We start from the raw sequence: 224,742 nt of genomic DNA on the forward strand, positions 1-224,742 counted from the left end.
AGCGCTCCATGGAGAAACTCCCTTATAATCCATCTGTCAGGGCTGAATCTCAGATCAGGGGCTCACAAGGAAGGTGGGGTGGGCGCACCGCTTACGCTATATGCACCACCAGCGTTGTGAAATTGACCGTCGATCCGTTCGGGTCCGACTGACCGAGCGGGGCCGGAACATCCGTGATCTGGTTTCAAACCTGTTCTTGCGCCACGCAGGCGGATTGGAAGACCGTGGCGTGTTGGGGCCGGAAGGCGTGATCGAAATCACAGCATCACTCAAGCGGGTAGAACGCTATTGGGTCGATCAAATCCGCTACATTTACTAAGCTACAGAGGTAGGGTGTGGCACGTAGGTTTGCCGCATCCTCTCTCCGAGTTTGTATGAAAGCAACACGTCGGGTCGCGTTATTTCATGGACAGCACCAGCCCGTCCAATTCACGCAGCAGCTTGATTTCCATGGCCGCTGCATAGTCCTCAAACCCGTTTGCGGTTTCTACAAACGCATTCGGTCCCAAGATTACATCGGCGCGAAAATATGCGGCAAGCCCACCACCTAAATCTTGGGTGTTGTCAGCGTCGATGACCAGTGCGTTGATCGTAACGCCTTGGGCTTCGATCTGGGCCTTTAGGTTGCGGGGGCGGGGGCCAAGGTTGCTTTTGCCATCGCCAGAAATGTCTAATGTCCGCTGCCAGCAATGGCTGCGTTCTGACAAATGCTGTGCCCCTCTCAACATCGCAACGCCCAATGCCGTTCCCGGCGTTGATCCCTCCCGACGGGTCACGCCTAGCAACTGCGCAATCACGGCGTCCAATGTCGAGGGGGATGTGATCCGTGTCCAGGGGACCAGTGTCATCAGGTCTTGTGGACCGCTCCACTCATAGATCAACAGCTCAACGGGGGCGTCGATTTGTTCCAGCAGTGCAGCACGGACAGCAGTACTGCCCAAGGCCTGCGCCAGCCCGTCCATTTGCAGGCGGTATTCACGGGCATCCACAGACCCCGAAACATCCAGCCCCAAAGCCAGCGCCTGACGACAGGTTTCTGCCCTCGCCGAATGCCCCAGACCCATCACAAGACATGCCGCAAGCAATGCTGTTTTCATCCTGTGGTTTCCTCAGATAACAGCGCGTGTTCGGCGGCAAAGAGGAGCCTTGCCGCCGAAGAGGGGATTACCAGCTGCCGGTGTTGCCCAAAGATGTCCAAGGTTCTGCTGGCGCCAGTGCATCCCCTTCTTGCAACAGCTCAACCGAGATGTTGTCAGGAGATCGTATGAAAGCCATACGCCCGTCATGAGGAGGGCGGTTGATGGTCACGCCATTGTCCATCAGGAATTGGCAGGTTTCATAGATGTTTTCAACGGAATAGGCCAAGTGGCCAAAGTGACGGCTGTCTGAGGGCAGCGCATCATCGCCGTCCCAGTTGTAGGTCAGCTCAAGGTCCGCGTGGCCGTCATCCATACCGGGAGGGCAGAGATACAGCAGAGTAAACCGCCCCTCTTTGGACTCATAACGCTTGCGTTCCTCAAGTCCCAGCAGCTTGTAAAAGGCGAGGGACACATCGAGGTCTTTGACGCGGACCATCGTGTGAAGGAATTTGATCGGCATGGCGGTGCTCCTTTATGGGCAATTGCGTGTTGCCCATACCCTAGCATTACGCGCCACAGTGTCGAGACACAGTGGCGTTAAAACGACGAGGCGATGCCGATGCTTAGGCCCATAGTGTTCACATCATAAAGGCCGATATTGCTGTCCGTCTTCGATGCGCTCAGGCTGACTTTGGGGTTAAAGCCCATATAGTCAATATTTTTGAACGTGGCGGTCAAATCTGCCGAAATTTGAAAATCTTGGCGGCCCGATTTGTCGTGTGGCGACACATCATAGTTGCGAAAGCTGGTGCTCAGTCCAAATTGCAGCGATGTCCCCATGACCTCACGGCCCAGCAAATAACCCGAGCGCAGGCTGACTTCCTCATACTCATAACTCGCGGTGTCAGATGCCAGAGCACTGGCTGAAATCCCCAAATAGAGGCCATTTTGATCGGCGAGCTTTTTGCTCAACCCGGCGCTAAGGGTCAATTTTTCCTGATCCGACCCCCGTTGGGCATTGCGGATATCCGCGTTCAGCCCGAAGCTAAGCTTGGACTGCGGGTTTAGGTAGTAGGACTGCCCGACGCTGGCACGCAAAAAGCTATTGTAGCGGGCACCGCCATAAAAACTCTGTCCGATGTCAGCCGTCGCGCTGAATTCACCACGTTGGTCCTCGCGCATTTTCTTAAAGCCATAGCCCAGTTGAACGGTGCCGAAGGCAAAATCGCTGCCCTCCAATCCAAGTGGTGACTGCCCTCTGCCGATCCGGTCGGCATCTTCCGCAGCCAGATCTTTCTTGGATGAGGAAGACAGTTGATACGTGCGGTAAGAAAGGCCCATCCGCAGATCATGCGCTGTGCGTTCGGTTTGGAAAAAGCGGTAACGGGATTGAACGTTGAACCCTGTTTCCAAGCCCGACAGCGCTTTGCTTGCGGCCCCCAAAGTTAGCTCGTTACCGCCGAAAATCGGGTCCAGCACATAATAAAGCGAAGATGAATCGCGTGAAGAACCGTTGTTGATGTTGGAACTGGGCTGCAATGTGAAAGAGAGGTTTGTCTGCCACGGGTTGCGCTGCTGGACATAGCGGAAATCTTGTGCCGCACGGGCCTCATGGGCTTTACTTGGCGCAACTTGCCCTGCACGACGCAACCAGAGCTGCGCACGTGTGCGCTTGCCGTCCGATGACAGGGCTTGCGCCATAAGCAATGCGGCGGCGTATTTTTGATCATCTGTTTTTGATGCTTGCCATGCTGCACGGGCCGCTTTTTGTGCTGCTGCGTATTCAGCCTTTGCGCGCATGGCAAAGGCGCGGATCATCAGCGCAGTCACATCCTCGGGGTCGCGTTTCAGCAATGCATCCGTCAGGGACAGAGCAACGTCAATCTGGCCGTTGCGCATGTTTAAATCAGCGGCCAGCCTCATTTGCTCAGCCGAGAGTCGTACGGGATCAGTGTCGGCGATTGCACAAGGCGCGGTCAGAACAGTGACCGCGCCAAAAACAACTGCAACAAAATGTCGCTTGAGAAACGTCATTGGTTTACTCGTCTTTGCCCCGATAGACGATAAATCCGCCAGTATCGCGTGAATTACCGGCTTCTAGGACAAACACACCGACGATTTCATCCGCATTATCGCCCGCGACGATGGCATAGTAATTGCCGGTTTCATACTCGACCTCATTTCCATCGGCAGTGCGATAACTGCTCACAACCTCGCCTACCAAGTCGCCGCTATCCTGAAGAACACCAGCCTGGACAACAAGTTGCGCGTCAGGAATTTGGGTGAGGCCAGTTCCGATTGTAGCCGCGACAGTGCCGGTGATGTCGTTACCGTCGAGGTCAAAAACGCGGCGGTTTGAAATGCGACCATTCACACCAGCACCTTTGTCGAAATCATCGCTGTCGATGTTGATCTCAACGTCAGCGGTTGTGAATTGCAAGTCGCCGCCATCATTGGAATCACGCAAACCTGCGGACTTGCCCGTGTATTTTGCTTGTAGGGTTTCGGGCAGTGTTACACCGCCGTCGCGTTGGTAAATGAACCCGCCAAACCCGTATTTAACGTAAGCGCCTGTGCGTACGATTGCAAATTGGGTCGTCGGCACATTGCGGCCATCGGTGGTCCTGTTTTTGCTCACGCCATAAATAGCACGGTATTTAAACTGGTCGATCGCATCGCCAGTGTTTGGATCAAAGGCGAGCTCTTCCGCTTCATAAACATTGAAACGGCCACCATTTAGGCTGCTCACGGATTTGCCACGCACGTAGGGGCTGTCTCCATCAAAGGCCAGGTTGTTTACAGTGAACGTGTCATCGTCGCTATTGTAAGAGACGCTGTTTGCGTATCCGTCGCCGCTTTCTTCGTTTAGCTTTTCGCTTCGATAGATCGTGTCGCCAGATGTCGGAGACTCTGTTCCCGGTGGGGTGCCATCAGTGATAGCGATGCCATCGCCGTCTGTTTCGCCGCCCGTATCTGTGCCACCGTCTGTGCCACCATCCGTGCCGCTACCGCTGCCTGTATCTGTTGCGTTTTCATCAAATGGATTGCCACCGCTGCACGCGGCAAGGCCTGCGATAAGCGCAAGACTGATAACTGTATTTTTCACTACTCTGCCCTCGGAAACTTTATGTTTGGTTAACGGGGACAATCGCTGCACGCTTGGCGCTTTGTCAACGATGGGTGTTAACAGTGACTGATAAACCCCTGTACCATGGCGAAAAAACAATACCATATATCGCGTTCCCGCCCGACGCTCCGCAAGATATAGTGAACAGCGAATCCATTCCAATCCGTCACAAGGACCCGCCCCCATGCCGATCAGCCCAGAACAACAAGCCGAAATTGACGCGCAGCGCGCACAATCTGCACCCACTTTGCGTGCCGTCTCCGAGGGGATGGAAGCGCATCTCTATACTGCCCACGAAGTCCTTGATCACGGGTTTATCCGCGTCATCGATTACATGGGCGACGATGCCGCCATTTGTCAGGCGGCACGGGTAAGCTATGGAAAAGGCACCAAATCTGTACAAAATGACGAAGGGCTGATCCGCTATTTGATGCGCCATTGGCACTCCACACCTTTTGAAATGTGCGAGATTAAATTGCACGTGAAACTGCCTGTTTTTGTGGCCCGCCAGTGGATCAGACACCGGACCGCAAACGTGAATGAATACTCTGCCCGCTATTCGATTCTGGACCGTGAATTCTATATTCCTGCGCCCGAACACGTGAACGCGCAGTCCGTAGTTAACAATCAAGGCCGTGGTGGCGTGTTGGAAGGGGCGGAAGCCGCTCGTGTGCTGGAGATTCTTAAATCCGATTCGAATCGCGCTTATGACAATTACGAGGCAATGATCGGCACCGAAGGCCCCGACGGCGAAGCCCAAGACGGTCTGGCCCGCGAATTGGCCCGCATGAACCTGCCCACCAACATCTACACGCAATGGTATTGGAAAGTTGATCTGCACAACCTCTTCCACTTCCTTCGCCTGCGCGCCGACCCCCACGCCCAATATGAAATCCGCGTTTACGCCGATGCCATCTGCAAAGTCGTCGCCGATTGGGTGCCGGCCGCTTACGGCGCATTCGAAGACTACCGCTTGGGCGGCGCCAGCCTCTCAGGCCGCGCCTTGGACTGCATCCGCCGCATGTTGGCGGGCGAAGAAATGACGCAAGAGAACAGCGGCATGAGCAAGGGAGAATGGCGTGAGTTTGAGGGTGTGATTAGGTAATTGCAGGTTCTATTTCCTTACCTGTAACGAGTTAAAGGGCTTGGCCCCACTCAGGGGGATGGCAACGCCTGTAGGGTGGGTGAAACCCACGCGCATTGGATGGGTTTCATCCACCCTACAACTCACTCCAATACCCGAACCACACATACCTAATCTCCGATTGGGCAGGGAGCTTTATCCTGTACGCTGAGGTGTAATCCTATCCAGTGTACAGGCGGTGCACGCTCGGTGTACGCATGACACACCCGTTTCCCCCTCGAAAAAACTGGACTTACCACCCCACCTCGGCAAAAATGGCCGCAACAGATAACACACGAGGGACAAAATGAACAAAATCAAAGCACTACTCGTCGCGGGCACCTTTGGTCTCATGGCAGCACTGCCACAAACCGCCGCCGCAGGGTCCGAAGCCAAAATCTTTCGCTATGAATCCACAGAAAATTACTGCCCCGCAGGCCTACAGCCTGTGTCGATCAGCGGCACAATCTGCTGTGGTGTACCGAACCAGAACATGAGCTATCAACAAGCCAAAGCGCACCCCGTTGCCAAGAAACGCGTTCAGCGCAAAGTGGTCCAGCGCACCGTATACCGTTCGCGTGTAGATTGCCCGATTGGCACCAAAGGTTGCACGTTCGACTAAGCAAACCTGGTGAACTCGGCTCCAAAGGCTGGCCTCTGATCGGGGTCAGCCTTGTTCTTTTTTACCCAATTTCAAGGGACTACCACCATGATTACCCTCTACGGCCTCAAAAATTGTGACACCTGCCGCAAGGCACTAAAAGCGTTGCCGGATGCCGTATTGGTCGATGTCCGTGCCGAGGGCGTGCCTGAGGATGTGATGGCGCAAGCCTTTGAGACGTTCGGCGCTGCCGCCTTGCTGAACACACGCTCTACCACATGGCGCGGGTTGGAGGAGAGCGAGCGCGCCGCACCGCCGCTTGATTTGATCGCCAAGCACCCCGCCTTGATGAAGCGCCCGCTGATCCAAGCGGACGATACTTTGTTTCTCGGCTGGACGGCCGATGTGCAAACCGCCCTAGCGGCGCGGGGTTAAAGCGCGGTCAAGCGACAGTGGCCCAGCCCCTTTGAACACCAAGACCAACAGCAAAAACACCCAAAGTGCGCGTTGATCCATGATGATCCCGTCAGGAAAGCGGTCAAACCACGCGCCTAGCACTTTGGCATCCGCCCAGCCGCCATGGCCGTAAAGATCGGTCAGCGATTGCACAGCGATAAATCCGATCATCCCCAGCGCTGCCAAGCGGGTGAACAACCCCAGCACAACCAGCGCAGGCAGGATGAACTCCGCCCAAGTCCCAAACAGCACAATCAGCTTTTGCAACATGTTGAATTGATCGGTGTCATAGCCAAGCGCCTCCATCATTCGTGGGAACATCTGCACGTAAGCCCCTGTAGAAGGAGAGAAAATGCCGCCAAACCCGTCGCCTAATTTGGTCAGGCCTGATACCCAGAAGTACATCAAAAAGATCGCCGCGAACAGCAGACGCGCCAGTGTCGGTAGCAGCCAGTCGGCGCGCTCCAGCGTGTCGGTGAGGCGGGTGTAGAGCGAGAAAATGGGGGTCATTTGGGGTCCTTTTGGGGGGCGCAGAAGGTCTGTGCCTGTAGGGTCAGTGTCAGTGTGGTGGCAAAATTAAACTCGGGCGCGGCGGTTGTTGCTGTCTCGATTGCGGTCCCGACATCTTGGGTCATCAACGCGTCTATCCAAGTGGCTGCGCCCGTTGGCAGCAGGTGCACGGCAGGGTCAAAGGCGGGGCGGGTGATCATCACCGCTTGACCCACCGCACGCGGTTGCGGCGCATCGGGCTGGGTCGCGCGACACCACAGATCATGCAGCGGCCAGCGCGAGCGTAAAACACGTGTCGAAGGCGCGCGCGTCAGCCGTATTTGGGCTAGCACTTCTGGCGTGGCTTGCAGCGTGTTCGGATCAAAGGGCAGGGCATCAGCCGCGTGATAAGAGGCGCGGATTTCCAGATCCAGCCGTGCCACATCAGCCAGATATCCAAGATGGGCCAAGGGCTCAAACCCTGCCAGAAATTCAGGAAATTCAACGCCGTAATGCATCATCAGCGGTGAGGCAGGCGGGTGCAACCGCACGTACATCGGTACAAGGCTGTCGAAGTTATTTGGGCCCAGCAGGGCGCGTACAGTCGGGAAGGCAAGCTTCATTGCCTCAATCAGCGAGACGACAACGTTGTTTCGGTAGACCGCATAGCGGCGACCAGCGGGCGCACCTGCGCCGTCCAACAGGCCACTGGGTACAGGCGCATCAGCATCCAGCAATGCGGCGCGGAACTCGGTCTGGGTGACGTGCATCAGCTTGCCTGCAGCAAGGCGAGGGCGCTGGCAGCACGCTCTGCTTCTACGCGTAGGACGGGCCAGTCTGGCACGTCAGTGTCCCATTCCACCAAAACGGGTTTGGGGCCGCTTCGGGCCAACGTATAGTCCAGCAGCGCCCAAACTGGGTCAACCACGGGGGCACCGTGGCTGTCGATCAACAAGGGCGCGCCATGATCATCGCTGTCTTCGTCATGTCCGCCAACATGCACTTCGTGCACGGCCTCCAGCGGGTAAGCGTCAATATAGGCATGGGGGGCTAGGCCAAGATTTGTGCATGAAACAAAGACATTGTTCACATCTAGCAACAAACCACAGCCTGTCTTGTGGACAAGTGCCGCCAAAAAGTCGGTCTCGGAGAGGGTGCTTTCGGCAAAGGCGAGGTAGCTGGAAGGATTTTCCAGCAGCATTTGGCGGCCCAACGTATCTTGCACCTGCGCGATATGATCAGCCACGCGTGTTAGGGTGGTGGCTGTATAGGGCAGGGGCAGCAGATCATTCAGGAACTCGGCACCATGGGTAGACCACGCAAGATGCTCAGAGAAGCTGGCGGGGTTGGTGCGGTCCAACAGGGTGCGCAGGCGTGTGAGGTGGGCACGGTCCAGCGGTGTCTCGCCGCCGATTGACAGGCCAACGCCGTGTACGGAAAGGGCGAAATCTTCGCTCAGCGCGCGCAGTTGCGCGTGTGGGCGGCCGCCATCGCCCATGTAATTCTCGGCATGAACCTCAATCCATTCAACAGGGCCGGGGGCTTCACGCATCTGATTGAAATGTTGGGGTTTATATCCGACGCCGACGCTGTTTGGCAGGCGGCGGGGAGGGGAGGATTGGTCAAACATTGCAATACACTCCAATCATAAGAGGGGGGGGCAACAGGCCCGTGCAGCTGGCACAGGCCTGTCGGAATAGTTTATGCTGGTAGGTCGCGGTCAAGCGCGTCAAGCGAACCTTGGCGTGCTGTGCCGTCTGCTTGCGCAGGTAGTTCGATGGTTGCGCAAGTGCCCGCGTCTACCAATGTCCAGGCGTTGCCTTGGTAATCGGTGACGGATGTACCCGCGCATGTTGTGCCCGGACCAGCGGCGCAGTCATTGGCACCTGCCAGAGAAACGCCATAGCACTTTTCTTTGGAGGCGGCGTCTGCGGTTGTTGCAACGCTGCCAAATGATGCGGCAACGGCGCCTGCAATCGCGAGGGTTTTCAGTGTAGTGGACATCGGGTCTCTCCCTTTTTGAACCAAATCTGTCGTGACAACTGTAGTAAAGCAGGCCTGCGGAGGCAAATCTACTCACGACACAGTGTGTCACAGGTGAGTTAGGGGTTTGGGCGGGAAACTCAATGAAAACGGCGCATAATCGTGGGAGTGGGCCGTTTTTGTAACAATCGGGGGGTATTTCGCCCCCCGATGTTGCAAATGTTACAGCAGGTCGGGCGCTGTTGCTTCGATTTTTAGGGCGGCTGTAACATCATCCAGCGATTGCACGGATGTTTGCTTTTCCCCGAGACGTCGTACCGACACGGTCCGCTCCTCTACTTCGCGTGCACCAACCGCAAGGATAACAGGCACTTTGCCGACAGAGTGCTCACGCACTTTATAGTTGATTTTTTCATTGCGGATATCGGCTTCGGCACGCACGCCAGCAGCCTTCAATTGCGCAACAACTTCCAGCACATAGTCATCGGAATCTGAGGTGATGCCCGCCACAACAACCTGACGTGGTGCCAGCCAGAAGGGAAGTTTACCGGCGTGTTCTTCGATCAGAATACCGATGAAACGCTCAAACGATCCCAATGTCGCACGGTGCAACATATAGGGCGTGTGTTTTGCGCCGTCCTGCCCGACAAATGTCGCGCCAAGCCGTTCTGGAATGTTGGGGTCAACCTGCAAGGTACCACATTGCCAGTCACGGCCAATCGCATCGGTCAGCACAAATTCCAGTTTCGGGCCATAGAACGCGCCTTCGCCGGGATTGAGGATAAAGTCATGCCCTGCGGCCTTGCAGGCATTGCCCAACGCCGCTTCGACGATGTCCCAGCTTTCATCAGAGCCAACACGTTTTTCAGGACGTGTAGACAGCTTGATCGACCAGTTGTTGAAGCCCAGATCGGCATAGACATTCGATAGGAATTCGATGAAGATTCTGGTCTCTTCCTCGATCTGCTCTTCTGTACAGAAAATATGCCCGTCATCTTGTGTAAAGCCGCGCACGCGCATGATGCCATGCAGCGCGCCTGAGGGTTCATAGCGATTACACGATCCAAATTCCGCCATCCGCAGTGGCAGGTCGCGGTAGGATTTCAGACCTTGGTTAAAGACCTGAACGTGGCACGGGCAGTTCATCGGCTTGAGCGCATTCACCGCTTTTTCGCGGGCGTGTTCCTCGTCAACTTCGACGATAAACATGTTCTCTTGGTATTTCTCCCAATGGCCCGAGGCTTCCCACAGTTTGCGGTCCACAATCTGCGGTGTGTTCACTTCGACATAGCCGTTGGCGCGCTGTTTGCGGCGCATATAGTCTTGCAGTTCGGTGTAGATCATCCAGCCGTTTGCATGCCAGAACACCTGACCAGGGGCTTCTTCTTGCATGTGGAACAGGTCCATTTCGCGGCCCAGTTTGCGGTGGTCGCGTTTGGCGGCCTCTTCCAGCATGTTCAGGTGGGCCTTTAGCTTTTCCTTGCCTGTGAAGGCCACGCCGTAGATGCGTTGCAGCATCGCGCGGTCGCTGTCGCCGCGCCAATAGGCACCCGCGATGGACATCAGTTTGAACGCATCGCCCGGCACTTGGCCGGTGTGTTGCAGGTGGGGGCCACGGCACAGATCTTGCCACTCGCCATGCCAATACATGCGTAGCGGTTCATCGCCGGGGATCGCTTCGATCAACTCGACCTTATAAGGCTCACCCAAGTCTTCGTAATGTTTAATCGCACGGGCGCGGTCCCAGACCTCTGTACGGACAGGATCACGGGCGTTGATGATTTCTTTCATCTTCTTTTCAATCAACCCGAGGTCTTCGGGTGTGAAGGATTCCTTGCGATCAAAGTCGTAATACCAGCCGTCTTTGATGACAGGGCCGATGGTGACTTTGGTATCGGGCCACAGGTCTTGCACAGCGCGGGCCATGATGTGGGCCAGATCGTGGCGCACCAGTTCATTGGCCTGATCTTCGTCCGCCATGGTGTGAATGGCGATATCTGCATCCGCATCAATCGGCCATGCCAGATCGAAATGCGCGCCGTTCACGGTGGCGCTGATGGCTTTTTTGCCAAGGGATTTAGAGATATCGGCAGCGACCTCGCCCGCAGTGATACCTGCGTCGTAGTGTCGTGCATTGCCATCGGGAAGGGTGAGTGCGATTTGGGCCATGTGAGCCTCCTCGTCAGTTTGGCGCCTACGAGACGCCCGGTTGCGGGTTATGTGTGGCGGCTATGTGACTCTCTGGGCGCTTTGCGTCAAGAGGTTGTGCTGTCTAAAGGCGAATAGCGTGCTGAAAATGTCAGGTGTATCAGTGCAAATACCGCGCCGATTCCCGCTGCAATACCCAGCGACAGCATCCCGAATTGCAAGATCATCCCGCCACCCACGGCTGATCCTATGGCCGCGCCGACGTAAATCGCAGCAGCGTTCAGGGCCAGCACCACAGGGGCGCGGTGGCCAGCCAGCCCAATCAGGCGGCCTTGTTGCGCGGCCATAAAGGACCAACTGCCCATCGCCCAAAAGAACACCAACACCAACAGTTGCGGTACGCTGAGGGGCAGAAACGAGAAAATCGGCATGAGGCAGATTTGTGCAAAACACAGGCCCGTCAGTGTCGCGCGCCAGCCAAAGCGATCTGCCAGAAATCCACCCAGAATATTACCCGGTACTGCGCCAATGCCTGACACAACCAAGATCATCGCGATCCCGTCGCGGCCAAAGCCCATCGTTTCGGTCAACAGCGGGGTGATATAGGTAAAGAGCACATATTGCGCGCCGATGAATGTGGCGGTGAAGCCGATGGCCAGCATCAGGCGGCCTTCGCCAATGACATCACGCAAGTCGCGCAGGGAGACGGGTTGAAAACGCAACCCCACAGGCACCCGCGTCCAGATCAGCCAAAGACATGGTAAGGCAAGTGCAAAGACCAGCCACAAGGCCCAACGCCAGCCGTAAGTATAGGCGATCCAACTGCCCACAGGAACACCTGCCACTTGGCTCATTGTCAGGCCAAAGAACACGGCTGATAGCACTCTTGCCCGCTGCTCGGCAGGATAGAGGCCTGCTGCAACAGCGGCCGCAAGGGGTGTGAAGATGCCGCTTCCCGCTGCCGCGATAACACGTGCACCGCCTAAAACCGCAAAGTTGGGGGCCAGGGCGGAAACTGCCGCTGCCAGCGCAAACAGCGCAAAGCCGGCAGCCATGACCCGTCTGCGTCCGATATTGCCTGTAACCGCAACCAGAAGCGGTGACAGGATCGCATATGCTACGGCGTATATGGTCATCAACTGGCCTGCCTGCGCCGGAGAACGGCCCAGATCCGTGCCCAGCGGCTCTAACATTCCGATGATGACAAATGCCCCGATGCCGATGATGAAATTGCACGCAGAAAGGGCGGGGATCAGCAGGCGGTCTGGTGGCGTGATGTCGGGTTGCATTGTGTCCATAGGATTGGTTTATCAACAACGGTGGACCTCGCAAGAGGCAGGTCTATGTTGGTCCAAGTGCCGTTACGGCATTTTGGCCTCGGCGCTGGCAGACTTGCGGTTGCTGCGTCATACTCGGGGCTTCTTGGAAAGGTCAGCCATGTCTAAACATAACAAAAGTTTCGATCTGAGCATCAGCGACATCGCACTGATCGAGTCGGCGTTGAATGTTGTCAAACGCGATTTGTCGCTGGGGCGTGAAGGGGCGCGGGCGCTGCTGCCCAATGGCGGCGCGGGTGATCCGGTGCGCGACATAGACGAGCTGTTAGGCCGTTTGCACAATCAAAAAGTATTCTTCCGCCCCAGCAAGACCCCCTATATCGGTGGCTAAGGCGCGGCCCGCATATTTAAACACCCACGAGGAGACCACCAATGGCAGAACCAACATATTTGGACACGGCGCAGGGCCGCCGGATTGCTTATCACCTGACAGAAGGCGATGGGCCGTGTGTGGTGTTTCTAGGCGGGCTGAAATCCGACATGGAAGGCACCAAAGCTGTGCATCTTGAGGATTGGGCGCAGGCCACAGGGCGTGCATTTTTGCGGTTTGATTATTCTGGCCACGGGCAATCATCTGGCACGTTTGAGGAAGGCTGTATCGGCGATTGGCACGAAGATACGCTTGCCGTGATTGATGGGCTGACGCAGGGGCCGATTGTGCCTGTGGGCTCCAGCATGGGCGGCTGGCAATCTTTGCTGCTGGCGCGGGCACGGCCCGAACGTCTGGCGGGGCTGGTCACCGTTGCTGCGGCGCCTGATTTCACCGAAGACGGCTGGTGGGCGGGTTTTGACGATGCGCAAAAAGCCGAGCTGGAAGCGAAGGGACAAGTGGCGCTGCCCTCAGATTATATGGAACCCTATATTGTCACCAAACGTATGGTGGAGGATGGGCGCACCCGTCTGGTGTTGCGCGATCCGCTTGAGCTGCCGTTCAGCGTACGCATGTTACAAGGCACTGCCGATACTGCCGTGAGCGTTGCAACCGCAACAAGGCTGCTGGAACATGCGGCAAGCCCTGACATGCAGTTGGTGCTGGTAAAAGACGCAGATCACCGCTTTTCTGATCGCACATGTTTGGACTTGATCGAAGCCGCAGTGGAGGAGATCATCGCGGCGATAGAGGAGTAAAGCGATGGACCAACGTATCAGCCTGATCACCCTTGGTGTACAAGATTTGGAGGCCACCGCCGCCTTCTATGAAGCCTTGGGGTGGCAACGTGTCGAAAGCGAAGACGGCATCATTGTTTTTGACCTGATCGGTCAGGCGCTGGGGCTGTATCCATTGGAAAAATTGGCCGAGGACATTGGCTTGCCTGTGGAGGAGTTGGGGCGCGGAGCTTCGACTTTTTCCTATAATGTGCGCAGTAAGGAAGATGTCGCTCCATTGTTGGCCTTGGCCGAAGGTGCAGGCGGGCGCATTTTGCGGCCCGCATCGGATGTGTTCTGGGGCGGGCATATCGGCTACTTCGCCGATCCAGAGGGCACCATCTGGGAGGTATCGCACAACCCGTTTTCGCCATTGTCGCCCGAAGGCGCATTCCGCTGGAATGGCTATTGAGGCGCAAACCCGCCAGCATGCGCGGCCTAGAAGAACTGGGCCGCGTGCGTTTATCCAAACATTTCTACATGCGTGATTTCCTGATGAGCGAGATCAGCGCGGTCCATGGTATCCCCAATATCCCCGACGACCCCGATCTGGCCCTCACTCATGGACGCCGTCTGTGCACCGATTTGCTGGACCCGTTGGAGGAGACCTTTGGCCGTATCGCTATCCGCTCAGGCTATCGCTCAACCGCGCTGAATACCTATGGGAACGACAATAATCTGAACTGTGCGCGCAGTGATAACCCCATTGAATGTCACATCTGGGATTACTCCGACCGCCCCATTGCAGGCACATCACTGGTGATCCCATGGTTTGCGGATCAATACGCACAGGGCCGCGACTGGCGTGATCTTGCGTGGTGGGTGCATGATCATCTGCCTTATTCCGAAATGTGGTTCTTTCCAAAGCTGGCGGCGTTCAATCTGGTTTGGCGCCCGGAACCTTTGCGCACCATCAGCAGCTACATTGCTCCGCGCGGGATGTTGTTGCGGGCAGGGGAGCCGCCAACCGAAGATTTGTCAGCCCGTGCCGCACGATACGCGGATTTCCCCCCATTTAGAGGCATTGCCTATCCCTGAGGGCTTGCACACGGCGGCGTGGCACGGCATTCACATGGGGCAGGCAATCGGAGTGAGATACCACCATGAAAGAGCCATTGGTTCTATTGCCCGGAATGATGTGCGATGCGCGTCTATTCGGCCCGCAAATTGCAGAATTGTCCAGTGATATGGCCATTATGGTGGCCCCCGTCACGATCGGGGAACGTGTCGAAGAAATCGCATCAACGTTGCTGGATATTTTGCCAAAACGCTTTGCGCTGGTCGGGCACGCCATGGGCGGTGCCGTTGCAATGGAGATTTTGCGCCGCGCGCCTGATCGCGTCTCCCGCATCGCCTTGATAGACACGCACCCGTTGGCGGAAACGCCTGCGATTGCTGCCGCACGTGAACCGCAGATCGTCAAAGTGCGCTCAGCGCGGTTTGATGAGGTGATGCGCGAGGAAATGCCGCTGAGCGCACTTGCTCCTTCTCCTTACCGCAAAGAGGTGCACGCGTTGGCGGTGGATATGGCGCAAACGCTGGGCGCTGAGGTGTACATCCGACAGGCCCGCGCCATGCAGCGGCGTAAGGACCAGCAGGTGACACTGCGGCGCTGTAAAGTGCCCGCCTTGGTGCTCTGCGGCGCGCATGACACGATTTATCCGGTCAAACGCCACGAGTTCATGGCCGAGCTGATCCCCTATGCGCAATTGCGTGTGCTGGAAGGGTCGGGCCATCTGCCAATGCTGGAACAGCCCGAAGAAACAACCGCCGCGCTGCGTGAATGGCTGAAGCAGCCTTATGTGCTACAATAGCTATCTCGTGAAGCAGTGGGCACCCGAATAGAACACGTGCGGCGGACATCACTGTGTCAGGGTCGATCGTAACCGCCGCGTTGTTTTCGAAGCAAATCTTCTATCCGCAAGTTAGGCGTGTTCAGCAAAAGGCGCATTGTCCTGCAACAAAAGAGCGTGGTTCTTGTGATGCCTTTCAATCAGTCTCTTTTGCAGTTTACCGATTGGCATTTGCCTGATGTATGCGTGCTTGTAATCGGACCTATTTAGGTCAGGGAACAAGCTCAAGACCTCTTCGCGTGCTTCGGGCGCAATGGCTTTCAACGCTTCGGGGCCAGTGTAGAGGCTTTCAGAGGGACAGCCTTCGGCAAAAATGATCTCGTGACGATCAAATAGAACATGGAAATACTCCACCTCTGCGATGGCTTCATCCACATAGATGCCTGGCAAGCTGGTGAGCTTGTTTGCGGCAATCAGAACTTCTTTGTCGCCAAACATCCGCTCCGCAATTTTGGAACATGCCAACATGCGATGCTGCGGGGAAATCCACAAATCACGGGCTGGCAGGCCTTGGCCCATTGCTCCGGCTGTGATGCGTATCGGGCGTAGCTTAGGCATGGCGCGTAACTCGGCTTGGCCGATGATACGGCGTCCGATCCATTGAACTTTTTGTACGCCATGATCCGCAGTGATGACCTCTTGCCCAACCTCAAGCGTCTCAACCGCGACAGGGCCTGACGGTGTTAATAGTTGCGTGTGTTTGGCAAAGCAGATCGCGAAATTGCTATATGCCTCGGGTGGAGTACTGTTATTTTGGTAGGTAACGGTGTAGGTGACATTTGGTAATAGCGGCTGTTCGCTAACAAAAATGAAATCACCGTTTCCGATCGGATCTGATGACTGGCTATTGCCTGTCCGAATGCCCCACATTTTGAACGAAGATCCGTCATCACCAGTGACAGTGAACCAATTGGAAATGGCCACACTGTGCCCTGTTGACGCAAAGCCCAAAAAATCATTTTGGATAACCTGATTTCCCGCCCCAGCGGTCGAGAAACCAGGGGCGTAATCATCACTAAATGTCTGGTCTTGCGTGCCGCTACCGGAATCCTCAATTGTCATCGTATCTGTGGGATGGTCGGCTGGCGAGAACTTAAACGAAAAATCGTCATTCCAAGCAGTCGACCCCGCAGGTCTCGTCGCACTCAGGTCATAGACCAACATTGTGGTTGTTGTCGTCATTTTACTACTGATGCCTCAAAGCATTATATTCTTTAAACGCGGTATTTTTACCGTCGCCTTTAGGGTTTCACAGCTTCTCCACAAAATTAACTATTTTTTAACCTTGGCGGGTGAAAATGATTGGGGCTGACAAATATGGAACGGTTCGTCAGGCGGATGCGGCTTATAATAAATGAGAAAAAGCGCTCTGTTGTTGAGTGAGTTTCGCCGGATGCCTTGGGGAGAGGGCGCCAAAAGGTACATCTTTTGGGAAGCTTCCAAAAAAGAATTTAGAAGGTCGTCGCTATAGAAGGTTTTACCCTCTTGGCGGAAATCGTTTGTCATATTCGCTACGTTCCCCCCTCACGCAATGAAGGCTGTGTAAGGGGGGGAGTATGTTTTTAGGCTGCCGTATTCGTATTGGCAGCTTTCTTTTTGGCCACAGGTTTGGCGGCTGGCGCATTGGTTTTCTTCGCCTCTGTGCCGTTGTTCGCGTCGATGAACTCCAAAACAAGCGGGCGGATATTTTCGCGCCAGCTTTTGCCAGCGAAAATCCCGTAATGCCCTGCGCCGTCTTCTAGGTGGCTTGCTTTTTTGCTGTCCGGCAGGCCAGTGCATAGATCAAGTGCAGCAACACATTGGCCGGGGGCCGATATGTCGTCTTTGGAACCCTCAACCGTTTTAACCGCAACGGTTGTGATCTTGCCGATATCTACTTTTTTGCCACCCACAACAAAGCGGTTGTCACCGATTTCATTGTCTTTGAAAATCCGCTCAACGGTGGACAGGTAGAACTCGGCGGTCATGTCCATCACTGCAAGATATTCGTCGTAAAATTTGTTGTGCTTGTCGTGCTCATGCGCTTCGCCGCTGGCAACGCGCTGGATTTGACCCATGAAAGCGTCGCGGTGCGTGTCGGTGTTCATCGAGATGAACGAGGTCAGTTGCAGCAAGCCCGGATAAACCTTGCGGCCCACACCTTTGTATTTAAAGCCGACTTGCTGGATCATGGACTGTTCAAGCTGGCCCATTGTCACCGAATGGCCAAAGTCGGTCACATCGGTAGGGGAGGCGCTTGGATCAATTGGCCCACCGATCAGGGTAAGCGAACGCGGCTGCGCTTCTGGGTCTTCTTCGGCCAGATAGGCGGTTGCGGCCAATGTCAGCGGGGCAGGCTGGCACACGGCGATCACATGTGTATCGGGTCCGAGGTGACGCATGTAGTCAACCAAACGCATGGTATAGTCTTCGATGTCGAATTTACCTGCGCTTACAGGAATGTCGCGGGCGTTGTGCCAATCTGTAATATACAGGTCACAATCGGGCAGTAGGCTGATGACGGTAGAGCGAAGCAGCGTGGCGTAATGGCCAGACATCGGAGCGACCAGCAAAACCTTACGAGGTTTTTTGGCGCTGCCCTGTACGTCAAAGTATACCAGATCGCCGAAGTCGCCTTCCAGCTCTACCTTGGTGTTGACCACTCGGTCCGTGCCGTTTGGTCCGACGATTGTGGGGAGGTCCCAGTCAGGCTTGACGACCATACGGCTAAAGGAACGCTCTGTGACTGCGCCCCAAGCGCCCATCCACTCTAGTGCAGGGTTTGGGAACATCGAGAAGGCAGGGTAGGACGCCATCGCCGTAGCCGAAGCACCGAGCCACTGGTTTGTGTTTCGGATTGTCTCCATCATGTCGTAAGATGCCATAAAGCGCATTGCGGAACTCCTATCTCAAAGCCCAATTTCAGGCTACACTTAACCAAAAGACCAATAAAAAAGCCTAACCGGCGAAAATGCTGCAACTGCAAACATAGGGTGGAACGATTATAATGACAACAAATTCCTCGAATTCTGGTGAACCGTCTGCTGAATCTTTGGCGCGAATGACTGCAAACCTTAACAAAGTTGATGCTCTGCGCGAGCGACTGACGGCGGTAATGGTCAATCGAAACACACACCAAGCGGCACTTGATGCCCCGAATCAGGAACTGTTTGTCAAAGCGGCGCAGGCTTATATGCAAGAAGCGATGACCAATCCGGCCAAATTGATCGAGCACCAACTGGGCTTTTGGACAAAATCCGTGACGCATTTTGTCGAGGCGCAGCAGGCCTTGGCAAAGGGTACGCTTGCAGCGCCCTCAGACCGCACGCCCTCAGACCGGCGTTTTGCAAACCCCTTGTGGGAACAGCATCCCTATTTCAACTTTCTAAAACAGCAATACATGATGAACGCGGAGGCGCTGACCCAAGCTGTCGAGGACGTAGAAGAGATGGAGCCGAGCGAAAAGCAGCGGCTTAAATACTTCTCGCGGCAGATCATTGACATGATGAGCCCAACCAACTTTCTGGCGACCAATCCTGATGTCCTGCAACGTGCCGTCGATACCGAAGGCGAAAGCCTGATCAAAGGTCTAGAGAACCTCATCTCGGATCTAGAGGCCAACAAAGGCGAGATGGTTGTCCGTCTGGCGGATGAAAGCGCGTTTGAATTGGGCGGCAACATTGCCACCACGCCGGGCAAAGTGGTGTTCCGCAACCGCATGTTCGAGTTGATCCAATACACCCCCACCACCGAGAAGGTTCACGCGACACCGCTGGTTGTTTTCCCTCCGTGGATCAACAAATTCTACATTTTGGACCTGAAAGAGCAGAACTCGCTGGTCAAATGGGTGGTGGATCAGGGGTACACGCTGTTCATGGTGTCATGGATCAACCCTGACTCCAGCTACCGCGATGTGGGAATGGAGGCATATGTGGAAGAGGGGTACGTGACCGCATTTGAACAGGTCAAAGCCATCACAGGCGAAAAACAGGTCAATGCGGTGGGTTATTGTATCGCGGGCACCACTCTCAGCCTGACGTTGAGCTTGCTCAAGCAGCGCGGGGATAGCACTGTTAAATCTGCCACCTTCTTTACCGCGCTCACGGATTTCTCTGACCAAGGAGAATTCCAGCCCTTCCTGACCAATGACTTTATCGACGGGGTAGAGGCCGAAACAGAGGATAAAGGCATTCTGCCGTCGCTTGTCATGGCGCGGACGTTTTCGTTTTTACGCTCGAATGATCTGGTTTATGGGCCTGCGGTCAAAAGCTATATGATGGGGGAAACACCGCCTGCGTTTGATCTGCTCTATTGGAACGGGGATGGCGCGAACTTGCCGCAAAAAATGGCGATGCAGTATCTACGTGGCTTGTGTCAACGTAATGAACTGGCCGAAGGTGGGTTTGATTTATGCGGGCATCACTTGGTGCTGGATGAGGTGGATGTGCCGCTGTGTGCGATTGCCTGTGAGACAGACCATATTGCCCCGTGGAAAGACAGCTACCGTGGCGTTCAGCAGATGGGCAGCAGCGACAAGACCTTTATCATGACCCAGTCAGGCCATATCGCAGGCATCGTGAATCCGCCCAGCAAAGGCAAATACGGTCACTATACAAATGATGATCTGTCGCTGGGCTATGAGGACTGGCAGGCAGGGGCCGATTTTACCGAAGGCTCATGGTGGCCACGTTGGGAAGCATGGCTCAAGCCGCGATCCGGCAAGATGATTCCCGCCAGAAATCCAGGGGACGCGGGCCATGAAATTTTAGGTGACGCGCCAGGCACCTATGTTGCCGTAAAGGCAAGGGGCTGATTTTTAAGGCGGTTTAAGAATGGCCATGGGGAAATGCTGCGGTGCAGAAAAAGCTTGCAATGCCGCGCTGCAGCATGTAGAGATTACGCAGACGCAGAAACTTGGATGACCCAAGGGCATGCGAAGCAAATTACGAAGGGGCAATACTGCTCCGACGATGCAAACAAAGGAATACTCTGATGGCTACTGCAACTACACCAGACATGACAGCAATGCTCAAAGACATGATGGGCGCATTTCCTGTGGACACAACTTCCATGGAAGCATCTTTCAAAACATCCGCAACTCTGAACGAAAAATTGTCCGGCGTTGCGCTGACAGCTGTTGAAAAATCCACAGAAATCTCTTCCAAGTGGACAAAAGACACCGTTACCAAGCTGACCGAAATGGCAAAAGCCAAATCCGAGCCAGCAGATTACGCAAAAGCAATGTCCGACTTCGCAACTGCTTACTCCGAAGCCGCAGCAGAGCACATGTCTGCTTTCGCTGAAGTTGCGAAAAAAGTACAAGCTGACACAGTTGAACTGATGATGGCTGCTGGCAAAGACATGTCTGCCGAAGCACAAACCGCAATGACCAAAGCGACTGGCGACGTTCAAGCCGCTGCGAAAAAAGCGACATCTAAATAAGTCTGGATGCCAGACTGAAAGTGCTCCTTTCGGGGGGCGCAAAATAAGGAAGGGTGGGCTGATTGCAGCGCACCCTTTCTTTTTGTGAATGTGGGGTCTAGGCTGCACTGCAGCACATGTTTTCGGAGGAAACCAAATGACAGCAACGGGCAAACCCCTTCTGATCAAAAGATACGCCAGCAGACGCCTCTATAATACCGAGACAAGCGACTATGTGACGCTTGATGATATTGCGGGATTTATCCGTGATGGCCGTGAGGTAAAGATCATTGATCTGAAATCCGGTGATGACCTAACCCGTCAATATCTGTTGCAAATCATTGCTGAACACGAAAGCCGTGGCGAAAGCGTGCTGCCTTTGGATGTGCTGAATGATCTGGTGCGCAGTTATATGACAGGCAAAGTCAGCGTTGTGCCAGAGTTTCTAGAGCAGTCCTTTGCTATGCTGCGCGATGGTCAGGCCAAAGTGATGGAAAACATCACCACTTTGAACCCGCTGTCCAAGATGCCCGGCTTTGACGCGATGCAAGCGCAGCAAGAAGTTTTCATGAAGGCGATGACCGGCGGCTGGAACGGTGGCACAACCCCCAGCGCCGAAGCGGAAAAGCCGAAACAAGATAGTGCCGAAGATCTGGCTGCTATCAAACGTCAATTGGCCGAGTTGCAAGAGAAGCTGTCTAAGCTGAAGTAATGCCTGTTATCTGAACAAGCGGTGATAAGGCGGGGTTAACCCCGCCTTTTTTATTGCTCGCAGCCGCGCTAAACGCCCAAACGGTCCCGCAGCGCGTACCATGTCATGGCAAGCACCAAAAGCGGGCTACGCGCGGCAGGTCCGCCGGGGAAGGGTGTGCAGGGTAGGGCGGCAAGTGTATCAAAGCCGTCACCATCGCCCTGAATGGCACGCGCCATCAATTGCCCTGCGTGGGTCGCGGTGCCGACGCCGTGACCGGAATAGCCAGAGGCCGATAGGATGTTTTTGTCGCGCATCAGATAGGGCAGGCGCTTCATCGTAATGCCCAACGTGCCGCCCCACGCATAGTCGATCTTCACATCGCTGAGAGAGGGAAAGACAACCGACATCGGTTTGCGCACCTTGGCGGCGATGTCTGCGGGGAAACGGTAGCCATAGCTTTCACCGCCGCCAAACAGCAGGCGGCTATCATGGCTGAGGCGGAAATAGTTGACCACAAAGCGGCTGTCGGCCACGGCCACGTCACGCGGTAGCACGTCCTTGATACGGTCACCCAAGGGTTCGGTTGCGGCGATGAAATTATTGATTGGCATCACCCGTGCGGCGACACGGCGGTTTAACCCGCCCAGATAGCCATTGCAGGCAAGGATCACGTGATCCGCCACCACATGGCCCCCATCGGTATGGACCGTCGCGGGAGTGCCTTCATCGATGGTATGCACGGCGCTTCGCTCAAATATCTGGACGCCAGCAGCGACAGCAGCGCGGGCCAAACCCAGTGCATAGTTCAGCGGATGCAGATGCGCTGCGCCCATATCCAAGGTGCCACCACGATAATCAGGCGAAGGGCAGACAGATTGTAACGCCGCATGGTCCAGCGTTTCAATTTCATCATAGCCGTATTTCTTGGAAAGATGCTCGGCGTATGTGTGCAGGTGGCGCACTTCGCTATCGCTAGACCCCGTATGCGCGACACCCGGCTTCAGATGGCAGTCGATCTGGTGTTCCGCGATCAAGGATTTAACAAGGGCTTTGGCGTCTTCGGCCAAGGCCCACAGCTTTGCCGCCTGCGCGTCCCCGACCATCGTTTCCAGCGCATCCTGCTCAGCGCGCTGCCCCGAGCCAAGCTGCCCCCCGTTACGCCCAGAGGCGCCAAAACCGACGCGCTGCGCCTCCAGCAAGATCACGCTCCGCCCTGCTTGGGCCAAATGTAATGCAGCGGATAGACCAGTGTAGCCGCCGCCCACAATACAAACATCAGCCTTTTGCGCCCCTTTCAAAGGGGAAAAAGGCTGTGTTGGTGTGGCCGTGGCGGCATACCAACTAGTAGGGTATTCGCCACGGCGATCATTTGCATAGAGCAAGTTCATGGGAAGGCCTTTGTGTAAAGTTCGCGTGCAGGATCAGACGTTCAGCAGCAGATGTTCACGCTCCCAAGGCGAAATGACCTGCAAGAATTCGTCATATTCCGCTGTCTTCACGATGGTATAGACACGTGCAAATTCAGGTCCCAAAATTTCATGCAAGGCGGTAGCTTCTTGGAAAACACCCAGCGCTTCGCCCATAGTGCGCGGGATATCCCCATCGCCCTCATAGGCATCGCCTTTGAATTCGGCCATTGGCATCTTGGCTTCTTTCAGGCCCAGATAGCCGCAGGCCAGCGACGCCGCGATGCCCAGATAGGGGTTGCAATCCATCCCTGCCAAACGGTTTTCAACCCGCCGCGCATTGGAGCTGGAGAGCGGCACGCGGATGCCAGTGGTGCGGTTATCACGACCCCATTCCAGATTGATAGGGGCTGCGTGGTCTTTTACATAACGGCGATAGCTGTTCACATAGGGGGCCATCACAGCAAGAGCCGCAGGCATGTGGTTTTGCAGACCTGCGATGAAATGCATAAACGGCGGCGTTTCGCCCCCATCCTCGTCCGAGAACAGGTTTCTGCCGGTTTTCATATCCAGCACCGAATGATGAATATGCATCGCCGATCCCGGCTCATCCGCGATGGGTTTTGCCATAAAGGTGGCATAACAATCGTGACGCATGGCTGCTTCGCGGATCAGGCGCTTGAAGTAAAACACTTCATCCGCCAGCTTTACAGGATCGCCGTGCAGGAGGTTGATTTCCAACTGACCAGCGCCGCCTTCTTGGGTGATGCCATCAATCTCAAAACCTTGCGCTTCGGCAAAGTCATAGATGTCGTCAATAACGGGGCCAAATTCATCCACAGCCGTCATAGAATAGGCCTGACGCGCCGCAGCAGGACGGCCCGAGCGGCCCATCATCGGCTTGATCTCTTGTGCAGGGTCCAGATTACGCGCTGTCAGGTAAAACTCCATCTCTGGCGCGACAACGGGTTCCCAGCCTTCGGCGTGGTATAGATCAACAACACGCTTCAGCACGTTACGCGGACTGAATGGCACCACATCGCCATTGCGATCATAGGCGTCATGGATGATTTGCAACGTCCAGTCTGCGGTCCACGGGGCTGCGGTTGCAGTGGACATATCGGGGCGCAGGATCATGTCGCGCTCGATAAAACCCTCAGAACCAGCGGCGTCGCCCCATTCCCCCGTGATGGTCTGGTAAAAGATGCTGTCGGGGAGGTGGAAACTGTCTTGGCGTGCGAATTTGGAGGCAGGTACGGCTTTTCCGCGCGCAATGCCGGGTAGGTCGGGGACGATACATTCAACCTCGTCCAGACGTCTGTCTTTCAGGAATTCTTGTGCTGCCGCAGGCAGGTTATCTTTCCAATCGGCCATTAGGCCCTCGCTTTGCTTTTAAAAAATTGCGCCATATGGGCGGCGATGTCGGTACGGTCTAAAGGTTGATCAAGTTTGGTGCTGGCGTCTGCCAGCTGTGCATCTGGTACCACGCCAATGCCCCGTGACTTGATCAACCCATCGACAAATTCGGGGCTGAACTCGGGGTGCGGTTGTACTGTCCAGATGTTGTCGCCGTAGGCCAGCATGGCATTGGCGCAAAAATCTGACGACCCGACAACACGCGCACCTGTCGGCAATTGCGTCACCTGATCCTGATGCCATGCATTCAGGGCAACTGTTTTGCCGTCCAATGTGTATTCGGTGCGCCCGACCGACCAGCCGTCTTTAAACTTTTCCACCTTGCCGCCCAAAGCTTGGGCAATGATCTGGTGGCCAAAGCAAACGCCGATCAGGGGTTTGTCAGCGGAATTGATATCGCGGATCAGGTTCTCCAGTGGCGGTATCCACGCGTGGTCCTCATAGGCACCGTGTTTGGAGCCTGTGATCAACCAGCCGTCGGCCTCTTGGGCGCTTGCGGGAAATTCACCATCCACAACCGAATAGGTCTGGAAGGTGAAATCATTACCGGCGAGCAGGGTGACGAACATTTCGTCGTAGTTGCCCATGGCCTCGATCATCCCATCGGGAGAATGGCCTGCGCGAAGAATTCCAATTTTCATGTTAATTACACCGTATCCAGATAAATTTCGGCCTGCTCGGCCGGACTAAGCTCTGCCATATAGTGTAGCTCTTGGCGCTTTGTCAGAACAAGGTTTTCGATCAACTCTGGTGCAAATATTCGTGCAACGGCTGCGTCTTGTGCAAAAGCGTCGATGGCGGTTTGCCATGTGTTCGGGATTTGCGGAAGATCAGCTGCATAGGCATTGCCCGTGATGGGCGCTGGAGGCTCTTTGCCGTCTTCGATGCCGTTGATTGCGGCACCCAGCACAGCGGCCAGCATGAGGTAGGGGTTCACATCGCCGCCGGATACGCGGTGTTCAATCCGCCTTGCGGTATGCGCGCCAGAAGGGATGCGAATGGATGACGTGCGGTTTTCGTAGGCCCAGCTGACACCCGTAGGTGCATGACTGCCCGGCACCATCCGGTCAAAACTATTGGCATGCGGGGCAAAGATCAGCGCCGATCCCGCCATCGCCTCCATGCAGCCCGCAACGGCATGGCGCATCATATCTGTGCCTTCAGGGCCGCCGTTATCAAAGACGTTATTGCCGTCCGTGTCTAACACCGAGAAATGTGTGTGCAGACCTGATCCCGCGTAGTCCTCATAGGGTTTCGCCATAAAGCTGGCTGCAAATCCGTGACGGCGGGCAAGACCACGGACCAGCATTTTGAACAGCCACGCATCATCGGCAGCACGCAATGCATCGTCGCAATGCATCATGTTGATTTCAAACTGACCCAGACCCGCCTCGGAGATCGCCGTATCTGCGGGAATGTCCATTTCTTCACAAGCGTCATAAAGATCGGTGAAAAACTGATCAAACTGGTCAAGCGCACGGATGCTGAGTGTTTCAGCGCCCTTGCGGCGCTTGCCTGATCTCTCAGAAGGGGGGATTTGCAGCTTGCGACCGGAATCGTCAATCAAGAAGAACTCAAGCTCCACCGCGCAAACAGGGGTAAGCCCGCGTGCTTTAAATCGGTCCAGCACAGCCCGCAAAGCGTGACGGGGATCGCCTGCATAGGGGCGGCCATCGTCGTGGAACATCCAGATTGGTAACAAACCAGAAGGCGATTCCAGCCAAGGCATTGGCATAAAGCCACGCTCGGTCGGTTTGAGTACGCCGTCGCGGTCGCCGCTGTCAAATACCAGCGGGCTATCTTCGATATCCTCGCCCCAGATATCAAGGTTGAGCACGGAGAATGGAAAGCGGGTGCCGTCCTGCGTGATTTTATCTGCAAAGCGTGTGGGAATACGTTTGCCGCGAGGCACGCCATTGAGGTCAGCAGCGGCCACACGGATTGTGCGGACATTAGGGTTTTTACGAAGCCAGTTGTGCATAGGTCACCATTTGGTGCGCTGGCACAATACAATACACTCACCTGAGTGCATCAGACGCCTGCGGCCAGCGCCGAGGGATTTGATCAAATTATTGATACTACCGTATCAGATTGGGACGCAAGCGTATTTTTTGCCGCCTGTCAGCAGGTAGGTGACGGTTGAGGCGACGATTGACTAATCCGTAGGCAGAAATCACGATCAGGGTCAGCAAAATGAAGTAGCCCGCAAGGATGGGGTAGGGGATGAAGGGGTTGAAGGTCTTGGCTGCGAAATAGCTGGCGTAATAGAGCGAGTCGCCGCGTTGTTGGAACGCAGGAAAACCCGAAATATAGACCAGTGTCGTCGCATGAAAGAGGAAGATCGCTTCGTTGGTATAGGCAGGCCATGCAAGGCGCAGCATCGTTGGCCAAACCACCCGCTTAAACCGCTTCCACCCCGACAATCCATAAGCATCCGCTGCTTCGACTTCGCCTTTGGGAATAGATTGCAGTGCGCCATAGAAAATCTCGGCTGAGTAGGCGGATGTGTTGAAGAACAGCACAATCAACGCGCCCAGCCAAGCAGAGGTCAGACTGTCTAAATAGATGGATTGTGACTTGAGGCTGAGAAACAGGAAGTAGGCAAAGAAGAATTGGATGAACAACGGCGAGCCGCGAAAGACAAAGATAAACCATTCGGAAGGTTTACGCAGAATCTTGCGCGGGCTGGCTTTGCCCAAAGCGAGGGCGGTGGCGAAGAAGAAACCAAACACCAGCGCGGTAAGCCCGAAATAGACGTTCCAGATCATGCCAGAACCGATCAGGGTGAACTGCTCACACAGGGTGAAATCCTCACGCGGGAGCAGGCGCTCACCGATGCCAAGGGCGCGCAAACCGTAGTCTTGGATGGTCTGGATACAGCTCATGTCGCTTTCCTTTGTGCTTCGCCGCCTGTGGTGGCTTGCCCGCGGGTCAGGCGCTGCATCAAGAGATCCAGCACTTTTTCAGACACATAGGTGAAGACGAGATAGAAAATTAACAGGGCTAGGAAATACCAAATGCGCCAATCAGGGTGTGGGTAATCGGTAAACCGTGTGGTTTTTGTGCCGCCCAATTCACGTGCCCAATAGACGATGTCTTCGACGCCAAGCAAGAACAGCAATGGCGTTGCTTTGATCAGCACCATCCAGAGGTTGCCCAAGCCGGGCAGGGCATAGACCCACATTTGCGGCACCACCACACGCCAGAACGTCTGGCGGGGGGACATGCCGTAAGCCTCGGCGGTCTCAATCTGGGCATGGGGCACAGCCCGCATCGCGCCAAACAGGACGTTGGCTGCAAAGGCCCCAAAGACGATGGCAAAGGTCACTACGGCGAGCCCAAAGCCGTAGACTTCGTGTATCCATTGCGGGGCATTGCCGAGCGGCATTTTGGCGGCTTGGCAAACAAGAAAATCATTGCCTTGCCGTATCGGTTGATCCCAGTCAGGGCAGAGCGCTTGATGGCGCAGGTATTCGATGCCTTGATCCAATGCGATCACAAAGAACAAGAAAAACGCAATGTCGGGCACGCCGCGAACAATGGCGATATAGGTTTTACCGATCCAGCGCAGGGGCGCGATCCGTGACCGCGCAGCAGTCGCGCCGCCAAAGCCGAAGGCCAGCGCTGCGGGGGCGGTGATTGCCAGCAGGGCTAAAACGGTAAGTACGGACCAATAGAGATTTATGTGCTTGCCTGTGGTCAGGTAGCAACTGAGCCATTTCAGGCCTTCGATCTGGGAGGGGTCGGCGCAATAACTGTAGATGGTGTGGCTCTTTGGCGGGGGCCGCATCAGCAGGGGATGCGTGCGGTGGTGGGAATAGGTAAAGCGGAGAAGAGAGGGGGGCAGCGCAAAGCCGCCCCCTTTGGAATATTATTCGTAGACTGTCGCGTCTTCGCCGAACCACTTGATGATCGCGGCGTTGATTGTGCCGTCTTCCTTCATGGAGGTGATCGCCGCGTCGAATTTCGCTTTCAGCTCGGTGTCGCTTTCGCGCAGACCCATGCCGATGCCGCCGCCGAGAGGCACGTCGTCACCAACGAAAACGACCTCGCCGCCGGATTCTTCAACTGCAGGAACCAGCGCGTCTTTGTCAGCAAAGACAGCATCAGCTTCGCCGTTACGAACGGCGGCTACGGTTTCGTCATAGGTTGCGAATTCCAGCAGTGTTGCGCCGCTTTCAGCGACGTGGCCCGCTTGGATGGTGCTGGCTTGTGCTGCGACAACGCCGCCCGTGATATCCGCGTCAGCAGAGAGTGCCGCGTAGGCCGAGGCCGCTGGTGGCAGGTAGTTTTGAGTGAAGTCGATGACTTCGTCACGCGCGTCGGTGATGCTCATGCCGGCGATGATCACGTCATAGTTGCCAGATGTCAGGTTGGGAATGATGCTGTCCCATTCGTTTGTGACCCATTCGCATTTCAGCTCTGCGCGTTTGCACAATTCGTCGCCGATTTCGCGCTCATAGCCGTCTACTTCGCCATTGTCGTTGAGGAAGTTATAGGGGGGGTAGGCGCCTTCGGTGCCCATGCGGATGGTTTTGCCTTCTTGTGCAAATGCCATGCCAGCCATTAGCGCCATGGCGCTTGTCGCAAGGATAATCTTTTTCATATTGTTACTCCCTAGTGATACCGATTTTCGGTTTATGCGGCGTGGGTTGCAGAGAGGAACCCGCGCAGACGCTCTGATTTGGGTGCGCCGAACAGCGTGTCGGGCGCCCCTTGTTCTTCGATCAGGCCCTGATGCAGGAACACGACTGTGTCCGAGACATCCGCGGCCAATTTCATGTCATGTGTCACGATCATCATCGTGCGCCCTTCGGCTGCGAGATCTTTGATCACTTTGACAACTTCTTGCTCCAACTCGGGATCCAGTGCCGATGTCGGTTCGTCAAACAGCAGCGCTTCCGGCTCCATGCACAGGGCACGTGCGATGGCGGCTCGCTGTTGCTGGCCACCAGAAAGCTGCGCAGGATAGACATCACATTTGTCGCCAATGCCGACCTTTTCCAGATAGGCGCGGGCAGATTTTTCAACCTCGGCGCGGTCGCGGTCCAACACTGTGAGCGGCGCTTCCATGACGTTTTGCAGGATGGTCATATGCGCCCACAGATTGAACTGTTGAAATACCATGCTCAGGTTGGTGCGGATGCGCAGCACCTGTTTTGGGTCTGAGGGGCGGCGGTTGTGGCCGGACCCACGCCAACTTAACGGCTCGCCTTTGAACAGAACATCGCCTTGCTGGCTGTCTTCCAACAGGTTGCAGCAGCGCAGCAGCGTAGACTTGCCCGATCCAGAAGATCCGATCAACGAAATAACATGTCCCTTGGGCGCGGCGATGTTGACGCCTTTCAGGACCTCCAAAGATCCATAGGCTTTGTGGAGGTTCCGTATCTCGATAACAGGTGTGTCTTTGGTCACGCTTGGCCCATCTTTTCCAGTTGTGACAGAGATATGACGCGAGAATCACAGCAGTTGCAACTTGGAATACAGCGTAAATGCCTAAGCTTGCGTCAGGTCAGGCTATTTTTTAGCCTTCAATACGTCTGCGGGCGTTTGCGCTATCAACATCTGTGACACCCAGCAGGCTCACGACCAGCCGCAACAGCGCATCCTCCTCTTCGGCACGTTCACCATCAGCCAATGCCACTTTCCATAACGCTTCTACCACGGCGAGCCGATCATCATAGGCTACGGCGTCTTTGATGGCGCGGGTAAAGCGGACGGTGTCGGGGGCTTCGGTCTCCAACGTTTCGGCATCTGCCAATAGCGCATCGCGGGCGGTGGCATTCAGTGCGTAACGGGCGCTGATGATATTCTGAATGCGGGTGCGTTCGGCTGTACTGTAGTCATTGTCTGATCGCGCAACGCGCACCAATAGCGCAGTTAACGCCAGACGCGCATCTGCATCGGGCATTTGTACAGGAGCGGGATCGGTCAGGCGTTTTAGAAAATCTGCAAACATGGATATCTACCTAATGGTGCTGGCGTGAATTACAAACCGTCAAGCGCGTTTTTGCGTGCGGCGGCGATGTCTTCGTCGCTCAGGCCAAGTGCGGTTTCGATCGCAAGGAGTTGTACCTCTTCGTCGTCGTCGCGGCGACCGTCTGCCATTGCAACGGCCCACATCGCATCGCCTAGCGCTTTGCGGTCGGCGTAAGGAACTTCGTCACGTAGTATTTGGGTGAATTCGGGGGTGCCGGGGGCATGACGCTCTAGCGCCTCGCATTCGGCGCGCAACTTGGCGGCTTCGAGCGGCTTTAGGCCAAAGGTTGCGGCAAGGGTCTTGTCAATTTGCGCAACTTCGGCTGCGACATATTGGCGGTTGGCCATGGCCACACGGACCAAAAGCGCCCCAAGCGCAAGCTGCGCGTTGGGCTGAGGAAGTGGTTTGGGCGAAGGCGCACGGCGTGGGAAAAGGCGTTCTAACATCGGGTGATTTTATCCGGATTTTGAAGGTTTTCAAAAAGGAGCTATTTTAGTTGAATTGACCAGCAAATGCTAGCTTTCATACCCTTCGATGATGATCAAGCTGCCGTCCGAAACCGTCATGCGGATGTCTTTTGCCGCTTGGTAGGCAGGGCTTTCATAGCAGGCAACGGCATCGGCATAGCTGGCGAATTCGATTACAACGGTACGGGAATGGGCAGTGCCTTCACGCACTTGCTGAGTGCCGCCGCGTACCAGAAATTTTGCACCGAATTCGGCAAACGGTTTTGCATTTGCTGCGCGGTATTTTTCATAGACCTGCGCATCGCGCACATCCATATTTCCGATCCAATAACCTTTTTTAGACATGATGTAATCCTCCCGATTTAACGTAGTTTTGCGTAACGCGCCGTCAGTTTCTTTGCCTCATCCGCCAGCCCGTAAGGCGCATTTAGCACAAACATGCCTGAGCCTACCATCCCATGCCCTGGGCGGGCGGGAGGGAAACGGACTTCGTGGCGCAAGGCGTCTGGATGCTGGGCAGTGAGAGCTTCCAGCATGGGTTCATGGGCGCGGTTGGTCAATATCGGATACCACAAGGCAATGATTCCGACGTTCCACGCGCGATGTAACTTGTTGATATGGCGGAAGATACTTGTATAATCTTCTTTGATTTCATAGCTGGGATCAATCAACAACATGCCGCGGCGCGGTGTCGGTGGACAGAGCGCAAAGGCAGTTTCAAACCCGTCGCGTAGGTGGATCTTTGCACCCGTGGGTGACATGGCCAGCTCAAGCGCTGCGTGTTCGCGGGGATGCAATTCGGCCAGATGAATGTGATCCGTGGGGCGCAACAAATGCGCCGCAATCAGCGGGGAACCGGGATAGGCTTTCGGGCCATCCTCGGCCACGACGCGGTCAAGCACCTTGGAATACGGGTGATCTGCGTTGAACCAGCCACGTGTCTGCGCGATGCCTGCTGCGGCTTCGCCCGTTTTCAGGGCTTCCTCGGCACCTAAATCATAGAGCGCACGGCCTGCGTGGGTCTCGATATAGGTGAGGGGTTTGTCCTTGCGGGTGAGGTATTCCAGCATCCATGCCAACAGGCTGTGCTTTTGAACGTCGGCGAGATTTCCCGCATGATATATGTGTTGATAACTGAGCATGGCACGGGTGTAGCGGATCGGGCTGCGGGTGCAATGTCTATTCACTAGGGGGCGGTGCTATGTGTACACCCCCTGTACAGCAGATGTCACAGTGCCGGGATGTCACCGCGTGAGAGCAGGCCAACCATCACAGCCCCCTCCAAAAGATCGGGCGCGATGATCTGCCCGTGTTCTGCGAAGGCGGGCGAGGGGGGGATCAGGTCAGGAACCTGTACGGTTCTGGCACCCGAGGCCACAGCCGCGCGTGTGCCTGTTTCGCTATCCTCAAATGCAACGCAATCCGAAGCATCCACAGCAAGAAGGGCCGCGGCCTTGTGATAGACTTCGGGGTCGGGTTTGCCTGTTTCAACCTGATCACCGCCTACCACATCTGTGATAAAGCGCAGCATTCCGGCCTGTTCGAGATGCGCACGCGCTGTCGCGGTTTTGGTGGAGGTTGCCACAGCCATTGAGCACCCTTTGGCGGCGAGGATTTGCAACAACTGCAACGCCCCGTGTTTGAGAGGGATTTCACGGCGCAAACGCGCGTCGTTGTTTGCGGTCCACATGGCGTTGAACGCTTCAAAATCGGCAGAGTTTTCGAGGCTGTCGCGGATGATGATGTCGGAGTCGACTTGGCGGTGGCCGACACATTTCAAGAATACTTCAGGGCTGTCGGGCAATGAAAAGGCGCGTCTGGTGTCAATGAACGCATCACGGCAGACCCGTTCGGTATCCAGCAATAGGCCATCCATGTCGAAAACTATGGTCGATGATATCATGGGCTGTGTTCGATCCTGTAGGGGGCGAAAATCTGTAAAGGGGCAGAAAGTTAAGGTTCGCGTTTAAAGACAAGAGTGAAGTGAGCGGGCTGTTCAATGCGGTCTACGTTCACATAGCCCAGCATTGTTGCAAGTTTTATGGAAGGGGCATTGGCCTGTGCAATCAGGCAGGCCGTTGGTCCCTGCCGATTTGCATCAAACCACTCATGCGCTGCTTGGGCGGCCTCTTTGGCAAATCCTTTACCGTGGAAATGTGACCCTAGGGTCCATGATGTTTCTACGGCTGTGTTTGCATGAAGGCCGAGATCGCGTTCAAATTTGGCAAATCCGGTTTTCCCGATATAAGAACCTGATGATTTTTCGATAATCGAAAACTGACCAAAACCTTCAAGTGCCCAATGGCCATAGTCGCGCAGAAAGCGGCTCCATGCCTCTGATCTGGAAATTGCGCCGCCGATATGCGCCACCACATTGGGGTCACTGAACATCGCGGCTGTTGGCTCAAAGTCCTCCGCGATAGGTTGGCGCAGGATCAAGCGTTCTGTTTCAATCATCGTAAGCCCCATGTCTACGATTGTAGCCCCCTCACAGTAGCGTGTCTTTTACGGTGATCTTACCTATTCCCACGGGCGTTGTTTCAGCTTTTGGCATCCCAAGCTTCATCCATGATCCAGTTATGGCGCTCTATGATTTCGGGAAGTTTGATGATCTCACGGATTTTATTCTTGTGATACTCACAGGCATGTCTTTGCAGTTCCATCAGTTTTTCATCTGTTTCGTATCGATCCCGGTGGTATGCACGCGCAGCTTTATCCGCTTCCGGGTTATAAGATGACGACATATTATCGTTGCTATTGCGTTGGCGCCAGTACCGCTGCGAAGCTGGCTTGTCTGCTACAACAACATCACCGCGTATCATTTTCATAAAGAAACTATTGAGTGAACGCAGGGCGTAATGTTCTAACGAGACCAGATCATAGGTTCCGCGCACATCTACTCCATTTACGCTAGCATCTGCATGCCACACATCTGTTTGCTGCCCCGACCCATTTAGCCAAACAACCGAGGCGTCATTTTTGAAATCGGGGCGGTGATTGCGAATTTCCTGAAGCTTGTCAGACAACCGCGTGATGGTTTTTACCCCGCGTCTAGATTTTCGGAGTCCCGGTTTGAGGGTTTCATGCCGAGGAAATTGGTCTTTGACCCAGCCTGTTTCAAAATCGATTAGGTTGTTCGAGCCGTGATTGATTTCGCTGATCGACAGTGCATCGAAGGGCCCAATAGCGGTGAACAAATCCGTCAAACACCCAACGCCAAGCTGGATGTTGATGAATTCATCAACGTCCATCGAGATCACGAAATCAGCTTCCCGATAAGCGCGCAGGTGATGCATCCATTTTAAGGCGAGAGGTTGGAAGTTGGTGGCCTCCGTCGCCAACGCGGGATTGGGAAGATGCGTGACCTCTCCCATCGCTTCAAGTCTATCAAGTATTTCTACGGTGCCATCACTACAGTGATTGGTGAAGATCACAAAATCAGTCACCCCAATCGCACGGTTCCACGCCAGCCATTCCAGAATGAATGGGCCTTCGTCCTTCATGCAGGTGACGGCCAAAACGCGCGGATTTGGCAACGGCCAATTGTGAACCGATTTTCTTTCAGTTTTGGTGGTGGTGTCAGCCAAAGGTTGAACAGGTGCTTTTGGTGCGATGTCACCTTCATCCGCCTTCGATGCGTTTTCCTTTGCGTCGATTGGGGCTTCACTTGGGACTACTTTATGGCGTGTTAACGCCAAATCCATGTAACTGTTTGGGCCAGGGTGATTGTTTTCAGCCTCTTCAAGACGAGGTTTCATGCGGCGTGCCCACATGTTGACCGCGTAGGTATCTGGCGTCAAAAAGTCCTTTTCGATGTCAAACTTCTTTCTGATCATCTTATTTCGGTCTTTGAATGCAATTGGATAGAAGGCCGATTGGGACAACGCGTGCTCCCATTCACCCATTTCCTTGAGGTAGTGATTAAGCACATGCGGGCCGGTCAACTCCCACGATTGCTCGGAAAGATGTATCGGATCGCCACGATCTTTAATCTTCTCAAGTTCAAGTTGTTGCTCTGGATTTAGCCAAGGCGCTGTCGTGTCTGGGTCTGATGTGAACTTCAATAGGGCCTTCAGAGTTGCGGAGTCTGATGGCAACCGCAGCACAGCATTACCCACCTGATTTTGCTTATCAAAGCCAAAAACAAAAGGGCTTTCAAAATCGAAAGGCTTTACACATAAGACATCCGCATTGAACCAAATATAGTCTGTCTGCTGCATTAAGTGCAGTTGCCAGATATCAACATGAATTGGCGGTTTTTTTGCCCCTTTGCGGCTCGTGATTTCGCTTTCAGGGAATATATCCCTAGCATCACAAACCGTTACCCCTGAAGGGGCATTTGTTATTTTTTCATAGCTATATAGAATTGTTTCATGCCCAGCATCTACGAAAGACTTCAGGCTAAGCTGCTCGAGCCAAGACAGTCGATCCCCTATCCATAACGTGGCCATAGTGGGTAACTGAATCATGATTTTCTTTCTAAATTCTTATGCATATTACTACCTCTAAGGCGTCTAAATTTTGCAGACAACACTTTGGTAGGTCTCGAAGCGTTACCGCTAATGTGATGTTGTTGTCGTGAACCAGATGCTTGAGCCACTGCACAATACTGCCCGAAACGACCGCTTTTGAGGTGTGCAACACGCGGTTGCGTTTAGCATCTCCCATTGGGAGACGCTAAATTGCAATTGCCTACTTTCGTTTCAGGCCTTCGTTGCGGCAGATGGCATCTGCGGCCTCGGTGGTCATTTTGTCGGGGCGGTTGATGGAGCGATCCCAAGCGGTGATGCTCTGGGTGTAGAGTTGGCAAGTGACTGCGCCTTGAGGGGTGTCGACTTGCACCGGGGCTGTCTCAAAATCAGCTGGAGAGCTGCATGCGGAAATAGCCAAGCAAGAGAGGCCGAGGATGGTGAGTTTTAGGTACATAGGAGTTCTACCATTTAGAAACAGAGTTGAAAGTGTGAGGAGGACCTCGGATACCTAGTTTATGCAGTCATTTATATCCAAAGTCTATGCCACTGTTCTTGAACGCCGTCTGCATTGGTGGGCATGAATGCGCCCCAACATCCATGTGAGAGGGGGTTGCCCTGACCTATGTTGTCACCCGCACCAAGAGCCGCTGTCAGCTTGACCGACCCCTTGTGCCAATCGTATTTTGAAACTCATGATGTCTGATCCTTCTCAAATAGCATGGCTGATGACGCAGCGCTTGTACTGGTGTTAAGCGCCGGAGTGGGGTAGGTCATCTGTAGAAAAAGAGGAGCCGATCATGAGCTTTGAAACACCTGGTCCAGTTGAGGCAGAACTCGCCAATGCGATTTCACCGATTGAAGATATCATTGCCGCCTGCGCTGCGGGTGAGATGTATATTCTGGTTGATCATGAAGACCGCGAAAACGAAGGTGATTTTGTGATTGCGGCGGAGTTTGCCGATGCCAAAGCGATCAACTTTATGGCGACCCATGGGCGCGGATTGATCTGTTTGCCGATGACACAGGACCGCGTCGATACGCTGGAACTGCCGATGATGGCGACAAATAATTCATCTCGCCATGAGACAGCTTTCACGGTGAGTATCGAAGCACGCGAAGGCGTGACCACGGGTATCTCTGCGGCGGACCGCGCTTTGACGGTTGCTGTGGCGACCTCCGAGCAGGCGGGGGCGGCGGATATCGCCACGCCGGGTCATGTTTTTCCCCTGCGTGCGCGTGATGGTGGTGTGTTGGTGCGGGCAGGCCATACGGAGGCTTCGGTGGACATCAGCCGCCTTGCGGGGCTGACACCTGCTGGTGTTATCTGTGAGATCATGTTGCCCGATGGCACAATGGCGCGTTTGCCCGATCTGGTGGCGATCGCAACCGAGCATAACATGAAGATTGGCACGATCAGTGATTTGATCGCCTATCGGAACAAACACGACAATATGTTGGTGCAGCGCGATGACCGCATGGTGGAATCGGCTTATGGTGGCGAATGGCGTATGCGTGTGTTCGAAGACCAGATTTCGGGCACGGATCATGTGGTTCTAAGCAAAGGTGACATCAGCGATGGGGCACCCGTGCTGGCGCGGACACATGCGTTGAACGCGCTAGAGGATGTGTTGGGTTTGGGCGCAAGCGCGCCTGATGAACTGCCGCGCGCCATGAAAATCATCGCAGAAGAAGGCCGAGGCGCAGTGCTGCTGTTTCGCGAGCCAAATCCGCGTTTGCGTCTGGATGACGATGACGCGGCACCACGCACGATCAAACGCACGGGCCTTGGCGCGCAAATCCTCGCCACTTTGGGGGTGCATGAACTGATCTTGCTGACAGATAACCCACGTACAAAATATACAGGGCTGGACGCATATGCCCTCAAGATTGTGGGCAGCCGCCCGATCACGAAGGAATAGTATCATGGCCGCAACCGAAGAACATACTGTTTTGCCCGTTCCCACATTCGACAAACCTGTAAAGGTGCTGATTGTCGTTTCCCCATATTACAGCGACATCGCGGCGGGGCTTTTGACAGGTGCCAAAGCCGCGCTGGAGGCTGCTGGCGCGCATTATGATGTGGTTGAGATGCCCGGCGCATTGGAAATTCCCACGGCGATTAGCATCAGCGACAGGCGCAGTAACTTTGACGGTTATGTTGCGCTGGGCTGTGTGATCCGTGGCGAGACAACGCATTATGAAACGGTTTGTAACGACAGCAGCCGCGCGTTGCAGATGATGGGGCTGCAAGGGCTGTGCATCGGCAATGGCATCCTGACAGTTGAGAATAAGGCGCAAGCCGAGGTGCGCGCAGACCCCGCAGGCCAAAACAAAGGCGGCGGTGCTGCAATGGCGGCCTTGCATCTGGTCGCACTGGCCCGTAAGTGGACCTCCACGCCTACGGGCATTGGTTTCAAACCACGCGGCGAAGACACGCTGATGGCCGGAGACCTTGCCTAAAACACCGATTTTGACGGAAACACCACAGCATGAGCACGCCCGACCGCACCAGCAATATGACAGGCAACATGAAGCGCAAGATGCGCTCGGCGGCGCGGCTTTATGCCGTTCAGGCGCTGTTCCAGATGGAGCATTCAAACCTGACATTGGATAAAGTGCGGTTGGAATTCCTAGACCATCGTTTTGGCGATATGGTTGACGGAGAAGAAATGCTGGAAGGCGACGAGGCCCATTTTACCCGCGTGTTGGAAGATGCCGTTGCAAATCAAGCCTCTATCGACCAAATGACGGACCGCGCTTTGGTGGCAAAATGGCCAATTGGCCGGATTGATCCAACGATGCGCGGCCTGTTCCGCGCTGCAGGGGCAGAGTTCCGCGATGAAGCAACGCCGCCCAAAGTTGTGATTGCCGAATACCTTGATCTGGCGTCTGCGTTCTTCCCTGACGGGAAAGAAGCACGCTTTGTGAATGCTGTGTTGGATCACATGGCGCGCGAGGCGCGGCCTGACGCGTTCTGATATGTTTGGCTGCACACTGCGTGCAATCCACATCTGAGGTGATTCTTACATCCATGCCGCAATGAGCCATCCTGAGAAGGGTGGCTTTGTTTTATGCGGTTGGAAAAGTGTGACGGGACCGCCGTTGCCGGGTCGGTTGTATTCCCGGGGACCTGTATGTACAGGTGGGCGCCAGGTAAATGAACCAGGGTTCAGACAGAGCCAGCTCCCGAGGATTTGCTTAAGGCCACTGGAATGTAACGTCAGCCGCGCAGGGCAGAACCCGCCACCACTTTTAGTTAGGTGCGCACCGCGTCCAGAACAAGGGGCGATTTGGGGGCGGGGCATGAAATTTTATCAAAGCAGTTAATTTTGGCAGGTGCGTCATAGGAAACATTGCAATGTTCATGATATGTTCGTAAGCTTGGGTGATGATTCAGACAGAGCTTCTTCAACCCGGCCAATTGTTACAGCGTGGTGTGTCACGCCATTTGGCAAGTCATGGCTTTGCCTGCGTCGAGGAACTGGTGCGGACACGGGGTTTGCGTGTTGATATCATGGCGCTGGGGCCAAAGGGAGAGATCTGGGTGGTGGAATGTAAATCCTGCCGTGTGGATTTCACCTCGGACAGCAAATGGCAGGGCTATCTGGAGTGGGCGGACAGATTTTTCTTTGCGGTGGACGCGGATTTCCCTACCGAACTGTTGCCAGACGATCAGGGGTTGATCATCGGGGATGGCTATGGCGCTGAAATATTGCGTATGCCGCCTGAGAAAAAGCTGGCAGCGGCGCGGCGTAAAGTGATGGTGCAGAAATTTGCAACCACAGCCGCGCGGCGCCTACAGATTTTGCGCGATCCTGCGATGTCCCCAGATCGGGATTGAACGCAAAGATCGCACAGGCAACTGATTAGCGGCCTTTTTTGCCACCCATTTTGCGGGCATGTGCGGCGGCTGCCATGATTTCTTCGGCGATCTCACGGGCTTCGTCAGGCGTGAAATCCATTGGGATTTCTACGCCGTCACCTTCAATGAACAAACGCACCATGCCTTTATCGGTGGGACCGATCTGCAAGTTGGCTTCGATATCGCGTTCGTCGTTGATGCCCATGGCGCGTTCCTTTATGTTTTACAGCGGCAATAGCTAGCGCTGTGAGACCTGAAAGGCAAGCGAATGTAAGGGGGGGGGCGATACCATGGCAGAGATTGAGCTTCGCAGTTTTACCGAGGCGGATCGCACGTGGTTAGTGCGGGCGCACATCGAAACCTATGAAAAGAGCGAAGGTTTCGATTCCAGCTTTGGTGTGTTGATCGAAAGCATTTTAGATGATTTCTTGCGCGATCATGACGCTGACAGCGAACAGGGCTGGATTGTCTGGGAGGGTGACACGCGCCTCGGGTCGATCTTTTGTGTACGTCTGGATGACGACACCGCAAAGCTCCGGTTGTTTCAACTTCTGCCGGAGGCGCGGGGACGCGGTGTGGGTCGACTGCTGTTAGATACATGTACGGAATTTGCCCGCGCGCATGGCTACCGCAGTATGAAACTTTGGACGCACAAAAGCCATGAAGCCGCGAATGCGCTGTACCTGCGCAATGGTTGGACGATCGTTGAAGAGACGCCGATATTCAACTTCGGGCAGGCGCTGACCGAGCGTGTCATGCAACGATCGCTTTGATTTTTGGTCGCCATCGGGCGCGTATTGTAAAAAGGAGTAAAAAACTATCACGATAGGAGTTGACGCGCAGGCCGTCACAATCTAATCAACGGCGCAGTGCTGGGGTAGCTCAATTGGTTAGAGCGCGTGGTTGTGGTCCACGAGGCAGTTGGTTCGAAACCATCCCCCGGTACCACTTTCAACTAAATCATCAATCTGTTGAAAGTGGTCTAGGCACGGCATTCAGGAAATATCCGTTATAATGTGAGGAACCGAATGGCGGTTCTTACTCCACTGTAACAGTTTGCTTTAAGGCGCCTGTAAATCGGTCGAATATCAATATTTCATCTGCGTCTGTTACCACAGCATACCAATTGGCCGCTTGGGTGAAGGCAACAGGCTTGGCGCCATCGGGCAAAGTGATCTGTTCAGGTAAAACAGGGGTATCTTGGCTCAGACGCGTGACAAGCAGGCCGATAACGATTACCACGCCGACAATCATCACTGTTGTTAGCACCGTAACCATCCGCCGCAAAAAGCGCAGGTTGGCCGGTTCAGAAAGTTCTTCCATGTCGCACCGCCGTATTTCATTCATCTTGGGCGAAACGCCGCCACCGCGACTTGATAAGGCGCTTGCCCGCGATGTGCCAGAGGATGCGGTGCTGTCGCGCACGCGGATTGCAAAATTGATTGATCAGGGGGCGGTTCAGGTCAACGGCAACGTTGTGCATGATCCACGTGCTGTGGTGGGCGAGGGGGCGCAGATCGATATTGATGTCGAGGAAGCCCAAGAGAGCCACATCCTGCCCGAAGCGATTCCTTTGGATGTTGTCTATGAAGACGCCGATCTGATTGTGATCAACAAACCCGCTGGCATGGTTGTGCATCCTGCGCCGGGTTCCCCTTCGGGGACGTTGGTGAATGCGTTGCTGGCCCATTGCGGTGACGACCTATCGGGCGTGGGTGGCATGAAACGCCCCGGTATTGTGCACCGGATTGATAAAGAAACCTCTGGCTTGTTGGTGGTGGCCAAATCGGATGTGGCGCATCACGGGCTGGCTAAACAATTCGCGGACCATTCGGTTGAGCGGTATTACCGCACGCTGGTTTACGGTGTGCCTGACGCAAATGACCCTCGCCTGCGCGGCGTGAAAGGGACAAATTTCGAGACAGGCAATATCCTCAAGATTACCACGCAACTGGCCCGCCACAAAACGGACAGGCAGCGGCAGGCGGTGTTCTTTGGTCAAGGTCGTCACGCCGTCACGCGGGCGCGTACCGTTGCGCGATTTGGTACGCCGCCTGTGATCGCCTTGATGGAATGTTGGCTGGAAACAGGTCGCACCCATCAGATCAGGGTGCATCTGACCCACGCAGGCCACGGGCTTGTTGGGGATCCGACATATGGCGGTAAGCGGAAACTGGCGCGCACAGCGCTGCCTGAGCCTGTAGCCGAAGCGGTAAAGAATTTTCCGCGTCAGGCGTTACATGCGGCTGTCTTGGGCTTTATCCACCCTGTGAGCGGTGAAAACATCCGTTTTGAGGCCCCTTTGCCTGACGACATGGCGGCGCTGCTTGCCTTGCTGGAGCCTTCACAGGCCTGACATTCTGACATATCCCGCACATGTCTGTGACAATCCTGTTGGATCATTTCACGTTAACAAATGTTGTGTAAGTATGAACGAAACGGGGCAGGGCGATCTTGTATCTGCAAAAATGCACCCCATATGGATGTTAAGCCTAGTAACATGGGCGCCAGGGAAAGGACTTGAGCCATGGCCAATTACGCAAATCTGCCGGCACCAACACCGGAAGGCGGTCTGAACCGCTATATGCAGGAAATCCGCAAATTTCCGCTGTTGGAACCTGAAGAGGAATATATGCTCGCCAAAGCGTGGGTAGAGAAAGAAGATACGCAAGCGGCGCACCGGATGGTGACATCGCACCTGCGTTTGGCTGCCAAGATCGCTATGGGCTATCGTGGCTATGGATTGCCACAAGCCGAGGTGATTTCAGAAGCGAATGTAGGCTTGATGCAAGCGGTGAAACGGTTTGATCCCGAAAAGGGCTTCCGCCTCGCGACTTATGCGATGTGGTGGATCAGAGCGAGCATTCAGGAATACATCCTGCGCTCGTGGTCCTTGGTAAAACTGGGCACAACAAGCGGCCAGAAAAAGCTGTTTTTCAACCTGCGCAAAGCCAAAAATAAAATTGGTGCGCTGGAAGAGGGCGATTTGCGCCCTGAAAACGTGACCACCATCGCCACACAATTGGGTGTGACAGAGGCTGAAGTCATCTCAATGAACCGCCGCATGTCGGGCGGGGATGCGTCACTGAACGCCACTGTCGGGTCCGAGGGCGAAGGCACGATGCAATGGCAGGATTGGTTGGAAGACGATAACGCCGACCAAGCGGGCGATTACGAAGCACGCGACGAGCTGGAAACACGCCGCGAGATGCTGGCCGAAGCCATGGACGTTCTGAATGACCGTGAGAAAGACATTTTGGTGCAACGCCGCCTGTCAGACGAGACGATCACGCTGGAAGACCTGAGCGGCCAATATGACGTAAGCCGCGAGCGTATTCGCCAGATCGAAGTACGTGCCTTTGAGAAGCTGCAAACGCGGATGCGTGAACTGGCTGATGAAAAAGGCATGGTTGCTGCGGATTGATTTAGCCTCATTCAGGTAACCAAATAAAAAGGCCGCTCCATTCGGGGCGGCCTTTTGTATTTTTGATAATGCACCGGCAATTGTCTGCCAGCGTCAGCGCTTTGTGCAGGTGCCTTTAATACGGCCAGACACAATGCGAAATTCACGCGGTGATACAAATTTGATCTTTGTAAGGCTGGTGTTGCTAGGCCCGTTCATCCGCATCCGCATCGGGAGCGATTTAGACATGCTGCGGCCTAGAGACGTGTTTGAGATATCATTCCCGTCCGCCATGAGAGACCGCAGGCGTGAAGAAGAGAAGTTTTCACGTAGGCTGTTGCCTTTTATCTCCCAGCGCCCGCGCATGGCGATAGAGGCATCGATGCGGCCGCGCCGATCCCCCACTGCCATATTAGCGAGATGATACAGTTGACCATTGGCTTTGTATTCTTGCAGGGTGCGGATCGCCTCACCGCGCCCCGCACGGCCACTGCAATCCCATTTGCCTACTAGGGACTGAGCGGCAGCCTGTGTGCCACCTGTGGCCAAAAGGCCAACCATTAGAAGCGCACGTATCATGCTTCCATGGCCTCCAACTCATCAATCATGCCGGAAATCATCGACAGACCTTTGTCCCAGAAGGCAGGGTCACTTGCATCCAAACCAAAGGGGGCAAGCAGCTCTTTATGGTGTTTGGAGCCGCCTGCTTTGAGCATGTCGAAGTATTTGTCCTCAAAACCCTCGTTGCCTTCGGCATAGACGGCATAGAGCGCGTTCACCAAGCCGTCACCAAAGGCGTAGGCGTAGACGTAGAAAGGGGAGTGGATGAAGTGGGGGATATAGGCCCAAAAGGTCTCATACCCGTCCATGAATTCAAATTCTGGCCCCAAGCTCTCGTCTTGGACGGACATCCACAGTGCGTTGATGTCATCCGGAGTCAGCTCTCCACCCCTGCGTGCGGCGTGTAGTTTGCATTCAAAGTCATAAAACGCGATCTGACGAACAACCGTGTTGATCATGTCTTCGACTTTGCCCGCCAGAAGGATACGGCGCTCTGATTTGGTTTTGGCGTTCTCCAGCATCTTGCGGAAAGTCAGCATTTCACCAAATACGGAGGCAGTTTCGGCCAGTGTGAGCGGAGTAGAAGACAGCATCTCGCCCTGACCTGCGGCCAGCACTTGGTGGACGCCGTGGCCCAACTCATGCGCCAAGGTCATCACGTCACGCGGCTTGCCCAAATAGTTGAGCATCACATAGGGGTGCACATCGGTCACGGTGGGGTGGGCGAAGGCGCCGGGGGCTTTGCCGGGTTTCACACCTGCGTCGATCCAGCCTTTGGTGAAAAACGGCTTGGCCAATTCGCCCATACGCGGATCAAAGGCGGTATAGGCATCCATCACCATTTTTTCGGCGGTTGGCCAATCAACGATCTTGGGGTCTTCCATGGGCAGGGGCGCATTGCGATCCCAAACCTGCATCGTGTCCAAACCAAGCCATTTCTTTTTCAGGGCATAATAGCGGTGCGACAGCTTTGGATAGGCTTTTACAACGGCATCGCGCAACGCCTCGACAACTTCGGGCTCTACCTGATTGCTCAGGTGGCGGCCTGTCTGGGCTGTCTCCATGCCGCGCCAGCGGTCCATGATTTCCTTTTCCTTGGCTTGGGTGTTGTGCACCCGCGCAAAGGTTTTGATGTTTTCGCCAAACACATCCGCCAACTCGCGGGCACCTGCTTCGCGGACATCACGGTCAGGGTCTGTCATCAAGTTCAGGGTGCCCTCAATGCCTAGTGTTTCGCCGTTCACGTCAAACTTGAGACCTGCGATGGTTTCGTCAAACAGGCGCTCCCATGCATCACCCACGACGCCCATATCGTGCAGGAATTTCTCCATCTCATCCGACAATTGATAAGGCTTCATGGCGCGGATGCGGTCAAAGATCGGTTTATATCGCGCAAGGTCGGCGTTTTTGGCCAGCAACCCGTCGAGGAATTCATCCTCAAGGGTGTTTAGCTCTAAGGTAAAGAAAACAAGTGGGGTGGTGAAATTTGTAATCTTTTCTTGCACATCCGACATGAACTTCGCGCGGCCTGAATCGGTGGTGACTTGGTAGTACCGCAGACCCGCGTAGGACATGATACGCCCTGCGATCTGGTTGATCTTTTCGTTGCGTAGCACACAATCCAACAGACCAGCAGCGTCCAGCGTGCTCAGCTTGCCTTCATAGTCATTCGCAAAGCTGGCGCAGGCTTGCTCTAGCCAGTCGAGGTCGCGTTTCAGCTCGGGTGCGTCTTCACCTGTGTATAGATCATTGAGGTTCCACTCGGGCAGATCACCAAAAGGAGATTGGCCGCTGGGCGCGTTGGCATCGTGAACGGGGTATGGCAGGTGAAACATGGGCTATCCTTTGATCGTTTGCATCATAGGTAGGCATGGCGTGCGCGAGGGGCAAGACGTGATACGGGCCACGAAGGGGATAATCCTAGGCGCAGCGCCTGCTGACTATCGGGTGGCGTGGATTTAGCATGGGGGTTTTATGCCCAAAAATCGAATCTCATTGAGGAGAACGTTGATTTTTTGACGTAATTATTGACGCTGCTTATGGAATGTCGAGTAAAGTGAGGAGTGTGCTTTAATCTATTGGTATCGTTGTTAATTGTTTATAAACATGTTCGATGTGGAGTTGGGTGGTGCTTGTTCATAATGTGGATTAAGTTTAACGGCTACTAAATTGATATTATGCCTAAAAAGACAGTTGCGCTAATACTTCTTGATGTTGAGGAATAAAGCGCAGATTTCATCAAACACACGTGTTCGGATGGCGGGCGTCTCGAGAAGAATTTCGTGTTCGCCGCCTTCCACAATGTGAAGCTGTCCGCCATTCCAGTTTTCCATTCGGGCGTGGACCCGTGGTACATCAACGATCCGTTCATTGCTGCCGACATAGGCTGCACAGGGTAGGTTTGGCACGGCCCGCAAAGACAGGTGCCGGGTTTCGGCAAGTGCCTCGCGCAGCCAAGTATAGCTGGGCCCGCCCAGTTTTAAGTCGGGATGTGCGGTCAGTTGATCGCGCATCATGTCGTACATTTCTTCGTCTGTGGTCAGCGTATTGTCGTCAAAGGGGGCGCTGAGCACATAAGGGGTGGAGATGGTGCTGGGAAGCAATCGGTGCCCTTGGTTGAAGTGGGGCATGAGGGTGCTCAGGGCGCGCGCAGGCAGCCGCATCAGGGGCGAGATGTTGATCCCCCACATCGGGCCAGTAAAGGCCGCAGCCTGAACCGTTATGCCCTCAATGACGGCGCGCAACCCGATGCAGCCGCCCATCGAGTGGGCCAATAGAAAATAGGGGCGCGGCAGATTCAGGCTGCGCGCCACACGCATCATTGCGGCCACGTCTTTTTGGTAGTCGGTAAAATGTTCGACGTGGCCGGTAAGTGGGTCATCAAGGAGGCGATCAGCCAAACCTTGTCCGCGCCAATCGATGGCGATTGAGGCGAGGCCGCGTGCCGCTAGTTCTGCCGCCGCGCCCCCGTATTTTTCAATGTATTCAGTACGACCAGGGAAAATCAGGACTGTGCCACGCGCCCCCTTTTTATCCCAAACGCCCAGCCGGACCCGAACACCGTCCGAGGTTTCCGCCCAATAGGCTGTTGCCGGATCAGGGCCGGGGTGGATATCGGTGAAAAGGGGCGCGGGCGTCAGGGTCATGCGATCATTGAGATTATGCTAGCGTCGAGGCGAGCTTCATAGCCATGCCCATATCGCCATCGATCTTCAATTTTCCTGTCATGAATGCAGACGTCGGGTTTGTGTCGCCGTTCATCATGCCTTGGAAGGTGTCAGTATCTGCGGTGAGGGTGACATCCGCCTCTTCGTCGCCTGCGCGTACGCCGCTGTCGTCAACCATGATGCAGCCTTCGCCTTCGATTTCGAATTTGACGGTGCCGCCAATTTCAACATCAGACATCTTTGTAGAGAGTTGGTTTACCGCTTCGTTAATTACTTCGCTCATTTTTAGCCCTTTTTTGGCAAATGGTGATGGACCTACTGGAATTTGGTCCATCACCTGTTACATTCACTTTTGTTATGCTTATAAAAATCGTCAACCTCAAACATACCGTCGCGGCAGTTGGTGCAGTTGTGTTGCTCAGTAACCCTGTGTTTGCACAGGATCGACTGGATGAATTGCTGGAAACGCTACGTACGTCTCCTGCCGAGCAAGCGCGCGCGGCGGAACGCGATGTTGAGCGGGAGTGGTCGCGCTCGGGGTCGGCAGCGATGGATTTGTTGCTCAAGCGGGGGCGTGATGCGCTTGCTGTGGGGGAATTCGCCGAAGCGATAGATCACTTTACTGCGCTCACTGATCACGCGCCAGAGTTTGCCGAAGGATTTCACGCCCGCGCAACCGCCTATTACCGGGCTGATCTATATGGTCCTGCTTTGGCTGATTTGGAAAGAGCGCTTGAACTTAATCCAAGTAACTTCAATGCGATATACGGCCTTGCTGTCATGTTCGAGGACCTGAAAGACACGCGCCGTGCCGCAGATCTTTACCGCCGTGTTCTGGCGCTAAACCCGCATCATGAGGGCGCTGAAAAAGCCCTTGAGAAACTGAAGTCCGAAGGTATCGGGCGTACCCTCTAATAGTGGTGAGGAATTTGCGGTGAATACGCAAGGCAGGGTTGTGGCCGTATTAGGCCCGACCAATACGGGTAAAACCACTTATGCAATCGAGCGGATGTTGGGGCATCGGACAGGGATCATTGGTTTGCCTTTGCGCCTTTTGGCACGTGAGGTCTATGACCGCATTGTCGCTGTGCGCGGTCCCTCGGTCGTGGCGCTGATTACAGGTGAAGAGCGGATCGTACCGCCGCGTGCCCAGTTCTGGGTCTGCACGGTTGAGGCGATGCCCGAAGGCATGGGCGCAGATTTCGTGGCCGTGGATGAAATTCAACTTTGCGCAGATCCCGAACGGGGCCATGTGTTTACAGATCGGCTTTTGCGCGCCCGTGGCCTGCATGAGACGTTGTTTATGGGCGCGGATACCATGCGCGGTACGATTGCGGCGCTGGTTCCCGAGGCACAATTTGTTCACCGCGATAGAATGTCTGAATTGACCTATGGAGGTCAGAAAAAGATAAGCAGAATGCGCCCGCGCAGTGCAATAGTCGGATTTTCTGTTGAGAATGTATATGCCATTGCCGAGCTGATCCGTCGCCAAAAGGGCGGCGCAGCCGTGGTTATGGGGGCGCTAAGCCCGCGTACACGCAATGCGCAGGTCGAGATGTACCAAAACGGTGAGGTGGATTATCTTGTGGCGACGGATGCCATCGGTATGGGCCTTAATCTGGACGTGGATCATGTTGCCTTTAGCAGCCTGAGCAAATTCGACGGGCGGCGGATGCGGCCACTTGCGCCAAATGAGCTGGCGCAGATTGCGGGTCGGGCAGGGCGTGGCATGAAGAATGGCACGTTCGGGGTGACAGGGGATGCGCCGCCGTTGGACGATGCTGTGGCACGGGCGATCATGGATCACCAATTTACACCGCAGAATAAAATCAACTGGCGTAATCCGCGTTTACAATTTGGCACAATTGCCAGCCTGATCAAATCGTTGGAGCAAGCGCCCGATCATGAACGGCTTGTGCGGGCTCGCGAAGCGGATGATCTGCGGGCGCTGAAGGCATTGAGTGGCGATGCCGAGGTTGCAGCGCGGGCAACTGACGGGCAGTCGGTCAAATTATTGTGGGATGTTTGCCGAATCCCTGATTTTCGCGGGATCAGCCACGCCGAACATGCAAACCTGCTGGAAATCATCTATAATCACCTGCACCAGCGCGGAAACATCCCTGATGACTGGCTGGCGCGACAAATAAAGCTCATTGATCGAACCGATGGGGACATTGATGCGTTATCAAAGAGACTGGCGTTTATTCGAACCTGGACATACGTTACCCAGCGCAAAGGTTGGACAAATGACGAAAACCATTGGCGCGGGCAAGCGCGTGCCGTAGAAGACAGACTGTCGGATGCTCTCCACGAGCGTTTGACCCAAAGATTTGTAGATCGGCGTACATCTGTATTGTTACGCCGGCTAGGACAGAAGGAAGCCATGGTGGCCGAAGTTAATAGCGATACCGGTGAAGTAACCGTTGAAGGCGAATTTGTAGGCAAGCTGGACGGTTTCCGTTTCCGCGCAGACAAAGGGGCCGGAACGGCAGAAACGAAAACGATCAAGACAGCTGCTTTGCAAGCGCTGGCACCGCAGTTTCACCTGCGTGCGGATCGTTTCTATAATGCACCGGACACGGAGATCGATTTCACCGAGCAAGGTGGCCTCATGTGGGGCAGTTCTGCTGTGGGCAAACTCGTGGCTGGGGCTGATGGCCTCAAGCCGCAAGTCGAAGTATTTGTGGATGATGTGGCAGGGCCAGAGGTTGCACAGAAGGTGCAGCGCCGCTTGCAGCATTTCATTGACCGCAAAATCGCGGCGTTGTTCGAGCCGCTGATCGCGCTTCAAAAAGACGAAGCGCTGACAGGTTTGGCCCGTGGCTTTGCCTTCCGTCTGGTTGAGGGCTTTGGCCTGCTGCCGCGTGCGGATATTGCTGAAGAAGTAAAAGCACTGGATCAGGATGCACGTGGCGCGCTGCGCAAACATGGCATCCGTTTTGGCCAGTTCACGATCTTCCTGCCGCTGTTGTTGAAGCCAGCACCCACGCGGTTGCGTCTGGTCTTGTGGTCTTTGACCAAAGGTTTGGCTGAATTCCCCGAATCACCTCCTCCGGGCATGGTGACAATTCCCGTTGATGCCAGCGCACCTGCTGGCGCTGACACAATGTCTGGCTACCGCAATGCCGGCACCCGTGCGATCCGCATCGATATGTTGGAGCGTCTGGCGGATATGCTGCGCTCCGAAGATTCGCGCAGCGGGTTTGAGGCGAAAGCAGATATGCTGTCGATTTCTGGCACGACGTTGGAGCAGTTCGCTGATCTGATGAAGGGTCTGGGCTATAACGCCGAAGCTGGCTCACGCGCCAAAGTGAAAGCCGTGACTGCCGTTGTACCAGAGGCGGCCACGCAAACCGCTGAAGACACGCCTGTGATGGATGTTGCGGATACGCCTGCTGAGGGTGCGATTGTAGATACTGATGCACAGCCTACAGAAGAAGCGCCAATTGCTGCGATGTCTGAAACAGAGACACCTGTTGGTGAAGCAGCAGATGCCGAGGTGAAAGAAGTAGAAATGGAAACATTCTACACCTTCACATGGGCGCGTGCGCCACGCCGTCAGCCTGCTGGCGGTGACCGTCCTAAGGGCAAAGGCAGACCTGCGCCGCGCGGTAAAAAGCCTGCGCGTGACGGTGGTAAAGGCAACAAGAGCCAGAATTTCTCGGCGCGTCCACCAAAGGCCGAGAAAAAGATCGATCCCGATAACCCGTTTGCTGCGGCTCTGATGGGCCTCAAAACAGACAAGTGAGCGATCAACCTGCGGAGAAGCTGCGCCTCGACAAGTGGTTGTGGTTCGCACGGTTCTTTAAAACACGCACTCTGGCGGCAAGCGTTGTCGCCGGAGGAGCAGTCCGCATCAACGGCACCCCCGCATCCAAACGCAGTACAACGATCTCTGCTGGTGATGTTCTGACCTTTTCAAAAGACGATCATATTCGCGTGATCCGCGTAGAAGAATGCGGCACAAGGCGTGGTCCGGCCCCCGAAGCCCAAGCACTTTATACGGATATGGCCCCGCCCGTGCGCAAACCGAAGGACTTTGTTCCTGTAAACCCAGCGTTTGAGGGAAAAGGTCGTCCAACCAAGCGTGACCGCCGACAGCTTGATCTTTCTAAGGCGCGCCACCTTGAATGATTGCAGTAGCTGATCTAGCTAGAGCCTATTCCACCCATACAGAGACATTCTTCCATGACCTATATCGTGAACGACGCCTGCATCGCCTGTAAATTCACCGACTGTGTAGAAGTATGCCCTGTGGATTGTTTCTATGAGGGTGAGAATACGTTGGTGATCCATCCTGATGAATGTATCGACTGTGGCGTTTGTGAGCCTGAATGCCCCGCTGATGCGATCCGTCCCGATACAGAGCCGGACATGGAAAAATGGGTTGAATTCAACCGCAAGTATTCCGAGCTGTGGCCGGTGATCATCAGTAAGAAAGACCCGCTGCCCAATGCCGATGAAATGAACGGCAAAGAGGGTAAGATGGATTTATTCTCCGAAGCACCGGGTGAGGGCGGCTGAGACAGTCCCCTACCGATTCGGTTTCGATTTAGTAAAAATGAAACATTTCCTATAATTTCGACGTTTTGCTGCCCTTTCGGGGGGGGCGATTTTATGTTATAGTATATGCAATGACACTTTGTTTCACATATCCAAACGCCGAACTGCCACGGCGCAACTGACCATTCAAAATTTAACGTAATTCTCTCAGGCTGTGGCCTATCTGATTTGCGTGTCTTTGTGCGCCGCCCCTTTGGGCAGCGCCGCTTTAGGAGCCTAAACAGTATGACCAAATCGAAAAAGCTTGATTTCCGCCCCAATGAATTCGTCGTTTATCCTGCGCATGGCGTAGGCCAGATCGTTTCCGTTGAAGAGCAGGAAGTCGCGGGCATCACGCTGGAACTGTTTGTGATCGCGTTTGAGAAAGACAAAATGACTCTGCGCGTGCCCACGCACAAGGCCACGGAAATCGGGATGCGCGCGCTCAGCTCACCTGACGTGATTGCCCATGCCATGAAAACGCTTAAAGGCAAGGCCAAGGTCAAGCGCGCCATGTGGTCGCGCCGTGCGCAAGAATACGAACAGAAAATCAACTCGGGTGACTTGATCGCCATTGCCGAAGTTGTCCGCGACCTGCACCGCACCGATGACCAACGTGAGCAGTCTTATTCCGAGCGCCAGTTGTATGAAGCAGCGCTTGAGCGTCTGACACGTGAAGTTGCGGCTGTTTCTGGCGGCGATGAATTGGCTGCGGCCAAACAGGTTGGTGACGTGCTGGACAGCCGTATCGCTGCCTAAGCTTGTTATACAGAATTGAGAGCCGCGTCTGACACCCTCAGGCGCGGCTTTTTCGTGGGTTATAACAACAGGGCGGCGCAGACCATTAGGATTGCGGCTTCGCTGATCTGCTGGGCGGCGCCTAACACATCGCCGCTTTGGCCACCGATCTTGCGTTTGGCCAAGTGACCCACGCCAAAGGTGACGCCAGCTGCGATGCTGAGCGCAATAATTCCGGTTTCCCCAAGACAGAGCAAGGCGATCACAGCGGCAATGCCACAACTCAGTGCCACGCTGAAAATTGAGGGGCGGCCAACGCTATGGGCCAACCCGTCTTGGCGGGCGTGGGGCAGGGCGTACATCAACACAGGCATCGTGACACGTGATACTGCGGCGGCGGCGAAAATGGGAAAGAGGCTGTTGTGTTCTAAAAGGGCGGCAATTGCCGTTAAACGCAACGTGAAAACAGTGAGCAGAGCCAAAACGCCGTAGGTGCCGATCTGGCTGTCGCGCATGATCTCTAACCGTTGGGATGGGATGAACCCTCCCCAAAAACCGTCAAAGACATCCGCCAGCCCGTCTTCGTGCATGGCTCCCGTGATCATGATCATCATGGCCAATCCCAGCGCTGCGGCTGCGAAAGAGGGTAAACCAGTCAAAAGCGCCAGATGTGCGGTCAGCCCGCCCGCTGCGCCCACAGCCAACCCGACCAAGGGATAGGACCAGACTGCTTGCGCCCCATCGGCAAAGGCAGAGGCGGGCAAGCGAGGAAGCGGCAGCCGCGTAAGAAGCACCGCAGCGAGCCAGATTTGGCGGATCGGGTTCGGTTTATCCATGAGATTTGCCCTTTCAGCGCTTGTGAGCCGCGCCTTATTGGATAAACAGACCGTAATGAACTGGCAATGAGGGTTTCTAATATGGCTGAGTTTTCTGATCTGGACGGGTTTCGCGCAGTCCTTGCCGAAATGCCTACGATTGACGCTGCTGCGCATGCAGGGGCGGTTGAACGGAATACCCAGCTCACCAAACCTCCCGCTGCCTTGGGACGACTAGAGGACGTGGCGCAATGGTATGCAGGTTGGCGCGGCGATGCGCGGCCTAAGATACACGCACCCCAGATTATTGTTTTTGCCGCAAACCACGGCGTCGCTGCGCAAGGCGTTTCTGCCTTTCCACCAGAAGTGACCGAGCAAATGGTGCTGAACTTCCAACATGGCGGGGCGGCAATCAACCAACTGGCCCGTGCTGCGGGGGCTCATTTGGATGTGCATGCGCTGGAATTGGATCGCCCGACCATGGATTTCACCCAAGGCCCTGCCATGTCCGAGGTAGATGTCGTTGCGGCGCTTGCTGCGGGATGGGATGCGGTGCGGCTGGATGCAGACCTGTTGGTGGTCGGCGAGATGGGCATTGGGAACACCACATCGGCGGCCGCACTTGCCGCGGCGCTGATAGGGGGCGACGCTGCAGATTGGACAGGTCGGGGCACCGGCGTAGATAATGCCGGACTTGCCAATAAAATCCGCGTGGTTGCCGAAGGGCTGGCGCTGCACCAAGGGCAGGGCGACGGGGTTGAAACTTTGCGCCGTCTGGGGGGCCGCGAGCTGGCAGCGATGGCGGGGGCAATTGCCCGTGCGCGCAGCCTTCGAATTCCCGTCATTCTAGACGGATTTATCTGTACAGCCGCCGCTGCCTGTCTGGAGTACACGATGAAAACTGCGCTTGATCACTGTATTGCAGGACATCTTAGCGCTGAGGTCGCGCATGGGCGCATGTTACAGGCCTTAGACAAAGAACCGCTGTTGGAGTTGGGGCTGCGGCTGGGTGAAGCGTCTGGCGGGGCGCTGGCCATCAGTATCGTCAAAGCAGCGTTGGAATGTCACAGCGGGATGGCCACTTTTGCAGAGGCAGGCGTGAGCGGCGCCTGACCCTGCGATAGCGTCAGTGATTGGTGTTTTGATCCTCGTCCGAACGGTTCAGAAACGCGGTTTCCAGATCTTTGGCCAGTTCTTTGGCCCGCGCCACATAGGCTTTGTTGTTTGCTGGTTCGACCTCGGGGTCCCAGAGACTTGCCAAGTCGCGCACAGACATTCGGTCATGATTATAGAACAGACGCTGCGCTTCGGCGGCTTCATAGTCGGACAGGCCGAGGTTCTCTAGCACGTACCGCCCTGCGCGTAGCGAGCTGTCGAACATCTCTCGGACAATGTCATTCGCGCCAGCCTGATATAGGTGATAGGCATCTGTTCGGTCATGGGCACGCGCGACGATGTGCAAATCTGGCCGCTGGCCCCGCGCATAGCGCACCAATGCTCTGGCTGCTTTCTGATCGTCGAGGGCCACAACCAAGACACGCGCATCCGCCAAGCCAGCTTTGCGTAAAATATCGGGACGTGTTGGATCACCAAGAAACGCTTTGAACCCGAAACGTCGCATCACGGCAATGGTATCAGGGCTGTGATCCAGGACCACGGTTTCAAAACCCGAAGCCTGCACCAGTCGGTTCACAATCTGTCCGAAACGGCCAATGCCTGCGATGATCACAGGGCCTTCCTCGTCGATTTCATCGTCAGGTGGGCGCACAGAAGCATCAATGCTGCGCTTGGAAATAACTTCATAGAGGATAAAAAGCAGTGGCGTGATCAACATGGTGAGGGCAATCACCAGCAGTAAGGTTTCGGCCACGTCATCGGGAATAACCCCCGTGGTCACCGAGAAACTGACCAGCACAAAGCCGAATTCACCTGCTTGGGCCAAGCCCAAAGCAAACAGCCATTGATCGCGCCCGCGTAGTTTGAACAGGCGCCCCAAACCGAACAGAATGACACCTTTCACAAGTATCACCAGCAATGCCATGCCGAAGATAATCACAAAGTCGGACGCAAGAAGTTCAAAGTTGATGCCCGCGCCAACAGTGATGAAAAACAGCCCCAGCAACAGGCCTTTGAACGGTTCAAGGTCGGTCTCTAGCTCGTGGCGGAATTCGGAGCTGGCCAGAACCACACCCGCCAAAAAAGCGCCCAGAGCAGGGGACAGCCCCACCAGCATCATGGTGAAGGAAATGCCAACAACGATCAAAAGGGCCAAGGCGGTATACATCTCGCGCAGGTTGGCGGAATGGATGTAGCGAAAGACAGGACGGGTGAAAAACACGCCCATGAGGATGATGCCCGCAATGGCGCCCAGCGTTACCAGTGTAACGCCCCATGCAGGCAACCCGTCAATAAAGCTGAATGCGGCATCGGCGGCAGCGCCACCGTGGTCACTTGCTTGGGCTGCTTCACCTGCGGTGGTGATCTGAATAGAGCCGTCTGGCGATACGGTGGGCTGGGGCAGGGTTACAACAATCAGCGGCAAAAATGCCAACATCGGGATGACGGCAATATCCTGAGACAGCAAAACCGAAAAAACCGAGCGGCCGCCAGCAGTTTGCATCAGCCCTTTCTCGGACAGGGTTTGTAGAACAATCGCGGTAGAGCTAAGTGAGAGAGTGAGACCAATCGCCAACGCCACACCCCAAGGCTGGTTATAAGCCATCGCAATGCCCATGATGGCGAGGGTACTCAGGCCAACTTGCAAGCCGCCAAGGCCCAGTAGCTTGTGGCGCATGTCCCATAGTGCTTTGGGTTCTAGCTCAAGCCCAATTAGGAACAACATCATCACAACACCGAATTCGGCAAAATGCTGCAAGTCTTTTGTTTCGGCTCCGACCAATCCCAACACAGGACCAATCAAAATACCCGCAGCGAGATAACCAAGAACAGAACCCAAACCAAGTCGGGCGGCGATGGGAACAGCGATAACGGCAGCGGCAAGATAAATCGTGGCTTGAAACAGAAAACTTTCCATGGGGTCCTTGAGGTAATAAACGAATATTCGTGATCAGGTGGGCAGCGGCCCATCGTGCTTAAGCTGATCCATGACAATTTGGCTATGAACACGCGCAACGGCCTTATGCGGCAAAAGCACCTCGTGAATCAGCCTGTTGAGGGCGGGCAGATCTTCACAATAGACGCGTAGCAGATAGTCTGCATCCCCCGTCATGGTCCATGCGCTGACGATTTCAGCGCGATTGGCGATCAACCGCCCAAAGCTGGCTGAATGTTCTGGTCCATGTGTTGAAAGGTGAACCTGCACAAACCCCTGAACGGTCAAGCCAAGCTGCCTTGCGTCTAATCGGGCTGTATAGCCGCTGATCACGCCTTCCGCTTCCAGTTTTTGGCGGCGTCGGCCTGCTTGTGATGCAGAAAGGTTAAGCTGCTTTCCCAATTCATCAGCAGTCAGGTGGGCGTTCTTTTGCAAAGCGGCCAAGAGGCGCTTGTCTATATCGTCGAGCATGGCGCGGGGCTTTCACGTGATTTGAAGCAAATATGCGTGATCTATGCGCGATGTACCATAGACGAAGGTATTATAGGGGGATGTCGTACCGTGATATATTTACGGTATCTTCAAGACAACGTTTTTGCCGTTTTTGGAATAGCGCAATTCTGCGTTCCCAATCGCCGAAATTCGCCCGCCGTCGATGCGGTCGCCGACGCTGACTTTTTGATAGCGGCCGTTTGACAGCCGGACAAGGGCGCGGCGGCTGGATGGTTTGCCGTAGACGCCGATCAAATTGACGCGCCGCAGGTTAATGGCGTTTTTCGTTGTGGCGCTGCGTGCAACCGATGTTCTGGAGGGGATATCCGGGGTTACTGTGCGCGGTGCAACACTGGCAGCCGCAGCCACACGCGTTTCTTCAACAGGTGCTGCGCGTTCTGCACGTTTCACGATGCGGGAGAAGTTGCGCGGACGGGTATCGGGGCGTTTGGATTCTGCCGTCGCAAGGCGCGTGGCATTTTGAACTGGAGGGGCCACCGCATTTGTGTCGGGCAGGGCAAGAGCGGCAGCCGCCGCCGCGGCGGCAGTTGCCGCTGCTGCTGTCTCAGATTCACGGGCTGCGATTTCTGCCGCAGCTCTTTCTTGGGCCTGGCGTGCACGGTCTTGTAAAGAGTTAGGGCGGAATGAGGGGCGGAAAGCGGCCAATTCAATGCGTGATATGCCCCCCAGTTGGGCGCGCTCGGTCCGTTCTGCGAGATCGGTTGGGCGGCTGTTCGGGCGAAACCCGAGGAGCGGCGAAACGACTGCAATAGCGGCCGCTGTTTCCTGCGACAGTGCCGTAGAACGTAGCGCGCTGGCGGAAGGTTTGAGAGGTGGGCTTGCTGCAACCAGCGTGTAACCCCCCGGAGCAACCACGCCTTCAGGTGTGGGAACAATCAGGCCAGCAGCGTTGATATCAGTGCGCTGGCCGAAAGGTGGTGGTGAAACCATTGCGGCCATTTGGACATCGGTTGAAAAATTGCTTGTTGCTGGCAGCGCAATCGCATCGGTGGCGGCGCTAACAGGATCAAGTGAACTGAAATAAACGGGTTCAATCGGCGTCTCTGGTTCGGTCAGAGGTGTCGTTGGGGCGAGTGGCCAAATGCCTGTAACAGCATAGCGCGCTGCAGCTTCTTGCGGGGTGATCACAGGGAGGTCTGGTTCGGTGCGGGCGTCTTGCAAACTATCCAATACGGCTGCGTCTTCGGCGGATAACACGGGATCAAGTGCCGCAATCTGGACCGCCTCAGGATCTGTCGATGCTGTTTCGCCGTCGGGTCCACGGATGATTTCAGGGGTGATCTGGTTCTCGGGCGCAGAGGCGGCGGTCCGCGATTCATTGTTGCGTAAAAGGCCCGCAATGCCGTCATCAAGGAAGACAGCAGCCCATGCAGCCACACCAGCAAGAAACGCCAGCAGCACAAACATCATGATCAGCCCCAAGTAACGAGGCTTGCCACCGATTTGGTCAGATCGTGATCCGAAAACAGTCATCCGCTCGGCTTCGACTTTCGCGGGAGATGCCTTTGGTTCGGCGGCGGTTTTGGTCAACCTTGCAGCGGGCCCCAAGCGGCGTTTCAAAAAGCCGACTTTTGCTGGCGCAGGAACATCAGAGTCGATTGCTGGGCCTGGGTGGATCAGTGAGCTGCTATCAGGTTTGGGGGGCGTAACAGCCAGTCGAGGTGCCCCGTTCGGCAGTTTTGCCGAAGGGCTACGGCGGCTGGTGAAACCAGTTGCTGATGCGGGATTGTCACCAGCCCAAACTCTTCTTGTGCCAGTTAGTTTTGGTTTTGTTGGTTCTGGGAACGCTGCAGCTTGCGCAGATTTTTCATCTTGATCTGAGCCAGCTGAGGGCGAGATGACTGGTGGGGTTGGAGGGGTAGGCGAGGAAACAGGTGCTTTGGGTGCCGCTGTTGTAACCGGTGCCGATACAGATGGTGCTGAGGGGGGGGGCACCACTGGTTTATCAACCTGTGGTGTTTCCACGGCGTTGGCAGCTGGCTCGGGAATGGGCTCAGGTGTTGGCGCAGGCTTGGCCTCTTCCGCTGCAACTGGCGCGGGGCTTGGCGTGGCTGCGACCGGTAAAACCTCGTCAGGCCGCTTTTCTGGTTCCAGTGGGGTTTCGGCTTCGGGGGGCGATGCTGGCTCGGTTACAGGCGCAGGTTCTGCGTCGGGGGCAGGCGCGGCCTCGGCTATGGTGCCGATAACAACAACCGCAATGCCATCGGGTTCGACAGTTTCGTCTTGCTCCAAAAGATCGGCGGCTGCTTTTGCTGTGCCAAAAAACGGTTCACCCAAATAAGGAGAATCGCCATCTGGCACTGCGACAAAGCTCACGGGCTGAAAATTATGCTCGACTGCAAATGATTCTGCTTCTGCAAGCGTTTCTAAAGCGACAGCCGCGATATGGGTTTTTGCGCCGTCATTGCAGATATCAAAGGACAGATCGGAAACTTCATAAGGTGTGGCACCTTGCAAAGCGACCTCGGCGGCTTTGCGACGTGCGGCGTCGCTCATGCCCATTGTATCAAGGGTCAGGTATTTGATCTGATCTTCCGGAATGATCAGCTTACTGCGCACGCCCGTCGGTTCAAGGCGGTCTGCGACTTCGCGCAGCGCGGCCAATTCACCCGCGAGATCATCGGCGGTGAAAGGGACGACACCGACCTCACGCCAGCCACCGGCAGCGCGGTGTAGCACTGTGATGCTTTCGGAAGATAGGGAAAGGGCAAAATTAGGCTTCATGCACTGCCTTTATTACGGTTTGTTGAACCAATACTTCATACCATTACACGATACCCCACAGGGGCCAGCAAGAAAAGGTCTGCAAGCGGTTTTTGGCACAGGCAAGCGGCGATCCCCCGCGCAAAGCTTTTGCTGCGCGGGGGCTGTAGGATTTAAGCGGTGGCTTTGGTTAGCGCCTGATCCAGATCAGCGATCAAATCTTCGGCGTTTTCAGTACCAATCGAGACACGGACAACGCTTGCGCCTGCGCCCGCTGCTTCTTGCTGCTCAGGGGTCAGCTGGCGGTGTGTGGTAGAGGCAGAGTGGATAATCAGCGAGCGTGTGTCACCAAGGTTGGCAACATGGCTGAAGACTTCCAATTCATTCACCAGTTTCACACAGGCGTCATAGCCGCCTTTGACCGCAAAAGTGAACAAACCACCAGCGCCTTTGGGGCAAACCTTCTTGCTGCGCTCATAATACGGGGATGATTCGAGGCCCGCATAGGTGACGTAATCAATGCGGTCGTCGGCCTCGAGCCATGTTGCGACTTGCTGGGCGTTGGCCACGTGGCGGTCCATCCGAAGGCTCAGCGTCTCTGTGCCCATTAGGGTGTAATGCGCCGCCTGCGGGTTCATTGTCATGCCCAGATCGCGCAAACCGATGGCGATGCCAAAAAAGGTGAAGGCCAGATTGCCAAAGGTCTCATGGAATTTGAGGCCGTGATAGGCCGGTTCCGGCGCACTGAGTGACGGGAATTTGTCAGTGGCGGACCAGTCGAAGTTGCCACTGTCGACGACGCAACCGCCCGTTACCGTGCCGTTCCCTGTGAGGTATTTGGTGGTGGAATGCACAACCAAAGTCGCGCCCAGTTCAATCGGGCGGCACAGGTAGGGCGTGGCTGTTGTGTTGTCGATGATCAGCGGGATTTGCGCCGCATCGGCGATATCGGCAATGGCGCGCACATCCATGATATAGCCGCCGGGGTTGGCAATGGCTTCGCCAAAAATGGCGCGGGTATCGTCGTTGATGGCCGCTTTTACAGCGTCCAGATCGTCGAAGTCTACAAAGGTGCAAGACCAGCCAAAGCGTTTGATAGTATGGCTGAATTGCGTGACCGTACCGCCGTAAAGACGTGTGGAAGCCACGATATTTTTGCCGGGTGACATCAGCGGAAACAGGGCCATGATCTGGGCCGCATGGCCGGAAGAACAGCAAACAGCGCCGACACCGCCCTCAAGCGTGGCAATGCGTTCTTGTAAAACTGCGACGGTGGGGTTGGTTAGGCGGGAGTAGATAAAACCGACTTCTTGCAGGTTGAACAATGCCGCTGCGTGATCCGCGTCGCGGAAAACATAGCCGGTCGTCTGATAGATGGGCGTCTGGCGTGCGCCTGTTGCAGGATCGGGGCGTGCGCCCGCGTGAATTTGCAGCGTATCAAAACCGTGTGACATGTGTTTCTCCCTTATGTCTGTCGTACATAGGGTTACGGGATTGCCCAAGCGCAGACAAGAGACTGCGCCTGTTCAAGAACAAGCGGGTTGCGCGGCTATAGTTTTGAGAAAATCAGTGTTCTTGTGGATCAGTTTACGGGAACAGGAGTTTGTGAACGACGGCCAAGAGGTAGCGGAAATGCAAGGCTAGGCGGATGGTCTTGCTGCCTCCCAAAATGCGGCGGTCATGCCCGTTTCTTGTTCAAACGCCTGTTTCAGAAGGGGTGGACACGGCAAAAGTTCCACAATCTTGCGTGCCTTTTCCAGATAGGCTTGTACTTGTGTGTCGGTCCAATCTGGCGGGCTAAGCCGCAAAGACCGGACATTGGACATTTGATCGGCGGCTTTGACCAGCGCCGCCGTGACGGATTTTTGCGGAGCACTGGCAATTTGGGCCTGACGTCGCTGCGCCTGCGGCAGGCTGGTATCATCGGTGACTTCCAAAACAACAGCGGCCACATCGCTCCCGAATATATGCTCTAGATCGGTGAAGGTGGTCGGAGTGTCTTCAAGGGCGTCATGCAGCCACGCAGCGGCAATGCTCACGTGATCCCCGCCGAAGTCGCGCACAATCTGTGCGACTTCGGCGGGGTGGGTGATATAGGGGGCCGGATTTTCGCCTTTGCGGAACTGTCCCTGATGGGCATGCTCGGCAAACTCTGCGGCGCGGGTGATGAGTGCATCTGCATTGCTACGTGCGTTCATTGCGCCTCCTTGTGGGATGTTGTCGAGAAGGAAGCGAGGCTACCTCATCCAATACCCGTTTGATTTCAACTGGTTGCGGATGGCTTGTTCTTTGCGGGGCAAATGTGCGCGGTCAAATAGGGCGCGGGCCTTTTGACCACGACCCTGAAAGATCATGCGCTTGATCGGGTCATAGGTTTTCAGCACTTTTTTGACTTTGTTGGGGGAGGTCACATGCTCCAGCACCTCTACAACGCGGTCGCTTTCGCGGGCATAGAGCAACGGCAACAAGCGATAATGGCAGCTCACCGCGCCATCGATATACCCTTGCTCAAGGGTATCACGGCCGCCGCCCAATGCGTGGATGACCAAGGGCAAGGCCACTTGATCCAGCCATGGGTCAAACGTTTGGGCGCAGAGTTCAACAGGGGTATCATCGCGGATCGCCAGCGCGTATTTCAAAAACAATTCGCCGAATGCATGCGGGCATTTGTAATAGAAAAACCCAGCATTGAAATAGAGATATCGACGCCAGTATTCGTCAGGCTGGCTCAGGTCTAGAGAACTCTCAAAATCCAGATCAAACTTGTCATAAAGCGATTTCCAAAGTCCGGTGTATCCGGGGCCATATAGCTGCGGCTCCGGCCACGTGCCTTCGCGGCGCAACGACGCGCTGGGGCAGTCAAAGTCAAAAGGAACCGCTGATAAATCACCTGTGATCAGCGTGTCGGTGTCGAAAAAGACAAAAGGCTCGCCTTTGGGCAGGGCTTGTAGCATCTCGATCTTATTGCCGAACGGATAGCTATCGCCAAAATGCTTGCTTTCAAAGGGGATGATCTCGGCACCCAATTCGGCCAGCGCATCACGCACAGGCTGGTCGCGTATTGTGGGGTCTTTTTTCCACAACGGGCCTTCTTGCGGTTCGGCAATCAGCACGCGACCCTTAAAATCAGGGCTCATACTGCGCAATGAGGCGACAAAAATCAGGGCCTCATAGGCAAGCCGACCCTGCTGCCCCACGATGACGACGTTGAAAGATTGTTTTTTCGCGGGTTTGCGTGCCATACTCTGTCCTCAGTTGCGCCTGCATTTCTTTGGATGCACTTGTTGTTGCTATTATAGGGTGCGTGACTTTTTTGAAAAGAAGCCTTTTTAAACTACGTTACATAGGACGGTCATATGTTTGATGTTATTTTCGCACTGATTGCCGTTACCGTAGCTGCGACAGGGTCAGAGCCTGCTACTGAGCCAAGCAGTCTGGATGTGCCAGCTGTGGTTGACGATGCTGCCCCAGATTTGGTGGCAGAGCCGCAAACCCCTACGGGGAAATTCACAACTGCGACAGAAGTGAAGCCAATCCTGACTGCGACAAAGGGTAATTGGATTGCCGTGCGCGACTATGGCGGAAATGATTTGCTGTATTTGACACATCTGTGGAGCTGGCGATGCGGGCTTGTCGCGGTTTCGGTGTCGATCAATGACGCGCCGGCGCAAGAGGTGCCGCTGCCAGAGTGTCACACCGAATACGCCACGCCGAATGCGATCCTTGATCAGGACGGGCTGCCCTATCTGACATTCCCGCAGGGGAGCATTGAAAATGTAACTGTGGGCGTCACTTACGACGACTTGACACGTGACAGCGCCAGCTTTGCACGCGGGGACGTGTTTATTCCGTAATATAGGGGTAGGGCGCAACACAGAGGTCTCTTGTGTAAAACCGCAACACATAACCAAGCGCCTTTATTTTCCTTTGCAAGAAAAACAAAGGCGCTTTATCAGACGCGGGTAGGACCTTGGGTCCCTATCGTAACGCCAACCAAGGAGGGCATCACATGACCGGTTTCATCGCATCCCTCATGGGGCGGATCACAGCTTAAGTCAGATTACTGACGTAGTGTGATTACACTGGCCATTAGGCCATTTCAAAAATTACGAACATGGGACCATAATAATGGGCAATCCTGATATGCATGGCCGTTTGTCTGCATCGCAGGCAAACGCGACCGTCACAAAACTATACTCGTCCAAAGCATGGATTGAAGGCCGTGCCGAGGATCAACTCACCCAAGTAAGTTCTTGGGCTGGCGTTTCCGCTGTTGCAGCCTTTCCAGACATACACCCCGGTAAATACGGGCCAGTGGGCTGTACCGTGCTGGCAGATCGCATTTATCCGCAACTGATCGGCAATGACATTGGCTGCGGCATGTCGCTGTTTCAACTGGACCTGCCTTTGCGCAAGTTAAAGCTGGAAAAGGCTGTACGACGGATCAGAGTTCTGGGCGATCCAGTGGATACGCCGCAAGAGGATCAAATGAGCGATCAGAACAAACTACACAAAGCTTTGGAGCGGGGGAATCCAGTGCGGCGGTTTGTCGGGGAGCAGTTCAAGGAGGATACAAAGAAGAAATAGCTTCAATGTCTGAATGGGCAAAAGCACTGTCACGTTAGGTCACGAGGAAAACGCTAGATCCGCGAGTGTGGTAAAAGGCGTTTTCCTCAGCGAGGACTCGAGGTCTGGCACGCAGCGTTGAGGGGCATAGGCCCAACGTGAGCTGCACCAAGCAACTCGCGGCCTAATAAAGTACAATTGTAGACTAGTGGTGGGCGACCCTGGAATCGAACCAGGCGTGCGTCTCCGCGAGGGAGTTACAGTCCCCTGCCACACCTTGCGGCCTGTCGCCCACTGGCGCCTGAACTACCTGCGGCTATGGGGGGCGTCAACCACTAATTATGCTGTTTCGGCCGGAAATATTACATAAAGGAGAAACCTCTTTTAGAAGCTGTGTCGTGCAAGGCTTGGCGCGCAGGCTACAAAGGGGTAGACGGGACAAAATTTGCGCGATGTTAGGGGCAGTCATGAAGAAACCTAAGTGGGTTGTTGAAAAAGAGCAGGGTAAAAAAGCGGATGCGCGTGAGACGCTTTGGCTGTTTGGCTTGCATGCGGTGCGTGATGCGCTGATGAACCCCAAGCGGGTGAAAATCACGATGATGGTCACACCCAATGCGTTGGCCAAGTTGGAAGATGCGGTTGCAGCCAGTGGCGTAGAGCCCGAAGTCGTTGATCCGCGCAAATTCCGCCCTCCGATTGATCCCGGTTCGGTGCATCAGGGCGTTGTGCTGGAGGTCAAGCCGCTGGACTGGGGCCGTTTGGAAGATGTTTGTATCGGCGCTGTTGCCCCGCGCGTGATCTTGCTGGACCGAGTGACCGACCCGCATAACGTTGGTGCGATCTTGCGCTCCGCCGAGGTGCTGGGTGCTTCTGCTGTGATCGGCACGCGTCACCATTCCGCACCCGAGACAGGTGCGCTGGCCAAAACCGCTTCTGGCGCTTTGGAGCGTCAACCCTATCTGCGTATCCAAAATCTGGCCGACGGTATCATTGCATTGCAAAAAATGGGCTATCTGGTGCTTGGCCTTGATGGCGACGCCGATCTGACCATCGAGGCGGCTGTGGCGGGTAAACTAGACCGTCCTGTGGCATTGGTACTGGGCGCCGAAGGGCCGGGACTGCGCGAAAAGACCCGCGAAACGGTTGATGCGCTGGTACGAATTGACGCAGGGGGCGACTTTGGCTCGCTCAACGTCTCAAATGCGGCTGCAATCGGCTTATATGCTACGAGAGATCATAGCTAAGGAGAGGGGCCATCGCCCATCCAACCAAACTGGCCACTTGCTGTCATTGCGGTACGCAGACCATGCTGCGCCTTGATGCAGGCCACCACACATTAACCTGTGGTGCCTGCGGTGCGCCGCTGCGCAAGCTCAAGATGATGCCTGTTGCAGCGGCCCCTGCCAAATGCGGGATCAGCCATCAGGCGGCATCAGGGAAATTGCGCAAACTGCCCAAGGCCAAACGCGCAAAACCCAAAAAGTCGTGCAAAAAGAAAAAGAGCCTGTTCCGTAAATTCGCGGCAGAAGCTTTTGATCTGGTTGAGGATATCTTTGATTAACACCTGCGTTTGGGCGGATTTTTGTCCGAGATCTCAGGCCTGACAGGTATTTCCGCCTTGGGCCTTTTATCCGCAATTGGGGTGCTTATGTATTTTGCAACGGACCGGATTGGAACGCCCGGATCGTGTTTTGTCCCTGTTCCCACTTTCAACCTCCCGATATAATTCGGGAGGTTTTTTTCTGCGCAAGAGGCGGCTAAAGTGGTCTGATGATATACAAAGACAGCTTTCTCAAAGAGATTCTGACCCGTACCAAACGGGTCGCCATTGTTGGGGTTTCAGATAATCCTGTGCGCGCCAGCTATTTTGTGGCGCGGTATCTGTCGTTACGGAAGTTCGAAATTGTGCCCGTAAACCCCAAGCTGGCAGGGCAGACGCTGTTTGGTGCAAAAGTTGTCGCGTCATTGACCGAAATTGAGGGACCTGTGGATATGGTGGATATCTTCCGCCGTTCCGAAGCAGTGCCCGAGATTGTAGAAGGAGCGCTGGCGCAGTTATCTGATTTACGGACGGTATGGATGCAAATCGGGGTGGAAAACCACGAAGCGGCAGCCCTATGCGAGGCGCGGGGTGTGGATGTGGTAATGAACCGTTGCCCCAAGATTGAATATCAGCGCCTATTTGGTGAGTTGCGCATGGGCGGTTTCGCGACAGGTGTGATTTCCAGCAAGCTGTGAACTTGTGTCGCCCTTATGCCCCATGGGCAGAGTTACACGATCTAGCGGGACGCTTTCTCTGCAATGCCGGAGGTTGACTGGCGGCGGGCAAGTTCGTCTATCACGTCAGTCAGGGGCACGTCGCGGGCGGCCAGCATGACCAGTAAGTGATAGATGACATCCGCTGCCTCAGAAGTGAGGGCGGCTTTGTCATCTTTGATGGCTTCGATGATCGCTTCAATCGCTTCTTCGCCAAATTTCTCGGCGCATTTTTCAGGACCTTTGGCCAGCAGTTGCGCCGTCCAGCTAGAGCTTGGATCAGCGGATTTGCGGGCTAGGATCGTGGCGTAGAGATCGTCGAGTGTCATGTGAGCCTCATCGGGATGTCTGCGGCGGCCATGTGGTGTTTGGCCTCTTGAATGGTGAATTCGCCAAAGTGAAAGATCGACGCGGCAAGAACAGCAGATGCGCCCCCTTTTGTCACGCCATCGACCAAGTGATCAAGCGTGCCAACACCGCCCGAAGCGATCACGGGCATGTTTACCGCATCGGATATGGCCCGTGTCAGGGGGAGGTTAAAGCCCTGTTTGGTGCCATCGCGGTCCATGGAGGTGAGCAGGATTTCACCTGCGCCTTTTTTCATCATGGTGATGGCAAACTCGACGGCGTCTATTCCTGTGGGCTTGCGGCCCCCATGGGTGAAGATTTCCCATTTCCCAGGCGCTACCGTTTTTGCGTCAATCGCAGCGACAATACACTGGCTGCCAAATTGATCAGCGGCCTCGGCTACGACATCAGGGTTTGCGACCGCAGCAGAGTTGAAACTGACTTTATCAGCCCCAGCAAGCAGAAGGGCACGTACGTCAGCGGCTGTGCGTACACCGCCACCGACGGTCAGTGGGATATAGCAATGCTCGGCTGTGCGGCGGACCATATCAAACATCGTGCCGCGATTCTCATGGGTGGCATGGATGTCGAGGAAACACAGCTCGTCTGCGCCGGCGGCGTCATAAGCGATGGCAGCATCAACAGGATCACCTGCATCGCGCAGGCCGACAAAGTTAACGCCTTTGACAACGCGCCCGTCGGCGACATCGAGACAGGGGATGATGCGGGTTTTGAGCATGAGTATTTTCTACCAACGGGTTGCGGATGGAGCAAGTGAGGGCAGGGCCGAAGGCCCTATGAGTTTAGACAACAAAAAATTAGTCGCGCAGAGCCTCTAGCGCCGCTTTCAAATCAATCGCACCATCATACAACGCTCGGCCCGAGATGGCACCGCTGATGACGCCTGTTGATTTCAGTGCCGTCAAATCCGCTAGTGAGGAGACACCGCCAGAGGCAATAACGGGAATGTTCACCGCGCGGGCGAGGTCAGCAGTGGCGTCGATATTCGGGCCGCCCATGGCACCGTCACGCATGATGTCGGTGTAGATGATCGCGGCAACACCTGCGTCTTCAAATGATTTGGCAAGGTCCGTGACCATCACATCTGTTTCAGTCGCCCAGCCTTTGGTGGCCACGCGGCCATTACGCGCATCGATTCCTACGGCGACCTGATTTGGGAAGGCGCGGGCGGCTTCGCGTACCAGATCGGGTTTTTCTACAGCAATCGTGCCGAGGATCACGCGAGCAAGCCCTTTGTCCAGCCACGCCTCAATTGTCGCCATATCACGGATGCCGCCGCCCAACTGCGCAGGGACTTTGCACTGTTTAAGGATCGCCTCAACAGGAGCGGCGTTCACAGGGGTACCTGCAAATGCGCCATTCAGATCAACCAGATGCAGCCACGTGCACCCCGCGTCAACAAACTCCTGCGCTTGCGCGGCGGGATCATCGTTGAACACAGTTGAGCGGTCCATATCGCCATGTACAAGGCGCACGGCTTGGCCGTCTTTCAGGTCAATGGCGGGATAGAGGATCATGGCAGCGGCTCCTGTAGGCTGGTGTTGGTTCGGTTTTGCATGGAACGCGGCAATGTGCAACGCGACCTCACGTCAAGCATGCTGAAATAAGCTTGCTGTAATCTGGTTTTGTGACGCAGAGTTTTAATCAGTTTCAGGGAGGAACTGACATGAGAATAATTTTTGGCGCGGCTGTTGCTGTGTTCGGGCTTGCGGGTGTGGCTTTTGCTGATCCGGCTGAGGGGGTCTGGAAGACGCAAGTGGATGATGGGGCCTATGCCCATGTTAAGGTTTCCGCCTGCGGCGCGGCCTTGTGCGGAACCATAGCGCGAACGTTTAACGACAAAGGCGAATATAAATCCGCCAATATCGGCAAAAAGCTGGTGTGGGATATGATGCCAGCGGGAGGCGGTGCGTATAAGAACGGTAAGGTCTGGCAGCCATCAACAGGCAAAACCTATCGCTCTAAAATGGCACTATCGGGTAGCACGCTCAAAGTCTCAGGATGCGTCGGGCCGATCTGCAAGAAACAAACGTGGAGCCGCGTGAAATAGACGGTCAGGGTACGTTTCGGTCGTCAAAAGGCGCAAGGTGGCTCCCTTGCGCCTTTTAGATTGTTACGGTTTCCACTGTAGGAAGTTGGTGATCATTCGCAGACCAGTCGTCTGGCTTTTCTCTGGGTGGAACTGCATCCCGATCATATTGTCGCGGCCAATCACTGCGGTCACCTCACTGGCATAGTCCACATGGGCCAGTCGTTGGGCCGGATCAGCAACGGCCATGTGATAGCTGTGCACAAAATACGTGTGATCGCCTGTTTTAATCCCGTCAAATACGGGGTGGGGCGCATCGAGCACCAGATCGTTCCAGCCCATATGCGGCACTTTGAGGGTTGGGTCAGTAGGGGTGATCCGCGTGACTTCACCGCTGACCCAATCAAGGCCTTTGGTGTCCTCATATTCGCGGCCCCAAGTGGCCATCAACTGCATCCCCACACAAATCCCGAGGAACGGGCGACCTTTTTGTTCAACCGCTTCGATCATGGCCGAATAGATACCGCTGCGGCCTTTGAGGGCGGCCATGCAGGCAGGGAACGCGCCATCACCGGGCAGCACGATGCGGTCTGCACGGGCGATGACATCTGCATCGGCGGTGACAATCACCTCGCCTGCATTGGCCTCACGGGCCATGCGTTCAAACGCTTTGTGGGCCGAGTGTAAATTGCCGCTTTCATAATCGATGATCGCTGTGAGCATTATAGCATGCCTTTGGTGGACGGGATCGCATCCGCTTTGCGCGGATCGGTTTCCAACGCGTCGCGCAACGCGCGTGCGACAGCCTTAAAGGCAGCCTCGGCGATGTGGTGGCTGTTGATACCGTGAAGCTGATCGACGTGCAGGGTGATGCCGCCATGTGTGGCGAAAGCTTGGAAAAACTCGCGCACCAGCTCGGTATCAAAGGTGCCGATTTTTGCGGTGGGCAGATTAACATTCCAAACAAGAAAAGGCCGTGCAGACAGATCAAGCGCGGCACGCACCAGCGCATCATCCATCGGCAGCAAGCAGGCACCATAACGCACGATGCCGCGTTTATCGCCCACGGCCTGTGTCAGGGCTTGGCCCAATGCGATGCCTACGTCTTCGACGGTGTGGTGATCATCAATGTGTAGGTCACCTGTGCAGCGCACGGTCATATCGATCAGCGCGTGGCGCGACAGTTGGTCCAGCATGTGGTCAAAGAAACCCACGCCTGTTTTGTTGTCATAAACGCCTGTACCATCGAGATTAATCTCGACCTCAATATTGGTTTCGGCGGTGGTGCGGGTGATCTTGGCCTTGCGCATGAGGGGCCTCCGTTGACGCGTTTGTGTCCTTATAGCAGCCCTCTGGCCCACGCCAAGGGTTGATGAGGGATTGCGGGTTTTGCTGCTTCGTGCCAGCTTGGGTACGACAAATCAGGAGCCACCGCCGTGAGCACATGTGTATTCATTCAGATCCGTTGCCGTCCCGGCACCACGTATAGCGTTGCAGAAGCCATTGCGCTGCGCGAAATCCACTCAGAACTCTATTCCACCTCTGGGGATTTTGACCTGATGATGAAGGTCTATATCCCCACGGATGCGGATGTTGGCGTCTATATCAACGACAACCTGCTGGATATCGACGGGATTGAACGTTCGCTAACCACCATGACATTCAAGGTATTTTGATGCGGGCTTTGGTATGTGTGCTGGTTTTGATGGCTGGCAATGCCTCGGCGGCGCAACGCGTCTATGAGGGCGACGAGGCCGCAGCGCTGCGTTGTGCCAATATGATGGCACTGACAGGGGTGACGTTGAACCGTGCAGGGCTGATGCCAGACGCGGAAAAAAATGTGTTGGTGGGAATATCGGCTCTGATCCTTGATCGCCATGTCAGCGGCAATTGGAACGAGAAGAAACGCGCCATGGAAGCAATGCGCGATCGCCGCGATATTGATGCGACGCTGGAAGACTACCAGCGCAATGCGCCGATCTGTCTGGCGCGGTTTCCGATTAACTGAATTTTACGGTCATTGTGTAGCGGGTTTTCTGAGGGCGCGTCTTGCGCCTTCAGTGCAAGCCGTGATTTGAATGTTTAATGAAAACAGGTTCCTAAAACGACGAAGGGCCGCCCGAGGGCGACCCTATCGATTACCATCCGGGGTAGGGACGGTCTAACTGGAGCGGGCGAGGCGATTCGAACGCCCGACCCTAACCTTGGCAAGGTTATGCTCTACCCCTGAGCTACGCCCGCATCTAGTTAGTTCGGGTGATTTAGCCTTTGCTCGTGGTGGCTGCAAGTGGTTTTTCAGAAAAATTGCGTGTCTCTCAAGCAAATATTTAAAGCGCGATGCGGAACGTCGCACATCTTTGCCTATACGCCACGCAGATTTCTGAAACTGCGCGGCTTTTGCGTTAGGCAATTAGGGGCCAACGTTTGGTATGTTCGACACAGACGCCTGAAAATGGCTCCTGCACCGGACCTCAAACCTTCAACAACCACTTGGGTTTTGAACGGGGCTTTGGGAGCGTTAATCGAGCTGGTTTGCGGCTGCTCTACAAGCGAGCGTTTTTGGGATGCTCCGGCGGCTGGCAATTAGTTATGAAACCGTTGCGTAAATAAGCTCAGAATACTTGGGGCCAATCAAGGCGGATATCCGGTTTTACCAAAGCGGGATCAGTGGCGACGCCAACAGGACCACCCAACCGGCCATGGCAGGCATACCACGGCCCAACGCCCCGACTACCTTTCTGAATGTCTAAATAACAAAAAGCGGGACTGTGCGTTGATCCAGCGTCGTGCAGGGACTTCTATTAGGTGATAACTGACCGAAGAGGCTGCAAGCAAGGCGACACTTATAACAGACCAGTGCGGTGTCGGGATCCCGAGTTTTGGAAGATAGTCAAAAAACACCGCAAGCAAAAAAATGTGAATCATGTAAGTCGAATAAGAAATCTCCCCGAGATACACGGCCAGTTTGCTATTGGTGAAAAACTTCCAATTTGAAAGCCGCGCGCCTGAAACAATAAGCAGAGCGAACGGAGCAAGAATGGCATAGCCTGCGTTCTGCATCGAGCCGATCCAAGCCAGAAGTACAATGCCGACAATACCTCCCGCCACGGCCAACGGCTCCGAAATATAAGGTGCCAGTCGTCGCAATAGCATCCCAAGCAGGAAGAGCGGCACGATCCGAACAACGCCATAATCCCAAGTCATGTGTAGGAAGGCCGTTTTGCCGAGTGATACAGAAAGGATGTGAGCAGCCAGAAAGCTAGCAACACAGGCAGCGGCAATGATCCATGTCTGTCTGAACGGTATCAGCGCAAAGAGCAGATAAGCAAACATATCTGCCGAAAGGGTCCAGCTCGGGCCGTTTAGTACAAGCCCGTCCGTCGTATTGGCGCCGTGCAGCAGAAGAACTGATTGCCAGACACCTTCGACCGGGTTGCTTCCAATGACTGCCAAAGCGATGAATAGAGCTGTCATTACCGCATGTAACGGAAATATGCGGGCAAACCGCTTCAATAGAAATTGCCACCGCGAGAAGTCGCTATCATAGACGTGTAAAATCACGAAACCCGACAGTATGAAAAAGAAATCTACGCCACGTGCCCCGTTTGCTATAAAGTCAGAAAACCAACCTTGACCGAAATCGGTTCGTAATCGAAGGTGAAACAAAAACACCCAGAAAGCGGCGAAAAACCTTAGTGAAGTCAAACTTTTAAGATCATGTAACATATGCAAATAAATACTTCTGAGCTGGAGTGAATAGTTGTTGGATAATGCCCCCCCCATTTTTAACGGGGCGCATCCGTAGAATTTACGAAGACATTTTCAGTTTTGTGGGGGCGTGATGCAGGCGATGATCATGTTTGGTCAATTATTGTTATATGTTCATAGCCATAGAGGGCTTTGCGGTTTTGGAGGATATCGAGAGTTTCAGGGTTTTGAGCCGCTAAAAACTTTGCTCCAATACCCATTTTGACGATCTACCGGTCTCTGATCTATTAAACGTAAGGATTGTAGCAGACCTTCGCAGCCCTTCAAAAACCACTCTGTGTGGAGCGGTTTTTGAATACCATTTTCTATCTGAATGATTATTTGGGGCAGGTTACAACGTATTGCTCTAAGTCATGTGACGTCTGACACCCTAAAACGACGAAAGGCCACCCGAAGGTGACCTTGCCGTAGTCCTGTGGGGTTCAAGACTTCTAACTGGAGCGGGCGAGGCGATTCGAACGCCCGACCCTAACCTTGGCAAGGTTATGCTCTACCCCTGAGCTACGCCCGCATCTAGTTAGTAGAGGGCGTTTAGCCCGACCTGCGTCGGGCCGCAACACATTTTTCGACCTTTGGCAGAAAAAGTGTTACATCCTGCCATTAATCCCCCCGCAGTCTAAAACCCGCAGGGGGGCGACTTACTCCAATTCAACCAGCAGGTCTTTGGCATCAATCTGCCCACCAGGGCCGACATGCACGGCTTTGACAATCGCATCACGTTCCGCATGTAACCCTGTTTCCATCTTCATCGCTTCGATGGTGAGCAACAGATCGCCTTCTTTGACCGCTTGGCCAACAACAGCACCCACGCTGGCCACTACGCCTGGCATCGGGGCACCAATGTGATTGGGGTTGCCTGTTTCTGCTTTGGGACGCTGCGCTGTGGTGGCTTTGACCAGACGGTTTGGCACGCGGATCACACGCGGTTGGCCGTTTAATTCAAAGAAAACCTTAACCTCACCGTCTTCATTGGTGTCGCCGATAGCTTGCAACCGGATTTCCAGTGTTTTGCCCGGGTCGATTTCTGCGGCGATCTCGTCACTGGCTTCCATCCCGTAGAAGAATGTCGGTGTGGGTAGGGTGCGCACGGGGCCGTAGATTGCGTGGCGCGCCATATAGTCGAGATAGACTTTGGGATACATCAGATAGCCTGCCAGATCTTCATCGTCGATTTCGATTCCGTCCAGCTTGCCAGAGAGTTCAGCGCGGATGGCTTCCAGATCAACAGGCTCCAGATGTGCGCCGGGGCGGTCTGTGTTGGGTTTTTCGCCTTTCAGCACCTTTTTCAAGATACCATCAGGAAAGCCGCCCGCAGGCTGGCCCAGATTGCCGCGCATCATGTCGACAACAGATTCGGGAAAAGACACATCCGTTGCGGGGTCTTCGACCTGCGCACGGGTCAGCCCCTGTGATACCATCATCAGTGCCATGTCGCCCACCACTTTGGAGCTTGGCGTGACTTTTACAATGTCACCAAACATCTGGTTCACATCACGGTAGGTCCGCGCCACCTCGGGCCAGCGGTCATCCAGACCAAGGCTGGCCGCTTGTGCCTTGAGGTTGGTGAACTGCCCGCCGGGCATTTCGTGCAGATAAACCTCTGAGGAGGGCGCCTGCATGCCTGTCTCGAAGGCGGCGTATTGGTGGCGGACTTCTTCCCAGTAATCAGAGATTTCACGCACGGCGGTCATATCCAAACCTGTGTCGCGGTCGGTGTGGCGTAGGGATTCAACCACGGAACCCAGCGTCGCCTGTGATGTATTTCCTGAAAACGCATCCATGGCGCAATCCACTGCATCCACGCCTGCTTCGGCTGCGGCAAGGATGGTCGCGCAGGCAATGCCTGCCGTGTCATGGGTATGGAAATGGATCGGCAGGCCGACCTCGGATTTCAACGCGCTTACCAATTGGCGGGCTTGCGCGGGTTTGAGCAATCCCGCCATATCCTTGAGACCCAGCACATGTGCGCCCGCAGCCTTCAATTCCTTGCCCATAGCAACGTAATATTTGAGGTCATATTTCGCACGGTCTGGATCAAATATATCGCCTGTATAACAGATAGTGCCTTCACAGACCTTGCCTGCGTCGATCACAGCGTCCATCGCCACGCGCATGTTTTCCACCCAGTTGAGGCTGTCAAACACGCGGAACACATCCACACCGGAGCTGGCGGCGGTTTTCACGAAATGCTGTACGACGTTGTCGGGATAGTTGGTATAGCCGACCCCGTTTGAAGCGCGCAGCAGCATTTGTGTCATGATGTTTGGCATCTTTTCACGGATGTCGCGCAGGCGCTGCCATGGGCATTCTTGCAAAAAGCGATACGCCACATCAAAGGTCGCACCGCCCCAACATTCAACCGAAAACAGCGAAGGCAGGTTGGCGGCATATGCCGGAGCGACTTTGATCATGTCATGGCTGCGCATTCGTGTGGCTAATAGGGATTGATGCCCGTCGCGCATGGTTGTGTCTGTAATCAGCAACTGACGCTGCTGGCCCATCCAGTCGGCCACGGCTTGCGGGCCTTTTTGCTCCAGCAGGTTGCGTGTGCCCATCATCGGCTCGGCGCGGCTAACGGGCGGCAAAGGCGCACGGTGGGCAGCGGCGGGCAGGGGTTTGTCCTTGGTTTCGGGGTGACCGTTGACGGTGATGTCGGCGATATAGGTCAGTACTTTGGTGCCACGGTCCTGACGGGCCTTAAAGTTAAACAGATCAGGCGTCTCGTCGATGAATTTGGTGTGATAGGTGTTGTTCAAGAATGTCGGGTGCTTGAGAAGGTTTTCGACAAAGGCGATGTTGGTGGACACCCCGCGAATACGGAATTCGCGCAGGGCGCGGTCCATCCGTGCGATGGCCATTTCAGGGGTGGGGGCCTTGGCGGTGACTTTGGTCAGTAAGCTGTCGTAGTAGCGTGTGATCACACCACCCGCATAGGCCGTGCCACCATCCAGACGGATACCCATGCCCGTGGCCGAACGGTATGCTGTCAGACGGCCATAGTCGGGGATAAAGTTGTTTTGCGGGTCTTCTGTGGTGATCCGCGTTTGCAGCGCGTGCCCTGTCAGGGTGATATCTTCTTGGCGTGCCTTGCCAGTGGCCTCGGCAATGGTTTTGCCCTCGGCAATCAGGATTTGCGCACGTACGATGTCGATACCGGTGACTTCTTCGGTCACTGTATGTTCAACCTGCACACGCGGGTTCACTTCGATGAAATAGAACTCCTCGTTTTCCATATCCATCAGGAATTCAACGGTGCCAGCACATTCATAATTCACATGGGCACAGATTTTGCGGCCCAATTCACAGACATGGGCGCGTTGCTCTTCCGTCAGATAGGGCGCAGGGGCGCGTTCGACGACTTTCTGGTTGCGGCGCTGGACCGAGCAATCGCGCTCATAAAGGTGATAAATCTCGCCATGGGTATCGCCCAGAATTTGCACTTCGACGTGGCGGGCTTTTAGGATCATCTTTTCCAGATAACCCTCGCCATTGCCGAATGCGGCTTCCGCCTCGCGGCGGCCCTCACGGACTTTTTCTTCCAGCTCGCCCTCATTATAGATCGGGCGCATCCCACGGCCGCCGCCACCCCATGAGGCCTTGAGCATCAATGGATACCCCACCTCGGCGGCCTCTTTCTTGATTGCAGTCATGTCATCGCCCAAGACTTCGGTTGCGGGGATCACAGGCACACCCGCCTCAACCGCAACGCGGCGTGCGCTGGCTTTGTCGCCAAGGGCGCGCATGGTTTTTGCTTTGGGGCCGATGAAAGTAATGCCGTTATTGGCGCAGGCATCTACAAAATCAGGGTTTTCAGACAGCAGGCCATAGCCGGGGTGAATGGCATCGGCGCCGCAGGCTTTGGCGACGCGGATCATCTCGTCTATGCTCAGGTACGCGGCGACAGGGCCAAGGTCTTTGCCGATGCGGTAGGCTTCGTCAGCTTTAAATCGGTGCAGGCCCAGTTTGTCTTCTTCAGCAAAGACCGCAACTGTCGTTTTTCCCATCTCATTTGCGGCACGCATGATGCGGATGGCGATTTCGCCGCGATTGGCGATAAGGATCTTGCTGAATTCGGTCATTGAAAAGCCTTTGCAGTTGCAGGTCTGTCGCAATTTGTAGTCATAATGAACGTAACGTTACAAGGTGCCTCCTGTGATTTGGCCCTCATTGGGTCATTGCCGCCGAGATGGGGGGCTTGATGGCGGTTTAGCGATGTCCCCGATTGGCCACACTCTGACCCCACGTTGGTGTGGCGCTTGCCTCACCGCGTTGGTTGGGTAAAACAGCGTGATAGATTATGGCGCGTGCGGAGATTAGTAATATGAATCCTATGGTTAAGCTCTCGGTAGCGGGGGTGGGAGCGGCGATGCTGCTGGGGTGTTCCCAGACGCCGGATGCACAGCCGCTCGCACTGGTGCAAGGTGATCCTTTGGATATCCGCGAAGTCTTGGTTGAGCATGAAGGCCAGAAAGCCTGTGTTGGGTATGACGCGGAAACCAACAGCTGCGCGTCGCTTGTGACTATGGCGGTGGAAGAAGACACCGTCAGGGCCCATAAAACGGTTGCGCTTTTATTGGCGGGTAACGGGGGTACGCAATACATAGATACTGTCACACGCAGCACGTTGCGCGGTGGGCAGGCATGTACGCAGGCGCAAGACATTACTGTTCTAGGCCGCGATGAAATGTCTGCTTTTGAGTTGGGAGAGGCACGGAGTGTCATCGAAGAGCATGGCGGCAGCATTTGCTCTCGCTTGTACCGCTCTGGGGAGGGATATGTTTTTGCCTCAACGGGTGCAGATGGCTCTGCTGTTGCCTACGGTGAGCAGCGCTTCAGGTTTGTTTCTGGCGATGCTAATTTGAGAGCCAGATAAGAGGCGGGTGGGAAGCCGGCCCAAACCGAGCTGTCTAAATCCGGCTTAGGCTTATCGTTTTTGGTAAGCTTGAGAGGTTTTGTGCCCCGATCTGGCCCATGTTTGATGCGATATCTTTTGCAAGGATGTCGATCAGGTGGTCAATCCCCTTTGGTCCAAGTGCTGCCAACGCAAAGTGGAATGCACGTCCCAGCATTACAAAATCGGCCCCCAAAGCCAAAGCACGTAAAATATCCAAACCGCCCTCGATACCGCTGTCAAAGATCAACGGCAGTTTGGTTGCGGCACGCACATCGGGGAGCGCTTCGATCGCGGCTGGAGCGGCGTCAAACTGACGGCCTGCGTGGTTTGAAATCCAAATCGCATCAACACCCATACCTTCCAGCTTTGTGGCGTCTTGCGGCCGCAAGATACCTTTGACCAATAGGTCCCCGTCCCACTCGTCGCGCAGCCAGTTGACATAATCCCAATCGGGCGAGGTGCGCAGCAGATAGCCCACATGAGCCGTCGGAGAGAGGCCATTGGTGGCGGCATTTGCGTATTTATCCAGACCGCGCATGTGCGGCATTCCGCGTTTGGCCATACCTGCCGCCCATGCAGGGCGCATTGCCACTTGCGCCAGTAAACGTGGCGTCAAGCGGGGCGGGTTGGTGAGGCCAGAGCGGACTTGCCGCTCGCGGCGGCTGGCAACAGGGACATCTACCGTCAGGATCAGGGTCTTGAAACCAGCGGTTTTGGCGCGGGCTAACATATCGCGGCGAATCTCGGCGTCGCGGGGGGGGTACATTTGAAACCACGCGTGTTGGCCCAAATGCGGCGCTATGTCTTCGGGGCTTTGGGTGGCGACGGTGGATATGGAATAGGGGATGGAATGACGGGCGCCGGCACGGGCCAGATGGCCCTCTGCATCGGGCCACATCAGGCCTGACATGCCTAAGGGGGCGATGCCAAACGGCAAAGGGAAGTTTTGGCCCAGAAATTTTGTTGATAAATCAGGCGTATATTCACCATGAAGAATCGAAGGCATCATGCCAACCTGATCCAAAGCTGACCGATTTCGGGCTTTGGTCGCCTCGGTTCCGGTGCCGCTGTCGAGGTACTCCCAAACGAATTTTGGAATTCTCTTTTGCGCACGTGACTTGAGATCGGAAATGGCGGGGAATTTTGCGTGAAGGTCCATAGGCTTATATGCGCCCAAGCCGATGGGCTTGTCTACTGAAAGTGTTTTGAAGTAGCGATTCAAACGAAGGTTGGGTTTGGTCCGCATGGTGTTAACGGTGAAATGACGTGGGGAACATCACAAGAACATGGTTTTCCTTGCGATAGGAAGAGGGTAGTGTGGGGGAATGAATGATTTTGACGAAAACGCTGCCTTCGAAGGTGCCTCCTTGTCCGCGCGTGCCATGGCTGCGCGTCCGCAACCTTATCTGGAGGGGTTGAACCCTGCGCAGCGTGCGGCTGTGGAGCAGATGGATGGCCCTGTGTTGATGCTGGCAGGGGCGGGGACGGGCAAAACGCGGGCATTGACCGCGCGGATTGTGCATTTGATGAACACAGGGCGTGCCCGCCCGAACGAGATTTTGGCGGTCACGTTTACCAATAAAGCTGCCCGCGAGATGAAGAATCGCGTGGGCGCGATGTTGGGGCAACCAATTGAAGGGATGCCGTGGCTGGGGACGTTTCATGCGATCTGCGTCAAGCTGCTGCGCCGCCATGCGGAGTTGGCGGGGCTGAAATCCAACTTTACGATACTGGATACGGATGATCAGTTGCGACTACTCAAGCAGTTGATCACAGCCGAAGGGATCGACGACAAGCGCTGGCCTGCGCGTATGCTGGCAGGGATCATTGACGGTTGGAAGAACCGCGCCTTGACGCCAGATAAAATCCCTGCGGCGGATGCAGGGGCCTATAACCACCGTGGCGCAGAAATTTATGCACAATATCAAGCGCGGCTTAAAGAGTTGAATGCCACTGATTTCGGCGACTTGCTGTTGCATATGGTGACGATATTCCAAACCCATGAAGACATTTTGAAACAGTATCAGCGATGGTTCAAATACATCCTTGTGGATGAATACCAAGATACCAACGTTGCGCAGTATTTATGGCTGCGGTTGTTGGCTGGCGGCCATAAGAACATCTGCTGTGTGGGGGATGATGACCAGTCTATCTATGGCTGGCGCGGCGCCGAAGTGGGCAATATCTTGCGGTTTGAAAAGGATTTTCCGGGCAGCCATGTGGTGCGGTTGGAGCAAAACTATCGCTCAACCCCGCATATTCTGGCGGCGGCCTCTGGCGTGATTGCTGGCAATCAGGGCCGTCTAGGCAAGACGCTGTGGACCGAAGCCACTGAGGGCGAAAAGCTGCGCCTGATCGGCCATTGGGATGGAGAAGAAGAAGCACGCTGGATCGGGGATGAAGTCGAGGCTATGCAGCGTGGGACACGCGGCCTGCGGCCTTTCAGCTTTGATGACATGTCGATTCTTGTACGGGCATCACACCAGATGCGCGCGTTTGAAGACCGCTTTCTGACGATCGGCCTGCCGTATCGCGTGATCGGCGGGCCGCGTTTCTATGAGCGGATGGAGATTCGCGATGCGATGGCATATTTCCGCGTTGTCACATCGCCTGATGATGATCTGGCGTTTGAAAGAATTGTGAACACGCCCAAACGAGGTTTGGGCAATGTGGCGCAGCAGAAAATCCAGATTGCAGCCCGTGAAAACGGCACAAATCTGGTTGAGGGCGCACGGATATTGCTGGCGCAAAACGGTCTCGGTGGCAAAGGCGGCAAGGAATTGCGCCTGCTGATAGAAGGGATCGACCGATGGGCGTCCAAACTGCGCGGCCCAAGGATTGCCCCGCCTGACGAGGCCGTGTTGGATGATGGCGGCCCGATCCGTATGGAATTTGGCCCGCCCGAGGTGACCCACGTCGAGTTGGCAGAGATTATTCTGGATGAGAGCGGCTATACTGCCCATTGGCAAAATGACAAAACCCCCGAAGCGCCGGGGCGGCTGGAGAATGTCAAAGAACTGGTTAAGGCGTTGGATCAGTTCGAGAATCTTCAAGGCTTTCTAGAGCACGTCAGCCTGATCATGGACAATGAAAAGGAAGGCGAGGGCGAGAAGGTCAGCATCATGACATTGCACGCGGCCAAAGGGTTGGAATTTCCTGTCGTGTTCCTGCCGGGATGGGAAGATGGTTTGTTTCCGTCACAACGTTCTATGGATGAAAGCGGCCAGAAGGGCCTCGAAGAAGAGCGGCGGTTGGCCTATGTGGGAATCACACGTGCCGAGGAAATCTGTACCATTTCATTTGCTGCCAACCGTTTTGTATTTGGCCAGTGGCAAAATGCCATGCCGTCGCGCTTTATTGACGAATTGCCAGAAGAACATGTGGATGTGCTGACCCCTCCCGGATTGTACGGCGGAAATTTTGGCGCGGCGATGCCCAAAAGCACGCTGCATGAGACGGCGGCAGAGGCGAATGTTTACAATTCACCCGGCTGGCGGCGACTGCAATCGCGCAGCGGTGCGCGGGCTGACAGCCAACCGTCCGGTGCGAAAAACATGACGATTGATATGACTGCCAGCAGCAGTTTCACCATGGGGGAGCGCGTGTTTCACCAAAAGTTCGGCTATGGCGCGATCATCGGGATCGAGGGCGATAAGCTGGAGGTGGCGTTTGAGAAGGCGGGAGACAAAAAAGTTGTCGCACGTTTCTTGAGTGCGGCGGATGATGTGCCGTTTTAGATTGGCGCGGCTGAGCGATGATTTCAAAGACTTGATTGCCAAACGCTTTCCTGTGGCAGGAGAGTGTTTTAGCCTATTTGATCCGAATATCAGTAATAATAATGAATTTGGGGGCTGTTTGGCCTGAAAGGTAAAACGGCGGGCCCCAGGGAGGTGGGGACCGCCGCTCTATGAAGTGCACCCTACCAAATGGGAGGAAGGAAAGATGCAGCTTTTACAGCGCGGGGTCATCAGTGAGGTGAGACTCTGCCGTGCTGTGTATTCACCTGCGGGCCGATGGGAGGAAAGGACCGCAGGGAATTCTTTAATTAGTTGACCAGTTCGGCCGCTTCACGTGCCAAGCGACGGAAGTCACTGCGGCAGATGCCGAGGTCGCCCATGTCGCGCTGTGTCAGCGTGTGCAGTTCGTTAAATGTCTGGCGGTAGGCCTTGCGCTGGCGCAACTTCAGGGAGATCGCGTCCATCAATGCCGCGGTGCGGCTAGGCTGTTCGGATGCGGATACCGCTGTGTCTGTGTAGTATGCCATGAGGCTCTCTTTTCATCTTTATTGCGTCTTGTTGTGATGAGTATTTAAGATTTATGGGGCATTGCGCAAGGGGTAATGCTGCAATGCAGCTATGCGTTTTGTGCAACTGCGGCATATTTCCTAAGCCATGGTTTCGAAACATAAGTTTTCAACAGCGCTCACGTTTTTGTGAAGTGGCTTGTTTCGAATTCTGGATAAAAAAATGGCGACGACATCAGGGAGGAGGAGATGCCGTCGCCTAAAATAAGAGATCCTCGGGAGGAGGATGAAGACCTCTTGGATATTCAAGAAAACCATCGGGAGGATTGTTTTCGTAGGTTCGTTTTACAGGGATTTGCTGCGCTAGCACAATCCCTTTCTCCGCAATGCTGCTATGCAGCGTATGCATATGAGGCATTTGCCTGAAAAGTTAGCATTCATGCTTAGAAGGGCGTGTCAGGTGAGGCGCGGACGTAGGCTTGCGGTTTTCGTTCAATCTGCGATGTCAGTGTGAACTTAAAGGAGACCAGCCATGTCCGTGACTATAGCCGATATCAAAGCGACCCTTGCGCGGATCAATCTGCCTGACGGTCAGAGCCTGATCGCGCATGATATGGTGCGAGCGCTGACCGTTGAGGAGGGCGCAGTCCGGTTTGTGATCGAAGCGCCTACTGCTGACGTGGCGCGTGCCATGGCGCCGATACGGGATGCGGCGGAAAAGTTGGTGTCGGAGATGGCGGGTGTCACAGCGGTGAGTGTCGCGCTCACGGCCCATGGTCCTGCACCTAAACCTGCCGCGCCGAGCCTCAAGATCGGCGGCCACCCCAAGCCGCAGGACGGACCGACAAAGCCAAGTGGCGTGAAGCGGATTATTGCAATTGGATCGGGCAAGGGGGGCGTGGGAAAATCTACGCTCAGTACCAATCTGGCAGTGGCGCTGGCCAAGCAAGGTCGCAAGGTCGGTCTGTTGGACGCTGATATTTACGGACCAAGTATCCCGCGGATGATGGGTGTAAATAAACGCCCGGCCAGCCCTGACGGCAAAACGATCATTCCGCTGCATGCACATGGCGTAACGCTCATGTCTATCGGGTTTATGATGGAAGAGGGTAAGGCTACGATCTGGCGTGGGCCAATGTTGATGGGCGCATTGCAGCAGATGCTGGGGCAGGTAGAGTGGGGCGAACTGGACGTGTTGTTGGTTGATCTGCCGCCCGGCACGGGGGATGTGCAGCTGACGCTGTGCACCAAGTCCGAGTTGACTGGCGCGATTGTCGTCAGCACGCCGCAGGACGTGGCGTTGATCGATGCTCGCAAAGCCTTGGATATGTTTAATACACTCAAAACCCCCGTGTTGGGTTTGGTTGAAAACATGTCGATGTTCGTCTGCCCTGATTGCGGATCACAGCACCAGATTTTTGGCCAAGGGGGCGTGTCAGCCGAGGCGGCCAAACTGGGGGTGCCCTTGTTAGGAACGCTCCCTATTGATCTAGAGACGCGTTTGGCGGGGGATAGCGGTACGCCTATCGCGGCTGGGGATAGTGCGATGGCGCAGGCTTATGCGCAGATCGCCGAGGGCATGATTAAGGGTGGTATGGCTTGATTACTGTGGCAGGGCTGACTTTTGGTTCGGGGTTGTGCATGTATAGAGTGTTGTCAGAACACTAAAGATTAACAGGCCTTCAAAGATCAGGACTGGCATCTCTATCAGCAATCTTTGCGGGGGGCTTGTCGGCGCCAGCAATGACGTCAGCCCTGCAAAGCAAGTGTTGACGGCTGCCAGCACTGCCGCCACGCTCCATAGCGTGCGGCTCATGGCTTTGGTCTGCTGCCAGCTTTCTGCCATCGATATCGGCCTGCCCAGAGCGGCCGAAGGGAGGATCAGGCTGAGCCGAAGCGATAACCAGATCAACGTCAACTGTATGATGAACGTCGAGAAGATGATCGAGCTGGGGGAGGGTGTGCCTGTGCCTCCGTTGACGCTGTTGCTAAACAGGACAAGAGGCGTCACCAGCGCAAGGCTGGCAGCCAGTTGTATCAAGGCCAGTGCCAGCACTCTCCAAACATAGCCGCGCAGCAAGGCGAAGGAGATAGGGGATATCGTGCAGGTATCGCGCAAGGTGTGCCGGTGCCAGAGTATGGCCATGGCTGCATAGCTTAGAATGAATGCGGCAATAACCCCTGCGGCTTTTAATCCGCTCTCGATGCTGTTCAGGATCGGCCCGGCGGGGCTCGCCAGTAGGATGCCTGGCGTGGCAAAGACCGCTATAATGCCGACAGCGGACATCATGATGAGGGCAGGCATCAAGACGGTTAATGTCGTGAGGGGGCTGCGCGTCAAAAGACGAATAGCTTGTTGCAATAGAGTGGCGGCTGTCAGCATTGGCGCATCATCCTGATTCAGTAATACCTCTTTTAGTGCGCTCCTAAGGTCTAACGCAAGTTGGACGTGTATCGCGGCGGCGTTTGCGCCCAAAGATCCGCTTGTGTGGCTCTTTGGGGGAAATCATGGACCGCGCTGTGGGAAACGATGGGAATTGTGCGGTGCGCGGCGTCGTGTTGGGCTTTTAGCGACAAGTTTCAGGGTGATTCGCGAGTGTCGGGCTGTTTGGCTGGAAACGAATGGGGAACATTGGTTGCGCTTTGGATTGCTGGGCTTGTGGGTAACTTTGTTGATGAATTATTTTGGGAATTCATGGGAAATTTTGGGGCACGTTTGATTGAGCTATATGTGGTGTCGTTTTGTAGTGGTGTCACTACAGATGCCACATGTTTGCTCTAGTTGGGCGCTAAATCTTGTTTTTTGACCCTGTGGGAAACAAGATGCAGTGGGTTTGATGAAAAATAATAGTAGACGCCCATGATTTCCCATGGCATCCCTTGTTCATCGGATGAGAACGAGACACGGGGCACCAAACGACCCCACGTAAAAATAAACTCTAGCAGGTTCATACAGGCCCTCGCTTTCATCAGACCAGAAGATCCGGCGCGCGAGCGAGCAGACATCCCCCCAGGTGGCGCGCGCAGTCGGACATCCCCGCACAGCGGGATAAAGTGGCGGGTTGATCAGTGGCAGCAGATCAATCCGCCCTTTTTATTACTGCAAGACGCATATGCAAGTGCGCATCAGTAAACGGAAAATGCGCCACAAGACAGACACCGACGGGTGTAGCGACAGGCAGGTACTAAGGCAGGCGCACGGAGCGCGAACAAAAAACGCCACGCCAATAGAGCGGGCATAAAGGACATCAAGTGAGCCGCAGGTTCAGAGGCGAAAGCCAGCATAAAGTCGACACGAAGGGGCGGGTATCTATACCGGCCTCTTTTCGACGTGTGCTGGAAGCGTCTGATCCGAACTGGAAAAGCGGCGAGACGCCCGAGCTGGTGATTGTATACGGTGATCACCGCCGCAGCTATCTTGAATGCTATACCATGGCAGCCATTGAAGAGGTCGATAGCAAGATCGACGCGTTGCCGCGGGGCTCTATGGAGCGCAAGATGCTGCAAGCGCTGTTCCACGGTCAATCTTTCCCCACTACGGTGGATGAAACGGGACGTCTGGTATTACCTGCAAAATTGCGCGGCAAGATTGATCTGGATAAAGAAGCGTTCTTTATCGGTATGGGTGACACGTTTCAAATCTGGCACCCCGAAACATATGACACGCAAGAGCGTGCCAAACAGGAAGCATGGCTTGACGAGCTGCCAGAGGACTTTGATCCGATGCAGTTCTTGGATGGCCCCGCCGGAGCGTGAGCGTGATGAGCAATACAGAGTCCGCCCCCCATATTCCCGTACTGATCCGCTCTATCCTAAAGGCCGTAGCGCCCGTGCAAGGGACGTGGCTGGACGGAACATTTGGCGCAGGTGGCTATACACGCAGCTTTTTGGATGCAGGCGCCGAGAAGGTGATTGCGGTGGACCGCGATCCACTGGCGTTCGAGATGGCGGCCCCATGGGCGGGAGAGTACGGTGACCGTCTGGTCATGCAAAAAGGTGTGTTCTCCAAAATGGACGAATACGCGCAAAACCTTGACGGCGTTGTGTTGGACCTTGGCGTTTCCTCTATGCAGCTTGATCTGCCTGAGCGCGGTTTTTCTTTTATGCGTGACGGACCTTTGGATATGCGGATGTCGCAGGACGGGCCATCGGCTGCGGATCTGGTCAACGAAGCTTCCGAGGAAGAGCTGGCCAATATCATCTTTCTCTACGGTGAAGAACGCGCCAGCCGCCGCATCGCTAGATTGTTGGTGATTGCGCGGGGCGAAGCGCCGATTGTACGCACGGCGGAATTGTCGCGTCTGGTAGAAAGCTGCCTGCCGCGTGCCAAACCGGGGCAGAGCCACCCCGCCACACGCACATTCCAAGCCCTGCGCATTGCAGTAAACAACGAATACGGTGAACTGTGGGCTGGTCTCATGGCGGCTGAACGGGCGCTGAAACCCGGTGGCAAACTGGCAGTTGTGACGTTCCATTCCGTAGAAGACCGCATGGTTAAACGGTTCCTGACCGCTCGTGCAGGGGCAGGGGGCAATGCCAATCGCTTTGCACCAGAGCTGGAGCAAGACGCCCCGCAATTCACACTGAAATCGCGCAAGGCGATCATTGCTGATGCACTCGAGCTGGATGAAAACCCGCGTGCGCGCAGTGCCAAGCTGCGGGTGGCGACACGAACCGACGCGCCAGCAGGCGAGATTGACGCAAAGGCCATCGGAATGCCGATGATGAGGGAAAAGAAGCCATGAAAAGCTTTATGTATGTTTTGACCGCTTTATGTGTGATCGGATTGGCGTTTTGGGCTTACCGCGAAAACTATGCCACCCAAGCTGTGCTCAATACGACTGATCGCCTGCATTCCGAAATCCGCTCGGCGCATGCGCGACTGGCTGTCTTGCGTGCCGAGTGGGCCTTTCAGAACCGTCCTGAACGGTTGCGTGACCTTACCGAGCTCAACTTTGAACGGTTGCAATTGCTGCCGCTTAACCCTGAACAATTTGGTCAGGTGGATGAGGTGCAATACCCTGCGCCTGATCTGTTGCTGATCACAAATTCTGTTGAAGTATCCACTATGAATGCAGAGGACCCGCTATGATCCGCACACCTTTGCGCCCCCTTGCACGGATTCTCAAAGCGCGTGCAGATGGTGAAAATCCCGATGCGATTGAAAACCAAAACCGTCGTATCCGTCATGAACAGATGCGAGACAAAGACCGTGGCCGCGCCGAGGGGCGCTTGTTGGTACTGGGTGTTTTCTTTTTCTGTGCATTCGCGGTTGTGGGCGCGCGCATGGGGTTGCTGGCTGTTTCCGATCCTGTAGAGCCACGTGCGCAAGCGCCCGGTTCGATCATCGCGAATACGCGCGCAGATATCGTTGATCGCAATGGCAGCATCCTTGCGACTAATCTGGATACGCACGCGCTTTATGCGCAGCCGCAAAATATGATTGACCCCGAAGGTGCCGCTGCAGCTTTGGTCAAAATCTTTCCCGATCTCAAACATGAACGGTTGATCAAGGATTTTACGGGAAAGCGTAAGTTCCTGTGGGTGAAGAAGAAAATCAGCCCCGAGCAATTGCAGGCGGTTCATGATATTGGCGATCCGGGACTGTTGTTTGCACCCCGTGACATGCGCCTTTATCCCAACGGTACGTTAGCGGCCCATATCATGGGCGGTGCCAGTTTCGGACGTGAAGGCGTGAGTGCAGCCGAAGTGATCGGTGTGGCTGGCGCTGAGAAGTACTTTGATGACTACCTGCGCGATCCTTCCAACGCAGGCAAGCCGCTGGAACTGAGCCTCGATCTGGCTGTTCAGGCCGCATCCGAGCGGGTTCTGGATGGCGGTATGAAGTTGATGAACGCCAAAGGGGCGACCTCTATTTTGATGGACGTTTACACTGGTGAAGTGATCAGCGTCGTATCTTTGCCCGACTTCAACCCAAATGACCGCCCGCGCCCTGCAATCGAGGGCGACGCGTCGGACAGTCCGCTGTTCAACCGCTCGGTTCAAGGGGTGTATGAGCTGGGCTCGACCTTCAAGATTTTTGCGGTGGCACAGGCGATGGAGCTTGGGCTGGTGAACCCGAGCACGATGATTGACACATCTGGCCCGATGAAGGTCGGCGGCCGTACGATTGGCGAATTCAGGGGCAAGAATTACGGCACGCTCTCAGTGTCGCAGATCATTGAAAAATCATCGAACCGTGGCACAGGCCGCCTTGCCCTGATGATCGGCAAAGAACGCCAGCAAGATTTCCTACGTAGCCTTGGCCTTTTTGATAGATCCCCATTCGAGATCATCGAAGCGTCGGGTAGTCAGCCGTTGTTGCCCGCCCGTTACACCGATCTTTCGGCAGTTACGATTTCTTATGGCCACGGTATCTCCACGACAGCCATGCATTTGGCGGCGGGTTATGCCGCAATTGCGAATGGGGGGCGGGTTGTGAAACCGACCTTGATCAAACAAAGCGGCCCCGTTCTGGGCAAGCGCGTGATGCGTGAAGATGTGGCAGCAGCGTCGCGGCGGATGTTGCGGGCTGTGGTGGCAGGCGATGATGGCACGGCGTCGTTCGGTGATGTTGAGGGTTATTTTGTGGGCGGTAAAACTGGCACAGCGGATAAGCCAAAGCCGGGCGGTGGCGGTTACTATAAAGAAAAAACCATCACGACATTCGCCTCGATGTTTCCTGCAAACGATCCGCGCTATGTGTTGATTGTGACGTTGGATGAACCCGTCGAGACGTCCAGTGGCAAACCGCGCCGTACGGCAGGGTGGACAGCGGTTCCCGTCGCGGCCGAGATGATCCGACGTGTGGCGCCTTTGCTTGGTATGCGGCCAGCCATTGAACCCGCCGAACTCGCTGGTATAACCCTCACCAGCAGCAACTAAGCCGGAACAGGCCCTATGACATCCCCCGAGAAAATCACATTGAAATCCTTGGGGCTTTTGGCCGTGGGGGGACAGAATCCAGAAATAAGCGATCTGCAGGTTGATAGTCGCAAGGTGACAACTGGAACGCTTTTTGCGGCCTTGCCCGGATCGGTGGTGCATGGCGCAGCCTTTATTGATGCCGCGCTGGAGCGGGGGGCGATTGCAGTACTGACTGATGCCAAAGGTGCGCAAATTGCAGGCGATGCGATTACCGCAGCGGGGGCGGCATTGGTCATCACAGACGCGCCACGAGAAGTCTTGGCACGCTCCGCTGCTTTGTGGTTCGGGGCCCAACCACAAACAATGATCGCGGTGACAGGCACCAATGGGAAAACTTCGGTCAGTACCTTTGTACGTCAAATCTGGCTTGAGATGGGGCTGGCCGCCATCAATCTGGGAACCACAGGAGTTGAGGGCGCATGGACCGCGCCACTGGCCCACACGACGCCCGAGCCCATCACTCTGCACCGCAGTCTGAAGCAAGCGGTGGCCGAGGGTGGGATCACCCATGCGGCAATGGAGGCTTCCTCGCACGGGTTAGACCAGCGCCGGTTGGACGGGGTGAACCTGACAGCAGCCGGGTTTACAAATTTCACTCAGGATCATCTGGACTACCATGAGACCTTTGAGGCGTATTTTGACGCCAAAGCAGGTCTGTTTGCACGGGTATTGCCCGAAGATGGCACGGCAGTTGTGAATATTGACGATCCAAAAGGCGTGGAGATGGTCGCCATCGCACGTGCGCGGGGCTGCGATGTCATTACCGTGGGCCGTGACGGGGGCGATTTGCATCTGACAGGCCAACGCTTTGATGCGACAGGGCAGGACTTGCTATTTGTCTGGAACGGGAAATCCTATCAAAAACGTCTGAATTTGATAGGCGGATTTCAGGCAGATAACGTGATGCTTGCGGCGGGGCTGGTCATTGCTTGCGGTGCGAACGCTGCCGATGTTTTTGACACGATCCCGCATCTGACAACGGTACGTGGTCGTATGCAATTGGCCGCCACCCGCGACAATGGCGCGGCGGTGTTTGTGGATTACGCGCATACGCCAGACGCTGTGGCAACGGCACTTGCTGCGATGCGCCCGCATGTGATGGGCCGCCTTGTGGCGATTGTGGGGGCAGGCGGCGATCGCGACACCGCCAAGCGCCCATTGATGGGGACCGCAGCGGCGCAAAACGCCGATGTTGTGTTTGTGACAGATGACAACCCGCGTTCGGAAAATCCCGCAAACATTCGTGCGGCGGTGATGGGCGGCTGCCCTGATGCGACCGAAGTAGGGGACCGCGCCGAAGCGATCCTGCGCGGCATTGACGTGCTGGAGCCGGGAGATGCATTGTTGATTGCCGGTAAGGGCCATGAAACGGGTCAGACCATTGGCGATGATGTGCTGCCCTTTGATGATGTAGAACAAGCCAGTGTCGCAGTTGCCGCGCTGGACGGGAGGCTGGCATGAGTTTGTGGACCGCAGCAGAAGCCGTCGCTGCCACTGGCGGGCGGGCGCAGGGCGATTGGACCGTTGACGGGGTCTCAATCGATACCCGTACACTTGAAAAGGGTGATTTGTTTGTCGCGCTTAAAGATGTGCGCGATGGTCATGATTTTGTAGCGGCAGCCTTAGACAAAGGGGCAGGGGCTGCGCTGGTCTCGCATATTCCCGATGGGGTGGCGGCAGATGCGCCGCTGTTGATTGTGGAGGATGTGCTGAAGGGGCTGGAAGCCTTGGGGGCGGCGGCACGGGCGCGAACCTCTGCCAAAGTCATCGGGATTACAGGGTCGGTTGGGAAAACGTCGACCAAGGAAATGCTGTTGGCAATGCTGGCACCGCAAGGGCGGACCCATGCCAGTGTGGCAAGCTATAACAACCATTGGGGTGTGCCGCTGACGCTGGCGCGGATGCCTGTCGATACGGAATACGCAATTATTGAAATGGGCATGAACCATCCGGGTGAAATCTTGCCGCTGACCCGGCTGGCCCGCCCCCATGCCGCCTTGATCACCACAGTTGCCGCCGCGCACCTTGAGGCCTTTGACAACATCACAGGCATCGCGCTGGAAAAGGCGAGCATCTTTGACAGCCTGCCCATTGGTGCGCCTGCCGTCTATAATGCTGATGTTGAAACCTCTGCTATTCTAGCTGCAAAAACCCATGACAAACGCCTGCATGGTATCGCCTTTGGTGAACACGGGTTTGATTGGAAACTGAAAAATCTGGATATTCAGGGTGATATCACGGTTGTGCAGGCCGAATTCGACGATAAGCCGCTGCTGTTCAAGCTGGCCACACCGGGGCGGCATTTTGCCATGAACGGGCTGGGAGCCTTGGCAATTGTACAAGCGATTGGCGCTGATCTGGGGCAAGCAGTGACAGAATTGGGCCGTTGGACCCCCTACAAAGGCCGTGGCCAACGTGAGGTCATCCAATTGGATCCGCTGGACCCGCGCGAAGCTCTGAGCCTGATCGACGACAGCTATAACGCCAACCCGACCTCGATGGAGGCGTCACTGGAAGTATTGGCAGGCGCTGTGACCTCGGACGGTCTGGGCCGCAAAGGCAAAGGTCGCCGGATTGCGTTTTTGGGTGACATGAAAGAACTGGGCGAAGATGCCGTGGCATTACACGCTGGTTTGGCCCATCTGGATACAACAAAATCGCTGGATGTGATCCACTGTGTCGGTCCGCTGATGCGTGCGCTCTACGATCTGTTGCCCGAACACCAGCGCGGTGACTGGTTTGAGACCTCTGCCGAGATGTGCGCAGGGCTGCGTCACAAGCTGGATGCTGGCGATGTTGTGCTGGCCAAAGGGTCTTTGAGCATGAAATTAGGGCTCATCGTTGACGCCATCCGAAAAATGGGCCATCCGCTGTCGGAAGATTAGCCCCTGATTGTGGGGCGCGGGCGGCGAAGCCCACAAGATGTGGCGATTTTGCACAGAAGAATGAATAAGGACGATGTATGCTCTATTGGTTAACCCTGCTGTCAGATGGCGGTGATTTCTTTAACCTTTTCCGCTATATCACCTTCCGTGCAGGTGGTGCGTTTATGACTGCACTGGTCTTTGGGTTTATCTTTGGTCAGCCGTTGATCAACATGCTGCGCCGTACCCAAGGCAAAGGCCAACCCATCCGTACGGATGGCCCTGAGGGGCATTTTGCTAAGGCGGGCACGCCAACCATGGGCGGTTTGCTGATTGTAGGGGCATTGTTGACCTCGACCCTGCTTTGGGCGCGGTTGGACAACGCGTTTGTCTGGATGGTGCTTTTTGTGACCATGGGTTTTGCCGCCATCGGCTTTGCTGATGACTATGCGAAGGTCAGCAAGCAGAATGTGGCGGGTGTGTCCTCTAAGGTGCGGTTGTTGCTGGGCTTTTTGATTGCAGGCATCGCGGCATATTGGGCGGCGCAATACCATCCCGAGAATTTACAATACCAGCTGGCGCTGCCCGTATTCAAAAACACGCTGCTGAACCTCGGTTACTTCTTTGTGCCCTTTGCGATGATCGTGATTGTCGGTGCGGCCAATGCGGTGAACCTGACAGACGGTTTGGATGGTTTGGCGATCATGCCTGTAATGATTGCAGCGGGAACGCTGGGCGTTATTGCCTATGCGGTTGGACGCGTGGATTTCACCAATTATCTGGATGTACACTACGTGCCGGGAACGGGCGAAATTCTTGTGTTTACAGCGGGATTGATTGGCGGGGGCTTGGGCTTTTTGTGGTATAATGCGCCACCTGCGGCTGTGTTCATGGGCGACACAGGCAGTCTGGGTTTGGGCGGTGCTTTGGGGGCCATCGCAGTGGCAACCAAACATGAGCTGGTGCTGGGCATTGTCGGTGGCTTGTTTGTTGTCGAAGCGATGAGTGTGATCATTCAGGTTTTGTACTTTAAGCGTACAGGCAAGCGGGTGTTCCTGATGGCCCCGATCCACCACCACTATGAGAAAAAGGGCTGGGCCGAGCCGCAGATCGTGATCCGCTTTTGGATCATCTCGCTTATTCTGGCTCTGATCGGTCTCGCTACGCTGAAAGTACGGTAAATGGCGGGGCCCGTTAAAGATACACAGGCGATGATTTCGGGAATGGCGCCTGTGCTGGACGAAACGATTTACCATTTTTGCGTGGCCCCCGAAGACCTGTTGCCAGAGGCGCTGGCCAGTTTCCGTGAGGAAGAAGGCCTGTCATTGATCCTGAGTGATACTGTTGCCGAGAAAAACGGGCTGCCCCGCGATTTGCCTATGCATCGGATCACTCTTACGGTTCATTCCGCATTGGACGGTGTTGGCCTGACTGCGGCAGTTGCAACTGTACTGGCGCAGGCGGGGATCGCGTGCAACATGGTGGCAGGGGCACATCACGACCACGCCTTTGTACCCGCTGGTGATGCGCAACGCGCCGTGGCGCTTTTGAAAACATTGGCTGCGGGCGATTGAACGCAGAATAGGGACGATCAAGATGATACCAGTTCAAGGCATGCAGGGATTGCGGGTTGCAGTGTTGGGGCTGGGGCGGTCTGGCCTATCGGCGGCACGTGCCTTGGCAGCAGGCGGGGCAGAGCCGATTTGCTGGGACGATAACCCGCTTGCACGCGAGGCAGCGCAGGCCGAAGGCTTCGCTTGTGTCGAGCTGACCCGTGATGGCGCGTTTGAAGGTGTCGCGCGGTTGGTGGTAAGCCCTGGTATCCCGCATCTATACCCTACACCCAATCGAGTGGTTGCTGCGGCATTGGATGCTGGAGTGCCTGTGGACAATGACATCGGCTTGTTTTTCCAAAGCTTTGCAACATCAGAGTGGGATGAGTTCGACGTCGCCCCACGGATCATTGCGGTGACGGGATCAAACGGTAAATCAACAACTTCTGCACTGATCCACCATATTCTGGAACATGCTGGCCGGAACTCGCAGTTGGCGGGTAATATCGGGCGTGGTGTGCTGGATATTGAGCCAGCTCCCTCAGGCGGTGTGGTTGTGTTGGAGCTGTCCAGCTATCAAACTGATCTGGCCCGCAGCCTGACGCCCGATGTGGCGGTGTTCACGAACCTCAGCCCCGATCATCTGGATCGCCATGCGGGCAAAGGCGGTTATTTCGCGGCCAAGCGCCGTTTGTTCGCCGAAGGCGGACCTGACCGTGCTGTAATCGGTGTGGATGAGGCCGAAGGCGCGTTTTTGGCAGGGCAACTCAGCGAAGGCGCGGTTGACGACCGTGTGATCCGCGTGAGTGTGGACCGCAAGCTGACAGGCCCCGGTTGGCAGGTGTTTGCGCGCAAGGGCTTCCTGAGCGAATACCGCAATGGCAAACAGGCGGCCTCGATTGATCTGCGTGCGGTTGCCGGATTGCCGGGCGCGCATAACCATCAGAACGCTTGTTGTGCCTATGCTGCATGTCGTGCCTTGGGCTTGGCGCCCAAAGTGATTGAGGCCGCGTTCCACAGCTTTGGCGGTTTGCCCCATCGCAGCCAGACAATTGGCGAAAAGAACGGTGTACGTTTTGTGAATGACAGCAAGGCGACAAATGTTGATTCAGCGGCCAAGGCGTTGCAGGCTTTCAAGAACATACGCTGGATTTGTGGCGGGTTGGAAAAAGAGGGCGGACTGGACGGTTTGACCGATGCGTCGTCTTCGGTGCGCAAAGCCTATGTGATCGGGCGTGAAGCGGCCGGATTTGCCATGCAGCTCAAGGTGGAGGCGGAGGTCTGCACCACGATGGCGGATGCCGTGGCCCGTGCGATTGCGGATGCTGAGTCTGGCGATGTGGTGCTGCTGGCCCCTGCGGCGGCCAGCTTTGATCAATATGACAGCTTTGAAAAGCGCGGCGATGATTTTTCGCAGCTTGTTCAAGCGCATATCGCTAAGGGGTGAAACCCAGCCTAGCGTGAGGCGTTGATGTCTGCTGCTGCGGCCATTGCCGATGACCATGCCCATTGGAAGTTATAGCCTCCCAGCCATCCCGTTACATCCATTGCTTCGCCGATAAAATAGAGATCAGGCTGGGCCTTGCAGGCCATGGAACGGGAATTGAGCGCGTCGGTGTCAATGCCACCCAAAGTGACTTCGGCTGTACGGTAGCCTTCGGTGCCGTTTGGGAGGAGCTCCCAATGCTGCAAACCCTGCATCAAGGCGTCAAGGCGTTTGTCAGACCAATCCGCCAGATTTCCTGTCAGGTCAAACACTCCCGCGAGATGTTCAACCAGCCGCGCTGGCAAGTGTCGGGCCAGTTCCGTTGTCATGTTCTTGCGGCCTCCAATCTGGCGCTGTTGGCGCAGGGCCTCATACATGCCGCTGGGCAGGATATCCAAAAAGACGGGGGCACCCTCCACCCAATATGACGAGGCTTGCAGCACAGCAGGGCCAGAAAGGCCGCGATGGGTGAACAACAGGGCTTCTTCAAATACGGGGCCGTCTGCGTGCATGCGGGCAGGGACCGCGACACCTGATATCTCGGCAAAGCGGCCATCGGCGAAGGTAAAGGGCACAAGGGCAGGCCGCGTGGCAGTGACAGGGATGCCGAACTGTTGGGCGATGTCATAGGCAAAGCCTGTGGCACCCATTTTGGGAATGGATTTTCCGCCCGTTGCAATGACCATACGGCGTGTGGTGACTTTGTGGGTCTTCTCTGGCGTCGCGAGCGTGAAACTATATCCCGCATCGGTGGCGCGTATGCCCGAGACAGAGCTTTGCAGGCGCAGGTCTACATCACGCGCCTGCATCAGTTTGTGCAGCATCGCGATGATGTCTTTGGCGCTGTTATCGCAAAACAACTGCCCTAGCGTCTTTTCGTGCCATGCGATGCCATGGGCCTCAACCAATGCGACGAAATCCCATTGAGTATATCGCGCCAACGCTGATTTGGCGAAGTGGGGGTTTGCACAGATAAAGGCCTTTGGATCAGTGTGCATATTGGTGAAATTGCACCGCCCACCACCCGAAATGCGAATTTTTTCGCCCGCCGATTTTGCGTGATCAACAAGCAGAGTACGCCCGTCCAGATGGGCGGCAGCCATCATGCCTGCGGCGCCAGCGCCGATTATTACTGTGTCAAATTCCATCTGGCAGGGGTGCCTCATGGCGCGGCGGCGGTCAAGCCTTCGTGAGGGGGCTTGCCGCGCATGTTGGGAGGTCTAAGTGTATTGCGAAACAAATAGGAGATTTCCAAATGACAGCACTTCGCGCAGGTAGCCCTTTTCCAAAAACAGACGTTGACCAGCTTGGCGGTGGCACGCTCACCCTTGGTGCGCCACGGGGCGGGCATGACTGGCAGTTGGTCGTTGTTTATCGCGGCCTGCATTGCCCGATCTGCAAAAACTATCTGGCAAAACTGCAAGAACTGGAGGCGGAATTTAACAGCCACGGTGTTGATGTTGTGACTGTTTCTGGCGATCCAGAGGAGAAAGCACGTAGTTTTGCAGATGAAAAAGAACTGACGCTGGCGGTGGGCTATGATCTGAGCGTGGCACAGATGAAAACGCTTGGCCTCTATGTATCCGATCCGCGTAGCGAGAAAGAAACCGATCGTCCTTTCGCCGAGCCGGGCTTGTTTGTGGTGAATGCCGAAGGCAACATCCAGATCATTGATGTGTCTAACGCGCCCTTTGCGCGGCCCGAATTGCAGGGCATTGCAAACGGGATCAAATTCATCCGCAGCAATGATTACCCGATACGCGGTACACACGAGGCTTAAATCCCTGTGGAAAACGCTGCGAAAACACTGGCAGCGCAGCGTTTTCCGCGCTATGCTGCCAGTTAGACCCCCGATCAAGGGGGCAGGCAGGCAGTGTAAGGCGTATATCCATGACAGAAATGGTCTATGGTGCAGTCCCCGTAAGGGATGGCGAACCAATTCTCCCTAAATGGTGGCGGACGCTCGATAAATGGGCGCTATCGTGCATCTTGATGTTGTTTGCCGTCGGCATGTTGCTGGGGCTGGCAGCCTCCCCTCCGCTTGCAGAAAAGAACGGGTTTGAGCCTTTCTATTATGTTCAGCGTCAGGCCTTTTTTGGCGGGCTGGCGATGATTGCGATGTTGCTCACCTCCATGATGACACCGACTGTGGTGCGCAGGTTGGCTGTTGTGGCCTTTGCTATCGCTATGGTTTCGTTGATGTTGTTGCCATTCTTTGGAACAGACTTTGGCAAAGGCGCAATACGCTGGTACAGCCTTGGCTTTGCCTCTGTTCAGCCGTCCGAGTTTTTGAAGCCGGGTTTTGTTGTGGTCACCGCATGGCTTATGGCTGCGAACCTTGAGATTAACGGCCCTCCAGGCAAGGCGTGGTCCTTTGGTTTGTGTATTGCCATCGTGCTGATGCTGGCATTGCAACCTGACTTTGGTCAGGCCTGTCTGGTGTTGTTCGGTTGGGGCGTGATGTATTTTGTTGCTGGCGCGCCGATGGTGTTGTTGGTTGGGATTGCGGGGCTGGTTGTGATGGGGGGCTCGCTCGCTTATTCCAGCTCTGAGCACTTTGCGCGTCGAATTGACGGCTTTCTCAGCGCCGAAGTCGATCCCAATACCCAGTTGGGCTATGCCACCAATGCGATCCGTGAAGGGGGTCTATTTGGCGTAGGGGTTGGAGAGGGCGAAGTGAAGTGGTCGCTTCCCGATGCACATACTGATTTTATCATTGCTGTCGCCGCCGAAGAATACGGGCTGGTTTTGGTGCTGTGTATCATTGCACTTTATACGCTTATTGTTGTGCGCTCTCTGCTGCGTCTGGTCCGTGAGCGTGATCCGTTTATCCGTCTGGCGGGTACAGGGCTTGCTTGCATGTTTGGCGTTCAGGCGATGATCAACATGGGTGTTGCCGTGCGGTTGTTGCCTGCAAAAGGCATGACACTTCCGTTTGTGAGTTATGGCGGGTCTTCCATTATTGCCTCTGGTATCGCGCTGGGGATGTTGTTGGCATTTACTCGCTCGCGCCCACAAGGCGAGATCAGCGCATTGCTGGGAAGGGGGCGGTCGTGAGTACAGTTCCCCTATTGGTGATCGCGGCGGGCGGTACAGGCGGGCATATGTTCCCTGCGCAGGCTTTGGCCGAGGTGATGCTGGCCCGTGGTTGGCGCGTCAAGCTGAGCACAGATGCACGCGGCGCACGTTATACCAGCGGCTTTCCTGACGCGATCGAGATCGAGCAAATCGCAAGTGCGACTTTTGCACGGGGCGGTATCCTTGCCAAAGCGCTGGTGCCTTTTCGCATCCTTGGCGGTACGATCAGCGCTGCGTGGCGGATGCTGCGTGACAAACCAGCTGTAGTGGTGGGGTTTGGCGGTTACCCGACAATTCCGGCGCTCTCAGCGGCATATTTGCTGCGCCGCCCGCGCATGATCCACGAACAAAACGGCGTTTTGGGCCGTGTGAATGAGTTGTTTTCCAAACGTGTGGATCAGGTTGCTTGTGGCACATGGCCCACCGTGTTGCCCGAAGGGGTAGAGGCCGTGCATGTGGGGAACCCTGTGCGTGCATCTGTGTTGGAGCGAGCAGGCGCAGGTTATATCGCGCCGGGCGATTATCCGATGGATCTCTTGGTTATGGGCGGCTCACAGGGGGCGCGTATTCTGAGTGATGTGATTCCTCCTGCGATTGCGGCCTTGCCCATGGATATGCTGCGCAACATCCGCGTCAGCCATCAGGCCCGCGACGAAGACGGGACGCGGGTGTCCGAATATTACGCAGAAAACGGCATCAACGCTGATGTGCAGCCGTTCTTTCATGACGTGCCGCGCCGCATGTCCGAGGCGCAATTGGTGATCAGCCGTTCTGGTGCGTCTTCGATTGCGGATATGACCGTGATTGGCCGTCCTGCGATCCTGATCCCCTTTGCTGCGGCTGCGGGGGACCATCAAGCGGCCAACGCACGCGGTATGGTTGAGGCGGAAGCTGCGGTTATGATCCGTGAAGAAGACGCCTATCCAGATGTCGTGAGCGAATTTATCCATACCATCCTTTCCAACGGGCCCGCCGCCATGAAGATGGCGAATAGCGCTCTGTCTCTGGGTAAACCCGAGGCAGCCGAAGCGCTGGCCGATTTGGTCGAATATCTTATTGCCCCCAAGGAGCCTACCCAATGAATGCCGCAACCAAACTGCCCCAAGATGTAGGCGCAATCCATTTTGTTGGCATCGGTGGCATTGGCATGTCTGGCATCGCCGAAGTTCTGCTGAACCACGGCTATTCGGTGCAGGGGTCTGATCTAAAATCGACCCCCATCACAGACCGTCTGTTGGAATTGGGCGCAAAGATATTTGTGGGGCAGAAAGCTGATAATATCGGGTCGGCGCAGGTTGTCGTTATCTCTTCTGCGATCAAACCGGGCAATCCCGAGTTGGACGCCGCCCGCGCCCAAGGCCTGCCGATTGTGCGCCGTGCCGAAATGCTGGCCGAGTTGATGCGCCTGAAATCGAACATCGCCATCGCGGGTACTCATGGCAAAACCACGACCACAACAATGGTGGCAGCGCTGCTAGATGGGGGCAATTTCGACCCTACTGTTGTGAACGGCGGCATCATTCACGCTTATGGATCAAATGCGCGCAAGGGCGAAGGCGAATGGATGGTGGTGGAGGCCGATGAAAGCGACGGCACTTTCAATCGCCTGCCAGCGACTATTGCCATCGTGACCAACATCGATCCTGAACATATGGACCATTGGGGCACCATCGAAAATCTGCGGCAAGGTTTTCTGGAATTCACCTCTAACATCCCGTTCTATGGTGTGGCCGTGTGCTGCACTGATAATGCTGAAGTACAGGCATTGGTGGGCAAAATTACTGACCGCCGCGTGATCACGTATGGGTTTAACGCGCAGGCGGATGTGCGGGCGGTAGGCCTGCATTACAAAGCAGGTGTGGCTCATTTCGACGTTCACTTGCAGGCCGAAGACATCGTGATCAAAGATTGCGAACTGCCGATGCCGGGCGATCATAACGTATCGAATGCCTTGTCAGCTGTGGCCGTCGCGCGGCATCTGGGCATGAAGGGCGAAGAAATTCGCGCCGCCCTAAAAGGCTTTGGTGGCGTTAATCGTCGCTTTACGAAAGTCGGCGAAGTTGACGGCGTGACAATCATTGATGACTACGGCCATCACCCTGTTGAAATCGCCGCCGTGCTAAAAGCGGCGCGTCAGGCGACCGAAGGCCGCGTGATCGCCGTACATCAGCCGCACCGTTATAGCCGTCTGAGCCATCACTTTGATGAGTTCTGCGCCTGTTTTAATGATTGTGACGTTGTTGGCATCACCGAAGTTTATGCCGCTGGCGAAGACCCGATTGAGGGCGCCAGCCGTGAAGCACTAGTTGCCGGACTGATCCAGCACGGTCACCGCCATGCGCGTGGCGTCGACGGGCCTGACGATCTGGCGCGGCTGGTTGCGGAACAGGCCCGCGCAGGTGATATGGTTGTCTGCCTTGGCGCGGGTACGATCAGCGGCTGGGCCAATGGATTGCCCGATGCGCTGCGTGCGCTGAAACAGGCGTCAAAGTGACCCTCTTTGTGATCCTTTCAATAGGGCTGCTCTTGGCTCTGTTGCCGTGGAAACAGGTTGCATTTGGCGCGGCAGGGGCTGTTGTGCTGTGGAGTGGTTTTTACTTTTTGGGACCGCAAAACGTCTGGGTTCCATTGGCGATGCTGTGCGGGCCGATTGTGATCGGGGGCTGGCTCATGGGATTGTTTGTCCGTTGGGCGTGCTCTGGGTGGCGTGCCGCATGACTTTAATCTGGCTTTCTATTGCATGGGTCTTTGCCTCTGTGGGGGTGGCAATGCTACCGATGCGCAAGCAATACTTCCCCGGCGTTGCGCTGCTGTTAGCGGCACCTGTGCTGATCATCATGACGGGCGTGCAATTCGGGTGGGTCTATGCCTTGCTTGCCTTGGCGGCGTTTATCTCCATGTTTCGCAATCCGCTGCGCTATATCGTATCGCGGCTGCGTGGCCAAAAACCGGAAATCCCTGAATGACGATCTCGCTGACTCTTGTGTGCCTATGGGCGCTGGTTGCCAATGTCTTGGCGATGACGCCCAGCAAGGACTTTCATTGGCGTAACGCTTATGTGCTGATAGCGGTCGGCATTCCTATTTTGGGCTATGTTGTGTTTCAACATGGGCCTTGGGTCGGATTGCTGGTGCTGGTTGGGGCCTGTTCGGTGCTGCGTTGGCCTGTCATCTATTTGGGCCGCTGGTTGCGGCGTCGAAGCTCTAAAACCCCTGCGGAGTAAGCTAATGTTACTAATGAGTTTTTTTGTTTTTGGCCTTGTGGTTTGGATGTTGGCCTGTGGGTACACTGGCTATCACAAGCGCTTTGGGTTGTTCCTTCTCGTGGTCGCAGTCGGGCTAGCCCTCAATGCGCTGTGGATGTTTCTCTGGCTGGATGCAAACCCGTTTTCATATTATGCGCTGACCGCCCAATTGGGTGCGCTTTCCTATGCGCTTGGCGCGCTTGGGCTGGGGTGGTTCATCGGGCGCATGGCGGGTAAATTTCGCGAAAGTAAGGTGTCTCCAAAATGACAGATATGCCAACGCCGCGCGGGAAACTGGCCGTCGGGCGCAACCTGAGTGATTTCACGTGGCTGCGTGTCGGCGGGCCTGCAGATTACTTTTTCCAGCCTGCGGATATTGACGATTTGCAGGACTTCTTGCGCAATTTGCCCGCTGGGGTTGCTGTGTTCCCCATGGGCGTGGGGTCAAACCTGATTGTGCGCGATGGGGGGCTGCGTGCTGTGGTCATTCGTTTGGGGCGCGGCTTTAACGGGATTGCGATAGACGGTGCGCAGGTCACGGCAGGGGCTGCTGCCCTCGATGCACATGTCGCTCGCAAGGCTGCGGACGCAGGGCTGGACCTCACGTTTCTGCGTACGATCCCGGGCAGCATAGGCGGCGCGGTGCGGATGAATGCGGGCTGCTATGGCGATTACACCGCTGATCACTTTGTGCGTGCGCAAGCAGTGACGCGGGCAGGGGAGTTGGTGACCCTGACAGCGGATGAATTGAATTTCCAATACCGACAAAGCGATCTGTCCGATGGAGCAGTGATCATCAGCGTCACCTTTGCACCGCCAGCGGGGGAGCCTGCGCAGTTGCACGCCCGTATGGAAGACCAACTGGCCAAACGCGATGCATCGCAGCCGACAAAAGACCGCAGTGCGGGCTCTACTTTCCGAAATCCGGCGGGTTTCAGCTCAACCGGAAAAGCGGATGACGTGCATGACATGAAGGCGTGGAAGGTTATACAAGACGCTGGCATGAAAGGCGCAACCCTTGGGGGGGCGCAAATGTCACCCAAACACGCCAACTTTCTGATCAACACAGGGGGGGCAACTGCGGCTGATCTTGAAGGATTAGGCGAAGAAGTGAGAAAAAAGGTTTACGATTCCAGCGGTATCACGTTAGAATGGGAAATCATGCGAATAGGCGAAAAATAGTCGTCGAATTGTGCGGAAAAATGCCAGTAAACTGGTGGCTGACGAAAAATAAGGGCCAAAAGGCTCATAATAAAAAGGGGCCATAAGGCTCCGGGACATTGAGGCACTGGGTTATGTCGAGCAGGACAAACCCGACAGTGGCGGTACTCATGGGCGGACCCTCGGCAGAGCGCGAGGTGTCTTTGAACACGGGGCGCGCATGCGCGGCGGCACTGCGGGAACATGGATACACTAACGTGATCGAGGTCGATGCCGGCCCCGATCTTTGTACCGTTCTGGGCGATCTTGCGCCTGATGCGGTTCTCAATTGCCTGCATGGGCGTTGGGGTGAAGACGGTTGCGTGCAGGGTATCCTTGAGTGGTTGAAAATTCCCTACACCCATTCTGGCGTGCTGGCGTCTGCCGTTGCGATGGATAAGCAGCGCAGCAAAGATATCTTTCGCGCGGCTGGTCTGCCAGTTGTGGATAGTATCATTGTTTCCGCACAGCGCGTACGTGGTGGCCATGTGATGACGCCGCCCTATGTGGTGAAACCCAATAACGAGGGATCTTCGGTTGGGGTCTATCTGGTGTCGGAAGCCGCCAATGGCCCACCGCAGTTGGACGATGACATGCCGGAGATGGTCATGGTCGAGGCCTTCGCACCGGGCCGTGAGCTGACAACAACCGTGATCGGGGACCGTGCGCTAACGGTAACGGATATCATCACAACCGGTTGGTATGATTATGACGCCAAGTACAAAGAGGGCGGATCACGCCATGTTGTGCCTGCGGATATTCCACAAGACATCTTTGAGCTCTGTCTTGAGTATGCTCTGCGTGCCCATAATGCGTTGGGCTGTCGCGGCGTCAGCCGTACAGATTTCCGGTGGGACGAAGCACGCGGCACAGCGGGCTTGATCATTCTTGAAACAAACACCCAGCCCGGCATGACCAGCACATCATTGTCACCAGAACAGGCCCAAGCAACTGGCATGAGCTTTCCCGAGCTATGTGCCTGGATGGTGGAGGATGCGTCATGCGCGCGTTGATCCGTAAAAAGCCACAAGTAGGCCGTGCTGATCCGGCGCCTTCGCGTTGGGCGTGGCGGATGCAGCGGATGATGCTGACGCCAACCATCCGTCTGGGTTTGCGCGCTGGCATTCCCTTTTGCATCGCGCTTGGTGCAGGCACTTGGTATTTGTCTGACGAGGGCCGTCGCGGGGCGATTGAACAGGCCGTGGCAGAAGCCCGTCAAAGCATCGAAACCCGCCCCGAATTTATGGTTAATCTGATGGCCATTGACGGCGCGGAAGATGAATTGGCCAGCTACATCCGTGAAAGCCTGCCGCTCAATTTCCCGATCTCAAGCTTTGATCTGGATTTGGACGCCATGCGGGGAACGTTGACCGAAATATCTGCGGTTAAAACCGCTTCGGTGCGCATCCGTCCGGGTGGCGTGCTGCAAATCGAAATTACACCGCGGGAGGCAGTGGCCCTGTGGCGCAATCAGGACGGTTTGGCGCTGGTCGACGCAAGCGGCGTCTATGTTGCCATGGCAACAAACCGCTATGCCCGCCCCGATCTGCCTTTGATCGCTGGGCAGGGCGCAAATGAACATGTGAGCGAAGCACTGGAACTCATTCAGGCAGCGGCCCCCTTGGGATCGCGGTTGCGCGGCATTGTCCGTATGGGTGAACGGCGTTGGGATGTTGTGCTGGACCGTGATCAGCGCATCCTTCTCCCCGAAATGGAGCCACAGCGTGCGCTTGAGCGTGTGATCGCGCTAGAAGGCGCACAGGATATTCTGACCCGTGATGTTGCACGGGTAGACATGCGGCTGGCACGCCGACCAACAGTGCAAATGACAACAGAGGCCGCCGAAGAACGGACGGCCCAACAGGCAGCGTTTAGGGCAAGAAACAAATGAATGATCTATATAACAGCCAGCGCACGATGAGACAGATGCGCAAACTCGCGATGCAGCGCGGCGTGGTTGCTATTTTGGACGTGGGTAGCTCCAAAATCGCGGCGCTTGTGCTTCGTTTTGATGGCACAGCGCGTTTCGATGACGAGGGTGAAATCGGATCGCTGGCGGGGCAATCAGGGTTTCGCGTGATTGGTGCTGCCACCACCCGTTCGCGCGGTGTGCGCTTTGGCGAGATCACGTCAATGGGCGAAACCGAACGCGCCATTCGCACGGCGTTGCAGGCCGCGCAAAAGATGGCAGGCATCCGTGTGGATCATGTGATTGCCTGTTTCGCAGGTGGCGATCCGCGCAGCTATGGTCTGGACGCGCAGGTCACGTTGGAAAATCAGGTTGTAACCGAAGATGACGTTGCACGTGTGATGAGCGGCTGCGATGTGCCAGAATACGGCGATGGCCGTGAGGTGCTGCATGCCCAACCTGTAAACTTTGCGTTGGATCATCGCAGCGGTTTGATTGATCCACGCGGCCAGCTGGGGAATGAGCTGAGCGTAGATATGCATATGTTGACCGTTGATGCCGCAGCGGTGCAGCACTTGGCCTATTGCATCAAACGTTGTGATCTGGAGTTGGCGGGGATTGCGTCCTCGGCATATGTTTCCGGCATTTCCTCGCTTGTCGAAGACGAGCAAGAACTGGGAGCGGCCTGTATTGATCTGGGCGGCGGTGCAACCAGTGTTTCCATCTTCATTAAAAAGCACATGATCTATGCAGATAGCGTCCGCATGGGCGGCGATCACGTGACATCGGATATTTCGATGGGTTTGCAAGTTCCTATGGCCAATGCGGAACGCATCAAAACGTTCTATGGCGGAGTGCAAGCCACGGGTATGGATGACCGCGAGATGATCGAGATCGGCGGCGAGACAGGGGATTACGAGCATGACCGCCGTACTGCCAGCCGTGCCGAACTGATTGGCATCATGCGCCCCCGTGTTGAGGAAATTCTGGAAGAAGTCCGCGCACGTTTGGATGCCGCAGGCTTTGACCACTTGCCAAGCCAACAAATTGTTCTAACTGGCGGTGGTAGCCAGATTCCCGGACTTGACGGGTTGGCAAGTAAGATATTGGGCCAACAGGTTCGGCTTGGGCGTCCGTTGCGTGTGCACGGCTTACCACAGGCCGCAACGGGCCCCGGATTTTCGTCGGCGGTAGGGCTTGCGCTATTTGCTGCGCACCCGCAAGACGAATGGTGGGACTTTGATGTGCCTGCTGATAGGTACCCCGCACGTTCTCTAAAGCGGGCTGTGAAATGGTTTAAAGACAACTGGTAGCCACTAGATCAGGTGTCTGAGACGAAATAAGGTGAATATGGGCAAAAAATTGCCCATATTTAGCGCTAAAAAGACCTTTTTTACGTGACGACAGGCCAATGGCCGTTTAGAGTCAACAAAAATTGGGACAAAAAGCCCGCGCGGTGTGGGCAAGCAGAACAGGCGGAACCAACATGACTTTGAACCTCTCGATGCCGGGACAGGACGATCTTAAACCACGCATCACCGTATTCGGTGTTGGCGGGGCAGGCGGTAATGCGGTCAATAATATGATCGAGAAGGAACTGGACGGCGTAGATTTTGTTGTCGCGAACACTGACGCGCAAGCACTTCAACAAGCCAAGTCCACAAGCCGTGTGCAATTGGGCATTAAGGTTACTGAAGGTCTGGGCGCTGGCGCACGGGCTTCTGTTGGTGCTGCGGCTGCCGAAGAAAGCATCGAGCAAATCGTTGACCATCTGGCAGGCGCGCACATGTGCTTTATCACTGCTGGTATGGGCGGTGGCACAGGTACAGGCGCCGCACCGATCATCGCGCAAGCCGCGCGTGAATTGGGCGTTCTGACCGTTGGTGTTGTGACCAAGCCGTTCCAGTTTGAAGGTGCCAAGCGCATGCGTCAGGCTGAAGACGGTATTGAGGCGCTGCAACGTGTTGTTGATACGCTGATCATCATTCCAAACCAGAACCTGTTCCGTTTGGCGAATGAGAAAACCACATTTACCGAAGCCTTCTCTTTGGCAGATGATGTTCTGTATCAAGGTGTTAAAGGCGTTACCGATCTGATGGTACGCCCTGGTCTGATCAACCTCGACTTTGCAGACGTACGCGCTGTGATGGACGAGATGGGTAAAGCCATGATGGGTACAGGCGAAGCCGAGGGCGAAGATCGCGCGATCCAAGCCGCGGAAAAAGCCATCGCCAACCCGCTGCTTGATGAAATCTCGCTGCGCGGCGCAAAGGGCGTTTTGATCAACATCACCGGCGGTGCCGATCTGACGTTGTTCGAACTGGACGAAGCTGCAAACCGCATCCGCGAAGAAGTAGACTCCGAAGCAAACATCATTGTGGGTTCCACACTGGATACGACAATGGGTGGCCTGATGCGCGTAAGCGTTGTGGCAACTGGTATCGACGCGTTGGATGTAAACACGGATATGCCAGTACCGCGCCGCTCTATGTCGCGCCCGCTTGCACAAGAAACAGTTGAAGCACCAGCTGCTCCGGCGGCCATTGCAGCGCCTATTGTTGCCGCAAGACCAGAGCCGATTGAAGAAGAGGTTATCGAAGAGGCTGGGACGCCTAGCTTCTTTGACGATGCCCCACGCGAAGCAACACGCGCCGAAAACACGCGTGATATCTTTGAAGGCCGCCGCAACGAATATGCACAGCAACGCGCAGATGATCTGCCGCCGCCTGCCTATACACCAGCGCCCGCGTCTTATGAAGAACAGCACGAAGCGTTGGAAGCCGAACCAGAAGCCTTTATCGCGCCCCGCGCTCCAACTCCGGGTACGCCTTCTCCTGAAGCGATGGCGCGTTTGCGTGCCGCAGCCCAGCGTGCACAACCTTCCGAGCAGCCACGCGCTGCAGCAGCTCCGGCGGCACCTGTCGCACAAGAGCAGCAATCGGCACATGCTGGTGAGCGCCCGCGCTTTGGCATCAATTCCTTGATCAACCGTATGACGGGTACGCAAGAAGGGGAGGCACAGCATCGCACAGCAGCAGCGCCAAGCCAGCCTGCGCGTCAACAACCACCGATGCAGCGCCAGCAGACAGCAGCGGCGCCTCAGCCACATCAAGAAGCTGATCCAGAACACGAACGTATCGAAATTCCAGCGTTCTTGCGCCGTCAAGCAAACTAAAACCACGCTTTTCGTGAGATCGAAGGTCGCCCTAGGGCGACCTTTTTCTTTTATCTATCAACCTATTAATGATCGGACGGCGACAATGCGCCCTTTTGTGACAGTCATGTTTCAGTCGGTTGCAATGTTTGATTTGTTCTACGGCAACTCTCTTCGTATTTTAGAGTTAATCAAGTAGATGCTTGAAGCGAAGAATGAGGACGGCAGTATGCAAAATACAGTAAAGACAGCGATTAGTTTCGCGGGCAAAGGCCTGCATTCTGGTAAGCCCGCCACTGTCACGATTTTGCCATCTGCCCCAAATTCAGGCATCTGGTTCAAGCGCACGGATGTAGAACTGGGCAATCGTATGATCCCTGCACGCTGGGACGCGGTTAACCGCTCACCCCTTTGTACCAAGTTGGAAAATAAAAGCGGCCTTCAAGTCTCCACTGTAGAGCATTTGATGGCGGCGCTTTCAGGTTGCGGCATCCACAATGCTGTCATCGAAATTGACGGTCCCGAAGTGCCGATCCTTGATGGTTCCGCCGCCCCGTTTGTGCGCGGCATCATGGAACGCGGTGTGCAAATGCAAGCTGCACCTGTCATGGCGATTGAGGTGCTGAAAACTGTATCCGTACGGGACGGCGACGCTGTTGCGACAATCGCACCTTGTGACACGCTGCGTATCGATTTCGAAATTGATTTCGCGGATGCAGCCATCGGTAAACAACAAAAGTCGCTTGTGATGAACAATGGTTCTTTCGCACGTGAACTATGTGACAGCCGTACCTTCTGCCGTCAGGCAGATGTTGATGCGATGCAAGCCAATGGTTTGGCTTTGGGTGGCGAAGCTGGCGAGAACGCCGTTGTTTTTGACGGCGATGTAGTGGTCAGCCCCGGTGGTTTGCGCCATGCAGATGAACCTGTACGCCATAAGATGCTGGATGCATTGGGTGATTTGGCGCTGGCTGGCGCACCTTTGTTGGGTCACTACACAGGTCTTCGGGCAGGTCACTCGCTGACAAACACGCTGCTGCGCGCACTGTTCGCAACGCCGGGCGCTGTGCGGATGGTTCAATGTGATGGGGCAATGGCCGCACGGTTGCCGGGGCATGGGCTGGTCTGGGATGAAATTCCAGCCGTTGCCTGAACAAGCTTTCCCTTATAATTAGGACTGGCAACCCCAATCATTTGATGCGAAATTCATAAAATTGGAAATGGGCGTTTTGCACCGCAAACTTCTGTGTTAACACCGTGGACAATCGGGGGGGAAACCTCCGGAATTGTTTAAAGCGTAAGAGAATAAGGATAGCCAAGCATGGGTTTTGGAAGGTCTGCAAGACGTCTTTCCGTCACTTTGGTGGCTGTGGCGGCATTATCTGCGTGCGGCGGTTCACAGAACACGGGACGCCTGACAAAGAATTTCTTTAATCCAACAGAGATTCCGTTGGAAACCTACACGCCGGAACAAATTTTCGAGCGTGGCGAATTTGAATTGAATCGCAAACGCCCTGCCGAAGGGGCATTCTACTTTGCCGAGATCGAGCGTCTGTACCCCTATTCCGAATGGGCGAAACGTGCGCTGATCATGCAGGCATTTTCTTATCATCAAGATGCGGATTACCCCAACAGCCGCTCAGCCGCGCAGCGTTTCATCGATTTCTATCCAGATGATGATGATGCCGCCTATGCAGCGTATCTGTTGGCGCTTAGCTATTATGACCAGATTGACGATGTTGGCCGTGATCAAGGCCTGACGTTTCAGGCGCTGCAAAGCCTGCGTGCCGTGATTGAACGGTACCCAGACAGCGAATATGCCCGCTCCTCTATTCTCAAGTTTGATCTGGCGTTTGATCACCTTGCAGGCAAGGAAATGGAAATCGGTCGCTATTACCTGAAAGGCGATCACTATGCCGCTGCGATCAACCGTTTCCGCGTGGTCGTTGAGGATTTCCAAACAACGACCCACACCGCAGAGGCGTTGCACCGTTTGGTCGAATCTTATCTAAGCCTTGGTCTGCTCGAAGAAGCGCAAACCGCAGGGGCGATCTTGGGGTATAACTATCGCTCGACGCCTTGGTATGAGGATAGCTACAAATTGCTCAGCGGACGTGGTCTCGAAATGAAATCATTCGGGAATAACTGGTTGGCATCAATCTATCGTCAAATGCTGAAGGGCGATTGGATCTAATTTGTGCCTGCTCTGGCCTGTGACGGAATGCACTGATGCTTCGCGGTCTTGATATATCTGACATGTTGATTATCGACCGGCTGGAATTAAATTTCCAGCCGGGTTTGAACGTTTTGACAGGTGAAACAGGGGCGGGGAAATCGATCCTGTTGGACAGTCTGGGTTTTGTTCTGGGCTGGCGGGGCCGCGCCGATCTGGTCCGTCAAGGCGCAGCACAGGGCGAGGTAACAGCATGGTTTGATCTCACGCCCGAGCACCCCGCACGTGCGGTTCTTGAAGAAGCCGGGCTGCCTGTAAACGATGAACTGATTTTGCGCCGCATTAACACGGCAGACGGGCGCAAGACCGCTTGGGTCAATGACCGTCGTTGTTCTGGCGAAGTGTTGCGCGCCCTCAGCGAAACGCTGGTCGAGTTGCACGGGCAACATGATGATCGCGGCCTGTTAAATCCGCGTGGACACCGCAGTATTCTGGATGCATTTGGGGCCATGGATGGGGCGCGTGCCAAAGTGCGTGCTGCGTGGTCCGAGATGGCACGCACGCGCAAGGCACAAGCCACCGCCTTGAAAGCCCAAGAAGAGATACGCGCCGAAGAAGAATTCCTACGCTACGCTGTGGCCGAGCTGGACAAGCTGAACCCCGAAGAAGGGGAGGAGGCCGAGCTGGACGGCAAGCGGCGCATGATGCAATCAGCAGAGAAGATCAGAGCTGATGTGGTGAACGCTTATGAGGCCATGGGCCAAAGCGGTGCCGAAGCGCAATTGGCTGATGCTTTCCGTTGGTTGGACGGTGCTGCGGCACGTGCAGACGGAACGCTGGAAGAACCGATGGCAGCGCTCAACCGTTCGATGATTGAGTTGGACAGCGCCATGGAAGGTGTGGTCACTGCGATTGAAGCCATGTCCTTTGACGCCCATGAATTGGAGGACACCGAGGAGCGGTTGTTCGCTATTCGCGGGTTGGCACGTAAACATGACGTGCAACCGGATGAATTAGCAGGTTTCGCAGATCGATTGCGGGCCAAGCTGGGGGCACTGGATGCGGGCGAGGCTGAGCAAGCCAAACTCAATGCCGAGGTTAAAGCCGCCGAAGCCGCTTATGCTACTGCCGCTACTGCCCTTAGTGATGCCCGCAAAAAAGCGGCGACCAAATTGGATAAAGCCGTCAGTGGCGAACTGGCACCGCTCAAGATGGAGCGTGCGGTTTTTGCCACCCAGATCACCGCCGAAGCCGAAGGGCCAGAGGGGCGCGATGCGGTGTCCTTCACCGTTGCGACAAACCCAGGCGCACCGGCGGGACCTCTAAACAAGATCGCCTCAGGTGGTGAATTGAGCCGGTTCTTACTGGCGTTGAAGGTCTGCCTGACCCAAGGGCAATCCGGATTGACGTTGATTTTTGATGAAATCGACCGTGGGGTAGGTGGAGCCACTGCTGATGCTGTAGGCCGCCGTTTGGGCGCGATCGCAGAAGGCGGACAAGTGCTGGTTGTGACCCATTCGCCCCAAGTTGCGGCATTGGGCGCGCACCATTGGCGGGTTGAAAAATCTGTGACCAAAGGCATGACCACCACCAATGTTGTGCCGCTCAATATGGATGAACGTGTGGATGAAGTGGCGCGGATGGTTGCGGGGGATACCATCACCGATGCCGCCCGCGAAGCCGCCCGCGCCTTGCTGGGCGCCTGAGGGTTGAAACTGCACGTGCAATATGGTTTCGGGTAAGGCATCCTAAGCCATAGTCGATCCGTTGAAAGTCCGCCATGACCGCGCCCTCACGTTCTTTTCTGTCCCAACAGGTGACATTGGCCGCGAATAATTTTCGCGAAGGCTGGCAGGTGCTGCGGCAAAAAGGGCCGGGAAAAATCACTTTTTGGTTTATTGCGTTGCTGATCGGGATAGCAGCGGGCTTTGCTGCGCTGTTTTTCCGCAAAGGCATCAACCTGCTGCAAGAGACCTTGTATGGCACGGATGATGTTCAGTTTTTGCATAGTTTTATCAGTGGTTTGGATTGGTACTGGGTTATCTTGATTCCCACGTTTGGTGGTCTGACTGCAGGGCTGATCTTGCATCATTTCACCCGTGATGCCCGCGCCCGTTCGGTTGCGGATGTGATTGTCGGCTCGGCTTTGCATGAAGGGCGCGTTGAAACACGTGCAGGGCTGGCCTCGGCGCTGGCCTCGATGGTGACACTGGGGACTGGTGGATCATCGGGGCGCGAGGGGCCTGTGGTGCATCTTGCGGCGGTGATTTCAACATGGGTGAGCAGACGGATCAACGCCAATGGAATCACAGGGCGTGACCTGCTGGGCTGCGCTGTGGCGGCGGGGGTTTCGGCCAGTTTTAATGCGCCTATCGCGGGGGCGCTGTTTGCGTTGGAGGTTGTGCTGCGGCACTTCGCCGTTCACGCTTTTGCCCCCATCGTCATCGCCAGCGCGGCGGGGACTGTGATCAACCGGCTTGAATTCGGTGGAGTGACGGAATTCAAGCTACCCACTGCTGGTGATTTGCAATTTTATGTCGAACTGCCCGCCTTTCTTTTGTTGGGATTGACCTGTGGTTTGGTCGCCGTGATCCTGATGCGCGCAGTTTTTTGGGCCGAGGGCATCGGTGATGATATCCAAAAACGTATCAAGCTGCCGCGCTACCTGCGCCCTATGGCTGCTGGCGCGATGTTGGGCGTTATTGCGCTCTGGTTCCCCCATATTATCGGGGTGGGGTATGAGACAACATCACTGGCGCTAACTGGCAAGCTGGTGCTGCATGAGGCCGCTGTCTTTGCTGTGCTCAAGGTGGTTGCCGTTGCCATTACAATGGGCGGGCGCATGGGCGGGGGCATTTTCTCCCCCTCTTTGATGGTCGGCGCGTTAGTGGGGCTGACATTCGGCCTGATCGCCACAGGGATATTTCCCGACGTTTCGGGGTCAACGTCGCTTTATGCGCTTGCAGGAATGGGGGCAGTTGCCGCTGCGGTACTAGGCGCACCCATATCCACCACGCTGATTGTGTTTGAGTTAACGGGCGACTGGCAGACGGGTCTTGCCGTGATGGTGGCAGTCAGCATGTCGACTGCGCTATCGTCCAAAATGGTGGATTTCAGCTTTTTCCTCACCCAGATTGAGCGGCGGGGAATCCATTTGGCGGCTGGCCCGCAGGCCTATCTGTTGGCGATGTTCACCGCTGCCAAAACCATGCGCCTGCCTGATGATCCGCGTGCCGCTGATCCGGATCGCTGCTGGGAGATGATCGGCGAGGGCCTTTATATTGACGGGGCTGCCACGCTGGAAACTGCAATTCCCGTGTTTGAGAATTCGGGTGTGTTGTTTCTGCCTGTTGTCACCCTGTCAGCAGATGCTGCGCCGCCTGAATTGCTGGGGGCATTGTTCCATGTGGACGCCCTGCGCGCCTATAACCGCGCGCTGGCCGCCACCGCTGCCGAAGAACATTCGTAATCAGATTTGCTCAACAGCCACTTCATCAACGTTGTGGAAGGCAAGGTAATCGCGCACCTGTTCGGCAGCAGGCTTTGGGTCTTCGTAGGACCAGACAACATTCTCTAACGTCCGGCTTTTTGTCACCACACTGAAATACCGCGCATCACCTTTACGCGGGCAGTGAGATGTCTTGTCACTGGCATCTAGAAACGCCATCGCAATATCGCTGCGTGGAAAGTAGATAACGGGGGGGTAATCACCTTCTACCAGTTCCATCGCATTGGACGTTTCACCCAATATTGCGCCACCAGCACGGACAACCCAAGTACCCGTGGCTTTGCGAATTGTGATGTGATTAACCATAGTCTTCTTCCCCCAAAGAAAATGAGCGCCTCAAATTGGCGCTGTTGCCGCATTTAACCATTCTTTGGCGGCTTCGGATACCCTTGGCGCGATTTTTGTTTTGACTTCGGCATGATAGGCGTTCAGCCAGTCGCGGGCCGTTGGCTCCAACATCTCTGGCACAATTAGACGCCGATCAATCGGGGCAAAGGCCAAGGTGCGCCAATCCAGCATTGCGCGGTGATCATCGCCGCCAGCTAGGGCAGGGGCGTTTTGCACCACCAACAGGTTTTCAAGGCGAATGCCAAATGCGCCTTCGCGGTAATAGCCGGGTTCGTTGCTCAGAATCATACCGGGTTCCAGCGGTACGGTACTCATCCGGCTCAGGCGCTGCGGGCCTTCATGCACACTGAGATATGCGCCCACTCCGTGGCCCAAGCCATGGTCGAAATCCTGCCCTGCCAACCACAATGGCATCCGCCCAATCGCTTCGATATGTGCACCCGCAAGGCCCTTGGGCCAGCGCAGGCGGCTCATGGCGATCATGCCTGACAGAACGCGCGTGAATGCCTCACAGGCTTCCGTTGGGGGCGTGCCAATGGCGATGGTGCGGGTGATGTCCGTTGTGCCGTCCAGATACTGACCGCCGCTGTCGAGCACAATCAAATGACCGTCCTCCAGCACACTATCTGTCTCTTCTGTCACGCGGTAATGCATGATGGCCCCATTGGGGCCCGTGCCTGCGATGGTCTCAAAACTGATGTCCTGCAACCCGTTGTCACGGCGGCGCAATGTCTCCAGTTGGGTGACCACCTGAGTTTCGGTGATTGTGCCCGCGGCTTGGCTGTCTAACCAGCACAACATTTCAACCATCGCGGCACCGTCACGCAGATGCGCCTGTGCCGCGCCTTCAATTTCGGCAGCGTTTTTGCAGGCTTTGGGCAAGGCACAAGGCTCTGCACCAGATTTGGCAGCCGTACCCAAAGCATCCGCCACAATCTGCGGTACGGTTGCGGTGTCTATCCGAATAACCCCACTCAATGCCTTAATATTATTGAGAAAAGATGAAGGATCGTGCAGCCGAACGTCGCCTCCCAAATGCGCCTCAAGTCCTGCGTATTTTGAGGGCTCTGAGAACAGATCAACCGTGCCATCCGCATGTAACACAGCAAAACCGTGCACCACGGGATTGCGTTCAATATCCGCGCCACGGATATTCAAAAGCCAGCAAATGCTATCGGGTAATGTGATCAGCGCCGCTGTTTCGCCTGCATCTTTCAGCGTCTGTGCCAAGCGCGCGCGTTTGTCGGCGTGGGCCTCACCTGCAAACTCAATGGGATGGACCTTGGCCGCTGCCATGGGGGGGGCAGGCTGGTCTGCCCAAATCTCATCTACCAGATTGTCGCATTGGACCAATTCAACACCGCTGCCGATCAGTGCTTTTTGGGTTTGTTCAATTTGATCGACGGTGTGTAGCCAAGGATCAAACCCGACGCGGCCACCCTTGGGTAGGTGCTCGCGCAGCCAATCGCCCATGGTGATTTCTGGCCAGGGCACGGGGGTATAAACATCCGCCACTTGGGCCTTCACTTGTGTGCGGTAACGGCCATCAATGAACACACCCGCCACATCGTGCAGCGCCACACAAAATCCCGCCGATCCGGTAAACCCTGTCAACCACGCCAGCCGCGCATCCCGCGCTGCCACATATTCACCTTGATGGGCATCGGCACGCGGCACGATAAACCCGTCCAGCGCCGCAGTGGTGATTTTTTCACGCAACGCGCTCAGGCGCGGTGGGCCCTGTTCAGGTCGGGCCGTGACCTCAAAAGTTTGAAACATCACATCCCTTTCTAAATCTTGACTTTACGCTCAATACCCAAGCTTTAGCCTGTCCGCTTCATCCCAAGAACACGCGCGCGTTTGCGCGGATCAGTGTCAAACAAAGACGCCAATTGTTCGGTCATCGCACCTGCCAGCTGTTCGACATCGGTGATGGTCACAGCGCGGTCGTAGTAGCGCGTCACATCATGGCCGATCCCGATCGCCAGCAGTTCAACGGCTTTCTTTTTCTCCACCATCGCAATCACATCGCGCAGGTGCTTTTCTAAGAAATTCGCAGGGTTCACTGACAAAGTACTATCATCCACAGGTGCCCCATCCGAAATCACCATAAGGATTTTACGCGACTCAGAGCGGGCAATCATCCGGCGGTGCGCCCATTCCAGCGCCTCACCGTCGATGTTTTCTTTCAGCAGGCCTTCTTTCATCATCAACCCTAGATTGGGGCGTGTCCGCCGCCACGGGGCATCTGCGGATTTATAGATGATGTGGCGCAGATCGTTCAAACGGCCCGGGCCGGTGGGGCGGCCATCGTTCAGCCATGCTTCGCGGGCTTGCCCGCCTTTCCATGCACGTGTGGTAAAACCAAGGATTTCGACCTTTACGTTGCAGCGTTCCAGCGTGCGGGCCAACACATCAGCACAGATCGCCGCAATGGAAATAGGCCGCCCGCGCATAGAGCCAGAGTTGTCTATCAGCAGGGTCACAACCGTGTCGCGGAACTCGGTGTCTTTTTCGACCTTAAAGCTCAGCGGTGTTGTCGGGCTGGCCACAATCCGCGCCAGACGGCCCGCGTCCAGCGTGCCTTCCTCCAGATCAAATTCCCAGCTTCGGTTCTGCTGTGCCTGCAAGCGGCGTTGCAGCTTGTTTGCCAAGCGGCTCACGGCACCTTTCAGCGGCTCAAGCTGTTGATCCAGATAGGCGCGCAGGCGTTCCAGCTCGGCGGGTTCGGCCAATTCCTCGGCGCCCACAGTTTCGTCAAACGCGTCCAGATAAACCGTGTAATTCGGATCGGCGTCCGAGACAGGCTGAGGGGCGGGCGGCTCCATCGGGGCTTCGCCCTCGGGCATTTCAGCCTCTTCGCCCATCTCCTGATCGGCCATGTCATCCATGCTGACCTGCGCCTGCGAGGCATCCTGCTGCTCTTCTTGCGACTGTTCAGGAGAGGCGTCTGCGTCCTCCTCCTCCTGATCATCGCTGCCGGTGCTATCAGGATCATCCTGCTCGTCGCTGCCTTCTTCGGCCTCGTCTTCTTGGTCGTCATCTTGCCCGTCAGGGTCATCGCCCAACTGGTCTGCATAGCCTAGATCGGTGATCATCTGGCGCGCGAATTTGGCAAAGGCGGTTTGGTCTTCCAGCGTCTCTTCCAGATCCGCCAAGGTGCCGCCAGCTTGTTCTTCGATGTAGCCACGCCATAGATCCATGACGTTGGCTGCCCCTGCTGGCATCTCTCGACCCGTGGCCAGATGACGTACCAAATAGCCTGCTGCGACGGCCAGCGGCACATCCGAGGGCGCTTTGGCTTGATCATAGCCTTTGCGCAGGGCTTCGTGTTTGATTTTTGCGTCGATGTTACCAGCCGTGCCGGGCATGTCGCGCGCGCCCATGGCTTCGCAGCGGGCGGTCTCCATCGCCTCATATAGATCACGCGCCATTTCGCCCTGTGGCTGATAGCGTGCATGGGTCTGACCATTGTGATAGCGGCGGTGCAGGGCCAGCGCATCGGCCGTGCCACGCGCCAGCATCACCTCATCACGTGTCATGCGGCGCGTCACTTGTGGCAGGCGCATCGCATCGCCCGAGAGGCCTGAGGGATCAACCGAATAGCTGACCGTGAGCTCAGGGTCGTTGGCCATCACCTTGGAGGCTTCGGCCAGCGCCTTTTTGAACGCGTCTGCGGGGTTGTCGGTTGGTTTATTCATCGAACAAGCTCCATGCCGATACCACGGCGAATAGGCCAAATGCCTGTCCGCAAATCCGCCGCCAATGACGTTTTTCTTTGCGGTTCATGACCTCTGGCGCAGTCTTTTTCCATCCTACACGGTCAAATAGCCACATGGTGTCGATAAGGAACCATAGTGACTAAATGACGATATAGAGTTTCACCCCAAGCTGACGCTTGCAGCACTCTCTGGCAGTTCCTCATTAAACAGACGCTGATAGAATTCAGCCACTGTCTGGCGCTCCAACTCGTCACATTTGTTCAGGAAACTCAGGCGGAAAGCATAACCTACGTTTTTGAAAATTTCCGAGTTTTGTGCCCAAGCAATGACGGTACGCGGTGACATCACCGTGGACAAATCACCATTCATGAACGCGGTGCGGGTCAGGTCGGCAACGGTAACCATCTGCTTAACAGTCTTGCGGCCCTCGGCAGTGTTGAAATGCGGGTTTTTCGCCAAAACGATCTGGGTCTCTGCATCAATGCTGAGGTAGTTCAACGTGGATACCAGCGACCAACGGTCCATCTGGCCTTGGTTGATCTGCTGCGTGCCGTGGTACAGACCAGTTGTATCGCCCAAACCTACCGTGTTTGCCGTTGCAAAAATACGGAAGAACGGATGCGGAGTGATCACTTTGTTCTGATCCAGCAGCGTCAGCTTGCCGTCTACTTCCAGCACGCGCTGGATCACAAACATCACATCGGCGCGGCCTGCGTCATATTCATCAAACACAATCGCGGTTGGCGTGCGCAGGGCCCAAGGCAGGATGCCTTCTTGGAATGCAGTCACCTGTTTACCGTCCACCAGTTTGATCGCGTCTTTACCGATCAGGTCAATCCGGCTGATGTGGCTATCAAGGTTGACGCGCACAGTGGGCCAGTTCAGGCGGCTTGCAACTTGTTCGATGTGGGTGGATTTGCCCGTACCGTGGTAGCCTTGTACCATCACGCGGCGGTTGTGTGAAAACCCTGCAAGGATCGCCAGTGTTGTATCGGCGTCGAATTTATATGTGCTGTCCAGCTCTGGCACGCGGTCCGTGCGATCGGCAAAACCCTTGATGGTCATGTCTGTGTCGATGCCAAAAACCTCGCGCACCGAGATATCCTTGGTGGGGGTTGCGTTGAGGTCCAGTCCGCCGTCAGCCATGTGTATTCATCCTAAATTCTACCTGCCCCTGCGTAGGGCGTCTGCATTCTATGTTTCAGAGACAACATATAGCGCTGGCTTCCAAGGGAAAGGGCTAAAATTCCACTTACTATAAGGCCAGTTATCAGTTTCCAGCAAAACCTGTTCAACTTTTGCGAAAACTTGAACACTCTGCGTATTTTGTAGAAGGGTAGTCGGGCAGCAAGCTGGGCTGGTTATAGATTTGGAGCGTTTGATGAAGTGGTTTATGCAAATGTCGCTTGAGCGCCGTATTTTCGGGTGCGCAACTGCGGTAGCGGGTTTGATCGTTTCCTTTGCGATTGCCAATGGCGATTGGTCTTTGGTTCGACATTTACCCGGCTGGCCGTTTCATGTGGCGGCTATTCCGGGGGCAGGTCTGGCGGGGCTGCTGTTTTGCAACGCTTTTGGCCGTGAAGGGCCCGTGGGGTGGATCATAGCGATCCTTGCAGCAGCGCTGATGACGTTTGTTGGTAGTGTACTGGGGGCGCAGTTGCTGACAATGTCGGCAGCTGTCGTTCTAGGCGGCAGCATCATGAATCTTGGTGGTGCGCTGGGGATGTTGGTGGTGGTCGATTCCGCAACAAGCCCGTTGGTGATCTGCGTTTGGCTGCTGTCTATGGCGGCGCTTCATCTGTTGCGGCGCAAGCTGCGCGGCGGATGGATACCGCCGCGCATATGGTCTCGAAAAATGCTTAGTCTTTGAAATTACGGCTGGATTTCAATTGATCCCACGCCCAGACAACTTGCTGCAATTGCTCTTCCTGAGAGCGATCGCCGCCGTTCATGTCTGGGTGAAGCACTTTGATCAGGCCTTTGTAGATCTTGCGGATCTCGGGCTTGGTCAGGTTGTCCTTGGCCTCAAGAATCTCCAACGCACGCTTTTCTGTGGGCGGCAGGCGGCGGCCTGCTTGGGGGCCTTTACCGGGGTTCTGGGTCGCGTTTGCGCCCAATACCTGATGCGGGTCCTCAATGCCCAAACGTGCCCATGCACGCGCTTCTGGATCGCTCATGGGTTTGGTGGGGCGGTCCCAGACTTTGTCTTCGGACAGTTGGGCATTCATCTCGGCTTCGGTGGTGCCGTGGAAGAAATTCCATTTATTGTTATATTCGCGAATATGCGGTTGGCAAAACCAGAAGTAGTCATCCAGCACATCAGGCGCTTTGGGCGCGCGGTATTTACCGGCTTCTGTGCAACCGTCATGATCGCACACGCGTGTTGATGTCTCGGACGCACCGGACATGCCGCGACGGCCGCGGGGATTCTTCTTTTTTGCGGAAGAGACAGACATGTCAAAACCAAATGGATCGTTTTTTTGCATGGGGGCACCTTTCCGACTCGAGGCGATCACTCTAGACGTATGGCTGTCAGAGGGAAGGGGGCGAAGTGAAAAAATCGCTCTCATTGGAGGGTTTATGCCGATAAGCGACCAGATTGAAACTGCATTGCGTGCGGCTTTTGCCGTGACTGAACTTAGGGTTGAAGATGTGAGCGAGGCGCATCGTGGTCATGCGGGGTTTCGCGAGGGCGGAGAGACTCATTTTGATGTGGCGATTTGCGCGCCTGATTTTGCGGGGCTCAGCCGATTGGCTAAACACCGTGCTGTGCATGCGGCATTGGGGGCTGATTTGATCGGGCGTATCCATGCATTATCGCTGGATATTACGCCTTAATCCTTTGAAATGACTTCAGTTTCCTCGGCCTCTTCGTCCTCTTGATCGGCCTCATCCTCAACGGGTTTGGTGATCAGGCTGCGGGCTTGGGCGAGGGCGCTTAGGGAGGCGCCTACGTTGGCGGGGTCTTCGTTGAGGGCGGCGTCTTCGTCGGCCATCAATTGGGCAAGAGTCTGTTTGTTTTCAGTGCCTTCTGACATCACGGCAGGGGCCGGGAGGAGCTGTGGCTGGAACGCGTCGGCGTCATCTGTGCGGGGGCGGCGGAACACCAGCACGTTGCGCCATTCGGTGGTGGTGCCTGTCAGGCCCGCGCGTTCAATCGAGGGCAGCGTTTCGGAGCGCTGATATTCCCATCCATAGCCTGCCATTCCGTTCATAAGTTCTTGTATTGCAAATGAAAACCTCGCCTCCGCGCCGCGGATAGCTTTGCCTTTGATGCCTTTGGAGGGGGCGGGAACAACCTTGTATTCGTAACGGATCATGAACAGGACCTTTGGTGGTTTTAGGTGTTTTAACGCGGTGCCGCCTGAAAGGGAACAGGGGTGTTTGGGCGGGTGTGCTTTGCGTACACCGCCTGTGCACCACCTGTACACCGACCGGGCGCATCACACAGGCGGCAGGGCGTCGAGTTTTGCTTGGATTATGTTGCGCACGCGGATGGCTTTGGCGTGGTTAAAGGACATGTGAACGGGGTCGAAAACGGTGAGGGCGAGGTCAACAGCCTCCAGAGCCGCGATGAGGGGCGGGCGTGGATCAAGGCAAGTGTCATGGATGGCGATACCTGTCTGGACGATAGCGAGGTTTTCTTGCGTCATGGCCCACTGCACAGGGTGGTCGGTGCGGGTGAGCACTTCTAGCGCGTTGCGGTATGCGGTGACGGCTTGTGTCAGCAGTTCCGCGCCCTCTGTCCCTTTGGAGCGGAGGGCTTGGGTATGCAGCGCGCTTCCGAGGTTTATTTGCGTTGCGGCCCAGTCTTCGGGATTATCCTTGCGGGTACGGACCTCTAGCGCGCTGCGGTATGCTGTGACGGATTGTGTCAGCAGTGCAGCGCCCTCTTTACCTTCAATCCGTGTTGACTGCTTTCGCAGGGACACGCCGAGGTTGTTTTGCGTCATCGCCCAGTCCTTAGGATGATCCTTGCGGGTATAGACCTCTAGCGCGTTGCGGTATGCTGTGACGGATTGTGCCAGTAGTGCCGCGCCCTCGGCCCCTTCGCTGCGGTTGGCTTGGTCTTGGAGTGCGTTTGCGAGGTTGTTTTGCGTCGCAGCCCAGCTCATGGCATGGTCCTTGCGGGTGAGCACCTCTAGCACGTCGTGGTATGCGGTGACGGATTGTGCCAGCAGCGCTGTGCCCTCGGCCCCTTCGACCCGTCTGGCCTGTGCCGCCAACGTGACGGCGAGCATGTTTTGGCCGGTTGACCAAGGAAGTGGGTAGGCAGACTTATCCAGTTTGTCCAAAGCATCGCGGATCATTTGCGCAGCGTGGACCAAGCCTGTACTGCCATAGCGTAAGCCATGGCTGTAGAGCGTGTTAAAGTAGTCCAGCCGCTTGAGCGCTGGCGCGATGGGATCAACGGCGGCGAAACTGTCAGCGGCGGCGCAGACGTAGCGGTAGGCGTCTTCGACCTTGCCGCGTAGCAGGGCGGTGTCGGCGCGGATTTCGGCGGATTTGGCGGCTTCTTCTAATTCCACCTCATGCACCATGGCCATGAGGTTTTCGACCTCTTCCAGATCAACGCGGTCAATCGCGTCTTGGGCGGCAGCTTTGAGATTGGAGAGGCGCTTCATCGTGTCGGGGATGGCGTCGACCTCGGACTTCAGGGCGCGGTATTCTTCGGCTTTTTGGGTGAGCAGGCGGCGGAGCTCTGCGTCGGGGAGAGTGAAGCAATCGTCTATGGCAAAGCGGGCGGCAAGGTTTTGCAACTCTTCGCGCTTAAGGGCATTGAGATCAAAGAGGTGACTTGAGATTGATGAGACATCGATCTCAAGGGAGGGTAAGTCGGTTAGGTTTGATGCTTGGGCTAGGATGCTAGCCAATGTGTTCTGATTTGGAGTGCTGCGAAGTCGCTCTAGCTCACTGCGCTTAAGGTGCAATGCGGATGAAAGTTTCTCAATCGTAGAAGAATGTGGGGACTCAATGTTACCGCCTTCTAGCCTCGAAATGCTGACCTGCGTCGTCCCTGTTGTTTTAGCCAGTTGGGATTGGCTCATTTCCAACTGCAAACGCCTTGCTCGGACTAGCTGTCCAAGCAAGGTGCCAAAGCTCATATTTTTGTCGTTAGGTGTCTTCAATTTTTATCTCTCTAACTGAGATAGATTAAGGATAGGATACCTGCGAGGACTGTTGCGGTGCCGCCAATGACGTTTAGCCATGATACGATGACAATGAGTGACATATCAATCTCCTTTCTGAGTTGATATATATCACTTTAAAAAAATTATGCAATATATCATTCTATTAACTTAATGATATATTGCAGTGATTGCCTTAACTGCTTGTTTTCCCGTGTTAGTATTCATTGATCTGTGGTTGACGGCAGCGACTGCACATTGGTCTTTATCTGATGTTGGTGGTACAGCGGTAGGGGTTACTTCCGCACAATTCCGATCTTGCGGCCCACGCCTTCGGGGGTGGGCAGATGTTTTTGCGCTTCGGTCATGGCGGCGAATTTGGCGAGGATTTCTTCGGGCATGGGGGCGACTTTGGGGGTGTCGCCGTTTTGGTCGATGTGCAGGGTCAGGCCTTCGCCCGTTGCGGCCAGCCAGCCGTCTTCGTGCCAGAGTTGTTGAAAGATGTGAAAGCGTTTGCTGTCGTAATCAATCAGGTGAACGGTGGCGGTGACGCGGTCGCCTTCGTGGAGTTCGCGCAGATAGCGGATGTGGAATTCGGCGATATAGGTCGTGAAGCCTGTGCTGTCGCGGTAGGTGGGGCCAAGGCCGACCTCGCTATAGGCTTCGCCGACGGTTTCATCCATGAGGACCGAGTAATAGGCCATGTTCATATGCCCGTTATAGTCGGTCCATTCAGGCAGGACGGTCATCGGGGCGGAGTGGGGAAGTGCGGTCATGGCGGGCCTCGTGCATGTGATTGTTTACGTGTTCATCCTCAAGGTGCTGCAAGTTTAGGCAAGTTTCAATCCGCAACCGTATTGTTTTGTGGCGCATCCGTGCTGCGGCTGTGACGGGCCAGCGCGGCGATCATATCGGTGCGGGTCACGATGCCGGTGATTTTGTCGTGCTCGAGTACCGGAACAGCGTCGGTTTCACCGTCAGCCATCAGGCCCAGCAGGACAGCCATGCTGGTGTCGGGGGTGGCGCGGGGGCCATTTGATTGCATCAATTGATCTGCCCGCAGGGGCGCGTTGCTGTCACGGCGCAAGATGTTGGAGAGGGCGGGCATAAACCTGCCTCTGGTGCGCGTGGCGTCTTGGCTGCCTTTCACGATCAGGTCGATTTGCAAGATGATGCCCAGATAGGTGCCTTGCGGGTCAGCCACGGGCAGGGAGGTGAAGCGGTGGTGTTGGAAGAGGGCGGCGATCTGACTGCCCGAGGTATTGGCGGTGACGGTGATCAGGTCACGCGACATGATATCGGCGGCGGTCATGGGGCCTGTTGCATGGGTGGCGGCCTGCATTTCGGCGGCCCCCACCAGACGGGCGAGGTCTTCTACACCTAGGTTAAAGGATTGGCTGTAGGTGCTGAGAATTGCTTTTAGCTCATCCTCGGAGAGGCCCAAGCGTTCGGACGGGGCGGGGTCATTTGTGCCGTGGGTGTTGGGATCGTCAAACTGGCGAAAGGGATAGCGGCGGCCTGTCAGGCGGGCATAGGCGGCGGCGAGGATCACCAGCGCCAGCGTGCCTGCACCAACAGGGGCAAGGGCAAAGCCGAAGCCCAGATCGGCCACTGCATCGGGATTGAGAACGGCGGTCATGGCGACGGCGCCTGCGGGCGGATGCACAGCGCGGCAGGCGATTGTGGCGGCGATGGTGAGGCCCACGGCCAGCGCCACGGCCAGCGCGGGGTGGGGAATGGTGAGGCAAACGGCAACCCCGATCAGCGCGGCCAGCGTATTGCCAACAAGCGCGGACCAAGGTTGCGCCAGCGGGCTGTTGGGGACCGCGAAAAGGAGGACCGCGCTCGCTCCGAAGGGGGCGATGAGGTAGAGGCCGAGGGTTTTGTCGAAAGCGGGGAGCAGGACGATCAGGCCTGTAACGGCCAGAGCCACCAGCGCGCCGAGGCCCGCGCGCAGCATCTCAAGCGGTGCTGCGGCGGGGATTGCGGGGCCGATGGTGCGTAGAAATTTGCGCAAAGGGCTCATGGCAGGGGGATGGCCTGCACGTGGCTTACTCTTGCAGCTTTTTCGCGACCAGTTCGTTCACGGCTTTGGGGTTGGCCTTGCCGCCTGTGGCTTTCATCACCTGACCGACAAACCAGCCAGCGAGTTTGGGGTTTTCGCGGGCTTTGGCGACTTGGTCGGGGTTGGCGGCGATGATGTCATTCACTGCGGCCTCGATTGCGCCCGTGTCGGTGACTTGTTTCAGGCCTTCGGTTTCCACCACTTCGGCGGGATCGCGGCCTGTGGTGTAGGTGATTTCAAACACGTCTTTGGCGATTTTTCCGCTGATCGCATCGGAGGCGATCAGGTCAATGATGCCGCCCAGCAGGGCAGGTGTGACGGGGGAGTCAGAGATGTCTTTTTCGTCTTTCTTGAGACGGCCAAAGAGTTCGTTAATCACCCAGTTGGCGGTCATTTTGCCGTCACGGCCTTGGGCGGTTTCCTCAAAGTAACTGGAGGAATCCAGATCGGCGGTCAAAACGGAGGCGTCATAATCGGACAGGCCAAAGTCATTGATGAAACGCGCCTTTTTGGCGTCTGGCAATTCTGGAAGGGTGGCGGCGATCTCGTCCACCCATGACTGTTCGATCACCAGCGGCAGCAGGTCGGGATCGGGGAAATAGCGGTAATCATGGGCTTCTTCTTTGGAGCGCATGGAACGCGTTTCTTGTTTGTCTGGGTCAAACAGGCGTGTTTCCTGCGTGACTTCGCCGCCTGCTTCAACGATGGCGATCTGGCGTTTTGCTTCGACGTCAATCGCTTGTTGGATAAAGCGCATGGAGTTCATGTTCTTGATCTCGCAGCGCGTGCCAAGGTGGCCGAAATCGCCTGTGGCTTTGTATTTCTCATATTGGCCGGGGGCGCAGATGGACACGTTCACGTCGGCGCGCATCGCGCCCGACTGCATGTCACCGTTACAAGTGCCCAGATAACGCAGGATTTGGCGCAGTTTGGCGAGATAGGCCGCAGCCTCTTCTGGACCGCGAATGTCAGGGCGCGAGACGATCTCCATCAGGGCGACGCCTGTGCGGTTCAAATCCACAAAAGACATATTCGGGTCCATGTCGTGAATGGATTTGCCTGCGTCTTGTTCTAGGTGGATACGCTCAACGCCGACCAGACGCGCGGTGCCGTCACCCATTTCAACCAGCACTTCGCCTTCGCCCACGATGGGGTGGTACAGCTGGGAAATCTGATACCCTTGGGGCAGGTCAGGGTAGAAGTAGTTTTTACGGTCAAAGGCGGACCAAAGGTTAATCTGCGCCTTGAGGCCTAGGCCCGTGCGCACGGCTTGTTCTACGCAGAATTCGTTGATGGTGGGCAACATGCCGGGCATTGCGGCATCCACAAAGGCCACGTTGCTGTTTGGTTCGGCGCCGAATTTGGTGGAGGCGGCAGAGAACAGCTTGGACTTGGAGGAGACCTGCGCATGGACTTCCATGCCGATCACCAGCTCCCAGTCTTGTTTTGCCCCCGCAATGGTGCGGACTTTGGGGGTATCGTAGGTGAGATCGAGCATGGGAGTGCGCCTTATCAATGAGTGTTGAGGTGGGTTTAGCGCCGAGAAGGGGGGCAAGCAAGAGGGGGAGGCCGTGTTCATGAATACTCGTGATAGGGGGCCGTAAGTTTTAGCATATTGTAAACATCAGCCGCGATATGCGACTAACGCGCGATGAAAATACAGCAATCGACCCGTCAAATAGAACGCCGTCTTGGCGATGCAACCCGCCGCATTCTGCCAAGGCCAGTTGCTGAATTGATCATGTTCACGTTAAAGCAGGCGTGGGCCTGTCTGTTTGCCGCGCTGATGTTGGGCGGGCTTATCGTGTCGGATTTGATCTGGGACGATGCTTGGGTGATCCAGCGTTATGATGCGCTTTTTGTCTATGCAATCAGTCTGCAAGTGCTGTTTTTGATATTCAAGCTTGAGAGTTTGACAGAGGCGCGGGTGATCTTGCTGTTTCACATCACCGGCACGGCGATGGAAATATATAAAGTGAAAATGGGCAGTTGGGCCTATCCTGAACCCGGGTTTTTCAAGCTGTGGGGCGTGCCGCTGTTTTCCGGATTTATGTATGCGTCTGTTGGGTCGTTCATGGCGCGGGTGATCCGGATTTTTGACATGCGATTTGCGCCATATCCCCCGTTTTGGATGACATTTATCCTTGGCGCGGCGATTTATCTAAATTTCTTCACGCATCACTATATCTTTGACATACGCCTCTTGCTGTTTGCTGCGACATTTATTCTTTTTATCCGTACGCGTGTCTGGTTTCGCATCGCACAAAAATACTATTGGATGCCGCTCCCTGTGGCGGCGTTTTTCACCAGTTTCTTTTTGTGGGTTGCCGAGAATGTAGGCACAGGCACGGGCACATGGGTTTATGCAGGGACGGATGGCCTGAGTTTTGTGAGCTTGGCAAAGATGGGGTCATGGTATCTGTTGCTCTATGTCAGTTTTGTCACGGTGACATTGGTTACACGCGAGGCGCTGATCAAAGAGCCAATTAGCAATCCCAAGATCGCGGATGCCCCTTCTGGCAAGGGGCGGGAGTAGGGCCGCCATGGTGTTGTGACCAAGCAAAGGGGTACTCTAATGCCTGCTGTTAGCTGGTTGCAACAAATGCGCAGTTATGTGTCAGTTTCTTGACAAAAGCCTTGGCCCTATTGTGCGATATGGCAATTTGCGTAATTTAGTCGTAAGAGAACTGACGTTTTTCCGGTGGAGGCCAATGAGCTATGCCCAAGTTACCTAATTTAACCGCAGCGGAGCCTATTCCAGCGGCGGCGCAGGCCGAAGTAGAGCGGATTCTACAGAGTGGCGATTTGTTTCGTTACACTTCTGAGGGTTCCCCCGTGGCCTTGCTGGAGGCAGAGTTTGCCCAAGCGCTGGGCAGCAAATTTGCTCTGGCGGTTTCCTCTTGCTCGGCGGCGCTGTTTTTGTCGCTGAAAGCACTGGAATTGCCACGTGATGCCAAAGTGCTGATTCCTGCGTTTACCTTTGCGGCGGTGCCATCATCGGTTGTGCATGCGGAACTGGTGCCTGTGCTGTGTGAATGTGGGCCGGATTACCGCATTGATCTGGAAGATTTCCACGCCAAGCTGCCATCCTGTTCAGCCGTGATCATCAGCCACATGCGCGGCCATACGTCCGACATGGATGCGATTATGGCGGCCTGCGATGCGCAGGGCATCCCTGTGATCGAAGACGCGGCGCATAGCCTTGGTACAACATGGGCGGGGCGCAACATTGGCACGATTGGTAAGATCGGGTGCTTTAGCTTCCAGTCTTACAAACTGTTGAACGCGGGTGAGGGCGGTATCCTGATCACTGACGATGCTGATCTGGTGGCACGGGCTGTGATTATGTCGGGTGCTTATGAATACAACTGGAAGAAACATCCGGTGCTGCAAGAGTCGTTTACCAAATGGCAGAATGAACTGCCGCTGTATAACCTGCGTTTGAACACGCTGTCGGCGGCCTTGATCCGTCCGCAGTTGGACGTTTTGGCACGTCGGGTTCGTGACGGGCGGCGCAACCATGATCATGTGGCGCAGCTGTTGCAACAAAGCCCTTGGATTGATGTGCCAAAGTCACTTGCGCCAGAAGAACGCGCGCCGGATTCCATCCAGTTTAATCTGGTAGGGATGAGTGACGCACAGGTTGATGCCTTTGTCTCTCAAGCGGCTGCGCTGGGCCTGAAAGCCGAAGTATTTGGCCGCACCCAAGACAATGCGCGGGCGTTCTGGAACTGGAAGTTCCTCGGCGATCTGCCAGAACTGCCGTTGACACGTGCCATGCTGAGCCGTGCCTGTGATGTGCGCCTGCCTGCGCGTCTGGAAGTTGAGGAATGCACCACTGTGGCGCAAACCCTGCTGGCGGCGATGGACACGATTATGGCGGCTGACGCGGCCTGATATCCTGCGTAGCACTGCCTGAATTGGCAAATGCCACGTTCTACATAAGCCACGTCCGCGCATCGCGGGGGTGGCTTATTTCGCTTAATGCTCTGGCTAAAGAGTGGATCAGCAGGCAGTGGCCACGGGGCCTTGATCCGTAAATGTGATTTGTTTGCCTTCATCAATTTCGCGCTTGAACAGGTTGGTGATGATGCGCAAGGCATCTTCCTGCCCTGCGGCGGCAAAGCGGTTGGCAGAAGCCACACGCAGGTTATTGGCAAAACCCTGTGCCGCATGGGCCCAGATCATCGGATGGAGCTCTGTCAGGTATTCACGGACCAGCCAATCCGCACAGCCTGCAATCTGGCCACGGATGTGATCGGCATCGTCATCACCCGAACAAGCCTGCCCCATGGTATTGGCGCAATAAGCGGCAAGTAGGTTAACCGTGTGGGGATCTGGCCGACGTGAGACGATATCGCGCAGACCCTCTATGAAAAAGGGGAGGTCCAGCCGTGCGCAGGCTTGGTCATCAACGCTGATGGCATCGAACATAACCCACGTATAGCCACCTGCGCCCCAGATGTCTTGCGTGCGTGCCGCCGTGCGGCGGGCTTCCAGCTCAAGACCCACATAGGAGCCATACCAACGCGGCAGCATATTGGTGCCAAGGGCGCGCAATGGTCCTGTGTTTTCGGGGTTCAGATCAATCAGCGCTTGATAGCTGTCTGCCACCGAATGTGTTTTTTTGCTGTCACCGCGCAGCAAGGCACAGGCCGTGCTGGCAAAGAGGGGAGATGTTTTTTCCTTGCCTTCAAACTTGCTCAGAATTTCGCGGGCGCGGGAGAAATGGGCATCAAATGCTTCGCGGTTGCGTGGGGCGATTTCAACGTCCCAGCCAATGCCGCGCCAGCTCCATGCCATATCCATATGTGCCAAAGCGACGATGCAACCCACGACATAATCATCTGAGTGTTCTTCAAGGACAAATTCGAACGCCTCAATTCCGCTAAACATCGGCGCATCGCTGGGAGGAGAGCGATCCAGAAGGGCGTGCTCAACAGCCAGAACAGCATCGGCGCGTGCGCCAAAGGCCATCAGTTCTGCAACAGACATCCCGCCGGGGGTCATGCTGCGGTCAAGGTCGGCTGTTGCGATCAGCGCGGATAGTTTTGTCCAGTCCTCTTGGCGGACAAGTTTCAATGCGGTGTTCTGATAGGCGTCACGTGTGCGGTCTTCAAGCGTGGGATCAGGACAAGGAATCGTGAGTTTGTGCAGTAAACGGTTGTTTCCTTTTGCTTCCACAAGCGGTTGTTCTTGCTTTGCGGGGGCAGGTGCACTGGAAACAGACGCGGCAAGCGGGAAGCCCTGCGCAGCAGAGGCATTGGATTTTGATTTGCGATGCGCACGAAACGGTGACGGCATGGGCCGTTGGTCTTTTGAAGCGGCTTTTGGCTGGCCTGTCTCCAAGGTCTCAAACTTTGATGCAACGGGCATGGGTTTTTGGGTCTTGGGGGCAAAAAAAACCGGGAGCTTACATAAAAGAGAGGCCATTTTCATTATTTTCAGTCCACTATGATTAAGGAGTGATTGGTAGGATCATATTGGGCGGACATTAGGGCGTGAAAATGGCGTTCTAGCGGTGAAGTCACGAAGTTGCGCGGGCAAGGCGTTGGTCGTTTTTCATGAATAGGGCAGTTTTGTTTCGTTTTAAGCGATGATTGTACCCAAAGTGGCAGAATGTTGCGTAAGGGTGCGCAATGGGCGTTCTATGTGCTGGTAATGCTCTTGTCAGGGGGGAGGGTCGCGTATCATACTCTGCTTTATGAAACCGACTTTTGATGGCTCTGCCGACCCTACAAAAAATGCACCTTTCAAGCTGGTGAACGTGCGTTCATCACGTATGGCGGGGGTGGTGTTGCTGGTGCTGTCACTGAAGGTCGGGACGGTGCACGCGCAAGTTCCGGCTGTGATCGCTGATGCCAAACCTGAGCCTGTTGTGGCACTTGCTGCACCCCTAAAAGGACAGGGGATTGGTGAGGCGATGATGCCCGTACGCCCTGTGGCACGATCAGAGAAATTACCGCGTACCCGGTGGCAGCATATGCCGGGCAATGCGATCTGGACCCGCGCGGCGCTTGCGGCGCTAAAGGACTACGGTAGTCCGTTGGTGGAAATGGTGCCGCGTGACATCGAAAATTGGTGCCCTGCCTATGCCACCAACACCGATAGCGACAGGCGTGCCTTTTGGGTGGGCTATCTGTCGGCGCTGGCCAAATTCGAGAGCACTTACAAGCCATGGGCTGTGGGTGGCGGCGGCAAATGGTATGGGCTGTTGCAAATTCTGCCTGCCACAGCACGCGGCTACAAATGCAATGTAGGGACCGGAGAGGCGCTTAAAAACGGAGCGGCGAATCTGAGTTGTGGGGTGCGGATCATGGCCTATACGGTCAAACGCGATGGGGTGATTCACGGGCGCGACAGCAAGTGGCGTGGTGTGTCGGCGGATTGGGGTCCGATGCGCAGCGAGGCCAAGCGCAGAGACATGTCTAACTGGTTGCGAAAACAGAATTATTGCAAATTGCGCAGCAGCACACGGCCCCGCGCACGGCCCTGATCCGGGATCAAGCGGTGCGGAAAATGCGTGCCAATGCGCCCATGGCGTCGGCCTGTCGCGGGCTGGCCATACCTTTGGTGCCTGTTGCTTTGACATCGCCGATTACATTCATCATTTTGCCAAAATACGGCCCATGATCCAGTTGTTTCAGCCGTTTGGTCAGGCGTTGAAAGGCGGGTGTCGGGCCTTGTCCTTGTTCCACCAACCAAAAACCTAGCGTTGTCATGTCACTGGCCTGTTCTGGGCTCAACTGTAGATGGCGCTGGGTCGAAGCGATCAATGTTGCCTCGGACATTGGGGTGTTGTCATCCATTTGGGCAAAGGCGACGGCCATAGCGGTCACGCAGAGTTCGGCAGAATTGATGCAGTTGATTGCATGTACATTGGGTTGGGCGGAGTATTCCAATCGTTTGGCGGCGGCGCGCACAGGGGCAGGGGCATTGAAACGGCCAGCGGCCAGATACGGCCCTCGTTGGAAATAGCGTAAGGTGACAAAGCCTATAACCGCAGCGCCGCAGAGGAGAAGTATGGTAAGCATATAGAGACCTTATATTACCTGCCGCCAGTGACGTTTAACACCGATCCGGTGACATAGCTGGCTTGATCTGACAACAACCATAGCACAGTTTGCGCGACTTCGGATGCATTTCCTGTGCGTTGCATGGGAACATTGCCTGCTAATCGGGCAGCGCGGTCAGGATCACCGCCTTTGGCGTGAATTCCTGTTTCGATCAATCCGGGGGCCACGGCCATGACGCGCAGGCCTGTTCCGGCCACTTCATCCGAGAGACCTTTGGTGAAAATATCCATCGCGGCTTTGGTGGCGGCGTAATCGACGTATTGATTGGCCGAGCCAAGGCGCGCAGCGGCAGAGGTGATGTTGACGATCACGCCTTTTTGTCGCGGCTCCATCCGTTTGACGGCGGCGGCGGCCACCAGCATGGCGCCGATGACATTAACGTCAAACATCTGGCGCAAGCGATCATGGGTCAGGTCGGTCACGCGGATCGCCGTGCCAACGATGCCCGCGTTATTGATCAACGCGTCCAACGGTCCAGCTGCGTCAACTGCGGCAAAGACTGTATCTATCGCGGCAGGGTCAGCAACATCCGCCTGAACAATGCGCACCGCCGCGCCAAGCGCCTCACAGGCAGCCGCAACCGCCTGCGCCCCTGCCTTGTCACTGTTATAGGTCAGGACAAGGTCATACCCCCGTTCAGCCGCAAGGGTGGCGCAGGCCGCGCCAATACCTGCCGACGCCCCTGTGATCAGGCACAGGGGGCGGCTCATGCGGATATGATCCGGCTGAGCATTTCCGTTGTGTCACGGCTGAGGTTCGGGGTGGCAAGGATGCGTTGCACCTGGGCTTTGATCAGGGATTGGCGGTCGGTGTCATAGCGTTTCCATGTCTGGAAGGCGCTGCACATGCGGGCGGTGGTCTGCGGGTTTACCGGATCAAGTTTGATCAGCCAATCCGCCAGCAGCGCATAGCCGGCGCCAGAGGCATGGTGGAACCCTGCGTGGTGCAGCGCAAGGCTGCCGAAGACGGCGCGGAAGCGGTTGGGGTTTTTCCAGTTGAAATCGGGATGCTCTGTCAGGCCAGCGGCCACCTCAAAGGCGTCTTCGGGATCAGCTTCGATGACTTGCAGGCCAAACCATTTATCCATCACCAGTCGGTCGTCTTTCCACTGGGTTTCAAACGCTTTTACAGCCGTATCACCGCGCCCTGCACGGATCAGATTGGCAAGGGCAGCCAGTTGCTGGGTCATGTTGTCGGCGCTGTCATATTGTGCCTGCGCCTGCGCGCCTGCGTCGCGGCGGGTGAGCAGCGACAATGCGGCATTGCCCAGTGCCCGCGCACCAGATTGGGTGGCGTCGGGTTGATAGCTGTCGGACACTTGGTTGGCGGCATAGAGTTCGGGCAGGGCATCGCCCAGCTTTTTGGCCAATGCCTCGCGCATGGTTTCTACTGCGGCGTGGATAATATCGGGTTCAGGTGTATGGCCTGCTTCATGCAGGGCATTGGCCAGTTCCGATTGCGATGGCAGGCCCAACATCAAGGCGCGGTAGGCGGGATCAAGGGTGGTGTCATTCACCAATGTATAGATGCCATCCAGATAGGCCGGATCAGGGCGGGTGCCTTTGGTGATCATGCCCAGCAGCGCGTTACGGGCCAAGGTGCGGCCTGCCTCCCAGCGGTTAAAGCTGTCTGTGTCATGGGCCAGCAAATGCGCATTATCAGCATCATGGGCCAGCACAACAGGCGCAGAGAAACCGCGCAGGATAGAGGCGGCGGGACGAATGGGAAGGTTTGAGAAGGTAAAGCTCTGCTCGGCTTGGGTCATCTCCAGAATGGTGGTGGGCAGGACTTCGTCGCCATCAGCGCCGATCAAGCCCACAGCCACAGGGATCACATAGGGCTGCGGATCAGCGGTGGCAGCGCTGGGCGGGGTGGTTTGATTGAAGGTCAATGTGAGTGTTTCATCGGCATAGGTTTCGCTCACGCTTAGGCGCGGTGTGCCTGCTTGGGAATACCAGCGTTTGAACTGTGACAGATCGCGGCCAGTGGTATCTTCGAACACTTGCAGCCAATCCTCTATGGTGCAGGCCTGACCATCATGGCGGTCAAAGTAGAGCGCTACCGCATCGGCATAGGCCTGATCACCAACCAGCGTTTTTAGCATCCGTATCACCTCCGCGCCTTTTTCGTAGACGGTGGCGGTGTAGAAATTGTTAATTTCTTGGAAACTTTCAGGGCGCACCGGATGGGCCAACGGGCCTTGGTCTTCGGCAAACTGGCGGCCACGCAGGTCGATCACATCGCCGATGCGCTTGACCTCTGCGCTGCGCATATCCGAGGTGAACTGACTGTCGCGGAAAACGGTCAGCCCTTCTTTCAGGCACAATTGGAACCAATCACGGCAGGTGATGCGGTTGCCTGTCCAGTTGTGAAAATACTCATGTGCGATGATCGCCTCGATCCGTTCAAAATTGAGATCGGTTGAGGTGGCTTGTGAGGCCAGAACGGCAGAGGAGTTAAAGATGTTCAGACCTTTATTCTCCATCGCGCCCATGTTGAAATCATCCACAGCAACGATGTTGAACAGGTCCAGATCATATTCACGTCCGTAGACGTCTTCATCCCATTTCATCGAATCTTTTAGCGCCTGCATGCCAAAGGCGCATTTGCCCTCATCGCCCGGACGCACATAGAGGTTCAGCGCCACGTCGCGGCCTGATTTGGTGGTGAACTGCCCCTCATGGGCGATCAGGTCACCCGCCACCAGCGCAAAGAGATAGGCGGGTTTGGGCCATGGATCGTGCCACTCGGCATGGTTTTCAGACGCCGTGACGGGGTTACCGTTGGACAACAGCACAGGGTGCGGGCCGTTGATGGTGACGGTGAACACGGACATCACATCAGGACGGTCGGGGTAATAGGTGATCTTGCGAAAGCCTTCGGCCTCACATTGGGTGCAATACATGCCATTCGACATATAGAGACCCTCAAGCGCGGTGTTATTGGCGGGATCAATCTCTACTTCGCATTCCCAGATGAAGGGGGCCGCAGGCACAGCGCAGGTGAGGCCGCCATCGGTCAGCGTGGGGGTGACGTCTTGACCGTCGATCTTGGCTGATATCAGGGCCAAAGCCTCGCCGTGCAAAAAGAAATCCTGCGCAGGGGCATCTGGATTAGGGGTAAAGGCGATGCGGCTGCGCACGCGGGTTTTATGCGGGTCTAGGGTAAACTCCAGAGCGACACTTTGAGCATGCCAGCCAAAAGCGGTGTAATCTTTGAGGTAGATCGTTTGGGGGGCGGCGTCGCGCATAGGGAGGCTCCTGAGTATGCTGGCTGGTCCTCTTTGGAACCATTGTATCGGCGCGCACGTTAAATCCGTGACACCCCGCCTGCAAGGCAGGGATTTAGCAAAAGGAGAAGTGAGCATGTCTGCGCCTGATACAAACGTGGAAAAGCAAGAAAAGAACCATCGTCCGTCCTTGATTGGGATCAAGGGTGCAATCACCTTTGGCATTCTTATGCTGCTGGCGATTATTGCATATAGCTTGAGCAGTGACGAAGTCGCGATTGAGGGGGAAACAGATGCGGCAACGCCTGTTGTTGCAGAATAATCCGAGCGGGTTGCTCTGATGATGGTGGTATGACGCCAGAGCGGATAGTTTGGCCTTTGCATTCATTGATGGTTGCGCTTGTCTTGCGATGAACCTAGCTTTCCTATCGGAAACTTTGGTGCGCGCACGAGGAGACAGATCATGCAAAGAGTAGACCGCAAGGGCCTGCAAGTAGACACGCAATTGGCCGATTTCATTGAGAAACAGGCGTTGGGTGGCTTGGCAGTAAGCGCTGATGCGTTCTGGAGCGGATTTTCGGCGCTGGTGCATGATCTGGGACCCAAGAACCGCGCGTTGCTGAACAAACGTAGCGAACTCCAAGGTCAGATTGATGGTTGGCATAAATCACATCAGGGCCAGACCCATGATGCGGCTGCCTATACCGCGTTTCTGAAGGAAATCGGTTATCTGGTGCCAGAGGTCGCACCGTTTCAGATTGATACACAGAACGTAGACCCAGAGATTGCCAATATCCCCGGCCCGCAATTGGTGGTGCCGATTATGAATGCGCGCTTTGCACTGAATGCTGCCAATGCACGCTGGGGATCGCTGTATGATGCGTTTTACGGCACCGATGCGCTGGGCGATTTGCCCCGTGGCGGTGGCTATGACACAGCGCGCGGCGCACGTGTGGTTGCGAAGGCTAAGGCATTTCTGGATGAGGCCGCGCCGCTGGCCGCAGGCAGCCATGTGGATGTAACGGGATACCGCGTTGAGGCCGGGGCATTGGTGCCAGCCTTGCGTGATCCTGCGCAATTTGCAGGGTATCGTGGCGACGTAGATGCGCCCGAGGCAATTTTGCTGAAAAATAACGGGTTACACATTGAAGTCGTGATCGACGCCTCCCACGCTATCGGTAAAACCGATCCTGCCCATGTGGCAGATGTGATGTTGGAGGCCGCGATCAGCACGATCATGGATTGCGAAGACAGCGTCGCGGCAGTGGATGCCGAGGATAAGGTTGTGGCATATTCCAACTGGCTGGGCCTGATGCGCGGCGATCTGGAAGAGAGCTTTGAGAAAGGTGGCAAAACCGTCATCCGCGCGATGAACCCTGACCGCAGCTATACTGCGCCCGACGGGGGGGCGCTGACGCTCAAAGGGCGCTCGCTGATGTTGGTGCGTAATGTCGGGCATTTGATGACCAACCCTGCTGTGCTGGACCGTGACGGACTGGAGGTTGGCGAAGGGTTGATGGATGCGATGGTGACCACGCTCATCGCGATGCATGACCTAAAGCGCGAGGGCGGTAATTCGCTGAGCGGGTCGGTCTATGTGGTCAAACCCAAGATGCATGGCCCTGAAGAAGTGGGCTTTGCTGACGAAATCTTTACGCATGTGGAAAAGGCGCTGGGCCTACCTGCCGATACTGTCAAACTGGGCATTATGGACGAAGAGCGCCGCACCTCTGTCAATCTGGCTGCGTGTATCCATGCGGCGAAATCGCGGGTGGCCTTCATCAATACGGGGTTCTTGGACCGTACAGGTGATGAAATCCACACCTCTATGCAAGCGGGGCCGATGGTGCCCAAAGGCGAAATGAAAAGCGCGGCTTGGATTGCGTCCTATGAAGATCGTAACGTGGATATTGGTCTGGCTTGTGGGCTGAAGGGCCGTGCGCAGATTGGCAAAGGCATGTGGGCGATGCCTGATCTGATGGCGGATATGTTGGAAGCCAAAATCGGCCACCCCAAATCAGGCGCAACCTGTGCTTGGGTGCCATCGCCCACAGCGGCCACGCTACACGCCATGCATTACCACGCGGTGGACGTGATGGCGCGTCAGGATGAAATCGCCGCAGGCGGGGCGCGAGGTACTTTGGAAGATTTGCTGACAATCCCCGTGATGACAGGCCGCAATTTAAGCGACGCTGAAATCACCCGCGAGATTGAAAACAACGCCCAAGGCATCCTTGGCTATGTGGTGCGTTGGGTGGATCAGGGGGTTGGTTGCTCAAAAGTGCCTGACATCAACGATGTGGGCCTGATGGAAGACCGCGCCACCTGCCGCATTTCGGCGCAGGCTTTGGCCAACTGGTTGCACCATGGTGTGATTTCCGAAGATCAGGTAATGGCGGGGCTGCGTAAAATGGCGGAAGTGGTAGATCGTCAAAACGCGGGTGATCCGTTGTATCGGGCGATGGCGCCATCTTTTGACGGGATTGCATTTAAAGCGGCTTGCGATCTGGTTCTGGAGGGGGCGTCGCAACCTTCCGGTTATACAGAACCCGTATTACATGCGCGTCGGTTGGAGCTGAAAGCGTCCTGAGGTTTTTGTGTATGGCTCGTGGGGCCACATTGCTAATGTTCTGCAATGTGGCATGTGTTTGCAAACATGTGTGGGCTAAAAGGGAGTTTTTTTGAACGACTTCCTAAGGTAGGTTTCAGAAAAATCGATCAATCTGGTTAAAATGAGGAAATCGTTATGCCTACGATCGTAGCATTCAAATGGGTTCCCGACTTCGCGCGAGGGTTCGTGCGCGATTTGCGGTTGCGATGGGCGCTCGAAGAGGCTGGTATCCCATATGAGGTTGAACTGATTGATGGCGAAACCCAAAAATCAGACCTGTATCTAAAATGGCAGCCATTCGGACAGGTTCCGGCATTTCGTGATGGCGAGGTAGAGCTGTTTGAGTCAGGCGCGATTATTCTTCATATCGCTACCACATCGAAGGCGCTTGGCCCCACAGATCAGGCGGCGCAGGCAAAAATTGCCGCGTGGGTGTTCGCAGCGCTCAACTCAATCGAGCCACATGCGCAGACTTATATCCACCTGCGCGACGCAGTGTCGGACGACTTGAAAAAGGCGATAACAACAAAACTAAAGGACAGGTTGCGCGCGTTGGAAAACAATCTTGGGATCAAAGATTACCTCGAAGGCGCGTTCACAGTAGGCGATATTGCAATGACGACCGTTCTACGGGAAGTTGCCGCTGAAGGTGCACTCGCAGGTTTTCCAAGTCTTCAAGCCTATGTAGATCGCAATGAAGCGCGACCGGCATTCCAAAAAGCACTGGGGGATCAACTTGCCGATTTTGATCGGTAAAATTTAATTGCTCAAATATTCCAAAAACGACTATTTGTGAGGCACCATAGGTTTAAGAAATGAGGATGAAGAAGTAGAACATGATAATTGATAAGGGTCATGTAGAAATACTCCTGAATAAATATGGCGTATTATTTTTTCCGAGAATTACCTCAACCACTGAAGTGGGGGGCGATGGTGCCACTTTCGAAAGGTACACCCAGCACTTTTCAGAAGGTTTTATGCCGCTGGGCGCATATAGTTACTCCTTAAGCTTCTTTGGTCATATCTCAAAAATAGGTCGGTATTGCTCCATTGGCAGGAACGTGACTGTTATGGGGGATAAGCATCCAACTGCATGGCCGTCGACTAGCCCCGTATTCTATCGTAAGGGCAGAGCCCGCAATTGGGGCAGCAAAAGAATAGACTTTCCTGAATTTGATGCTCATGGTCCGAAAGTTACCATCTGTAATGATGTCTGGGTTGGTGATAATGTTACTTTAGCACATGGTGTGCAGCTCGGCACCGGATGTATCGTTGCGGCACATTCGGTCGTAACAAAAGATGTGCCGCCTTATACGATAGTGGCTGGCGTTCCTGCTCGCATAATTAGAAAGCGCTTTGATGACGCCACAACCGCAGACCTAATAGCCTCTCAGTGGTGGTCATTGCCCGTTTCGGCTTGGGATGAGATCGACCCAACCTCGACGAGTGATCTTCTCAAAAAAGTAGATGAAATTCGTGCCACAGAACCTGAGCTTCCCGAAGAAAGGTTTAGCATAGGTCGACTGATGCGTAACAAATTCATGCTTTGATATGTTTTTGTGACAAAAAATGTCCATCAAAAACCACCCTTTTAGAACGCTTGCAAAGACAGCCCTTGGTGCAGCTTCAACTCATGTGGGCTTCGTCCCGCATTGGCAGCCTTGACCAAGGCCGCAGTAAAAAACCGATCTGGGGCAGTATTGCGAGAGGTAGTTGTCTGATAAGGGGCAGGCAAGTCGTGGCCTTGAGGGCAAGTTGCCTGACTTTGCACAATCGTAATGGCAGGCGTGTAAGAAGCGCTTAATAAATTTGCGCTCATGTCGGCTATGCACATAAGGGCGCGTTTGTGGTGTTGAGGCTTTAATCTATTCTCGTTACGCTATGGTGCAACTTTACGCATATTTGGAGTTTTAGGGTATGGGCCGGCCAGTTATCGGGATTATTGGCAACAGCCATCTTATAAATGATACCTATCTTGTCCACGCAGGCGGGGCGATGAACAGCGAAGCGGTGGCACAAGTTGCTGGCTGCGTTCCGCTTTTGGTGCCCTCTGATCCTTCGCTTGCTTCGGTTGCAGACCTGATGGATTGCTGTGATGGTTTCTTGCTGACGGGGGGCCGTCCGAATGTGCATCCAGAAGAATATGGCGAAGTTGAAACCCCTGCGCATGGTGATTTTGACCGTGCGCGTGACGCGTTGGTGTTGGGGTTGACGCGCGCCTGTGTTGAGGTCGGCCAGCCAATTTTCGGCATTTGCCGTGGCTTCCAAGAGGTCAACGTGGCGATGGGCGGGACGCTTTATCCCGAGATCCGCGAATTGCCGGGCCGAATGAACCACCGCATGCCGCCCGACGGCACACTGGAAGAGAAATTCGCGCTGCGCCATGATGTGCGCTTTACTGCGGGCGGATTGTTTCACCGTGTTATGGGGGCCGAGGTGGTGCGGACAAATACGCTGCACGGGCAAGGCATCAAAGTTGCAGGGCCGCGTATTGTTATCGATGGTTATGCGGACGATGGCACCCCCGAGGCGATTTATGTCGACGGTGCACCGGGGTTTACCATGGCTGTGCAGTGGCATCCTGAATATGAGGCGGCAAAAGACCCTGTTTCGCGCCCCTTGTTCGAAGCATTTGGCGCGGCGGCGCGGGAATGGGCTGCGGGCACGCGGCCTGTGGCGATGGCGCGCGCTGTCTAAGGCGCATTGCTGTTTCTTTGCTGTGGTTGAAGCCATCAACGCCTTGTATTGAAGGGGCCTTGGGGGAGGCGTCCTGCGCTTTGGTTGTGACCGCAGCGCCCGTGGATTCATATTTGCCACAGGGTATTATTATAGTGGCATCTGCAAGAAAACGTGAATTGCGGCCCCCGCAGATTGCCGTATTTTGCGCTTAATGCTCCTCATTAAGAAGGGGCGGTAAAATTTATGGAGCAGTCCAGTCATGAAACTAACGATCTATGCCGCCATCGGTGCGGGCCTTCTTAGCGCAACCAGTGCATCCGCTGTAGAAATTACGGGTGGCTCGTTGAAGTTGTCTTATTCAACATTCGCAAGTGAAACCGATCTTTCCCGGCTCGGGATTGAGGGTTCTACCGAACTGGCATTCACCCAGAAATTCAGCATGCAGCTGGATTTGGGATACCAAAACATGGGTGAAAGCGATCTTGATGGTTCCGCAATTGGTGTGCACGCTATTTACCATCTGGATAACGCAACATCGCTTGGCGGTTTCTATACCCGCGAAAAGGTTAATGGAGCCAGCTTGGATTTATACGGCGTAGAAGCCGGATATGAAACAGGTCAGTGGGATTTCGAAGGCAATCTGGGCCGTACAAGTACCGATGGCGATGATGCCACCATCTTTGGTGCATCTGCGCGTTATGAGTTTGCCAACCAACTGGGCCTGACGGGGTCTTATGATACGGTTGACATGGGGATGTTTGACATCTCGCGCGCGACGATTGCTCTGGACCGCAATGTCTCGGATAACGTCAATCTGTTCCTAGAAGTTGGTTCTGCCAAATTCTCTGCGGACGGTCTTTCTGCTTCGGAACCATTTGTCGGTATCGGTGGCAAAATCGCATTTGGCGCAGAGCGCGGTGCGACATTTGATCAACGCGGCATACTGCGTTTGCTGCCAGGTCTTTGATCTAAGACACTCACGGGGCTGCGATGTTAGTCCCGTGAGTGACAGCTTGTTGCGATTCTCTCTCAGGGCCTTGAAGTAATATTGCGCGCCAAGTGAAGGCATTGAAATAATGTTTCGGTTTGAAAATCGGGAGTTTATTTCATCAAAACCACCAAAACATTTCGAAAACCTGCATAACACTGCGTCTTAAACGGGCGCGGTGCTTGTTTGTCCGGTTCTTGCGCGATACTTCAGGGCATTATTTACGACACGCCAGTTTCGGCACCAAACAAAAATTTGGGAGATTTTGAGTGAAGATCGGGACACCTAAAGAGGTATTCGAAGGCGAGCGCCGCGTGGCGATGACGCCAGAGAGTGCGCTACAATTACAAAAGCTGGGGCATGAGTGCCTGATTGAGACAGGTGCGGGAGCTGCATCCGGTTTTGATGATGCTGCCTATGCGGCTGCAGGCGTAGAGGTTGTAAAAACCGCTGCGGCGCTATGGCAAGCAGCGGATGTTGTTGCAAAGGTGCGCGCACCTGATGATACGGAAATGAAACGCTTGCGCGATGGTCAGACTTTGATCTCGTTCTTCTCTCCGGTTGCGGATGAGGCGAAGATGCAAGCGGCGGCCAAAAAAGGGGCCACTGTTGTTGCGATGGAAATGATCCCGCGTATCAGCCGTGCCCAGAAAATGGACGCGCTGTCCTCGATGGCGAATATCGCGGGTTACCGCGCTGTGATCGAGGCGGGCAACAACTTTGGCCGCTTCTTTACCGGCCAGATCACAGCGGCGGGCAAGGTTCCACCAGCGAAGGTTCTGGTTGTGGGTGCGGGTGTGGCTGGTTTGGCTGCCATCGGTACATCCACCAGCCTTGGTGCAATCACATTGGCATTTGACGTGCGGCCCGAAGTGGCCGAACAAGTTGAATCAATGGGCGCTGAATTCGTCTACCTTGATTTTGAGGAAGAGCAGACAGACGGTGCGGCAACTGGCGGTTATGCCTCTGTGTCCTCGCCCGAGTTCCGCGAAGCGCAATTGGCTAAGTTCCGCGAATTGGCACCTGATGTTGATATCGTGATCTGTACCGCGCTGATCCCGAACCGCGAAGCGCCAGAGCTGTGGACCGAAGATATGGTTGCAGCGATGAAGCCGGGTTCGGTTATTGTCGATCTGGCAGCAGAGAAGGGCGGTAACTGCAAGCAGACCGTCATGGATGAAAAAATCGTGACCGAAAATGGCGTGACCATTATCGGATACACCGACTTCCCAAGCCGGATGGGCACGCAGGCATCGACCCTGTACTCCACCAACATCCGTCACTTGCTGACAGACCTGACACCCGAAAAAGACGGTGTGATCAACCACAACATGGAAGACGACGTCATCCGCGGGGCAACGATTGCCCACGCCGAAGCCGTGACTTTCCCACCCCCACCACCAAAAGTGGCAGCGATTGCTGCGGCTCCGAAAAAGGAGACGCCAAAAGCGCTTACACCAGAGGAAAAACGTGCGGCTGAATTGGCGGCGTTTAAGGCGCAGACGAAAAACCAAGTGATCCTGCTGGGTGTTGGCGGCGCGTTGCTGCTGGCGGTTGGTCTGGTTGCTCCGGCCAGCTTCATGCAGCACTTTATCGTGTTTGTACTGTCGGTGTTCATTGGTTTCCAAGTGATCTGGGGTGTGGCGCACAGCCTGCACACACCGCTGATGGCGATCACCAATGCGATCTCTTCGATTATCATTCTGGGGGCGCTGATGCAGATCGGTTCCGGCTCTGGGCTGGTGGTTATTCTTGCTGCTTTGTCGGTCTTCATGTGTGGGATCAACATCTTTGGCGGCTTCCTCGTGACACGGCGCATGCTTGCCATGTTCCAGAAATCTTAAGGGGGACTGAGTAATGGATTTCGGTTTCACAACAGCGGCTTACGTCGTATCCGCTATTCTCATCATCCTGTCACTGGGCGGTCTTTCGAACCAAGAAAGTGCTAAACGCGCTGTATGGTACGGAATTGTCGGCATGGCGCTGGCAGTTGCGGCAACGTTGATCGGCCCGGGTTCGGGGTTCTGGTTGCTGTCGCTGATCCTGATCGCGGGTGGCGGTGCCATCGGTTATCAGCTAGCGACAAAAGTACAGATGACGCAAATGCCAGAGCTGGTTGCAGCGATGCACAGCCTTGTTGGTCTGGCGGCGGTTTTCGTTGGTTTGATCGCGCATTTTGAAATCGGCCGTGTGGCGGGTTTCATGGCGGCAGGCGGTGATCCTTACGAGCTGGGCACATTTGCGGCGTTGATCGCCAAGAAGTCAGCGGTTGAGATTAACATCTTGCGCGTTGAGCTGTTCTTGGGCGTGTTCATTGGTGCGGTGACCTTCACGGGTTCTGTGATTGCCTATGGCAAGCTGGCAGGCCGTGTTTCATCGGCTGCCGAAAAATTGCCCGGTGGTCACATGCTGAACATCGCAGCGGCGGCTGTATCGGTGTTGACGCTGGTTTGGTACTTTAACACAGGTGGCTTTTTGCCGCTGTTCCTGATGATTCTGGCGGCGCTGTTTATCGGCTATCACCTGATCATGGGGATTGGTGGCGCGGATATGCCAGTGGTTGTTTCCATGCTGAACTCCTACTCGGGTTGGGCTGCGGCAGCGATTGGTTTCAGCCTTGGTAATGATCTGTTGATCGTTGTTGGTGCGCTGGTTGGTTCCTCTGGTGCGATCCTGTCCTACATCATGTGTAAGGCGATGAACCGTTCGTTCGTTTCTGTGATCTTGGGCGGCTTTGGTGGCCCCGCAGGCGAACAGATGGCGGTCGAAGGCGAACAAATCGCAATCGAAGCAGACGGTGTTGCGGCGGCGTTGAATGAGGCCGACAGCGTTATCATCATTCCGGGTTACGGTATGGCGGTTGCGCAGGCACAGGCCGGCGTTGCTGAACTGGTACGCAAACTGCGTGCGCAGGGTAAGAACGTGCGTTTCGCGATCCACCCTGTTGCGGGCCGTTTGCCCGGTCACATGAACGTGCTGCTGGCGGAAGCCAAAGTACCTTATGACATCGTAATGGAAATGGACGAGATCAACGATGATTTTCCAACCACCGACGTGGCGATTGTTATTGGTTCCAACGACATCGTGAACCCTGCGGCACAGGACGATCCGAACAGCCCCATCGCGGGTATGCCGGTTCTGGAGTGCTGGAAGGCCAAGCAGGTTTTTGTGTCCAAGCGCGGGCAGGGGACAGGGTACTCCGGTATCGAAAACCCGCTGTTCTTTAAAGAGAACACGCGCATGTTTTACGGTGATGCAAAAGCGTCGTTGGACAAACTGCTACCGATGATTGACTAAGGCCCCTTGGGCATGATGATTGATTAACCCTCAATCCAAAGACTGTTACTGAAACGCCCTGCCGGAAACGGTGGGGCGTTTTGTTGTTTTGGGGCAGGGCAGTATCATAGCTCAGATCTGAGGCGTGTCCGAAATCAAGCGTTGCTGGCCGTCGGGCAACGTGTTCTGCTTCACGGGTTTATAGTGATAGGGGTTTTAGACATGTCGAAAATATTCACAGAAGCACCGATTTGGGTTTGGCCGTTGCTGCTTCTCTTGGTTTTTGTGGGCTTACGAGCCCGAAAGAAGCGCAGTGTCCCTGTGGCGCTGATCTACGCTTTGCCACTGATGGGCGTGATGGCGCTTCGGTCGGTGTTTGCCTTATCCGCGCCTACGGCTGTATGGGCCGTGTTTGCGTTGGCCTACGGCGCTGGTGCTGTTGCAGGGTACAGGCTGCAAGTGCGTTGGATTTTAGGGCGGGTGGGCCGTCGGGTGAAACTGAGCGGAGAATACCTGACCCTGACTGTGATGATGGTTATCTTTTGGGCAAATTTTGTCGGTGGTGTTCTGGGCACGGTTGCGCCGGATCTATACCAAACCCTTATTTTTCAGGGTGTGTTTGCAGCTATCGTCGCTGCGGCCAGTGGCAGTTTCCTTGGCCGTTCTTTGCGCGTTTGGCGCGCTAGTGATATGGGTGTTAGCGATAATGTAGGCCGTCATCGGGCGGGCTAGGCTGAGCACAGTGAGTGTGAAATTAAAAAAGTACAAAAATGTATATACATTGCACTACAACTGATATACATCATCACTTGTACCGGAAAGGGGACTGATAGTGGCACGACGTGAAAAGACCAAAAGCGACCGCAAAGATAGCCAGTTGATCATTCGTATCAACGGCGACATGCGGAATGCATTTCTGGACTTGTGCGACGAGATGGACACATCTGCTGCGCGTGAAATTCGGCGGTTTATCCGCGGTTATCTGAGCGCGCATAGCACCGAAAAAGACGCCGAACCGGTACGTGAAACCAAATCCAAAAAGGAGCCTAAACATGGCTAACAAAGTAAAAATCAAAGACCTGAAAAAAGAAGTTAAGCTGCGTGAGCGCAAAGTTAAGCGCCAAGAAACAAAGCTTAAATCAGCGAAAAAAGCGCTGAAAAAAGCGGCCTAAGGGCATTGGGGCGCGGAACTATTCCGCGCCCTTCCTTTATTGAAAGATATGAAAATGACAAAGTTAAGCGATCTGCCTGGCGTTGGCCCGGCGATGGTAGGGCATCTGCAAAATAAGGGTATCAACACAATCCAACAGCTACTGGATTCAGACGATGCCACTTTGCTTGCTATTCGCGGCATATCACCCACACGCGTGGCGAGCTTTCGTAACGTGGGGCAGATGATGCTGAACATGTCACAAGATGCCACCCCTGACGAAGCGAGCTCTGAAGTTGATACTACAGAGGCTCAGGCGGTTGTTGTAGACGCGGACATCACTTTGCCTGCTGGTACGTCAAAAGCGGGTGCAGCCAAGAAAAAAGAAAAATCTTCTGCGGCCAAGAAGAAGGCAAAAGCGGCCTCTAAGAAGAAGGCGAAAGCTGACGAGAAGAAGAAGGCCGACGCTGAGGTGAAAAAAGCTAAAGCGGCAGCTAAGAAGAAAGCCGAAGCAGCAAAGAAAAAGGCGAAAGAATCCGCCAAGAAAAAAGCAACTGCTGCCAAGAAAAAAGAAAAGGCAGCCGCCAAGAAAGCGGAAAAGAAGAAAACCGCTGGTAAAAAAGCATCCAAGAAAAAGAGCTGATCCTACACTGGATCAGTGAACGGAGGGTGGCGCGCGCGTAAGGCTCGCCACCCTCTAAATTCCCTTAGCGTCCGCGAATGCGGGGATCGAGCGCATCGCGCAGGCCGTCACCGAGGTAGTTCACGCTGAGCACGGTCATTGAGATCAGGAAACCGGGGAGCAATACGCGCTCGGGGAATTCCTGCATCCGGTTGACCGCATCTGACAGCAGCTTGCCCCAAGTGGGGAAGTCGGAAGGGAAGCCAACCCCAAGGAAGCTGAGCGCGGATTCTGTGATGATCGCCGTGGCAAGGCCAAGGGTGGCCGATACCATAATCGGCGAGATCACATTGGGCAGCAGGTGGCGGCGGATGATTTTGCCGTCAGTGGTGCCGATAGAGCGAGCTGCAAGGATGAATTCGCGTTCCTTGAGGGCAAGGATATCGCCGCGCACGATCCGTGCGGTTTGCATCCATGAGGTCAGCGCAATCACCGAAACGATCAGCACAAACATGCCCGACTCTGGGCTGCCAAAGAATTTGGTCAGCGGCTGGCGGAAGAGGGTCACAGCCAGCAACACCAGAGGCAGGATGGGCAGGCTGAGTACCAGATCGGTCAAGCGCATCAGAATGAAATCTGCACGTTTGAAATAGCCCGCGGCAACGCCGACAGCTGTACCGATGAGCAGCGAGAGGACCATTGCGGCCCAACCCACTGCCATGGAAACACGCCCGCCATGGATCATTTGTGACAGAATATCGCGGCCCAGTTGGTCTGTGCCAAAGGGATGCGCCCAGCCCGCTTTGACGTCGCTATCCCACAGCAGGGTATAGACAGGCCGCCAGTCTTTGTTGCGGATATCCAGTTTGGTTGGGGCAAGGTCCCATAGGTAGGGGCCAAACAAAACGCCCAGCGTGATGAACAGCAAGAACCCCCCGCCGAACAGCGCGCCTTTGTGCTTGCGGAATTGATCCCAAACATCGCGCCATTGGCTGCGCGGGGGCTTGGAGGGCTCTTTGTCTTGCAGCGCCCCGAAGACTTCCATCTCGGATGTTTGATCAGTCATAGCGGATCCTTGGGTCAAGTACGCCGTAGAGGATATCGGCAATGAGGTTGAAGAGAACGATGAGGATGGCGAAGATGAAGGTAAGGGTCATCACCATTGGCAGATCGTTGGCGAACAGGGCGGTCAGCAAAAGCTGCCCAATGCCGTTCACTTTGAACACGTTTTCCGTGATGATCGCGCCGCCAAAGATGGCAGGCATGCCTAGGGCAATAACCGTGACAACGGGGATCATCGAGTTGCGCAGCACATGCACCATGATCACAACGCTTTCTTTCAGGCCTTTGGCACGTGCGGTACGCACATAGTCCTGATTGAGGTTGTCGAGCATCGCAGACCGCATGTAGCGGCTGATCTGTGCTGTTGTTTGTAGTGCCAGAACCATCACAGGCATGATCATCTGCATCAACTGGATTTTGAAGGTTGCCCAACTGTCGACGATCAATGTGGTGTCATAGATTGACGGCAGCCAGCCCAAAGAGACCGAAAAGATCACGATCAGCAACGGGCCTGTGAAGAAGGGAGGGATAGAGAAACCCACCATCGTCACAAATGTCCCTGCTTGGTCAAACAGCGAATAGTGGCGGTAGGCCGAATAGATGCCGATAGGAATGGCGATCAAAATGCCCACAACATAGCTGAGGCCCACGACCCAGAGGGTCTGCGGCATCCGCTGCATCACGATATCCATGACGGGCGAACGTGTTTGCCAGCTGATCACGCGCTGCTTTTGCACCAGTTCACCTGTGACCGAATCGATGGTCATGCTGAAGTGTGTGTCGGGCAGCCAACCGAACAGGAAGCTTTTGTTGGTGAGGAAGTCGATGAACACAGAGGGTTCAACAACAAAGAACTGATACAGCCATTTGAAGTATTGGACATGGATCGGTGCGCCAAGACCGAGAGCTTCGCGCATTTTCTGTTTCACCTCGGGGGGAACAGTCAGCGGAACTTGGGCCATCGGATCACCGGGGGCCAGTTGCAGCAACATAAAAATCACGAGGCTGATAAATAAAAGCGTCGGAATGGAGAGGATAAGTCGTCGGATGGTGAAATTCAGCATCGAGCGGCGCCTTTACGAGTCAGTCTGGTTGAAAAACCGTCAGTTGGAAGAAGTCGGGCGGGGTTTCCCCCGCCCGCATGGGTAATTCACATTAAAGCGAGGTTAACCTCACATCAACGGAATTTAGTTTACACGGTACCAATCTGCGACATTCCACAGCTCGGAGTCCCAAACATTAAGCACAACGCCGCCCAATGTAACGGAGCGCCCAGAAACGCGGCCACGGTCCACAAGTGGAAGGATGGTCATTGTGTCTTTTGTCAGCATGTCGTTCAGCTTGCGGGCGATTTCACCGCGCTTTTCAAGCTCGCCTGTGCGGCCCAGCTCGTCGAGCAATGCGTCATATGCCGGATCACAGAAACGGTTGATGTTTTCACCCTGCCACTGGCTGGCTGGTTTTGGCTCGGCGCCGCAACGACGTGAACCAAGGTAGGCCTGTGGGTCTGTACCGTCAAAGTTGTTCGCATACATTTCAACGTCTGCATAGAACTTCTGGAAGGTGTCAGGGGAACCCGGGTCACCGCCGAAGAATACAGAACCGTCGATGTTGCGCAGTTCGGTTTCAACACCGATTTGCTGCCAGAAATCCTTGATCAAGGCTTGGAAATCCTGACGCACAGCGTTGGTGGAGGATTGGAACAACAGCGCAAGCTTCATGCCGTCTTTGTCACGTACACCGTCACCGTCTGTGTCGGTCCAGCCGGCTTCTTCCAGCAGGGCTTTGGCGCCCTCAATGTCTTGTGTCAGGCACTCTGTGTTGTCGGATGCATAAAGAGCAGGCGCTGGTACAAAGTTACATGTTGCGCGGCCCGCTTGGCCATAACCTACTTCGGTCAGAAGTGCGCGGTCGATCGCCATGGAAAGCGCTTTGCGTACTTTGAAGTCTGACAGAATCGGGTGAGGCTCTGCGAGTGTGGCGCGTGTTTCTGGCGGCAGATCAGAGGACGGGTTCGTCAGGTTGATCTCAATACGTTCAACCAATGTGCCGAAAGCAGAAACTGGAACACCTTTGCCAGCTTCGGCCATTTTGGCAATCACGTCGGGTGCCAGTTGCAGGTTCCACGCGTAGTCAAATTCGCCTGTTTCCAGAACAGCACGGCCTGCAGCTGCGGCATCGCCACCGCCTTTAAGCGTGAGTGTCGAGAAGGCTGGTTTGCTTGCGTCACGGAAGTTTTCGTTCGCAACCAGTTGAACCACGTCATTTGGACGGAAGTCTTTAACAACAAACGGGCCTGTGCCGATTGGGTTAAAGTTGGCTTCGGTGCATTCAGGTGCTTTTGCGCCAAGGCAGTTTGCGAATTGTGCTTTTTGCAAAATCGGAGACTGCGCGCCCATGAAGGGCTGGTAGGGGTTTGGCATCGCATTTTCAAAGGTGACTTTGATGGTGCGCGCGTCAACTTCTTCGATTTCTTTAACGCCACCAAATTTGGATGCTTGTGCGCAACCGCCTTCTGGGTGCATGCAGTATTCTGCTGTAAACTTGACGTCCGCAGATGTTACTGGAGTGCCGTCAGACCATACCATGCCTTCAGCAATTTTCCATGTGATGGATGTCAGGTCTTCGCTTACGCCGCCATTTTCAACGGTGGGGATTTCTTCGGCGAGGTAAGGAACCAGCGCGCCTTTTTCATCGTAGCGGCCCAGTGGCTCAAGCACCAGAGAGGCAGCTTCGAGGTCTTTTGTACCACCCGAAAGGAACGGGTTCATGATGGAAGGCGCTTGCCAATAGATGATGTTCAGTTGGCCGTCGCGGCCGCGCTCGCCGTCGGCGAATGCCATTGGCGCCAGAGCGGTCATGCAGACAGCTCCGAGTAGGGTGGATTTCAAAGTCATAAGATACTCCATGTTGCACACGCTTTCGCGTGCTTTTGTCGCCCCGTTTCCCGAGACGTATTTGCAGTTTTTCGGGGGTGTTAGCGTGGTAAGTATTAGAAAGCGGCTGCATCGTATTGATACAAACGCCTCATTTCTCGCCACAGCCCCCAAAGCACATCCCGCATTTGACGCATAGATTGCGGGAAATGCAAGGGTTCCGCAGATGGAAGTGCTGAATATCTCATCGACTGCCACTTTTTTAGAAGGCAGGGAGGGCATCAGCGGTCAGAGCGTTTGACGCGCCTCACGCTTGCGCATAGCTTATGCTCCAAGACGCTACACGCACAGCGCGTTAGCCACCTGAAAGGACTGCCATGCTCGACCATTCCGAAAAAGCTCCGATTGCACGGATTGAAGGCCTTCGTGTTGAATTCCAGACCAAAGATGGTCCGGTTGTCGGGGTTGAGGATGTCTCGTTTAATATCAATCCGGGTGAAACGGTTTGTGTTGTAGGCGAGTCGGGATCAGGCAAATCCGTGTCTTCCTTGTCGCTGATGCGTCTGGTTGAATTTGGCGGCGGCGAAATTGCGGCAGGAAAATTGATGTTCGACCGTGGCGAAGGCGCAGAGGTTGATCTGGCCAGCACCGCCCAAGACGAGATGCGCGGAATCAGGGGCAACGAGATCGGGATGATCTTCCAAGAGCCGATGACCGCTCTAAACCCTGTGTTTACAGTTGGTAAACAACTGACAGAAGGGTTGCGCCTGCACAAAAACATGACCAAAGCCGAGGCTGAGGCGCGGGCGTTGGAACTGATGACGCAGGTGCGGATCCCCGAGCCGCAAAAACGTCTGACACAATATCCACACGAACTGTCTGGCGGCATGCGCCAACGTGTTGTGATCGCCATGGCGCTGGCCTGTGAGCCGCGCCTGCTGATCGCGGATGAGCCGACAACCGCGTTGGATGTGACCATTCAGGCCGAGATTTTGGCGCTGATGGACCGTCTTAAGCGTGAGACGGGTACAGCCGTGATGTTCATCACCCACGACATGGCTGTTGTGGCGCAGATGGCTGACCGTGTGGTGGTTATGTTCCGCGGCAATAAGGTGGAAGAGGGCACAGTTGAGGAGATTTTCGAGAATCCCCAGCATCCTTATACCAAGGCACTTTTGGCTGCTGTGCCCAAATTGGGCGAGATGACAGGCAAGGACTACCCTGAACCAATGAAGCTGATCGGTACGCCTGATAAGGCGATTGTGCCGATCAAAGGCACCGACGAAGTGCTGCTGACCGTTAAGGGCCTGACCACACGCTTCCCCGTGACGGGGGGATTGCTGCGCCGTACGGTGGCGAATGTTCATGCGGTCGAAGACTTGTCTTTCACCATCAACAAAGGCCAGACACTCAGCCTTGTGGGCGAGAGTGGCTGTGGGAAATCGACAGCGGGCCGTTCTATTCTGCGGTTGGTTAATCCAATGTCAGGCGAGGTTGATCTGGCAGGCAAAGACATCATGGCGCTGAACCAAAAGGATCTGCGCACCGCACGTCTGGACATGCAGATGATCTTCCAAGACCCGTTTGCATCGCTTAACCCGCAAATGGCGTTGGCGGATCAAGTGGCGGAGCCGATCCATAATTATGGATTGATGAAAGGCAAGGCGGTCACCGAGTGGGTTGAAAACCTGTTTGACCGCGTGGAACTCCCGCGCAGTTTTATGCGCCGTTTTCCTCATGAATTATCAGGCGGTCAACGGCAACGTGTGGCGATTGCCCGTGCGCTGGCGCTGAAGCCCAAGCTGATCATCGCAGATGAAGCAGTATCGGCGCTGGATGTATCTGTTCAGGCGCAGGTGTTGAACCTGATGATGGAACTACAGGCCGAGATGGAGCTGAGCTTTTTGTTTATCTCTCACGATATGGCCGTGGTTGAACGGGTCAGTCACCATGTGGGCGTGATGTATCTGGGCCGCATCGTTGAAATTGGCCCGCGCCGCGCTGTGTTTGAAAACCCGCAGCACCCTTATACCCAAGCGCTGATGAAAGCGGTTCCCATCGCTGATCCGCGTAGGCGTAAGGCGGAAAAGGATTTGAACTTTAAACCGATCCCGTCGCCCATTCACCCCGCCAGCTATGTGGCCGAGCCAAGCGTCTACCGTGACGTGGGTGAGGGCCATAAGGTGCTGATCACTGACAGCGGGTATTGAGAGTAGACCCATGCACTGCGTTAATGGCTTTTTGATACGGATTGGCACTGCAAATTTGCGGCGCCAAAACCATCAGGCTGTGATGTGGGTGTCTTGCACCAACCCAGAGCTTTCCTCCTACGTTAGCGCAGGGGCGCTTGCGTGTAACAAGATTTAAAATTTGCGCAGCTGCGCGCATTCCACTGGAGACCAACAATGGTAGACCGTCTGAGCCCTTTTGAGATTATGGAAAAGCTGATCAGCTTTCCCACTGTGTCGCGTGATACAAACATCCCGCTGATCGATTGGGTTGAGGAATATCTGGCGTCGCATGACATCAAATCCCACCGCTATATTGACCCTGAACAGCCAAAACATGGGTTGTTTGCCCATGCAGGGCCTGACGTAGAAGGCGCGATTGTCTTGTCGGGGCATACGGACGTAGTGCCGATTGATGGCCAGCCGTGGGAGAGCGACCCGTTTTCTGTGGTCGAAAGAGACGGCAAATATTACGGGCGCGGCACCTGCGATATGAAAGGTTTTGACGCGCTGGCCATCTGGGCCTTGGTTGAGGCGCATTACGGCGACGTAAAGCGCCCGCTGCAAATTGCGCTGAGCTTTGATGAAGAAATCGGTTGTGCAGGTGCGCCCCCGTTGATTGCTGCGATGCAGGGCGTGGTGCCCAAAGGCACGGCTGTGATCGTGGGTGAGCCTTCTAGCATGCAAGCGGTAACGGGCCATAAAGGGGGCTCTGGCTTCAACACTCATGTGGTTGGTTTTGAGGTGCATTCGTCACTGCTACACACAGGTGTAAATGCGATCATGGCAGCCGCTAAACTGATTGAATGGGCGAATGAACAGAACACAGCCAACATGGCCGCCAAACCAACCGATCTGGCCGCGATGTTCGAGCCGCCCTTTACAACGGCACATGTGGGCATGATCTCGGGCGGGACGGCGCATAACATCACAGCCAAAGATTGCCATTTCGCGATGGATTTCCGTGTGGTCCCCGGCGAAGATAAAGAGCAGTGGGAAATTGCATATCTCCAAAAAGTTCGCGAAGTCGAAGAGCAAATGCAAGCGGTTGTGCCTGACACGCGGATCGATATCACGCCGCGCTTTGATGTGCCTGCTTTGGAGCCGGAAAAAGACGGTGAGGCGGAAACATTGGTACGTCAGATCACAGGTGATAACTCCAGCCACAAGGTCAGCTATGGCACCGAAGCAGGCCATTTCCAGACGGCGGGATACAGCGCCGTTGTCTGTGGACCCGGTGACATTGCCCAAGCACACCAACCCAATGAATACATTGAGGTAAGCCAGTTCAACGCGGGCCATGATTTCATGCGCAAGCTGATCGAACGCCTGAGCGTTTGAAAAGCAAAAACGCATGACGGGATTCCCAATCACAACGGCACAGGCCCCCCAATACACGGGGGCCTTGCCTGATGCCGTTGATCTGGTGGTGATCGGCGGCGGTATCATCGGGATTTGCACGGCGCTGTTTGCGGCGCGGGGCGGGGCCAAAGTACTGGTGTTGGAAAAGGGGCTGGTGGCGGCGGAACAATCCAGCCGCAACTGGGGCTGGATCAGACAGCAGGGCCGTGACCCTGATGAAATGCCGATCATGGCCGAAGCACAACGCCTTTGGGGTGAGTTGTCACGCGAAACCAATGACGCGGTTGGGCTTGTGCAGGCGGGTGTTACCTATCTGGCCTATACGAATAAACGCATGGACAGTTTTGAACAATGGCTCCCCCATGCGGCGCCTAACGGAGCAAATAGCACGTTACTCAGCCAAGGTGAGATCGCGGCGATGTATCCGGGCCTGAAGGAAGTACCGATGGGCGCGCTGCATACCTCCAGCGATTTCCGCGCCGAACCTTGGGTGGCAGTGCCTGCGATGGCGGCGATTGCGGTACGCGAAGGTGTGCAGATTGTGGAACATTGTGCGGTGCGCTGTCTGGACGTGTCAGGCGGCAAAGTTGCGGGTGTGGTCACTGAAAAAGGCAGCGTGCGCGCCCCCCGTGTTGTGTTGGCGGGCGGTGCTTGGTCGTCATTGTTTTTGCGCAACCACGGCATTTCCTTGCCGCAGCTCTCTGTACGCTCGCAAGTCGCGGCAACAGTGCCGCTGGCGGATATCGGGCAGGCGGCGGCTAGCAGTAAAAATCTGGCCTTCCGGCGCCGCGCTGACGGAGGTTATACGTTGGCGCCTTCGGGTATGGCGGAATTGTTTGTGGGGCCTGACGCGTTTCGCGCCTTGCCCAAGTTCATCAACCAACTGCGCAGAGATCCCTTTGGATGTATGATCAAACCCTTTGCGCCCAAAGGGTTTCCCGATGCATGGGGCATCAAACGGCGCTGGAGTGGGCAGGATGTCACGCCTTTTGAACAGATGCGCATCCTTGATCCCAAACCCGTGCCGCGCAAAATGGCGAAACTGGCGCGTGATTTTGCCGCGATGTTCCCGCAGCTGGGCGAGGTAAAGCTGAAGGCGACTTGGGCAGGGATGATCGACACACTGCCCGATATTGTCCCCGTGATTGATCACACCCCGCTGGAGGGGCTGATTGTGGGCACTGGCCTAAGTGGCCACGGTTTTGGCATCGGGCCAGCGGTGGGTCGCATCTTGGCGGATTTGGCAGCAGGTAGGCCTGCGGGCCACGATCTGACGCGCTTTCGCTTTGCCCGATTTACCGATGGCACGGTCATGGAGCCCGGACCTGATGTTTGAAAAGGAAATCTAATGCCAATCAAAAACCGTTTTGCCGAAATGCACGCCGAGATCACCGGATGGCGGCGTCACCTGCACCAGTATCCTGAACTGCAATTTGACGTCTTCGAGACGGCGAAATTTGTTGAGGAAAAGCTGCGCAGCTTTGGTATCACCGACATCACCACCGGCATTGGCCGTACGGGTGTTGTGGCGGTGATTGAAGGGCACAACAGCACGTCGGGCCGCACGGTCGGGCTGCGTGCGGATATGGACGCGCTACCGATCGAAGAGGCGACTGGGCTGGAATACGCCTCGAAAAATCCGGGGAAAATGCATGCTTGTGGCCATGATGGACACACGGCGATCCTGCTGGGGGCTGCGCAATATCTGGCCGAGACCCGCAATTTTGACGGGCGCGTTGTGCTGATCTTTCAACCTGCCGAAGAAGGCGGCGGCGGGGGCCGTGAGATGTGCCAAGACGGGTTGATGGACCGTTGGAAAATTGACGAAGTCTACGGGCTGCATAACATGCCCGGTGGTGAGGTGGGGACATTCCACATTCGCGCAGGCGCGATGTTGGCGGCTACGGATGAGTTCGAAATTGTCATCACAGGGCAGGGCGGCCACGCCGCCGCACCACATGAGGCGATTGACCCCAATCTGGCCGCTGCCCATGTCATCGTGGCGCTGCAAACCATTGCCAGCCGCAATGTGGACCCCCAAAAGCAGGTAGTTGTTTCGGTCTGCATGCTGCGCTCGGACAGCGAGGCGCATAATATCATTCCGCACCGTGTCACCATGCGCGGGACGGTACGGACATTGGATGCTGGCGTGCGTGATCTGGCTGAGAAACGGCTGCAAGAGATCGTTGATCTGACGGCACGTGCGCAGGGCTGCACAGCGCAGGTGGATTTCGTGCGCGGCTATCCCGCCACAGTGAACCATGACGCCAACACCGATTATGCCGCCGACGCCGCCGAGGTCGTGACACCGGGTGTTGAGCGTAACACGCCGCCGATTATGGCAGGTGAAGATTTCTCGTATATGCTCGAAGAACGCCCCGGTGCATATATCCAACTGGGCAATGGCGATGGGGCAACGGTGCACCACCCCGAATACAATTTCAACGACGAGGCGATCCCCGCAGGATGCTCTTGGTTTGCCGAACTTGTTGAGCGGCGGATGCCGCTGACGTGATGTAATAGACCTATCGGCGGGGCCTGTGTTTTGCTAGGCTTCGCCGTAACCTTAGGAAAACAAAAGGACTTCCCCCATGCCCGTCAAGAACCGATTTGCCGAACTCCACGCTGATATCACTGCATGGCGCCGTGATCTGCACGAACACCCTGAGATCCTGTTTGAAACACACCGCACCTCTGCGACGGTGGCAGAGAAGCTGCGTGCCTTTGGCTGTGATGACGTGGTTGAAGGGATCGGGCGTACGGGCGTTGTGGGCGTGATCAAGGGTAAATCAACGGCGTCGGGCAAAGTCATCGGCTTGCGGGCGGATATGGACGCACTGCCGATCCATGAGGAAACGGGGCTGGAATATGCTTCCAAAACCGACGGGGCGATGCATGCCTGCGGCCATGACGGGCACACAGCGATGCTGCTGGGGGCGGCGCAATATCTGGCCGAGACGCGCAATTTTGACGGCACTGCCGTGGTGATCTTCCAACCCGCCGAAGAAGGCGGCGGCGGTGCGAAAGTGATGTGTGACGACGGGCTGATGGAACGTTTCGGCATTCAGGAAGTATACGGCATGCACAACTGGCCCGGCATGCCCTTGGGCAGCTTTGCCATCCGCCCCGGTCCGTTTTTCGCGGCAACTGATTTGCTGGACATTGAGGTTGAAGGGCTGGGCGGTCATGCGGCCAAGCCAAATGAGACAGTGGATACCACCGTTATGGCCAGCCAGATCGTAACAGCGTTGCAAACCATCGTTAGCCGCAATGCCGATCCGGTGGGCAATATCGTGGTGTCGATCACCTCGTTCGAGACATCGTCGCATGCCTATAATGTAATCCCGCAAAAAGTGCGGCTGAAAGGCACGGTACGTACCATGTCACTGGAGCTGCGCGATTTGGCGGATAAACGTGTTAACGAGATTTGCACAGGTATCGCGGCCGCTATGGGCGGAGTTGCGCGGGTGAATTACACGCGGAACTATCCGGTGATGATCAACCACGACGCGCAAACCGAATTCGCGGCCGATGTGGCGCGCAGCGTGTCGGGCGATTGTGCCGAAGCGCCTTTGGTCATGGGCGGCGAGGATTTCGCCTTTATGCTCGAAGAGCGCCCAGGGGCCTATATTTTGATGGGCAATGGCGACACAGCCATGGTGCATCACCCGCTTTATAACTTTAACGATGACGGTATTCCGGCTGGGTGCAGCTGGTGGGCGGGGATCGTTGAACAGCGTATGCCAGCGGCCTAAGACACATGCCCCCGCTGTTATCACTGCGGGGGCGATGGCACGATCATAAAGCCATGCGCGTTGCTGGTCTAGCTGGCCAGCAACGCGCAGTAGAGCGTGATAAGCTGCGCGGCTTCTCTTTCTAAGGAGAAATGCTCAGTCACATGGGGGCGGGCATTTTTTGACCACTGCGCAAGCGTTTCGGAGGCAAATGCGTTGGTGATGGCCTCGGACAGCTCTGGGATGTTGTCGGGATCAACAAGTTTTCCAGTCTCTGGCGTTACGATCTGTTCAAATGCACCGACGCGGGTGGCGACAACAGGCACGCCGCAGGCCATAGCCTCGATCGGGGTGAGGCCAAAGCCCTCCCAGCGTTGCGGCGCAACATAGAGGTCAAGAACGCGGTACCAATCGGCCATGTTTTCAACAGGGACTTCGGGGAGAAAGTGAACACGGTCGGCAACGTCAGTTCCATTGACGCGGTCCTTGAGGGCCTCAAGGTAGGTTGCATGTTTCTCTGTCGCACGGCCCATGATCAGGGCATGTGCCTTTGGGTTTGCCGCAAGCACAGGCAGCATTGCGTCCACAAAAGCATCGGTGCCTTTTTGATGCCGAATGCGGCCATAACACCCGATAAGAAGTGCGTCGGGCAGGCCCAGCGATGCCCGTAAGGCGCTGCGGTCCTCGGCGGGGGCGTAGTCGTCCAGATCAATGCCGTGCATGATCACTGTGGCAGGGGATTCAAGATAGGCTGCTGTTTTATCCGAGGTGGCCACCACGGCGTCCATGCGGCGGATCAACCAACGGGTCAGGCCGGATTGTTTGCGCTGTGAGGCAGAGGTGAACATCAGCTTCAGGCGTTTGCCGAGCAGGTATTTCAACGCCAGCCCGCCGATCATTTCAACATTGCGGCGGGCGTGCCAGACGCGGGTGGTTTTGCGGGGCAGGGTCAGCAGCTTGTGCAGCGGTATCTGTGGGACTTGGGAAGGGAGCACAGGGCCGGTGGCAACAATGCCGATGTCACGCGCCTGTAGCGGCACCAGCCGAACAACTGTTGCCGTGACACCAGAAAGGCGGCGCTTGAAATTGGGTGCAATGACGCGGATGGTGTCTGGATTAGTCATGAAAGTCCCAATGCGTTAATCAAACGGCTGGCGATAATGTCGAGCTTGCCTGTTTCTGCGTTTACGAAGTTCTTGGCAACGGTCACTGCCGTGTTACGGCGTTGGCTGTCACATAGCAGCCCATCTATTTGCGCGGCGAGGTCTTCGGCATCCGCAACAAGGCGTGCGGCACCTGCTGTTTCCATATCCGCATATGTTTCGGCAAAGTTGAACACGTGGTTGCCCGATAAAACAGTGGCTTCTGATTGGGCAACTTCAAAGGGGTTGTGCCCCCCAATGGGCAGTAACGACCCCCCAAGAAACACGATGTCGCTCAGCGCGTACCAATTGCCCAATTCACCCAATGTATCCGCCAGATAAATCGCACCCTCAGGCAAATCGCCTCGGCTGCGGTGTGTATAGCTCAATCCGGTATCGGAAATCAGTTGCGCAACCTGCGTGCCGCGCTCGGGGTGACGGGGGCCCAGAATAAGATGCAGATCGGGGTGTTTTTCAAGCAGCAGTTTATGCGCGGCCAAGACGGTTTTTTCTTCGCCCTCGTGGGTCGACGCGGCAACCCAGAGGGGGCGGTGGCCCAATGCTGCACGGGTTTCAAAGATCAGGTCTTCGTCCGTGGGCAGCGGCCCTGCAAAGGACTTGAGGTTCTGGCCCCGTGCGACACGGGCTGCGGGGGCATGGATGCGTACCATTGCCTCGGCCATGGCATCGTTTTGGGTCAGGATCAGATCAAAGACATCCAGCACATAAGCGGCAAGTTTTGGCCGTTTGGCCCATGCTTTGAGCGATCCCTCGGAGAGGCGTGCATTGACCAACGCCATTTTCGCGCCTGCGGCATGGGTCCGGCGCAGCATTTGGGGCCACAGCTCGCTTTCTACAAAGACGGCGGCATCGGGGTGCCAGTGTTTCAGGAAGCGTTTGAGCGGGCCCGGGGCGTCCAGCGGGGCGAACTGGTGCACACAGCGCGGCGGCATGCGTTGGGCGATCAGGGCGGCGGATGTGGCCGTGCCAGAGGTGATCAGGAAATGCGCGTCAGGCAGGGCCGCGCCCATGCGGGTGATCAGGGCCAGCACCGACAGGCTCTCGCCAACCGAGGCCGCGTGAAACCAGATCAACGTGCCCTCTGCGCGGTTCTCGGTTGCGTGGCCAATGCGCTCGTGGGCGCGGTGTGTCGGCACATCTGCTTTGCGCAGCTTGTTGATCACATGACGCGACGCAAAAGGCAGCAGTGCCATGCTCAGCGCCACATAAGTCCGGTAAAGAAACGGTACACGCATCTGGCTCACCCGCCTGTATGGCTCATGTGGCGGGGCATTTGGCCGCCTGCGGTTTGGCGTGAATAGTCAAAATCGTGACCTTTGGGTTTGAGGTTGATCGCCGCGCGGATGGCATCCTCAAGCGGGGCGTCATCATTGGGGTGGGCACGCAGGGGCGCACGCAGATCGGCCATGTCTTCTTGTCCAAGGCACAGATAAATTTCACCCGTGCAAGTCAGGCGTACGCGGTTGCAGCTTTCGCAGAAATTATGGCTTAGCGGGGTGATGAAGCCGATTTTCTGGCCCGTTTCCTCCAGCCGCACATACCTTGCCGGTCCGCCAGAGTTCTCGGCCAGATCGGTCACGGTGTAATGTTCGGCGTATTTCGCGCGCACATCCTTGAGCGACCAATACTGCCCGATGCGGTCCTCATTGCCGATGTCGCCCATGGGCATGACTTCGATCCACGTCAGGTCCATATCGCGCTCGGCGCACCATTGCGTGATCTGCGCCAACTCGGGTTCGTTAAAGCCTTTCAAGGCCACAGCGTTTATCTTGACCCGAAGGCCCGCAGCCTGCGCCGCATCAATGCCGCGCAGTACTTGAGGTAGGCGGCCCCAGCGGGTGACTTCGGCAAATTTGGCCTCATCCAATGTATCAAGCGAAATGTTGACCCGCCGTACACCAGCTGCATAGAGATCAGCAGCGTATTTTTCCAGCTGGCTGCCATTGGTCGTCAGCGTCAGCTCTTTGAGCGTGCCTGCATCCAGATGCCGTTTCATCCCGTCAAAAAACGTCATGATTCCCCGCCGGACCAGCGGCTCTCCGCCGGTGATGCGCAGCTTTTCTACACCCAGCCCGATGAAGGTCGAGCACATGCGGTCCAGCTCTTCCAACGTGAGCAATTCGCGCTTGGGCAGGAAGGTCATGTTCTCGGACATGCAATAAACACAGCGAAAATCGCAGCGGTCCGTGACGGATACGCGCAGATAGGTGATGGCGCGAGCGAAGGGGTCAATCAATGGGGTATTCATGCCTTCAGTGGTATAGGTGGCATGGAAAGGGGGCAAGGATGATTTGCAGGGGTTGGAGTGAACGTGAACCTGCATTATCATTGTGTTATGAAACGTATACCCATGCCCCTCGTCACAGCGCTTGCCGCTGCTTTGTCGCTAAGTGCCTGTGCCCAATTGGGCATCGGTCAAAAGAAATCCGTTGAAGCGCCTGCTGCGTCGCTACCCGAAGGGCAGGCGGCCCAAGCGGCAGCACCTACCGTCGATCCCGTGGTGACAACCGCGCCGCCGCCATCGCGGGCGGCGAATACCCAAGCAACGCTGGATACCACCACGCCAGAGCAACGCAAAAAAGCGGCGGCTCCTGTTGCGCCGCAAACTGGCACAAAATCACTTGGGTCAACCGTGGCAAGCCTCGGCAGCCCGACAGAGCCGGGATTCTGGCTTAAGACGCCGCTGGTGAAATCCGAAACAATGGGGCGTGTGACCAACAAGGCAAATGGAAAATCCTCGGCGGTCAGGTTGATCCCGATCGATGGCCCCGCCACGGGGGGGAGCCGCTTGTCGCTGCCTGCGATGCGGCTCATTGAGGCGTCACTGACAGAGCTGACAGAGCTGACAGTTACCTCAGACGGTTAGAGATCCGCTCAACTGCGCAGACTTAAATACCGCAGCAGCCTCGATGTGTATCAAGGAGGCTGCTGTGATAGATTCAGGCTAACACCAATCAGCTGCCGCGCTGCAATTTGGCTTTCTTCGCTTTCAGCATTTCCATCAGTTTACGCGCCATGCCGGGTTTCTCGACCTGTGGCGCACGCGCCAACGCCAGCGCATCCGCTTCGACATCCGATGTGATGACCGAGCCTGAGCCCGTCATCGCGCCGTTGCCGATGTGCACGGGGGCGACCAACATGGTGTTGGACCCGATGAAAGCATCGGCGCCAATGTGGGTGTGGTGTTTCATCACGCCATCATAATTGCAGGTGATGGTGCCTGCACCGATATTCGCACGCGCCCCAACAAAAGCATCACCGATATAGCTGAGGTGGTTGACCTTGGCGCCCTCGGCGATGGTGGCGTTTTTGACCTCGCAGAAGTTGCCGACGCGGGTGTTTTCCTCCAACTCGGCACCGGGGCGCAGGCGGGCATATGGCCCGACAGTGGCACCGCGCGACACATGGCAGCCCTCAAGATGGCTGAAGGCGCGGATCAGCACACCGGATTCAACCGTCACACCGGGGCCAAAGACCACGTTGGGTTCAATCACCGTATCGCGGCCAATATAGGTGTCACGGGCCAGATATACGGTTTCGGGCGCTTGCATCGTTACACCGTCTTCCATCAGGATCGCACGGGCGCGGGCCTGAAAGGCGGCTTCGGCCTGTGCCAGTTGCGCCCGTGAATTGACGCCCAGCGTTTCGGCTTCGTCGCAGGTGACAGCTGTTGCCTTTAGTCCGCGTGCATTGGCAAGCCCGATGATGTCAGTGAGGTAATATTCCTCGGAGGCATTTTTGTTGTCCACGGCTGCAATCAGGTCAAAAAGCAAGGCTGCGTTACAGGCGATGACACCGCTGTTGCATAGGGTGATGGCGCGTTCGGCCTCGTTGGCGTCTTTGAACTCGACAATCTTTTCCAGCGCGTCGCCATTCATGACCAAACGGCCATAGCGGCCTGGATCAGCGGCCTCAAAGCCCAAAACAACGACATCAGCCGCGGCAGAGGCTTCCATCATTTGCTCCAATGTCTCGGGTGAGACAAAAGGCGTGTCGCCGTAAAGGACAATCGCCGTCCCGTCAAAACCTGCCAGTGCCTCTTTGGCTTGGTCCACGGCATGGGCGGTGCCCAACTGCTCGGTTTGCAGCACAACAGTGGCGGTTTCATCATAGGCGTGGGCGGCGGCAGTGACTTGGTCGGCCCCGTGACCTGCAACAACAATCGTGTGCTCAGGCTCAAGCGTGGCACCAGCCGCCATGGCATGTACCAGCATCGGATCACCTGCGATGGCGTGCAGAACCTTTGGCATTTCAGAGTTCATGCGTGTGCCCATGCCTGCGGCAAGGATGATGAGGCTGGTTTTCATGGCTGATCCGTTCTTCGCTTGGGTTTTTATCTGTTTAACGGATGTGCTGTTTGGTGCAAGCAGGCTTTGAAGGGCGCTGCGATGTAGCTTGCAACGCTGTGGGGCGCAGGGTACGCAATTCGGGTGATAAATAGGGGATGACAATGAAGACAGTGGTATTCGATCTGGACGGCACTTTGGCCGACACCAGCGGTGATCTGATCTCGGCGGCCAATGCGTGTTTTCGTGACATGGAGGCAGGTGATCTGCTGGACCCTGTGGCCGATGCAGGGGTGGCGCTGCGCGGCGGGCGGGCAATGTTGCGGCTGGGCATGTCACGCATGGGCCGCAAAGATGATGATCCTCTGATTGACGAATATTACGACGCGTTGCTTTTTCACTACGAGCGCGACATCGACACACATACCCGCCTTTATGATGGCGCAATGGATGCTGTGGCCGAGTTGAAAAAACGCGGTTATCTGGTGGCGATCTGTACCAATAAACCCGAAGGCCTTGCGCGGGAATTGCTGACGCGGTTGGGGGTGCTGGACCAATTTGCCGCCGTGTTGGGCGCGGATACGCTGCCTGTGCGCAAACCTGACCCAGAGCATTTGAACGAGACTGTGCGCCGTGCTGGCGGTGATCCTGCGCAATGTGTGTTGGTGGGCGATAGCGACACGGATCGCAACACGTCACGCGCTGCTGGCACGCCGTCGATCCTTGTGACATTTGGCCCGTCGGGCGAAAATATGGCGGCGCTGGAGCCAGAGGCGCTGCTTGAACGCTATGAGGATTTGCCGGACCTTGTCGAGACGCTGCTGGGAAAGGCGTAAGCCATGAGCGAGGTCTTTACAGGTAGCTTCACGCAACAAGAACCCATTCCCGAAGCAGGCATCGAAGCCGCGGTTGCGGTGATGCGCCACGGGCGGTTGCACCGCTATAACACCGTGGCGGGTGAGACGGCCCAAACGGTTTTGCTGGAGCAAGAGTTCGCTGCCTATGTGGGTGTGAAATACTGTCTTGCGGTGGCATCGGGTGGATATGCGATGGCGACGGCGTTACGGGCTGTGGGGGTGCAGGCGGGAGACCGTGTGTTGACCAATGCCTTTACGCTGGCCCCTGTGCCGGGGGCGATTGCTGCGGTAGGCGCAGTGCCTGTGTTTGTCGGTGTGACCCCTGCATTGGTGCTGGATCTGGATGATCTGGCGGCCAAGGCCGATCAGGGCGATGTGCTGCTGCTCAGCCATATGCGGGGGCATTTGTGTGACATGGATCGCCTGATGGAGATTTGTGACGCAAGCGGCATTATAGTGATAGAAGATTGCGCCCATACGATGGGGGCGGCGTGGAAGGGCAAGGCATCAGGGACATGGGGCAAGGTGGGATGTTATTCCTGCCAGACCTATAAACATATGAATGCTGGCGAGGGTGGGTTGTTTGTGACCGATGACGCCGAAGTTGCCGCACGGGCGATCATGTATTCGGGCAGCTATATGATGTATGAGAAACACCTCGCGGGGCCACCCAGCGAAGTGTTTGAGACCATCCGCTTTGAGACGCCAAACATATCGGGCCGCATGGACAATCTGCGCGCCGCGATCCTGCGCCCGCAACTGGCTGACCTTGCCACCCAATGCGCTCGCTGGAATGAACGCTATTACGCAGTTGAAGCTGGCGTGCGCGATACTGCGGGTCTGACGGTGATTGACCGCCCAGCCGAGGAAACCATCGTTGGGTCTTCGATCCAGTTCTTGCTGGACGGTTGGGGAGAAAACGCTGTGCAAGACTTGCTGGCGCGCTGTGCCGCACGCGGGGTAGAGCTAAAGTGGTTCGGCAATGCCGAGCCTGTGGGGTTTACCAGCCGCTATGACAGCTGGCGCTATGTCGATGCGCCAGCGATGCCAGCGAGTGATCGCGTTCTGGCAGGCATCATCGATATGCGGGTGCCGTTGACCTTCAGCCTTGAGGATTGCGCCCTGATTGCGCGGATCATCAGAGATGAGGTCGGTCGGGTGTATCAAGCCCCTCACTGAGATAAAAATGCTTGCGCCGGTTCTATCCCGCGCAAGCACTCTCTCACCACTTGAGGTTAGAAAAGCAACTTCCCATGGTCACCCGCATCGGGCTTGCTGTCTGTCAGATTGGCTTTGGCAACCTCATAGAGAAAACTCACGCTGCCATCCGTTGCCCAGACTTCTGCTTCACGCGGTGTAAAACGCAGTAATTGGATGTCGGGGTCATCTTTACCATCCTCAAACCACGCACCTGCAAAAACACTCCAGATTTCATCCAGCATCTTGCGGTCTGTCACGGCCTCCAAGGCCCCATCGACGCGGGCATACAGGCTCTCGTCTGCGCTCGACAGCAGGAATTGTGAGCGGGTGCTGGCGGCAGCAGATTTTGCCAGATCGGTGTCTTTGGCAGTGATAAACCAGATGGTGCCACTGTTTTTATCGGCATGATGGCTCATCGGGACGGCAGGCGCGCTGTCGGTTGAAAGCATCCCTGCACGGGTGTCTTGAAGACGGTCCCAGAACTTTTCCTTGAGATTATCGGTCATGTCTGTCTCCTTAATCATGTCTGTTACTGGCAAACGCCGATGGCTCGCGTTTCGTTCCTTGAAATGCTTGACGCAGGGCCATTGTTCTGCAAGTAATGAACAAGTGTTCAATAAATGCGATCAGGGGAGAGATTTCATGTTTAACGCCACAATGCAGTTTGACTTGGGTGAAGACGTAGGCGCGTTGCGCGAGATGGTTCACCGCTGGGCGCAGGAACGTGTCCGCCCGATTGCCAATAAAATTGACAGTGACAACCTGTTTCCCGCCGATCTTTGGCAGGAGATGGGTGAATTGGGCATGCTGGGTATGACCGTGGATGAGAAATTCGGCGGCACGGGTATGGGCTATCTGGCGCATACGGTTGCGGTTGAGGAAGTGGCGCGTGCCAGTGCCTCTGTCTCGCTGTCCTACGGGGCGCATTCCAACCTTTGCGTCAACCAGATCAGCCTGAATGGCACGGATGAGCAACGCGCGAAATACCTGCCCAAGCTCTGCTCTGGCGAGCATGTTGGCGCGCTGGCGATGTCTGAGACGTCTGCCGGCTCTGACGTTGTGTCGATGAAGCTGAGCGCGGAAAAGCGCAATGACCATTACCGCCTGAGCGGCAATAAATACTGGATCACCAATGGCTGCGATGCAGATACGCTGGTGGTCTATGCAAAGACAGACAAAGATGCAGGCTCCAAAGGGATCACAGCATTCCTGATCGAAAAAGACATGAAGGGTTTCACCACTTCTGCGCATTTCGATAAATTGGGGATGCGCGGCTCAAACACCGCCGAGCTGATCTTTGATGATTGCGAAGTCCCGTTTGAGAATGTTTTGGGCGAAGAGGGCAAAGGTGTACGCGTTCTGATGTCTGGTCTGGACTATGAACGTGTGGTGCTGGCGGGGATCGGCCTTGGCCTGATGGCCGCCTGTCTGGATGAGATCATGCCCTACATGGCCGAGCGCAAACAATTCGGTCAGCCGGTAGGGAACTTCCAACTGATGCAGGGCAAAATGGCGGATATGTACACGGCGATGAATTCGGCGCGTGCCTATGTTTATGAGGTTGCCAAAGCCTGTGACCGTGGCGATGTGACCCGTGCAGATGCGGCGGCGTGCTGTCTTTATGCGTCTGAGCAGGCGATGGTACAGGCGCACCAAGCGGTGCAGGCCATGGGCGGTGCGGGCTATCTGTCGGACAACCCCGTTGCGCGTATCTTCCGCGATGCCAAGCTGATGGAAATCGGCGCTGGCACCTCTGAAATCCGGCGTATGTTGGTGGGCCGTGAGATGATGGCGTCCATGTCATGAGGAACACACTGCCGGGTCTTGATGATCAAGGACGTTGGGATGTTCCCGCACGTCTGAACATGGCGCGGCAGTGCCTGAGCCAGCCTGCATCGGCATTGGCTGTGATTGACCTGACAGACGGCCCGCGCCGCGACGTGAGTTACGGCGCGCTGGGCGAGATGGTGGATGGATTGGCACGGGCGCTGTTGCCGCGTGTACAGGCTGGGGATCGGGTCGGCGTATTGCTGAGCCAAAGCCCGTGGTGTGTGGCCGCCCATCTGGCAATCTGGAAAATCGGTGCGATATCCGTGCCGTTGTTCAAACTGTTCAAACATGATGCGCTGGCCTCTAGGGTCTTGGATGCAGGGGCGGCTTTGGTGCTGACCGATGCAGAAGGGGCCATCCTGCTGGGTGATCTGGCCGAACCGCTGTTGGCGGATCAAATAGGGCTGGGCGGCGATACACCTGTGGATTTTGCCGATACTGCTGCTGATGACCCTGCGGTGCTGATTTATACCTCTGGCACTACAGGCACGCCCAAAGGCGCCTTGCATGCGCACCGCGTTTTGACAGGGCATTTACCCGGAGTGGCAACCAGCCATGATCATCTGGGGCAGGCGGGCGATTGCCTGTGGACCCCTGCGGATTGGGCGTGGATTGGCGGGTTGTTTGATGTGGCGATGCCCGCGCTGGCGCTGGGTGTGCCTGTGGTTGCGGCACGTATGGCCAAGTTTGATGTGGATGAATGTGAGCGGATCATCACCCAAGGCGATGTGCGCAACGTGTTTTTCCCGCCCACGGCACTGCGGATGCTGAAAGCTGCGGATGCGCGTATCGGCGGTCTACGCTCGGTTGCCAGTGGGGGGGAACCGTTGGGGGCTGAAATGCTGGCATGGGGCCGCACTGCGCTGGGGGTTGAGATCAACGAATTCTACGGCCAAACCGAATGTAACATGGTGGCCAGTAGCTGTGGCGCGCAATATGCGGCACGCTCAGGGTGCATCGGCAAAGCGGTGCGCGGTTTCGAAGTTGCTGTACTGGAAGGCGACATGCCAACCGACGGCGAGGGCGATGTTGCCATCAGGCGCGGTGCTGCCTCAATGATGCTGGGATACTGGCAACGCCCCGAGGAAACCGCCGCCAAGTTTCGCGGCGATTGGATGCTGACGGGCGACCGTGGCATGTGGGAGGGCGACTTCCTGCGTTTTGTCGGGCGTGATGACGATGTGATCACCTCCAGCGGCTACCGCATTGGTCCTGCCGAGATAGAAGACTGCCTGCTGACCCACCCTGCGGTGGCGACGGTGGGCGTTGTGGGCAAGCCGGATGCGTTGCGCACCGAAGTGGTGAAGGCCTATGTTGTGCTAAAACAAGGCATGCAGGTGCAGGCATCCGATCTTCAGAATTGGGTCAAGGATAGGCTGGCAAGCTATTCCTACCCAAGAGAAATAGCTTTTCTGGATGCGCTACCGATGACGGTGACGGGCAAGGTGATCCGACGGGAATTGAAGGCGCGGGCCATGGCGGAGAAGCTATGATTTCATCTCGAAAGATCGCTGGGCTTGAATGCCCAAACTGTTTTGAGTTGCAAGCGCCGGTACAGATATTGCGCACAATCAAAGGCGATGATGGCTGGGTTAAATCCGTCGCTTGCAACGCTTGTGGCGTAGCGTTGCGTGTGAGGTCGGGAGACGGTTTTCTGTTCAGCGGGTCTTTGCTCGCTATGGTACTGGCTGCTGCGTGGATAACTGGGGTTATCCAATATGTTGGAGAAATTAGAGTTAAGGAATTTGAAGTTATGGCATTTTTTGAAGCAGCACTTCGGTTTGTTGGATATTTTTGGATGGTTTTCTGGATTGCTATCCCGCTTTCCTCTCAGTTTCTAACATTGGAGCAAGACACATGAAACTTTCTTCCCAAGCCCTGCCATCATCTGAGCAGTTCAAAACCAACACCGCTGCGCATCTGGACGCGCTGGAGCAAGTCCGCGAAGTGGCGCAGGCGGCAGCCCTTGGCGGCGGTGACAAATCCCGCGAACGGCATCTGAGCCGCGGCAAGATGCTGCCGCGAGAGCGGGTGGCGAACCTGTTGGATGCGGGATCGCCGTTCCTAGAGGTCGGTGCAGTTGCGGCGCATGGGCTTTACGGCGGTGCCGCGCCCTGCGCCGGAGTGATTGCTGGCGTTGGCAAGGTCCACGGCCAAGACGTGATGGTGGTCTGCAATGATGCCACCGTGAAGGGCGGCACCTATTATCCGATGACGGTGAAAAAACACCTGCGCGCCCAAGAGATTGCCGAGGAAAACCATCTGCCGTGTATTTATCTGGTGGATAGCGGCGGGGCGAACCTGCCCAATCAGGATGAAGTGTTCCCCGACCGCGACCACTTTGGCCGTATTTTCTATAACCAAGCGCGGATGAGCGCCAAAGGCATCCCACAGATCGCAGTTGTGATGGGGTCATGTACCGCTGGCGGTGCCTATGTGCCTGCGATGTCGGATGTGACAATCATCGTCAAAGAGCAAGGCACGATCTTCCTTGCGGGACCGCCACTGGTCAAAGCCGCAACGGGGGAGGTTGTTTCCTCAGAGGATCTGGGCGGCGGGGATGTGCATACGCGCCTGTCGGGGGTGGCTGACTATCTGGCTGAAGATGACACACATGCGCTGGCGTTGGCCCGCCGCGCCGTGAGCCACCTGAACCGCGCCAAACCTGCCACTGTGCAATGGCAAAGCGCGGAAGAACCTGCGTATGACCCCGATGAAATCCTTGGCGTTGTGCCTGCCGATCTGCGCACGCCCTATGACATCCGCGAAGTCATTGCGCGCACGGTTGATGGCAGCCGCTTTGATGAATTCAAACCACGTTTTGGCGAGACATTGGTCACAGGCTTTGCCCATGTCAAAGGCTGCCCTGTGGGGATCATCGCCAATAATGGGGTGCTGTTCTCCGAGGCTGCACAAAAAGGTGCGCATTTCGTCGAGCTGTGTTCGCAACGCGGTATCCCGTTGGTATTCTTGCAAAACATCACCGGATTTATGGTGGGGCGCAAATATGAGAACGAGGGCATCGCACGTCACGGTGCCAAGATGGTGACGGCTGTGGCCAGCACCAATGTGCCCAAGATCACCATGTTGGTAGGGGGATCGTTCGGGGCAGGTAACTATGGCATGGCGGGGCGTGCTTATAGTCCGCGCTTCTTGTGGACATGGCCTAACAGCCGCATTTCCGTCATGGGCGGCGCACAGGCGGCCGGGGTTCTGGCCACGGTCAAACGCGACGCGATTGAACGGTCTGGCGGTACGTGGTCCGCCGAAGAAGAAGCCGCGTTCAAGCAGCCCACTGTGGATATGTTTGAAGAGCAATCGCACCCGCTTTATGCCTCGGCGCGGCTGTGGGATGACGGGATCATTGATCCGCGCAAAACCCGCGATACGCTGTTCCTCAGCCTGTCAGCCAGCCTGAATGCGCCGATTGAGGAAACCAAATTCGGCATATTCCGGATGTGAGGAGAGTACCATGACCAAGACCTTACAAGACATTGTCGACGCAAACCCTGATGCAGAAACATTCCGTTTTGGCGATACGCCTGCATTGTGCGAAACGATCAACGCCATGGTGCGCAGCGGTACCAAAACCGCGACCTGCGAGGCGGCATCGGCATATGGTGCACAAGGCGATGAATGGCCTGAAGTGGGCCGCCGTGACATCGCGCTGAACTGGGACGGCACACCCGCCGCGATGATTGAAACGGTTGAGGTGAAAACCCGTCGCTTCAACGAAATAGATGCCGAATTTGTCGCCGCCCAAGGCGAGTTTCGCGATCTGGCCCATTGGCGCGAAGCCTATGAGGCCTATTTCCGGCGCAGTGGCGGCTTTGCGCCCGACATGAAACTGATGTGTGAACGGTTCACTCTGATTGAGGATTACGCGTAATGTTTGACACGATTTTGATAGCCAACCGTGGTGAAATTGCTTGCCGTGTGATGGAAACCGCCCAGTCGATGGGCGTGCGCTGTGTTGCTGTGTATTCCGATGCGGATGCGGGGGCCAAACATGTGGCGCTGGCGGATATTGCAGTACACATCGGCGGCTCAACCCCTGCGCAGAGCTATTTGCGCGGTGATGTGATTATTCAGGCGGCGCTGGATACGGGTGCGCAAGCGATCCATCCCGGCTATGGTTTCCTCAGTGAAAACCCCGAGTTTGTGGATGCGGTTGAGGCGGCGGGCCTGACGTTTATCGGGCCATCTGCGGATGCGATCCGCGCGATGGGTCTCAAGGATGCGGCCAAGGCATTGATGATCAAGGCAGGTGTGCCCGTTGTCCCCGGCTATCACGGCAAGGATCAATCAGATGATCTGCTGGCCAGTGAGGCAGGCAAGATCGGCTATCCGGTTTTGATCAAAGCGGTGGCTGGCGGTGGCGGCAAAGGCATGCGTCTGGTTGAGGACGCAGCAGGCTTTGCCGAGGCACTGGCATCGGCGCGTTCCGAAGCCAAGACCGCTTTTGGTAACTCGGATGTGTTGGTTGAGAAATTCGTGACCCAGCCGCGCCATATCGAGGTGCAGGTGTTTGGCGATGGCAAAACGGCGGTGCATTTGTTTGAGCGCGATTGCTCGCTCCAACGCCGGCATCAGAAGGTGATCGAGGAAGCCCCAGCGCCCGGCATGGCCGAAGAAATGCGCCACGCGATGGGGCAGGCGGGTGTGAAAGCCGCCGAAGCGATTGGCTATAAGGGCGCGGGCACGGTTGAATTCATCGTGGATGGGTCTGGCGGGCTAAAGGCAGACGGGTTCTTTTTCATGGAGATGAACACGCGGTTGCAGGTGGAGCACCCTGTGACCGAAGCGATCACAGGTGTTGATCTGGTTGAGTGGCAATTGCGTGTGGCCGCTGGTGAGGATTTGCCGAAATCTCAAGATGAGCTGACAATTAACGGCCATTCGTTTGAAGCACGGCTGTATGCTGAAGACGTGCCAAAAGGGTTTTTGCCTGCCACAGGCACGCTGACCCATCTGGCGTTTGATCCGGCATGCCGCGCCGATAGCGGTGTGCGCAGTGGTGATACGATCAGCCCGTTTTACGATCCGATGATCGCAAAGGTCATTGTGCATGGCCCGACACGCGATGTGGCGCTGGCGCGGTTACGTCAGGCTTTGGCGCAATGCGAAGTCGGTGGCACGGTGACCAACCTTGCCTTTCTGGGGGCTTTGGCGGGGCATGAAGGGTTCCGCAAAGGGGATGTCGATACAGGGCTGATTGCACGGGATATTGAGGCGCTGACAGCGGTGCCTGCGATTGCATCACGTCATGTGGCTTTGGCTGGCATGGCGGTATTGGAGCTGTTGGAGGGCGATCCCGAGGCTGGGTTTACCCTTTGGGCCCCCTTAATGCAGCAGGTGACGCTGGCGTGGGGTGAAGAAGAGCATCTGGTCAAAGTCGAAGTACTGGGACCTGATCATCAGCATTGGCACATCGCTGGTGAGGTGGTTGAGGCGCGGCGCATTGGCGGCAAATGGCAGATTGGTGGACTACCTGCTGCACGGGTCAGTGTTGCGGGCGATGTTGTCACTGTGTTTGACGGCTATGGTTTGGTGTTCACGCGGATTGATCCGCTGCAACAGGCGGCGGGTGCGCAAGGCGATGGCAACTTGATCGAAGCGCCCATGCCCGGTCTGGTGCGCGAAGTCTTTGCCAGCGTTGGCCAGACGGTTGTCAAAGGCGACAAACTGGCCGTGCTTGAAGCTATGAAGATGGAGCACAGCCTGCTGGCAGCCCGTGATGGTGTTGTAGCCGAAGTGCTGGCGCAAGCGGGTGATCAAGTAGAAGCAGGGGCGGCGCTGGTGCGGTTGGAGGCTGAAGAAGCGTGAAGCTGTTTGACGGTCAGGTTCATGTGCTGGAAATCGCTGGCCTGATCGTTGCAAGCGTTTTTGCCCATGCCATCGGCTATAGCCTACCGATTTTGGCGGCGATTTTGTTGATTTTATGGCCTCTGCTTTTGCTACAGATGCTTGCAGAAGGCCTGTTGATCGCGGTTTTCGGCGGTATAGAGCGTCTTTACCGCAAGGCCCGCCCGCCCAAGCCAAAGCCAGTTGCGCCACCAAAGGCTTCCGTTGTGCCGCGCACAGGGATTGCGCGTTATCTATGGTATGTCCCGCTGCTCACCATGACGGCAGGATACGCCAGATACGTATACGAAACTGGCCGCTGGTTTTTATAATGCAAAGGATAGCACCATGATTACGCTGCATCACTGCCCGCAGACACGCTCGATGCGCAGCTTATGGTTGCTGCATGAATTGGATGTTGAATTTGAGGTGCAGACCTATCCGTTTGACAAAAGTCTGCGTGCGCCTGCATTTTTGCTAACAAGCCCCGCAGGGCGCGTGCCCGCGTTGGAAATCGACGGCGAGGCGGTGTTTGAAACGGGAGCGATTTGCGAAGTGCTCTGCGAGCGGTTTTCGCCCAATGTTTTAGGGCGCCCTGCAGGCCACCGCGAGCGGGTGCAATGGCTGATCTGGGTACATTTCGCCGAGACAATCACCCAGCATTCAGCGGCTTTGACACAACAGTATGTCGCCTTGCGCGATGACACCATGCGCAGCCCCATTGTGATGAAGCTGGAGGCGGCGCGACTGGGTAAATGTTATGCTGCCCTTGAGACACGGCTGGCTGGGCGGGAATACCTGTTGGATGGAGGATTTTCGGCGGCGGATGTTCAGGTGGGGCAGGCCGTGTATCTGGCGCGGTTCTTTGCGCATCTGGACGGGTTTCCCGCTGTCGCGGCTTGGTATGCGCGGATCACGCAGCGGGAGGGTTTTGTGGCGTCTTTGCCAGGGGATGATGCCTTGTTCAAAGGCGACTTCTTTGCGCCTTGGGAAATGCCTGCCTGAGCATATGAAAAGAGTGCATTGGCGTGAAAACCAGTGCAAGCTGATAGAATAGTCAATTTGGGAGGATGCTATGACGCTTGGATCTTGTGAAATTTTCGAAGTTGGCCCGCGTGACGGGCTGCAAAACGAAGCGCGTGAAATTCCGGTCGCCGAGAAAATCGCACTGGTGAACAAGCTGAGCGAGGCAGGGTTCAGCCGCATTGAATGTGCCAGCTTTGTCTCTCCCAAATGGGTGCCGCAGATGGCGGGCTCGGGCGAGGCGCTGGCAGGGATCAGCCGCAAAGACGGGGTGCGGTATGCGGCTCTGACGCCAAACATGCGTGGCTATACCGACGCTGTGGCGGCAAGGGCTGACGAGATCGCGATTTTCGCCAGCGCGTCAGAAGGGTTTTCCCAAAAGAACATCAACGCGTCGATAGCCGAAAGCTTGGAGCGGTTTGCACCCATTCTGGAAGAAGCACGGCATATTGATTTGCCTGTGCGGGGCTATGTGTCTTGCGTGGTGGAGTGCCCTTATGACGGGGCTGTTTCGCCTTCGGCAGTTGCAGAGGTAGCGGATAAGCTGTTTGCGATGGGCTGTTATGAAGTGTCACTAGGCGATACCATCGGGGCAGGGACACCTGACAGCATTGCACGCATGTTGCTGGCGGTGCGCGATGTGGTGCCAGTGGGCCGTTTGGCGGGCCATTACCATGACACCAACGGGCGCGCGATGGCGAATATTGACGCGTCTCTCAGTCTGGGTGTGCGGGTGTTTGATGCGGCTGTGGGCGGTTTGGGCGGTTGTCCTTATGCGCCCGGTGCATCGGGCAATGTAGCGACCGAGGCCGTGGCGTCGCATTTGGCAGCGCTGGGATACGACACAGGGTTGGACCTTGATGTGATTACGCAGGCCGCCGATATGGCCCGTGCAATGCGGGGGGGAGCGGGGTTTACAGCCTGAGCCCAATTTTTACGAAAAGTCCGATAAGGAACGCAGATGTTTGAGACGATAACAGTTGAAGTAGACGGGCGCGGTGTCGCAACCCTGACCTTGGCACGTGAGGCAAAACACAATGCCCTATCTGCGCAGATGTTGGCAGAGCTGACACAGGCGGCGGCGGATCTGGCGGCGGATGACGCGGTACGGGTGGTGATCCTTGCTGCCGCTGGGCGGACATTCTGCGCAGGGGGCGATCTGGCGTGGATGCAAGAGCAGATGGGCATGGATGCGCAAACCCGTGCGCAGGAGGCGGGTAAGCTCGCCACCATGCTGGGCGCGCTGAATCGTTTGCCCAAACCTCTGATCGGGCGGTTGCACGGCAATGCCTTTGGCGGTGGTGTGGGCATGGCTGCGGTCTGTGATGTGGCTGTGGGTGTGGACAGCATCAAAATGGCGCTGACCGAGACCAAGTTGGGGATCATCCCCGCCACCATCGGCCCCTATGTGATCGCCCGTATGGGCGAGGGGCGTGCGCGGCGGGTGTTTATGTCTGGCCGTGTGTTTGAGGGACCCGAAGCCGTTGAGCTGGGCCTCTTGGCGCGTGCCGTTCCCGAAGCGGAACTGGATGCGGCAGTAGAGCGTGAAGTGCTGCCCTATTTGGCCTGTGCGCCCGGTGCGGTGGCCGCAGCGAAAAAGCTGGCACAGGATTTGGGCGGCGCAGCCACGGAAGAAGCAGTTGCCATGTCCATTGCCGCATTGGCTGAGCAATGGGAGACAGCAGAGGCCGCCGAGGGGATTGGCGCGTTCTTTGACAAACGCAAAGCGGCGTGGGTCGTTTAACCCTTCATCATGTCGCCAAAAACGAAGCATAGCTTTCTCGCGGTGAGGTCACATCGGCGAGGGTGTGAGCGTCAAGCGTGGCAAAGAAGGCTTCTTGGGCTTGGGCCAACGGCCCGCGCAGGCCGCAAACGGGTAAAATCAGGCACGACTGATTGGTGCCGAAACACTCCACAACGGGGTCGCCCCGTTTCATTGCACGCACGACGGCGCCGATGTTGATCTGATCCGCAGGGCGGGCAAGGGTGAGTCCGCCGTGCCTGCCTCTCTCGGAGAGGACAAATCCTTCGCGTGCCAATTGCGTTGCGACCTTTGATAGATGGTTCTCGGATAGATTGAAAAGCGAGGCAATATGGGATGTCGGGACACGCTCGGGGCTTTTGACAGCCAGAGTAATGAGAACGCGCAGGGCGTAGTCTGTGAATTTGTCCAATTGCATACCCGTATAAATAGCATTTGTAATGCGCACATAAAAGGTGTAGATAATACGTATCTTAAATGCGGAATAAGGAGTGTCTGACATGACGATCGCGGAAGTCTTTTTATGGCCCGGCACAAAAGTGTGCGAACGTCTGGGCGTAAACCCTGAAGGAGAGGCGGGTTTGATCCGCTGGATGGTCAACACATTGGTCTATTTGGTGCTCAGCCTAGCCATCATGTGGGTGATCATGGCGTGACCATGCCGCCGAGAATAGCGGTCACGTCCGAGCAAGTCGACTTGGTCGTGGCCCGATTTTATGCTCGGCTGAGGGATGACCCACAGCTTGGCCCTGTCTTTGCCACACATGTGCAAAACTGGCCTCTGCATGAGGAAAAAATTGCGCGGTTCTGGCGTAATGCGCTGTTGTATGAACGTGAATACGACGGAAACCCGATGTTGGTCCACCGAGAGGCTGGAAATGTGCAAGCCGCCCATTTTTCAATCTGGTTGGATATATTTGATGTGGTTCTGACTGATACATTGCCGCCTGATCTGGCCGCGCAGTGGTCTGCGCTTGCCCACCGTATCGGGCGTGGGCTGCGGCTTGGGCTTCAGCCAGCCTTGACGCCGGACGGCGTGCCGCAGTTGCGGTCTTGATACATTGTTTAGCTTCTTTGGCGTGAAGCGCGGGATTTTGAATGCTGGTCATGGGGTTTTCGCAGCTATGAGCGCCGTTTTTCTTCCAACAGACTGAGGGAAGTGGCTTTTCAAACAATTCCAAGCCACCTTTCCATGTCTGATCCCGTTGACCCCATGCGCCCACAAGGCTAAACCCCATACAAAGCGTCGAGCCGGGCAAATTGCCCCCGCCATCCGAGAAAAGGAGCCACCCTTGGACGATATGCTTCGGGAATACCTGCCGATCCTCATTTTTCTGTTTGTTGCCATTGGCTTGGGCCTTGTCCTTCTGCTTGCGGCAGCGGTGATTGCTGTGCGCAGACCTGACCCTGAAAAGGTGTCGGCCTATGAATGCGGGTTCAACGCATTTGATGATGCACGGATGAAGTTCGATGTGCGATTCTATCTGGTGTCGATCTTGTTCATCATCTTTGACCTCGAAATCGCGTTTCTGTTTCCTTGGGCTGTCGCCTTTAAAGACCTCAGCATGGCTGGCTTCTGGTCAATGATGGTCTTCCTTGCGGTATTGACCGCAGGCTTTGCGTACGAATGGAAGAAGGGGGCACTGGAATGGCAGTAACTCAGACGAATATGCCTGCAACCGCTGGTATGGACCGCGATGTGGCAACGCAGCAGTTGAACGCCAGCCTGCAAGACAAAGGGTTTTTGCTGACCTCCACCGAGGATTTGATCAACTGGGCGCGCACAGGGTCGCTGCACTGGATGACATTTGGCTTGGCGTGCTGTGCCGTTGAGATGATGCACACCTCTATGCCGCGTTATGATCTGGAGCGTTTCGGCACCGCGCCACGCGCCAGCCCGCGTCAATCTGACCTGATGATTGTTGCGGGGACGCTGACCAATAAAATGGCACCCGCCCTGCGCAAGGTCTATGACCAGATGCCAGAGCCGCGTTATGTGATCTCGATGGGGTCCTGTGCAAACGGCGGCGGCTACTATCACTATAGCTATAGCGTTGTGCGCGGTTGTGACCGGATTGTTCCGGTGGATATCTATGTGCCCGGTTGCCCTCCGACAGCAGAGGCGCTGCTGTATGGCATCATGCAACTGCAACGTAAGATGCGCCGGACGGGGACAATTGTAAGATGAGCGAAGCACTGACCGAACTGGGCGGCTATATCGAAGCCAAACGTCCTGACTGTGTGTTGGGCTGGGACATTGCCCATGGTGAATTGAACCTTGACGTGACCCTTGCCAATATCGCGGGTCTGGTTGAGTTCTTGAAGGGCGACGCAACGTGCCGCTTTACCTCGCTGGTGGATATCACTGCGGTGGATTACACAGGCCGCGCCAAGCGGTTTGATGTCGTTTACCACTTCCTGTCGATGTACCAGAACCAACGCATCCGCATTCGCGTTGCTGTACGCGAAGAGGACATGGTGCCGTCATTGGTGGCCATTCACCCTTCTGCCAACTGGTTTGAACGTGAAGTGTTCGACATGTTCGGCATCTTGTTCAGCGGTCACCCTGATTTGCGCCGCTTGCTGACGGACTACGGCTTCCGTGGCTACCCGCTGCGCAAGGATTTCCCGACAACGGGGTACACCGAAGTGCGCTATGACGAGGCTGAGAAGCGGGTTGTTTATGAACCTGTGAGCCTTGTTCAGGAATACCGCCAGTTTGATTTTATGTCTCCTTGGGAGGGTGCAGAATACATCCTGCCCGGTGACGAGAAAGAGGCGACGAAGTGATGGAGCTTTTGGTTGGCATGTATGGCGAGTTGATTGCTACGCTGACGTTGGCATTGGCGGCTATGCCTCTTTTAAAAAATGCGAAGATCCTGAAGGCAGCGCTCTATCCAGTTTTTATGACTGAAAAGAAACGCGAAAATGCTGCAAATTTCTGGAATGTAACAGAAACGGAGGCTTCCAAATGATGGACGGCACCAAAGGTTTCGACGACGCCCTGACAGGCGAACAGAAAATCCGCAATTTCAACATCAACTTCGGCCCGCAGCACCCTGCGGCCCATGGCGTTCTGCGTCTGGTGCTAGAGCTGGACGGCGAAATTGTTGAACGCTGCGATCCGCATATCGGCCTGCTGCACCGTGGCACCGAAAAGCTGATGGAGAGCCGGACGTATCTGCAAAACCTGCCGTATTTCGATCGGTTGGATTATGTGGCGCCGATGAACCAAGAGCATGCTTGGTGCTTGGCAATTGAACGCCTGACGGGTGTTGAAGTGCCGCGCCGTGCGTCGCTGATCCGCGTGCTTTACTCCGAAATCGGTCGCATCCTGTCGCACCTTCTGAACGTGACAACGCAGGCGATGGACGTGGGCGCGTTGACCCCGCCGCTGTGGGGTTTTGAAGAGCGCGAAGACCTGATGATCTTTTATGAACGCGCTTGTGGTGCGCGTTTGCACGCGGCCTATTTCCGCCCGGGTGGTGTGCACCAAGACCTGCCCGAAGCGCTGCTTGATGATATCGAAACATGGACGCATAAATTCCTGAGCGGCTTTATGGTCGATATCGACACTCTGCTGACCGAAAACCGCATCTTTAAACAGCGTAACGTGGATATCGGTGTGGTGTCTGAACAAGACATCTCTGACTGGGGTTTCTCTGGTGTGATGGTACGCGGTTCTGGTCTGGCATGGGATTTGCGCCGTGCGCAGCCCTATGAATGCTATGATGAATTTGACTTCCAAATTCCGACAGGCGTGAACGGCGATTGCTATGACCGCTATCTGGTCCGCATGGAAGAAATGCGCCAATCCGCCAGCATCATGTTGCAAGCGATTGAAAAACTGCGTGCCCCTGAGGGCAAAGGCGATGTTCTGGCCCGTGGCAAGATCACCCCGCCGAAACGCACAGACATGAAGCAAAACATGGAAAGCCTGATCCACCACTTCAAGCTTTATACCGAAGGTTTCCACGTACCTGCGGGCGAAGTCTATGCCGCTGTGGAAGCACCCAAAGGTGAGTTTGGCGTTTATTTGGTGTCTGACGGCAGCAATAAACCTTACCGTGCCAAAATCCGCGCGCCGGGGTATCTGCACCTGCAAGCGATGGATTATATCGCCAAGGGCCACCAACTGGCCGATGTCGCTGCCATCATCGGTACGATGGACATCGTTTTCGGAGAGGTGGACCGTTGATAACGGCCCGCTTCCTATTTTGCCTTTAAACTCCCGTCGGAGGCTTTTGCCGCCTCTGCATGTACGAAAGCCTGAGTAAATGCTACGTCGCCTACACCCAGACCAGCCCGAGTCGTTTGCTTTTCTCCCTGCCAACCAAGCATGGGCTGAAGCGCAGATCACGAAATACCCTGAAGGCCGTCAGGCATCTGCGATCATCCCACTGTTGTGGCGTGCACAAGAGCAAGAGGGCTGGTTGACCCGCCCCGCGATTGAACATGTCTCCGAGATGTTGGGCATGGCCTATATTCGCGGGCTTGAGGTTGCGACCTTCTACTTCATGTTCCAGCTTCAGCCTGTTGGCTCGGTTGCGCATATTCAGGTTTGCGGCACAACGTCTTGCATGATCTGCGGCGCAGAAGATCTGATTGGTATTTGCAAAGAAAAGATCGCGAAAAACCCGCATGAGATTTCTGCCGATGGCAAGTTTTCATGGGAAGAAGTAGAATGTTTGGGCGCGTGCTCCAATGCGCCGATGGCGATGATCGGCAAAGATTATTACGAAGACCTGACAGGCGCACGTTTCACAGAAATGCTGGAAGAACTGGCGCGTGGCGAAGTGCCAACACCGGGCCCACAAAATGGCCGATATGCTTCTGAACCGTTAAGCGGTTTGACGTCTTTGACAGCTCACGACAGCGGCAAAACACAATATAACGCGTCCGCACAACTGGCGACGGATATTGGTGACACTGTCAAACGCATCGACGGCACCGAGGTTCCTTTGCTGGCGCCGTGGCAGGGCAAACCTGCGACCAAAGCCAAGAAGCCAGCGACCCCTGCGGCGGCAAAACCTGCCAAAGCTAAAGAGAAAGAGCCGGTTTCAAAGGCACCTGTTTCCGAAGCGCAATCTGTGGCGAAACCTGCCACAGGTGACAAAGCCGCCGAAGCCAAAGCAGCGCCTGCTACCAAAGTGCCTGCCGCGAAAGCACCTGCTACGAAAGTATCGGATGCAGAGGCTGGTGCTAGCGTTGGCAAGAAGCCCAGCACCCTCAGCGCGCCGCGTGACACAGGTGCGGATGATCTCAAGATGATCAAAGGCGTTGGTCCCAAATTGGAAAAACTGCTGAACTCCATGGGCTTTTACCACTTTGACCAAATCGGCAAATGGGGTCAGGATGAACTGGCATGGGTTGATCAAAACCTAGAGGGCTTCAAAGGCCGTGCAACCCGCGACGCATGGGTTGATCAGGCGCAAAAACTGGCAAGTGGCGAAGCAACCGAGTTTTCTGCCAAAGCCGCAAAAGACGGGCGTTACGAGTAACGTTTCACCTAAATTGAGCTAGAGGACCAATAGTCACAACATGCTGACCAACACATATATCACCACAGATGCGGATCAGCGCTTGCGCGAAGGTTTGGCCGTTGTAGTGCAAGGTGTTTCGGATGCAAAGTGACCAAGAGCAGGCACGCGCCGGACGGCGGCTGGCATTGACCAGTGTTGTGGCGGCGGTTGGTTTTATGGCGATGGAATTCGCGGGGGCCACATTCGGGTGGCCCAATAAATTGATGGGCCTGTTGGAGCTCGGCTTTGCTGCCTTGTTCCTATGGGTATTTATACAAGCATTCAGAATGTGGCGGCAGCGCCACCCTGAGAAAGACGGATGAGCATAATGTTGCAGGATAAAGACCGGATCTTCACCAATATCTACGGCATGCATGACCGGACCTTGAAGGGTGCGCAAGCGCGTGGCCATTGGGATGGTACAGCGAATATCATCAAAAAGGGCCGTGACTGGATCATCGACGAGATGAAAGCATCTGGTCTGCGGGGCCGTGGTGGTGCGGGTTTCCCGACAGGTTTGAAATGGTCTTTCATGCCCAAAGAATCCGATGGCCGCCCCAGCTATTTGGTGGTGAACGCGGATGAGTCCGAGCCAGGTACATGTAAAGACCGTGAGATCATGCGCCATGATCCGCATACATTGATCGAAGGCTGTCTGATTGCCAGTTTCGCGATGAATGCCAATGCCTGCTATATCTACATTCGCGGCGAATACATCCGTGAAAAAGAAGCGCTGCAAAACGCGATTGACGAAGCTTATGAAGCGGGTCTGGTTGGCAAAAACGCCTCCAAATCCGGTTGGGATTTTGACATCTACCTGCACCACGGGGCAGGGGCTTATATCTGCGGTGAAGAGACGGCGCTGCTTGAAAGCCTTGAAGGCAAAAAGGGTATGCCACGCATGAAGCCGCCATTCCCAGCGGGCGCAGGCCTTTATGGGTGCCCGACAACTGTGAACAACGTGGAATCGATTGCGGTTGTACCAACGATCCTGCGCCGTGGCGGTGGCTGGTTTGCGGGCTTTGGTCGCCCGAATAACACGGGTACCAAATTGTTTGCGATCTCAGGCCATGTGAACAATCCTTGTGTCGTCGAAGAAGCGATGAGCATCAGCTTTGAAGAGCTGATCGAGAAACATTGCGGCGGTATTCGCGGTGGTTGGGATAACCTCAAGGCCGTGATCCCCGGTGGATCGTCGGTTCCGATGGTTCCGGGCAAAGCAATGCGCAATGCGACGATGGATTTTGACTATTTGCGCAATGAATTGCAGTCTGGCCTTGGCACGGCTGCGGTGATTGTTATGGATCAGAAAACCGATGTGATCAAAGCGATCTGGCGTCTGGCAAAGTTCTACAAACATGAATCCTGCGGCCAGTGTACGCCGTGCCGTGAAGGCACGGGGTGGATGATGCGCGTGATGGACCGTTTGGTAAAAGGCGATGCGGAACCAGAAGAGATCGACATGCTGTTGGACGTGACCAAACAGGTTGAGGGCCACACTATTTGTGCGCTTGGCGATGCCGCGGCTTGGCCGATCCAAGGTTTGATCCGCCATTTCCGTGGTGATATCGAAGATCGGATTGCCCATAAACGCGGCGGTAAATCTGCTGCGGTTGCGGCGGAATAGCGGTTGGGCATGTTTGAAGCATATAACCATGCCATCGCGGCCCTCGCGCTCTGGGCTGTTTTGGTTTCAGTGCTGGCGGGGTATTCGACCACGGGCCGCACCGCAGAAAAGCGCTGTGATTGCGGGAAGCCCAAACGCGATTACAGCGATCCTGCCTACCGCCGTGAACGTGCTTTTATGAACGCGGTTGAGAACTCCGGCCCGTTTATTGCGGTCACGGTTGCCGCCATTCTGGTGGGCGCTGCGCCGTTCTGGGTAAACTTGTTTGCCTCGCTGTTTATCGCTGCACGTGTGGCAATGGCGATTGTCCATATTGCAACAGTGAACCAACCAGCAAGGTCGCTGTTTTTTGCGTTCGGCTTGCTTATGATTGCGGCACAGGCGGTTTTGGTTCTGTTGGCGGCCTTCTGATCCGCGCGGTGAACGTGGCGCGGCAAGAAGCACTGGTCCTACCTGAGGAATTGGGCGATACTGGGCCTTGTATTTGAATGTAACCGCACAGAGACGTGTGGAGGAGACGGTAATGAAGATTTTGACTTCTTTAGTGGTATGTGCGGGGCTAGTGGCCGGTTGTACATCGGCTGACGACCGTATCCTGTTTGACGGACAGTATTTTAACGCCAAAGTGCGCAAAGTTGAAAAACAGCGCGATGTGTTCACTGTGGCTGTGAAGCCTGTGTCAAAATCGCTGGACGGCGCCCTCCAAGCAGGGGTCTATGGGGCAACTGTCTATTGTGTGAACTCATTTGGCAGCTCTGACATCATCTGGACTGCTGGACCCGACGTGCCGCAAAGCCAGTTGAATATCGTGAAGGACGTACTGACCCTGCAAGGGCGTTGCCCTAGCGGACAATAACACGCGGTACTGGCGCGTTCCTTGGTGGGAGCTGCGTTGATATTGCATAACAAGAGGCCTGCTCACATATGCCAGCAAGGGCAAAACCGCCCAAGCAGCATTTGAGGAAATCACTATGCGTCAACTGACAGTAACTTTATGTATTCTTGCATTTTGCGCAGGGCCGGCCTTTGCACAGAAGAATTTACGGGATGTTCGTGCTATTGATGACGCAGTGTTCGACGTAGCGGTGGCGGATCAGATTCGTAAGAAATGCCCTGACATCGCGCCGCGCATGATCAAGGCGTTGACGCTTTATCGGTCAGTTAAAGCGAAGGCGCGTCAACTTGGATACTCGGACGCACAGATCAAAGCGTACGCAGATTCGGACACAGAAAAGGCCCGTATGCGGGCCAAAGGTGAAGCGTATATGCGTGCAAACGGGGTTGTAGCATCCGACGCACAAAGCTATTGCGCCCTTGGGCGCAAAGAGATTCAAAAATCGAGCCGTATTGGTTCGTTGCTGAGAGAAAAGTGACATCATGAGCGACATTCGCAAGATCATCATCGACGGTAAAGAAGTAGAAGCCGAAGGGGCGATGACGCTCATTCAGGCGTGTGAGCAAGCAGGCGTGGAAGTTCCGCGCTTTTGCTATCACGAGCGGCTGACGATTGCTGGCAATTGCCGGATGTGTCTTGTGGAAGTTGTGGGCGGCCCGCCCAAGCCTGCGGCGAGCTGTGCCATGCAGGTGCGTGACTTGCGCCCCGGCCCCGAAGGCCAGCCGCCAGTTGTGAAAACCAACAGTCCAATGGTCAAGAAAGCCCGTGAAGGCGTGATGGAATTCTTGTTGATCAACCACCCACTGGATTGCCCGATCTGCGATCAGGGGGGCGAATGTGATCTGCAAGACCAAGCTATGGCATATGGCGTGGATTTCAGCCGCTACCGTGAACCCAAACGCGCCACCGAAGATCTGGATCTGGGCCCACTGGTCGAAACCCATATGACGCGCTGTATCTCGTGCACCCGCTGTGTGCGCTTTACGTCCGAAGTGGCAGGCATCACGCAGATGGGCCAAACGGGCCGCGGCGAAGACGCCGAGATCACCTCCTATTTGGGCGAAACGTTGGACAGCAACCTGCAAGGCAACATCATTGATCTGTGTCCTGTTGGGGCGCTGGTTTCCAAGCCCTACGCCTTTACGGCGCGCCCTTGGGAGCTGAGCAAGACCGAGTCGATTGACGTGATGGATGCCCTTGGCTCCAACATCCGCGTTGATACCAAAGGCCGCGAAGTCATGCGTTTCTTGCCGCGCAACCATGACGGCGTAAATGAGGAATGGATTTCGGACAAAACCCGTTTTGTTTGGGACGGTTTGCGCAAGCAGCGTTTGGACACGCCTTACATCCGCGAAAACGGCAAATTGCGCAAAGCCGAATGGCCCGAAGCATTGGCCGCAGCAGCCGCAGCGATGAAGGGCAAGAAAGTCGCCGGTTTGGTCGGTGATCTTGCGCCAACAGAAGCCGCATTTGCGCTTAAGCAGTTGATCGAGGGGCAGGGCGGTAACGTTGAATGCCGAACAGACGGTGCCAAGCTGCCTGCGGGCAACCGTTCAGGCTATGTCGGGAATGCGACGATCGAAGATATTGATGATGCAAAGTTCGTCATGTTGATTGGCACAAACCCACGCGAAGAATCTCCGGTGTTGAATGCGCGTTTGCGCAAAGCATGGACCAAAGGCGCCAATGTTGCCTTGATCGGTCCTGCGGTTGATCTGACGTATGAATATGTCCACATGGGAACAGATCGCGCTGCTCTGGCGGATTTGACCAACCACAAGTTTGACGAAGTCAAAGATGTGCCATCACTGGTTATCGTCGGGCAGGGCGCTTTGGCCGGAACTGACGGCGAAGCCGTTTTGGCCGCGGCGATGGATGTTGTTGAGAAGACCAACAGCAAGCTTTTGATCCTGCACACTGCCGCATCCCGTGTTGGTGCGATGGATGTCGGCGCAGTGACCGAAGGTGGCTTGATGGCAGCGATCAAAGACGCTGACGTGATCTACAACCTCGGCGCAGATGAAGGCGACGTGCCTGCTGGCCCGTTTGTGATCTACCAAGGGAGCCATGGCGACCGTGGCGCACACCGTGCCGATATTATTCTGCCTGCAGCGGCCTATACCGAAGAGGGTGGGTTGTTTGTAAACACCGAAGGCCGTCCGCAGTTGGCGCAGCGAGCAGGTTTTGCACCCGGTCAGGCGAAAGAAAACTGGGCCATCCTGCGCGCGTTGAGCGCCGAGATGGATGCGACATTGCCATTTGATTCGCTGGCGTCCCTTCGTCAAGCCTTGGTTGCGGCGCATCCGCACCTTGGTAAACTGGATCAAGTTGCCGAAAACCCATGGGTTGCGGTCGCTGCAGGTGAAATGGGCACGGGTGCTTTCTCTAACGCCATTGCTGACTTCTACCTGAGCAATCCGATTGCCCGCGCCTCCAGTCTGATGGCCGAACTGTCATCCAACGCAAAGGCACGGCGCACAGAGGCGATGGCGGCGGAGTGAAGCAGGTGTGTGCGATTGCAGTATTAGCGCTGGCCGCTTGTACGCCACCGATTCCCACAGCAGAGGATTTCATCCCCGAGTATAAAGGGGTGGAAACGGTGCTGTTGGACGGTGACCTTGTGCAATTTAATGTTGCGATGACGAAGGCGCGTGAGTCTGATAATGTCGCAGCATACGCAGAATGTGCTGCGGCGCAGTACACTCTGATACGCGGCTACGGTTTTGCGCGGCATGTACGCACAAATGTGGCAATTGAGGGTGGCATTTGGCGAGCCGATGCTGTTTACACGATCTCGCCGAGCCTGCCTAAAGGCTTGAAGACTATTGATGCTGAAGTGGTAACGCAAAGCTGCCGCGACAAAGGTATCCCTACGGTGTGAGGACATATGGCTGACTTCTTTTTTAACACGACACTGGGGATGATCCTTCTGATTGTTGGACAGATTCTCCTCGTTGTGGTGCCCTTGCTGGTCGCATTGGCATTCCTTATGTATTTAGATCGCAAGATCTGGGCGAGTGTGCAGCTGCGTCGTGGTCCTAACGTTGTTGGGGTGTATGGCCTGCTGCAATCTTTTGCGGACTTTGGGAAATACATCGTCAAAGAGATTGTTGTGCCTGCGGGTGCGGATCGTCCGGTGTTCTTCCTTGCCCCGATGGTGAGCCTTGTTATGGCGCTGGTGGCTTGGGCGGTGATTCCTTTTAATGACGGCTGGGTCCTTTCGGATATCAACGTCGCCATCCTGTTTGTCATGGCTGTGTCTTCGCTGGAAGTATACGGCGTGATCATGGGCGGCTGGGCGTCGAACTCTAAATACCCGTTCTTGGGCTCGCTGCGCTCTGCCGCGCAGATGATCTCTTATGAAGTCTCCATCGGTTTGATCATCATTGGTGTGATCATTTCTTCGGGCTCCATGAATTTTGGTAGCATCGTAGAGGCGCAAAACAGTAACTACGGTTTGCTGAGCTGGTACTGGTTGCCACACTTCCCGATGTTGATCTTGTTCTTTATCTCGGCCTTGGCTGAGACGAACCGCCCCCCGTTTGACCTTCCCGAAGCGGAATCAGAACTGGTTGCAGGCTATCAGGTTGAGTATTCATCCACGCCCTTCTTGCTGTTTATGATCGGTGAACTGGTGGCAGTGGTTCTGATGTGCGCGCTGATTTCCCTGATGTTCTTTGGCGGCTGGCTGTCACCTATTCCGGGCCTGCCTGATGGCATCTTCTGGATGATCGCGAAAATGGGCATCGTGTTCTTCTTCTTCTCGCTGATCAAAGCAATCACACCGCGCTACCGCTATGACCAATTGATGCGTCTGGGCTGGAAGGTCTTCCTACCTTTCTCATTGTTCTGGGTTGTCTTCGTGGCCTTCGCGGCAAAATTTGGATGGTTCTGGGGTATCTATGCCCGTTGGACCGTAGGGGGCTGATATGACCGATTACACCCGCCACGCAAAATACTTCCTGTTGCAGGATTTTTACCAAGGCATGAAGCTGGGCATTAAATATATGTTCAAGCCAAAGGCGACGATCAACTATCCGCACGAAAAGGGGCCTTTGTCGCCTCGTTTTCGTGGGGAACATGCGCTGCGCCGTTATGCCAACGGCGAAGAACGTTGCATCGCGTGTAAATTATGCGAGGCGGTTTGCCCTGCACAAGCGATCACCATTGATGCGGAGCCGCGCGAAGATGGCAGCCGCCGTACCACACGTTATGACATCGACATGACCAAATGCATTTACTGCGGTTTCTGCCAAGAAGCCTGCCCTGTGGATGCGATCGTCGAAGGGCCGAACTTTGAGTTCGCTACCGAAACACGTGAAGAGCTGTATTACGATAAGTCGAAGCTGTTGGAAAACGGCGACCGTTGGGAAGCCGAAATCGCCCGCAACCTTGAGATGGACGCACCTTACAGATGAGCAATGTCACCGCCGATATGACCGCCTATGAGCGCGGCAAGGTCCTTTCAGAACAGGTGAACCCTGGGATGGAAGACGCTTTGCGTGCGCGCTATGATGCGGTCGTGCCGGGGATGGGCCGCACGATTGTTGATGTTGCTTATGGGCAATTCTACAGCCGTGGGGTTGTTGACGAAAAAACACGCCTTTTGGCGACAGTTGCGGCATTGACTGCAATGGGTAGCCAGACACGTCCGCAGCTAAAGGTAAACATCAACAGCGCACGCGCTGTGGGGGCTAGCCGCGAAGAAATCTGCGAGATCATTTTTCAAATGGCGCTTTATGGTGGCTTGCCAGCCATGATTAACGGACTGAACGCTGCTCTTGAGGTATTTGAAGCCGAGGACGCAAAAGCATGAGCGATAAAAACCCCTTTGAAGCGATGATGAAGCAAGCGCAGGAAATGGCTAAGTCCTTTCCTGCGATGGATGCTTTTTCGCCCAAGGGTTTTGAAGCCATGATGGGGCTGATGCCCAAAGACATGATGGAAGCGTTTTTTGGTAATGCGCACAATCCAGACGGATTGGATGCCAAGACGCGGCTTTTGCTGACGCTTGCTGGTTTGACCATGCAGGGCGCACAGAATGAAACTGCCGTGCGGCAGACCGTGCGCCACGCTGTCGAAGCAGGGGCACATAAACAACAGATCATCGAGACCATTGGTCAGATGTCTGTATTTGCCGGTATTCCCGCAATGCAGCGGGCAATGTCACTGGCGCAAGAAGTTTTGGACGAAGACAAGGCCAGCACGTCGGCCAAGAAACCGGAAGGTGACGCATGAGCGTTTTTGCATTTTATCTATTTGCCATCAGTGTGATCGCGGGTGGATTATTCACTGTCATCAGCCGCAACCCCGTGCACTCGGTCTTGTGGTTGATCCTGTCATTCTTGTCGGCGGCGGGGCTGTTTGTTCTGCTGGGCGCTGAATTTGTCGCGATGTTGCTGATCATTGTTTATGTCGGCGCGGTGGCGGTTCTGTTCCTCTTCGTGGTGATGATGCTGGACATCGACTTTGCCGAGTTAAAAGCAGAGATGGCACGCTATATGCCGTTAGCGCTGCTGATCGGGTTGGTGGTTTTGATGCAATTCGTGATGGCCTTTGGCGCATGGGATGCGAATGAAGCGGCCGAAGGGCTGCGCCAGCAAGTCACCGATGCCAGTGTGACCAACACTGCGGCGCTGGGTCTGATGCTTTATGATGAATACTTCCTGTTGTTCCAACTGTCGGGTTTGATCCTGCTGGTTGCGATGATTGGCGCAATTGTCCTGACGCTGCGCCATCGCGGAGATATTAAACGCCAAGACGTGGTTGCGCAGATGATGCGTGATCCGGCCAAAGCGATGAACCTGCACGATGTAAAGCCGGGGCAGGGCTTGTGATACGACGGGCCACATCGGCTTTGATAACGACAATGTTTGTGGCGGTGACGATTACCACGGTCACATCAGGCGGGTATTCACCCGTTAGAATTATACACTGAGGGACGACATGATCGGACTTGAACATTACCTGACGGTTGCAGCCACGCTGTTTGTCATTGGCATCTTTGGCCTCTTTCTGAATAGAAAGAACGTGATCATCCTATTGATGAGCATTGAATTGATGCTGCTTGCGGTGAACATCAATCTGGTCGCCTTCTCCAGTTACCTTGGCGATATGGTGGGGCAGGTGTTCACGCTGTTTGTCCTCACGGTTGCTGCTGCAGAAGCGGCGATTGGTCTGGCCATTCTGGTTTGTTTCTTCCGTACCCGCGGCACTATCGCCGTGGAAGACGTCAACGTGATGAAGGGCTAGGAACATGGAAATCACACTCCTTTTTGCTCCGCTGATCTGCTCGCTCATTTGCGGATTTGGCTGGAAGTTCATCGGTGAATCAGCTGCATGCTGGATCGCCACGGGTGGGTTGTTCCTCTCGGCATTTCTTAGCTGGATTGTTTTCTTGTCGTTTGACGGCACAACGGAATCTATCCAAATCTTGCGCTTTATTGAATCCGGCTCACTAAGCACGGATTGGGCCATTCGCTTGGACCGCCTGACAACGATCATGTTGATCGTGATCACCACGGTTTCCAGCCTCGTGCACCTCTATTCCTTTGGCTACATGGCGCATGACGATCACTTTGCTGAGGGCGTCAGCTATAAGCCACGCTTCTTTGCCTATCTGTCGTTCTTTACTTTTGCGATGTTGATGCTGGTGACCTCTGACAACCTTGTTCAGATGTTCTTTGGCTGGGAAGGGGTGGGCGTTGCCTCCTACCTTCTGATTGGTTTCTACTACAAAAAGCCATCGGCCAATGCCGCCGCGATGAAAGCCTTTGTTGTGAACCGTGTAGGTGACTTTGGTTTCCTGCTGGGCATACTTGCCTTGTTCCTGCTCACGGATAGCATCAAATTCGACGATATTTTTACCGCTGTTCCGCAATTGGCGGAAACAAGCATCAGCTTCCTATGGACCGAATGGAACGCTGCTAATTTGATTGCCTTCCTGCTGTTTGTGGGTGCGATGGGTAAATCGGCGCAATTGTTCCTGCACACATGGTTGCCTGACGCTATGGAAGGCCCGACACCTGTGTCCGCGCTGATCCATGCCGCGACAATGGTTACCGCCGGTGTCTTCTTGATGTCGCGCATGTCACCTTTGATGGAATTTGCACCTGAAACAATGATGTTCGTGACAGCAGTTGGTGCAACCACGGCCTTTGTTGCCGCAACCATTGGTTTGGTACAGACCGACATCAAACGCGTTATCGCTTATTCAACCATGTCCCAACTGGGCTATATGTTTGTAGCTGTAGGCGTCGGCATGTATTCGGCCGCGATGTTCCACCTGCTGACACATGCGTTTTTCAAAGCGATGTTGTTCCTTGGTGCGGGCTCGGTCATTCATGCGATGCATCATGAGCAGAATATGAACAACTATGGTGGATTGCGTAAAAAGATCCCATTGACCTTCTATGCCATGATGATCGGCACATTGGCGATCACGGGTGTTGGTATTCCGCTCACCTATTTCGGCTTCGCTGGCTTCTTGTCCAAAGATGCGATCATCGAGAGCGCGTGGGGCGGGGGATCAATGTATGGTTTCTGGATGCTGGTAATTGCTGCGGCGATGACTTCATTCTACTCATGGCGCCTGATGTTCCTGACCTTCTACGGTGAGGCGCGCGGCGACAAGCACACACATGAGCACGCACATGAAAGCCCGATGGTTATGTTGATCCCGCTGGGTGTACTGGCAATCGGCGCGATCTTCTCGGGTATGGTGTTCTACAAAAGCTTCTTTGGGTCTGCCGAATATGTCGGCAAATTCTACGGCATTCCAACCGCCGAGATGGCGGCAGATGGCGAAGCCCATGTTGAGGGTGCCGAGACGGCCCATGCGGCGACCGAAGGCGAAGCAGCAGAGGGTGGCAGCCACGGCCCAAGCTTTGCTGGCAAGCCGGGCGAGGGGGCATTGTACTTTGCGCCAGACAACACGGTACTGGAAGACGCGCATGCTGCACCCAAATGGGTCAAGCTTAGCCCGTTTATTGCAATGCTGGGCGGGTTGATCATGGCGCTGTGGTTCTACATCTGGAACCCGTCACTACCTGCGCGCTTGGCCGCGAACCAAAAACATCTGTATCAGTTCTTGTTGAATAAATGGTACTTTGACGAAATCTATAATTCCATCTTCGTACAGCCAGCCAAGGCAATTGGCCGTTTCTTGTGGAAACGTGGCGATGGCGATGTGATTGACGGAAGCCTGAACGGGCTGGCTATGGGGATCATCCCCTTCTTTACCCGCCTCGCTGGTAAAGCACAGTCCGGCTATATCTTTACTTACGCCTTCGCCATGGTGATCGGGATTGCGGTCCTTGTTACATGGATGACGATGACCGGAGGAGCGAACTGATGGAAAATAACCTTTTGTCCATCGTCACTTTCATGCCTGCCTTTGCGGCGTTTATCCTTGCAGTGTTCCTGCGTGGTGACGACGCAGCGGCACAGCGCAATGCCAAGTGGCTGGCGATGATCACCACCAGCGTGACATTCCTGATTTCCATCTTTGTCTATCTTGACTTTGATCCCTCCAACACCGGCTTTCAAATGGTGGATGAGGCGGAATGGCTTTTGGGCCTTAAATACCGCGTCGGGGTTGACGGGATTTCGATCCTGTTTGTGATGCTGACCACCTTCATGATGCCGCTGGTGATTGCCGCGTCATGGGATGTGAAGCTGCGCGTCAAAGAATACATGATCGCCTTCCTGTTGCTAGAAACACTGATGATCGGCGTGTTTGTCTCGCTTGATCTGATCTTGTTCTATCTGTTCTTTGAGGCCAGCCTGATCCCGATGTTCCTGATCATCGGCATTTGGGGCGGCGCAAACCGGATTTATGCCAGCTTCAAATTCTTCCTCTACACCTTCTTCGGTTCCGTGCTGATGTTGGTGGCGATGGTTGCGATGTTCGCAGACGCAGGGACCACCTGTATTGGCGGCTGTACCGTCAGCCTGCTGACGCATGACTTTGGCTCTGACACCTTTAGCCTGATGGGCTTCCAGGTCGTCGGCGGCATGCAGACGATGATGTTCCTTGCCTTCTTTGCCAGCTTTGCGGTGAAAATGCCGATGTGGCCTGTGCACACATGGCTTCCTGATGCGCACGTTCAGGCCCCAACGGCGGGTTCTGTTGTGCTGGCTGCAATCTTGTTGAAAATGGGCGGCTACGGCTTCTTGCGCTTCTCGCTACCAATGTTCCCAATCGGGGCTGAGGTGGTTGGCCCGCTGGTTTTGTGGATGTCTGCAATCGCAATTGTCTACACCTCGCTTGTTGCGCTGGTACAAGAAGATATGAAAAAGCTGATCGCCTATTCATCGGTGGCCCACATGGGTTTTGTTACGATGGGTATCTTTTCGGTAAACCAGCAGGGTTTGGACGGGGCGATTTTCCAGATGATCAGCCACGGCTTCATCTCGGGGGCGTTGTTCCTTGCTGTTGGCGTGATTTATGACCGCATGCACACCCGTGAGATCGATGCCTATGGCGGCCTTGTGAACCGGATGCCTGTCTATGCCTTGCTGTTCATGTTGTTCACCATGGCAAACGTTGGTTTGCCGGGCACATCGGGCTTTGTTGGTGAATTCCTGACCCTGATGGGCGTCTTCCAAGTGAACACATGGGTGGCTGCGGTTGCGGCCAGTGGTGTGATCTTCTCGGCGGCCTATGCGCTGTGGCTCTACCGCCGCGTGGTGATGGGCGATCTGATCAAAGAAAGCCTCAAGGGCATTTCCGATATGAACACCCGCGAAAAGTGGATCTTTGCGCCGCTGGTCGTGATGACGCTGCTGCTGGGGGTTTACCCTGCACTGATACTGGATGTGATCGGACCATCGGTCACGGCACTGGTTGAGCAATATGATACGGCTACAGCCGCGGTTCAGGCCGTTGCTGACACAGCCCAAGCCCACAACTGAGGCGAGAGACATGAGTAACGATATCCAATTGATCCTGCCCGAAATTATCCTGTCGCTTTGTGCGATTGCGGGACTTATGGCAGGGGCCTACGGGGGCAAAGACGCGATAGCTCGCCCACTTTTGTGGATCATTTCTGCGGTCATGGTCGTCTTGGCGCTTATGGTTGCAATTAGCGCTTCCTCTACGATCACGGCTTTCAACGGGATGTTCATAAATGACGGGTTTGCCCGTTTCGCCAAAGTGACGATCCTGCTTTCAGCGGCTTGCATTCTGGTGATGTCCGAAGGTTATATGAAAACTCGCGGCTTGCTGCGGTTTGAATACCCTGTGTTGGTGGCGCTGAGCGTTGTTGGCATGATGGTGATGGTCTCCGCTGGTGATCTGATGTCGTTGTACATGGGTCTTGAGCTGCAATCCCTTGCGCTCTACGTGGTGGCATCGCTGCGCCGTGACAGCGCCAAGTCAACCGAAGCGGGTTTGAAGTATTTTGTGCTGGGCGCACTTAGCTCTGGTTTGCTGCTTTATGGGGCATCGTTGGTCTATGGCTACGCGGGCACAACACTTTTCTCTGGTATCATCACAACCGCAAAAGCTGGCCACACGTCAGTTGGCATGTTGTTCGGTATCGTTTTCTTGATCTCTGGGCTTGCGTTCAAAGTATCTGCTGTTCCGTTCCACATGTGGACACCAGACGTCTACGAAGGTTCTCCCACGCCAGTGACAGCCTTCTTTGCAACGGCCCCCAAGGTTGCGGCCATGGGCCTGTTTGCCCGTGTGATGCATGACGCCTTTGGCAATGCTGTCAGCGATTGGCAGCAGGTTGTTGCATTGCTGTCTGTGCTGTCGATGTTCCTTGGTGCGGTTGCTGCGATTGGCCAAACCAACATCAAACGTCTGATGGCCTATTCCTCGATTGCGCATATGGGCTATGCCCTGATGGGCCTTGCGGCGGGCACGACCTTGGGCGTGCAGGCGATGCTGATCTATATGGCGATCTACGTGACCATGAACGTCGGTGTGTTTGCCTTTATCCTGTTGATGGAAAAAGACGGCGCGCCGATCCTTGAGACAACGGCGCTCAAGATGTATTCTAAAACCCACCCGGGCCGTGCATTGGCCATGCTTGTGCTGTTGTTCAGCCTTGCTGGCGTGCCGCCGTTCCTGGGCTTCTTTGGTAAGCTATACGTTTTGCGGGCAGCCTATGAAGGTGGCTTGGCATGGTTGGCGGTCGCTGGCGTGGTCGCTTCGGTGATCGGTCTCTATTACTACCTGCGGATCATCTTTTTCATGTATTTCGGCGAAAACGATACGGATGGTCTGGATCAGAACCGTGGTGGTATTCTTGGCGCCTTCTTGGTCGCCTCTGCCGTGATCATGGTTGTTGGGATCGTGAACATGTTTGGTGTCGAAGGTGCTGCGGCGCTGGCGGCGGCTACACTTGTTAACTAAGCGGTTGTCTTTCTGATGGCCAGTTGGCCCCACGGCTATGCGCGGCATGTCTTTGACACGCTAGACTCAACCTTGTCCGAAGCGGCCCGCATGGCACCCAGCCTTGGCGGGCCTGCTTGGCTTCTAGCGATTGAGCAGACTGCGGCACGTGGCCGGCGCGGGCGGGCGTGGAGTAATCCGCAGGGAAACTTCGCTGGGACCCTCATTATGCGCCGCACAGGAAGCCCGGCAGATGCCGCCTTGCGCAGCTTTGTTTCAAGCCTTGCTTTGCGCGAGACCTTTGTCGAAGTGACGGGGCAGGAGGCGGCCTTTGCGCTTAAGTGGCCCAATGATGTGTTATTGAACGGCGGCAAGGTTGCAGGCATTTTGCTGGAGACCATTGGCGATTGTTTGGCAATTGGCATTGGCGTTAACCTTGCGCATGCTCCCACTCCTGATCAAGTCGAACAGGGCGCAGTCATCCCTGTCAGCGTTCTGGGTGCCACAGGGGTGAGTGTTGAACCCGAAATCTTCCTCGATGCGCTGGCCGCCGCTTATGCGCGGTTGGAAGACCAATATGTTACCTACGGTTTCGCCCCGATCCGCACTGCATGGTTGTCTCACGCCGCCCGTATCGGCGAGGTGATTACAGCCCGTACCATGCGCGACGAAACAGTCGGCGTTTTTGAAGATGTCGACGAGGCCGGGAACCTCATTTTAAACACTGCCAAGGGTCGCGTTGCGATCACGGCGGCTGATGTGTATTTTTAGGGTGGAGAGACAAGCTTATGCTTTTGGCCATTGATTGCGGCAATACCAATACGGTCTTCTCTATCTGGGATGGGACCGCATTTATTGCGACATGGCGCACGGCAACGGACGGTAAACGCACGGCCGACCAATATTACGTCTGGTTGAACACGCTGATGAACTTGCAAGGCATTGAGGCGGATATCACGGATGTGATTGTGTCTTCCACAGTGCCGCGCGTGGTGTGGAACCTACGTGTTCTGGCGGATCGCTATTTCAATGCGCGTCCATTGGTGGTGGGTAAACCTGAATGCGCGTTACCCATTGATGTGCGGGTAGATGTTGGCACTGCCGTGGGGCCAGACCGTCTGGTGAATACGGTTGCTGGGTTTGACCTCTATGGCGGTGATCTGATTGTCGTGGACTTTGGCACGGCGACAACGTTTGATGTAGTGGCCTCGGATGGGGCCTATGTGGGCGGTGTTATTGCCCCCGGTGTGAACCTCAGCCTTGAGGCACTGCACAACGCGGCGGCTGCTTTGCCACACATCGATATCAGCCAACCTCAGCATGTTGTGGGCACGAATACTGTGGCCTGTATGCAATCCGGCGTTTTTTGGGGTTATGTTGGGCTCGTCCGTGAGATATGTGCGCGGATAAAGGCGGAGCGTGGACGCGGTATGCGTGTCATCTCCACCGGCGGGCTCGCGCCGCTGTTCCAGCAGGCCGAAACCCTCTTTGACGAATATCAAGATGATCTGACGATGCACGGTCTGACCGTGATCAACAAATATAATAAGGAATGTGCTGAATAATGAGCAGCGAAAGATTGATCTACCTTCCCCTCGGTGGGGCGGGCGAAATTGGCATGAATGCCTATGTGTACGGCTATGGTGCACCAGAAAAAGAGCGACTGATTGTTGTGGACATCGGTGTGGCGTTTCCAGATATGGATACTTCCCCCGGTGTGGACCTGATCATTGCCGACATTGATTGGCTGGTAAAGCGCAAGGACCGCATTGAAGCGGTGTTTGTGACCCACGCCCATGAAGACCACGTGGGCGGCATCGCCCATACCTATGACCGCCTGCAAGCGCCGATCTATGCGCGCAAATTCACGGCCAACATCACCAAACGCAAGATGTCGGAATACAACCACCCCGATGATGCTGTGCGCATCGTTGGTACCTTCCCGCACCAAGTCGAAGCGGGTCCGTTCAAGGTGGGCTTCCAGCCGATCTCGCACTCGATCCCCGAAAGCTCGGCTTTGGTGATTGATACGCCTGTTGGCCGTATCGTGCACTCGGGTGATTTCAAAGTGGACCTGACACCGGGTGTTGGCGAGCCGTTTGATCCTGCCGCATTTGAAGCGATTGCCAAAGACGGCATCAAGGCGCTGATCTGTGACAGTACCAATGTGTTCAGCCAGCTGCCTGGCCGTTCAGAAGCGACACTGCCCGAAGCGATCACCGAATTGGTGAAAAGCGCCGAAGGCATGGTTGTAGCAACCACATTTGCGTCGAACGTGGCGCGGGTGAAAACGCTGGCGATTGCCGGCGCGGCTGCTGGTCGCTCTGTTGTGCTGCTGGGCCGTGCGATGAAACGTATGGTCGAAGCGTCGGTTGAAACTGGCGTCTTGAAAGACTTCCCGCCGACAATCAGCCCTGAACAGGCGCGTGATGTGCCGCGGGAAAACCTGTTGCTGCTGGTGACAGGGTCACAAGGCGAACGCCGTGCTGCCTCGGCGCAACTTGCACGTGGCAAATACATGGGCCTTCAGATGAAAGAGGGGGATATGTTCCTGTTTTCATCAAAGACCATTCCGGGCAATGAGCGCGGCGTAATCCGCATCATCAACCAGTTCTCGGAAATGGGTGTGGACGTTGTGGATGACAGCAGTGGCAAATACCACGTGTCGGGCCACGCCAACCGCCCAGATATCGAAACGCTGCATGATGTGTTGAAGCCGCAGGCGGTAATCCCGATGCACGGTGAACACCGCCACCTGCGCGAGCATGTCAAAGTTGCCGAGGCCAAAGGCCTTACAGGCGTTCTGGCTGTGAATGGTATGATGATTGACCTGTCTGGCAACAAGCCAAAGGTCGCTGAGTATATCGAAACAGGCCGCACCTATATCGACGGTTCGGTTCAGATCGGCGCGATGGACGGTATTGTCCGTGACCGTATCCGCATGGCGTTGAATGGTCACATGACCATCACCGTTTTGATGGACGAACAGGACGAGCCGCTGGGCGATCCTTGGGTCGATACCATGGGCCTGCCAGACAATGGCATCAGCAACGCACCTTTGACCGACGTGGTTGAGCAAGACTTGAGCCAGTGGCTGGGTCGGGCAGGGGCCAAAATCCTGCGCGATGATAAAGCGCTGGACGAAGGTTTGCGCCGTGTTGCACGCCAGTCTTCGCACAACGAAATCGGCAAAAAGCCAGAAGTAACAGTGGTGGTCAGCCGTCTGAGCTGACCCATACTACCACTTCTCTAGATACGAAAAGGCCCCGCAGAATTTCTGCGGGGCCTTTTTTATGTCTGGAATTTTTTGGCTGCTGGCCCCTCTATCGGGGATTAGTCTTTTGGACGGTCCGCAAAGCTCAGTTCAATGAACGTTGGCGTGTGATCGCCAAGGCCAACAACTTGGTTGCCCCCACCGCGGTTGTCATTGCGGCGGTTGTTATTACCGTTGTTGTTATTACCGTTGTTATTACCGTTGTTGTTGTTGTTGTTGTTGTTACGCGCGCGCGGTGCGCGGCGTTCTGATTGGCCTTCTTGTGCAGCCGCTGGCGCGGTCTCGGCCTTTACCGCAGGTGTCGACTTTGCCGCTTCAGGCTCTACTTTGGCAGCGATAGGTGCCTCTGCTTTTACAGCGGTCTCTGCCTCAGGGGCAGGTGCTGCCGCACTTGGCTTGCGTGTGCGCGTCCGTGTGCGCTTGGGCTTATCCGTTGGAGCAGCCTCATCGTTGGTTTTTGCCCTAGAGACACGAGGTTTCTTGACCTCGGTTGGTTTTTCTTCCGCAGGGGCGGCTGTTGCCATCGGGTTTTCCAAACGTGGGATTTCCTTTTGAACAAGGTGCTCCACGTTTTCAAAGTTCTTCTCGTCACGCACTGTGCAGATCATGATTGCTTTGCCATCACGGCCTGCGCGACCTGTACGGCCAATGCGGTGCACATAGTCTTCGGCATGGCTAGGCACGTCAAAGTTGAACACATGGCTTACGGATGGCACATCTAAGCCACGTGCCGCCACGTCTGAGGCCACGAGGAAGCGTAGTTCGCCGCCACGGAAACCGTCCAGCGTACGTGTACGTTGGCTTTGGTCCAGATCGCCGTGGATCGGCGCGGCATCATGGCCGTATTTTTTCAAAGAGCTTGCAACCGCATCGACATCCATCTTGCGGTTACAAAAGATGATTGCATTGGTGCATTTGTCGCCTTCGGCTTCGATCAACATGCGCAACAGTTTGCGCTTTTCCGTTGCTTCGCGGTCTTTACGCGAGGCTTTGAACATGACCACACCTTGCTCGATGTTCTCCGAGGTGGTGGCCTGACGGGCCATCTCGATGCGTTCAGGGTTGCTCAGGAACGTATTGGTGATGCGCTCAATCTCGGGGGCCATGGTGGCAGAGAAGAACAGCGTCTGGCGGGTAAAGGGCGTGAGGCCAAAGATGCGTTCGATGTCTGGGATAAAACCCATGTCCAACATGCGGTCGGCTTCATCCACAACCATAACCTTAACGTCGGTCAGGATCAGTTTGCCGCGTTCATGGTGGTCCAGCAAGCGACCGGGCGTAGCGATCAGAACGTCCACACCTTTGTCGATCAGCTTGTCTTGTTCATTGAACGATACGCCACCAATCAGCAGTGCTTTGGTTAGCTTGGTGTACTTTGCGTATGTGTCAAAGTTTTCAGCAACCTGTGCGGCCAATTCGCGGGTGGGGCAGAGCACAAGAGAGCGCGGCATCCGTGCCCGTGCGCGGCCACGTGCCAGCATGGTGATCATAGGAAGCGTGAAGCTGGCGGTTTTACCTGTGCCCGTTTGGGCGATCCCTAGAACATCGCGGCCGGCAAGGGCAGGAGGAATAGCACCTGCCTGAATCGGTGTTGGCGTATCGTACCCAGCCTCTTCGATGGCTTTCAGTACCTTGGGGTTCAGGTTTAGATCAGTAAATTTTGTCATGTGTATCCGTTAGTTGCGGACACATCTTGGCCCGCGGCAGCATCTACATCGGCCAGCATGGCCCAAAGGGCGGCGAAAGCCGCGACATATCTATCTTGCGCATAGCAAGTTGTGAGCCAAGCGTCAAATATTTGCGAAGTCTGGGAAATGTTTGGCCAAGGCTGTGTCAAATGGGAACACTGTTCGATACAGGAATCCCTTGCTGTCCAAGCTTGCGCGCAGCGCGGGGGTATCGGCACAGACTTCGTCAAAAAAGTCGCGAATGCCCGTTTCGCCTGCTTCTTCCATTAACATGGTGAACAGTTCATGTGTTGTGATCCCCCCACGTGCGCGGCTGCGTGCAGGCCCCAGATCGGCGCGATACGACCCCTGTTCAAAACGGTATTTGAAGTGATCAAACCAGCTTGCCCAATCCGTGGCGTGGAAATGCGCCAAATGGAACTGAGGGATCTCAATTTGATCAGGATTGCTTTCACCGTCAAGAAACGCGTTATGGATGCGAAATTTAAGGCCTTTGATACCTGTGCGGACAAAGATCTTGCCTGCGATATGGCTTAGAAAGCCGCCTTTTAGGTGTTGGCCAAAGGTGGGATAAAGCGTTGATACAATTTGTTCGCGTTTTCCATCTGCGGGGATGAACGTCTTGAGCGCGGCATCAACCTGCGGATCACCCCCTGCCAGCAGTTCCATTGGCCGTGCGCGTGCACATTTGATGTGATCGGGGAGGGTGGCCAGATGGGATGCGACCCGACCCTCCGAGACCAGAAATTCATCCACATCCATATGCATTAGCCAATCGACATCCTTGGCGCGATTGTAGGCGCGGGTGGCATTCATGGTTTGACGTGGTTGGTGCATGTCAGGCCGTTTGCCATTCCTGCTCTGCCAATAAGCATCATCACACAGGACCACGCGGCAGTTGGGATGGTTGCGCAACGCCTGTTGCGCGCCCGGGCAAGGCGCATCCAGATAGATGTAGATACGGTGCGCGCCCATCTCTAGGTGATAGGCGACAAAGCGCAAGATCGCAGGAGTATCAGCCTTGATCGTTGCGACGATGCCCCAAGTTGCCATGTGTTATACCATCATCTCTTTTGTCGCGGTCAGCTTAACATCAGGATAGTCGCGGTCCACGCGGTCAATATCCCACTGTAACCGTGTCAGGTAAACAATATCCCCATCGTGATCGGTTGCGATGTGCTGTTTGTTGGTTTCGGTGAATTTATCTACCGCTGCTTTAGGGCCATTGACCCAACGCGCCGAGGTGAATTGGGACTGCTCAAAACGCACAGGTAACCCGTATTCCAGCTCAATCCGGCTGGCGAGCACTTCGAACTGAAGCTGCCCGACAACCCCCACAACAAAGCCCGACCCGAAGGCGGGTTTGAATACTTTGGCAGCGCCTTCCTCGGCGAATTGCATCAAGGCTTTCTCAAGGTGTTTGGATTTCAGTGGATCACCTGCACGCACGCCTTGCAACAGTTCAGGTGCGAAGGAGGGGATGCCAGAAACGCGCAGCGCTTCGCCTTCGGTCAGCGTATCACCGATGCGCAATTGGCCGTGGTTGGGGATACCGATGATGTCGCCAGCCCATGCTTCCTCAGCCAACTCGCGGTCTGCGGCAAGGAACATCACGGGGTTTGTAATGCTCATCTGTTTTTTGGTTCGCACATGAGTAAGCTTCATCCCGCGTTCAAAATGCCCAGAGGCCAGCCGCACAAAGGCAACGCGGTCACGGTGTTTCGGGTCCATGTTCGCCTGAACTTTGAAAACAAAACCTGTGACGTTCTTTTCCTCGGGCAAAATCTCACGCGGTTGTGCCTTTTGGATTTGCGGTTCAGGGCCGAACATCGCAATCCCGTCCATCAATTCCTTGACGCCAAAGCTGTTGATCGCCGAGCCAAACCAAATAGGGGTGAGCGAGCCTTCGGCCATCAATTCGGCATCCAGTGGCGGCATCAGCTCGCGTACCATTTCCAGATCTTCTTTGAGTTTCTCAAGAAGATTGGCAGGCACATGTTCGGCCAGTTTTGGATCGTCCAGCCCTTCGATCTTGATGCTCTCCGAAACCTTGTTACGGTCGGCACGGTCCATCAACTCCAGCCTGTCGCGCAGAATATCGTAGCAACCGACAAAATCCCGGCCCACCCCAATGGGCCAACTGGCTGGAGTCACGTCAATTGCGAGGTTTTGTTGGATTTCATCAATAATTTCGAAAACATCACGGCTCTCGCGGTCCATTTTGTTACAAAAGGTTAAGATGGGAAGGTCGCGCATGCGGCAAACTTCGAACAGCTTCTGGGTTTGGCTCTCGACACCTTTGGCACCGTCGATCACCATAACAGCGGCATCCACTGCCGTGAGTGTGCGGTAAGTATCTTCGGAGAAATCCGAGTGACCAGGCGTATCCACGAGGTTAAAGCGATAGTTCTTTTCTTTGCCTTGATAGTCAAATGACATGGCAGAGGCCGATACGGAAATCCCGCGATCCTTTTCCATTGCCATGAAGTCAGAGCGCGTGCGGCGTGCTTCGCCTTTGGCGCGGACCTGACCCGCCATCTGGATCGCCCCCCCGAACAACAGGAACTTTTCTGTCAGTGTCGTCTTACCGGCATCAGGGTGACTGATAATTGCAAAGGTACGCCGCCGCGCAATTTCCAACGGAAGATCGGGGCGATTGTTGTTATTATCCAGCATTTTAAAAGATGTTCCTGATGTAGTTTTGGCGCGCTGCGAGGGCATTTGCCACATAATATATTTGGCCGCTACTCATACCCTACATACGCGCCAAAGCAAGTCTCAGTGACCAGAGGCCTTTTTGAGTAGGTCCGCCGCGTCCGGACGGTTGAGTAGCCCTTCATGCACATCCTGTCCCGCATGCGGTAGGTCAGAGTGCCCAGGTACATGTCGCCCAAGGCTTTGCGATAGGTCGCTGGGTAGAACGGCGCGTGTGCGGCTGTTGATCAACATGCTTTCGGCAGCGATGCCTTCGGCATAAATGATCTGGTGGCTGTCAAACAGCAGTTGAAAATAATCAACAAAACCGCCTTCTTCGATCGTCACGGTTGTGCCGTTCACCAGATGGCGGGCCTTGAACAGCAGTTCAGCACGTCCAGCGCCCAGTTCATCGGTGCGTTGATAGATGAAAAGCCGATGATCGGGGCTGACCAATAGGTCGGCGCTGTTGTTCAGCGTTTCGGCAGCGATGCGAATAGGAGCAAAATCTCCCACGGCACGGGTCGTCGAGGTGCCGATCCAGCGCAATGTTTGCACGCCGTCATCACGGGTGAGAACGCGGTCACCAACGGCTAGGGTTTCAACAGCGCGCTGTTCGCCAGAGGCCATGGTGATCTGGGTGCCACGGGTAAAGCTGACGCAGGCCACTTGGGCGAATTTACTGAGTGCATTTTCGCTGTCGATCCCGACAAGACGGTATTCGACCTTAGGGGACAAGGTGCTGAAGGGCAGTAGGAATATCTGGTTAACGTGACCCAAGTCATCGACTTCGACCATGAGCACCGCGTCGGTCATGCTGCCGTCGGGGGACATAAACGTCAATGCGCTATCCAGATGCACGATGGCGCCGGGGGTGCCCACGGTGGTATCCAATCCGATGCCAAAACTGGCATCGTCATGTGCGATCAACGACAGCCGCGCGGGCTGGGCGTCAAAGCTCAGTTCATAGACGTCATCTAGGATCAACTCGCTCGCAAATGAAATCAGATCCCCCATGTTCGCACCATCCGTTGCGCGAATCTGGTCGGCAACATAGACGGGTACGCTTTGCGATGATTGAGGGCCTGTGGACATGGGAAAGCCTTGTGAGGTCTAGTTTTTCTTGTGCTATCTTAAAATTGTGGCAAGTCGCGGTCAATGCTGCGGTGTTTTGCTGGCACATGCTGAATGGCTGGGGTAGCAATTGGGGAAATAGTGAGGGAGAGATACTATGGATCTTGGAATTAAAGGCAAAAAAGCACTGGTCTGTGCATCGTCCAAAGGCTTGGGCTTGGGCTGTGCCGAAGCACTTGCAGCAGCGGGTGTCGATCTGGTGATGAATGCACGTGGCGCAGAGGCGCTTGAGGCGTCAGCAGAACGGCTGCGCACGGAATATGGCGTAAACATCGTCACCGTTGCAGCAGACGTGGCCACTCCCGAGGGGCAGGAAGCTGTCATCAATGCGTCGCAAGGTGTTGATATTTTGGTAAATAACGCCGGTGGACCCCCTCCCGGTATGTGGACGGACTGGGACCGTGAGGATTTCATTAAGGCGCTGGATGCGAACATGCTGGCACCGATCGCGCTGATTAAGGCGCTGGTGCCTGCGATGATGGACCGTGGTTGGGGGCGTGTGGTCAACATCACGTCGCAATCCGTACGTGCGCCTATTGGTGTGCTGGGGCTTAGCAACTCTGCCCGTACGGGTCTGACGGGCTATGTGGCGGGCACATCGCGTCAGGTGGCGGGCAAAGGTGTGACCATCAACAACCTGCTGCCAGGCATTCACGCAACCGACCGCGCTGATGCGTTGGACGGCGGGGTGGTGAAGGCCAAAGGTATCACGCTGGAGCAGGCACGCGACGAACGCGCAGCAGGCATTCCTGCAGGGCGTTATGGCACACGGGACGAATTCGGCGCTGCCTGTGCCTTCTTGTGCTCTACCCATGCGGGGTTCATCGTGGGGCAATCCATTCTGCTTGACGGTGGTGCAACCAACATCACTATGTAAGGACGCACTGAAATGGCCGAAAAATTCTCTCTCAAGGATCACCTGTTTAATCCTGAAACGGTGGGGCTACTGGCGGCTGAATTTGCTGCTGGTGTGCCTGACTTCGACGCAGCACGTTTCACCTCAGAGGCGTTGACAGGGTTCCCCGAGAGGGAATTGATGGCACGGATGGAGTGGATGGCCGATTGTCTTGAGGGGCAACTGGCGGATGATTTCCCAACCATGGCGGATCAGTTGTTGGCGGCTTTGCCAGCGCCGCTTGATCCGGCCAAAGTGGATGATGATTTTGGCCATTTCAGACACGGCGTTCACGGCATCCTTGTGGCGCGGCACGGGCTGGAAGATCACCGTGCTCGCGCGATGGAAGTGCTGTATGAAGCCACCCAGCGCTTCTCGATGGAGTTTTATATCCGTGCCTTCCTCAACCGGTGGCCAGAGGAGACTTTAGCGCAATTGGCGGTGTGGGCGCAGGATGATAATTATCACGTTCGCCGACTGGTTAGCGAGGGCACGCGCCCGCGCTTGCCGTGGGCCCAGAACGTCGGATTGACGCCAGAGCAAACTTTGCCGCTACTGGATAGCTTGCATGCAGACCGCGCCCGATTTGTCACGCGGTCGGTTGCGAACCATCTTAATGACTTGAGTAAAGTTGTTCCAGATCAGGTGATTGAAACCCTTTCCTCATGGGGTAGATTAAGCAAGCAGGGTGCGAATGAACTGGATTGGATGACGCGCCACGCGCTGCGCACTTTGATTAAGCAAGGTCATTCAGGTGCGATGACTGCGTTGGGATATAGTGCTGATGCGCCCGTCACTGCGCAGATCGTTTTAGGGCAAACGCAGGTTCCGATTGGCGGCGCGCTTGGCTTTGAGGTGAGCTTGAATAGTGACGTTGATTTGCCTGTTCTGGTCGATTACCGCATCGGATTTTCCCGCCCTTCTGGCAAGCAGGCGGAGAAGGTGTTCAAGCTGAAGGTAGGACAGATCGTGGCGGGCAAGCCGCTTGTGCTGAAAAAAGCGCATAAGTTCAAAGGTGGCGCAACAACCTTCACGCTGCATTCGGGCGCGCATAGCATTATGGTGCAGGTGAATGGCCGCGATGTTGCAAGCGCGGTGTTTGACCTGACAGAGTAAACGACACATCACGTTTGCGACAGCTTCCGCTTTTTGCCTAGTCGCAAAGGGGGCGCCTGACATAGCTCTGTTCCAAACTGGAACGAGAGCGAGAAACGCGATGCAACCTGTTATTTTGATTGGCGTGTTTGGCCTGATTGTCGCGGCCTCTCTCTTGGCCGCGCCGCGCCAAGCCAGTGTTGAGGGGTTTTACGGCGGGCAGACTGAAAACGGTCACGCGCCGCATCTGTGGGTTTTGGTACTGAGCCAAGTCACCACATGGATTTTCGCCCGTAGCCTGATGAACGCCGCGATTTTGGGGTATTATTACGGCATTGCCGGTACGCTGGCCTATGCTGGCTATTACGCTTCGTTTCTGACGGGGGGCTTTATTGTCGGGCGGTTGCGTGCTGGCGGAGCCACTTCGGTACAGGCGTGGCTGGCGGTGCGCTTTGGCACAGTTGGCAAAGGCTGTTATAACTTTGTGATCGGTTTGCGGTTGCTCTCGGAAGTATTTGCCAACCTGCTGGTGGTAGGGCTGATCTTTAACGCGGTGCTGGCGGGCAGTGGTACGGCGGCGATCTGCGCGGTGGCGTTGCTGGGGTTGGCCTATTCGGCATGGGGCGGGCTGAGCGCGGCTTTGCGTTCTGATGTCGTGCAAATGCTGGTATTTCTAGGGGTGTTTGGCGTGGCATTTGCAGCCTTGGTTGTCAGCTCGGAATTCGATTTGGGAGCGGTGGTGACCGCCCAAGGCGTATCAGGTGGCTATAATGGTTGGGTGCTGCTGGCCGTGGCGGCGCTGCAAGTGTTCAGCTATCCGGCCCATGATCCGGTAATGATGGACCGAGGCTTCATCGCCGATCCCGCCACCACACGCGCTTCCTTTCTTCATGCGTTCTGGATCAGCACGCTGTGCATCATCGGTTTTGGATTTTTCGGTATTCAGGCGGGGCTGGTCGGCGCAGCTTACGAGGGCGAGTTGATCGGCACATGGGCCGCGATGTTTCCCGCTTGGGTGTTTGGCTTGCTGATGATCTCGCTGCTAGTATCGGCGTTGAGCACGCTGGATTCGGCGCTATCCTCAGCGGCGCGGCTGGTGGTGGAAGAGGGCGGTTTGCCACGTAACCTGTTAGCAGGGCGGGTGGTTATGTTGGGCTTTACGCTGGTGGGGGCGGCGCTGACGCTTTGGGGAAATGCGACCTTGTTTGATGCGGTGGCGGTTAGTGGCACGGCCTCTATGTTCCTGACGCCGGTTTTGATTGTGGGTTTGGTGATAGGGCGGCAGATTGCGCTGTGGGCCTATCTGGTGGCCTTTGCGGCGGCTATGATTGGCGCGTTGGTCTATTTTGCCCGTGGCTGGGATATGGTGACACCTTGGCTGATGGCTGGCCATAAATATGAGCAGCTTTTGCTGATTTGTGCTCTTGTTCTTGTTACGGGCTTTGCGGCGGTGCTTGCAGGGGCGCGGCGTGGCTGATAGCTGCTATCCGATAAAAATGATCGGATAAGCCAGTCATGGACAGCCAGACACCCCGCCTAGAAATCCGCAACCTGCGCCGCAGCTTTGAAGGGCGTGCGGTGGTGGATGATGTGAGCCTGAAAATCCTACCCGGTCAGGTGACGTGCCTGCTGGGGCCGTCAGGCTGCGGCAAATCGACAACCCTGCGCATGATTGCTGGGGTTGAGATGCAAGACAGCGGCACCATTCACGTGGATGGCAAGCTGATCTGCGACACGGTTTTCCGCGTGCCACCCGAGCGGCGCGAGATTGGTCTGATGTTTCAGGATTTCGCGCTGTTTCCGCATCTGAGTGTGGCCGACAATGTGGGCTATGGATTGACGGGTACAAAGGCATCTAAACGCGAAAGGGTGGAAGAGCTGCTTAGGCGCGTGGACCTGATCCGCTTTATTGATGGCTATCCACATCAATTGTCGGGCGGCGAGCAACAGCGCGTTGCATTGGCGCGTGCACTGGCCCCGCGTCCGCGCATCATGTTGATGGACGAGCCGTTTAGCGGCCTTGATAATCGTCTGCGTGATGGTATCCGTGATGAAACATTGAGCATCCTCAAAGAGGAAGACACCGCCGTTTTGCTGGTCACCCATGAACCAGACGAGGCGATGCGCATGGCCGATGAAATTGCACTGATGCGGGATGGCAAGATCGTGCAGCAAGGCGCGCCGTATAACGTCTATACCCGTCCGATTGATCGCGCTTCGGTCTCGTTTTTCTCGGATGCGAATGTGGTGCGGGCAGATGTCACTGGAGCGCTGGCGCATACGGCTTTCGGGCGGTTCCTTGCCCCCGGTGTGCCGGATGGTACTGCTGTTGATATCGTTTTTCGCCCCCAACACGTGCGCATTGATTTTGACCGCGCAGGCAAAGGCCCTCTGCCCACTGCGGCAGATGGCACACCCGCCCGCGCTGTTGTGGAACGGGCGCGGTTTATGGGCAATGAAAGCCTTGTAGAATTCCGCATGGACCACGATGGTACATTGGTGAATGCCACAGTGCCGAATGTGTTTATGCCCACACGCGGCACGGTGATGTGGCTGACCATCAGGCGCGATAAATGTTTCGTCTTTCCAGTGGACGCCTAAAGCGAGGACTTGTGATGCAAAAGCTGTTGGTGGAATTCGGTATGGGCACGTCGCTGCGGCGCGGTGACTATACCCAAGCAGCCGAGCGCGCAGTCAAAGACGCGCTTTGGCATAACTCGATCAATCTGGCAGAGCTGTTCGGCTTTGACAAAGCAGACATGCAGATCACCCTCGATGTGGGAGTACAAAAGCCCGATGAGGTTGACGCAGATGTGCTGCGCGCTGTTTTCCCCTATGGCAATGTGACGGTGAATATCGTGAAGGGGGGGCTGGACGTGCCGCGCCCCGAAGGCACGGGCAATCCGACAATCATGGCGAATGTGGCCCTATCCGTTGGATTTGACATGGAGAAACGCTCATGACCGAACAACGGGTGATCATCGAAATGGGCATGGGCAATGACCTGCACGGTATGGATTACACCAAAGCCGCCAAACGTGCGATTGAAGACGCCTTGCGCCATTCATCCTTGCCGATGTTTGGGGTGCTGGAACTGCCTTTCGACGCGATGCGGGTACAGGTGACCGTTGCGGTGCAAGAGCCTGACGCGCTGGATCTGGACGCGCTGCGGGCGACTTTGCCACGCGGACAGGCTGAAGTGCGTGCGGTGCACGGTGGTTTAAATGTGTCCAGTAACGGCGAGACGATTGTCGTGGCCCAAGCCAGCGTTGAGGCGTTTTTACCGCCGCAAACGGGATGGGCGCTGAAAGACTAAGGCCAAAGAACTAAGGGACGTAGTCCGCCAAGGTTTTACCTGCCTCGTCGCTGAACAGTTGGGGCAGAGCCTCGGCAGAGTTGATCAGGTCCAGCCGGAAAACGCGGTGAGCATTTCGCAGTTCGCACCATGCGGTCAGGGTCCAAATGCGGCTCCAGTACTCAAGATGCAGGGGGCGTATCGAGCGTGAGGTCACGGCACCATTGCCAGAGGTATAGGTGATCCGCAATTTTTGCCGCGCTTTGATCGCGGCGCGTAGGGTCGGGATTTGTGACAACCCCTTTGCAGGATCGGAAAACGCCGAGGCTGCGAATTTCCACGCGTCTGCCTGTGCCACTGCGGTTTGCGGCAGCACAGCGTCCAGTTTATCCGACAGGCTATTGGCAGCGCTGCGCATTTGCGGATCTGCGACTTCGGCCGCAATGGCCAACCCCAATTCCAGCGCCTCCAACTCGGCTTGGCTCAGCGAGAGCGGGGGCAGGGTGATGGTGTGGTTCAGACGGTAGCCCGTGCCGCGCGTGCCTGTGACGGGCACACCCGAAGCCGCGAGGCTGTCCATGTCACGGTATAGTGTGCGCACAGAGACATCCATCCGCCGGGCCAGCGCATTGGCCGTATGCAAATTTCCGTCCCGCAGGATGGTCAGGATATCAAAAAGGCGGTCAGATCGCGACATGATACTGACATAAACCTGTCAGTTGTGCGCGGCAAGACCGAAAATCGGCATCAAACTTGCGAGCGAGCAGCGCAAAATCATGTGTTTCCGGTTTTTGCTGCGTATGGTTTTTGCTACTCCAAATGGTGAAATCCTGCGTTGTGAGCAGGCATATTTTCTTTGATAGGATGAATGACATGCTGAATAATATTGGTTTGCCGGGCCTGCTGCTGATCGCGGTGGTTGTATTGGTGCTTTTTGGACGTGGCAAAATCTCGTCTTTGATGGGCGAAGTGGGCAAAGGCATCACCAGCTTTAAAAAGGGCATCAACGAGGGTGAGCAGCAGTTGAAAGACGACAAAGCGGATGACGTTGCTGACATCCCGCAGCCCGAAGTTGATACCAAGGACAAGGTGTAACGCCCATGTTCGATATTGGCATGACCGAAATGCTGGTGGTGGGGGTTGTGGCGTTGATCGTCGTGGGCCCCAAGGATCTACCGGTGATGTTTCGCCGCGTGGGCCAGTTTGTCGGCAAGGCCAAAGGCATGGCGCGGGAATTTTCCAGCGCCATGAATGATGCGGCTGACGAATCTGGCATGCGCGAAGTCTCAAGCAACCTCAGCAAATCGTTAAAGGCGGCGACCAACCCAATTGGCACGGCGATGGACGGTGTCAAAGACGCGACCAAAGGTCTGGTGGATATCGAAGCCCCCAGCGAGACAACCAAATTGTCAGCAGAGCGGGCCGAAAATGTGAAACGCATTCAGGCCAGCACAGCGCGCTCGGCGGCTGAGCGCAAAGCGCGTGAAGCCCAAGAGGCGATGGAAAAGGCCGACGAGCTGGAAGCATCGCTACAAGAGTCTTTGGCGCAGAAGCCTGATGTGAAGAAAGCAGATACATGAGTGCCAGCGATAACGATATTGACGACAGCGCCGCCCCGCTGATCGAACATCTGGCCGAGTTGCGCACGCGGCTGATCCGTTCTGTTCTGGCCTTTGTGGTCGGGATGATCATCTGCTTTTCTTTCGGCAGTGCGATCCTTGATTTCCTGTTGGTCCCGATTGAACAAACCATGCGCAATCTGGGTAATCCGAACCCTGTGATGCAATATACCGCACCGCAAGAATACTTTTTTACGTTGATTCGCATCTCGATGGTTGGCGGGCTTGCCATTAGCTTTCCCGTGATCGCGACACAGCTTTGGCGGTTTGTGGCACCGGGCTTGTATAAAAACGAAAAGAATGCGTTTTTGCCGTTTCTGATTGCATCTCCGATGCTGTTTTTGCTGGGGGCGTCCTTTGCGCATTATGTGGTTGTGCCACTGGCGATGCAGTTCTTCCTCGGCTTCTCGGATGCGGCGTCTTACCTGTCTGCGATGCTTGCGAATGGTGAGGTGAAGACCTCGGGTATCGACATTGTGTTCAACGGTAAGGTGAATGAAAGCCTTGATATCACGTTGAAAATGATCGTCGCCTTTGGCCTGTGCTTCCAATTGCCTGTGCTGTTGACGCTGATGGGCAAGGCGGGGCTGGTCACAGCCGAAGGCCTGCGCAACGTGCGTAAATACGCGCTGGTAGGGATTTTGTTGCTGGCCGCATTGGTGACGCCGCCTGATGTTGTGACGCAGTTGATCTTGTTTGTTGTGGTCTACGGGCTTTATGAAATCTCGATTTTCCTTGTGTCACGTGTTGATGCCAAACGTGAAAAGCAACTGCGCGAAGATGGTTTTTACGACGAGGATGACATCGCTGCTGATTTTGAAGCCATGGCCGATGAGATGGAGAATGACAGCCCGATTGTTGAAGACACAGACGTTGAGGACCGCGATAAATGATTGATGATCCTATGGACCGTATTGCACTGGCGCTGGAGCGGATGTCTCCGGCGCCTTTGGCGGCCCCTGATTTTACAACGGCCTCGGCCTTTGTCTGGCACACAGGACCGGACCGTCTGGAACCTATCGCGAAAGTATCCCGCGTTGATCTATCATTGCTGCTGGGGGTAGAGCGCACGCGCGACACCTTGCTGCAAAACACATCGCAATTCGCGGCAGGATTGCCCGCAAATAATGCGTTGCTATGGGGCGCACGGGGTATGGGGAAATCTAGCCTTGTCAAAGCAATACACGGTGCCTTGCAAGGCGAGTTTCCTGCGCTGAAGATGGTTGAATTGCAACGCGAAGACCTACCCTCAGTGGGACGTTTGCTAAACCTCCTACGCGGCGCGCCTGAGCGTTTTATCCTGTTTTGCGATGATCTGAGCTTTGGCCATGATGATGCGCATTACAAATCGCTCAAGGCGGTTCTGGATGGCGGGATCGAGGGGCGGCCTGAAAATGTCGTGCTTTATGCCACGTCTAACCGCCGCCATTTGATGCCACGTGACATGATTGAAAACGAACGTGGTTCAGCGATCAATCCTGCCGAAGCGGTTGAGGAAAAAGTATCCCTTTCGGATCGGTTTGGTCTGTGGTTGGGCTTTCATGCCTGCGATCAGGATCAATATCTGGCGATGATCCGTGGCTATTGTGATGCGCATGGGGTCGCGATTGATGACGCCACATTGCGCGCCGAAGCGATTGAGTGGCAGGCCACCCGTGGCAGCAGATCAGGTCGTGTGGCTTGGCAGTATTTTACGGACCTTGCAGGGCGCAAAGGCGTTTCTCTGCAATAAGGCATCGCTGTCGGCGCTCCTTGTATAGGACGCCGACAGGTTTTTTTCACTTAGTTCAAATAGGGGTTCGGATCGACGCTGTCGAAGCCTTTGCGGACCTCGAAGTGTACAAAAGAATCGTCACCGCTGCGCAGTTTGGCGATGCTTTGCCCGCGTGAAACTTTATCGCCTTTGGCGACTGAAACATCCGCAACGTTAGCATAAACCGTCAGCAGGTTGTTCGGGTGACGTACCACAACAATCGGCACGCCATCCGCGCTTTTGGTGATTGCTGCAACAGTGCCACCATCAGCCGCTTTTACCGATGTACCGGGGGCTGCTTTGATGTTGATGCCCTCGTTTTTACCTTTGGAATATTCGCGGATGATTGTGCCGCTTACAGGGCGTACCAATTTGCCCGTCGCGGCGGGTTTTGTGGTTTTACCAACGTCTGCCACCGGTTTCGGAGCAGGCTTTGGCGCAGCTTTTTCGGCCGCTGTCGCGGTGGTTGCTGCAGCGGCAGGTGCGATTTTTTCCGCAGGCAATGGTTTGGCTGCAGACGGCGGCGTTGGCGTGCTGGAACCCGCTCCCGGTAGGGTGGTTGTCGGCACTGCGGTTTGTGCTGGTGCTGCCTTTGGTGGGTTTTGTGAGGCGACAGGGATCAGGAGGAACTGTCCTTCGCGGATAGCAAAATCAGATCCCAAGCCGTTCCATTCGGCCAGATCTTTGGCAGGAACGCCATAAAGGCGCGCCACGGTAAAGGCTGTTTCGCCGCGTTCTACTTTGTGGCGGACAGGCTCTTTACCTGTTTGGCCCGATGCAACAGGGGCCAATGCAGTTGTTTGCACGCCCGGTGTGGCTGGCACACGGTCAAGCGCACCACCTGCGACGGATGAGATGTCTACAGGCTTGATAGGCCCCGTGCTGAAGGCACCGGTTGCGGGCGAAGGTTCCGCCACGCGAGAGGGCAGTGCAATGATTTCGTCTTTGCGCAGGGTGACGCTTGGATCGATGCCGTTGTATTTTGCTAATGTCGCAGTATCCAGACCAACGCGCGCGGCCACAGTGGCCAGTGTATCGCCGCGACGGGCGACTGCGACTTGGTAGTTGGGATAGGAGATCACGCCACGGTTATCGGGCAGGGGGCGTGTGGCAAGCTGCCCTTGGGCTGCATCGGCTGTGGTGAACCCGCCACTGGCACCGCGCAAGTCAAAATCCAGCGGCTTTTGGCACGCTGCAAGTGTGATGCTGGCAACGCCAATCATAAGGGAAAGACGTAGCGAAACGCGCGTGTTCATTAATGTCATAGAAAGAGTCCTTGTCACTGCCGATCCCGTATCCCCGAGAATTAGGTCGCTTATACATATATTATGCGTCTTTGCCCAACCCTTCGAGTAAGGGAACGAAGCGAACAGAGCGCATTTCATCATATTCCAGCCCATCGGCGGTTTTTCGCACACGAATAAGGTGCTGAACTGTGTCGGATTGGCCGACAGGCAACACCATAATGCCCCCGACCTTGAGTTGGGCCAGCAATGGGCCGGGGGGGTCTTCGGCGGCAGCGGTCACAATGATGCGGTCAAACGGGGCCTGTTCGGGTAAACCATAGCTGCCATCGGCGACAATCGCGGTGATGTTGGTCAGGTCCATCGCTTCAAACACGGCGCGGGCTTCGTGAACAAGACGGCGATGCCTGTCGATCGTATAAACGCGGCGGGCCAGTTTGGAGAGGATTGCCGCCTGATAGCCAGACCCCGTTCCGATTTCGAGTACTTTATCACGGGGGCTGATTTCCAAAGCTTGGGTCATCAGGCCCACAACCGAGGGCTGGCTGATCGTCTGACCACAGGCAATGGGCAGTGGCATGTCTTCGTAGGCGCGTTCGGAGAAGATGCCACGAATGAAGGGGCTGCGGTCCACCGCCTCCATGGCGCTCAGGACAATATTATCCGTCACGCCCTTTGAACGCAGCGCATAGAGGAACTGCATCTTGCGTTCTGCATCTGTTGGCCTGTCGTCGGGCAGCTCGTTCATGTGTTGAGGTCCGAAATGCCATCAAAAGCGTCGTGGGCTGTAAGATCGGCACGCATGGGCGTGACAGAAATATAGCCGTCAAGGTTCACTGCGGCATCGGTGCCTTGTGCAGGGGGCGTGTGTTGGTCACCGCCAGCAATCCACAAGAACCTGCGCCCGTTCGGGGAGACATGCGGGATGGTTGAAAAATTCACACCAGGTCTGCGGCCTTGAGGGGCGAGGCGAATGCCTTTGACCTCGGTCGCAGCGATGGGCGGGAAGTTGACGTTCCAGAACAACCCATAGCCATTTGCATCATTTTCTTTTTGCGACAGGATGCGGCGGCAGACGTCTGCGCCATGTTGCGCGGCAGCTTCAAAGGGGTCGTCCAGACCGTTGTTATTGGGGCCAAAGTACTGGGACAGAGCGACAGAAGGAACACCCTGCAAAGCGCCCTCAATTGCGGCGCCGATTGTACCGGAGTAGAGCGTGTTTTCAGATGCGTTATTGCCACGGTTGACGCCTGACAGGATCAGGTCGGGACGGGCGTCTTTCATGGGGTCATATAGGGCGCAGAGTACACAATCAGCCGGACTGCCTTCAATCATATAGCGGCGTGTGCCAAGCTGTGTGATCAGTGTTGGTTTGGTGTAATTGATGCAATGGGCAACGCCTGATTGCTCAAAGGCTGGCGCAACTGTCCAGACCTCGCCATCCGGTCCTGCCAGTGTTTCTGCAATGCCTGCCAGAGCCTTCAGCCCCGGTGCATTAATACCGTCGTCATTTGTGATCAGAATACGCACTTTGCTACTTAACCTCTTGATTTAATTTGTTTTAGCGGCAAAGGTATTGCGTTGATACTCACCTTGATACTCACAATTTTGACGGTTGCATCGGCCTAGCCAGATGGTCCCCCTTTATCGCCGAACTTTTTTTCAACGTAAACCGAAGAAAGCTCTAATGTGGCCCTGTTGGCCTGATTTTATTGGTTTTACGGTGCCCACAAATATTCTGAAACGCATTCTGGTATCTTTCCCTTGCCCAATCCTGCGGTTGCGCTTCATAGTTCGTCAAAACAGGGGGGCATCACGGTGAAAGTAACGACGACTACAAGCTATACTGATATAGACGGAGATTACGGCGGTTCTGTTGATGGGGTCGAAGTAACTTGCGACCGTTGCGGACATTCCGAACAAAGCGCGGGAACCCATGACGGTTCTTTGAAGCGTTGCGCCTACCTTCTTCGGGAAAACTGCCCGCAGAACGAGAACAACTTTTACGTTGTTGAAGAATAGCATTTCGACAGTCAACTTAAAATAAAGGTTGGAAGTGCCCAATTTTGGTAGTTTTCCGCTTGTTTTCATTGGCTTCACTTACCATCTCTTCTCAAGAGTAACGGCGATAAATCACAACAACAATTTGATGGAACCAAAAATGGATATTCGAGCAATCTACGAACTTAAACGACAGGGCTTTTTGATTGGTTACACGCAAAACCCAGAACGGTTTGACGACGCCCTAGCGTTTGCTTACGAAAACCGTCTTGCGCCCGTGTTTCATGAAGTGATTTTGCGCGAAACACATGGTGAAGACCCTTTCAAGGATGCTTACGCCGTTTCCGCTGAATTTATGAACGAAGTTCTGGACTATATTGATGAACGGTGGCGCGACAAAAAATTTGATGAACTAGGGTTCTATGACTTGGAAAGCCATTTCGGAGGTCACCACGCAAAAAGGATAGAGTTGATTCATACGATTGAATACGCTCGGATTACAGGCCGCTTTGACGATGACCTTTACAATGCAGTTGAATCAAACGCACCATCCGAAGCAAATTCGATAGACAGCACTTTTTCAGCGAACGACGTAAATTTCAATTAAAAAAAACCCGGCGCTTCGCAGCAACCGGGGCAGTTAGCTTCCAAGTGGCCCAAGGAAGATCGTTAGAAACAGGCTGCAGCCAAGCCCACAATCAAGCGGTCGGCGTCGGGGTCAATGCCCCGCGCAACAGCCGCTTGGCGCAAGGTCTGCCCGTCGGCGACGCGAACCACATGACAGGCCGGGAAGCCCCGCAACGGGTCGTGTATCGCGGCCCCTGACAGCCATGTGACGTGCTGCGCCCGTTCGTCTAGCTTGGCTTGACCCTCAATCGCTGTGAAGGTCGCTGCGGGCACGTCATGGACTACCAGCAAGGGCAGACAGCCCAAGGCGATAGCCGCAGACAGGTCGGGCGCAGGATCATCAAGGCCGACGGTCACAAGCTGCCCGTAGGCGTCGTGCCGAATGAAGTCGTTCCCCAACGGGGTTCGTTCATCCTGCGAAGACGCGACAAGCCATGCGGTCAATTCTTTCAATTGGGTTTCGGCCAATGTGGGCATGGTTATTCCCCCGCTTCGGGCGCGATCAACGGCGCGTCTACGTCAACCCGGCTGTAAGAAGCCCGGTCGGCAAGGGCCGACGAAAACATTGCTTTCCCAAGCTTGTTCAATCCAGCTTCCATCCGTTCGGCCTGTTTGCCGACTTCAAGCGCGTGGTTCATATGGGCTACGTCGTCGGGTGCGAATACTTCAAGCGCATTGGTTACAAGGTGCATTCGGCGATCATCGCCAACGCCAGAAAGGAAACCCGGCGCGGCGCTAATTGCGCGGGCGGTGTCAAGGTCGCTGCGGCAAAGTTCGCTCAAACGCATGGGCCAATCGGGATCACCTTTGGCGGCTTGTTCGCGGCAAAATTGGCGAACTTCCGAATAGATTGCGCCTTTGGAAACGTCGGGCGAAAGAACGTCAAAAGCGCGGTTCTTTGCGGCTTCGGCTTCGCGGTCGCCATAGCTGCGAATTGATTTGATTGATTGTTCAACTTCTTTCGTCACGTTCTTGAACAACGTCTTCGCAGCTTCGTTCTTCGCGTCGTTTGTTTTCGAAGTGTCATTCGCCAAACGTTCGAGGCGCGAAATTGTTTCTTGAATGGCATACTTGGCGCGGGTCGCGGCGGTGCCCGGCACGGCGTCAATCTCTTCGACGTTCATTGCGAAAAAGTTGACCTTAAACCCGACTTCAAGACGGGCCATGTCCAGAAACTTAACGTGGTCGGGGTTTTTGTTCAAATAACGGTTCATTTTTCTAAGTCCTTTTCAGGGAAATTTCGGTGCCGTCGGCAAGGTGAATGAAGTTTTTCGGCTTCTCGCCCGGTTTCAGGGGCGCGGGGTTGTTCACAATGCCCACATTGGGCGGGGCTTTGGGCTGCGGGGCTTCGTCGGTCGTGTTGGCAAACAGGCGCAACAGTTCGGCTTGCAAAGCGTTTTGTTGATTGCGGGCATATTCGACAAAGGGTTGCCCTGTTGGCGTTTCGGGGCGGCGCAGGTAAAGAACGCCGTCAACTTCTTCGACGTATGTTTTGGGCAACCCGCCGATAACCCCGACGACACGGTTTGCGTCTTTGCGGTGCTTGGCTTCCAAGCGGGTCAGCCGTGTTTTCAATGCGGCGGTCATTGCGTCATGCTTTCTAAGGCTTCGATACGCTCTTGAAGGTCAGTCGCCTCGAAGCTTTTCGCCACAAGCATAAGAATATGCACCAATCGGGAAGCGTCTTCGATTTTCAGCTTTCCATTACGGGCTTCGCGATAAAGCTTGATTTGCTCATTCCGACAGGAAACGACGGATTTAAGGGTTATCCGCTTTTGCGGGGGGGTGGGGGGCACGGGCTTAGGCCATGCGGGGCTAGGGTTGTCCATCGAATTACCATGCTGATTTGAGCGTTTAAGGCGGGGCTTAGGGCCACTTAGGGCGGGCAATTCGAAGCTGGCAAGGGGGGAAGTTTTGATTGAATTGATGTGAACAGCTATGAACAGAAAATAGTTTTTCGCATTATTCTGCAGCCAACTTTTGCTTGCGTAGATCAGCCCGCCGCTTCCTATATGCTTCGTTGCGGGCTAGTTCGCTACCGTCGGTGCCACCCGTGCGTTCGGTGCGACCCCGCCTTGCATTTGCGGCTTTTGCATCCTTTTTCCAAAGGGCGACAAGCGCGGCAACGTCGTCGTCGGTCAAAGCCGCAGGGCAACGGAATGCATTTGCGATACGGTCGTTCATGTCGGCCACACATTGTTGGTCAAACGAAGCTGCGCTTTGCTCATTTGCAAACGATGTTCCCGGTCGTCGTTAAAGACAATAACGGTAGAAACTGCGGAACCCCTTCGGCGTTGTTCACGACGGGCTTGTTCTAAGACGCCGGGTAAGTTTGCGGCGGCAAGTTGAACAAGACCATCTTTGTTCAAGTGGCGAATTTCTTCGTCCGTCGCGCTTTGCATTCTTTCGATATACATTTGCGTAAGCGTTTCGGGGTATCTGCGAAAATACAGGTGCGTAAATTGTGAAAGCTGTTTGCCACAGATTTTCGAATAACGTGCATACCTGCCCATTGAGTAAATGCCGCAATTTCTGGACAGGAATATTTCGGCACCGACTGCGGCTTCGCTTGGCAGATAATACGAAGCGCCGCCTAACAGACTTGCGACTTGCGCCAGATAGTGACGGCACAAATAGTCTTCGGTTTCGGTTGGGTCACAAGTGCCGTCACTTATTAGACGGTCTTCGCTTTTGTTGAGCATTGCGCGAATAACTTCATGCGCTTTTTGATTGAACTCAACTTCGGGGTTTTTCTGTTGCATTTTGGCGTTCCCTTCTGCCCACATTGGGGGCGGTTCTTGCTACTGACTTGAAGTAGACGGGTAGAAACGACGAAGGCCGTCGGTCTACTTTTTAAGTCTTTGTTTTTACTTGGTAATATATAATAAATAGAAAAGTAGAAGAAGTAGATAAGAAGCAAGAAACGAAAGCCGTTCGAATAATATAATATAATGGGTCCATCATATTAACGAAGGTAGAGTTGAACTCTTGTCTACTTTTCTACTCTGATACTTTTGTTTAATATCATATACTTAACTGATATTTTTAGCGTCTACCTTTCTACTCCATGAACACTTCGGGCCGTTCGACGGCATACGCGACGCCAGAAAACGAATGATTTTTTGCCAAAACTGCCCTTGAGATTTCGGACAGTTCGCCACGTTCGACCATAATTCGGATTGTTTGCTTGATTGCGTCCGACGACTTGCCAAACGCGGCGTCTTTGAACGGCTTCAACTTGTAGACCGACCGTTGAATGTAGCCATACGGAACGATTTTGACGGTATGCAGGTTTGAATTTCGTTCACCTGCATAGGACGCGATTTCGGGCCATTGCGCCGTTATGTATCGGGTAATTGCGCGTTTGACTTCGTTAAGCCGTGCAACTTCGCTTTGTGACACGTTGCCAACTTCGCCGTCTTCGAACTTGTTCAACAGCTTTTCAATGCTGCAAGTGATTAACGAAATGGCCCAACGTGCATCGCAGATTTCAATTGTGGGGAAGTATAAATTCCGACCGACGGCAAGAATTGCAGCAACGCGTAAACTGTGAACGTAACCGCGCCCCCAAACAGCCCGCTTATATTCGTCTTCGGCAAGGTCGCGGCCTTCGTCGCATGTGTTGCGGAAGTCGTTTAGTTCGTCTTGGGCACTTTCGGAAATCACTACGTCCAAGACCATCTTTGCATGGTTTAGATTTAGCGATTGGCAACATAAGCTTCCTAAGTCTTCAAGAAGTCGCGCCGACGGTTGAACGCTGGCATGTGCTTTATTGTAGGGTGCAACGCGGTCTTCGCTTTGTAGAATGATGAACCGGGCGAAGAAGCCGTTGCCAGTATTTCGTTCGCTTACGGCTTCGAAGAACGTCGTTGGGTTGCTATCGCCGACAATCGTAACCGCCGGGGAATAAACGTCGTCAATGTTGTTGGCGCTATCGGCGTATGCCGACTTCCGCAGGACGCTTCCTTTGCCGCCCTTTTCCGATAGGTCCAAAAGCATCTTGCGAAGGCTTTGCCGCGCTTCGCTGGCCTTCGGCGATACAATCGGTTCAATCCATTCGCCGAACTCTGGAATAAACATTGCGAAGCAAGGCGGGGTTGCCTTCGACGTGTATCGGGCAAGCGCGGCCTTTGACGATACGTCACCCGGTCCAATGAATGTTGAAGCGTCGGGCACCTTTTGAACGACCGCGTTTAGAAGGATTTCCGGCCCTTTAGTCGCGGCTTCCTTTCCCGAAGACGACGGCGCAAGAAGAACAAAATATTCGTTCAAGCCCGAACCTTCGACGTTCCATGCCCTGCCCACAATTCCAGCGACGAAGCCTAACGCACCGATCAACGCCGCCGACCGCATGGGGCGGGGTGCTTTGGCTTCAATGAACGAAGCGATTTCGCCAACAAGGCCGATTGGTAGTTCGGGAAAGCCGGGGAAGTCTTCGGGGTCTTCCATGTTATAGACGTAACGGTTTTCGACGTGTTGCCATGTGCCGTCGGGCTGCGACGGTTCGTGTTCTTGGGCAATGAATGGGGTTATTAATTTCGCCATGATTTTGGGCCTGTATTTTTATAGTTATCGTTGAAACCCGAATGTCATTTCGAAAGGTTTGCGAGTGCTAGCCGAACTTCGTCAACGTTCCAAAGCGACGCATTCCCAACCTTTTTGGGTGCGGGAAATTTCTTGTTGGCTATCAGGGCATAGAAATAAGTTCTGGAAACAGGCAACACGCCAGTAATTCCAGTTTTCTTATCTCCGATGATTTGGCGAATACGAACGTATCCGTCGGCGGGCAGGGTGGAAATATGGGTGTTCATGGCAGACCTCATTTATAAGCATGAGGTCAAATTGAGTCAGGGCTGTTTTTAAAGCAATAGGCCAAATTTCTTTAAAAACCTTGCATCTTCTAACCCTCTGAAATGCAACGAAAGAAAATCTCTAACTGGTTGATTTCGTTGTATATTTCGGCGCTAAATGCGGTGAAATCGGACGTTTATATCTTCGTCGATTGGTTCGAGATTAAATCGGCGTAATCTTGCATCATCGCCTTACGTTCTTCGAGGTATTGGGCGTGATTATAGGCTTTACGAACTTTGTTCATTTCGACGTGCGCAAGCTGCATTTCTATAACGTCGGAACGGTAGTTTCTTTCATTTAGAATTGTGCTTGCGGTCGAACGGAAGCCATGCGCACTAAAACCTTTGACGTTCATTCTCTTTAACGCCGCGTTCAATGTGCTAATCGACATATGCTTTTGTGCCGATTTGATGTTTGGAAATAGAAACCTTCCGCTTCCAGTGTGGGAATGTAGTTCGCGCAAGAGTTCGACTGACTGCCGCGCTAGTGGAACAAGGTGCGTTCGCCTCATTTTCATTCTATGTTCGGATAAAACCCATTCCGCCGTTTCGAAGTTGATTTCGTCCCATTCCGCCGCAACAAGTTCTTCGGTTCTTGTGAACGTAAGAAGTTTTAGTTTCATGGCAATAACGGTAAGGGGCGAACCGCCATATGATGCCAACGCGGTCAACATGCCCTGAATTTCTTCAATGGACAGGTGTCGGGAACTTTTGGTTTCGGGAAGGGGGATAAGTGGTTTCGCACCTTTCCTGCGACGAAGTCTGTCGGTTGGATTTTGTGTTGCCCGATCTTCCTCAATGGCGAAGTCGAAAATCGCGCTGATAGTTTGGCGAACCGCTACGGCGGTCGTCGGGCTGCGGCTTGCAACTTTTAGAACCGCGTCTTTGACCTGTCTTGTACCAACGTCTTTGATTGGAAACCTTCCCACACTAGGGACAATATCCTTGCGTAAGAACCGTTCGATTTGAGCGGCATAGCGTGGCGACCAATCGGGCGCATTCTTTGCCTTCCAATCTTCGGCAACGGCCTCAAATGTGTTTTCGCCTTCCGCAATCTTCGCCCTGACACTGGCCTTGCGATGCAGCGCGGGGTTGATGCCTTGTGCAATAAGGTCTCGGGCCGCGTCGGTGGCCCTGCGGGCGTCTTGAAGGCTGACAGTAGGGTAAGCCCCTATAGCGAACATGTTGGCTTTGCCTGCCAGCCTGTAGCGCAGCCGCCAAAGCTTCGAACCGTTGGGGCGAATCTCAAGAGTAAGACCGTCGCCCCGGTCAGTCAGTCGATAAGGCTTGTCGGCGGGCGCGGCGTTCTGACACCGAACGTTGGTCAGGGGCTTGTGGGTATCATTCGGGGCCATGTGAGTATCCTATGTTTGATACTCACAAACATACTCACACTACTTGTGAATGCCAAGAGACAGCCAAGAACGGGGATGGACGGTTTAGCCCTATAAAACAGTGTTTATAGGGCTTTAAAGGACGGCTACGAACGAAGGTGAATGCGAATAGTGATTTGTGATCAGAATGCGCATCAAATAGCCCCTTTTCGCCTTGATAGGCGAGCAGGGACAAACGGGCAAGCGACGCGGCGTTTATTTATCGAGTAATCCTAGCAGGCGGGCTGCTTCTGCGTGAATATCATTCAGCGTGGTGCGGTCTTCACCCGGGAAGAAACGGGCGCGTGTTGCTGTTGCCATCGGTTTCGGGGTCAAGATATCCACCTTTGGCCCGATGCGCGATGTCTCGGCTTGCCAGCTTTGCACAATCGCAATCTGCGCAGCCTTGGTTGAGCCATAGCTGCCGTAGAATTTCTGTCCGACAATCGGGTCTTCAAAGAACACGGCGCGGCCTGTGTCGCCCAGTAAAGGGGACACATAGTTGATCAGGGTCGCCGTGGCAGTGATGTTGCCAGCGATGGATTTATCCAGATCTTTTGCGTCGATGTGATCACTGGGGGTCAGCGGTGCAGCATGGATGGCAGTGTGCAACCACATGTCCAGATGCCCCCACCGGTCGTGGATGCCACGGCACAGCGTTTGCATCGCGCCTTGATCGGTGATGTCCATCGGGGCCAGCGTGGCGCTGCCACCGCCTGCTTTGATGCGGTCATCCAGTTCCTCAAGCGCGCCAACAGTGCGGCCCACGGCGATGATGTGATAATCCTGCGCCAGCGCCTCGGCCAATGCTGTACCGAGTCCGCGCGACGCGCCTGTGATCAATGCGATTTTCTGTGTCATGGGGGGGGATATGCGCGGGGGATGCCACGGCGTCAAGAGCCTAGCCGCGTGGCATCTGCATGAGGTGCTGTTTACCCATGCGTACCAACACCAATTTATCCTCGCCAATGGCGCGCACTGTACCGCCAGCAAGGCGGTCACCGATGCCCACTGTTTGGGTCTTGCCCCGTGGCAAGCGCACCAGCGCCTTGGGGTTGGATGCCGTTCCGAACACCCCGATCAGGGCTGTCGAAGGCAGGGGAACTGCTTGCGTGGCGAGTTTTTCGACTTTTGCGGGTGTCGGTGTGCCTGTGTCTTGCGTGGCCATTTCGGGCTCCTTGGATGCTGTTGAAACAGGGAGCTATGCAAAGGGGTGAGCTTGGTGAAGGGGGGCTGTTGAGGCTCGGCGCGCTCTTGCCGCAGCATCGGCGCAATCTGGCCTTTAGTGTTTGCGGTGGTAGGTAAATGTAAGGCGGGCCAGATGATCTATGGCTTGTTCGGGAAGGGGGGCATCCAACCGAAAATGCAATGCACGGTTGTTTTCATATTGAAAATCAGCAGGATAAATTTCCTGCATCGTTGCGCAAAGTGTCGTTTTACAATCCACAAAAAGCGCAAGGGTCTGCGGCGATTTGGCCTCCCACATGAGCCGAACTGTGCTGCCCTGACGGGGCCGCACGGGCCGCCATGCAGGTTGCCCCCATTTGAGGCTTTCTGAGAGCGGGCCGATGTCGGCTTCTTGCGCAGCCCTGAGAATCAAGGTGCGGATATGTGCAAACCGTGCTTGGGCATCGGCAGGCCATTGGGCGAGTGTTGTTGCAAAAGGATCTGTCATGGGAGTGTCATAACACAGGACTGCTGTCAGTTCATGTCAGGAGTCGCAGGGCGATGCTGATTCAGAGATCAGATCGCCCCGAGATTGCTGTCACTCAGCAGCGGACTTCATGACAAAGCCGCTTTCTACTTTATCAGATGGGATCACGGGATATTCACCCGAGAAACAGGCATCACAGTATTGTGGGCAAGAGTTGTTGCGGCCCTTTGCTTCGCCAACAGCGCGGTACAACCCGTCAAGCGAGATGAACTTGAGGCTGTCTACGCCCAGATGTTCGCGCATCTCGTCTTCGGTCATTGTTGCTGCCAGCAGTTTATCGCGGTCAGGGGTATCCACACCGTAGAAACAAGGCCAAGCAGTCGGCGGCGAGGCAATGCGGAAGTGGACCTCTGCGGCACCTGCATCAAGGATCATCTCCTTAATCTTGCGGCTGGTGGTCCCGCGCACAACCGAGTCGTCGACCAGAATGATCCGTTTGCCCTTCACCAGCGCACGGTTCACGTTCAGCTTTAGGCGGACACCCATGTTACGGATGCTCTCTGTTGGCTCGATGAAGGTACGGCCCATGTATTGATTGCGGATGATCCCCATGGCGTAGGGGATGCCGCTTTGCAGGCTGTAACCGATGGCGGCAGGTGTGCCTGAATCGGGCACAGGGCAAACCATATCGGCATCAACGGGGTTTTCTTTGGCCAATTCGCGGCCAATCGCCTCGCGGGTTTCATAGACGGAACGCCCACCAAGGATGCTGTCTGGACGCGAGAAATAGACATGCTCAAAGATGCAGAACTTGGACGGTTGGCGGCGGAAGGGGAAGTGGCTTTGAATGCCACTGGCCGTGATCACCACCATCTCGCCCGGCTCGATCTCACGGATGAATTCAGCACCGACGATGTCCAAGGCACAAGTTTCAGACGAAAGTGCATAGCCATCGCCCAATTTACCCAGAACCAATGGGCGTACTCCCAGCGGGTCACGCACACCAATCAGCTTGGTGCGGGTCATCGCCACAACCGAGAAGGCACCCTCAACGCGGCGCAGCGCGTCTTCCATGCGCTCGGGGATGTTGCGCTGCAAAGAACGCGCCATCAGGTGAATGATACATTCACTGTCCGAGGAAGACTGAAAAATGGAACCGCGCTCGATCAATTCACGGCGCAGAGCATTTGCATTGGTGATATTGCCGTTATGCGCAATTGCCGCGCCGCCCATGGCAAATTCGCCAAAGAAGGGCTGTACGTCGCGGATGGCTGTCTGGCCTTTGGAGCCGGAAGTGGAATAACGCACATGCCCGATGCCGATGGGGCCGGGCAGGGTTTCCATGACTTTCTGGCTGGTAAAGTTATCACGAACATAACCAAAGCGGCGGGCGGATTGGAAACCGACTTCCGCATCATGTGTGACGATTCCGCCTGCTTCTTGTCCGCGGTGTTGCAGCGCGTGCAAGCCGAGAGCAACAAAGTTGGCAGCATCGGTGACGCCGACAACGCCGAAAATGCCGCATTCTTCCTTTAGTTTATCATCATCGCCTGCATCAGTCAGGTAAGATGTATCGAAAGGATGGGCGGGGGGCATTGTCTTGGGCGGGGTGTGGGACAAGGGAGCGCTCCTGAGGCCGTCAAAAGATAGGGGGGTATTACGAAACTCCGCGTGCAGAGTCACGCTGCGAATGCAGAATTCTCATATGGTATGGCTGGTGGTCGGTTGATAGGCGGATTGCGGCGGGTTTTTAGGCGCACAAAGCTAAGTCCCTTTGTGGCGACCGCTGGTGGGGTGCAAAGGCCCGCGCATGAAGCGTAGGCCTTTGATTTCATGTGGATCGTTTAGATGGCAGAGCAGCTGGAGACCAAATCTTCGTAGCGGCCTGTGATCCAGCCCAAAGCCTGATCAGGGTCGGAGTTTTGAATTTTATCCGAGAAGCGGCCAAACACGATGGCAGAGCGGCTTTCGTCAACCATGGTGAATTGTTGGCCCGTCATGACGGTTGAATAGACAAAGAAGCCAATGGCCACCAGCAAGACGCCGCGCGCCACACCAAAGATAAAGCCTGCTGCCTGATCAAAACCACCCAGAATGGAGCGTTGTACAAGCGAGGAAAACAGCGGCGTGAACAAAGATACGACAATCAATGTGACAGCCAGTACCAAGGTGAAGGCACCGATGATGGACAATTCACAGCTATCAGCGAGGAAATCACCAATCACAGGGATTTCGCGGACCAGTGGCTCAACCTGAGGGGCGAAGAGGTACGCAAGTACGGC

The 224,742-nt window shown here is 55.4% G+C and carries 230 protein-coding genes, 4 tRNA genes and 2 pseudogenes (1 of these 236 only partly in view); 135 read left to right on the forward strand and 101 right to left on the reverse strand.

Annotation, left to right across the window (positions count from 1 at the left end):
* Nucleotides 1-97: 97 nt before the first annotated feature.
* A pseudogene (locus GGR95_RS05735) lies at nt 98-319 on the forward strand (MarR family transcriptional regulator); the annotation flags it as partial.
* Nucleotides 320-398: 79 nt separating this feature from the next.
* Here the strand turns inward: GGR95_RS05735 and GGR95_RS05740 are convergent.
* The 4 genes from GGR95_RS05740 to GGR95_RS05755 all read right to left on the reverse strand — a co-directional run bounded on the left by GGR95_RS05740 (nt 399) and on the right by GGR95_RS05755 (nt 4,185).
* A complete protein-coding gene (locus tag GGR95_RS05740) occupies nt 399-1,097 on the reverse strand; it encodes a DUF1194 domain-containing protein (RefSeq protein WP_184563750.1) in 699 nt (232 codons plus the stop codon).
* Nucleotides 1,098-1,164: 67 nt separating this feature from the next.
* A complete protein-coding gene (locus GGR95_RS05745) occupies nt 1,165-1,599 on the reverse strand; it encodes a VOC family protein (RefSeq protein ID WP_184563752.1) in 435 nt (144 codons plus the stop codon).
* 77 nt (nt 1,600-1,676) lie between these two features.
* Nucleotides 1,677-3,113, reverse strand: a complete 1,437-nt coding sequence (locus GGR95_RS05750; RefSeq protein ID WP_184563754.1) for a surface lipoprotein assembly modifier — start codon at nt 3,111-3,113, stop codon at nt 1,677-1,679.
* Nucleotides 3,114-3,117: 4 nt separating this feature from the next.
* Nucleotides 3,118-4,185, reverse strand: a complete 1,068-nt coding sequence (locus GGR95_RS05755) for a hypothetical protein (RefSeq protein WP_184563756.1) — start codon at nt 4,183-4,185, stop codon at nt 3,118-3,120.
* Between the two features lie 205 nt (nt 4,186-4,390).
* On the opposite strand from GGR95_RS05755, the gene thyX reads away from it, so the two are divergent.
* The 3 genes from thyX to GGR95_RS05770 all read left to right on the forward strand — a co-directional run bounded on the left by thyX (nt 4,391) and on the right by GGR95_RS05770 (nt 6,365).
* Nucleotides 4,391-5,311 (forward strand): FAD-dependent thymidylate synthase, encoded by a 921-nt coding sequence (thyX, locus tag GGR95_RS05760; RefSeq protein ID WP_184563758.1) that lies wholly within the window; start codon nt 4,391-4,393, stop codon nt 5,309-5,311.
* Between the two features lie 325 nt (nt 5,312-5,636).
* Nucleotides 5,637-5,951: a hypothetical protein gene (locus tag GGR95_RS05765; protein ID WP_246423304.1), complete on the forward strand. Its 315-nt coding sequence runs from the start codon at nt 5,637-5,639 to the stop codon at nt 5,949-5,951.
* Nucleotides 5,952-6,041: 90 nt separating this feature from the next.
* Nucleotides 6,042-6,365 (forward strand): ArsC/Spx/MgsR family protein, encoded by a 324-nt coding sequence (locus GGR95_RS05770; RefSeq protein WP_184564576.1) that lies wholly within the window; start codon nt 6,042-6,044, stop codon nt 6,363-6,365.
* Here the strand turns inward: GGR95_RS05770 and GGR95_RS05775 are convergent.
* The 6 genes from GGR95_RS05775 to GGR95_RS05800 form a co-directional block, all read right to left on the reverse strand.
* The gene (locus GGR95_RS05775) at nt 6,348-6,896 is read right to left on the reverse strand and encodes a DoxX family protein (protein WP_184563760.1); all 549 of its coding nucleotides are present in this window, start codon (nt 6,894-6,896) and stop codon (nt 6,348-6,350) included. The genes GGR95_RS05770 and GGR95_RS05775 overlap by 18 nt on opposite strands.
* Nucleotides 6,893-7,645 (reverse strand): HvfC/BufC N-terminal domain-containing protein, encoded by a 753-nt coding sequence (locus GGR95_RS05780; protein ID WP_184563762.1) that lies wholly within the window; start codon nt 7,643-7,645, stop codon nt 6,893-6,895. Before GGR95_RS05780 ends, GGR95_RS05775 begins: the two co-directional genes overlap by 4 nt.
* Nucleotides 7,645-8,505 carry an MNIO family bufferin maturase gene (bufB, locus tag GGR95_RS05785; RefSeq protein WP_184563764.1) on the reverse strand — a complete coding sequence of 287 codons (861 nt, stop codon included), beginning with the start codon at nt 8,503-8,505 and terminating at the stop codon, nt 7,645-7,647. Before bufB ends, GGR95_RS05780 begins: the two co-directional genes overlap by 1 nt.
* Nucleotides 8,506-8,576: 71 nt before the next feature.
* The gene (locus tag GGR95_RS05790) at nt 8,577-8,879 is read right to left on the reverse strand and encodes a BufA1 family periplasmic bufferin-type metallophore (protein WP_184563766.1); all 303 of its coding nucleotides are present in this window, start codon (nt 8,877-8,879) and stop codon (nt 8,577-8,579) included.
* Between the two features lie 201 nt (nt 8,880-9,080).
* Nucleotides 9,081-11,027, reverse strand: a complete 1,947-nt coding sequence (thrS, locus tag GGR95_RS05795) for a threonine--tRNA ligase (RefSeq protein ID WP_184563769.1) — start codon at nt 11,025-11,027, stop codon at nt 9,081-9,083.
* Between the two features lie 86 nt (nt 11,028-11,113).
* Nucleotides 11,114-12,304 carry an MFS transporter gene (locus tag GGR95_RS05800; RefSeq protein ID WP_184563771.1) on the reverse strand — a complete coding sequence of 397 codons (1,191 nt, stop codon included), beginning with the start codon at nt 12,302-12,304 and terminating at the stop codon, nt 11,114-11,116.
* 139 nt (nt 12,305-12,443) lie between these two features.
* Between GGR95_RS05800 and GGR95_RS05805 the strand changes: the two genes are divergently transcribed.
* From GGR95_RS05805 to GGR95_RS05825, 5 genes are all read left to right on the forward strand, one after another.
* Entirely contained in the window at nt 12,444-12,674 is a 231-nt protein-coding gene (locus GGR95_RS05805) for a hypothetical protein (protein WP_184563773.1), read from the forward strand.
* A 41-nt stretch (nt 12,675-12,715) separates the two neighbouring features.
* The gene (locus tag GGR95_RS05810) at nt 12,716-13,471 is read left to right on the forward strand and encodes an alpha/beta fold hydrolase (RefSeq protein WP_184563775.1); all 756 of its coding nucleotides are present in this window, start codon (nt 12,716-12,718) and stop codon (nt 13,469-13,471) included.
* A 4-nt stretch (nt 13,472-13,475) separates the two neighbouring features.
* On the forward strand, nt 13,476-13,901 hold the full coding sequence (locus GGR95_RS05815) for a VOC family protein (RefSeq protein WP_184563777.1): 426 nt from the start codon (nt 13,476-13,478) through the stop codon (nt 13,899-13,901).
* A 17-nt stretch (nt 13,902-13,918) separates the two neighbouring features.
* Complete coding sequence (locus GGR95_RS05820; RefSeq protein ID WP_184564578.1) at nt 13,919-14,527, forward strand: hypothetical protein; 609 nt, start codon at nt 13,919-13,921, stop codon at nt 14,525-14,527.
* Between the two features lie 65 nt (nt 14,528-14,592).
* On the forward strand, nt 14,593-15,303 hold the full coding sequence (locus GGR95_RS05825) for an alpha/beta fold hydrolase (RefSeq protein WP_184563779.1): 711 nt from the start codon (nt 14,593-14,595) through the stop codon (nt 15,301-15,303).
* Nucleotides 15,304-15,414: 111 nt separating this feature from the next.
* Here GGR95_RS05825 and GGR95_RS05830 read toward each other — a convergent pair whose 3' ends face one another.
* Nucleotides 15,415-16,524 carry a Hint domain-containing protein gene (locus GGR95_RS05830; RefSeq protein ID WP_184563781.1) on the reverse strand — a complete coding sequence of 370 codons (1,110 nt, stop codon included), beginning with the start codon at nt 16,522-16,524 and terminating at the stop codon, nt 15,415-15,417.
* Nucleotides 16,525-16,904: 380 nt separating this feature from the next.
* Nucleotides 16,905-18,215 (reverse strand): polyhydroxyalkanoate depolymerase, encoded by a 1,311-nt coding sequence (phaZ, locus tag GGR95_RS05835; protein ID WP_184563783.1) that lies wholly within the window; start codon nt 18,213-18,215, stop codon nt 16,905-16,907.
* 113 nt (nt 18,216-18,328) lie between these two features.
* On the opposite strand from phaZ, the gene GGR95_RS05840 reads away from it, so the two are divergent.
* The 3 genes from GGR95_RS05840 to phaR all read left to right on the forward strand — a co-directional run bounded on the left by GGR95_RS05840 (nt 18,329) and on the right by phaR (nt 21,454).
* The gene (locus GGR95_RS05840; protein ID WP_184563785.1) at nt 18,329-20,134 is read left to right on the forward strand and encodes a PHA/PHB synthase family protein; all 1,806 of its coding nucleotides are present in this window, start codon (nt 18,329-18,331) and stop codon (nt 20,132-20,134) included.
* Between the two features lie 179 nt (nt 20,135-20,313).
* Entirely contained in the window at nt 20,314-20,763 is a 450-nt protein-coding gene (locus tag GGR95_RS05845; RefSeq protein WP_184563787.1) for a phasin family protein, read from the forward strand.
* 136 nt (nt 20,764-20,899) lie between these two features.
* Nucleotides 20,900-21,454, forward strand: coding sequence for a polyhydroxyalkanoate synthesis repressor PhaR (phaR, locus tag GGR95_RS05850; RefSeq protein WP_184563789.1), 555 nt, complete (start codon nt 20,900-20,902; stop codon nt 21,452-21,454).
* A 68-nt stretch (nt 21,455-21,522) separates the two neighbouring features.
* On the opposite strand, the gene GGR95_RS05855 is transcribed toward phaR, so the two are convergent.
* From GGR95_RS05855 to GGR95_RS05930, 16 genes are all read right to left on the reverse strand, one after another.
* Complete coding sequence (locus tag GGR95_RS05855; protein WP_184563791.1) at nt 21,523-22,824, reverse strand: NAD(P)/FAD-dependent oxidoreductase; 1,302 nt, start codon at nt 22,822-22,824, stop codon at nt 21,523-21,525.
* 33 nt (nt 22,825-22,857) lie between these two features.
* Nucleotides 22,858-24,216 carry a glutamine synthetase family protein gene (locus GGR95_RS05860; protein ID WP_184563793.1) on the reverse strand — a complete coding sequence of 453 codons (1,359 nt, stop codon included), beginning with the start codon at nt 24,214-24,216 and terminating at the stop codon, nt 22,858-22,860.
* The gene (locus GGR95_RS05865; RefSeq protein ID WP_184563795.1) at nt 24,216-24,899 is read right to left on the reverse strand and encodes a type 1 glutamine amidotransferase; all 684 of its coding nucleotides are present in this window, start codon (nt 24,897-24,899) and stop codon (nt 24,216-24,218) included. Before GGR95_RS05865 ends, GGR95_RS05860 begins: the two co-directional genes overlap by 1 nt.
* 5 nt (nt 24,900-24,904) lie before the next feature.
* Nucleotides 24,905-26,239 carry a glutamine synthetase family protein gene (locus GGR95_RS05870; RefSeq protein ID WP_184563797.1) on the reverse strand — a complete coding sequence of 445 codons (1,335 nt, stop codon included), beginning with the start codon at nt 26,237-26,239 and terminating at the stop codon, nt 24,905-24,907.
* A gap of 97 nt (nt 26,240-26,336) precedes the next feature.
* Nucleotides 26,337-27,143 carry an ABC transporter permease gene (locus GGR95_RS05875; RefSeq protein ID WP_184563799.1) on the reverse strand — a complete coding sequence of 269 codons (807 nt, stop codon included), beginning with the start codon at nt 27,141-27,143 and terminating at the stop codon, nt 26,337-26,339.
* Nucleotides 27,140-28,021 carry an ABC transporter permease subunit gene (locus GGR95_RS05880; RefSeq protein ID WP_184564579.1) on the reverse strand — a complete coding sequence of 294 codons (882 nt, stop codon included), beginning with the start codon at nt 28,019-28,021 and terminating at the stop codon, nt 27,140-27,142. Before GGR95_RS05880 ends, GGR95_RS05875 begins: the two co-directional genes overlap by 4 nt.
* Nucleotides 28,022-28,129: 108 nt before the next feature.
* A complete protein-coding gene (locus tag GGR95_RS05885) occupies nt 28,130-28,864 on the reverse strand; it encodes a transporter substrate-binding domain-containing protein (protein ID WP_184563801.1) in 735 nt (244 codons plus the stop codon).
* Between the two features lie 32 nt (nt 28,865-28,896).
* Complete coding sequence (locus GGR95_RS05890; protein ID WP_184563803.1) at nt 28,897-29,673, reverse strand: ATP-binding cassette domain-containing protein; 777 nt, start codon at nt 29,671-29,673, stop codon at nt 28,897-28,899.
* 109 nt (nt 29,674-29,782) lie between these two features.
* Entirely contained in the window at nt 29,783-30,217 is a 435-nt protein-coding gene (locus GGR95_RS05895; RefSeq protein WP_184563805.1) for a tellurite resistance TerB family protein, read from the reverse strand.
* Between the two features lie 29 nt (nt 30,218-30,246).
* Nucleotides 30,247-30,684 (reverse strand): tellurite resistance TerB family protein, encoded by a 438-nt coding sequence (locus GGR95_RS05900; RefSeq protein ID WP_184563807.1) that lies wholly within the window; start codon nt 30,682-30,684, stop codon nt 30,247-30,249.
* 69 nt (nt 30,685-30,753) lie between these two features.
* Nucleotides 30,754-31,050 (reverse strand): DUF1330 domain-containing protein, encoded by a 297-nt coding sequence (locus GGR95_RS05905; RefSeq protein WP_184563809.1) that lies wholly within the window; start codon nt 31,048-31,050, stop codon nt 30,754-30,756.
* A 17-nt stretch (nt 31,051-31,067) separates the two neighbouring features.
* Nucleotides 31,068-31,847 (reverse strand): 23S rRNA (adenine(2030)-N(6))-methyltransferase RlmJ, encoded by a 780-nt coding sequence (gene rlmJ / locus GGR95_RS05910; protein ID WP_184564581.1) that lies wholly within the window; start codon nt 31,845-31,847, stop codon nt 31,068-31,070.
* Between the two features lie 86 nt (nt 31,848-31,933).
* A complete protein-coding gene (locus GGR95_RS05915) occupies nt 31,934-32,608 on the reverse strand; it encodes an HAD family hydrolase (RefSeq protein WP_184563811.1) in 675 nt (224 codons plus the stop codon).
* Nucleotides 32,609-32,658: 50 nt separating this feature from the next.
* A complete protein-coding gene (locus tag GGR95_RS05920; RefSeq protein ID WP_184563813.1) occupies nt 32,659-33,162 on the reverse strand; it encodes a GNAT family N-acetyltransferase in 504 nt (167 codons plus the stop codon).
* 83 nt (nt 33,163-33,245) lie between these two features.
* Complete coding sequence (locus GGR95_RS05925; RefSeq protein ID WP_184563815.1) at nt 33,246-35,174, reverse strand: glycosyltransferase family 2 protein; 1,929 nt, start codon at nt 35,172-35,174, stop codon at nt 33,246-33,248.
* Nucleotides 35,175-35,397: 223 nt separating this feature from the next.
* On the reverse strand, nt 35,398-35,631 hold the full coding sequence (locus GGR95_RS05930; protein ID WP_184563817.1) for a hypothetical protein: 234 nt from the start codon (nt 35,629-35,631) through the stop codon (nt 35,398-35,400).
* A 343-nt stretch (nt 35,632-35,974) separates the two neighbouring features.
* Between GGR95_RS05930 and ribB the strand changes: the two genes are divergently transcribed.
* From ribB to GGR95_RS05950, 4 genes are all read left to right on the forward strand, one after another.
* On the forward strand, nt 35,975-37,096 hold the full coding sequence (gene ribB / locus GGR95_RS05935; protein WP_184563819.1) for a 3,4-dihydroxy-2-butanone-4-phosphate synthase: 1,122 nt from the start codon (nt 35,975-35,977) through the stop codon (nt 37,094-37,096).
* A 4-nt stretch (nt 37,097-37,100) separates the two neighbouring features.
* Nucleotides 37,101-37,637 (forward strand): 6,7-dimethyl-8-ribityllumazine synthase, encoded by a 537-nt coding sequence (locus tag GGR95_RS05940; protein ID WP_184563821.1) that lies wholly within the window; start codon nt 37,101-37,103, stop codon nt 37,635-37,637.
* 29 nt (nt 37,638-37,666) lie between these two features.
* Nucleotides 37,667-38,155 carry a transcription antitermination factor NusB gene (gene nusB, locus GGR95_RS05945; RefSeq protein ID WP_184563823.1) on the forward strand — a complete coding sequence of 163 codons (489 nt, stop codon included), beginning with the start codon at nt 37,667-37,669 and terminating at the stop codon, nt 38,153-38,155.
* Between the two features lie 410 nt (nt 38,156-38,565).
* On the forward strand, nt 38,566-39,018 hold the full coding sequence (locus GGR95_RS05950; protein ID WP_184563824.1) for an MmcB family DNA repair protein: 453 nt from the start codon (nt 38,566-38,568) through the stop codon (nt 39,016-39,018).
* Between the two features lie 25 nt (nt 39,019-39,043).
* Here the strand turns inward: GGR95_RS05950 and GGR95_RS05955 are convergent, their stop codons facing one another.
* Nucleotides 39,044-39,244 (reverse strand): DUF6324 family protein, encoded by a 201-nt coding sequence (locus tag GGR95_RS05955; RefSeq protein ID WP_184563826.1) that lies wholly within the window; start codon nt 39,242-39,244, stop codon nt 39,044-39,046.
* Nucleotides 39,245-39,329: 85 nt separating this feature from the next.
* Here GGR95_RS05955 and GGR95_RS05960 point away from each other — a divergent pair, with 85 nt between their 5' ends.
* Both GGR95_RS05960 and GGR95_RS05965 read left to right on the forward strand, forming a co-directional pair.
* On the forward strand, nt 39,330-39,812 hold the full coding sequence (locus GGR95_RS05960) for a GNAT family N-acetyltransferase (RefSeq protein WP_184563828.1): 483 nt from the start codon (nt 39,330-39,332) through the stop codon (nt 39,810-39,812).
* Nucleotides 39,813-39,910: 98 nt separating this feature from the next.
* Nucleotides 39,911-39,987, forward strand: a tRNA-His gene (locus GGR95_RS05965).
* A gap of 90 nt (nt 39,988-40,077) precedes the next feature.
* Here the strand turns inward: GGR95_RS05965 and GGR95_RS05970 are convergent.
* On the reverse strand, nt 40,078-40,362 hold the full coding sequence (locus GGR95_RS05970; protein WP_184563830.1) for a DUF6476 family protein: 285 nt from the start codon (nt 40,360-40,362) through the stop codon (nt 40,078-40,080).
* Between GGR95_RS05970 and GGR95_RS05975 the strand changes: the two genes are divergently transcribed.
* Entirely contained in the window at nt 40,361-41,395 is a 1,035-nt protein-coding gene (locus GGR95_RS05975) for an RluA family pseudouridine synthase (RefSeq protein ID WP_184563832.1), read from the forward strand. The two genes, GGR95_RS05970 and GGR95_RS05975, sit on opposite strands and share 2 nt — an antisense overlap.
* 171 nt (nt 41,396-41,566) lie before the next feature.
* A complete protein-coding gene (gene rpoH, locus GGR95_RS05980) occupies nt 41,567-42,463 on the forward strand; it encodes an RNA polymerase sigma factor RpoH (RefSeq protein WP_184563834.1) in 897 nt (298 codons plus the stop codon).
* Between the two features lie 93 nt (nt 42,464-42,556).
* Here the strand turns inward: rpoH and GGR95_RS05985 are convergent, their stop codons facing one another.
* The 4 genes from GGR95_RS05985 to GGR95_RS06000 all read right to left on the reverse strand — a co-directional run bounded on the left by GGR95_RS05985 (nt 42,557) and on the right by GGR95_RS06000 (nt 46,453).
* Nucleotides 42,557-43,021 (reverse strand): hypothetical protein, encoded by a 465-nt coding sequence (locus GGR95_RS05985; RefSeq protein WP_184563836.1) that lies wholly within the window; start codon nt 43,019-43,021, stop codon nt 42,557-42,559.
* A complete protein-coding gene (locus GGR95_RS05990; protein WP_184563838.1) occupies nt 43,018-44,838 on the reverse strand; it encodes a M3 family oligoendopeptidase in 1,821 nt (606 codons plus the stop codon). Before GGR95_RS05990 ends, GGR95_RS05985 begins: the two co-directional genes overlap by 4 nt.
* 363 nt (nt 44,839-45,201) lie before the next feature.
* Nucleotides 45,202-46,149 carry an alpha/beta fold hydrolase gene (locus GGR95_RS05995; protein ID WP_184563840.1) on the reverse strand — a complete coding sequence of 316 codons (948 nt, stop codon included), beginning with the start codon at nt 46,147-46,149 and terminating at the stop codon, nt 45,202-45,204.
* 13 nt (nt 46,150-46,162) lie between these two features.
* Nucleotides 46,163-46,453, reverse strand: a complete 291-nt coding sequence (locus GGR95_RS06000) for an SCP2 sterol-binding domain-containing protein (protein ID WP_184563842.1) — start codon at nt 46,451-46,453, stop codon at nt 46,163-46,165.
* Nucleotides 46,454-46,527: 74 nt separating this feature from the next.
* On the opposite strand from GGR95_RS06000, the gene GGR95_RS06005 reads away from it, so the two are divergent.
* The 5 genes from GGR95_RS06005 to GGR95_RS06025 all read left to right on the forward strand — a co-directional run bounded on the left by GGR95_RS06005 (nt 46,528) and on the right by GGR95_RS06025 (nt 51,471).
* Nucleotides 46,528-47,085: a tetratricopeptide repeat protein gene (locus tag GGR95_RS06005; RefSeq protein ID WP_184563844.1), complete on the forward strand. Its 558-nt coding sequence runs from the start codon at nt 46,528-46,530 to the stop codon at nt 47,083-47,085.
* A gap of 19 nt (nt 47,086-47,104) precedes the next feature.
* On the forward strand, nt 47,105-49,918 hold the full coding sequence (locus GGR95_RS06010; RefSeq protein ID WP_425506382.1) for a helicase-related protein: 2,814 nt from the start codon (nt 47,105-47,107) through the stop codon (nt 49,916-49,918).
* A complete protein-coding gene (locus GGR95_RS06015; RefSeq protein ID WP_184563846.1) occupies nt 49,915-50,304 on the forward strand; it encodes a S4 domain-containing protein in 390 nt (129 codons plus the stop codon). Before GGR95_RS06010 ends, GGR95_RS06015 begins: the two co-directional genes overlap by 4 nt.
* Nucleotides 50,305-50,358: 54 nt before the next feature.
* The gene (gene fdxA, locus GGR95_RS06020; protein WP_184563848.1) at nt 50,359-50,694 is read left to right on the forward strand and encodes a ferredoxin FdxA; all 336 of its coding nucleotides are present in this window, start codon (nt 50,359-50,361) and stop codon (nt 50,692-50,694) included.
* 264 nt (nt 50,695-50,958) lie between these two features.
* Nucleotides 50,959-51,471, forward strand: a complete 513-nt coding sequence (locus tag GGR95_RS06025; protein ID WP_184563850.1) for a CarD family transcriptional regulator — start codon at nt 50,959-50,961, stop codon at nt 51,469-51,471.
* Between the two features lie 59 nt (nt 51,472-51,530).
* On the opposite strand, the gene cobS (GGR95_RS06030) is transcribed toward GGR95_RS06025, so the two are convergent.
* Nucleotides 51,531-52,286 carry an adenosylcobinamide-GDP ribazoletransferase gene (cobS, locus tag GGR95_RS06030; RefSeq protein ID WP_184563852.1) on the reverse strand — a complete coding sequence of 252 codons (756 nt, stop codon included), beginning with the start codon at nt 52,284-52,286 and terminating at the stop codon, nt 51,531-51,533.
* Between the two features lie 81 nt (nt 52,287-52,367).
* Here cobS (GGR95_RS06030) and cobT (GGR95_RS06035) point away from each other — a divergent pair, with 81 nt between their 5' ends.
* Nucleotides 52,368-53,378 carry a nicotinate-nucleotide--dimethylbenzimidazole phosphoribosyltransferase gene (cobT, locus tag GGR95_RS06035; RefSeq protein WP_184563855.1) on the forward strand — a complete coding sequence of 337 codons (1,011 nt, stop codon included), beginning with the start codon at nt 52,368-52,370 and terminating at the stop codon, nt 53,376-53,378.
* 13 nt (nt 53,379-53,391) lie between these two features.
* On the opposite strand, the gene GGR95_RS06040 is transcribed toward cobT (GGR95_RS06035), so the two are convergent.
* From GGR95_RS06040 to GGR95_RS06065, 6 genes are all read right to left on the reverse strand, one after another.
* A complete protein-coding gene (locus tag GGR95_RS06040) occupies nt 53,392-55,299 on the reverse strand; it encodes a cation:proton antiporter domain-containing protein (RefSeq protein ID WP_184563857.1) in 1,908 nt (635 codons plus the stop codon).
* A gap of 33 nt (nt 55,300-55,332) precedes the next feature.
* On the reverse strand, nt 55,333-55,788 hold the full coding sequence (locus GGR95_RS06045) for an Lrp/AsnC family transcriptional regulator (protein WP_184563859.1): 456 nt from the start codon (nt 55,786-55,788) through the stop codon (nt 55,333-55,335).
* A gap of 99 nt (nt 55,789-55,887) precedes the next feature.
* A complete protein-coding gene (locus GGR95_RS06050; protein ID WP_184563861.1) occupies nt 55,888-58,554 on the reverse strand; it encodes a hypothetical protein in 2,667 nt (888 codons plus the stop codon).
* 152 nt (nt 58,555-58,706) lie between these two features.
* Nucleotides 58,707-59,987 (reverse strand): O-acetylhomoserine aminocarboxypropyltransferase/cysteine synthase family protein, encoded by a 1,281-nt coding sequence (locus GGR95_RS06055; protein ID WP_184563863.1) that lies wholly within the window; start codon nt 59,985-59,987, stop codon nt 58,707-58,709.
* A gap of 186 nt (nt 59,988-60,173) precedes the next feature.
* Entirely contained in the window at nt 60,174-60,731 is a 558-nt protein-coding gene (locus GGR95_RS06060; RefSeq protein ID WP_184563865.1) for an HD domain-containing protein, read from the reverse strand.
* Nucleotides 60,732-60,770: 39 nt separating this feature from the next.
* Entirely contained in the window at nt 60,771-61,775 is a 1,005-nt protein-coding gene (locus GGR95_RS06065) for a hypothetical protein (RefSeq protein ID WP_184563867.1), read from the reverse strand.
* 114 nt (nt 61,776-61,889) lie between these two features.
* Between GGR95_RS06065 and GGR95_RS06070 the strand changes: the two genes are divergently transcribed.
* Nucleotides 61,890-62,387, forward strand: coding sequence for a hypothetical protein (locus GGR95_RS06070; RefSeq protein ID WP_184563869.1), 498 nt, complete (start codon nt 61,890-61,892; stop codon nt 62,385-62,387).
* Between the two features lie 274 nt (nt 62,388-62,661).
* The gene (locus GGR95_RS06075) at nt 62,662-63,120 is read left to right on the forward strand and encodes an RtcB family protein (RefSeq protein WP_184563871.1); all 459 of its coding nucleotides are present in this window, start codon (nt 62,662-62,664) and stop codon (nt 63,118-63,120) included.
* Nucleotides 63,121-63,308: 188 nt separating this feature from the next.
* Here the strand turns inward: GGR95_RS06075 and GGR95_RS06080 are convergent.
* A tRNA-Tyr gene (locus tag GGR95_RS06080) sits at nt 63,309-63,392 on the reverse strand.
* 174 nt (nt 63,393-63,566) lie between these two features.
* Here GGR95_RS06080 and rlmB point away from each other — a divergent pair.
* The 3 genes from rlmB to GGR95_RS06095 all read left to right on the forward strand — a co-directional run bounded on the left by rlmB (nt 63,567) and on the right by GGR95_RS06095 (nt 65,337).
* Entirely contained in the window at nt 63,567-64,343 is a 777-nt protein-coding gene (rlmB, locus tag GGR95_RS06085) for a 23S rRNA (guanosine(2251)-2'-O)-methyltransferase RlmB (RefSeq protein ID WP_184563873.1), read from the forward strand.
* Nucleotides 64,344-64,405: 62 nt separating this feature from the next.
* On the forward strand, nt 64,406-64,660 hold the full coding sequence (locus GGR95_RS06090) for a hypothetical protein (protein WP_184563875.1): 255 nt from the start codon (nt 64,406-64,408) through the stop codon (nt 64,658-64,660).
* Nucleotides 64,661-64,869: 209 nt separating this feature from the next.
* Nucleotides 64,870-65,337, forward strand: coding sequence for a CoA-binding protein (locus GGR95_RS06095; protein WP_184563877.1), 468 nt, complete (start codon nt 64,870-64,872; stop codon nt 65,335-65,337).
* Nucleotides 65,338-65,378: 41 nt separating this feature from the next.
* Here the strand turns inward: GGR95_RS06095 and GGR95_RS06100 are convergent, their stop codons facing one another.
* From GGR95_RS06100 to hisA, 3 genes are all read right to left on the reverse strand, one after another.
* Nucleotides 65,379-65,684, reverse strand: coding sequence for a phosphoribosyl-ATP diphosphatase (locus GGR95_RS06100; protein WP_184563879.1), 306 nt, complete (start codon nt 65,682-65,684; stop codon nt 65,379-65,381).
* Nucleotides 65,681-66,442 carry an imidazole glycerol phosphate synthase subunit HisF gene (gene hisF / locus GGR95_RS06105; protein WP_184563881.1) on the reverse strand — a complete coding sequence of 254 codons (762 nt, stop codon included), beginning with the start codon at nt 66,440-66,442 and terminating at the stop codon, nt 65,681-65,683. The genes GGR95_RS06100 and hisF overlap by 4 nt, the downstream gene beginning before the upstream one ends.
* Before the next feature lie 79 nt (nt 66,443-66,521).
* Entirely contained in the window at nt 66,522-67,241 is a 720-nt protein-coding gene (gene hisA / locus GGR95_RS06110; protein ID WP_184563883.1) for a 1-(5-phosphoribosyl)-5-[(5-phosphoribosylamino)methylideneamino]imidazole-4-carboxamide isomerase, read from the reverse strand.
* A 149-nt stretch (nt 67,242-67,390) separates the two neighbouring features.
* Between hisA and GGR95_RS06115 the strand changes: the two genes are divergently transcribed.
* Nucleotides 67,391-67,774 (forward strand): DUF2147 domain-containing protein, encoded by a 384-nt coding sequence (locus tag GGR95_RS06115; protein WP_184563886.1) that lies wholly within the window; start codon nt 67,391-67,393, stop codon nt 67,772-67,774.
* A gap of 63 nt (nt 67,775-67,837) precedes the next feature.
* On the opposite strand, the gene hisH is transcribed toward GGR95_RS06115, so the two are convergent.
* Nucleotides 67,838-68,476 carry an imidazole glycerol phosphate synthase subunit HisH gene (hisH, locus tag GGR95_RS06120; RefSeq protein WP_184563888.1) on the reverse strand — a complete coding sequence of 213 codons (639 nt, stop codon included), beginning with the start codon at nt 68,474-68,476 and terminating at the stop codon, nt 67,838-67,840.
* Nucleotides 68,476-69,063: an imidazoleglycerol-phosphate dehydratase HisB gene (gene hisB / locus GGR95_RS06125; RefSeq protein ID WP_184563889.1), complete on the reverse strand. Its 588-nt coding sequence runs from the start codon at nt 69,061-69,063 to the stop codon at nt 68,476-68,478. The genes hisH and hisB overlap by 1 nt, the downstream gene beginning before the upstream one ends.
* Before the next feature lie 126 nt (nt 69,064-69,189).
* Here hisB and GGR95_RS06130 point away from each other — a divergent pair, with 126 nt between their 5' ends.
* Together GGR95_RS06130 and GGR95_RS06135 are read left to right on the forward strand one after the other, a co-directional pair.
* Nucleotides 69,190-69,429 carry an Lrp/AsnC ligand binding domain-containing protein gene (locus GGR95_RS06130; protein ID WP_184563891.1) on the forward strand — a complete coding sequence of 80 codons (240 nt, stop codon included), beginning with the start codon at nt 69,190-69,192 and terminating at the stop codon, nt 69,427-69,429.
* A complete protein-coding gene (locus GGR95_RS06135) occupies nt 69,429-69,761 on the forward strand; it encodes a hypothetical protein (RefSeq protein WP_184563893.1) in 333 nt (110 codons plus the stop codon). Before GGR95_RS06130 ends, GGR95_RS06135 begins: the two co-directional genes overlap by 1 nt.
* A gap of 158 nt (nt 69,762-69,919) precedes the next feature.
* On the opposite strand, the gene GGR95_RS06140 is transcribed toward GGR95_RS06135, so the two are convergent.
* From GGR95_RS06140 to GGR95_RS06155, 4 genes are all read right to left on the reverse strand, one after another.
* A tRNA-Gly gene (locus tag GGR95_RS06140) sits at nt 69,920-69,994 on the reverse strand.
* A gap of 489 nt (nt 69,995-70,483) precedes the next feature.
* The gene (locus GGR95_RS06145) at nt 70,484-71,479 is read right to left on the reverse strand and encodes an acyltransferase family protein (protein WP_184563895.1); all 996 of its coding nucleotides are present in this window, start codon (nt 71,477-71,479) and stop codon (nt 70,484-70,486) included.
* A gap of 478 nt (nt 71,480-71,957) precedes the next feature.
* A tRNA-Gly gene (locus GGR95_RS06150) sits at nt 71,958-72,032 on the reverse strand.
* 127 nt (nt 72,033-72,159) lie between these two features.
* Nucleotides 72,160-75,600, reverse strand: coding sequence for a pyruvate carboxylase (locus GGR95_RS06155; RefSeq protein WP_184563897.1), 3,441 nt, complete (start codon nt 75,598-75,600; stop codon nt 72,160-72,162).
* Nucleotides 75,601-75,842: 242 nt separating this feature from the next.
* On the opposite strand from GGR95_RS06155, the gene GGR95_RS06160 reads away from it, so the two are divergent.
* On the forward strand, nt 75,843-76,394 hold the full coding sequence (locus tag GGR95_RS06160; protein WP_184563899.1) for a hypothetical protein: 552 nt from the start codon (nt 75,843-75,845) through the stop codon (nt 76,392-76,394).
* A gap of 34 nt (nt 76,395-76,428) precedes the next feature.
* Here the strand turns inward: GGR95_RS06160 and GGR95_RS06165 are convergent, their stop codons facing one another.
* On the reverse strand, nt 76,429-77,574 hold the full coding sequence (locus tag GGR95_RS06165; protein ID WP_184563901.1) for an alpha-hydroxy acid oxidase: 1,146 nt from the start codon (nt 77,572-77,574) through the stop codon (nt 76,429-76,431).
* A gap of 166 nt (nt 77,575-77,740) precedes the next feature.
* Between GGR95_RS06165 and GGR95_RS06170 the strand changes: the two genes are divergently transcribed.
* Nucleotides 77,741-80,152: an ATP-dependent helicase gene (locus tag GGR95_RS06170; RefSeq protein ID WP_184563903.1), complete on the forward strand. Its 2,412-nt coding sequence runs from the start codon at nt 77,741-77,743 to the stop codon at nt 80,150-80,152.
* A 308-nt stretch (nt 80,153-80,460) separates the two neighbouring features.
* On the opposite strand, the gene GGR95_RS06175 is transcribed toward GGR95_RS06170, so the two are convergent.
* The gene (locus tag GGR95_RS06175; protein ID WP_246423305.1) at nt 80,461-80,679 is read right to left on the reverse strand and encodes a YjiS-like domain-containing protein; all 219 of its coding nucleotides are present in this window, start codon (nt 80,677-80,679) and stop codon (nt 80,461-80,463) included.
* A 511-nt stretch (nt 80,680-81,190) separates the two neighbouring features.
* Between GGR95_RS06175 and GGR95_RS06180 the strand changes: the two genes are divergently transcribed.
* The gene (locus GGR95_RS06180) at nt 81,191-82,261 is read left to right on the forward strand and encodes an Mrp/NBP35 family ATP-binding protein (RefSeq protein ID WP_184563905.1); all 1,071 of its coding nucleotides are present in this window, start codon (nt 81,191-81,193) and stop codon (nt 82,259-82,261) included.
* Here GGR95_RS06180 and GGR95_RS06185 read toward each other — a convergent pair whose 3' ends face one another.
* Nucleotides 82,262-83,041: a hypothetical protein gene (locus tag GGR95_RS06185; protein WP_184563907.1), complete on the reverse strand. Its 780-nt coding sequence runs from the start codon at nt 83,039-83,041 to the stop codon at nt 82,262-82,264.
* 869 nt (nt 83,042-83,910) lie between these two features.
* Between GGR95_RS06185 and mraZ the strand changes: the two genes are divergently transcribed.
* The 9 genes from mraZ to murD all read left to right on the forward strand — a co-directional run bounded on the left by mraZ (nt 83,911) and on the right by murD (nt 93,449).
* Nucleotides 83,911-84,414 carry a division/cell wall cluster transcriptional repressor MraZ gene (mraZ, locus tag GGR95_RS06190; RefSeq protein WP_184563909.1) on the forward strand — a complete coding sequence of 168 codons (504 nt, stop codon included), beginning with the start codon at nt 83,911-83,913 and terminating at the stop codon, nt 84,412-84,414.
* A gap of 5 nt (nt 84,415-84,419) precedes the next feature.
* On the forward strand, nt 84,420-85,403 hold the full coding sequence (gene rsmH, locus GGR95_RS06195) for a 16S rRNA (cytosine(1402)-N(4))-methyltransferase RsmH (RefSeq protein WP_184563911.1): 984 nt from the start codon (nt 84,420-84,422) through the stop codon (nt 85,401-85,403).
* Nucleotides 85,400-85,750 (forward strand): cell division protein FtsL, encoded by a 351-nt coding sequence (ftsL, locus tag GGR95_RS06200; RefSeq protein WP_184563913.1) that lies wholly within the window; start codon nt 85,400-85,402, stop codon nt 85,748-85,750. Before rsmH ends, ftsL begins: the two co-directional genes overlap by 4 nt.
* Entirely contained in the window at nt 85,747-87,543 is a 1,797-nt protein-coding gene (locus tag GGR95_RS06205; RefSeq protein WP_184563915.1) for a peptidoglycan D,D-transpeptidase FtsI family protein, read from the forward strand. Before ftsL ends, GGR95_RS06205 begins: the two co-directional genes overlap by 4 nt.
* Before the next feature lie 15 nt (nt 87,544-87,558).
* Nucleotides 87,559-89,046: a UDP-N-acetylmuramoyl-L-alanyl-D-glutamate--2,6-diaminopimelate ligase gene (locus GGR95_RS06210; protein WP_184563917.1), complete on the forward strand. Its 1,488-nt coding sequence runs from the start codon at nt 87,559-87,561 to the stop codon at nt 89,044-89,046.
* Nucleotides 89,043-90,470 carry a UDP-N-acetylmuramoyl-tripeptide--D-alanyl-D-alanine ligase gene (locus GGR95_RS06215; RefSeq protein ID WP_184563919.1) on the forward strand — a complete coding sequence of 476 codons (1,428 nt, stop codon included), beginning with the start codon at nt 89,043-89,045 and terminating at the stop codon, nt 90,468-90,470. Before GGR95_RS06210 ends, GGR95_RS06215 begins: the two co-directional genes overlap by 4 nt.
* Nucleotides 90,471-90,547: 77 nt before the next feature.
* Nucleotides 90,548-91,630: a phospho-N-acetylmuramoyl-pentapeptide-transferase gene (gene mraY, locus GGR95_RS06220; protein WP_184563921.1), complete on the forward strand. Its 1,083-nt coding sequence runs from the start codon at nt 90,548-90,550 to the stop codon at nt 91,628-91,630.
* Nucleotides 91,631-92,023: an ACT domain-containing protein gene (locus GGR95_RS06225; RefSeq protein ID WP_184563924.1), complete on the forward strand. Its 393-nt coding sequence runs from the start codon at nt 91,631-91,633 to the stop codon at nt 92,021-92,023.
* Nucleotides 92,024-92,045: 22 nt separating this feature from the next.
* Entirely contained in the window at nt 92,046-93,449 is a 1,404-nt protein-coding gene (murD, locus tag GGR95_RS06230) for a UDP-N-acetylmuramoyl-L-alanine--D-glutamate ligase (RefSeq protein ID WP_184563926.1), read from the forward strand.
* 8 nt (nt 93,450-93,457) lie between these two features.
* Here the strand turns inward: murD and GGR95_RS06235 are convergent, their stop codons facing one another.
* Nucleotides 93,458-94,636 carry a BaiN/RdsA family NAD(P)/FAD-dependent oxidoreductase gene (locus GGR95_RS06235; protein WP_184563928.1) on the reverse strand — a complete coding sequence of 393 codons (1,179 nt, stop codon included), beginning with the start codon at nt 94,634-94,636 and terminating at the stop codon, nt 93,458-93,460.
* A 107-nt stretch (nt 94,637-94,743) separates the two neighbouring features.
* Between GGR95_RS06235 and GGR95_RS06240 the strand changes: the two genes are divergently transcribed.
* The 17 genes from GGR95_RS06240 to GGR95_RS06320 all read left to right on the forward strand — a co-directional run bounded on the left by GGR95_RS06240 (nt 94,744) and on the right by GGR95_RS06320 (nt 111,715).
* Nucleotides 94,744-95,268, forward strand: a complete 525-nt coding sequence (locus tag GGR95_RS06240) for a peroxiredoxin-like family protein (protein WP_184563930.1) — start codon at nt 94,744-94,746, stop codon at nt 95,266-95,268.
* Nucleotides 95,269-95,378: 110 nt separating this feature from the next.
* Entirely contained in the window at nt 95,379-96,545 is a 1,167-nt protein-coding gene (ftsW, locus tag GGR95_RS06245) for a putative lipid II flippase FtsW (protein WP_184563932.1), read from the forward strand.
* A 47-nt stretch (nt 96,546-96,592) separates the two neighbouring features.
* Entirely contained in the window at nt 96,593-97,648 is a 1,056-nt protein-coding gene (locus GGR95_RS06250; RefSeq protein WP_246423323.1) for a UDP-N-acetylglucosamine--N-acetylmuramyl-(pentapeptide) pyrophosphoryl-undecaprenol N-acetylglucosamine transferase, read from the forward strand.
* Nucleotides 97,645-99,060 (forward strand): UDP-N-acetylmuramate--L-alanine ligase, encoded by a 1,416-nt coding sequence (murC, locus tag GGR95_RS06255; RefSeq protein WP_184563933.1) that lies wholly within the window; start codon nt 97,645-97,647, stop codon nt 99,058-99,060. The genes GGR95_RS06250 and murC overlap by 4 nt, the downstream gene beginning before the upstream one ends.
* Nucleotides 99,057-99,284 carry a hypothetical protein gene (locus tag GGR95_RS06260; protein WP_184563934.1) on the forward strand — a complete coding sequence of 76 codons (228 nt, stop codon included), beginning with the start codon at nt 99,057-99,059 and terminating at the stop codon, nt 99,282-99,284. Before murC ends, GGR95_RS06260 begins: the two co-directional genes overlap by 4 nt.
* Complete coding sequence (locus tag GGR95_RS06265) at nt 99,281-99,532, forward strand: DUF2484 family protein (RefSeq protein ID WP_184563935.1); 252 nt, start codon at nt 99,281-99,283, stop codon at nt 99,530-99,532. The genes GGR95_RS06260 and GGR95_RS06265 overlap by 4 nt, the downstream gene beginning before the upstream one ends.
* Nucleotides 99,529-99,789, forward strand: a complete 261-nt coding sequence (locus GGR95_RS06270; protein WP_184563937.1) for a DUF2484 family protein — start codon at nt 99,529-99,531, stop codon at nt 99,787-99,789. The genes GGR95_RS06265 and GGR95_RS06270 overlap by 4 nt, the downstream gene beginning before the upstream one ends.
* Nucleotides 99,790-99,802: 13 nt before the next feature.
* Nucleotides 99,803-100,078: a hypothetical protein gene (locus GGR95_RS06275; protein ID WP_184563939.1), complete on the forward strand. Its 276-nt coding sequence runs from the start codon at nt 99,803-99,805 to the stop codon at nt 100,076-100,078.
* Nucleotides 100,075-100,992: a UDP-N-acetylmuramate dehydrogenase gene (gene murB / locus GGR95_RS06280; protein ID WP_184563941.1), complete on the forward strand. Its 918-nt coding sequence runs from the start codon at nt 100,075-100,077 to the stop codon at nt 100,990-100,992. The genes GGR95_RS06275 and murB overlap by 4 nt, the downstream gene beginning before the upstream one ends.
* 149 nt (nt 100,993-101,141) lie before the next feature.
* Nucleotides 101,142-102,023, forward strand: a complete 882-nt coding sequence (locus tag GGR95_RS06285; protein ID WP_246423324.1) for a D-alanine--D-alanine ligase — start codon at nt 101,142-101,144, stop codon at nt 102,021-102,023.
* Nucleotides 102,011-102,901: a cell division protein FtsQ/DivIB gene (locus GGR95_RS06290; protein WP_184563945.1), complete on the forward strand. Its 891-nt coding sequence runs from the start codon at nt 102,011-102,013 to the stop codon at nt 102,899-102,901. The genes GGR95_RS06285 and GGR95_RS06290 overlap by 13 nt, the downstream gene beginning before the upstream one ends.
* Nucleotides 102,898-104,232 carry a cell division protein FtsA gene (ftsA, locus tag GGR95_RS06295; protein WP_184563947.1) on the forward strand — a complete coding sequence of 445 codons (1,335 nt, stop codon included), beginning with the start codon at nt 102,898-102,900 and terminating at the stop codon, nt 104,230-104,232. The genes GGR95_RS06290 and ftsA overlap by 4 nt, the downstream gene beginning before the upstream one ends.
* A gap of 173 nt (nt 104,233-104,405) precedes the next feature.
* Entirely contained in the window at nt 104,406-106,094 is a 1,689-nt protein-coding gene (ftsZ, locus tag GGR95_RS06300; protein ID WP_184563949.1) for a cell division protein FtsZ, read from the forward strand.
* A 208-nt stretch (nt 106,095-106,302) separates the two neighbouring features.
* Nucleotides 106,303-107,226: a UDP-3-O-acyl-N-acetylglucosamine deacetylase gene (lpxC, locus tag GGR95_RS06305; protein WP_184563951.1), complete on the forward strand. Its 924-nt coding sequence runs from the start codon at nt 106,303-106,305 to the stop codon at nt 107,224-107,226.
* A gap of 168 nt (nt 107,227-107,394) precedes the next feature.
* Nucleotides 107,395-108,267: an outer membrane protein assembly factor BamD gene (locus GGR95_RS06310; RefSeq protein ID WP_184563953.1), complete on the forward strand. Its 873-nt coding sequence runs from the start codon at nt 107,395-107,397 to the stop codon at nt 108,265-108,267.
* Between the two features lie 35 nt (nt 108,268-108,302).
* Nucleotides 108,303-109,952: a DNA repair protein RecN gene (gene recN / locus GGR95_RS06315; protein WP_184563955.1), complete on the forward strand. Its 1,650-nt coding sequence runs from the start codon at nt 108,303-108,305 to the stop codon at nt 109,950-109,952.
* A gap of 74 nt (nt 109,953-110,026) precedes the next feature.
* A complete protein-coding gene (locus GGR95_RS06320; protein WP_184563957.1) occupies nt 110,027-111,715 on the forward strand; it encodes a chloride channel protein in 1,689 nt (562 codons plus the stop codon).
* Here the strand turns inward: GGR95_RS06320 and GGR95_RS06325 are convergent, their stop codons facing one another.
* From GGR95_RS06325 to cobS (GGR95_RS06340), 4 genes are all read right to left on the reverse strand, one after another.
* Nucleotides 111,716-112,060 carry a DUF427 domain-containing protein gene (locus tag GGR95_RS06325; RefSeq protein ID WP_184563959.1) on the reverse strand — a complete coding sequence of 115 codons (345 nt, stop codon included), beginning with the start codon at nt 112,058-112,060 and terminating at the stop codon, nt 111,716-111,718.
* 30 nt (nt 112,061-112,090) lie between these two features.
* Nucleotides 112,091-113,881 carry an aminopeptidase P family protein gene (locus GGR95_RS06330; RefSeq protein ID WP_184563961.1) on the reverse strand — a complete coding sequence of 597 codons (1,791 nt, stop codon included), beginning with the start codon at nt 113,879-113,881 and terminating at the stop codon, nt 112,091-112,093.
* Nucleotides 113,882-113,925: 44 nt separating this feature from the next.
* Complete coding sequence (gene cobT, locus GGR95_RS06335; RefSeq protein ID WP_184563962.1) at nt 113,926-115,803, reverse strand: cobaltochelatase subunit CobT; 1,878 nt, start codon at nt 115,801-115,803, stop codon at nt 113,926-113,928.
* Between the two features lie 180 nt (nt 115,804-115,983).
* The gene (gene cobS, locus GGR95_RS06340) at nt 115,984-116,970 is read right to left on the reverse strand and encodes a cobaltochelatase subunit CobS (protein ID WP_184563964.1); all 987 of its coding nucleotides are present in this window, start codon (nt 116,968-116,970) and stop codon (nt 115,984-115,986) included.
* Between the two features lie 235 nt (nt 116,971-117,205).
* Between cobS (GGR95_RS06340) and GGR95_RS06345 the strand changes: the two genes are divergently transcribed.
* The gene (locus GGR95_RS06345) at nt 117,206-117,694 is read left to right on the forward strand and encodes a hypothetical protein (protein ID WP_184563966.1); all 489 of its coding nucleotides are present in this window, start codon (nt 117,206-117,208) and stop codon (nt 117,692-117,694) included.
* Here GGR95_RS06345 and GGR95_RS06350 read toward each other — a convergent pair.
* Nucleotides 117,684-118,310 carry a J domain-containing protein gene (locus GGR95_RS06350; protein ID WP_184563968.1) on the reverse strand — a complete coding sequence of 209 codons (627 nt, stop codon included), beginning with the start codon at nt 118,308-118,310 and terminating at the stop codon, nt 117,684-117,686. The genes GGR95_RS06345 and GGR95_RS06350 overlap by 11 nt on opposite strands.
* Before the next feature lie 94 nt (nt 118,311-118,404).
* Between GGR95_RS06350 and GGR95_RS06355 the strand changes: the two genes are divergently transcribed.
* Nucleotides 118,405-118,662, forward strand: a complete 258-nt coding sequence (locus tag GGR95_RS06355) for a BolA family protein (RefSeq protein WP_184563970.1) — start codon at nt 118,405-118,407, stop codon at nt 118,660-118,662.
* On the opposite strand, the gene GGR95_RS18885 is transcribed toward GGR95_RS06355, so the two are convergent.
* The 6 genes and pseudogenes from GGR95_RS18885 to gatB all read right to left on the reverse strand — a co-directional run bounded on the left by GGR95_RS18885 (nt 118,659) and on the right by gatB (nt 124,516).
* A complete protein-coding gene (locus GGR95_RS18885; RefSeq protein ID WP_246423306.1) occupies nt 118,659-119,144 on the reverse strand; it encodes a DUF4177 domain-containing protein in 486 nt (161 codons plus the stop codon). The genes GGR95_RS06355 and GGR95_RS18885 overlap by 4 nt on opposite strands.
* A 123-nt stretch (nt 119,145-119,267) precedes the next feature.
* Nucleotides 119,268-120,698, reverse strand: a complete 1,431-nt coding sequence (locus GGR95_RS06365) for a tetratricopeptide repeat protein (protein WP_246423307.1) — start codon at nt 120,696-120,698, stop codon at nt 119,268-119,270.
* A gap of 36 nt (nt 120,699-120,734) precedes the next feature.
* A pseudogene (locus GGR95_RS19145) lies at nt 120,735-120,929 on the reverse strand (helix-turn-helix domain-containing protein); the annotation flags it as partial.
* A gap of 320 nt (nt 120,930-121,249) precedes the next feature.
* Nucleotides 121,250-121,729, reverse strand: coding sequence for a thioesterase family protein (locus GGR95_RS06370; protein ID WP_184563974.1), 480 nt, complete (start codon nt 121,727-121,729; stop codon nt 121,250-121,252).
* Nucleotides 121,730-121,794: 65 nt separating this feature from the next.
* A complete protein-coding gene (locus GGR95_RS06375; RefSeq protein WP_184563976.1) occupies nt 121,795-122,979 on the reverse strand; it encodes an HPP family protein in 1,185 nt (394 codons plus the stop codon).
* A 25-nt stretch (nt 122,980-123,004) separates the two neighbouring features.
* A complete protein-coding gene (gene gatB, locus GGR95_RS06380) occupies nt 123,005-124,516 on the reverse strand; it encodes an Asp-tRNA(Asn)/Glu-tRNA(Gln) amidotransferase subunit GatB (protein ID WP_184563978.1) in 1,512 nt (503 codons plus the stop codon).
* A gap of 153 nt (nt 124,517-124,669) precedes the next feature.
* Here gatB and GGR95_RS06385 point away from each other — a divergent pair, with 153 nt between their 5' ends.
* Nucleotides 124,670-125,554, forward strand: coding sequence for a DUF817 domain-containing protein (locus tag GGR95_RS06385; protein ID WP_184563980.1), 885 nt, complete (start codon nt 124,670-124,672; stop codon nt 125,552-125,554).
* A gap of 182 nt (nt 125,555-125,736) precedes the next feature.
* Entirely contained in the window at nt 125,737-126,915 is a 1,179-nt protein-coding gene (locus GGR95_RS06390) for a DegT/DnrJ/EryC1/StrS family aminotransferase (RefSeq protein WP_184563982.1), read from the forward strand.
* Between the two features lie 108 nt (nt 126,916-127,023).
* On the opposite strand, the gene GGR95_RS18890 is transcribed toward GGR95_RS06390, so the two are convergent.
* The gene (locus GGR95_RS18890) at nt 127,024-128,394 is read right to left on the reverse strand and encodes a hypothetical protein (RefSeq protein ID WP_246423308.1); all 1,371 of its coding nucleotides are present in this window, start codon (nt 128,392-128,394) and stop codon (nt 127,024-127,026) included.
* A 328-nt stretch (nt 128,395-128,722) separates the two neighbouring features.
* Between GGR95_RS18890 and GGR95_RS06400 the strand changes: the two genes are divergently transcribed.
* Nucleotides 128,723-129,514 (forward strand): transglycosylase SLT domain-containing protein, encoded by a 792-nt coding sequence (locus GGR95_RS06400; protein ID WP_246423309.1) that lies wholly within the window; start codon nt 128,723-128,725, stop codon nt 129,512-129,514.
* A gap of 7 nt (nt 129,515-129,521) precedes the next feature.
* Here GGR95_RS06400 and GGR95_RS06405 read toward each other — a convergent pair whose 3' ends face one another.
* The 3 genes from GGR95_RS06405 to pepN are packed head-to-tail and all read right to left on the reverse strand — an operon-like array spanning nt 129,522 to nt 133,344.
* Nucleotides 129,522-130,052 carry a hypothetical protein gene (locus GGR95_RS06405; protein WP_184563984.1) on the reverse strand — a complete coding sequence of 177 codons (531 nt, stop codon included), beginning with the start codon at nt 130,050-130,052 and terminating at the stop codon, nt 129,522-129,524.
* 14 nt (nt 130,053-130,066) lie between these two features.
* Nucleotides 130,067-130,804 (reverse strand): SDR family oxidoreductase, encoded by a 738-nt coding sequence (locus tag GGR95_RS06410; RefSeq protein ID WP_184563986.1) that lies wholly within the window; start codon nt 130,802-130,804, stop codon nt 130,067-130,069.
* A complete protein-coding gene (gene pepN, locus GGR95_RS06415) occupies nt 130,801-133,344 on the reverse strand; it encodes an aminopeptidase N (protein ID WP_184563988.1) in 2,544 nt (847 codons plus the stop codon). Before pepN ends, GGR95_RS06410 begins: the two co-directional genes overlap by 4 nt.
* Nucleotides 133,345-133,459: 115 nt before the next feature.
* On the opposite strand from pepN, the gene GGR95_RS06420 reads away from it, so the two are divergent.
* The 11 genes from GGR95_RS06420 to GGR95_RS06470 all read left to right on the forward strand — a co-directional run bounded on the left by GGR95_RS06420 (nt 133,460) and on the right by GGR95_RS06470 (nt 144,670).
* The gene (locus GGR95_RS06420) at nt 133,460-133,645 is read left to right on the forward strand and encodes a hypothetical protein (protein ID WP_184563990.1); all 186 of its coding nucleotides are present in this window, start codon (nt 133,460-133,462) and stop codon (nt 133,643-133,645) included.
* A 141-nt stretch (nt 133,646-133,786) separates the two neighbouring features.
* On the forward strand, nt 133,787-135,913 hold the full coding sequence (locus GGR95_RS06425) for a malate synthase G (RefSeq protein WP_184563992.1): 2,127 nt from the start codon (nt 133,787-133,789) through the stop codon (nt 135,911-135,913).
* Between the two features lie 156 nt (nt 135,914-136,069).
* Nucleotides 136,070-136,690, forward strand: coding sequence for a glutathione S-transferase family protein (locus GGR95_RS06430; protein WP_184563994.1), 621 nt, complete (start codon nt 136,070-136,072; stop codon nt 136,688-136,690).
* Nucleotides 136,691-136,770: 80 nt separating this feature from the next.
* The gene (locus GGR95_RS19150; RefSeq protein WP_184563996.1) at nt 136,771-137,484 is read left to right on the forward strand and encodes a CatB-related O-acetyltransferase; all 714 of its coding nucleotides are present in this window, start codon (nt 136,771-136,773) and stop codon (nt 137,482-137,484) included.
* A 367-nt stretch (nt 137,485-137,851) separates the two neighbouring features.
* Nucleotides 137,852-138,631 (forward strand): gamma-glutamyl-gamma-aminobutyrate hydrolase family protein, encoded by a 780-nt coding sequence (locus GGR95_RS06440; RefSeq protein ID WP_184563998.1) that lies wholly within the window; start codon nt 137,852-137,854, stop codon nt 138,629-138,631.
* Between the two features lie 241 nt (nt 138,632-138,872).
* Entirely contained in the window at nt 138,873-139,580 is a 708-nt protein-coding gene (locus tag GGR95_RS06445) for a porin (protein WP_184564000.1), read from the forward strand.
* A gap of 290 nt (nt 139,581-139,870) precedes the next feature.
* Nucleotides 139,871-141,445 carry a Re/Si-specific NAD(P)(+) transhydrogenase subunit alpha gene (locus GGR95_RS06450; protein ID WP_184564002.1) on the forward strand — a complete coding sequence of 525 codons (1,575 nt, stop codon included), beginning with the start codon at nt 139,871-139,873 and terminating at the stop codon, nt 141,443-141,445.
* A 13-nt stretch (nt 141,446-141,458) separates the two neighbouring features.
* Entirely contained in the window at nt 141,459-142,898 is a 1,440-nt protein-coding gene (locus GGR95_RS06455; protein WP_184564004.1) for an NAD(P)(+) transhydrogenase (Re/Si-specific) subunit beta, read from the forward strand.
* A gap of 201 nt (nt 142,899-143,099) precedes the next feature.
* Complete coding sequence (locus GGR95_RS06460; protein ID WP_184564006.1) at nt 143,100-143,609, forward strand: hypothetical protein; 510 nt, start codon at nt 143,100-143,102, stop codon at nt 143,607-143,609.
* A 100-nt stretch (nt 143,610-143,709) separates the two neighbouring features.
* Nucleotides 143,710-143,937 (forward strand): hypothetical protein, encoded by a 228-nt coding sequence (locus GGR95_RS06465; RefSeq protein ID WP_184564008.1) that lies wholly within the window; start codon nt 143,710-143,712, stop codon nt 143,935-143,937.
* Nucleotides 143,938-144,097: 160 nt separating this feature from the next.
* The gene (locus GGR95_RS06470) at nt 144,098-144,670 is read left to right on the forward strand and encodes a helix-hairpin-helix domain-containing protein (protein WP_184564010.1); all 573 of its coding nucleotides are present in this window, start codon (nt 144,098-144,100) and stop codon (nt 144,668-144,670) included.
* Nucleotides 144,671-144,734: 64 nt separating this feature from the next.
* Here GGR95_RS06470 and GGR95_RS06475 read toward each other — a convergent pair whose 3' ends face one another.
* From GGR95_RS06475 to GGR95_RS06485, 3 genes are all read right to left on the reverse strand, one after another.
* Entirely contained in the window at nt 144,735-145,715 is a 981-nt protein-coding gene (locus tag GGR95_RS06475) for an ABC transporter permease (protein WP_184564012.1), read from the reverse strand.
* Nucleotides 145,708-146,775, reverse strand: a complete 1,068-nt coding sequence (locus GGR95_RS06480; RefSeq protein WP_184564014.1) for an ABC transporter permease — start codon at nt 146,773-146,775, stop codon at nt 145,708-145,710. Before GGR95_RS06480 ends, GGR95_RS06475 begins: the two co-directional genes overlap by 8 nt.
* A gap of 123 nt (nt 146,776-146,898) precedes the next feature.
* Nucleotides 146,899-148,608, reverse strand: coding sequence for a peptide ABC transporter substrate-binding protein (locus tag GGR95_RS06485; RefSeq protein ID WP_184564016.1), 1,710 nt, complete (start codon nt 148,606-148,608; stop codon nt 146,899-146,901).
* A gap of 356 nt (nt 148,609-148,964) precedes the next feature.
* On the opposite strand from GGR95_RS06485, the gene GGR95_RS06490 reads away from it, so the two are divergent.
* The 5 genes from GGR95_RS06490 to GGR95_RS06510 all read left to right on the forward strand — a co-directional run bounded on the left by GGR95_RS06490 (nt 148,965) and on the right by GGR95_RS06510 (nt 155,932).
* Nucleotides 148,965-150,797, forward strand: a complete 1,833-nt coding sequence (locus GGR95_RS06490) for an ABC transporter ATP-binding protein (RefSeq protein ID WP_184564018.1) — start codon at nt 148,965-148,967, stop codon at nt 150,795-150,797.
* A 195-nt stretch (nt 150,798-150,992) separates the two neighbouring features.
* Nucleotides 150,993-152,156, forward strand: a complete 1,164-nt coding sequence (gene argE / locus GGR95_RS06495) for an acetylornithine deacetylase (protein WP_184564020.1) — start codon at nt 150,993-150,995, stop codon at nt 152,154-152,156.
* Between the two features lie 13 nt (nt 152,157-152,169).
* Entirely contained in the window at nt 152,170-153,513 is a 1,344-nt protein-coding gene (locus GGR95_RS06500; protein WP_184564022.1) for an NAD(P)/FAD-dependent oxidoreductase, read from the forward strand.
* Between the two features lie 12 nt (nt 153,514-153,525).
* Nucleotides 153,526-154,692 carry a M20 aminoacylase family protein gene (locus tag GGR95_RS06505; protein WP_184564024.1) on the forward strand — a complete coding sequence of 389 codons (1,167 nt, stop codon included), beginning with the start codon at nt 153,526-153,528 and terminating at the stop codon, nt 154,690-154,692.
* 76 nt (nt 154,693-154,768) lie between these two features.
* The gene (locus GGR95_RS06510; RefSeq protein WP_184564026.1) at nt 154,769-155,932 is read left to right on the forward strand and encodes a M20 aminoacylase family protein; all 1,164 of its coding nucleotides are present in this window, start codon (nt 154,769-154,771) and stop codon (nt 155,930-155,932) included.
* A 68-nt stretch (nt 155,933-156,000) separates the two neighbouring features.
* On the opposite strand, the gene GGR95_RS06515 is transcribed toward GGR95_RS06510, so the two are convergent.
* The 3 genes from GGR95_RS06515 to moaA are packed head-to-tail and all read right to left on the reverse strand — an operon-like array spanning nt 156,001 to nt 159,322.
* Nucleotides 156,001-157,035 (reverse strand): glycosyltransferase family 4 protein, encoded by a 1,035-nt coding sequence (locus GGR95_RS06515; RefSeq protein WP_184564028.1) that lies wholly within the window; start codon nt 157,033-157,035, stop codon nt 156,001-156,003.
* Nucleotides 157,032-158,309 (reverse strand): 3-deoxy-D-manno-octulosonic acid transferase, encoded by a 1,278-nt coding sequence (locus GGR95_RS06520; RefSeq protein ID WP_184564030.1) that lies wholly within the window; start codon nt 158,307-158,309, stop codon nt 157,032-157,034. Before GGR95_RS06520 ends, GGR95_RS06515 begins: the two co-directional genes overlap by 4 nt.
* A gap of 5 nt (nt 158,310-158,314) precedes the next feature.
* Nucleotides 158,315-159,322 carry a GTP 3',8-cyclase MoaA gene (moaA, locus tag GGR95_RS06525; protein ID WP_184564594.1) on the reverse strand — a complete coding sequence of 336 codons (1,008 nt, stop codon included), beginning with the start codon at nt 159,320-159,322 and terminating at the stop codon, nt 158,315-158,317.
* Between the two features lie 87 nt (nt 159,323-159,409).
* On the opposite strand from moaA, the gene GGR95_RS06530 reads away from it, so the two are divergent.
* The gene (locus tag GGR95_RS06530) at nt 159,410-159,940 is read left to right on the forward strand and encodes a hypothetical protein (RefSeq protein WP_184564032.1); all 531 of its coding nucleotides are present in this window, start codon (nt 159,410-159,412) and stop codon (nt 159,938-159,940) included.
* A gap of 88 nt (nt 159,941-160,028) precedes the next feature.
* Here the strand turns inward: GGR95_RS06530 and glmU are convergent, their stop codons facing one another.
* A complete protein-coding gene (glmU, locus tag GGR95_RS06535) occupies nt 160,029-161,381 on the reverse strand; it encodes a bifunctional UDP-N-acetylglucosamine diphosphorylase/glucosamine-1-phosphate N-acetyltransferase GlmU (protein WP_184564034.1) in 1,353 nt (450 codons plus the stop codon).
* 143 nt (nt 161,382-161,524) lie between these two features.
* Between glmU and GGR95_RS06540 the strand changes: the two genes are divergently transcribed.
* Both GGR95_RS06540 and GGR95_RS06545 read left to right on the forward strand, forming a co-directional pair.
* Nucleotides 161,525-162,196, forward strand: a complete 672-nt coding sequence (locus tag GGR95_RS06540) for an HAD-IIIA family hydrolase (protein ID WP_184564036.1) — start codon at nt 161,525-161,527, stop codon at nt 162,194-162,196.
* 3 nt (nt 162,197-162,199) lie between these two features.
* On the forward strand, nt 162,200-163,396 hold the full coding sequence (locus tag GGR95_RS06545) for a DegT/DnrJ/EryC1/StrS family aminotransferase (protein ID WP_184564037.1): 1,197 nt from the start codon (nt 162,200-162,202) through the stop codon (nt 163,394-163,396).
* Nucleotides 163,397-163,452: 56 nt separating this feature from the next.
* On the opposite strand, the gene GGR95_RS06550 is transcribed toward GGR95_RS06545, so the two are convergent.
* On the reverse strand, nt 163,453-163,923 hold the full coding sequence (locus GGR95_RS06550; protein WP_184564039.1) for a pyridoxamine 5'-phosphate oxidase family protein: 471 nt from the start codon (nt 163,921-163,923) through the stop codon (nt 163,453-163,455).
* A gap of 136 nt (nt 163,924-164,059) precedes the next feature.
* Between GGR95_RS06550 and GGR95_RS06555 the strand changes: the two genes are divergently transcribed.
* The 10 genes from GGR95_RS06555 to GGR95_RS06600 all read left to right on the forward strand — a co-directional run bounded on the left by GGR95_RS06555 (nt 164,060) and on the right by GGR95_RS06600 (nt 173,858).
* Complete coding sequence (locus GGR95_RS06555) at nt 164,060-165,223, forward strand: acyl-CoA dehydrogenase family protein (protein WP_184564041.1); 1,164 nt, start codon at nt 164,060-164,062, stop codon at nt 165,221-165,223.
* Nucleotides 165,220-166,740: an AMP-binding protein gene (locus tag GGR95_RS06560; RefSeq protein ID WP_184564043.1), complete on the forward strand. Its 1,521-nt coding sequence runs from the start codon at nt 165,220-165,222 to the stop codon at nt 166,738-166,740. Before GGR95_RS06555 ends, GGR95_RS06560 begins: the two co-directional genes overlap by 4 nt.
* 68 nt (nt 166,741-166,808) lie before the next feature.
* The gene (locus GGR95_RS06565) at nt 166,809-167,108 is read left to right on the forward strand and encodes a hypothetical protein (RefSeq protein ID WP_184564045.1); all 300 of its coding nucleotides are present in this window, start codon (nt 166,809-166,811) and stop codon (nt 167,106-167,108) included.
* A complete protein-coding gene (locus tag GGR95_RS06570; protein WP_184564047.1) occupies nt 167,105-168,709 on the forward strand; it encodes a carboxyl transferase domain-containing protein in 1,605 nt (534 codons plus the stop codon). Before GGR95_RS06565 ends, GGR95_RS06570 begins: the two co-directional genes overlap by 4 nt.
* A 10-nt stretch (nt 168,710-168,719) precedes the next feature.
* The gene (locus tag GGR95_RS06575; RefSeq protein ID WP_184564049.1) at nt 168,720-169,136 is read left to right on the forward strand and encodes an ASCH domain-containing protein; all 417 of its coding nucleotides are present in this window, start codon (nt 168,720-168,722) and stop codon (nt 169,134-169,136) included.
* The gene (locus GGR95_RS06580) at nt 169,136-171,073 is read left to right on the forward strand and encodes an acetyl-CoA carboxylase biotin carboxylase subunit (protein ID WP_184564051.1); all 1,938 of its coding nucleotides are present in this window, start codon (nt 169,136-169,138) and stop codon (nt 171,071-171,073) included. The genes GGR95_RS06575 and GGR95_RS06580 overlap by 1 nt, the downstream gene beginning before the upstream one ends.
* The gene (locus tag GGR95_RS06585; RefSeq protein WP_184564053.1) at nt 171,070-171,423 is read left to right on the forward strand and encodes a hypothetical protein; all 354 of its coding nucleotides are present in this window, start codon (nt 171,070-171,072) and stop codon (nt 171,421-171,423) included. The genes GGR95_RS06580 and GGR95_RS06585 overlap by 4 nt, the downstream gene beginning before the upstream one ends.
* 16 nt (nt 171,424-171,439) lie before the next feature.
* Entirely contained in the window at nt 171,440-172,096 is a 657-nt protein-coding gene (locus tag GGR95_RS06590) for a glutathione S-transferase family protein (RefSeq protein WP_184564055.1), read from the forward strand.
* Nucleotides 172,097-172,166: 70 nt separating this feature from the next.
* Nucleotides 172,167-173,039: a hydroxymethylglutaryl-CoA lyase gene (locus tag GGR95_RS06595; protein ID WP_184564057.1), complete on the forward strand. Its 873-nt coding sequence runs from the start codon at nt 172,167-172,169 to the stop codon at nt 173,037-173,039.
* Between the two features lie 36 nt (nt 173,040-173,075).
* Nucleotides 173,076-173,858 carry a crotonase/enoyl-CoA hydratase family protein gene (locus tag GGR95_RS06600; protein ID WP_184564059.1) on the forward strand — a complete coding sequence of 261 codons (783 nt, stop codon included), beginning with the start codon at nt 173,076-173,078 and terminating at the stop codon, nt 173,856-173,858.
* 7 nt (nt 173,859-173,865) lie between these two features.
* On the opposite strand, the gene GGR95_RS06605 is transcribed toward GGR95_RS06600, so the two are convergent.
* Nucleotides 173,866-174,378, reverse strand: a complete 513-nt coding sequence (locus GGR95_RS06605) for an RrF2 family transcriptional regulator (RefSeq protein ID WP_246423310.1) — start codon at nt 174,376-174,378, stop codon at nt 173,866-173,868.
* Here GGR95_RS06605 and GGR95_RS06610 point away from each other — a divergent pair.
* The 27 genes from GGR95_RS06610 (at nt 174,377) to GGR95_RS06740 (ending at nt 196,496) form a co-directional block, all read left to right on the forward strand.
* Nucleotides 174,377-174,532 (forward strand): hypothetical protein, encoded by a 156-nt coding sequence (locus tag GGR95_RS06610; protein ID WP_184564061.1) that lies wholly within the window; start codon nt 174,377-174,379, stop codon nt 174,530-174,532. The two genes, GGR95_RS06605 and GGR95_RS06610, sit on opposite strands and share 2 nt — an antisense overlap.
* A 2-nt stretch (nt 174,533-174,534) precedes the next feature.
* Nucleotides 174,535-174,933, forward strand: a complete 399-nt coding sequence (locus tag GGR95_RS06615) for a group III truncated hemoglobin (protein ID WP_184564063.1) — start codon at nt 174,535-174,537, stop codon at nt 174,931-174,933.
* A 235-nt stretch (nt 174,934-175,168) separates the two neighbouring features.
* Nucleotides 175,169-175,534 (forward strand): NADH-quinone oxidoreductase subunit A, encoded by a 366-nt coding sequence (locus tag GGR95_RS06620; protein WP_184564065.1) that lies wholly within the window; start codon nt 175,169-175,171, stop codon nt 175,532-175,534.
* Nucleotides 175,525-176,064 carry a NuoB/complex I 20 kDa subunit family protein gene (locus tag GGR95_RS06625; protein ID WP_184564067.1) on the forward strand — a complete coding sequence of 180 codons (540 nt, stop codon included), beginning with the start codon at nt 175,525-175,527 and terminating at the stop codon, nt 176,062-176,064. The genes GGR95_RS06620 and GGR95_RS06625 overlap by 10 nt, the downstream gene beginning before the upstream one ends.
* Entirely contained in the window at nt 176,061-176,666 is a 606-nt protein-coding gene (locus GGR95_RS06630) for an NADH-quinone oxidoreductase subunit C (protein ID WP_184564069.1), read from the forward strand. The genes GGR95_RS06625 and GGR95_RS06630 overlap by 4 nt, the downstream gene beginning before the upstream one ends.
* Nucleotides 176,666-176,851 carry a hypothetical protein gene (locus GGR95_RS06635; RefSeq protein WP_184564071.1) on the forward strand — a complete coding sequence of 62 codons (186 nt, stop codon included), beginning with the start codon at nt 176,666-176,668 and terminating at the stop codon, nt 176,849-176,851. The genes GGR95_RS06630 and GGR95_RS06635 overlap by 1 nt, the downstream gene beginning before the upstream one ends.
* On the forward strand, nt 176,848-178,074 hold the full coding sequence (locus GGR95_RS06640; protein WP_184564072.1) for an NADH-quinone oxidoreductase subunit D: 1,227 nt from the start codon (nt 176,848-176,850) through the stop codon (nt 178,072-178,074). The genes GGR95_RS06635 and GGR95_RS06640 overlap by 4 nt, the downstream gene beginning before the upstream one ends.
* A gap of 79 nt (nt 178,075-178,153) precedes the next feature.
* A complete protein-coding gene (locus tag GGR95_RS06645; RefSeq protein ID WP_184564073.1) occupies nt 178,154-179,377 on the forward strand; it encodes an NADH-quinone oxidoreductase subunit E in 1,224 nt (407 codons plus the stop codon).
* Between the two features lie 122 nt (nt 179,378-179,499).
* Complete coding sequence (locus GGR95_RS06650; protein WP_184564074.1) at nt 179,500-179,721, forward strand: DUF5337 family protein; 222 nt, start codon at nt 179,500-179,502, stop codon at nt 179,719-179,721.
* A gap of 5 nt (nt 179,722-179,726) precedes the next feature.
* Nucleotides 179,727-181,025 carry an NADH-quinone oxidoreductase subunit NuoF gene (gene nuoF / locus GGR95_RS06655; RefSeq protein WP_184564599.1) on the forward strand — a complete coding sequence of 433 codons (1,299 nt, stop codon included), beginning with the start codon at nt 179,727-179,729 and terminating at the stop codon, nt 181,023-181,025.
* Nucleotides 181,026-181,034: 9 nt separating this feature from the next.
* Nucleotides 181,035-181,436, forward strand: a complete 402-nt coding sequence (locus GGR95_RS06660; RefSeq protein WP_246423311.1) for an MAPEG family protein — start codon at nt 181,035-181,037, stop codon at nt 181,434-181,436.
* 112 nt (nt 181,437-181,548) lie between these two features.
* A complete protein-coding gene (locus GGR95_RS06665; protein WP_184564076.1) occupies nt 181,549-181,881 on the forward strand; it encodes a hypothetical protein in 333 nt (110 codons plus the stop codon).
* A 115-nt stretch (nt 181,882-181,996) separates the two neighbouring features.
* Nucleotides 181,997-182,398 carry a DUF5333 domain-containing protein gene (locus GGR95_RS06670; RefSeq protein ID WP_184564077.1) on the forward strand — a complete coding sequence of 134 codons (402 nt, stop codon included), beginning with the start codon at nt 181,997-181,999 and terminating at the stop codon, nt 182,396-182,398.
* 4 nt (nt 182,399-182,402) lie between these two features.
* Nucleotides 182,403-184,421, forward strand: coding sequence for an NADH-quinone oxidoreductase subunit NuoG (gene nuoG / locus GGR95_RS06675; protein WP_184564078.1), 2,019 nt, complete (start codon nt 182,403-182,405; stop codon nt 184,419-184,421).
* Nucleotides 184,418-184,801, forward strand: coding sequence for a hypothetical protein (locus GGR95_RS06680; protein WP_425506383.1), 384 nt, complete (start codon nt 184,418-184,420; stop codon nt 184,799-184,801). The genes nuoG and GGR95_RS06680 overlap by 4 nt, the downstream gene beginning before the upstream one ends.
* A gap of 6 nt (nt 184,802-184,807) precedes the next feature.
* Nucleotides 184,808-185,848: an NADH-quinone oxidoreductase subunit NuoH gene (gene nuoH, locus GGR95_RS06685; protein WP_184564080.1), complete on the forward strand. Its 1,041-nt coding sequence runs from the start codon at nt 184,808-184,810 to the stop codon at nt 185,846-185,848.
* A 1-nt stretch (nt 185,849) separates the two neighbouring features.
* A complete protein-coding gene (gene nuoI / locus GGR95_RS06690; protein WP_184564082.1) occupies nt 185,850-186,338 on the forward strand; it encodes an NADH-quinone oxidoreductase subunit NuoI in 489 nt (162 codons plus the stop codon).
* Nucleotides 186,335-186,736: a carboxymuconolactone decarboxylase family protein gene (locus tag GGR95_RS06695; RefSeq protein WP_246423312.1), complete on the forward strand. Its 402-nt coding sequence runs from the start codon at nt 186,335-186,337 to the stop codon at nt 186,734-186,736. The genes nuoI and GGR95_RS06695 overlap by 4 nt, the downstream gene beginning before the upstream one ends.
* Entirely contained in the window at nt 186,733-187,158 is a 426-nt protein-coding gene (locus GGR95_RS06700) for a carboxymuconolactone decarboxylase family protein (RefSeq protein ID WP_184564084.1), read from the forward strand. The genes GGR95_RS06695 and GGR95_RS06700 overlap by 4 nt, the downstream gene beginning before the upstream one ends.
* The gene (locus tag GGR95_RS06705) at nt 187,155-187,757 is read left to right on the forward strand and encodes an NADH-quinone oxidoreductase subunit J (RefSeq protein WP_184564086.1); all 603 of its coding nucleotides are present in this window, start codon (nt 187,155-187,157) and stop codon (nt 187,755-187,757) included. The genes GGR95_RS06700 and GGR95_RS06705 overlap by 4 nt, the downstream gene beginning before the upstream one ends.
* Before the next feature lie 109 nt (nt 187,758-187,866).
* Nucleotides 187,867-188,172, forward strand: a complete 306-nt coding sequence (nuoK, locus tag GGR95_RS06710; RefSeq protein WP_184564089.1) for an NADH-quinone oxidoreductase subunit NuoK — start codon at nt 187,867-187,869, stop codon at nt 188,170-188,172.
* A 4-nt stretch (nt 188,173-188,176) separates the two neighbouring features.
* The gene (nuoL, locus tag GGR95_RS06715) at nt 188,177-190,273 is read left to right on the forward strand and encodes an NADH-quinone oxidoreductase subunit L (protein ID WP_184564091.1); all 2,097 of its coding nucleotides are present in this window, start codon (nt 188,177-188,179) and stop codon (nt 190,271-190,273) included.
* Entirely contained in the window at nt 190,273-191,835 is a 1,563-nt protein-coding gene (locus GGR95_RS06720) for an NADH-quinone oxidoreductase subunit M (RefSeq protein ID WP_184564093.1), read from the forward strand. The genes nuoL and GGR95_RS06720 overlap by 1 nt, the downstream gene beginning before the upstream one ends.
* A gap of 10 nt (nt 191,836-191,845) precedes the next feature.
* The gene (gene nuoN, locus GGR95_RS06725) at nt 191,846-193,285 is read left to right on the forward strand and encodes an NADH-quinone oxidoreductase subunit NuoN (protein WP_184564095.1); all 1,440 of its coding nucleotides are present in this window, start codon (nt 191,846-191,848) and stop codon (nt 193,283-193,285) included.
* A 15-nt stretch (nt 193,286-193,300) separates the two neighbouring features.
* Nucleotides 193,301-194,035 carry a biotin--[acetyl-CoA-carboxylase] ligase gene (locus tag GGR95_RS06730; protein WP_184564097.1) on the forward strand — a complete coding sequence of 245 codons (735 nt, stop codon included), beginning with the start codon at nt 193,301-193,303 and terminating at the stop codon, nt 194,033-194,035.
* 17 nt (nt 194,036-194,052) lie between these two features.
* The gene (locus GGR95_RS06735; protein ID WP_184564099.1) at nt 194,053-194,829 is read left to right on the forward strand and encodes a type III pantothenate kinase; all 777 of its coding nucleotides are present in this window, start codon (nt 194,053-194,055) and stop codon (nt 194,827-194,829) included.
* A complete protein-coding gene (locus tag GGR95_RS06740) occupies nt 194,829-196,496 on the forward strand; it encodes a ribonuclease J (RefSeq protein WP_184564101.1) in 1,668 nt (555 codons plus the stop codon). Before GGR95_RS06735 ends, GGR95_RS06740 begins: the two co-directional genes overlap by 1 nt.
* 101 nt (nt 196,497-196,597) lie before the next feature.
* On the opposite strand, the gene GGR95_RS06745 is transcribed toward GGR95_RS06740, so the two are convergent.
* The 4 genes from GGR95_RS06745 to GGR95_RS06760 all read right to left on the reverse strand — a co-directional run bounded on the left by GGR95_RS06745 (nt 196,598) and on the right by GGR95_RS06760 (nt 202,015).
* Nucleotides 196,598-198,205, reverse strand: coding sequence for a DEAD/DEAH box helicase (locus GGR95_RS06745; protein WP_184564103.1), 1,608 nt, complete (start codon nt 198,203-198,205; stop codon nt 196,598-196,600).
* 123 nt (nt 198,206-198,328) lie between these two features.
* Nucleotides 198,329-199,279, reverse strand: coding sequence for a glycosyltransferase family 2 protein (locus GGR95_RS06750; protein WP_184564105.1), 951 nt, complete (start codon nt 199,277-199,279; stop codon nt 198,329-198,331).
* A gap of 3 nt (nt 199,280-199,282) precedes the next feature.
* Nucleotides 199,283-200,902 (reverse strand): peptide chain release factor 3, encoded by a 1,620-nt coding sequence (locus tag GGR95_RS06755; protein ID WP_184564107.1) that lies wholly within the window; start codon nt 200,900-200,902, stop codon nt 199,283-199,285.
* A gap of 102 nt (nt 200,903-201,004) precedes the next feature.
* Nucleotides 201,005-202,015, reverse strand: a complete 1,011-nt coding sequence (locus tag GGR95_RS06760) for a Hint domain-containing protein (RefSeq protein WP_184564109.1) — start codon at nt 202,013-202,015, stop codon at nt 201,005-201,007.
* A 136-nt stretch (nt 202,016-202,151) separates the two neighbouring features.
* Between GGR95_RS06760 and GGR95_RS06765 the strand changes: the two genes are divergently transcribed.
* The 6 genes from GGR95_RS06765 to GGR95_RS06790 all read left to right on the forward strand — a co-directional run bounded on the left by GGR95_RS06765 (nt 202,152) and on the right by GGR95_RS06790 (nt 207,360).
* On the forward strand, nt 202,152-202,931 hold the full coding sequence (locus GGR95_RS06765; protein WP_184564111.1) for an SDR family oxidoreductase: 780 nt from the start codon (nt 202,152-202,154) through the stop codon (nt 202,929-202,931).
* A 12-nt stretch (nt 202,932-202,943) separates the two neighbouring features.
* Nucleotides 202,944-204,065 carry a DNA alkylation repair protein gene (locus tag GGR95_RS06770; RefSeq protein WP_184564113.1) on the forward strand — a complete coding sequence of 374 codons (1,122 nt, stop codon included), beginning with the start codon at nt 202,944-202,946 and terminating at the stop codon, nt 204,063-204,065.
* A gap of 100 nt (nt 204,066-204,165) precedes the next feature.
* Nucleotides 204,166-205,521, forward strand: coding sequence for an SLC5/6 family protein (locus tag GGR95_RS06775; RefSeq protein ID WP_184564115.1), 1,356 nt, complete (start codon nt 204,166-204,168; stop codon nt 205,519-205,521).
* Nucleotides 205,522-205,559: 38 nt separating this feature from the next.
* Nucleotides 205,560-206,645, forward strand: a complete 1,086-nt coding sequence (locus GGR95_RS06780) for an ABC transporter ATP-binding protein (protein ID WP_184564117.1) — start codon at nt 205,560-205,562, stop codon at nt 206,643-206,645.
* A 14-nt stretch (nt 206,646-206,659) separates the two neighbouring features.
* A complete protein-coding gene (locus GGR95_RS06785; protein ID WP_184564119.1) occupies nt 206,660-207,007 on the forward strand; it encodes a Lin0512 family protein in 348 nt (115 codons plus the stop codon).
* The gene (locus GGR95_RS06790; protein ID WP_184564121.1) at nt 207,004-207,360 is read left to right on the forward strand and encodes a Lin0512 family protein; all 357 of its coding nucleotides are present in this window, start codon (nt 207,004-207,006) and stop codon (nt 207,358-207,360) included. The genes GGR95_RS06785 and GGR95_RS06790 overlap by 4 nt, the downstream gene beginning before the upstream one ends.
* Before the next feature lie 10 nt (nt 207,361-207,370).
* Here the strand turns inward: GGR95_RS06790 and GGR95_RS06795 are convergent, their stop codons facing one another.
* Complete coding sequence (locus GGR95_RS06795) at nt 207,371-208,036, reverse strand: helix-turn-helix transcriptional regulator (RefSeq protein ID WP_184564123.1); 666 nt, start codon at nt 208,034-208,036, stop codon at nt 207,371-207,373.
* Nucleotides 208,037-208,212: 176 nt separating this feature from the next.
* Between GGR95_RS06795 and tatA the strand changes: the two genes are divergently transcribed.
* The 4 genes from tatA to GGR95_RS06815 are packed head-to-tail and all read left to right on the forward strand — an operon-like array spanning nt 208,213 to nt 210,690.
* The gene (gene tatA, locus GGR95_RS06800; RefSeq protein ID WP_184564125.1) at nt 208,213-208,434 is read left to right on the forward strand and encodes a twin-arginine translocase TatA/TatE family subunit; all 222 of its coding nucleotides are present in this window, start codon (nt 208,213-208,215) and stop codon (nt 208,432-208,434) included.
* A 5-nt stretch (nt 208,435-208,439) separates the two neighbouring features.
* Complete coding sequence (tatB, locus tag GGR95_RS06805) at nt 208,440-208,919, forward strand: Sec-independent protein translocase protein TatB (protein ID WP_184564128.1); 480 nt, start codon at nt 208,440-208,442, stop codon at nt 208,917-208,919.
* The gene (gene tatC, locus GGR95_RS06810) at nt 208,916-209,851 is read left to right on the forward strand and encodes a twin-arginine translocase subunit TatC (RefSeq protein WP_184564130.1); all 936 of its coding nucleotides are present in this window, start codon (nt 208,916-208,918) and stop codon (nt 209,849-209,851) included. Before tatB ends, tatC begins: the two co-directional genes overlap by 4 nt.
* Nucleotides 209,848-210,690, forward strand: coding sequence for an ATP-binding protein (locus GGR95_RS06815; RefSeq protein ID WP_184564132.1), 843 nt, complete (start codon nt 209,848-209,850; stop codon nt 210,688-210,690). The genes tatC and GGR95_RS06815 overlap by 4 nt, the downstream gene beginning before the upstream one ends.
* Nucleotides 210,691-210,740: 50 nt before the next feature.
* Here GGR95_RS06815 and GGR95_RS06820 read toward each other — a convergent pair whose 3' ends face one another.
* From GGR95_RS06820 to surE, 3 genes are all read right to left on the reverse strand, one after another.
* A complete protein-coding gene (locus GGR95_RS06820) occupies nt 210,741-211,976 on the reverse strand; it encodes a peptidoglycan DD-metalloendopeptidase family protein (RefSeq protein WP_184564134.1) in 1,236 nt (411 codons plus the stop codon).
* Between the two features lie 61 nt (nt 211,977-212,037).
* Nucleotides 212,038-212,703: a protein-L-isoaspartate(D-aspartate) O-methyltransferase gene (locus tag GGR95_RS06825; protein ID WP_184564136.1), complete on the reverse strand. Its 666-nt coding sequence runs from the start codon at nt 212,701-212,703 to the stop codon at nt 212,038-212,040.
* Nucleotides 212,700-213,485 carry a 5'/3'-nucleotidase SurE gene (gene surE / locus GGR95_RS06830; protein WP_184564138.1) on the reverse strand — a complete coding sequence of 262 codons (786 nt, stop codon included), beginning with the start codon at nt 213,483-213,485 and terminating at the stop codon, nt 212,700-212,702. The genes GGR95_RS06825 and surE overlap by 4 nt, the downstream gene beginning before the upstream one ends.
* Before the next feature lie 619 nt (nt 213,486-214,104).
* Between surE and GGR95_RS06835 the strand changes: the two genes are divergently transcribed.
* Nucleotides 214,105-214,563, forward strand: coding sequence for a hypothetical protein (locus GGR95_RS06835; RefSeq protein WP_221384749.1), 459 nt, complete (start codon nt 214,105-214,107; stop codon nt 214,561-214,563).
* Nucleotides 214,564-214,625: 62 nt separating this feature from the next.
* Here GGR95_RS06835 and GGR95_RS06840 read toward each other — a convergent pair whose 3' ends face one another.
* The 14 genes from GGR95_RS06840 to GGR95_RS06905 form a co-directional block, all read right to left on the reverse strand.
* Nucleotides 214,626-215,060: a hypothetical protein gene (locus GGR95_RS06840; RefSeq protein WP_184564140.1), complete on the reverse strand. Its 435-nt coding sequence runs from the start codon at nt 215,058-215,060 to the stop codon at nt 214,626-214,628.
* Between the two features lie 2 nt (nt 215,061-215,062).
* Nucleotides 215,063-215,797 carry a hypothetical protein gene (locus GGR95_RS06845; RefSeq protein ID WP_184564142.1) on the reverse strand — a complete coding sequence of 245 codons (735 nt, stop codon included), beginning with the start codon at nt 215,795-215,797 and terminating at the stop codon, nt 215,063-215,065.
* A gap of 4 nt (nt 215,798-215,801) precedes the next feature.
* Nucleotides 215,802-216,170 carry a hypothetical protein gene (locus GGR95_RS06850; protein WP_184564144.1) on the reverse strand — a complete coding sequence of 123 codons (369 nt, stop codon included), beginning with the start codon at nt 216,168-216,170 and terminating at the stop codon, nt 215,802-215,804.
* Nucleotides 216,167-216,379: a hypothetical protein gene (locus tag GGR95_RS06855; RefSeq protein WP_184564146.1), complete on the reverse strand. Its 213-nt coding sequence runs from the start codon at nt 216,377-216,379 to the stop codon at nt 216,167-216,169. Before GGR95_RS06855 ends, GGR95_RS06850 begins: the two co-directional genes overlap by 4 nt.
* A 166-nt stretch (nt 216,380-216,545) precedes the next feature.
* The gene (locus GGR95_RS06860) at nt 216,546-216,767 is read right to left on the reverse strand and encodes a hypothetical protein (protein WP_184564148.1); all 222 of its coding nucleotides are present in this window, start codon (nt 216,765-216,767) and stop codon (nt 216,546-216,548) included.
* Nucleotides 216,764-217,345 carry a hypothetical protein gene (locus tag GGR95_RS06865; protein ID WP_184564150.1) on the reverse strand — a complete coding sequence of 194 codons (582 nt, stop codon included), beginning with the start codon at nt 217,343-217,345 and terminating at the stop codon, nt 216,764-216,766. The genes GGR95_RS06860 and GGR95_RS06865 overlap by 4 nt, the downstream gene beginning before the upstream one ends.
* Nucleotides 217,346-217,643: 298 nt before the next feature.
* Entirely contained in the window at nt 217,644-219,128 is a 1,485-nt protein-coding gene (locus tag GGR95_RS06870) for a YfjI family protein (protein WP_184564152.1), read from the reverse strand.
* A gap of 44 nt (nt 219,129-219,172) precedes the next feature.
* Nucleotides 219,173-219,394: a helix-turn-helix transcriptional regulator gene (locus tag GGR95_RS06875; protein ID WP_184564154.1), complete on the reverse strand. Its 222-nt coding sequence runs from the start codon at nt 219,392-219,394 to the stop codon at nt 219,173-219,175.
* Nucleotides 219,395-219,570: 176 nt separating this feature from the next.
* Nucleotides 219,571-220,788 (reverse strand): tyrosine-type recombinase/integrase, encoded by a 1,218-nt coding sequence (locus tag GGR95_RS06880; protein WP_184564156.1) that lies wholly within the window; start codon nt 220,786-220,788, stop codon nt 219,571-219,573.
* A gap of 234 nt (nt 220,789-221,022) precedes the next feature.
* Nucleotides 221,023-221,667 carry an SDR family NAD(P)-dependent oxidoreductase gene (locus GGR95_RS06885; RefSeq protein WP_184564158.1) on the reverse strand — a complete coding sequence of 215 codons (645 nt, stop codon included), beginning with the start codon at nt 221,665-221,667 and terminating at the stop codon, nt 221,023-221,025.
* A 40-nt stretch (nt 221,668-221,707) separates the two neighbouring features.
* On the reverse strand, nt 221,708-221,974 hold the full coding sequence (locus GGR95_RS06890) for a pilus assembly protein PilZ (RefSeq protein WP_184564160.1): 267 nt from the start codon (nt 221,972-221,974) through the stop codon (nt 221,708-221,710).
* Nucleotides 221,975-222,088: 114 nt separating this feature from the next.
* On the reverse strand, nt 222,089-222,481 hold the full coding sequence (locus GGR95_RS06895; protein ID WP_184564162.1) for a DUF1801 domain-containing protein: 393 nt from the start codon (nt 222,479-222,481) through the stop codon (nt 222,089-222,091).
* A gap of 90 nt (nt 222,482-222,571) precedes the next feature.
* Nucleotides 222,572-224,056: an amidophosphoribosyltransferase gene (gene purF / locus GGR95_RS06900; protein ID WP_184564608.1), complete on the reverse strand. Its 1,485-nt coding sequence runs from the start codon at nt 224,054-224,056 to the stop codon at nt 222,572-222,574.
* Between the two features lie 248 nt (nt 224,057-224,304).
* A protein-coding gene (locus GGR95_RS06905) for a CvpA family protein (protein ID WP_184564164.1) crosses the window boundary here: on the reverse strand, nt 224,305-224,742 show its 3' portion. The gene runs 120 nt beyond the window's last position; 438 of the gene's 558 nt are visible here — the last part of the coding sequence; the start codon falls outside the window, past its right edge — the gene reads right to left on this strand; the stop codon is at nt 224,305-224,307.

It is taken from the genome of Sulfitobacter undariae (genome assembly GCF_014196805.1).
In the GTDB taxonomy this organism is placed as follows: domain Bacteria; phylum Pseudomonadota; class Alphaproteobacteria; order Rhodobacterales; family Rhodobacteraceae; genus Sulfitobacter; species Sulfitobacter undariae.

Bases quoted from the DNA above. Each gene is read 5' to 3' on its own strand.
- GGR95_RS05825 (WP_184563779.1), top strand. From the start codon at position 14,593: ATGAAAGAGCCATTGGTTCTATTGCCCGGAATGATGTGCGATGCGCGT.
- GGR95_RS06405 (WP_184563984.1), bottom strand. From the start codon at position 130,052: ATGCTTACCATACTTCTCCTCTGCGGCGCTGCGGTTATAGGCTTTGTC.
- GGR95_RS05855 (WP_184563791.1), bottom strand. From the start codon at position 22,824: ATGAACTTGCTCTATGCAAATGATCGCCGTGGCGAATACCCTACTAGT.
- GGR95_RS06875 (WP_184564154.1), bottom strand. From the start codon at position 219,394: ATGAACACCCATATTTCCACCCTGCCCGCCGACGGATACGTTCGTATT.
- GGR95_RS05780 (WP_184563762.1), bottom strand. From the start codon at position 7,645: ATGCACGTCACCCAGACCGAGTTCCGCGCCGCATTGCTGGATGCTGAT.
- GGR95_RS06065 (WP_184563867.1), bottom strand. From the start codon at position 61,775: ATGGCACGCAAACCCGCGAAAAAACAATCTTTCAACGTCGTCATCGTG.
- GGR95_RS06075 (WP_184563871.1), top strand. From the start codon at position 62,662: ATGGGCAATCCTGATATGCATGGCCGTTTGTCTGCATCGCAGGCAAAC.
- GGR95_RS06600 (WP_184564059.1), top strand. From the start codon at position 173,076: ATGTTTGAGACGATAACAGTTGAAGTAGACGGGCGCGGTGTCGCAACC.
- GGR95_RS06025 (WP_184563850.1), top strand. From the start codon at position 50,959: ATGACCAAATCGAAAAAGCTTGATTTCCGCCCCAATGAATTCGTCGTT.
- GGR95_RS05810 (WP_184563775.1), top strand. From the start codon at position 12,716: ATGGCAGAACCAACATATTTGGACACGGCGCAGGGCCGCCGGATTGCT.
- GGR95_RS06645 (WP_184564073.1), top strand. From the start codon at position 178,154: ATGCTACGTCGCCTACACCCAGACCAGCCCGAGTCGTTTGCTTTTCTC.
- nusB (WP_184563823.1), top strand. From the start codon at position 37,667: ATGAGCACGCCCGACCGCACCAGCAATATGACAGGCAACATGAAGCGC.
- GGR95_RS06160 (WP_184563899.1), top strand. From the start codon at position 75,843: ATGAATCCTATGGTTAAGCTCTCGGTAGCGGGGGTGGGAGCGGCGATG.
- GGR95_RS06270 (WP_184563937.1), top strand. From the start codon at position 99,529: ATGACGATCTCGCTGACTCTTGTGTGCCTATGGGCGCTGGTTGCCAAT.
- GGR95_RS06455 (WP_184564004.1), top strand. From the start codon at position 141,459: ATGGATTTCGGTTTCACAACAGCGGCTTACGTCGTATCCGCTATTCTC.
- GGR95_RS06890 (WP_184564160.1), bottom strand. From the start codon at position 221,974: ATGGCCACGCAAGACACAGGCACACCGACACCCGCAAAAGTCGAAAAA.
- thyX (WP_184563758.1), top strand. From the start codon at position 4,391: ATGCCGATCAGCCCAGAACAACAAGCCGAAATTGACGCGCAGCGCGCA.
- GGR95_RS06165 (WP_184563901.1), bottom strand. From the start codon at position 77,574: ATGGACCTTCACGCAAAATTCCCCGCCATTTCCGATCTCAAGTCACGT.
- GGR95_RS06865 (WP_184564150.1), bottom strand. From the start codon at position 217,345: ATGCAACAGAAAAACCCCGAAGTTGAGTTCAATCAAAAAGCGCATGAA.
- cobS (WP_184563852.1), bottom strand. From the start codon at position 52,286: ATGGATAAACCGAACCCGATCCGCCAAATCTGGCTCGCTGCGGTGCTT.
- GGR95_RS06630 (WP_184564069.1), top strand. From the start codon at position 176,061: ATGAGCGAAGCACTGACCGAACTGGGCGGCTATATCGAAGCCAAACGT.
- GGR95_RS06400 (WP_246423309.1), top strand. From the start codon at position 128,723: ATGAAACCGACTTTTGATGGCTCTGCCGACCCTACAAAAAATGCACCT.
- GGR95_RS06480 (WP_184564014.1), bottom strand. From the start codon at position 146,775: ATGCTGAATTTCACCATCCGACGACTTATCCTCTCCATTCCGACGCTT.
- ftsW (WP_184563932.1), top strand. From the start codon at position 95,379: ATGACAGAAATGGTCTATGGTGCAGTCCCCGTAAGGGATGGCGAACCA.
- GGR95_RS06045 (WP_184563859.1), bottom strand. From the start codon at position 55,788: ATGCTCGACGATATAGACAAGCGCCTCTTGGCCGCTTTGCAAAAGAAC.
- GGR95_RS06665 (WP_184564076.1), top strand. From the start codon at position 181,549: ATGAAGATTTTGACTTCTTTAGTGGTATGTGCGGGGCTAGTGGCCGGT.
- GGR95_RS06640 (WP_184564072.1), top strand. From the start codon at position 176,848: ATGATGGACGGCACCAAAGGTTTCGACGACGCCCTGACAGGCGAACAG.
- GGR95_RS05900 (WP_184563807.1), bottom strand. From the start codon at position 30,684: ATGTTAGAACGCCTTTTCCCACGCCGTGCGCCTTCGCCCAAACCACTT.
- GGR95_RS06100 (WP_184563879.1), bottom strand. From the start codon at position 65,684: ATGACACTCGACGATCTCTACGCCACGATCCTAGCCCGCAAATCCGCT.
- GGR95_RS06430 (WP_184563994.1), top strand. From the start codon at position 136,070: ATGCCTACGATCGTAGCATTCAAATGGGTTCCCGACTTCGCGCGAGGG.
- GGR95_RS18885 (WP_246423306.1), bottom strand. From the start codon at position 119,144: ATGATCCGTTACGAATACAAGGTTGTTCCCGCCCCCTCCAAAGGCATC.
- nuoH (WP_184564080.1), top strand. From the start codon at position 184,808: ATGGCTGACTTCTTTTTTAACACGACACTGGGGATGATCCTTCTGATT.
- GGR95_RS06660 (WP_246423311.1), top strand. From the start codon at position 181,035: ATGTTTGAAGCATATAACCATGCCATCGCGGCCCTCGCGCTCTGGGCT.
- GGR95_RS05875 (WP_184563799.1), bottom strand. From the start codon at position 27,143: ATGAGCTGTATCCAGACCATCCAAGACTACGGTTTGCGCGCCCTTGGC.
- GGR95_RS06275 (WP_184563939.1), top strand. From the start codon at position 99,803: ATGAGTTTTTTTGTTTTTGGCCTTGTGGTTTGGATGTTGGCCTGTGGG.
- GGR95_RS05925 (WP_184563815.1), bottom strand. From the start codon at position 35,174: ATGATTCAGTTACCCACTATGGCCACGTTATGGATAGGGGATCGACTG.
- GGR95_RS06765 (WP_184564111.1), top strand. From the start codon at position 202,152: ATGGATCTTGGAATTAAAGGCAAAAAAGCACTGGTCTGTGCATCGTCC.
- GGR95_RS05790 (WP_184563766.1), bottom strand. From the start codon at position 8,879: ATGTCCACTACACTGAAAACCCTCGCGATTGCAGGCGCCGTTGCCGCA.
- GGR95_RS06410 (WP_184563986.1), bottom strand. From the start codon at position 130,804: ATGAGCCGCCCCCTGTGCCTGATCACAGGGGCGTCGGCAGGTATTGGC.
- GGR95_RS06610 (WP_184564061.1), top strand. From the start codon at position 174,377: ATGACGATCGCGGAAGTCTTTTTATGGCCCGGCACAAAAGTGTGCGAA.
- GGR95_RS06795 (WP_184564123.1), bottom strand. From the start codon at position 208,036: ATGTCGCGATCTGACCGCCTTTTTGATATCCTGACCATCCTGCGGGAC.
- GGR95_RS06635 (WP_184564071.1), top strand. From the start codon at position 176,666: ATGGAGCTTTTGGTTGGCATGTATGGCGAGTTGATTGCTACGCTGACG.
- GGR95_RS06485 (WP_184564016.1), bottom strand. From the start codon at position 148,608: ATGACTTTGAAATCCACCCTACTCGGAGCTGTCTGCATGACCGCTCTG.
- nuoN (WP_184564095.1), top strand. From the start codon at position 191,846: ATGAGTAACGATATCCAATTGATCCTGCCCGAAATTATCCTGTCGCTT.
- GGR95_RS06885 (WP_184564158.1), bottom strand. From the start codon at position 221,667: ATGACACAGAAAATCGCATTGATCACAGGCGCGTCGCGCGGACTCGGT.
- GGR95_RS06750 (WP_184564105.1), bottom strand. From the start codon at position 199,279: ATGGCAACTTGGGGCATCGTCGCAACGATCAAGGCTGATACTCCTGCG.
- cobT (WP_184563855.1), top strand. From the start codon at position 52,368: ATGGCTGAGTTTTCTGATCTGGACGGGTTTCGCGCAGTCCTTGCCGAA.
- GGR95_RS06705 (WP_184564086.1), top strand. From the start codon at position 187,155: ATGAGCGTTTTTGCATTTTATCTATTTGCCATCAGTGTGATCGCGGGT.
- rsmH (WP_184563911.1), top strand. From the start codon at position 84,420: ATGAGCAATACAGAGTCCGCCCCCCATATTCCCGTACTGATCCGCTCT.
- GGR95_RS05915 (WP_184563811.1), bottom strand. From the start codon at position 32,608: ATGATATCATCGACCATAGTTTTCGACATGGATGGCCTATTGCTGGAT.
- GGR95_RS05970 (WP_184563830.1), bottom strand. From the start codon at position 40,362: ATGGAAGAACTTTCTGAACCGGCCAACCTGCGCTTTTTGCGGCGGATG.
- GGR95_RS06290 (WP_184563945.1), top strand. From the start codon at position 102,011: ATGCGCGCGTTGATCCGTAAAAAGCCACAAGTAGGCCGTGCTGATCCG.
- GGR95_RS05955 (WP_184563826.1), bottom strand. From the start codon at position 39,244: ATGGGCATCAACGACGAACGCGATATCGAAGCCAACTTGCAGATCGGT.
- murB (WP_184563941.1), top strand. From the start codon at position 100,075: ATGACAGATATGCCAACGCCGCGCGGGAAACTGGCCGTCGGGCGCAAC.
- GGR95_RS06825 (WP_184564136.1), bottom strand. From the start codon at position 212,703: ATGAACGAGCTGCCCGACGACAGGCCAACAGATGCAGAACGCAAGATG.
- GGR95_RS05940 (WP_184563821.1), top strand. From the start codon at position 37,101: ATGGCCGCAACCGAAGAACATACTGTTTTGCCCGTTCCCACATTCGAC.
- GGR95_RS06770 (WP_184564113.1), top strand. From the start codon at position 202,944: ATGGCCGAAAAATTCTCTCTCAAGGATCACCTGTTTAATCCTGAAACG.
- GGR95_RS06090 (WP_184563875.1), top strand. From the start codon at position 64,406: ATGCTGCGCCTTGATGCAGGCCACCACACATTAACCTGTGGTGCCTGC.
- GGR95_RS06235 (WP_184563928.1), bottom strand. From the start codon at position 94,636: ATGGAATTTGACACAGTAATAATCGGCGCTGGCGCCGCAGGCATGATG.
- GGR95_RS06055 (WP_184563863.1), bottom strand. From the start codon at position 59,987: ATGTCACACGGTTTTGATACGCTGCAAATTCACGCGGGCGCACGCCCC.
- GGR95_RS05845 (WP_184563787.1), top strand. From the start codon at position 20,314: ATGGCTACTGCAACTACACCAGACATGACAGCAATGCTCAAAGACATG.
- GGR95_RS05920 (WP_184563813.1), bottom strand. From the start codon at position 33,162: ATGATTGAAACAGAACGCTTGATCCTGCGCCAACCTATCGCGGAGGAC.
- GGR95_RS06790 (WP_184564121.1), top strand. From the start codon at position 207,004: ATGACCGAACAACGGGTGATCATCGAAATGGGCATGGGCAATGACCTG.
- tatA (WP_184564125.1), top strand. From the start codon at position 208,213: ATGCTGAATAATATTGGTTTGCCGGGCCTGCTGCTGATCGCGGTGGTT.
- GGR95_RS05905 (WP_184563809.1), bottom strand. From the start codon at position 31,050: ATGTCTAAAAAAGGTTATTGGATCGGAAATATGGATGTGCGCGATGCG.
- GGR95_RS06880 (WP_184564156.1), bottom strand. From the start codon at position 220,788: ATGGCCCCGAATGATACCCACAAGCCCCTGACCAACGTTCGGTGTCAG.
- recN (WP_184563955.1), top strand. From the start codon at position 108,303: ATGCTTCGCGGTCTTGATATATCTGACATGTTGATTATCGACCGGCTG.
- GGR95_RS06115 (WP_184563886.1), top strand. From the start codon at position 67,391: ATGAGAATAATTTTTGGCGCGGCTGTTGCTGTGTTCGGGCTTGCGGGT.
- GGR95_RS06700 (WP_184564084.1), top strand. From the start codon at position 186,733: ATGAGCGATAAAAACCCCTTTGAAGCGATGATGAAGCAAGCGCAGGAA.
- GGR95_RS06545 (WP_184564037.1), top strand. From the start codon at position 162,200: ATGAGCGAGGTCTTTACAGGTAGCTTCACGCAACAAGAACCCATTCCC.
- hisF (WP_184563881.1), bottom strand. From the start codon at position 66,442: ATGCTCAAAACCCGCATCATCCCCTGTCTCGATGTCGCCGACGGGCGC.
- GGR95_RS06215 (WP_184563919.1), top strand. From the start codon at position 89,043: ATGAGTTTGTGGACCGCAGCAGAAGCCGTCGCTGCCACTGGCGGGCGG.
- GGR95_RS06060 (WP_184563865.1), bottom strand. From the start codon at position 60,731: ATGAACGCACGTAGCAATGCAGATGCACTCATCACCCGCGCCGCAGAG.
- GGR95_RS06560 (WP_184564043.1), top strand. From the start codon at position 165,220: ATGAGGAACACACTGCCGGGTCTTGATGATCAAGGACGTTGGGATGTT.
- moaA (WP_184564594.1), bottom strand. From the start codon at position 159,322: ATGAATACCCCATTGATTGACCCCTTCGCTCGCGCCATCACCTATCTG.
- GGR95_RS06605 (WP_246423310.1), bottom strand. From the start codon at position 174,378: ATGTCAGACACTCCTTATTCCGCATTTAAGATACGTATTATCTACACC.
- glmU (WP_184564034.1), bottom strand. From the start codon at position 161,381: ATGAAAACCAGCCTCATCATCCTTGCCGCAGGCATGGGCACACGCATG.
- GGR95_RS06895 (WP_184564162.1), bottom strand. From the start codon at position 222,481: ATGACAGATCCTTTTGCAACAACACTCGCCCAATGGCCTGCCGATGCC.
- GGR95_RS06155 (WP_184563897.1), bottom strand. From the start codon at position 75,600: ATGACCGAATTCAGCAAGATCCTTATCGCCAATCGCGGCGAAATCGCC.
- GGR95_RS06530 (WP_184564032.1), top strand. From the start codon at position 159,410: ATGAAACGTATACCCATGCCCCTCGTCACAGCGCTTGCCGCTGCTTTG.
- GGR95_RS06070 (WP_184563869.1), top strand. From the start codon at position 61,890: ATGTTTGATGTTATTTTCGCACTGATTGCCGTTACCGTAGCTGCGACA.
- GGR95_RS06650 (WP_184564074.1), top strand. From the start codon at position 179,500: ATGCAAAGTGACCAAGAGCAGGCACGCGCCGGACGGCGGCTGGCATTG.
- GGR95_RS06040 (WP_184563857.1), bottom strand. From the start codon at position 55,299: ATGGAAAGTTTTCTGTTTCAAGCCACGATTTATCTTGCCGCTGCCGTT.
- nuoK (WP_184564089.1), top strand. From the start codon at position 187,867: ATGATCGGACTTGAACATTACCTGACGGTTGCAGCCACGCTGTTTGTC.
- argE (WP_184564020.1), top strand. From the start codon at position 150,993: ATGGTAGACCGTCTGAGCCCTTTTGAGATTATGGAAAAGCTGATCAGC.
- cobS (WP_184563964.1), bottom strand. From the start codon at position 116,970: ATGGCTGACGGCGGACTGGACCTCAACGCAACCCCCACCAAGGATATC.
- GGR95_RS06385 (WP_184563980.1), top strand. From the start codon at position 124,670: ATGAAAATACAGCAATCGACCCGTCAAATAGAACGCCGTCTTGGCGAT.
- GGR95_RS05805 (WP_184563773.1), top strand. From the start codon at position 12,444: ATGTCTAAACATAACAAAAGTTTCGATCTGAGCATCAGCGACATCGCA.
- bufB (WP_184563764.1), bottom strand. From the start codon at position 8,505: ATGTTTGACCAATCCTCCCCTCCCCGCCGCCTGCCAAACAGCGTCGGC.
- GGR95_RS06000 (WP_184563842.1), bottom strand. From the start codon at position 46,453: ATGAGCGAAGTAATTAACGAAGCGGTAAACCAACTCTCTACAAAGATG.
- GGR95_RS05975 (WP_184563832.1), top strand. From the start codon at position 40,361: ATGTCGCACCGCCGTATTTCATTCATCTTGGGCGAAACGCCGCCACCG.
- thrS (WP_184563769.1), bottom strand. From the start codon at position 11,027: ATGGCCCAAATCGCACTCACCCTTCCCGATGGCAATGCACGACACTAC.
- phaR (WP_184563789.1), top strand. From the start codon at position 20,900: ATGACAGCAACGGGCAAACCCCTTCTGATCAAAAGATACGCCAGCAGA.
- GGR95_RS06595 (WP_184564057.1), top strand. From the start codon at position 172,167: ATGACGCTTGGATCTTGTGAAATTTTCGAAGTTGGCCCGCGTGACGGG.
- GGR95_RS06720 (WP_184564093.1), top strand. From the start codon at position 190,273: ATGGAAAATAACCTTTTGTCCATCGTCACTTTCATGCCTGCCTTTGCG.
- GGR95_RS06580 (WP_184564051.1), top strand. From the start codon at position 169,136: ATGTTTGACACGATTTTGATAGCCAACCGTGGTGAAATTGCTTGCCGT.
- GGR95_RS06515 (WP_184564028.1), bottom strand. From the start codon at position 157,035: ATGACTAATCCAGACACCATCCGCGTCATTGCACCCAATTTCAAGCGC.
- GGR95_RS06350 (WP_184563968.1), bottom strand. From the start codon at position 118,310: ATGCAAAAAAACGATCCATTTGGTTTTGACATGTCTGTCTCTTCCGCA.
- GGR95_RS05840 (WP_184563785.1), top strand. From the start codon at position 18,329: ATGACAACAAATTCCTCGAATTCTGGTGAACCGTCTGCTGAATCTTTG.
- GGR95_RS06570 (WP_184564047.1), top strand. From the start codon at position 167,105: ATGAAACTTTCTTCCCAAGCCCTGCCATCATCTGAGCAGTTCAAAACC.
- GGR95_RS06440 (WP_184563998.1), top strand. From the start codon at position 137,852: ATGGGCCGGCCAGTTATCGGGATTATTGGCAACAGCCATCTTATAAAT.
- GGR95_RS06625 (WP_184564067.1), top strand. From the start codon at position 175,525: ATGGCAGTAACTCAGACGAATATGCCTGCAACCGCTGGTATGGACCGC.
- GGR95_RS06590 (WP_184564055.1), top strand. From the start codon at position 171,440: ATGATTACGCTGCATCACTGCCCGCAGACACGCTCGATGCGCAGCTTA.
- purF (WP_184564608.1), bottom strand. From the start codon at position 224,056: ATGCCCCCCGCCCATCCTTTCGATACATCTTACCTGACTGATGCAGGC.
- hisH (WP_184563888.1), bottom strand. From the start codon at position 68,476: ATGCTCACAGCGATCATCGATTATGAAAGCGGCAATTTACACTCGGCC.
- GGR95_RS06820 (WP_184564134.1), bottom strand. From the start codon at position 211,976: ATGACATTAATGAACACGCGCGTTTCGCTACGTCTTTCCCTTATGATT.
- GGR95_RS06425 (WP_184563992.1), top strand. From the start codon at position 133,787: ATGCAAAGAGTAGACCGCAAGGGCCTGCAAGTAGACACGCAATTGGCC.
- GGR95_RS05895 (WP_184563805.1), bottom strand. From the start codon at position 30,217: ATGTTTGCAGATTTTCTAAAACGCCTGACCGATCCCGCTCCTGTACAA.
- GGR95_RS05765 (WP_246423304.1), top strand. From the start codon at position 5,637: ATGAACAAAATCAAAGCACTACTCGTCGCGGGCACCTTTGGTCTCATG.
- GGR95_RS06475 (WP_184564012.1), bottom strand. From the start codon at position 145,715: ATGACTGATCAAACATCCGAGATGGAAGTCTTCGGGGCGCTGCAAGAC.
- GGR95_RS06735 (WP_184564099.1), top strand. From the start codon at position 194,053: ATGCTTTTGGCCATTGATTGCGGCAATACCAATACGGTCTTCTCTATC.
- tatC (WP_184564130.1), top strand. From the start codon at position 208,916: ATGAGTGCCAGCGATAACGATATTGACGACAGCGCCGCCCCGCTGATC.
- GGR95_RS06325 (WP_184563959.1), bottom strand. From the start codon at position 112,060: ATGGTTAATCACATCACAATTCGCAAAGCCACGGGTACTTGGGTTGTC.
- GGR95_RS06005 (WP_184563844.1), top strand. From the start codon at position 46,528: ATGCTTATAAAAATCGTCAACCTCAAACATACCGTCGCGGCAGTTGGT.
- GGR95_RS05740 (WP_184563750.1), bottom strand. From the start codon at position 1,097: ATGAAAACAGCATTGCTTGCGGCATGTCTTGTGATGGGTCTGGGGCAT.
- GGR95_RS06375 (WP_184563976.1), bottom strand. From the start codon at position 122,979: ATGAGCCCTTTGCGCAAATTTCTACGCACCATCGGCCCCGCAATCCCC.
- nuoL (WP_184564091.1), top strand. From the start codon at position 188,177: ATGGAAATCACACTCCTTTTTGCTCCGCTGATCTGCTCGCTCATTTGC.
- GGR95_RS05750 (WP_184563754.1), bottom strand. From the start codon at position 3,113: ATGACGTTTCTCAAGCGACATTTTGTTGCAGTTGTTTTTGGCGCGGTC.
- GGR95_RS06175 (WP_246423305.1), bottom strand. From the start codon at position 80,679: ATGGCATACTACACAGACACAGCGGTATCCGCATCCGAACAGCCTAGC.
- GGR95_RS06550 (WP_184564039.1), bottom strand. From the start codon at position 163,923: ATGACCGATAATCTCAAGGAAAAGTTCTGGGACCGTCTTCAAGACACC.
- GGR95_RS06240 (WP_184563930.1), top strand. From the start codon at position 94,744: ATGACAGCACTTCGCGCAGGTAGCCCTTTTCCAAAAACAGACGTTGAC.
- GGR95_RS06615 (WP_184564063.1), top strand. From the start codon at position 174,535: ATGCCGCCGAGAATAGCGGTCACGTCCGAGCAAGTCGACTTGGTCGTG.
- rlmJ (WP_184564581.1), bottom strand. From the start codon at position 31,847: ATGCTCAGTTATCAACACATATATCATGCGGGAAATCTCGCCGACGTT.
- GGR95_RS05985 (WP_184563836.1), bottom strand. From the start codon at position 43,021: ATGATACGTGCGCTTCTAATGGTTGGCCTTTTGGCCACAGGTGGCACA.
- GGR95_RS06670 (WP_184564077.1), top strand. From the start codon at position 181,997: ATGCGTCAACTGACAGTAACTTTATGTATTCTTGCATTTTGCGCAGGG.
- nuoI (WP_184564082.1), top strand. From the start codon at position 185,850: ATGACCGATTACACCCGCCACGCAAAATACTTCCTGTTGCAGGATTTT.
- ftsA (WP_184563947.1), top strand. From the start codon at position 102,898: ATGAATGATCTATATAACAGCCAGCGCACGATGAGACAGATGCGCAAA.
- GGR95_RS05820 (WP_184564578.1), top strand. From the start codon at position 13,919: ATGCGCGGCCTAGAAGAACTGGGCCGCGTGCGTTTATCCAAACATTTC.
- GGR95_RS06135 (WP_184563893.1), top strand. From the start codon at position 69,429: ATGCGGGCTTTGGTATGTGTGCTGGTTTTGATGGCTGGCAATGCCTCG.
- GGR95_RS06095 (WP_184563877.1), top strand. From the start codon at position 64,870: ATGATATACAAAGACAGCTTTCTCAAAGAGATTCTGACCCGTACCAAA.
- GGR95_RS06205 (WP_184563915.1), top strand. From the start codon at position 85,747: ATGATCCGCACACCTTTGCGCCCCCTTGCACGGATTCTCAAAGCGCGT.
- GGR95_RS06355 (WP_184563970.1), top strand. From the start codon at position 118,405: ATGCCGATAAGCGACCAGATTGAAACTGCATTGCGTGCGGCTTTTGCC.
- GGR95_RS06310 (WP_184563953.1), top strand. From the start codon at position 107,395: ATGGGTTTTGGAAGGTCTGCAAGACGTCTTTCCGTCACTTTGGTGGCT.
- GGR95_RS06510 (WP_184564026.1), top strand. From the start codon at position 154,769: ATGCCCGTCAAGAACCGATTTGCCGAACTCCACGCTGATATCACTGCA.
- GGR95_RS06840 (WP_184564140.1), bottom strand. From the start codon at position 215,060: ATGCCCACATTGGCCGAAACCCAATTGAAAGAATTGACCGCATGGCTT.
- GGR95_RS05990 (WP_184563838.1), bottom strand. From the start codon at position 44,838: ATGTTTCACCTGCCATACCCCGTTCACGATGCCAACGCGCCCAGCGGC.
- GGR95_RS06225 (WP_184563924.1), top strand. From the start codon at position 91,631: ATGGCGGGGCCCGTTAAAGATACACAGGCGATGATTTCGGGAATGGCG.
- GGR95_RS05830 (WP_184563781.1), bottom strand. From the start codon at position 16,524: ATGACGACAACAACCACAATGTTGGTCTATGACCTGAGTGCGACGAGA.
- GGR95_RS06555 (WP_184564041.1), top strand. From the start codon at position 164,060: ATGTTTAACGCCACAATGCAGTTTGACTTGGGTGAAGACGTAGGCGCG.
- mraY (WP_184563921.1), top strand. From the start codon at position 90,548: ATGCTCTATTGGTTAACCCTGCTGTCAGATGGCGGTGATTTCTTTAAC.
- nuoG (WP_184564078.1), top strand. From the start codon at position 182,403: ATGAGCGACATTCGCAAGATCATCATCGACGGTAAAGAAGTAGAAGCC.
- GGR95_RS06860 (WP_184564148.1), bottom strand. From the start codon at position 216,767: ATGAACGACCGTATCGCAAATGCATTCCGTTGCCCTGCGGCTTTGACC.
- GGR95_RS06420 (WP_184563990.1), top strand. From the start codon at position 133,460: ATGTCTGCGCCTGATACAAACGTGGAAAAGCAAGAAAAGAACCATCGT.
- GGR95_RS05865 (WP_184563795.1), bottom strand. From the start codon at position 24,899: ATGAAAATTGGAATTCTTCGCGCAGGCCATTCTCCCGATGGGATGATC.
- rlmB (WP_184563873.1), top strand. From the start codon at position 63,567: ATGAAGAAACCTAAGTGGGTTGTTGAAAAAGAGCAGGGTAAAAAAGCG.
- GGR95_RS05950 (WP_184563824.1), top strand. From the start codon at position 38,566: ATGATTCAGACAGAGCTTCTTCAACCCGGCCAATTGTTACAGCGTGGT.
- GGR95_RS06730 (WP_184564097.1), top strand. From the start codon at position 193,301: ATGGCCAGTTGGCCCCACGGCTATGCGCGGCATGTCTTTGACACGCTA.
- GGR95_RS06870 (WP_184564152.1), bottom strand. From the start codon at position 219,128: ATGGCGAAATTAATAACCCCATTCATTGCCCAAGAACACGAACCGTCG.
- gatB (WP_184563978.1), bottom strand. From the start codon at position 124,516: ATGCTCGATCTCACCTACGATACCCCCAAAGTCCGCACCATTGCGGGG.
- ftsZ (WP_184563949.1), top strand. From the start codon at position 104,406: ATGACTTTGAACCTCTCGATGCCGGGACAGGACGATCTTAAACCACGC.
- rpoH (WP_184563834.1), top strand. From the start codon at position 41,567: ATGGCCAATTACGCAAATCTGCCGGCACCAACACCGGAAGGCGGTCTG.
- murD (WP_184563926.1), top strand. From the start codon at position 92,046: ATGATACCAGTTCAAGGCATGCAGGGATTGCGGGTTGCAGTGTTGGGG.
- GGR95_RS06575 (WP_184564049.1), top strand. From the start codon at position 168,720: ATGACCAAGACCTTACAAGACATTGTCGACGCAAACCCTGATGCAGAA.
- GGR95_RS05745 (WP_184563752.1), bottom strand. From the start codon at position 1,599: ATGCCGATCAAATTCCTTCACACGATGGTCCGCGTCAAAGACCTCGAT.
- GGR95_RS06185 (WP_184563907.1), bottom strand. From the start codon at position 83,041: ATGCTGACAGCCGCCACTCTATTGCAACAAGCTATTCGTCTTTTGACG.
- tatB (WP_184564128.1), top strand. From the start codon at position 208,440: ATGTTCGATATTGGCATGACCGAAATGCTGGTGGTGGGGGTTGTGGCG.
- GGR95_RS06390 (WP_184563982.1), top strand. From the start codon at position 125,737: ATGCCCAAGTTACCTAATTTAACCGCAGCGGAGCCTATTCCAGCGGCG.
- hisA (WP_184563883.1), bottom strand. From the start codon at position 67,241: ATGATCCTCTATCCCGCCATTGACCTGAAAGACGGCCAAGCCGTGCGC.
- GGR95_RS06250 (WP_246423323.1), top strand. From the start codon at position 96,593: ATGTTCCCTGCGCAGGCTTTGGCCGAGGTGATGCTGGCCCGTGGTTGG.
- lpxC (WP_184563951.1), top strand. From the start codon at position 106,303: ATGCAAAATACAGTAAAGACAGCGATTAGTTTCGCGGGCAAAGGCCTG.
- GGR95_RS06050 (WP_184563861.1), bottom strand. From the start codon at position 58,554: ATGAAGCCTAATTTTGCCCTTTCCCTATCTTCCGAAAGCATCACAGTG.
- nuoF (WP_184564599.1), top strand. From the start codon at position 179,727: ATGTTGCAGGATAAAGACCGGATCTTCACCAATATCTACGGCATGCAT.
- GGR95_RS06460 (WP_184564006.1), top strand. From the start codon at position 143,100: ATGTCGAAAATATTCACAGAAGCACCGATTTGGGTTTGGCCGTTGCTG.
- GGR95_RS06345 (WP_184563966.1), top strand. From the start codon at position 117,206: ATGAAGTGGTTTATGCAAATGTCGCTTGAGCGCCGTATTTTCGGGTGC.
- GGR95_RS06780 (WP_184564117.1), top strand. From the start codon at position 205,560: ATGGACAGCCAGACACCCCGCCTAGAAATCCGCAACCTGCGCCGCAGC.
- hisB (WP_184563889.1), bottom strand. From the start codon at position 69,063: ATGCGCAAGGCCAAGATCACCCGCACCACCGCCGAAACCAATATTGAG.
- GGR95_RS05775 (WP_184563760.1), bottom strand. From the start codon at position 6,896: ATGACCCCCATTTTCTCGCTCTACACCCGCCTCACCGACACGCTGGAG.
- GGR95_RS06785 (WP_184564119.1), top strand. From the start codon at position 206,660: ATGCAAAAGCTGTTGGTGGAATTCGGTATGGGCACGTCGCTGCGGCGC.
- GGR95_RS19150 (WP_184563996.1), top strand. From the start codon at position 136,771: ATGATAATTGATAAGGGTCATGTAGAAATACTCCTGAATAAATATGGC.
- GGR95_RS05995 (WP_184563840.1), bottom strand. From the start codon at position 46,149: ATGACCCTGACGCCCGCGCCCCTTTTCACCGATATCCACCCCGGCCCT.
- GGR95_RS06775 (WP_184564115.1), top strand. From the start codon at position 204,166: ATGCAACCTGTTATTTTGATTGGCGTGTTTGGCCTGATTGTCGCGGCC.
- GGR95_RS06265 (WP_184563935.1), top strand. From the start codon at position 99,281: ATGACTTTAATCTGGCTTTCTATTGCATGGGTCTTTGCCTCTGTGGGG.
- GGR95_RS06740 (WP_184564101.1), top strand. From the start codon at position 194,829: ATGAGCAGCGAAAGATTGATCTACCTTCCCCTCGGTGGGGCGGGCGAA.
- GGR95_RS06845 (WP_184564142.1), bottom strand. From the start codon at position 215,797: ATGAACCGTTATTTGAACAAAAACCCCGACCACGTTAAGTTTCTGGAC.
- GGR95_RS18890 (WP_246423308.1), bottom strand. From the start codon at position 128,394: ATGCCCGTTGCATCAAAGTTTGAGACCTTGGAGACAGGCCAGCCAAAA.
- GGR95_RS05870 (WP_184563797.1), bottom strand. From the start codon at position 26,239: ATGCACAACTGGCTTCGTAAAAACCCTAATGTCCGCACAATCCGTGTG.
- GGR95_RS06500 (WP_184564022.1), top strand. From the start codon at position 152,170: ATGACGGGATTCCCAATCACAACGGCACAGGCCCCCCAATACACGGGG.
- GGR95_RS06170 (WP_184563903.1), top strand. From the start codon at position 77,741: ATGAATGATTTTGACGAAAACGCTGCCTTCGAAGGTGCCTCCTTGTCC.
- GGR95_RS06835 (WP_221384749.1), top strand. From the start codon at position 214,105: ATGGAACCAAAAATGGATATTCGAGCAATCTACGAACTTAAACGACAG.
- fdxA (WP_184563848.1), top strand. From the start codon at position 50,359: ATGACCTATATCGTGAACGACGCCTGCATCGCCTGTAAATTCACCGAC.
- GGR95_RS06815 (WP_184564132.1), top strand. From the start codon at position 209,848: ATGATTGATGATCCTATGGACCGTATTGCACTGGCGCTGGAGCGGATG.
- cobT (WP_184563962.1), bottom strand. From the start codon at position 115,803: ATGAATAAACCAACCGACAACCCCGCAGACGCGTTCAAAAAGGCGCTG.
- pepN (WP_184563988.1), bottom strand. From the start codon at position 133,344: ATGCGCGACGCCGCCCCCCAAACGATCTACCTCAAAGATTACACCGCT.
- GGR95_RS06145 (WP_184563895.1), bottom strand. From the start codon at position 71,479: ATGTTACATGATCTTAAAAGTTTGACTTCACTAAGGTTTTTCGCCGCT.
- GGR95_RS06330 (WP_184563961.1), bottom strand. From the start codon at position 113,881: ATGTTTCAAACTTTTGAGGTCACGGCCCGACCTGAACAGGGCCCACCG.
- GGR95_RS06520 (WP_184564030.1), bottom strand. From the start codon at position 158,309: ATGCGTGTACCGTTTCTTTACCGGACTTATGTGGCGCTGAGCATGGCA.
- ftsL (WP_184563913.1), top strand. From the start codon at position 85,400: ATGAAAAGCTTTATGTATGTTTTGACCGCTTTATGTGTGATCGGATTG.
- GGR95_RS06370 (WP_184563974.1), bottom strand. From the start codon at position 121,729: ATGACCGCACTTCCCCACTCCGCCCCGATGACCGTCCTGCCTGAATGG.
- GGR95_RS06180 (WP_184563905.1), top strand. From the start codon at position 81,191: ATGTCCGTGACTATAGCCGATATCAAAGCGACCCTTGCGCGGATCAAT.
- phaZ (WP_184563783.1), bottom strand. From the start codon at position 18,215: ATGCGCTTTATGGCATCTTACGACATGATGGAGACAATCCGAAACACA.
- GGR95_RS06445 (WP_184564000.1), top strand. From the start codon at position 138,873: ATGAAACTAACGATCTATGCCGCCATCGGTGCGGGCCTTCTTAGCGCA.
- GGR95_RS06760 (WP_184564109.1), bottom strand. From the start codon at position 202,015: ATGTCCACAGGCCCTCAATCATCGCAAAGCGTACCCGTCTATGTTGCC.
- GGR95_RS05815 (WP_184563777.1), top strand. From the start codon at position 13,476: ATGGACCAACGTATCAGCCTGATCACCCTTGGTGTACAAGATTTGGAG.
- GGR95_RS06505 (WP_184564024.1), top strand. From the start codon at position 153,526: ATGCCAATCAAAAACCGTTTTGCCGAAATGCACGCCGAGATCACCGGA.
- GGR95_RS05860 (WP_184563793.1), bottom strand. From the start codon at position 24,216: ATGGCCGATTGGAAAGATAACCTGCCTGCGGCAGCACAAGAATTCCTG.
- GGR95_RS06540 (WP_184564036.1), top strand. From the start codon at position 161,525: ATGAAGACAGTGGTATTCGATCTGGACGGCACTTTGGCCGACACCAGC.
- GGR95_RS06210 (WP_184563917.1), top strand. From the start codon at position 87,559: ATGACATCCCCCGAGAAAATCACATTGAAATCCTTGGGGCTTTTGGCC.
- GGR95_RS05800 (WP_184563771.1), bottom strand. From the start codon at position 12,304: ATGGACACAATGCAACCCGACATCACGCCACCAGACCGCCTGCTGATC.
- ribB (WP_184563819.1), top strand. From the start codon at position 35,975: ATGAGCTTTGAAACACCTGGTCCAGTTGAGGCAGAACTCGCCAATGCG.
- GGR95_RS06285 (WP_246423324.1), top strand. From the start codon at position 101,142: ATGGGCGGACCCTCGGCAGAGCGCGAGGTGTCTTTGAACACGGGGCGC.
- GGR95_RS06695 (WP_246423312.1), top strand. From the start codon at position 186,335: ATGAGCAATGTCACCGCCGATATGACCGCCTATGAGCGCGGCAAGGTC.
- GGR95_RS05930 (WP_184563817.1), bottom strand. From the start codon at position 35,631: ATGTACCTAAAACTCACCATCCTCGGCCTCTCTTGCTTGGCTATTTCC.
- GGR95_RS06320 (WP_184563957.1), top strand. From the start codon at position 110,027: ATGACCGCGCCCTCACGTTCTTTTCTGTCCCAACAGGTGACATTGGCC.
- GGR95_RS05960 (WP_184563828.1), top strand. From the start codon at position 39,330: ATGGCAGAGATTGAGCTTCGCAGTTTTACCGAGGCGGATCGCACGTGG.
- murC (WP_184563933.1), top strand. From the start codon at position 97,645: ATGAATGCCGCAACCAAACTGCCCCAAGATGTAGGCGCAATCCATTTT.
- GGR95_RS06850 (WP_184564144.1), bottom strand. From the start codon at position 216,170: ATGACCGCCGCATTGAAAACACGGCTGACCCGCTTGGAAGCCAAGCAC.
- GGR95_RS06490 (WP_184564018.1), top strand. From the start codon at position 148,965: ATGCTCGACCATTCCGAAAAAGCTCCGATTGCACGGATTGAAGGCCTT.
- GGR95_RS05885 (WP_184563801.1), bottom strand. From the start codon at position 28,864: ATGAAAAAGATTATCCTTGCGACAAGCGCCATGGCGCTAATGGCTGGC.
- GGR95_RS06745 (WP_184564103.1), bottom strand. From the start codon at position 198,205: ATGACAAAATTTACTGATCTAAACCTGAACCCCAAGGTACTGAAAGCC.
- GGR95_RS06755 (WP_184564107.1), bottom strand. From the start codon at position 200,902: ATGCTGGATAATAACAACAATCGCCCCGATCTTCCGTTGGAAATTGCG.
- GGR95_RS06470 (WP_184564010.1), top strand. From the start codon at position 144,098: ATGAAAATGACAAAGTTAAGCGATCTGCCTGGCGTTGGCCCGGCGATG.